Annotated in this window: 223 protein-coding genes and 1 tRNA gene (2 of these 224 only partly in view); 74 read left to right on the top strand and 150 right to left on the bottom strand. The window is 67.0% G+C overall.

Features of this window, described 5'->3' with window-relative positions; genetic code table 11:
• The 6 genes in view from NMD1_RS05130 to glgX are tightly spaced (at most 24 nt apart) and all read left to right on the top strand, a layout consistent with a single transcriptional unit that may run on beyond the window.
• Window positions 1-604: the final stretch of a glycogen/starch/alpha-glucan phosphorylase gene (locus NMD1_RS05130; protein WP_125953968.1), read on the top strand. It extends 1,808 nt beyond the left edge of the window; 604 of the gene's 2,412 nt are visible here — the last part of the coding sequence; its start codon lies off the left edge, out of view; the stop codon is at window positions 602-604.
• An 8-nt stretch (window positions 605-612) separates the two neighbouring features.
• The gene (glgB, locus tag NMD1_RS05135; protein ID WP_125953969.1) at window positions 613-2,781 is read left to right on the top strand and encodes a 1,4-alpha-glucan branching protein GlgB; all 2,169 of its coding nucleotides are present in this window, start codon (window positions 613-615) and stop codon (window positions 2,779-2,781) included.
• Window positions 2,782-2,800: 19 nt separating this feature from the next.
• The gene (gene glgC, locus NMD1_RS05140; protein WP_124809345.1) at window positions 2,801-4,063 is read left to right on the top strand and encodes a glucose-1-phosphate adenylyltransferase; all 1,263 of its coding nucleotides are present in this window, start codon (window positions 2,801-2,803) and stop codon (window positions 4,061-4,063) included.
• Window positions 4,060-5,514 carry a glycogen synthase GlgA gene (glgA, locus tag NMD1_RS05145; protein WP_125953970.1) on the top strand — a complete coding sequence of 485 codons (1,455 nt, stop codon included), beginning with the start codon at window positions 4,060-4,062 and terminating at the stop codon, window positions 5,512-5,514. Before glgC ends, glgA begins: the two co-directional genes overlap by 4 nt.
• Window positions 5,511-7,139, top strand: a complete 1,629-nt coding sequence (locus NMD1_RS05150; RefSeq protein WP_125953971.1) for an alpha-D-glucose phosphate-specific phosphoglucomutase — start codon at window positions 5,511-5,513, stop codon at window positions 7,137-7,139. The genes glgA and NMD1_RS05150 overlap by 4 nt, the downstream gene beginning before the upstream one ends.
• Window positions 7,140-7,163: 24 nt before the next feature.
• A complete protein-coding gene (gene glgX / locus NMD1_RS05155; protein WP_233497369.1) occupies window positions 7,164-8,981 on the top strand; it encodes a glycogen debranching protein GlgX in 1,818 nt (605 codons plus the stop codon).
• Here the strand turns inward: glgX and NMD1_RS05160 are convergent.
• From NMD1_RS05160 to NMD1_RS05175, 4 genes are all read right to left on the bottom strand, one after another.
• Window positions 8,972-10,603: an FAD-binding oxidoreductase gene (locus NMD1_RS05160; protein WP_125953972.1), complete on the bottom strand. Its 1,632-nt coding sequence runs from the start codon at window positions 10,601-10,603 to the stop codon at window positions 8,972-8,974. The genes glgX and NMD1_RS05160 overlap by 10 nt on opposite strands.
• Window positions 10,600-10,917: a cytochrome c gene (locus tag NMD1_RS05165; protein ID WP_125953973.1), complete on the bottom strand. Its 318-nt coding sequence runs from the start codon at window positions 10,915-10,917 to the stop codon at window positions 10,600-10,602. The genes NMD1_RS05160 and NMD1_RS05165 overlap by 4 nt, the downstream gene beginning before the upstream one ends.
• Window positions 10,918-11,066: 149 nt before the next feature.
• Entirely contained in the window at window positions 11,067-11,723 is a 657-nt protein-coding gene (locus NMD1_RS05170; RefSeq protein ID WP_158453917.1) for a TetR/AcrR family transcriptional regulator, read from the bottom strand.
• 53 nt (window positions 11,724-11,776) lie between these two features.
• The gene (locus NMD1_RS05175; RefSeq protein ID WP_124809351.1) at window positions 11,777-12,460 is read right to left on the bottom strand and encodes an alpha/beta hydrolase; all 684 of its coding nucleotides are present in this window, start codon (window positions 12,458-12,460) and stop codon (window positions 11,777-11,779) included.
• A 493-nt stretch (window positions 12,461-12,953) separates the two neighbouring features.
• Here NMD1_RS05175 and NMD1_RS05180 point away from each other — a divergent pair, with 493 nt between their 5' ends.
• The 3 genes from NMD1_RS05180 to NMD1_RS05190 all read left to right on the top strand — a co-directional run bounded on the left by NMD1_RS05180 (window position 12,954) and on the right by NMD1_RS05190 (window position 15,959).
• Complete coding sequence (locus NMD1_RS05180) at window positions 12,954-13,733, top strand: DUF2334 domain-containing protein (protein WP_125953975.1); 780 nt, start codon at window positions 12,954-12,956, stop codon at window positions 13,731-13,733.
• Between the two features lie 129 nt (window positions 13,734-13,862).
• Window positions 13,863-14,786: a hypothetical protein gene (locus NMD1_RS05185; RefSeq protein WP_223806625.1), complete on the top strand. Its 924-nt coding sequence runs from the start codon at window positions 13,863-13,865 to the stop codon at window positions 14,784-14,786.
• Window positions 14,787-15,959: a glycosyltransferase gene (locus NMD1_RS05190; protein WP_125953976.1), complete on the top strand. Its 1,173-nt coding sequence runs from the start codon at window positions 14,787-14,789 to the stop codon at window positions 15,957-15,959.
• A gap of 148 nt (window positions 15,960-16,107) precedes the next feature.
• On the opposite strand, the gene NMD1_RS05195 is transcribed toward NMD1_RS05190, so the two are convergent.
• The 3 genes from NMD1_RS05195 to NMD1_RS05205 form a co-directional block, all read right to left on the bottom strand.
• Window positions 16,108-18,447 carry a TonB-dependent receptor gene (locus NMD1_RS05195; RefSeq protein ID WP_124809354.1) on the bottom strand — a complete coding sequence of 780 codons (2,340 nt, stop codon included), beginning with the start codon at window positions 18,445-18,447 and terminating at the stop codon, window positions 16,108-16,110.
• 333 nt (window positions 18,448-18,780) lie between these two features.
• Window positions 18,781-21,066: a TonB-dependent receptor domain-containing protein gene (locus tag NMD1_RS05200; protein WP_125953977.1), complete on the bottom strand. Its 2,286-nt coding sequence runs from the start codon at window positions 21,064-21,066 to the stop codon at window positions 18,781-18,783.
• Between the two features lie 102 nt (window positions 21,067-21,168).
• Window positions 21,169-22,089, bottom strand: a complete 921-nt coding sequence (locus tag NMD1_RS05205; protein ID WP_124809356.1) for a LysR family transcriptional regulator — start codon at window positions 22,087-22,089, stop codon at window positions 21,169-21,171.
• A 106-nt stretch (window positions 22,090-22,195) separates the two neighbouring features.
• Here NMD1_RS05205 and NMD1_RS05210 point away from each other — a divergent pair, with 106 nt between their 5' ends.
• The 7 genes from NMD1_RS05210 to NMD1_RS05240 all read left to right on the top strand — a co-directional run bounded on the left by NMD1_RS05210 (window position 22,196) and on the right by NMD1_RS05240 (window position 30,855).
• Window positions 22,196-22,894 carry a pirin family protein gene (locus NMD1_RS05210; RefSeq protein ID WP_124809357.1) on the top strand — a complete coding sequence of 233 codons (699 nt, stop codon included), beginning with the start codon at window positions 22,196-22,198 and terminating at the stop codon, window positions 22,892-22,894.
• A 43-nt stretch (window positions 22,895-22,937) separates the two neighbouring features.
• Window positions 22,938-23,351 carry a DoxX family protein gene (locus NMD1_RS05215; protein ID WP_125953978.1) on the top strand — a complete coding sequence of 138 codons (414 nt, stop codon included), beginning with the start codon at window positions 22,938-22,940 and terminating at the stop codon, window positions 23,349-23,351.
• 78 nt (window positions 23,352-23,429) lie between these two features.
• Window positions 23,430-24,017 carry a nitroreductase family protein gene (locus NMD1_RS05220; protein WP_124809359.1) on the top strand — a complete coding sequence of 196 codons (588 nt, stop codon included), beginning with the start codon at window positions 23,430-23,432 and terminating at the stop codon, window positions 24,015-24,017.
• A gap of 165 nt (window positions 24,018-24,182) precedes the next feature.
• Entirely contained in the window at window positions 24,183-24,809 is a 627-nt protein-coding gene (locus tag NMD1_RS05225; RefSeq protein ID WP_124809360.1) for a murein L,D-transpeptidase catalytic domain family protein, read from the top strand.
• 330 nt (window positions 24,810-25,139) lie between these two features.
• Window positions 25,140-26,306 (top strand): efflux RND transporter periplasmic adaptor subunit, encoded by a 1,167-nt coding sequence (locus NMD1_RS05230; RefSeq protein WP_233497370.1) that lies wholly within the window; start codon window positions 25,140-25,142, stop codon window positions 26,304-26,306.
• Between the two features lie 5 nt (window positions 26,307-26,311).
• The gene (locus tag NMD1_RS05235) at window positions 26,312-29,446 is read left to right on the top strand and encodes an efflux RND transporter permease subunit (RefSeq protein WP_125953980.1); all 3,135 of its coding nucleotides are present in this window, start codon (window positions 26,312-26,314) and stop codon (window positions 29,444-29,446) included.
• Window positions 29,443-30,855 (top strand): efflux transporter outer membrane subunit, encoded by a 1,413-nt coding sequence (locus NMD1_RS05240; RefSeq protein WP_125953981.1) that lies wholly within the window; start codon window positions 29,443-29,445, stop codon window positions 30,853-30,855. The genes NMD1_RS05235 and NMD1_RS05240 overlap by 4 nt, the downstream gene beginning before the upstream one ends.
• Before the next feature lie 6 nt (window positions 30,856-30,861).
• Here the strand turns inward: NMD1_RS05240 and NMD1_RS05245 are convergent, their stop codons facing one another.
• The 5 genes from NMD1_RS05245 to NMD1_RS05265 are packed head-to-tail and all read right to left on the bottom strand — an operon-like array spanning window position 30,862 to window position 36,437.
• A complete protein-coding gene (locus tag NMD1_RS05245; protein ID WP_125953982.1) occupies window positions 30,862-31,314 on the bottom strand; it encodes a MaoC family dehydratase in 453 nt (150 codons plus the stop codon).
• Window positions 31,314-33,251, bottom strand: a complete 1,938-nt coding sequence (locus NMD1_RS05250; RefSeq protein WP_125953983.1) for an acetyl/propionyl/methylcrotonyl-CoA carboxylase subunit alpha — start codon at window positions 33,249-33,251, stop codon at window positions 31,314-31,316. Before NMD1_RS05250 ends, NMD1_RS05245 begins: the two co-directional genes overlap by 1 nt.
• 5 nt (window positions 33,252-33,256) lie before the next feature.
• Window positions 33,257-34,858 (bottom strand): carboxyl transferase domain-containing protein, encoded by a 1,602-nt coding sequence (locus NMD1_RS05255; RefSeq protein WP_124809366.1) that lies wholly within the window; start codon window positions 34,856-34,858, stop codon window positions 33,257-33,259.
• The gene (locus NMD1_RS05260) at window positions 34,855-35,259 is read right to left on the bottom strand and encodes an ester cyclase (RefSeq protein WP_233497387.1); all 405 of its coding nucleotides are present in this window, start codon (window positions 35,257-35,259) and stop codon (window positions 34,855-34,857) included. The genes NMD1_RS05255 and NMD1_RS05260 overlap by 4 nt, the downstream gene beginning before the upstream one ends.
• 11 nt (window positions 35,260-35,270) lie before the next feature.
• Window positions 35,271-36,437: an isovaleryl-CoA dehydrogenase gene (locus NMD1_RS05265; RefSeq protein WP_125953985.1), complete on the bottom strand. Its 1,167-nt coding sequence runs from the start codon at window positions 36,435-36,437 to the stop codon at window positions 35,271-35,273.
• A 180-nt stretch (window positions 36,438-36,617) separates the two neighbouring features.
• Here NMD1_RS05265 and NMD1_RS05270 point away from each other — a divergent pair, with 180 nt between their 5' ends.
• Window positions 36,618-37,463, top strand: coding sequence for a LysR family transcriptional regulator (locus NMD1_RS05270; protein WP_124809369.1), 846 nt, complete (start codon window positions 36,618-36,620; stop codon window positions 37,461-37,463).
• A 22-nt stretch (window positions 37,464-37,485) separates the two neighbouring features.
• On the opposite strand, the gene NMD1_RS21205 is transcribed toward NMD1_RS05270, so the two are convergent.
• The 11 genes from NMD1_RS21205 to rpsM all read right to left on the bottom strand — a co-directional run bounded on the left by NMD1_RS21205 (window position 37,486) and on the right by rpsM (window position 47,206).
• Entirely contained in the window at window positions 37,486-37,689 is a 204-nt protein-coding gene (locus NMD1_RS21205; RefSeq protein WP_125953986.1) for a hypothetical protein, read from the bottom strand.
• Between the two features lie 92 nt (window positions 37,690-37,781).
• Entirely contained in the window at window positions 37,782-38,567 is a 786-nt protein-coding gene (locus tag NMD1_RS05280) for an NUDIX domain-containing protein (RefSeq protein ID WP_190287234.1), read from the bottom strand.
• Window positions 38,568-38,972: 405 nt separating this feature from the next.
• Complete coding sequence (grxD, locus tag NMD1_RS05285; RefSeq protein WP_124809371.1) at window positions 38,973-39,308, bottom strand: Grx4 family monothiol glutaredoxin; 336 nt, start codon at window positions 39,306-39,308, stop codon at window positions 38,973-38,975.
• A gap of 79 nt (window positions 39,309-39,387) precedes the next feature.
• A complete protein-coding gene (locus tag NMD1_RS05290) occupies window positions 39,388-39,618 on the bottom strand; it encodes a BolA/IbaG family iron-sulfur metabolism protein (protein WP_124809372.1) in 231 nt (76 codons plus the stop codon).
• The gene (locus tag NMD1_RS05295) at window positions 39,618-39,941 is read right to left on the bottom strand and encodes a DUF1476 domain-containing protein (protein WP_124809373.1); all 324 of its coding nucleotides are present in this window, start codon (window positions 39,939-39,941) and stop codon (window positions 39,618-39,620) included. Before NMD1_RS05295 ends, NMD1_RS05290 begins: the two co-directional genes overlap by 1 nt.
• 92 nt (window positions 39,942-40,033) lie before the next feature.
• Window positions 40,034-42,256: a prolyl oligopeptidase family protein gene (locus NMD1_RS05300; protein ID WP_125953987.1), complete on the bottom strand. Its 2,223-nt coding sequence runs from the start codon at window positions 42,254-42,256 to the stop codon at window positions 40,034-40,036.
• Between the two features lie 103 nt (window positions 42,257-42,359).
• Window positions 42,360-44,528: a prolyl oligopeptidase family protein gene (locus NMD1_RS05305; protein WP_125953988.1), complete on the bottom strand. Its 2,169-nt coding sequence runs from the start codon at window positions 44,526-44,528 to the stop codon at window positions 42,360-42,362.
• Window positions 44,529-44,679: 151 nt separating this feature from the next.
• Window positions 44,680-45,105, bottom strand: a complete 426-nt coding sequence (gene rplQ / locus NMD1_RS05310; protein ID WP_124809376.1) for a 50S ribosomal protein L17 — start codon at window positions 45,103-45,105, stop codon at window positions 44,680-44,682.
• Between the two features lie 117 nt (window positions 45,106-45,222).
• Window positions 45,223-46,284 carry a DNA-directed RNA polymerase subunit alpha gene (locus NMD1_RS05315; RefSeq protein ID WP_124809377.1) on the bottom strand — a complete coding sequence of 354 codons (1,062 nt, stop codon included), beginning with the start codon at window positions 46,282-46,284 and terminating at the stop codon, window positions 45,223-45,225.
• Between the two features lie 109 nt (window positions 46,285-46,393).
• Window positions 46,394-46,783, bottom strand: coding sequence for a 30S ribosomal protein S11 (gene rpsK / locus NMD1_RS05320; RefSeq protein ID WP_008065643.1), 390 nt, complete (start codon window positions 46,781-46,783; stop codon window positions 46,394-46,396).
• 54 nt (window positions 46,784-46,837) lie between these two features.
• The gene (gene rpsM / locus NMD1_RS05325) at window positions 46,838-47,206 is read right to left on the bottom strand and encodes a 30S ribosomal protein S13 (RefSeq protein ID WP_124809378.1); all 369 of its coding nucleotides are present in this window, start codon (window positions 47,204-47,206) and stop codon (window positions 46,838-46,840) included.
• Between the two features lie 502 nt (window positions 47,207-47,708).
• Between rpsM and NMD1_RS05330 the strand changes: the two genes are divergently transcribed.
• Complete coding sequence (locus NMD1_RS05330; protein ID WP_125953989.1) at window positions 47,709-48,047, top strand: hypothetical protein; 339 nt, start codon at window positions 47,709-47,711, stop codon at window positions 48,045-48,047.
• 65 nt (window positions 48,048-48,112) lie between these two features.
• Here NMD1_RS05330 and gdhA read toward each other — a convergent pair whose 3' ends face one another.
• The 29 genes from gdhA to rpsL all read right to left on the bottom strand — a co-directional run bounded on the left by gdhA (window position 48,113) and on the right by rpsL (window position 67,288).
• Entirely contained in the window at window positions 48,113-49,468 is a 1,356-nt protein-coding gene (gdhA, locus tag NMD1_RS05335) for an NADP-specific glutamate dehydrogenase (RefSeq protein ID WP_124809380.1), read from the bottom strand.
• 154 nt (window positions 49,469-49,622) lie between these two features.
• Window positions 49,623-50,399 carry an SRPBCC domain-containing protein gene (locus tag NMD1_RS05340; protein ID WP_125953990.1) on the bottom strand — a complete coding sequence of 259 codons (777 nt, stop codon included), beginning with the start codon at window positions 50,397-50,399 and terminating at the stop codon, window positions 49,623-49,625.
• A gap of 47 nt (window positions 50,400-50,446) precedes the next feature.
• Window positions 50,447-51,097, bottom strand: coding sequence for an adenylate kinase (locus NMD1_RS05345; protein ID WP_124809382.1), 651 nt, complete (start codon window positions 51,095-51,097; stop codon window positions 50,447-50,449).
• Window positions 51,098-51,143: 46 nt separating this feature from the next.
• Entirely contained in the window at window positions 51,144-52,511 is a 1,368-nt protein-coding gene (gene secY, locus NMD1_RS05350; RefSeq protein ID WP_124809383.1) for a preprotein translocase subunit SecY, read from the bottom strand.
• Between the two features lie 123 nt (window positions 52,512-52,634).
• Entirely contained in the window at window positions 52,635-53,114 is a 480-nt protein-coding gene (rplO, locus tag NMD1_RS05355; protein WP_124809384.1) for a 50S ribosomal protein L15, read from the bottom strand.
• Between the two features lie 289 nt (window positions 53,115-53,403).
• Complete coding sequence (gene rpmD / locus NMD1_RS05360; RefSeq protein ID WP_124809385.1) at window positions 53,404-53,580, bottom strand: 50S ribosomal protein L30; 177 nt, start codon at window positions 53,578-53,580, stop codon at window positions 53,404-53,406.
• A 5-nt stretch (window positions 53,581-53,585) separates the two neighbouring features.
• Window positions 53,586-54,305, bottom strand: a complete 720-nt coding sequence (gene rpsE / locus NMD1_RS05365; protein ID WP_124809386.1) for a 30S ribosomal protein S5 — start codon at window positions 54,303-54,305, stop codon at window positions 53,586-53,588.
• A 2-nt stretch (window positions 54,306-54,307) separates the two neighbouring features.
• Window positions 54,308-54,658: a 50S ribosomal protein L18 gene (gene rplR / locus NMD1_RS05370; protein ID WP_124809387.1), complete on the bottom strand. Its 351-nt coding sequence runs from the start codon at window positions 54,656-54,658 to the stop codon at window positions 54,308-54,310.
• Entirely contained in the window at window positions 54,658-55,191 is a 534-nt protein-coding gene (gene rplF, locus NMD1_RS05375; RefSeq protein WP_124809388.1) for a 50S ribosomal protein L6, read from the bottom strand. Before rplF ends, rplR begins: the two co-directional genes overlap by 1 nt.
• Window positions 55,191-55,586, bottom strand: a complete 396-nt coding sequence (gene rpsH, locus NMD1_RS05380; RefSeq protein WP_124809389.1) for a 30S ribosomal protein S8 — start codon at window positions 55,584-55,586, stop codon at window positions 55,191-55,193. The genes rplF and rpsH overlap by 1 nt, the downstream gene beginning before the upstream one ends.
• A 10-nt stretch (window positions 55,587-55,596) precedes the next feature.
• A complete protein-coding gene (gene rpsN, locus NMD1_RS05385; protein WP_124809390.1) occupies window positions 55,597-55,902 on the bottom strand; it encodes a 30S ribosomal protein S14 in 306 nt (101 codons plus the stop codon).
• A gap of 27 nt (window positions 55,903-55,929) precedes the next feature.
• Window positions 55,930-56,511: a 50S ribosomal protein L5 gene (gene rplE, locus NMD1_RS05390; RefSeq protein ID WP_124809391.1), complete on the bottom strand. Its 582-nt coding sequence runs from the start codon at window positions 56,509-56,511 to the stop codon at window positions 55,930-55,932.
• A complete protein-coding gene (gene rplX / locus NMD1_RS05395; RefSeq protein ID WP_124809392.1) occupies window positions 56,504-56,821 on the bottom strand; it encodes a 50S ribosomal protein L24 in 318 nt (105 codons plus the stop codon). Before rplX ends, rplE begins: the two co-directional genes overlap by 8 nt.
• On the bottom strand, window positions 56,821-57,189 hold the full coding sequence (gene rplN, locus NMD1_RS05400; RefSeq protein WP_124809393.1) for a 50S ribosomal protein L14: 369 nt from the start codon (window positions 57,187-57,189) through the stop codon (window positions 56,821-56,823). The genes rplX and rplN overlap by 1 nt, the downstream gene beginning before the upstream one ends.
• 64 nt (window positions 57,190-57,253) lie before the next feature.
• The gene (gene rpsQ, locus NMD1_RS05405; RefSeq protein ID WP_124809394.1) at window positions 57,254-57,523 is read right to left on the bottom strand and encodes a 30S ribosomal protein S17; all 270 of its coding nucleotides are present in this window, start codon (window positions 57,521-57,523) and stop codon (window positions 57,254-57,256) included.
• An 11-nt stretch (window positions 57,524-57,534) separates the two neighbouring features.
• Window positions 57,535-57,738, bottom strand: coding sequence for a 50S ribosomal protein L29 (rpmC, locus tag NMD1_RS05410; protein ID WP_223806627.1), 204 nt, complete (start codon window positions 57,736-57,738; stop codon window positions 57,535-57,537).
• Window positions 57,738-58,172 carry a 50S ribosomal protein L16 gene (rplP, locus tag NMD1_RS05415; RefSeq protein WP_103728308.1) on the bottom strand — a complete coding sequence of 145 codons (435 nt, stop codon included), beginning with the start codon at window positions 58,170-58,172 and terminating at the stop codon, window positions 57,738-57,740. Before rplP ends, rpmC begins: the two co-directional genes overlap by 1 nt.
• A 21-nt stretch (window positions 58,173-58,193) precedes the next feature.
• Window positions 58,194-58,889 (bottom strand): 30S ribosomal protein S3, encoded by a 696-nt coding sequence (gene rpsC, locus NMD1_RS05420; RefSeq protein ID WP_124809395.1) that lies wholly within the window; start codon window positions 58,887-58,889, stop codon window positions 58,194-58,196.
• A 2-nt stretch (window positions 58,890-58,891) separates the two neighbouring features.
• Entirely contained in the window at window positions 58,892-59,269 is a 378-nt protein-coding gene (gene rplV / locus NMD1_RS05425; protein WP_124809396.1) for a 50S ribosomal protein L22, read from the bottom strand.
• Window positions 59,269-59,547 carry a 30S ribosomal protein S19 gene (gene rpsS, locus NMD1_RS05430; protein WP_124809397.1) on the bottom strand — a complete coding sequence of 93 codons (279 nt, stop codon included), beginning with the start codon at window positions 59,545-59,547 and terminating at the stop codon, window positions 59,269-59,271. Before rpsS ends, rplV begins: the two co-directional genes overlap by 1 nt.
• A gap of 6 nt (window positions 59,548-59,553) precedes the next feature.
• On the bottom strand, window positions 59,554-60,390 hold the full coding sequence (rplB, locus tag NMD1_RS05435) for a 50S ribosomal protein L2 (RefSeq protein ID WP_124809398.1): 837 nt from the start codon (window positions 60,388-60,390) through the stop codon (window positions 59,554-59,556).
• 13 nt (window positions 60,391-60,403) lie between these two features.
• The gene (locus NMD1_RS05440; RefSeq protein WP_124809399.1) at window positions 60,404-60,709 is read right to left on the bottom strand and encodes a 50S ribosomal protein L23; all 306 of its coding nucleotides are present in this window, start codon (window positions 60,707-60,709) and stop codon (window positions 60,404-60,406) included.
• Window positions 60,702-61,325: a 50S ribosomal protein L4 gene (rplD, locus tag NMD1_RS05445; RefSeq protein WP_124809400.1), complete on the bottom strand. Its 624-nt coding sequence runs from the start codon at window positions 61,323-61,325 to the stop codon at window positions 60,702-60,704. Before rplD ends, NMD1_RS05440 begins: the two co-directional genes overlap by 8 nt.
• A gap of 3 nt (window positions 61,326-61,328) precedes the next feature.
• The gene (gene rplC / locus NMD1_RS05450; RefSeq protein ID WP_124809401.1) at window positions 61,329-62,087 is read right to left on the bottom strand and encodes a 50S ribosomal protein L3; all 759 of its coding nucleotides are present in this window, start codon (window positions 62,085-62,087) and stop codon (window positions 61,329-61,331) included.
• A gap of 300 nt (window positions 62,088-62,387) precedes the next feature.
• Complete coding sequence (gene rpsJ / locus NMD1_RS05455; RefSeq protein WP_011444906.1) at window positions 62,388-62,699, bottom strand: 30S ribosomal protein S10; 312 nt, start codon at window positions 62,697-62,699, stop codon at window positions 62,388-62,390.
• Between the two features lie 132 nt (window positions 62,700-62,831).
• Window positions 62,832-64,022, bottom strand: a complete 1,191-nt coding sequence (gene tuf / locus NMD1_RS05460; RefSeq protein ID WP_124809402.1) for an elongation factor Tu — start codon at window positions 64,020-64,022, stop codon at window positions 62,832-62,834.
• A gap of 140 nt (window positions 64,023-64,162) precedes the next feature.
• Entirely contained in the window at window positions 64,163-66,235 is a 2,073-nt protein-coding gene (gene fusA / locus NMD1_RS05465) for an elongation factor G (RefSeq protein ID WP_124809403.1), read from the bottom strand.
• Between the two features lie 124 nt (window positions 66,236-66,359).
• Complete coding sequence (gene rpsG, locus NMD1_RS05470; RefSeq protein ID WP_124809404.1) at window positions 66,360-66,830, bottom strand: 30S ribosomal protein S7; 471 nt, start codon at window positions 66,828-66,830, stop codon at window positions 66,360-66,362.
• An 86-nt stretch (window positions 66,831-66,916) separates the two neighbouring features.
• Window positions 66,917-67,288 (bottom strand): 30S ribosomal protein S12, encoded by a 372-nt coding sequence (rpsL, locus tag NMD1_RS05475; protein WP_124809405.1) that lies wholly within the window; start codon window positions 67,286-67,288, stop codon window positions 66,917-66,919.
• A 559-nt stretch (window positions 67,289-67,847) separates the two neighbouring features.
• Between rpsL and NMD1_RS05480 the strand changes: the two genes are divergently transcribed.
• A complete protein-coding gene (locus NMD1_RS05480) occupies window positions 67,848-68,591 on the top strand; it encodes an energy transducer TonB (protein WP_125953991.1) in 744 nt (247 codons plus the stop codon).
• Between the two features lie 163 nt (window positions 68,592-68,754).
• Window positions 68,755-69,021: a glycine zipper 2TM domain-containing protein gene (locus NMD1_RS05485; protein ID WP_125953992.1), complete on the top strand. Its 267-nt coding sequence runs from the start codon at window positions 68,755-68,757 to the stop codon at window positions 69,019-69,021.
• Between the two features lie 12 nt (window positions 69,022-69,033).
• Here NMD1_RS05485 and NMD1_RS05490 read toward each other — a convergent pair whose 3' ends face one another.
• The 4 genes from NMD1_RS05490 to NMD1_RS21700 form a co-directional block, all read right to left on the bottom strand.
• On the bottom strand, window positions 69,034-69,546 hold the full coding sequence (locus NMD1_RS05490) for a winged helix DNA-binding protein (RefSeq protein ID WP_233497371.1): 513 nt from the start codon (window positions 69,544-69,546) through the stop codon (window positions 69,034-69,036).
• A 41-nt stretch (window positions 69,547-69,587) separates the two neighbouring features.
• Complete coding sequence (locus NMD1_RS05495; RefSeq protein ID WP_124809408.1) at window positions 69,588-70,034, bottom strand: hypothetical protein; 447 nt, start codon at window positions 70,032-70,034, stop codon at window positions 69,588-69,590.
• 41 nt (window positions 70,035-70,075) lie between these two features.
• On the bottom strand, window positions 70,076-70,411 hold the full coding sequence (locus NMD1_RS05500) for a hypothetical protein (RefSeq protein ID WP_223806629.1): 336 nt from the start codon (window positions 70,409-70,411) through the stop codon (window positions 70,076-70,078).
• Window positions 70,412-70,485: 74 nt separating this feature from the next.
• On the bottom strand, window positions 70,486-71,076 hold the full coding sequence (locus NMD1_RS21700) for a helix-turn-helix transcriptional regulator (RefSeq protein ID WP_125953993.1): 591 nt from the start codon (window positions 71,074-71,076) through the stop codon (window positions 70,486-70,488).
• A gap of 288 nt (window positions 71,077-71,364) precedes the next feature.
• On the opposite strand from NMD1_RS21700, the gene NMD1_RS05510 reads away from it, so the two are divergent.
• Both NMD1_RS05510 and NMD1_RS05515 read left to right on the top strand, forming a co-directional pair.
• Window positions 71,365-72,951 carry a sensor histidine kinase gene (locus tag NMD1_RS05510; protein ID WP_125953994.1) on the top strand — a complete coding sequence of 529 codons (1,587 nt, stop codon included), beginning with the start codon at window positions 71,365-71,367 and terminating at the stop codon, window positions 72,949-72,951.
• Entirely contained in the window at window positions 72,948-73,571 is a 624-nt protein-coding gene (locus NMD1_RS05515) for a response regulator transcription factor (protein ID WP_125953995.1), read from the top strand. Before NMD1_RS05510 ends, NMD1_RS05515 begins: the two co-directional genes overlap by 4 nt.
• A gap of 19 nt (window positions 73,572-73,590) precedes the next feature.
• Here the strand turns inward: NMD1_RS05515 and NMD1_RS05520 are convergent, their stop codons facing one another.
• The 4 genes from NMD1_RS05520 to NMD1_RS05535 all read right to left on the bottom strand — a co-directional run bounded on the left by NMD1_RS05520 (window position 73,591) and on the right by NMD1_RS05535 (window position 79,391).
• Window positions 73,591-74,133: a hypothetical protein gene (locus tag NMD1_RS05520; protein ID WP_125953996.1), complete on the bottom strand. Its 543-nt coding sequence runs from the start codon at window positions 74,131-74,133 to the stop codon at window positions 73,591-73,593.
• A gap of 308 nt (window positions 74,134-74,441) precedes the next feature.
• On the bottom strand, window positions 74,442-77,426 hold the full coding sequence (gene uvrA, locus NMD1_RS05525) for an excinuclease ABC subunit UvrA (protein ID WP_125953997.1): 2,985 nt from the start codon (window positions 77,424-77,426) through the stop codon (window positions 74,442-74,444).
• A gap of 712 nt (window positions 77,427-78,138) precedes the next feature.
• Entirely contained in the window at window positions 78,139-78,981 is an 843-nt protein-coding gene (locus NMD1_RS05530; RefSeq protein ID WP_124808222.1) for a class III extradiol dioxygenase family protein, read from the bottom strand.
• Entirely contained in the window at window positions 78,981-79,391 is a 411-nt protein-coding gene (locus NMD1_RS05535; RefSeq protein ID WP_125953998.1) for a protocatechuate 4,5-dioxygenase subunit alpha, read from the bottom strand. The genes NMD1_RS05530 and NMD1_RS05535 overlap by 1 nt, the downstream gene beginning before the upstream one ends.
• A 180-nt stretch (window positions 79,392-79,571) precedes the next feature.
• Between NMD1_RS05535 and NMD1_RS05540 the strand changes: the two genes are divergently transcribed.
• Window positions 79,572-79,955: a hypothetical protein gene (locus tag NMD1_RS05540; protein ID WP_124808220.1), complete on the top strand. Its 384-nt coding sequence runs from the start codon at window positions 79,572-79,574 to the stop codon at window positions 79,953-79,955.
• 32 nt (window positions 79,956-79,987) lie between these two features.
• Here the strand turns inward: NMD1_RS05540 and NMD1_RS05545 are convergent, their stop codons facing one another.
• Window positions 79,988-80,674 (bottom strand): response regulator, encoded by a 687-nt coding sequence (locus NMD1_RS05545; protein ID WP_125953999.1) that lies wholly within the window; start codon window positions 80,672-80,674, stop codon window positions 79,988-79,990.
• On the bottom strand, window positions 80,671-82,245 hold the full coding sequence (locus tag NMD1_RS05550) for an ATP-binding protein (RefSeq protein WP_233497372.1): 1,575 nt from the start codon (window positions 82,243-82,245) through the stop codon (window positions 80,671-80,673). The genes NMD1_RS05545 and NMD1_RS05550 overlap by 4 nt, the downstream gene beginning before the upstream one ends.
• Window positions 82,246-82,340: 95 nt before the next feature.
• Between NMD1_RS05550 and NMD1_RS05555 the strand changes: the two genes are divergently transcribed.
• The 6 genes from NMD1_RS05555 to NMD1_RS05580 all read left to right on the top strand — a co-directional run bounded on the left by NMD1_RS05555 (window position 82,341) and on the right by NMD1_RS05580 (window position 89,472).
• Entirely contained in the window at window positions 82,341-83,693 is a 1,353-nt protein-coding gene (locus tag NMD1_RS05555; protein WP_233497373.1) for an ATP-binding protein, read from the top strand.
• 74 nt (window positions 83,694-83,767) lie between these two features.
• Window positions 83,768-85,663, top strand: a complete 1,896-nt coding sequence (locus tag NMD1_RS05560) for a potassium transporter Kup (RefSeq protein ID WP_125954001.1) — start codon at window positions 83,768-83,770, stop codon at window positions 85,661-85,663.
• Window positions 85,664-85,859: 196 nt separating this feature from the next.
• Window positions 85,860-86,204, top strand: a complete 345-nt coding sequence (locus NMD1_RS05565) for a hypothetical protein (RefSeq protein WP_125954002.1) — start codon at window positions 85,860-85,862, stop codon at window positions 86,202-86,204.
• A gap of 208 nt (window positions 86,205-86,412) precedes the next feature.
• Window positions 86,413-87,462, top strand: a complete 1,050-nt coding sequence (locus tag NMD1_RS05570; protein ID WP_125954003.1) for a nitronate monooxygenase family protein — start codon at window positions 86,413-86,415, stop codon at window positions 87,460-87,462.
• A gap of 28 nt (window positions 87,463-87,490) precedes the next feature.
• Window positions 87,491-88,810 carry an amidase family protein gene (locus NMD1_RS05575; RefSeq protein ID WP_125954004.1) on the top strand — a complete coding sequence of 440 codons (1,320 nt, stop codon included), beginning with the start codon at window positions 87,491-87,493 and terminating at the stop codon, window positions 88,808-88,810.
• Window positions 88,810-89,472 (top strand): trimeric intracellular cation channel family protein, encoded by a 663-nt coding sequence (locus tag NMD1_RS05580; protein WP_125954005.1) that lies wholly within the window; start codon window positions 88,810-88,812, stop codon window positions 89,470-89,472. Before NMD1_RS05575 ends, NMD1_RS05580 begins: the two co-directional genes overlap by 1 nt.
• A 23-nt stretch (window positions 89,473-89,495) precedes the next feature.
• Here NMD1_RS05580 and NMD1_RS05585 read toward each other — a convergent pair whose 3' ends face one another.
• The 6 genes from NMD1_RS05585 to NMD1_RS05610 form a co-directional block, all read right to left on the bottom strand.
• Complete coding sequence (locus tag NMD1_RS05585; RefSeq protein WP_125954006.1) at window positions 89,496-90,494, bottom strand: NADPH:quinone oxidoreductase family protein; 999 nt, start codon at window positions 90,492-90,494, stop codon at window positions 89,496-89,498.
• A gap of 136 nt (window positions 90,495-90,630) precedes the next feature.
• Window positions 90,631-91,233, bottom strand: a complete 603-nt coding sequence (gene leuD, locus NMD1_RS05590) for a 3-isopropylmalate dehydratase small subunit (RefSeq protein ID WP_125954007.1) — start codon at window positions 91,231-91,233, stop codon at window positions 90,631-90,633.
• A gap of 45 nt (window positions 91,234-91,278) precedes the next feature.
• Window positions 91,279-91,446 (bottom strand): LPXTG cell wall anchor domain-containing protein, encoded by a 168-nt coding sequence (locus tag NMD1_RS05595; RefSeq protein WP_124808209.1) that lies wholly within the window; start codon window positions 91,444-91,446, stop codon window positions 91,279-91,281.
• Window positions 91,447-91,502: 56 nt separating this feature from the next.
• A complete protein-coding gene (locus NMD1_RS05600; protein ID WP_125954008.1) occupies window positions 91,503-92,012 on the bottom strand; it encodes a DNA-deoxyinosine glycosylase in 510 nt (169 codons plus the stop codon).
• 12 nt (window positions 92,013-92,024) lie between these two features.
• Complete coding sequence (leuC, locus tag NMD1_RS05605; RefSeq protein ID WP_125954009.1) at window positions 92,025-93,455, bottom strand: 3-isopropylmalate dehydratase large subunit; 1,431 nt, start codon at window positions 93,453-93,455, stop codon at window positions 92,025-92,027.
• A gap of 99 nt (window positions 93,456-93,554) precedes the next feature.
• The gene (locus NMD1_RS05610; RefSeq protein ID WP_124808206.1) at window positions 93,555-93,923 is read right to left on the bottom strand and encodes a hypothetical protein; all 369 of its coding nucleotides are present in this window, start codon (window positions 93,921-93,923) and stop codon (window positions 93,555-93,557) included.
• Between the two features lie 139 nt (window positions 93,924-94,062).
• Between NMD1_RS05610 and NMD1_RS05615 the strand changes: the two genes are divergently transcribed.
• Entirely contained in the window at window positions 94,063-94,578 is a 516-nt protein-coding gene (locus NMD1_RS05615; protein ID WP_124808205.1) for a sterol desaturase family protein, read from the top strand.
• 37 nt (window positions 94,579-94,615) lie between these two features.
• Here the strand turns inward: NMD1_RS05615 and NMD1_RS05620 are convergent.
• The 4 genes from NMD1_RS05620 to NMD1_RS05635 all read right to left on the bottom strand — a co-directional run bounded on the left by NMD1_RS05620 (window position 94,616) and on the right by NMD1_RS05635 (window position 97,865).
• A tRNA-Thr gene (locus tag NMD1_RS05620) sits at window positions 94,616-94,690 on the bottom strand.
• A 28-nt stretch (window positions 94,691-94,718) separates the two neighbouring features.
• Window positions 94,719-95,603: a hypothetical protein gene (locus tag NMD1_RS05625; protein WP_124808204.1), complete on the bottom strand. Its 885-nt coding sequence runs from the start codon at window positions 95,601-95,603 to the stop codon at window positions 94,719-94,721.
• On the bottom strand, window positions 95,600-96,562 hold the full coding sequence (locus tag NMD1_RS05630; RefSeq protein WP_124808203.1) for a hypothetical protein: 963 nt from the start codon (window positions 96,560-96,562) through the stop codon (window positions 95,600-95,602). The genes NMD1_RS05625 and NMD1_RS05630 overlap by 4 nt, the downstream gene beginning before the upstream one ends.
• Window positions 96,543-97,865 (bottom strand): replication-associated recombination protein A, encoded by a 1,323-nt coding sequence (locus NMD1_RS05635; RefSeq protein WP_124808202.1) that lies wholly within the window; start codon window positions 97,863-97,865, stop codon window positions 96,543-96,545. The genes NMD1_RS05630 and NMD1_RS05635 overlap by 20 nt, the downstream gene beginning before the upstream one ends.
• A gap of 129 nt (window positions 97,866-97,994) precedes the next feature.
• Between NMD1_RS05635 and NMD1_RS05640 the strand changes: the two genes are divergently transcribed.
• From NMD1_RS05640 to ruvB, 4 genes are all read left to right on the top strand, one after another.
• The gene (locus tag NMD1_RS05640) at window positions 97,995-98,648 is read left to right on the top strand and encodes a PadR family transcriptional regulator (protein WP_371431952.1); all 654 of its coding nucleotides are present in this window, start codon (window positions 97,995-97,997) and stop codon (window positions 98,646-98,648) included.
• Window positions 98,649-98,722: 74 nt separating this feature from the next.
• A complete protein-coding gene (locus tag NMD1_RS05645; RefSeq protein ID WP_124808200.1) occupies window positions 98,723-99,184 on the top strand; it encodes a hypothetical protein in 462 nt (153 codons plus the stop codon).
• 80 nt (window positions 99,185-99,264) lie between these two features.
• On the top strand, window positions 99,265-99,879 hold the full coding sequence (ruvA, locus tag NMD1_RS05650) for a Holliday junction branch migration protein RuvA (protein ID WP_125954010.1): 615 nt from the start codon (window positions 99,265-99,267) through the stop codon (window positions 99,877-99,879).
• A 40-nt stretch (window positions 99,880-99,919) separates the two neighbouring features.
• Entirely contained in the window at window positions 99,920-100,948 is a 1,029-nt protein-coding gene (gene ruvB / locus NMD1_RS05655; RefSeq protein WP_125954011.1) for a Holliday junction branch migration DNA helicase RuvB, read from the top strand.
• Window positions 100,949-101,453: 505 nt separating this feature from the next.
• On the opposite strand, the gene NMD1_RS21460 is transcribed toward ruvB, so the two are convergent.
• Window positions 101,454-102,104, bottom strand: coding sequence for a hypothetical protein (locus tag NMD1_RS21460; protein WP_233497374.1), 651 nt, complete (start codon window positions 102,102-102,104; stop codon window positions 101,454-101,456).
• 19 nt (window positions 102,105-102,123) lie between these two features.
• Between NMD1_RS21460 and NMD1_RS21465 the strand changes: the two genes are divergently transcribed.
• Window positions 102,124-102,198 carry a hypothetical protein gene (locus NMD1_RS21465; RefSeq protein WP_233497389.1) on the top strand — a complete coding sequence of 25 codons (75 nt, stop codon included), beginning with the start codon at window positions 102,124-102,126 and terminating at the stop codon, window positions 102,196-102,198.
• Window positions 102,199-102,359: 161 nt separating this feature from the next.
• Here the strand turns inward: NMD1_RS21465 and acnA are convergent, their stop codons facing one another.
• Together acnA and NMD1_RS05670 are read right to left on the bottom strand one after the other, a co-directional pair.
• Complete coding sequence (acnA, locus tag NMD1_RS05665) at window positions 102,360-105,032, bottom strand: aconitate hydratase AcnA (protein ID WP_125954012.1); 2,673 nt, start codon at window positions 105,030-105,032, stop codon at window positions 102,360-102,362.
• Window positions 105,033-105,267: 235 nt separating this feature from the next.
• Window positions 105,268-106,173, bottom strand: coding sequence for a DMT family transporter (locus tag NMD1_RS05670; RefSeq protein ID WP_125954013.1), 906 nt, complete (start codon window positions 106,171-106,173; stop codon window positions 105,268-105,270).
• 238 nt (window positions 106,174-106,411) lie between these two features.
• Between NMD1_RS05670 and NMD1_RS05675 the strand changes: the two genes are divergently transcribed.
• Window positions 106,412-107,806 carry a L,D-transpeptidase family protein gene (locus tag NMD1_RS05675; protein ID WP_125954014.1) on the top strand — a complete coding sequence of 465 codons (1,395 nt, stop codon included), beginning with the start codon at window positions 106,412-106,414 and terminating at the stop codon, window positions 107,804-107,806.
• 35 nt (window positions 107,807-107,841) lie between these two features.
• On the opposite strand, the gene NMD1_RS05680 is transcribed toward NMD1_RS05675, so the two are convergent.
• The 9 genes from NMD1_RS05680 to NMD1_RS05720 form a co-directional block, all read right to left on the bottom strand.
• Window positions 107,842-108,480, bottom strand: coding sequence for a murein L,D-transpeptidase catalytic domain-containing protein (locus tag NMD1_RS05680; protein ID WP_124808193.1), 639 nt, complete (start codon window positions 108,478-108,480; stop codon window positions 107,842-107,844).
• Between the two features lie 61 nt (window positions 108,481-108,541).
• Window positions 108,542-109,033, bottom strand: a complete 492-nt coding sequence (locus tag NMD1_RS05685; protein ID WP_125954015.1) for a GNAT family N-acetyltransferase — start codon at window positions 109,031-109,033, stop codon at window positions 108,542-108,544.
• A gap of 156 nt (window positions 109,034-109,189) precedes the next feature.
• Window positions 109,190-109,753: a TIGR02281 family clan AA aspartic protease gene (locus NMD1_RS05690; RefSeq protein WP_125954016.1), complete on the bottom strand. Its 564-nt coding sequence runs from the start codon at window positions 109,751-109,753 to the stop codon at window positions 109,190-109,192.
• Window positions 109,754-109,831: 78 nt separating this feature from the next.
• Window positions 109,832-110,959 carry a flavodoxin-dependent (E)-4-hydroxy-3-methylbut-2-enyl-diphosphate synthase gene (gene ispG, locus NMD1_RS05695; protein WP_124808190.1) on the bottom strand — a complete coding sequence of 376 codons (1,128 nt, stop codon included), beginning with the start codon at window positions 110,957-110,959 and terminating at the stop codon, window positions 109,832-109,834.
• A gap of 87 nt (window positions 110,960-111,046) precedes the next feature.
• A complete protein-coding gene (locus tag NMD1_RS05700; RefSeq protein WP_233497375.1) occupies window positions 111,047-111,577 on the bottom strand; it encodes a GNAT family N-acetyltransferase in 531 nt (176 codons plus the stop codon).
• A gap of 52 nt (window positions 111,578-111,629) precedes the next feature.
• Window positions 111,630-112,061 (bottom strand): hypothetical protein, encoded by a 432-nt coding sequence (locus NMD1_RS05705; protein ID WP_125954017.1) that lies wholly within the window; start codon window positions 112,059-112,061, stop codon window positions 111,630-111,632.
• A gap of 82 nt (window positions 112,062-112,143) precedes the next feature.
• A complete protein-coding gene (locus NMD1_RS05710; protein ID WP_125954018.1) occupies window positions 112,144-112,596 on the bottom strand; it encodes a GFA family protein in 453 nt (150 codons plus the stop codon).
• Window positions 112,597-112,610: 14 nt separating this feature from the next.
• Entirely contained in the window at window positions 112,611-114,053 is a 1,443-nt protein-coding gene (tldD, locus tag NMD1_RS05715; RefSeq protein ID WP_125954019.1) for a metalloprotease TldD, read from the bottom strand.
• 48 nt (window positions 114,054-114,101) lie between these two features.
• The gene (locus NMD1_RS05720; RefSeq protein ID WP_124808246.1) at window positions 114,102-114,332 is read right to left on the bottom strand and encodes a zinc-finger domain-containing protein; all 231 of its coding nucleotides are present in this window, start codon (window positions 114,330-114,332) and stop codon (window positions 114,102-114,104) included.
• Between the two features lie 130 nt (window positions 114,333-114,462).
• On the opposite strand from NMD1_RS05720, the gene NMD1_RS05725 reads away from it, so the two are divergent.
• Window positions 114,463-115,425: an ABC transporter ATP-binding protein gene (locus tag NMD1_RS05725; protein WP_124808186.1), complete on the top strand. Its 963-nt coding sequence runs from the start codon at window positions 114,463-114,465 to the stop codon at window positions 115,423-115,425.
• Window positions 115,426-115,645: 220 nt separating this feature from the next.
• Window positions 115,646-117,229, top strand: a complete 1,584-nt coding sequence (gene nadB, locus NMD1_RS05730) for an L-aspartate oxidase (protein WP_125954020.1) — start codon at window positions 115,646-115,648, stop codon at window positions 117,227-117,229.
• Window positions 117,230-117,259: 30 nt separating this feature from the next.
• Here nadB and NMD1_RS05735 read toward each other — a convergent pair whose 3' ends face one another.
• The 5 genes from NMD1_RS05735 to NMD1_RS05755 form a co-directional block, all read right to left on the bottom strand.
• Window positions 117,260-117,898 carry a hypothetical protein gene (locus NMD1_RS05735; protein ID WP_125954021.1) on the bottom strand — a complete coding sequence of 213 codons (639 nt, stop codon included), beginning with the start codon at window positions 117,896-117,898 and terminating at the stop codon, window positions 117,260-117,262.
• Between the two features lie 134 nt (window positions 117,899-118,032).
• Entirely contained in the window at window positions 118,033-120,663 is a 2,631-nt protein-coding gene (gene metH / locus NMD1_RS05740) for a methionine synthase (protein WP_125954022.1), read from the bottom strand.
• Window positions 120,664-120,779: 116 nt separating this feature from the next.
• A complete protein-coding gene (locus tag NMD1_RS05745; protein WP_125954023.1) occupies window positions 120,780-121,841 on the bottom strand; it encodes a homocysteine S-methyltransferase family protein in 1,062 nt (353 codons plus the stop codon).
• A complete protein-coding gene (gene metF, locus NMD1_RS05750; RefSeq protein ID WP_125954024.1) occupies window positions 121,838-122,779 on the bottom strand; it encodes a methylenetetrahydrofolate reductase [NAD(P)H] in 942 nt (313 codons plus the stop codon). The genes NMD1_RS05745 and metF overlap by 4 nt, the downstream gene beginning before the upstream one ends.
• Window positions 122,776-123,831 (bottom strand): metalloregulator ArsR/SmtB family transcription factor, encoded by a 1,056-nt coding sequence (locus tag NMD1_RS05755; protein ID WP_125954025.1) that lies wholly within the window; start codon window positions 123,829-123,831, stop codon window positions 122,776-122,778. The genes metF and NMD1_RS05755 overlap by 4 nt, the downstream gene beginning before the upstream one ends.
• Before the next feature lie 188 nt (window positions 123,832-124,019).
• Between NMD1_RS05755 and NMD1_RS05760 the strand changes: the two genes are divergently transcribed.
• Window positions 124,020-124,319, top strand: coding sequence for a hypothetical protein (locus NMD1_RS05760; RefSeq protein ID WP_124808179.1), 300 nt, complete (start codon window positions 124,020-124,022; stop codon window positions 124,317-124,319).
• Window positions 124,320-124,428: 109 nt separating this feature from the next.
• A complete protein-coding gene (locus tag NMD1_RS05765; protein WP_124808178.1) occupies window positions 124,429-124,695 on the top strand; it encodes a hypothetical protein in 267 nt (88 codons plus the stop codon).
• On the opposite strand, the gene NMD1_RS05770 is transcribed toward NMD1_RS05765, so the two are convergent.
• Window positions 124,646-125,395: a helix-turn-helix domain-containing protein gene (locus NMD1_RS05770; RefSeq protein WP_124808177.1), complete on the bottom strand. Its 750-nt coding sequence runs from the start codon at window positions 125,393-125,395 to the stop codon at window positions 124,646-124,648. The two genes, NMD1_RS05765 and NMD1_RS05770, sit on opposite strands and share 50 nt — an antisense overlap.
• Before the next feature lie 100 nt (window positions 125,396-125,495).
• Here NMD1_RS05770 and NMD1_RS05775 point away from each other — a divergent pair, with 100 nt between their 5' ends.
• From NMD1_RS05775 to NMD1_RS05800, 6 genes are read left to right on the top strand one after another with little or no spacing between them, the layout of a single operon-like run.
• Entirely contained in the window at window positions 125,496-126,413 is a 918-nt protein-coding gene (locus NMD1_RS05775; protein ID WP_124808176.1) for an SDR family NAD(P)-dependent oxidoreductase, read from the top strand.
• Between the two features lie 32 nt (window positions 126,414-126,445).
• Complete coding sequence (locus tag NMD1_RS05780) at window positions 126,446-127,606, top strand: acyl-CoA dehydrogenase family protein (RefSeq protein WP_125954157.1); 1,161 nt, start codon at window positions 126,446-126,448, stop codon at window positions 127,604-127,606.
• 14 nt (window positions 127,607-127,620) lie between these two features.
• Window positions 127,621-128,832 (top strand): CoA transferase, encoded by a 1,212-nt coding sequence (locus NMD1_RS05785; RefSeq protein ID WP_125954026.1) that lies wholly within the window; start codon window positions 127,621-127,623, stop codon window positions 128,830-128,832.
• Window positions 128,832-130,043, top strand: coding sequence for an acetyl-CoA C-acetyltransferase (locus NMD1_RS05790; protein WP_125954027.1), 1,212 nt, complete (start codon window positions 128,832-128,834; stop codon window positions 130,041-130,043). Before NMD1_RS05785 ends, NMD1_RS05790 begins: the two co-directional genes overlap by 1 nt.
• Entirely contained in the window at window positions 130,040-131,629 is a 1,590-nt protein-coding gene (locus NMD1_RS05795; protein WP_125954028.1) for an acyl-CoA dehydrogenase family protein, read from the top strand. The genes NMD1_RS05790 and NMD1_RS05795 overlap by 4 nt, the downstream gene beginning before the upstream one ends.
• Before the next feature lie 16 nt (window positions 131,630-131,645).
• Window positions 131,646-132,494, top strand: a complete 849-nt coding sequence (locus NMD1_RS05800; RefSeq protein ID WP_125954029.1) for a MaoC family dehydratase N-terminal domain-containing protein — start codon at window positions 131,646-131,648, stop codon at window positions 132,492-132,494.
• Window positions 132,495-132,537: 43 nt separating this feature from the next.
• Here NMD1_RS05800 and arfB read toward each other — a convergent pair whose 3' ends face one another.
• The 4 genes from arfB to pabB all read right to left on the bottom strand — a co-directional run bounded on the left by arfB (window position 132,538) and on the right by pabB (window position 136,684).
• The gene (gene arfB / locus NMD1_RS05805; protein WP_125954030.1) at window positions 132,538-132,957 is read right to left on the bottom strand and encodes an alternative ribosome rescue aminoacyl-tRNA hydrolase ArfB; all 420 of its coding nucleotides are present in this window, start codon (window positions 132,955-132,957) and stop codon (window positions 132,538-132,540) included.
• On the bottom strand, window positions 132,950-133,606 hold the full coding sequence (locus tag NMD1_RS05810) for an RluA family pseudouridine synthase (protein ID WP_124808170.1): 657 nt from the start codon (window positions 133,604-133,606) through the stop codon (window positions 132,950-132,952). The genes arfB and NMD1_RS05810 overlap by 8 nt, the downstream gene beginning before the upstream one ends.
• A gap of 94 nt (window positions 133,607-133,700) precedes the next feature.
• Complete coding sequence (locus tag NMD1_RS05815) at window positions 133,701-134,891, bottom strand: pyridoxal phosphate-dependent aminotransferase (RefSeq protein WP_125954031.1); 1,191 nt, start codon at window positions 134,889-134,891, stop codon at window positions 133,701-133,703.
• Window positions 134,888-136,684 (bottom strand): aminodeoxychorismate synthase component I, encoded by a 1,797-nt coding sequence (pabB, locus tag NMD1_RS05820; protein ID WP_125954032.1) that lies wholly within the window; start codon window positions 136,682-136,684, stop codon window positions 134,888-134,890. Before pabB ends, NMD1_RS05815 begins: the two co-directional genes overlap by 4 nt.
• 120 nt (window positions 136,685-136,804) lie before the next feature.
• On the opposite strand from pabB, the gene NMD1_RS05825 reads away from it, so the two are divergent.
• On the top strand, window positions 136,805-138,379 hold the full coding sequence (locus tag NMD1_RS05825) for a helicase HerA-like domain-containing protein (protein WP_125954033.1): 1,575 nt from the start codon (window positions 136,805-136,807) through the stop codon (window positions 138,377-138,379).
• Window positions 138,380-138,508: 129 nt separating this feature from the next.
• Window positions 138,509-141,175, top strand: a complete 2,667-nt coding sequence (locus NMD1_RS05830; protein WP_125954034.1) for a M1 family metallopeptidase — start codon at window positions 138,509-138,511, stop codon at window positions 141,173-141,175.
• A gap of 145 nt (window positions 141,176-141,320) precedes the next feature.
• Here the strand turns inward: NMD1_RS05830 and NMD1_RS05835 are convergent, their stop codons facing one another.
• The 6 genes from NMD1_RS05835 to NMD1_RS05860 form a co-directional block, all read right to left on the bottom strand.
• A complete protein-coding gene (locus tag NMD1_RS05835) occupies window positions 141,321-142,826 on the bottom strand; it encodes a HAMP domain-containing sensor histidine kinase (protein ID WP_307544198.1) in 1,506 nt (501 codons plus the stop codon).
• 4 nt (window positions 142,827-142,830) lie between these two features.
• Window positions 142,831-143,562 (bottom strand): response regulator, encoded by a 732-nt coding sequence (locus NMD1_RS05840; RefSeq protein WP_124808165.1) that lies wholly within the window; start codon window positions 143,560-143,562, stop codon window positions 142,831-142,833.
• Window positions 143,563-143,580: 18 nt separating this feature from the next.
• Window positions 143,581-144,228: an EF-hand domain-containing protein gene (locus NMD1_RS05845; protein WP_125954035.1), complete on the bottom strand. Its 648-nt coding sequence runs from the start codon at window positions 144,226-144,228 to the stop codon at window positions 143,581-143,583.
• Window positions 144,229-144,471: 243 nt separating this feature from the next.
• Window positions 144,472-144,894 carry a cupin domain-containing protein gene (locus tag NMD1_RS05850; RefSeq protein WP_125954036.1) on the bottom strand — a complete coding sequence of 141 codons (423 nt, stop codon included), beginning with the start codon at window positions 144,892-144,894 and terminating at the stop codon, window positions 144,472-144,474.
• The gene (locus tag NMD1_RS05855) at window positions 144,891-145,271 is read right to left on the bottom strand and encodes a VOC family protein (RefSeq protein WP_124808162.1); all 381 of its coding nucleotides are present in this window, start codon (window positions 145,269-145,271) and stop codon (window positions 144,891-144,893) included. The genes NMD1_RS05850 and NMD1_RS05855 overlap by 4 nt, the downstream gene beginning before the upstream one ends.
• A gap of 58 nt (window positions 145,272-145,329) precedes the next feature.
• Entirely contained in the window at window positions 145,330-147,129 is a 1,800-nt protein-coding gene (locus NMD1_RS05860) for an aminopeptidase P family protein (RefSeq protein ID WP_125954159.1), read from the bottom strand.
• Window positions 147,130-147,190: 61 nt separating this feature from the next.
• On the opposite strand from NMD1_RS05860, the gene NMD1_RS05865 reads away from it, so the two are divergent.
• The 5 genes from NMD1_RS05865 (at window position 147,191) to NMD1_RS05885 (ending at window position 150,598) form a co-directional block, all read left to right on the top strand.
• Entirely contained in the window at window positions 147,191-149,266 is a 2,076-nt protein-coding gene (locus NMD1_RS05865) for a S9 family peptidase (protein WP_125954037.1), read from the top strand.
• 10 nt (window positions 149,267-149,276) lie between these two features.
• Window positions 149,277-149,687, top strand: a complete 411-nt coding sequence (locus tag NMD1_RS05870) for a thioesterase family protein (RefSeq protein WP_124808160.1) — start codon at window positions 149,277-149,279, stop codon at window positions 149,685-149,687.
• A gap of 136 nt (window positions 149,688-149,823) precedes the next feature.
• The gene (locus NMD1_RS05875) at window positions 149,824-150,021 is read left to right on the top strand and encodes a hypothetical protein (protein WP_125954038.1); all 198 of its coding nucleotides are present in this window, start codon (window positions 149,824-149,826) and stop codon (window positions 150,019-150,021) included.
• On the top strand, window positions 150,018-150,299 hold the full coding sequence (locus NMD1_RS05880; RefSeq protein WP_125954039.1) for a hypothetical protein: 282 nt from the start codon (window positions 150,018-150,020) through the stop codon (window positions 150,297-150,299). Before NMD1_RS05875 ends, NMD1_RS05880 begins: the two co-directional genes overlap by 4 nt.
• A complete protein-coding gene (locus NMD1_RS05885) occupies window positions 150,296-150,598 on the top strand; it encodes a hypothetical protein (RefSeq protein WP_233497376.1) in 303 nt (100 codons plus the stop codon). The genes NMD1_RS05880 and NMD1_RS05885 overlap by 4 nt, the downstream gene beginning before the upstream one ends.
• Before the next feature lie 38 nt (window positions 150,599-150,636).
• Here NMD1_RS05885 and NMD1_RS05890 read toward each other — a convergent pair whose 3' ends face one another.
• Complete coding sequence (locus NMD1_RS05890; RefSeq protein WP_125954040.1) at window positions 150,637-152,346, bottom strand: GGDEF domain-containing protein; 1,710 nt, start codon at window positions 152,344-152,346, stop codon at window positions 150,637-150,639.
• Between the two features lie 39 nt (window positions 152,347-152,385).
• On the bottom strand, window positions 152,386-153,501 hold the full coding sequence (gene ald, locus NMD1_RS05895; protein WP_125954041.1) for an alanine dehydrogenase: 1,116 nt from the start codon (window positions 153,499-153,501) through the stop codon (window positions 152,386-152,388).
• Between the two features lie 137 nt (window positions 153,502-153,638).
• Between ald and NMD1_RS05900 the strand changes: the two genes are divergently transcribed.
• Window positions 153,639-154,100: an Lrp/AsnC family transcriptional regulator gene (locus NMD1_RS05900; protein ID WP_125954042.1), complete on the top strand. Its 462-nt coding sequence runs from the start codon at window positions 153,639-153,641 to the stop codon at window positions 154,098-154,100.
• Here NMD1_RS05900 and NMD1_RS05905 read toward each other — a convergent pair.
• The 3 genes from NMD1_RS05905 to NMD1_RS05915 all read right to left on the bottom strand — a co-directional run bounded on the left by NMD1_RS05905 (window position 154,063) and on the right by NMD1_RS05915 (window position 157,766).
• Window positions 154,063-154,488 (bottom strand): hypothetical protein, encoded by a 426-nt coding sequence (locus tag NMD1_RS05905; protein WP_125954043.1) that lies wholly within the window; start codon window positions 154,486-154,488, stop codon window positions 154,063-154,065. The genes NMD1_RS05900 and NMD1_RS05905 overlap by 38 nt on opposite strands.
• 275 nt (window positions 154,489-154,763) lie before the next feature.
• Window positions 154,764-157,148 (bottom strand): DNA translocase FtsK 4TM domain-containing protein, encoded by a 2,385-nt coding sequence (locus NMD1_RS05910; protein WP_125954044.1) that lies wholly within the window; start codon window positions 157,146-157,148, stop codon window positions 154,764-154,766.
• Window positions 157,149-157,232: 84 nt separating this feature from the next.
• The gene (locus tag NMD1_RS05915; RefSeq protein ID WP_125954161.1) at window positions 157,233-157,766 is read right to left on the bottom strand and encodes a thiamine phosphate synthase; all 534 of its coding nucleotides are present in this window, start codon (window positions 157,764-157,766) and stop codon (window positions 157,233-157,235) included.
• Between the two features lie 22 nt (window positions 157,767-157,788).
• On the opposite strand from NMD1_RS05915, the gene NMD1_RS05920 reads away from it, so the two are divergent.
• Window positions 157,789-158,448, top strand: coding sequence for a YggS family pyridoxal phosphate-dependent enzyme (locus tag NMD1_RS05920; protein WP_125954045.1), 660 nt, complete (start codon window positions 157,789-157,791; stop codon window positions 158,446-158,448).
• Between the two features lie 37 nt (window positions 158,449-158,485).
• Here the strand turns inward: NMD1_RS05920 and NMD1_RS05925 are convergent, their stop codons facing one another.
• The 4 genes from NMD1_RS05925 to secB form a co-directional block, all read right to left on the bottom strand.
• Window positions 158,486-159,202 carry a DUF4136 domain-containing protein gene (locus NMD1_RS05925; RefSeq protein ID WP_124808150.1) on the bottom strand — a complete coding sequence of 239 codons (717 nt, stop codon included), beginning with the start codon at window positions 159,200-159,202 and terminating at the stop codon, window positions 158,486-158,488.
• 190 nt (window positions 159,203-159,392) lie between these two features.
• Window positions 159,393-160,409, bottom strand: a complete 1,017-nt coding sequence (gene trpS, locus NMD1_RS05930; RefSeq protein WP_125954046.1) for a tryptophan--tRNA ligase — start codon at window positions 160,407-160,409, stop codon at window positions 159,393-159,395.
• 10 nt (window positions 160,410-160,419) lie between these two features.
• Window positions 160,420-161,991 carry a murein biosynthesis integral membrane protein MurJ gene (gene murJ, locus NMD1_RS05935; RefSeq protein WP_125954047.1) on the bottom strand — a complete coding sequence of 524 codons (1,572 nt, stop codon included), beginning with the start codon at window positions 161,989-161,991 and terminating at the stop codon, window positions 160,420-160,422.
• 53 nt (window positions 161,992-162,044) lie between these two features.
• Complete coding sequence (gene secB / locus NMD1_RS05940) at window positions 162,045-162,569, bottom strand: protein-export chaperone SecB (RefSeq protein ID WP_124808147.1); 525 nt, start codon at window positions 162,567-162,569, stop codon at window positions 162,045-162,047.
• A 270-nt stretch (window positions 162,570-162,839) separates the two neighbouring features.
• Here secB and NMD1_RS05945 point away from each other — a divergent pair, with 270 nt between their 5' ends.
• From NMD1_RS05945 to NMD1_RS05955, 3 genes are read left to right on the top strand one after another with little or no spacing between them, the layout of a single operon-like run.
• Window positions 162,840-163,520: a Tim44/TimA family putative adaptor protein gene (locus NMD1_RS05945; RefSeq protein ID WP_125954048.1), complete on the top strand. Its 681-nt coding sequence runs from the start codon at window positions 162,840-162,842 to the stop codon at window positions 163,518-163,520.
• A gap of 6 nt (window positions 163,521-163,526) precedes the next feature.
• Entirely contained in the window at window positions 163,527-164,705 is a 1,179-nt protein-coding gene (locus NMD1_RS05950; protein ID WP_199558071.1) for a murein transglycosylase A, read from the top strand.
• The gene (locus tag NMD1_RS05955; protein WP_124808145.1) at window positions 164,702-165,295 is read left to right on the top strand and encodes a Smr/MutS family protein; all 594 of its coding nucleotides are present in this window, start codon (window positions 164,702-164,704) and stop codon (window positions 165,293-165,295) included. Before NMD1_RS05950 ends, NMD1_RS05955 begins: the two co-directional genes overlap by 4 nt.
• 25 nt (window positions 165,296-165,320) lie before the next feature.
• On the opposite strand, the gene dapE is transcribed toward NMD1_RS05955, so the two are convergent.
• From dapE to rpmH, 8 genes are all read right to left on the bottom strand, one after another.
• Window positions 165,321-166,445, bottom strand: coding sequence for a succinyl-diaminopimelate desuccinylase (gene dapE / locus NMD1_RS05960; RefSeq protein WP_125954049.1), 1,125 nt, complete (start codon window positions 166,443-166,445; stop codon window positions 165,321-165,323).
• 54 nt (window positions 166,446-166,499) lie between these two features.
• Window positions 166,500-167,180, bottom strand: coding sequence for a glutathione S-transferase family protein (locus NMD1_RS05965; RefSeq protein ID WP_125954050.1), 681 nt, complete (start codon window positions 167,178-167,180; stop codon window positions 166,500-166,502).
• A 206-nt stretch (window positions 167,181-167,386) separates the two neighbouring features.
• Entirely contained in the window at window positions 167,387-167,971 is a 585-nt protein-coding gene (locus tag NMD1_RS05970; RefSeq protein ID WP_125954051.1) for an outer membrane protein, read from the bottom strand.
• 269 nt (window positions 167,972-168,240) lie between these two features.
• On the bottom strand, window positions 168,241-168,924 hold the full coding sequence (yihA, locus tag NMD1_RS05975) for a ribosome biogenesis GTP-binding protein YihA/YsxC (RefSeq protein WP_125954052.1): 684 nt from the start codon (window positions 168,922-168,924) through the stop codon (window positions 168,241-168,243).
• Window positions 168,921-170,702, bottom strand: a complete 1,782-nt coding sequence (yidC, locus tag NMD1_RS05980; protein ID WP_125954053.1) for a membrane protein insertase YidC — start codon at window positions 170,700-170,702, stop codon at window positions 168,921-168,923. Before yidC ends, yihA begins: the two co-directional genes overlap by 4 nt.
• A 77-nt stretch (window positions 170,703-170,779) precedes the next feature.
• Window positions 170,780-170,992 carry a membrane protein insertion efficiency factor YidD gene (yidD, locus tag NMD1_RS05985; RefSeq protein WP_124808139.1) on the bottom strand — a complete coding sequence of 71 codons (213 nt, stop codon included), beginning with the start codon at window positions 170,990-170,992 and terminating at the stop codon, window positions 170,780-170,782.
• Window positions 170,989-171,429, bottom strand: a complete 441-nt coding sequence (rnpA, locus tag NMD1_RS05990) for a ribonuclease P protein component (protein WP_375600789.1) — start codon at window positions 171,427-171,429, stop codon at window positions 170,989-170,991. The genes yidD and rnpA overlap by 4 nt, the downstream gene beginning before the upstream one ends.
• Window positions 171,430-171,467: 38 nt before the next feature.
• The gene (gene rpmH, locus NMD1_RS05995; RefSeq protein WP_018075531.1) at window positions 171,468-171,602 is read right to left on the bottom strand and encodes a 50S ribosomal protein L34; all 135 of its coding nucleotides are present in this window, start codon (window positions 171,600-171,602) and stop codon (window positions 171,468-171,470) included.
• A 205-nt stretch (window positions 171,603-171,807) separates the two neighbouring features.
• On the opposite strand from rpmH, the gene NMD1_RS06000 reads away from it, so the two are divergent.
• Window positions 171,808-173,157: a sensor histidine kinase gene (locus tag NMD1_RS06000; protein ID WP_124808138.1), complete on the top strand. Its 1,350-nt coding sequence runs from the start codon at window positions 171,808-171,810 to the stop codon at window positions 173,155-173,157.
• A 41-nt stretch (window positions 173,158-173,198) separates the two neighbouring features.
• Here the strand turns inward: NMD1_RS06000 and NMD1_RS06005 are convergent, their stop codons facing one another.
• From NMD1_RS06005 to NMD1_RS06015, 3 genes are all read right to left on the bottom strand, one after another.
• A complete protein-coding gene (locus NMD1_RS06005; RefSeq protein WP_125954054.1) occupies window positions 173,199-175,511 on the bottom strand; it encodes a CDC48 family AAA ATPase in 2,313 nt (770 codons plus the stop codon).
• Between the two features lie 401 nt (window positions 175,512-175,912).
• The gene (locus tag NMD1_RS06010) at window positions 175,913-176,428 is read right to left on the bottom strand and encodes a COG3650 family protein (RefSeq protein WP_125954055.1); all 516 of its coding nucleotides are present in this window, start codon (window positions 176,426-176,428) and stop codon (window positions 175,913-175,915) included.
• A 71-nt stretch (window positions 176,429-176,499) separates the two neighbouring features.
• Window positions 176,500-177,279 (bottom strand): universal stress protein, encoded by a 780-nt coding sequence (locus NMD1_RS06015; RefSeq protein WP_124808135.1) that lies wholly within the window; start codon window positions 177,277-177,279, stop codon window positions 176,500-176,502.
• A gap of 184 nt (window positions 177,280-177,463) precedes the next feature.
• Here NMD1_RS06015 and NMD1_RS06020 point away from each other — a divergent pair, with 184 nt between their 5' ends.
• Entirely contained in the window at window positions 177,464-178,111 is a 648-nt protein-coding gene (locus tag NMD1_RS06020) for an HAD-IA family hydrolase (protein ID WP_125954056.1), read from the top strand.
• 6 nt (window positions 178,112-178,117) lie between these two features.
• Here NMD1_RS06020 and NMD1_RS06025 read toward each other — a convergent pair whose 3' ends face one another.
• Window positions 178,118-178,990, bottom strand: coding sequence for a LysR family transcriptional regulator (locus tag NMD1_RS06025; protein ID WP_125954164.1), 873 nt, complete (start codon window positions 178,988-178,990; stop codon window positions 178,118-178,120).
• Between the two features lie 91 nt (window positions 178,991-179,081).
• Here NMD1_RS06025 and NMD1_RS06030 point away from each other — a divergent pair, with 91 nt between their 5' ends.
• The 4 genes from NMD1_RS06030 to NMD1_RS06045 are packed head-to-tail and all read left to right on the top strand — an operon-like array spanning window position 179,082 to window position 181,685.
• Entirely contained in the window at window positions 179,082-179,792 is a 711-nt protein-coding gene (locus tag NMD1_RS06030) for a CoA transferase subunit A (RefSeq protein ID WP_124808132.1), read from the top strand.
• Window positions 179,792-180,427 (top strand): CoA transferase subunit B, encoded by a 636-nt coding sequence (locus tag NMD1_RS06035; RefSeq protein WP_124808131.1) that lies wholly within the window; start codon window positions 179,792-179,794, stop codon window positions 180,425-180,427. The genes NMD1_RS06030 and NMD1_RS06035 overlap by 1 nt, the downstream gene beginning before the upstream one ends.
• A gap of 12 nt (window positions 180,428-180,439) precedes the next feature.
• Window positions 180,440-180,994, top strand: coding sequence for a glutathione peroxidase (locus NMD1_RS06040; RefSeq protein WP_124808130.1), 555 nt, complete (start codon window positions 180,440-180,442; stop codon window positions 180,992-180,994).
• Between the two features lie 7 nt (window positions 180,995-181,001).
• The gene (locus NMD1_RS06045; protein ID WP_125954057.1) at window positions 181,002-181,685 is read left to right on the top strand and encodes a glutathione S-transferase family protein; all 684 of its coding nucleotides are present in this window, start codon (window positions 181,002-181,004) and stop codon (window positions 181,683-181,685) included.
• 3 nt (window positions 181,686-181,688) lie between these two features.
• Here NMD1_RS06045 and NMD1_RS06050 read toward each other — a convergent pair whose 3' ends face one another.
• On the bottom strand, window positions 181,689-182,105 hold the full coding sequence (locus NMD1_RS06050) for a DUF983 domain-containing protein (protein WP_124808128.1): 417 nt from the start codon (window positions 182,103-182,105) through the stop codon (window positions 181,689-181,691).
• Between the two features lie 194 nt (window positions 182,106-182,299).
• Here NMD1_RS06050 and NMD1_RS06055 point away from each other — a divergent pair, with 194 nt between their 5' ends.
• Window positions 182,300-182,968: a ferritin-like domain-containing protein gene (locus NMD1_RS06055; protein ID WP_125954058.1), complete on the top strand. Its 669-nt coding sequence runs from the start codon at window positions 182,300-182,302 to the stop codon at window positions 182,966-182,968.
• Between the two features lie 9 nt (window positions 182,969-182,977).
• On the opposite strand, the gene NMD1_RS06060 is transcribed toward NMD1_RS06055, so the two are convergent.
• Genes NMD1_RS06060 through NMD1_RS06070 form a run of 3 tightly spaced genes read right to left on the bottom strand, consistent with a single transcriptional unit; the run spans window position 182,978 to window position 186,148 of the window.
• Window positions 182,978-184,543 (bottom strand): MDR family MFS transporter, encoded by a 1,566-nt coding sequence (locus NMD1_RS06060; protein ID WP_124808126.1) that lies wholly within the window; start codon window positions 184,541-184,543, stop codon window positions 182,978-182,980.
• Window positions 184,543-185,640 (bottom strand): HlyD family secretion protein, encoded by a 1,098-nt coding sequence (locus tag NMD1_RS06065; RefSeq protein WP_125954059.1) that lies wholly within the window; start codon window positions 185,638-185,640, stop codon window positions 184,543-184,545. The genes NMD1_RS06060 and NMD1_RS06065 overlap by 1 nt, the downstream gene beginning before the upstream one ends.
• The gene (locus NMD1_RS06070; protein WP_168196061.1) at window positions 185,633-186,148 is read right to left on the bottom strand and encodes a MarR family winged helix-turn-helix transcriptional regulator; all 516 of its coding nucleotides are present in this window, start codon (window positions 186,146-186,148) and stop codon (window positions 185,633-185,635) included. The genes NMD1_RS06065 and NMD1_RS06070 overlap by 8 nt, the downstream gene beginning before the upstream one ends.
• A 55-nt stretch (window positions 186,149-186,203) precedes the next feature.
• Here NMD1_RS06070 and NMD1_RS06075 point away from each other — a divergent pair, with 55 nt between their 5' ends.
• Entirely contained in the window at window positions 186,204-186,815 is a 612-nt protein-coding gene (locus NMD1_RS06075; RefSeq protein ID WP_125954060.1) for a lysophospholipid acyltransferase family protein, read from the top strand.
• 9 nt (window positions 186,816-186,824) lie between these two features.
• Here the strand turns inward: NMD1_RS06075 and NMD1_RS06080 are convergent, their stop codons facing one another.
• Window positions 186,825-188,603, bottom strand: coding sequence for a bifunctional UDP-sugar hydrolase/5'-nucleotidase (locus NMD1_RS06080; protein ID WP_125954061.1), 1,779 nt, complete (start codon window positions 188,601-188,603; stop codon window positions 186,825-186,827).
• Window positions 188,604-188,772: 169 nt separating this feature from the next.
• Between NMD1_RS06080 and NMD1_RS06085 the strand changes: the two genes are divergently transcribed.
• Complete coding sequence (locus NMD1_RS06085; protein ID WP_124808122.1) at window positions 188,773-189,408, top strand: TetR/AcrR family transcriptional regulator; 636 nt, start codon at window positions 188,773-188,775, stop codon at window positions 189,406-189,408.
• A 3-nt stretch (window positions 189,409-189,411) separates the two neighbouring features.
• Here NMD1_RS06085 and NMD1_RS06090 read toward each other — a convergent pair whose 3' ends face one another.
• From NMD1_RS06090 to gluQRS, 5 genes are all read right to left on the bottom strand, one after another.
• Window positions 189,412-189,759, bottom strand: a complete 348-nt coding sequence (locus NMD1_RS06090; RefSeq protein WP_124808121.1) for a DMT family protein — start codon at window positions 189,757-189,759, stop codon at window positions 189,412-189,414.
• 6 nt (window positions 189,760-189,765) lie between these two features.
• Window positions 189,766-190,635, bottom strand: coding sequence for a 3-hydroxyacyl-CoA dehydrogenase family protein (locus NMD1_RS06095; protein ID WP_125954062.1), 870 nt, complete (start codon window positions 190,633-190,635; stop codon window positions 189,766-189,768).
• A 75-nt stretch (window positions 190,636-190,710) separates the two neighbouring features.
• On the bottom strand, window positions 190,711-191,274 hold the full coding sequence (locus tag NMD1_RS06100) for a cob(I)yrinic acid a,c-diamide adenosyltransferase (protein WP_125954063.1): 564 nt from the start codon (window positions 191,272-191,274) through the stop codon (window positions 190,711-190,713).
• A gap of 36 nt (window positions 191,275-191,310) precedes the next feature.
• Entirely contained in the window at window positions 191,311-191,541 is a 231-nt protein-coding gene (locus NMD1_RS06105; RefSeq protein WP_124808118.1) for an HIG1 domain-containing protein, read from the bottom strand.
• Window positions 191,538-192,398 (bottom strand): tRNA glutamyl-Q(34) synthetase GluQRS, encoded by an 861-nt coding sequence (gluQRS, locus tag NMD1_RS06110; protein ID WP_125954064.1) that lies wholly within the window; start codon window positions 192,396-192,398, stop codon window positions 191,538-191,540. Before gluQRS ends, NMD1_RS06105 begins: the two co-directional genes overlap by 4 nt.
• Before the next feature lie 470 nt (window positions 192,399-192,868).
• Here gluQRS and guaA point away from each other — a divergent pair, with 470 nt between their 5' ends.
• A complete protein-coding gene (gene guaA, locus NMD1_RS06115; protein ID WP_124808116.1) occupies window positions 192,869-194,428 on the top strand; it encodes a glutamine-hydrolyzing GMP synthase in 1,560 nt (519 codons plus the stop codon).
• Between the two features lie 7 nt (window positions 194,429-194,435).
• Entirely contained in the window at window positions 194,436-194,861 is a 426-nt protein-coding gene (locus NMD1_RS06120) for a GNAT family acetyltransferase (protein WP_233497377.1), read from the top strand.
• A 4-nt stretch (window positions 194,862-194,865) separates the two neighbouring features.
• Here NMD1_RS06120 and NMD1_RS06125 read toward each other — a convergent pair whose 3' ends face one another.
• A complete protein-coding gene (locus NMD1_RS06125; protein WP_125954066.1) occupies window positions 194,866-195,702 on the bottom strand; it encodes a class III extradiol ring-cleavage dioxygenase in 837 nt (278 codons plus the stop codon).
• 284 nt (window positions 195,703-195,986) lie between these two features.
• Here NMD1_RS06125 and NMD1_RS06130 point away from each other — a divergent pair, with 284 nt between their 5' ends.
• Window positions 195,987-199,415, top strand: a complete 3,429-nt coding sequence (locus NMD1_RS06130; RefSeq protein WP_125954067.1) for a glycosyltransferase — start codon at window positions 195,987-195,989, stop codon at window positions 199,413-199,415.
• On the opposite strand, the gene NMD1_RS06135 is transcribed toward NMD1_RS06130, so the two are convergent.
• On the bottom strand, window positions 199,371-200,684 hold the full coding sequence (locus tag NMD1_RS06135; RefSeq protein ID WP_124808112.1) for an ATP-binding protein: 1,314 nt from the start codon (window positions 200,682-200,684) through the stop codon (window positions 199,371-199,373). The two genes, NMD1_RS06130 and NMD1_RS06135, sit on opposite strands and share 45 nt — an antisense overlap.
• 39 nt (window positions 200,685-200,723) lie before the next feature.
• Complete coding sequence (locus NMD1_RS06140) at window positions 200,724-201,416, bottom strand: response regulator transcription factor (protein WP_124808111.1); 693 nt, start codon at window positions 201,414-201,416, stop codon at window positions 200,724-200,726.
• A gap of 82 nt (window positions 201,417-201,498) precedes the next feature.
• On the opposite strand from NMD1_RS06140, the gene NMD1_RS06145 reads away from it, so the two are divergent.
• On the top strand, window positions 201,499-202,224 hold the full coding sequence (locus NMD1_RS06145; protein WP_124808110.1) for an AcvB/VirJ family lysyl-phosphatidylglycerol hydrolase: 726 nt from the start codon (window positions 201,499-201,501) through the stop codon (window positions 202,222-202,224).
• 23 nt (window positions 202,225-202,247) lie between these two features.
• On the opposite strand, the gene NMD1_RS06150 is transcribed toward NMD1_RS06145, so the two are convergent.
• The gene (locus NMD1_RS06150; RefSeq protein WP_125954068.1) at window positions 202,248-203,057 is read right to left on the bottom strand and encodes a hypothetical protein; all 810 of its coding nucleotides are present in this window, start codon (window positions 203,055-203,057) and stop codon (window positions 202,248-202,250) included.
• Window positions 203,054-203,770, bottom strand: a complete 717-nt coding sequence (locus NMD1_RS06155) for an RNA polymerase sigma factor (protein WP_124808108.1) — start codon at window positions 203,768-203,770, stop codon at window positions 203,054-203,056. Before NMD1_RS06155 ends, NMD1_RS06150 begins: the two co-directional genes overlap by 4 nt.
• Window positions 203,771-204,050: 280 nt before the next feature.
• Here NMD1_RS06155 and NMD1_RS06160 point away from each other — a divergent pair, with 280 nt between their 5' ends.
• A complete protein-coding gene (locus NMD1_RS06160) occupies window positions 204,051-207,194 on the top strand; it encodes an S-layer family protein (RefSeq protein WP_125954069.1) in 3,144 nt (1,047 codons plus the stop codon).
• 75 nt (window positions 207,195-207,269) lie between these two features.
• On the opposite strand, the gene NMD1_RS06165 is transcribed toward NMD1_RS06160, so the two are convergent.
• The 14 genes from NMD1_RS06165 to NMD1_RS06230 form a co-directional block, all read right to left on the bottom strand.
• The gene (locus NMD1_RS06165) at window positions 207,270-208,376 is read right to left on the bottom strand and encodes an NADH:flavin oxidoreductase/NADH oxidase (RefSeq protein ID WP_125954070.1); all 1,107 of its coding nucleotides are present in this window, start codon (window positions 208,374-208,376) and stop codon (window positions 207,270-207,272) included.
• A gap of 146 nt (window positions 208,377-208,522) precedes the next feature.
• Entirely contained in the window at window positions 208,523-209,404 is an 882-nt protein-coding gene (locus NMD1_RS06170) for a transglutaminase family protein (protein WP_124808105.1), read from the bottom strand.
• Window positions 209,405-209,414: 10 nt separating this feature from the next.
• Window positions 209,415-211,904 carry a circularly permuted type 2 ATP-grasp protein gene (locus tag NMD1_RS06175; protein ID WP_125954071.1) on the bottom strand — a complete coding sequence of 830 codons (2,490 nt, stop codon included), beginning with the start codon at window positions 211,902-211,904 and terminating at the stop codon, window positions 209,415-209,417.
• Window positions 211,904-215,320, bottom strand: coding sequence for a DUF2126 domain-containing protein (locus NMD1_RS06180; RefSeq protein WP_125954072.1), 3,417 nt, complete (start codon window positions 215,318-215,320; stop codon window positions 211,904-211,906). The genes NMD1_RS06175 and NMD1_RS06180 overlap by 1 nt, the downstream gene beginning before the upstream one ends.
• 234 nt (window positions 215,321-215,554) lie before the next feature.
• Window positions 215,555-216,709: a pyridoxal phosphate-dependent aminotransferase gene (locus NMD1_RS06185; protein ID WP_125954073.1), complete on the bottom strand. Its 1,155-nt coding sequence runs from the start codon at window positions 216,707-216,709 to the stop codon at window positions 215,555-215,557.
• Between the two features lie 28 nt (window positions 216,710-216,737).
• A complete protein-coding gene (locus NMD1_RS06190; RefSeq protein WP_125954074.1) occupies window positions 216,738-217,325 on the bottom strand; it encodes an NTP transferase domain-containing protein in 588 nt (195 codons plus the stop codon).
• Complete coding sequence (locus NMD1_RS06195; protein WP_125954075.1) at window positions 217,318-218,316, bottom strand: XdhC family protein; 999 nt, start codon at window positions 218,314-218,316, stop codon at window positions 217,318-217,320. The genes NMD1_RS06190 and NMD1_RS06195 overlap by 8 nt, the downstream gene beginning before the upstream one ends.
• A gap of 31 nt (window positions 218,317-218,347) precedes the next feature.
• Entirely contained in the window at window positions 218,348-218,890 is a 543-nt protein-coding gene (locus NMD1_RS06200) for a cytochrome C (RefSeq protein WP_125954076.1), read from the bottom strand.
• A 44-nt stretch (window positions 218,891-218,934) separates the two neighbouring features.
• Window positions 218,935-219,477, bottom strand: a complete 543-nt coding sequence (locus tag NMD1_RS06205) for a methylamine dehydrogenase light chain (protein WP_124808098.1) — start codon at window positions 219,475-219,477, stop codon at window positions 218,935-218,937.
• Window positions 219,478-219,526: 49 nt separating this feature from the next.
• Window positions 219,527-220,129, bottom strand: coding sequence for a methylamine utilization protein MauD (locus tag NMD1_RS06210; RefSeq protein ID WP_124808097.1), 603 nt, complete (start codon window positions 220,127-220,129; stop codon window positions 219,527-219,529).
• A 4-nt stretch (window positions 220,130-220,133) separates the two neighbouring features.
• Window positions 220,134-220,709, bottom strand: a complete 576-nt coding sequence (locus NMD1_RS06215; RefSeq protein ID WP_125954077.1) for a MauE/DoxX family redox-associated membrane protein — start codon at window positions 220,707-220,709, stop codon at window positions 220,134-220,136.
• Complete coding sequence (locus NMD1_RS06220; protein WP_124808095.1) at window positions 220,706-221,890, bottom strand: amine dehydrogenase large subunit; 1,185 nt, start codon at window positions 221,888-221,890, stop codon at window positions 220,706-220,708. The genes NMD1_RS06215 and NMD1_RS06220 overlap by 4 nt, the downstream gene beginning before the upstream one ends.
• A gap of 120 nt (window positions 221,891-222,010) precedes the next feature.
• Entirely contained in the window at window positions 222,011-223,195 is a 1,185-nt protein-coding gene (locus NMD1_RS06225) for an MFS transporter (protein ID WP_125954078.1), read from the bottom strand.
• Window positions 223,196-223,255: 60 nt separating this feature from the next.
• Window positions 223,256-223,912 carry a TetR/AcrR family transcriptional regulator gene (locus NMD1_RS06230; RefSeq protein WP_233497378.1) on the bottom strand — a complete coding sequence of 219 codons (657 nt, stop codon included), beginning with the start codon at window positions 223,910-223,912 and terminating at the stop codon, window positions 223,256-223,258.
• 279 nt (window positions 223,913-224,191) lie between these two features.
• Here NMD1_RS06230 and NMD1_RS06235 point away from each other — a divergent pair, with 279 nt between their 5' ends.
• Together NMD1_RS06235 and NMD1_RS06240 are read left to right on the top strand one after the other, a co-directional pair.
• Window positions 224,192-224,653 carry a (2Fe-2S)-binding protein gene (locus tag NMD1_RS06235; RefSeq protein WP_125954079.1) on the top strand — a complete coding sequence of 154 codons (462 nt, stop codon included), beginning with the start codon at window positions 224,192-224,194 and terminating at the stop codon, window positions 224,651-224,653.
• On the top strand, window positions 224,650-224,869 hold the 5' portion of the coding sequence (locus NMD1_RS06240) for a molybdopterin cofactor-binding domain-containing protein (RefSeq protein WP_233497379.1). 2,024 nt of this gene lie beyond the right edge of the window; only the first 220 of its 2,244 coding nucleotides appear in the window; its start codon is at window positions 224,650-224,652; the stop codon falls past the right edge of the window. The genes NMD1_RS06235 and NMD1_RS06240 overlap by 4 nt, the downstream gene beginning before the upstream one ends.

Below are 224,869 nucleotides of genomic sequence, written 5' to 3' on the forward strand. Positions count from 1 at the left end.
CCGGCGCGTCAATTCCGATCCGGCCGTGGGCGGGCTGCTCAAGGTGGTGTTCGTGCCCAACTACAACGTTTCGCTGGCGGAACGGCTGATTCCGGCGGCGGACCTTTCGGAACAGATCTCCACCGCCGGCATGGAAGCATCGGGCACCGGCAACATGAAGTTCGCGCTGAACGGCGCGCTGACCATCGGCACGCTCGATGGCGCGAACATCGAGATCAAGGATCGCGTCGGCGACGACAACATCGTCATCTTCGGCCTGACGGCGGAGGAAGTGCTGGCCAAGCGCGCGCAGGGCTACAACCCGCGCGAGGTGATCGAGGGTTCGCGCGAATTGCAGCAGGCGGTGTCTGCCATCGCCACCGGCGTGTTCTCCCCCGACGATCCGGAGCGCTACGCCGGCCTGATGGGCGGCCTCTACGACAGCGACTGGTTCATGGTCGCGGCCGATTTCGACAGCTACGCCGCTGCGCAGCGCGCGGTGGATCGACGCTGGGAAGACCCGGCCGGCTGGCGGGCGGCGGCAATCCGCAACATTGCCAACGTAGGCTGGTTCTCGTCCGACCGGACGATCGCCGAATATGCCCGCGAGATCTGGGGAGTCTGAGGAGCATCATGAAGCCATCGGCGCGCGCCATCGAAGCCCTGCTCAGCGGGACGCACGCCGATCCGTTTTCGCTTCTGGGAGTGCATCAGGGTCCGGAAGGCGCGTTCGCCCGCGCCTTCCTGCCCGGTGCGGAAGAGGTGACCGCCTGTTCGCTGAAAGGCCGCAAGCTCGGCACGCTGGAACGCGTGGACGGGCGCGGTCTGTTCGAAGGCGCGGTGACGGGCAAGGCGCAGCCGGTCAAGTACCGCTGCAAGGCCAGCACGCACGAATGGTGGGTGACCGACGCGTTCTCGTTCGGCCCGGTGCTGGGGCCGCTGGACGATTTCCTGATCAACGAAGGCACCCATTTCCGCCTGTTCGACAAGATGGGCGCGCACTGCATCGAGCACGAAGGCGTGCCCGGCGTGCATTTCGCGGTCTGGGCGCCCAACGCCCGGCATGTTGCCGTGGTGGGCGATTTCAACGGCTGGGATCACCGCTGCCACCCCATGCGCAAGCGCGCGGACATCGGCGTGTGGGAGATCTTCGTGCCCGATGTGGGGCCGGGCCAAGCCTACAAGTACCGCATCGTCGGCCCGACCGGAAAGGTCCAGCCGCTCAAGGCCGACCCCTTCGCCTTCGCGTCGGAAATGCGGCCGAAAACGGCCTCGCTTACCGCGCGTCCGGCCAAGCCTGATTGGGGCGATGCCGCGCACCGCGCGCACTGGGCCTCGGTCGATGCCCGGCGCGAACCGATGTCGATCTACGAGGTTCATCCCGGATCGTGGCGCAAGCCCGGCGAGGACGCGTTCCACACCTGGGACGAACTGGCCGACCTGCTGATTCCCTATGTCGTCGACATGGGTTTTACCCATATCGAGTTCCTGCCGGTCAGCGAACATCCCTATGACCCGAGCTGGGGCTACCAGACGACCGGCCTCTACGCGCCATCCGCGCGCTTCGGCGGGCCGGACGGGTTCGCCCGCTTCGTCGATGGCGCGCACCGCGCGGGCGTGTCCGTGCTGATCGACTGGGTGCCGGCGCACTTCCCCACCGACGAGCACGGCCTTGCCCGGTTCGACGGCACCGCGCTGTACGAGCACGAAGACCCGCGGCTGGGTTTCCATCCCGACTGGAACACCGCGATCTACAACTTCGGGCGGCGCGAAGTGTCCAGCTTCCTGGTCAACAACGCGCTGTTCTGGGCCGAACAGTACCATGTCGACGGGCTGCGCGTGGATGCGGTCGCCTCGATGCTGTACCGCGATTATTCGCGCGAGGCCGGGGAATGGATTCCCAACGAACAGGGCGGGCGCGAGAACTGGGAAGCGGTGGCCTTCCTCCAGAAGATGAACAAGGCGGTCTATGGCAGCCATCCCGGCTTCGTGACCGTGGCCGAGGAATCGACCGCCTGGCCGGGGGTGACGCTGCCGGTGGGCGATGGCGGCCCCGGCGCCACCAGCCTGGGCTTCGGGTTCAAGTGGAACATGGGCTTCATGCACGATACGCTGCAGTACATGGCGCGCGAGCCGGTCCACCGCCGCTACCATCACGACGAGATCACCTTCGGTCTGGTCTATGCCTTCAGCGAGAATTTCGTGCTGCCGCTGAGCCATGACGAGGTGGTCCACGGCAAAGGCTCCCTGCTGACCAAGATGAGCGGGGACGACTGGCAGAAGTTCGCCTCGCTGCGCGCCTACTACGGAATGATGTGGGGCTATCCCGGCAAGAAGCTGCTGTTCATGGGGCAGGAATTCGCCCAGCGTCGCGAATGGAGCGAGGCGCGTTCGCTCGACTGGGAGCTGCTGGAAGCGCCCGCGCACGAGGGCGTCCGCCGCTGGGTGCGCGACATCAACCGTGCCTACACGTCCACCCCGGCTATGCACGCGCGCGATTGCGAGGCGGAAGGCTTTTCCTGGCTGGTCGTGGACGATGCGCTCGCCTCGGTCTTCGCCTGGCTGCGCAAGGCGCCGGGGCAGAAGCCGGTGGCCGTGGTCTGCAACATGACGCCCGCCGTCCACGATCACTACCGCCTGCCGCTGCCGCACGACGGCGCATGGCGCGAGGTGCTGAACAGCGACGCCGCCGTCTATGGCGGCAGCGGCCGGGGCAACATGGGCCACATCACCGCGCACGACGGCGCGGCGCTGGTGGTGCTGCCGCCGCTGGCGACACTCTATTTCGAATACGAAGGCTGAACAGAAAGGGGCAGAGGACATGGCACGGGAAACATACGGGCAGCCGCTGGCGCGCGATGCGATGGCCTATGTGCTGGCCGGGGGGCGCGGCAGCCGCCTTCGCGAACTGACCGACAACCGCGCCAAGCCGGCGGTCTATTTCGGCGGGATGAGCCGCATCATCGATTTCGCCCTGTCCAACGCGATCAATTCAGGCATCCGCCGCATCGGCGTGGCCACGCAGTACAAGGCGCATTCGCTGATCCGCCACATGCAGCGCGCGTGGAACTTCATGCGCCCAGAACGCAACGAAAGCTTCGACATCCTGCCCGCTTCGCAGCGCATCTCGGAAATGCTGTGGTACGAAGGCACCGCCGACGCGGTCTACCAGAACATCGACATCATCCAGGCCCACGCGCCGAAATACATGGTCATCCTGGCCGGCGACCACATCTACAAGATGGACTACGAGATGATGCTGCGCCAGCACGTCAACTCGGGCGCGGACGTCACGATCGGCTGCCTTGTCGTGCCGCGCAAGGACGCCACCGGTTTCGGCGTGATGGCGGTGGACGAAAACGACGCGATCACCGCCTTCGTCGAAAAGCCGAAGGACCCGCCCGGCATTCCCGGCAACCCCGGTTTCTCGCTCGCCTCCATGGGCATCTACGTGTTCGAGACGAAGTTCCTGTTCGACCAGTTGCGCCGCGATGCCGAAACCCCGGATTCGCAGCGCGATTTCGGCAACGACATCATCCCCTACATCGTGAAGCACGGGAAGGCCGTGGCTCACCGCTTCACCGCCAGCTGCATCCGCGCGGCGGAGGAGATCGAGGAATACTGGCGCGACGTGGGCACGCTGGACGCCTATTTCGAAGCCAATCTCGACCTGACCGACACCGTGCCCAAGCTGAACATGTACGATCGCGACTGGCCGATCTGGACCGACCAGATCATCGCCGCGCCCGCCAAGTTCGTGCATGACGAGGAAGGGCGGCGCGGCATGGCGATCTCCTCGCTGATCTCGCAGGACTGCATCGTTTCGGGCGCGCTGGCGCGGCGCAGCCTGCTGTTTACCGGCGTGAAGATGGGCAGTTTCTCGTCGTGCGAGGAAGCGGTGATCCTGCCCTATTGCAACATCGGGCGCGGTGCGCGGCTCAGCCGCGTGATCCTCGATTCGGGCGTGCGCATTCCCGAAGGACTGGTCGTCGGCGAGGATCCCGAACTCGACGCACGCCGCTTCCGCCGCACCGACAACGGCGTCTGCCTGATCACCAAGGACATGATAGAGCGCCTGGCATGACGATTCGCGTCCTGTCCGTCACCTCCGAAGCCGTGCCGCTGGTGAAAACCGGCGGTCTGGCCGATGTGGCCGGCGCGCTACCCGATGCATTGGCCCCGCATGGCGTGGAGATGACCACGCTGCTGCCGGGCTATCCGGCGGTGTTGAAGGCGCTTGGCAAGGCGAAGGCCATCCACGCCTGGGATTCCCTGCTGGGGGAGCCGGCGCGGCTGCTGGCCGGCAAGCTGGGCGATCATCCGCTGCTGGTGCTGGACGCGCCGCGCCTCTTCCAGCGCGAAGGCGGCCCCTATGTCGATCCCTTCGGCTACGACTGGGGCGACAACTGGCGGCGCTATGCCGCGTTCGGGCGCGCGGCGGCCGACATCGCCGGCGGCGCGGTGAAGAGGCACGGCTTCGACCTGGTTCACGCGCATGACTGGCAAGCGGGCATGGCGCTTGCCTACCTGCGGTTCGCGCCGTTCGGCGGCAAGGCCCTGCCTTCGGTGATGACCATTCACAACATGGCGTTCCAGGGCTATTTCGGAGGCGATCTGTTCCCGCTGCTCGGCCTGCCGCACCAGGCCTGGGCCATGGACGGCGTCGAATACCACGGCGGCGTCGGCTTCCTAAAGGCCGGGATGGAAGCGGCCAGCGCGGTCACCACCGTCAGCCCCACCTATGCCCGCGAAATCCGCCTGCCCGAATTCGGCATGGGTCTGGAAGGGCTGATCGTCAGCCGGGGCGATCGGGTGCGCGGCATCGTCAACGGCATCGATACGGACCAATGGAACCCGCAGGCAGATCCCGCGCTCAAGGCGAATTTCAGCGCTCGCACGCTGGCAAAGCGCGCCGCCAACAAACGGGCGCTGGAGCAGGAGTTCGCGCTGGAACCCGGCGATGGTCCGCTGTTCGTGGTGATCAGCCGGCTCACCTGGCAGAAGGGCATGGACGTCCTGCTCGAAGCGATCGACCATCTCGTCGGCATCGGCGGGCGCCTCGCCCTGCTGGGGTCGGGCGATGCGGCGCTGGAAACGGGCTTCCACCAGGCCGCCGCGCGCCATCCCGGCCGCGTCGCCGTGCGCGTCGGCTATGACGAGGCGTTGTCGCACCGGATGCAGGCGGGGGGCGACGCGATTCTCGTGCCCAGCCGCTTCGAGCCTTGCGGCCTGACCCAGCTCTATGGCCTCGCCTATGGCTGCGTGCCGGTGGTGGCGCGCACCGGCGGGCTGGCCGATACGGTGATCGACGCCAACCTTGCCGCCACCAATGCCGGCGTCGCCACGGGCATCCAGTTCACCGGCGTCCACTGGCAGGCGCTGACCGAGGCGATCAGCCGCGCCGCCGCGCTGCACCGCCAGCCAGACCTGTGGCAGAGCCTGCAACGCAATGGCATGAAAGCGGATTTCTCATGGAGCCGCAGCGGCAAGGCCTATGCCGACCTCTATTCCGAACTGATCGCGGAGGACCGATGACCGTTACCGTTCCGAGTTCGCCCTATGCCGGACAGAAGCCGGGAACGTCCGGCCTGCGCAAGAAGGTGAAGGTCTTTGCGCAGCCCAACTACGCGGAAAACTTCATCCAGGCGGTGTTCGACGTGGTGCAGCCGGCACCCGGCGCCACGTTGGTGATCGGCGGGGACGGGCGCTACCACAACCGCACCGTGATCCAGCAGGCGATCCGCATCGCCGCCGCCAACGGCTATGGCCGCGTGCTGGTGGGCAAGGGCGGGATCCTTTCGACCCCCGCCGCCAGCCACGTCATCCGCAAGTACGAGGCATCGGGCGGCCTGATCCTTTCGGCCAGCCACAACCCCGGCGGCCCGGACGAGGATTTCGGGATCAAGTACAACACCGCCAACGGCGGCCCCGCGCCCGAAAGCGTGACCGAGGCGGTCTATGCCCGCACGCAAGTGATCGACCGTTGGCTGACGGTGGATGCCGAAGACGTTGATCTCGACACCTGCGGTTCCAGCGCGGTGGCCGATACGATCGTGTCGATCATCGATCCCGTGGCGGATTATGCCGATCTCATGGAAAGGCTGTTCGATTTCGGCGCGATCCGGCAGGCCGTGGCCAGCGGCTTTACCATGGCGTTCGACGCGATGAGCGCGGTGACCGGCCCCTATGCGATCGAAATCCTCGAAAACCGGCTGGGCTTTCCGGCCGGCACCGTGCGCAACGGCACGCCGCTACCCGATTTCGGCGGGCATCATCCCGATCCGAACATGGTCCACGCCAAGGCGCTGTTCGATCAGATGTTCGCCCCCGACGCGCCCGATTTCGGCGCGGCGTCGGACGGCGATGGTGACCGCAACCTGATCGTGGGGCGCGGACGCTTCGTCACGCCGTCGGATTCGCTGGCGATGCTGGCGGCCAACGCGCACCTGGCGCCGGGCTACAGCGCGGGGCTGAAAGGCATCGCCCGCTCCATGCCCACCAGCGCGGCGGCAGACCGCGTGGCAGAAGCGCTGGGCGTGCCCTGCTTCGAGACGCCCACCGGCTGGAAGTTCTTCGGCAACCTGCTCGATGCCGGCATGGCGACGATCTGTGGCGAGGAAAGCGCCGGCACCGGATCGGACCATGTGCGCGAAAAGGACGGGCTGTGGGCGGTGCTGCTCTGGCTCAACATCCTGGCCGTGCGCGGCATCAGCGTGGACCAACTGGCGCGCGAACACTGGGCGCACTATGGCCGCAACTATTACGCGCGGCACGATTACGAAGCCCTGCCGACGGACATCGCCGACGCGCTGATCGCGGAACTGCAGGGCAAGCTGGCGACGCTGCCGGGTCAGCATTTCGGCCTGCTCACCGTCGCGCAGGCCGACAGCTTCTCGTACCTCGATCCGGTCGATGGCTCGACCAGTGCCAACCAGGGGTTGCGCGTGCTGTTCGAAGGCGGTTCGCGTATCGTGTTCCGCCTGTCCGGCACCGGCACCGAAGGCGCCACGCTGCGCGTCTATCTGGAACGCTACGAGCCCGCCGGCGGTGATCTGGACCGCGAAACGCCCGCCATGCTGGCCGACCTGATCGCGGCGGCTGACGCCGTGGCCGGCATCGTGCGCCACACAGGCCGGACGGCGCCCGACGTAGTGACGTGAGGGGGGTGACGTGAGGGCGAAGCCGTGAGCGGGGCGGCGGGCGTCAGCATCGGATCGGGCGCCACGCGCTTCGCGGTGCGCGCGCCGCTGGCCGAGGCGGTATGGCTGTGCCTGTTCGACGAGGGCGGCGAACGGCGCGAACCCATGGCGCGCTTCGGCGAGACGTGGATCGCGGAACTGCCCGGCGATCTTGCCGGCGCGCGCTATGGCTATCGCGCCGCAGGCCCGTGGGCGCCCGAACGCGGACTGTGGTTCGATCCGGCCAAGCTGCTGGTCGATCCCCATGCCGTGGAGCTGGACCACCGCTTCGCCTACGATCCGCGCTTGTCGCAATTCGGGGTGGACACGGCACCGCTCGTGCCCAAGGCGATCGTTCCCGGCGCGCTCCCGGCCTGCCCCGATGAAGCCCCGCGCTTCACCCGCGGCGGGCTGATCTACGAAGTGAACGTGCGCGCCTTCACCATGCTGCACCCCGATGTGCCGGAGGCGCTGCGCGGGACGGTGGCGGCGCTGGCCCATCCTGCCGTGCTCGCCCACCTCCAGAAGCTCCACGTCAGTGCGGTGGAGCTGATGCCGATCGTGGCGTGGATCGACGAACGCCACCTGCCACCGCTTGGGCTGTGCAACGCCTGGGGCTACAACCCGGTGGCGCCGATGGCGCTCGATCCCGGCCTGTGCCCCGGCGGCGTGGCCGAACTGCGCGATACCGTGGCCGCGCTTCATGCGGCGGGGATCGGCGTGCTACTCGATCTGGTGTTCAACCACACCGGCGAAAGCGACGTGTTCGGCCCCATCCTTTCGCTGCGCGGGCTGGACAACGCCGCCTATGCCCACGCGCCCGACGGCAGCCTGATCAACGATACCGGCTGCGGCAATACGCTCGATTTCGGCAACCCGGCGGTGCGGCGGCTGACGCTCGACACGCTGCGCCATTTCGTGCGCCATGCCGGCGTTGACGGCTTCCGCTTCGATCTTGCCCCGATCCTGGCGCGCAGCCCCGGCTTTGCCGCCGATGCCCCGATCTTCGCCGAGATCGCCGCCGATCCGCTGCTGGCCGACCGGGTGATGATCGCCGAACCGTGGGACATCGGCCCCGGCGGATACCAGCTCGGCCGGTTCCCCGACACCTGGCTCGAATGGAACGACCGCTACCGCGACGATGTGCGGCGCTTCTGGCGCGGCGATGCCGGCGTGGGCGTGCTGGCGACGCGCGTCGCCGGATCGTCCGACGTGTTCGGCCAGGAAAGCTGCCGCAGCGTGAACTTCCTCGCCGCGCACGACGGGTTCACGCTGGCCGATAGCGTAGCCTACGCACACCGCCACAACTGGACCAATGGCGAGGACAACCGCGACGGCCATGGCGAGAACTTTTCGTGGAACAACGGGGTGGAAGGCCAGACCGACGACTCCGCCGTGCTCACGCGCCGCGCGGCGGACCTGCGCGCGCTGCTGGGCACGCTGTTCGGCTCGACCGGCACGATCATGCTGACCGCCGGCGACGAGTTCGGCCGCACGCAGCAGGGCAACAACAACGCTTACGCGCAGGACAACGCGATCGGCTGGGTCGACTGGGCCGGCCGCGACCGCGCACTGGAAGACTGGGTCGCCAGCCTCGCCGCCTGGCGCGCCGCGCGGGCGGGCTGGTTCACCCGCTTCCCGGAGGACGGAGAGTGGTCATCGCTCGATGGCCGGCCGATGGATGCGGCGCTGTGGGAAGCCCCCGAAACGGAGGGCTTCCGCTATGCCTCGCACGATCCGGCCCGCCCCTTCGCGCTGACGATCGACCGGGCCGCCCGGCTGGCCCTGCCTGCCGATGCCGCACCCGCCGATAATCAGGGATGAATCCCCGATTTGCCCGGTGAGAGAATACCGTTGGGATCGATCGCGCGCTTGAGCGTGCGGTTGAAGTCGCGGTTCACCTCGCCGTATTGCTGCGCCACGAGGTCCATCGAATTGACCCCGGTGCGATAGCTGGCCCAGCCCTGCGCGCCGAAGCGCGTGACCAGTTCGCGATAGCAGGCGTCGGCCTTCTGTTCCTGCGCCGGGTCGGCCTTGTCGAACAGCAGCGCGAGGATGTGGTGCAGATCGCGCCAGCCGATCGCATAGGCGGCGGTGTAATCGAAGCCGTGCTTTTCGACGATCTCCTTCGCCAGCGCGGTCTGCCGCTCCGCCTCCACGCCGCGCGCCGCCGCCACGGGGGCGAACCAGGCCAGGCCACCGCCCGCCCCGCGCCAGCGCAGCAGGCCCACTTCGTCCAGGTTGAGGCCGCCCTGCATCAGCGTCTGGTGGTGGTGGAACCACGGGTTGCCTTCCATCTCCGCCGCCGTCAGCACCTCGCCGCCGCTCGCGGTCAGCGTCGCCCGGATAATCGGCTCCACCCCCGCCACCGTCTGTTCGGTGCCATAGAGCGCGAAATAGGTGTTCCACATGCCAAGGCCGTTGGCGCTGGCCGCCTTCTTCAGCGAGGCTTCATCGAGCGGCGCGCCATCGGGCACGATCTCGTTGCGCCGCTTGAACATGGCCAGCTGGTACGATGCGCTCATCATCAGATTGCAGTTGGCGACAAGGTTGGACACGCGCAGCGGCCGCATCGCCTCGATGATCTTCGGCACGTCCTCCATATTGGCATGGCGCACCATGAAGGGCTTGTAGACCGGGGGCTTGGGCATCAGCCACAGGCCCATTTTGGTGACAATGCCGAAGTTCGACTGGGTGAAGAGGCCATCGAGATAAGGCCCGTAGCCCCACTTGAACGCCTGCCACGCCGTGCTGCCCTTGATGCTGCCCATGCCGGTGCGCATCAGGCGTCCATCGGGCAGGCACACTTCCATGCCGCACTGGAACATGAAGTGTTCGCCATAGGGCGTGTAGCCCACTCCGCGATCAAGCGTGTTGCCCACCGGCGAGGCGATCGGGCCGACGGTAGGCACGTCGATCCACAGCGGGATCTTGTGCTCCTCCAGGTAATCCTTGAGCTGCTGGTAGGTGACGCCCGGTTCGAGCAGGCAGGTGCCGAGATCGGCGTCCACTTCCAGGATGCGGTTCATCCGCTTGAGATCGAGCACCACCTGCCCCGGCGTGGCCGGCGCCGTCATGCCATAGCCCATGTTCTTGCCGGTCGAGACGGTCCACAGCGGCTGCTTGTAGGTATTGGCGATGCGGACGATCTCCTGCACCTCCTCCACCGACTGCGGGCAGACCGCGCCCACCGGCTTGTACTGGTGAGCGGGATCGGGAATGTAGGTCTTCGACCAGGGCACCACCGCCTCCTCGTCGCCGAACACCCATTCCGCGCCGACCACGCCCCGGAACGCCTTCATCGCGCCGGCAAAGTCCGCCTTGGTGCGCCCCGGCGCCAGCGGCGCGGGGTTGGCCGCGCTCGCCCCAGTACCCAGCCCCGCCGCCAGCGAAGCCCCCAGCCCGGTGCCGAGCAGGCTGCGACGATCGATCGAAAAGCCGCTCATTGTCCGTGCTCCTCCTTGCGCGCGGGCGCCGCCGCGATCCACGCCGCCAGCGCGTCAAGCTCCGCTGGCGTCACTTCGGTCGGGCGGAACGCGGGCATCCCGTTCTGGCCATGCCGCGCCACGTATTTCACGGTTTCGGCGGGCAAGTGACGGCCCAGCAGGATCGGGCCGACGTTGCGGCCGTGGCAGTACCCGCACACTTTCGCATAGACCTGCTCGGGCGCGCGCGGCGCCTGCGCCTCTCCCAGCCGCTGCTGCGCCGTGACCGGGCCAGCCAGCGCCAGCGCGATCATGCCTCCATACACGCGAAGCATCCCACAACTCCCGTCCGGGGGCTGTGCACCCCCTTTTTTCATATCTTACTATATGTAAAATTTGAACGCGGATGGGATAGGGAGTCAAGCGCTGCGAACGCCGCGCGTGTCACGCTGCGAAATGCGGGCAGGTGCCCCGAAAACGGGCATCAAAGATCGGCAAGCGGGGTGCGCGCCAGCACCGCCGCCTTCGCGGGAGCCATGCCCAGCCCGACAAGCACGGACTCGGCGATCTGGGCCGGGTAATCCTCCCCCGTCTCCTCGCGCAGCAGGGTCACCAGCGCCGAAAGCGTCGCGCCGAGCACGACATCGCGGCCGATGCGCGCGTCAGTGATGCGGAAGGCGCCGGACGCCATGCCCTCTTCCACCGTGCGCTGCGCCTGCTGGTGCGTCTCCGCGCCGAAGATGATGCCGCAGGCGCTGATGTTGACGATCGACCAGGCCCAGCGCGCATCCTGCTGCCCGCGCCGCAGGTAGTACCGGATCGCGGTGGCGGTGCGCTGCGCGGCATCCGGCAGCGTGCCGATCGCCTGCACCACCGCCGCCAGGAAATCGTGCGTCACTTCCCAGGACAGCGCCTCGCGCAAGTCCTCCATCCCGGTGAAGTGGTTATAGAACGTGGGACGGGTGATCCGCGCCGCGTCGCAGATTTCCTCGACGCGGGTAAACAGGCCGTTCTGCCGCCCGAACAGATCGAACGTCGCCGCCAGAATCCGCGTGCGGGTGCGCGCCTTGCGCTCGCGGCCGATTTCGGCACGGCGTTCGCCATCGATTCTGCGCTCGCCCGCGCGTGCTGTGCCGGCCATTTCCATCGCCGGGGCTTAACGCGCGGGCCGTGGTGCAGGCAATGGTCCGCGGATCAGCGCTCCGCCAGATGCTGACCCCGCCCATCGCCGATGGAGCCGAGACGCGGCAACGGCCGCTTGCCCGCGACCGCCGAACGCAAGCCGTCCGGCAGCAATTGCGAGAGCAGAAGCTGGCCGAAGGTCCACTCGCCCAGATCGGATTCCGCGTTGATATGACCGGCCGGCCCCGCATCGGCGAAACGGCTGCCCCATACCGTGGCCAGGCGACGCGCTGCGCTGAAGCGCAGGTAGGGATCGTTGCGACTGGCGACGAGGATCGAGGGGAACGGCAGTTCGGCAGGCGGGAACGGCGCAAACCGGGTCAGCCGCCGGTCAAGCGGGCGCTCCTCCACGTCCGGCGGCGCCACCAGCAGCGCACCCACCACCGGCCCGTCGCGGCCGGGCTGTTCGTATTCGGCCCACCATGCCACGGCAAGGCAGCCCAGGCTGTGCGCGACGAGCACCACGGGGCGGTCGGCCCGCTGGATCGCCAAGTTCAGCTTGTTGACCCAGGTGTTGCGATGTGGATCGTCCCACAGGCCAAGGTCGACCCGGTGGCAATTGTCGAATTCCTGTTCCCAGATGGTCTGCCAGTGGCCGGGGCCGCTGTTGTTCAGCCCGGGAACAGTGAGCACAAGGGGTTCGCGATCGGTGTTGGTGCCGGAAGGCAGCCCCGAAAGCAGCGTATGGGTGGCCATGATTGCATCTCCTGAAGGATTGCCGGCCGGTCGACTCGGAATACGTCCCGACGCCCTCAAGATAACTCAACTCATAAAGTAGACAATGCCCGGGCGGTGGAATGATTTCTTTTCAGGCCCAAGCGCGGGCTTGGCATCTGGCGTGCCGGATCCGATCCGCGCGGCGGAGAATTAACGATCTGTAATTGCCCTGACACATCGCGGGAAGAAGCGAACGGCTAGATGCGGTATCGGCCTTGAATTCCAACTTCAGCGGATAGGGGCCGAAGTGCGCAGCAATCCCGGGACAGACGGCCGGCTTTCGGGCCAGCCGCCTGTCCTTGGAGCCAGGCGCCGGCACCGGCGTCACAATAATGGCACACTCGCGGTGCCACGAGCCGGAAGGATGTTTCGCTTGCTGGAATACACGATCGGCGACGTCTATCGGGCATGGGCTTGCGCTCCGCAGGCCTTTTTCTGACGCCAGATCACACCAAGCGCCAAACCGCCGTTGATGACCGCAAGCTCCTCTTCCTCCCGCCGTCTGCTCGTGTCGATCCACGATGTCTCGCCGCGTTTCGAGCGGCAGGTCGATGCACTGGCCGAACGGCTTGCCGCGCATCTGGGCGGACCGCGCTTTGCCATGCTGGTCATTCCCGATCACTGGCACGGCGCCCCGCTGGCCGAAGCGCAGGCATTTCAGCGCCGTTTGCGGGACTGGGCCGATGCGGGCGTGGAAATGTTCCTGCACGGCTGGTCGCACATCGACGAAACGCCACCCCAGGGTAGCGTGGCCGGCTTCAAGGCGAAGCGCATGACCGCTGGTGAAGGCGAGTTCCTCAGCCTTTCCCGCGCCGAGGCCCTGGCGCGCATGACGCGAGGGCGGGCGCTGGTGGAAGAGGCGATCGGCCGTCCGGTCGCCGGCTTCATCGCACCGGCCTGGCTTTACAGCGATGGCGCACTGGAGGCCGCGCGCGACGCCGGCTTCGCGTTGGCGGAAGATCACATGAAGGTCTGGGAGCCGGCCACCGGCGCGGTCGTCGCCCGTGGCCCCGTGGTCACCTGGGCCAGCCGCAGCCGCCCCCGCATCGCCAGTTCGATCGCCTTCGCGGCGCTGGCCCGCACGGCCTTGCCGCACGTGCTGCCAACGCTGCGTCTCGCGGTCCATCCCGGCGATTGCAGCGTACCGGCCCTGCTTGCCAGCATCGACAGCACGCTGCGCTGCTTCCTGCGCACGCACCGGGCCAGCCGCTACGATTCGGTCGCCACCGCGCCAAAGGCGCTGGCCGCGTGACGCGCCGCCTGCCGCCTCCGCCGCGGACCGTTCATCCGGCCGCAAGGTTTGCCGCCCTAGGCGCGGCTCGATCCTGCTACCGGCCCGCCACCGAGTTGCGGCCATGCTGTTTCTCTCAAGGTTTTCGCGATGACTAGCGCGTCCGATGTCTCCGCACCCGGGATGAGCCTGCCCGATCCGATCGCCGCCGGCGCTGGGCTGCGCAAGTGGAGCCCCCTGCTCGGTCCCGCCATCTCGCTGGCGATTCTCGGCGCGGTCCTGCTGCAGCTGCGCGAGCTGAACTGGTCGATGATCTGGTCGATCATCCCCCGATCGCCGTTGGTGTGGCTGGTGCTTGCGGCCAGCTATTTCGCCGCGCCGGCCGCGGACTGGCTGATCTTCCGCCGCCTGTGGAACATCCCGGCGGCGGGCTTCATCCCACTGGTCAAGAAGATGATCGGCAACGAGCTACTGCTCGGTTACGTCGGCGAGGTCTACTTCTACGACTGGGCGCGCAAGCATGTGAAGATGGAAGGTTCGCCCTTCGGCGCGGTGAAGGACGTGGCCATCCTCTCGGCGCTGGCGGGCAACATCCTCACGCTGGCCATGCTGGCGCTGGCCTGGCCGCTGATCGGGCTGCTGGGCTTCGGCAAGGACGGCAACCTCATGGCGATGTCGATCGGCATCGTCCTGCTGACCTCGCTGGTCATCATGTTCTTCCGCAACGGGCTGCTCAGCCTGCCGCGCGACGAACTGATCTACACCTTCGTCGTCCATTGCCTGCGCGTGATCGCCAACACCGGCTTCGCCGCGCTGGCCTGGCACCTGATCCTGCCGGGCGTGAGCCTGGGATCGTGGCTGCTGCTGGCCACGATGCGCCTGCTGATCTCGCGCCTGCCGCTGATCCCCAACAAGGACATCGCCTTTGCCGGCGTCGCCACCCTGCTGGTGGGCGAACACCTCAAGATCGGGGTGATGATCGCGATGGTCTCGATGCTGATCCTGGCCACGCACGTCATCCTGTTTCTGGCGCTGACGGTGCTGGACGCGGTGCGCAAGGAAAAGGCGGCGTAGATGAAGATCGTCGACGTCTGCGCCTTCTATGCGCCCAAGGGCGGCGGCGTGCGGACCTATATCGACCGCAAGCTCAAGGTCGGCGCCGCGCTGGGGCATGAAGTGGTGGTCATCGCCCCTGGCGCCCACGATCATGTCGAACAGCGCGGCCCCAATGCCCGGATCGTGTGGCTGAAATCGCAGCTGTTCCCGCTCGATTTCAACTATCGCTATTTCAACGATACCGAAGCGCTCTATGCCGCGCTCGATCGCGAGGCGCCCGATTTCGTCGAAGTCTCTTCCCCCTGGCGCAGCGCCAGCACGATCGCCGACTGGCCGGGCAATGCCCCGCGCGCGCTGATCATGCATGCCGATCCGCTGTCGGCCTATGCCTATCGCTGGCTCGATCCCGTGGCCAAGCGGCCCACGATCGATCGCGCGTTCGACCGTTACTGGCGGCACCTGCGCCGGCTTGACGGGAAATACGACATGGTGGTCAGCGCCAGTCCCGGGCTGTCCGCGCGGCTGGTCGAAGGCGGTTTGCGCCACGTGGTGACCAACCCGATGGGCGTCGATCCGGGCGTGTTTTCACCGCGCCTGCGCGATGAAGACCTGCGCCGCCGCCTGCTGGCGATGTGCGAGCTGCCCGAAAGCGCCACGCTGCTGCTCGGCGTCGGCCGCTTCGCGCCCGAAAAGCGCTGGCCGATGCTGGTCGAGGCGGTCGAGGCCGCCGGCTCGCGCCATCCGGTCGGGCTGGTGCTGGTGGGACAGGGGCGGGACCGCAAGGCGATCGTGCGCCGCGTTTCGGCCAATCCGCATATCCGCATCCTGAAGCCGATCACCGATCGTGGCGAACTTGCCCGCGTGATGGCCAGCGCCGACGCGCTGGTCCACGGGTGCGAGGCGGAAACGTTCTGCATGGTCGCCGCCGAAGCGCGCGCCAGCGGCCTGCCGCTGATCGCGCCCGACGAAGGCGGCGCGGCGGATCAGGCCCGCGCCTCCGGCGGCTGGACCTATGCCTCGGCCAGCGCCGCCGCCGCTGCGGATGCCATCGCCGACTATGCCGCGCGGCGCGAACGCGGCGAAACCGGCCCGCACGCGATCATCCCGCCGCCGCGCACGATGGACGATCACTTCGCGGAGCTGTTCGCCTCTTACGAACGCCTGGTTACTCCGCACCGCCGCGCGGCCTGAAGGCTGCCCCCCATTTTACGCGAAAGCCGCCGGCACGTTCCGCCGCGCACAAAAAAGCGGCGGCAAGGCACAGGCCCGCCGCCGCAAAGGGTGGTCAGAAGTAAGCCGGGGCAGGCCAGCAGCCCGTCCCGGCCTTATTCGTCATGCGTCAGAACTGAACCGTCGCATCAATACCGAAGGTGCGCGGCGCGTTGTAGTTCGCGTAGTCGCCCAGCGAGGTATTGGCGCCCGAACGACGATAGATGTGTTCTTCGTTGAACAGGTTGCGCGCCCAGGCCGAAACGGTCAGCTTCTGGCCGCCATCGCTCATCGGGATGTCCGCCAGCGACAGGCGGGCGTTCACGATGAAGCTCTTGTCGGTCATCAGCTTTTCGCCGGCGAACGAGTGGACAGGATCGCTGTAGTTGCCATCGACGTGGAAGCGCAGTTCGGTACCGGCGCCGCCGACCGGCAGTTCATAATCCATCGAGCCCGACAGCGCGTTCTTCGGCGTGTACAGGATATAGACCGTTTCGAAGACCGGCGTGGTCACCGGCGGATTGAGCGAGGCGTTCAGCGCTTCCTGCACCGTGTTCCGCGCCGGCGGCACGTGGGTGTAGGTATAGGCGTAGGACAGGCCCATCGACAGCCCGTCGACCGGACGCACGGTCAGGTCCGCTTCAACGCCGCGAATCTTGGTGGTGCCAAGCGCGTTGACGGTTTCCAGCGTGTTCCGGACGGTGCCGTTCTGCTGCAGGATGAAATAGTTGAAGTCCACCTGCGTGTTGTCGCGGTCCATGATGTAACCGGCCACGTTGAAGCGCACCTTGCGGTCGAAGAACTCGGTCTTCAGGCCCACTTCGTAGGACTTCACCGATTCCGGCCCGAACGAGCGATAGTTCAGCGAGCGCGAGCTGGCGCCGCCGGCGCGATAGCCGGTGGCATACTTGGCGTACACGTTGATGTCGGGGTTGACCTCGTAGGCCAGCACCACCAGCGGATCGAACCGGCTGTTCGACTGGTCGAACGTGAAGTTCGTTGCCGCGCCGTTGACGGTGTAGAGCAGACCGTTCTTGTCGTCCTTGGTGTAGCGGCCGCCGACCGTGATGTGCAGCGGATCGAACGGGTTGTAAGTCACCTGGCCGTAAGCGGCATAGCTCTTGGCATAGGCCGTGCTGGCACGCGCCAGCGTAGCGCTGAGGTACGTCGACGGATCGTTGATGGTGTAGCCGTTGAGCGCCGCGTTCCACTTGTTGGTGTTCGGCGTGCGCGCCCAGTCGCTGGCACGTTCGTTGAAGTAGTACAGGCCGAACACGTAGTCGAACTTGCCGGCCGAACCGACCGCCTGCAACTCCTGGCTGAACTGGCGCTGCTGCAACCCGGCCAGCGAATAGCGGCTGAAGTTGACGTTCGGCCCCCAGATCGGCGTGCGGTGCGCGCCGCCCGAGTTGTCCCACTGTTCGTCGCTGACCGTGCGCCAAGACGTGATCGAGCGCAGTTCCAGGCCCGGCGACACCTTGTAGCTGATGTGCCCGGTGAAGCCCTTGGTGATGTCGATGCTCGGCTGCTGCGGCACACCGATATCGGCCGAGGTGGCACGGCCATAGCCGTACTGGATCAGCGGCGTGCCGTTGGCATCCTTGGGGATGTTGGCAAGCGCGGACGGCGTGATCGTCACGAGCTGGCTGTAGAACGGCGTGTTCTCGTCGCGCGACTTGTCGAACGCGAGGTCGATGGTCAGATCGCTGGTGGGCTTCCAGCGCGCCGCGATGCGGCCGCCGTAGCGGTGATACTGGTTCCAGCCGGCCTGGCCCGCCAGCGGGTTCTTGATCGTCGGATCCTGGTGCTGAAGCACACCATCGAGCTTGATCGAGATATTGTGGTATTCGGGCAGATCGAGGTGCAACTGGGCGTTGTACGAACCGTAGTTGCCCACGCCAGCCTGCAGGCGGCCACCGAATTCGCCGGTGGGCGCCTTGAGCACCATCGACAGCGCGCCGCCTTCGGTGTTCCGGCCGAACAGGGTGCCCTGCGGCCCCTTGAGCACTTCGACGCGCTCGACGTCATAGAGGCTGGCGTTCAGGCCATGCTGACGGCCGAGGTAGACACCATCGAGATAGACGCCGACGCCCTGTTCGCGCGCGGGCTGGTTGGCGTCGTCGGGAACGATGCCGCGAATACCGATCGTCAGCGCCGACTGGCGCGCTTCGAAGGTGGAGATGCGCAGCGACGGAACCGAGCCGTCGGCAAGGTCCATCAGGCTCTGGACGTGGCGCTTCTTGAGATCGTCCGCGCCCATCACCGAGATCGAGATCGGCGTCTGCTGGAGGTTCGTCTCGCGCTTGGTGGCGGTGACGACGATTTCGGTCAGGCCGGTGCTGTCGGTTTCGGGCGAAGCGGCATCGGCGGCGGGTGCGGCGGCTTCAGCGGCGAAGGCGGGGCTGACGGCAAGCGCAAGCGCTCCCGTTCCGGCCAGCAGGCCGGCACGCAGACAGGTCTGGAAGTTCATGTTTCCCTCACTTGTGAGGACTTGTGTCCTCGGGCGAGGCCGCGTCTAGCCGCCTTCCAATGCAGTTTTGTTACGGTCCCGCCGATTCTCTCGGGAAATGTTCGCGCACTGCGACGGACATGTGACGAAACCCAGGAATTTCAGAACGTTTCCAGATATTTCCCGCGAGGGAAAAATGCGGATGCCAATCCGCGAATCGCCCGTTCCCTGCGGCACGATCGGCGGTGCAGCGGTCCGCCGTCTGAAACAAAACGCCCCCCATCCCGAAGGATGGAAGGCGCTCCGCATTTGTTTTGATCGGAACCGGTACCCGGCTCCGAAATGGTGCAAGTGTCAGAAGGCGGTCTTCAGCGTCACGAACACCTGCCGCGGCGCGCCGGCCAGCAGGGTCTGGTTATCGCCGCTGAAGCCGAAGCCGTTCGAACCGATCGTGGCGACATAGCGCTTGTCGAACAGGTTGGTGGCGTTGACCTGCAGTTCCACCGGCTTGCGCCAGCCCACGTTGAAGCGATAGCCCAGCGAGGCATCGATCAGCGTGCGCGCGGGCACCTCCTGGTCGTTGAGATAGGTGAAATAGCGCTTCGACATGTAATTGGCCGAGACGCGGCCGAAGAACCCGTCGCTGTCATACGAGATTTCGCCGCGCAGCAGATGCTTGGGCGCGTCGACCACGGTCTTGCCCTTGGTCGCATAGAAGTTGCCCTTCGCGTCGGTGATGTCGTCGCGATAGGTCGTGTCGTTGTAGCTATAGGAGGCGAACGCGCCGAAGCCCATCGGCAGCTTCACGTCGAGCGCCGCCTCGATGCCCACCGCGCGCACGCTGCCCACGTTCTGCAGCGCGTTGGCCGCGCCGACGATGCCGACCGAGGTGGGAATGGTCAGCAGGCGGTTGCGGAAATCGACGTAGTAGCCGGCCAGCACCGCGTTCACCACGCCGGTGTTGTAGCGCAGGCCGCCTTCATAGGTATCGGACTGTTCGGGCTTGAGCTTGCCCTTGATCGCGTCGAACCCGGCCTGGGTGGACGAGAACGGCCCCGTCGTCGCCGACGAGACGAAGGCCCGCGTCACCGAGGTGAAGCCGGCGAACGCTTCCAGCCCCCGCCCGAACTTGTAGTTCACGCCCACGTGCGGCTGGAACCAGTCGCGCGCGGACAGGCGGCCGATCGTCCGGTCCCCCAGCACCAGCGGGTTGGCGTTATTGTTGACCTGGAAGCCCTTCCAGCCCAGGTTGATGTGCGCGTCGCCCAGCGTGATCTGGTCCTCGACATAATACTGCACCGTGGCGGTGTTGTACTTGATGTCCCACTGGGTGAAGAACGGGTTGCGCATGAAATCCAGGTGGTTGCGGCCCGGATTGGTACGGCTTTCATAGGCGTAGAAGCGCCGCGCCTGCTCGAAATTGTTGTTTTCGTACCACGCGCCGATGGCCACCTGGTTCGCGCCGAGATCGAGGTTCACGCTGCCGAACATGCCGGCGCGGTCGATCGTGTACTCGGTCGTGCGCACCGCCATCGGCACGCCGGTGGGGCTGTTGACATAGGGCGTGCCCCAGGTGCCCTGCCCGGAGTTGTGGTGGTAATAGGTCTTGAACTTGAAGGTCACCTTGTCACCGGCGGGGGCGGTGAGGCCCACCGCGCCCAGCCAGTCGCGGCGCAGGCCCGATGCGTCATAATAGGCATCGTCGAGCGTCTGGATCGGCGCCGGATAGACCGTGCCCGCCGTCGGGTTGAGCGGCGTGGTGCCGCTGTCGCCGCGATTGGCGCCGATATCCGCCACCTGCACCGCCAGCGCGTATTGCGAAGGGCCGAAATTGTCCCAGTCGTAGCCGAGCCGCTTGATCATGCCGAGCGAAAGATCCTGATAGTCCTGCTCGGCCCGGTCGGAATAGCTGAGATAGGCATCGACCGTGGCATCGCCCAGCGGCGCCACCACCTTGGCGTTGGCCATCAGCGTGCGCTGCTGCCCATCACCCTTCCACTTGTCGAGGTTCTGGTATTGCACGGAAGCAAAGGCGCGCAGCCCGTCGGCGGTGCCCAGGCCGACCCGGCCGAAGACGCGCACGGTGTTCGAGGAACCGTAGGTCACGTTGCCGTCCACGCCCAGCACGCGCGCGGGATCGATCGATTCGAACTCCAGCGTGCCGCCCAGGTTGTTGGTCGATTGCGTGTCGATCGAGCCCGACCCCTGCGACACGCGGGTCACGCCGATGTTTTCGGACGTGATCGCGCGGCTGATGTGCAGCCCGTTGACGTTGCCATAGGTCATGTCGCCCAGCGGAATGCCATCCAGCGTGAAACCAAGCTGGTTCTGGTTGAACCCGCGAATGGTGATGCGGGTCGACCATTCGTAGTTGCCGAAAGGATCGGCCGACTGGAAATTGACGCTGGGCAGTTTCTCGATGGCCTTCAGCGGGCTGGTGCCCGCCGCCAGCAGCGTCAGATCGGCGTTGGAGATTTCCTGGACCTGCCGCGTCTGGCCGGCACCGAACACGACGATTTCGGCACCGGCGGACGCATCGGCGGGAGCGGGCGCGGCTTCGTCGGCCGGGGCTTCGGCGGCAAAGGCGGGAGCGGCGACGGCCATGGCGGTCGTCACGAACAAGGCAGTCACACAGCGCATCTCTTTTCCCCTCATGGGCCTGGACTCGAGATGCGCCGCTAGACGGCCCGTGTTGCACGATCGTGCAGTTTTCCTTTCATTTCAAAGGCGGATTTGTGCGCGCTATATGACGATGGGGCCGGCGTGATCGCCACCACACCCCGCTTTCAGCGCCTCGATCAGCCAGGAACGCGCCGGCCCCGGCGGGCAATCCCGCCGCCACTGCGCGTTGAACGGATAGGCCACGCCGGGCGCTTCCTGCATCGGCAGCCGCACGAGTCGCCCGGCGTCGAGATCGTCTTGCACCAGATGCAGCGGCATGTTGCCCCAGCCGATCCCTTCCAGCAGCAAGGCGTGCTTGGCGCCGAGATCGCCCAGCCGCCACGTGCGCGCGCTGAGCACGGAGAAATCGCGGCCCTCGGTCAGGCTGGAACGGTCGGTCAGGACCAGTTGCAGATGCTGCCGCCCGGCCCCGGGGGGAATCTCGGTCAGGCGCGCCAGCGGGTGCGAAGGCGCGGCCACCGGCAGCAGTTCCACCTCGCCGATCCGCATCCGGTCGAGCACGGGGTCCTCGATCACCACCGGCCCCGTCACGCCCACATGCGCCCGCCCCTCCAGCAGCATTCCGGCGATCGCGCCGAGGGCTTCCACATGCAGGCGCAGGTCCACCGTCGGGAAATAGGCCTGGAACTGCCGGCAAAGCCGCGCCAGCCACGCGGTGGGATACATCACGTCCACGGCCAGCGTCAGTTCCGCCTCCAGCCCCTGGTTATAGCCGCGCACCGAGGCCATCAGCGCGTCAATATCGTCCGCCACCGCCCGTGCCGTCGCCAGCACCGCGCGGCCCGCTTCGGTCAGCGTCGGCCGGCGCGATCCCTCGCGCTCGAACAGGGTGACGCCGAACTGCGCCTCCAGGTTGGCGATGCCATAGCTGATGACCGAAATGGCCCGGCCCAGCTTGCGCGCGGCACCGTTGAAACTGCCTTCATCGACCACGGCGAGGAAGATGCGGATCTGGTCGATGGTTGGCTGGCCGACGTCCACGTTCGATACTCCTGAACATTCCCATCAATTTTATCGGAATTTTCAGATTGCCTTTCAAGGGCCATACCAAGGTCATTCGCTGCAACGCGATTTTTGGAGACATCCCGTGATCGAAGTTCGCCCCTTCCATTCGCTTGGCGCCGCCAACCACGGCTGGCTCGATGCGCACCACCATTTCTCGTTCGCCGACTATTACGACCCGCAGCGCGTGCAGTGGGGCGCCCTGCGCGTGTGGAACGATGATACCATCGCGGCGCAGAGCGGTTTCCCGCCGCATCCGCACAGCGACATGGAAATCGTCACCTATGTCCGCACCGGCGCGATCTCGCACCGCGACAACCTGGGCAACGCCGGCCGCACCGTGGCGGGAGACGTGCAGGTCATGTCCGCCGGCACCGGCATCCAGCATGCCGAATACAATCTGGAAGACGAGGAAACGACGCTGTTCCAGATCTGGATCATGCCCGACCGGCGCGGCCATGCGCCAAGCTGGGGCACGCGGCCCTTCCCGCGCGACAGCCGCACCGGCCGCTTCGACGTGCTGGCTTCGGGCGTCGCGGGTGACGAGGACGCGTTGCGCATCAACGCCAATGCCCGCGTACTGGGCGCGACGTTGCCGGCAGGCCAGAGCCTGCGTTACGAAATCGATCCCGACCGCCATGCCTATCTGGTTCCGGCCACCGGCCGCATCCGCATTGGCGACGCAGAAGCACAGGCCCGCGATGGCGTGGCCATCACCGGCATCGATACCATCGAGATTACCGCGCTCGAAGACAGCGAGATCGTCCTCGTCGACGCGGCCTGACTACCCCCGTTCTCCCCCCTTCGAACAGAAAGAATCCCATCCCATGACCATTCAGACCACTACCGCCCGCCCCGGCACTTCCGCCAGCGATGTCGCCGCTCTTGCCGGTCGCATCCTCCTTGCCGCCATCTTCGTGCTGAGCGGCCTGTCCAAGGTCGCCGCGCCCGCCGGAACGATCGGCTATATCGCCAGCGCGGGCCTGCCCTTGCCGCAAGTCGGCCTGGCCATCGCCGTTATCGTGGAACTGGGCGGCGGTCTGGCACTTGTGGCCGGCTTCCGCACCCGGTTCGTCGCAGCGGTGCTGGCGTTGTTCAGCCTGGCAACCGCGCTCGCCTTCCACAACCACCTTGCGGACCAGAACCAGTTCATCCACTTCTTCAAGAACGTGGCGATGGCTGGCGGCCTGTTGCAGGTCGTCGCTTTCGGCGCCGGCCGCTTCGCGCTCGACCGCCGTTGAAACCACGCATCCGGGCGGCCTCACCAGCCGCCCGCCCCTTTGCTGTCATCCCCGAAACTCGCTCCGGAAGGCCACGCCATGGAAAGCCGAACCACCAATCCCCGCCTTGTTCCGCTGCTGATCGACCGCTGGTCGCCGCGCGCCTTCGATGGCAGCGCCCTGCCGCAAGAAGACCTCGAGGTGATCCTGGAGGCTGCCGGCCTCGCCCCGTCCGCTTTCAACTACCAGCCCTGGCGCTTTCTCTATGCCGTGAACGGCGATGCGCACTGGGATCTGTTCCTTTCGCTGCTGATTCCGTTCAACGCCAGCTGGGCGAAGCAAGCCGGCGCGCTGGTCTTCATCCTCTCGGAAACGCACATGGGCAGCGGTGACGAAGCGCGGCCATCGCACAGCCACAGCTTCGACGCGGGCGCCGCCTGGGCGCAGCTGGCCCTGCAAGCCACGGCAATGGGCTACCACGCCCACGGCATGACCGGAATCGACTTCGACCGCATCCGTTCGGAACTCGGCATTCCCGAAAGCTTCCGCGTCGAAGCCGCCGCCGCGATCGGCCGCAAGGCATCGCCGGACGTGTTGCCCGAAGGCCTGCGCGCCAAGGAAGCGCCGAGCGGTCGCAAGGCCGTGGGTACGATTGCCGCCCGGGGAGCCTTCGACGCCCTGCCCTGAAAACCGGACGGGCGAAGCGAGCCGCGGCGGCAAAAGTTCCCGCCCCGCGGCTCGCCCCACGCGATCCCTGGCACCGCTCGCCGCACTTTCCTCCGTTGCGGTTTGAAATTCGGCGGGCTGCTCCGTACATCCCGGACAAGAGCAAAATCGGGGTCTCGGAATAGCATGTACCTGGGCAGGCGCCATTTTCTGGGCGCCATTGCCGGGTCGGCAGCCAGCCTGTTCATGCCGCGCGATCTTGCGCAGGCGATCGCCCCCCAGCCGGAACACCTTCCGGCGGGCGCAGACAGGTCCGTGCTGTTGTCTCGCGCATTGGCGGCCTTGCAGCAGCATCACGATCGCGTCGCCAGCCGCGACGTGATCGGCATCGTCGACTTTTCGGCGCCTTCGCGTCTGCCGCGCTTCCAGCTGGTCGATGTGGCGGCAGGAAAGGTCATTTCCGACCATCTCGTCGCGCACGGCAGCGGTTCCGATCCCGGCAACAGCGGCTGGGTCCAGCGCCTGTCGAACCGGCCCGGCTCCAACGCCTCGTGCAGCGGGGCCTTCCTGACCGGCGAAATCTACAGCGGCAAGCATGGCCGGTCGCGCCGGCTTCAGGGTCTGGATACCGAAAACAGCATGGCCTCCAGCCGTGGCATCGTGATCCACGCCGCGCGCTATGTCGCGCCCGATCTGGCGGAAAGCCAGGGGCGCGTGGGCCGCAGCCAGGGCTGCTTCGCGGTCTCCGCGGAGGATATCGCCCATGTGCTCGAACGGCTCGGCCCCGGCCGCCTGCTGTTCGCCGCGCGCTGACTGCGCCTTCCGCCGGCTTCCCGCGACCGACGGCTCACCACCTCCTTTTTTGACAAACGTCCAAAAAGGAGGTGTGCAGAATCTCCATTTGTATCATTGTGTCGCATCGATGCGGCAACGCAGCATAGGCAGGCGCACGCGCCGCGCGATGTGCTAGCAAGCTGCGAATCACGCGTTGAAAGCCATGGGGGCTTTCGGGGGAGACCATGTCGGAACATGACCTTGCCGCTGTCCGCACGGGGCGGTCGTTCTGATCTGCGGGAAATGCCATCGCCGATGCTGCCGTTGCTCCCTTGTCCGCATGGTCCGATGAAAGATTGCGAGCCGAAATTGCGTTTCCTTCTACCCTTGGCCTGCACCGCTCTCCTGCTTGCCGGATGCGGCGACAAGAAGGGAGACAAACAGTCGCCGACGCCCACCGTGGGCGTGATTGCCGCCCGCGCGGGACCGGTCGCGCTGACCGCGGACCTGGCCGGACGGACGCAGGCGTCGGAAGTGGCCGAAGTGCGGCCACAGGTGTCGGGCATCGTCATGGCGCGGCTGTTCGAGGAAGGCAGCAACGTCCGCGCGGGCCAGCCGCTCTATCAGATCGATTCGCGCCTCTATGCGGCGTCCCAGCAGCAGGCAAGCGCCGCGCTGACCAACGCGCAGGCATCGGTCGAAGCCAGCCGCCTGAAAGCGGAGCGCTATCGCGTACTGGCCGAGGAAGGCGGGATCAGCAAGCAGGACGCGGCGGATGCCATCGCGGCTTACAACCAGGCCCGCGCCCAAGTGGCGCTCAACCGCGCGTCGCTGGCTTCCGCCAACGTCAACCTGGGCTTCACCCGGATCACCTCTCCGATCAGCGGCCGGATCGGCCGGTCAGCCGTGACCAAGGGCGCGCTGGTGACGTCCAATCAGGCCGATGCGCTGGCCAAGGTGCAGCGGCTCGATCCGATCTGGGTCAACATCCAGCAATCGAGCACCGATTTCATGGCGCTGCGCCGCTCGATGGACGCCGGACGCATCGCGGCGGGATCGACGCCGGTGCGCATCATCCTGTCGGACGGCAGCGAATTTCCGGTCGAGGGCAAGCTGAACTTCGCGGATATCGACGTGAACGAGCAGACCGGCACGGTCACGCTGCGCGCCACCGTGCCCAATCCGCGTGGCGATCTGCTGCCCGGCCTGTTCGTGCGCGCGCGCGTGGGCCAGGGCACCGTGCCTGACGGCATCCTCGTCCCGCAAACGGCCGTCACGCGGTCTCCACGCGGCACCGCCACCGTGCTGGTCGTCAACGCCAAAAGCATGATCGAAACGCGGAACGTAACCGCGGATACCGCCGTCGGCACGAACTGGCTGATCACCAGCGGCCTCAAGCCCGGCGAGAAGATCGTGGTCGAAGGGCTGCTCAAGGCCCGCCCCGGCGCGAAGGTGAAGGCGGTGCCGGCGGGCAGCAAGGCAGCGGAAGAGGGTGGCGGGAAAGGTGCCGGCGCGCCGGCCGCCGCTGGCAAGTAAACGCCGTGCTGTCGAAATTCTTCGCGCATCGCCCGATTTTCGCCTGGGTCATCGCCATCGTGGTGATGGCGGCGGGCGGGTTCTCGATCACCACGATGGCGGTGGAGCAATATCCCGACATCGCGCCGCCGACCGTCTCGATCAACGCCAGCTACAACGGCGCGGACGCGCAGACGATCGAAAACAGCGTGACCCAGGTGCTGGAACAGCAGCTCAAGGGCATCGACGGGCTGCTCTATTTCACGTCCAGCAGCAGCAACGGTTCGGCGCAGATCACGGTGACCTTCGAAAAGGGCATCAATCCCGATACCGCGCAGGTCCAGGTGCAGAACGCGATCGCGCGCGGCGTCACGCGGCTGCCGCAGATCGTGCAGCAACTGGGCGTGAACGTGAACAAGGCGCAGGCCGACCAGTTGATGGTCGTCTCGCTCTACGATTCCACCGGCCGCAGCGACAACGCGGACATCGCCGACTATCTCGCCACGCACTTCCAGGACCCAATCTCGCGCGTGGAAGGCGTGGGCAGCGCCGACATCTTCGGCTCGCAATACGCCATGCGCATCTGGCTCGATCCCAACCGGCTCAACGCGGTGAAGCTGATGCCGGCGGACGTGATTTCGGCGCTGCAGGCCCAGAACACGCAGGTTTCGGCGGGCGAGATCGGCGCCCTGCCGTCGCAGCCGGGGCAGCGCCTCAACGCCACGGTAACGGCCCGGTCGCGGTTGGAAACGATCGACCAGTTCAAGGCGGTCGTACTCAAGACCCAGGCCGATGGCTCCACCGTCACGCTGGGCGATGTCGCCCGCGTCGAAATGGGGCTGGAGAATTACGGCTCGATCAACAAATTCAACGGCGCGCCCGCCACCGGCCTCGCCATCAATCTGGCATCCGGCGCCAACGCCATGGCCACCGCGCGGCTGGTCAAGGAAAAGGTCGCCGAACTGTCGACCGAGCTGCCCGAAGGCTACGCGGTCGCCTATCCGCGCGACAGCAGCACGTTCGTGAAGATTTCGATCGAGGAAGTGGTCTGGACGCTGATCGAGGCGATCGGGCTGGTCGTGGTGGTGATGTTCGTGTTCCTGCAGAACTGGCGCGCCACGCTGATCCCCGCGATCGCCGTGCCGGTGGTGCTGCTGGGCACCTTCGGCATCCTCGCCGCCGTGGGCTATTCGGTCAACACGCTGACCATGTTCGGCCTCGTCCTTGCCATCGGCCTGCTGGTCGACGATGCCATCGTGGTGGTCGAGAATGTCGAGCGCGTGATGCACGAGGAGCACCTGCCCCCGCTGGAGGCGACGGTGAAATCCATGGGCGAGATCACCTCGGCGCTGATCGGCATCACGCTGGTTCTGACCGCCGTGTTCATCCCCATGGCCTTCTTCGGCGGATCGACCGGCGTGATCTATCGCCAGTTCTCGGTCACCATCGTGTCCGCCATGGCGCTGTCGGTGATGGTCGCGCTGACGCTGACGCCGGCGCTGTGCGCCACGCTGCTGAAGGAGCACGAGAAGCCGCGCGGATGGTTCTTCGCCAAATTCAACCGCAGCTACGAAAGGCTGGAAGGCGGCTATCGCAGCCGGCTGCTGCGGGTGGTGAGCCGGCCACTTCCGGGCATGCTGGTGTTCGGCGGCGTTTGCCTGGGCATGGCGCTGCTCTATGCGCGGCTGCCCACCAGCTTCCTGCCGGACGAGGATCAGGGCAACCTTTCGCTCAGCTACACGCTGCCCGCCGGATCGACCATCGAACAGACGCAAGCCGTGGCCGACCAGCTTTCGGACTACATCAACCGTACGGAAAGCCACAACATCCAGGCCGTGTTCACCGTGGTGGGCCGCGGACAGGGCGGCAGCGGGCAGAACACCGGCCAGGGCTTCATCCTGCTCAAGCCGTGGGACGAACGGGTGGGCAGCGCGAACAGCGCCTCCGCCATCGCGCAACGCATCAACAAGCATTTCGCCTCCTCGCGCGATGGGCAGATTCTCGTCCTTTCGCCGCCGGCCATCCGCGGGTTGGGCAACGCTTCGGGCTTCGAGATGTGGCTGCAGGATGCCGAAGGACAGGGCACCGCCGCGCTGACCGCCGCGCGCAAGGACCTGCTGACGCAGGCGGCCGACGAGCCCCGGCTGGGCCAGGTGCGCTTCAACGGCCTTGAGGACACGCCGCAGCTCAAGGTGAAAGTGGATGACGCCGCGCTCACCGCGTTCCAGATCACGCCCGCCAACGTCAATTCCACGCTCTCGACCGCGTGGGGCGGCACGTATGTGAACGACTTCATCGACCGCGGCCGCGTCAAGCGCGTCTATGTCCAGGGCGATGCGCCGTTCCGCAGCCAGCCATCGGACCTGAGCCAGTGGTTCGTGCGCACCGCCGATGGCGACATGGCGCCCTTCTCGGCCTTTGCCGAAACGAGCTGGACGATCGGCGCGCCGATCCTGCGGCGCTTCAACGGCATTTCCGCGCAACAAGTGCAAGGCGCGCCGGGGCCGGGCACCAGTTCCGGCGATGCCATGAACGTGATCGAGAAAATGGCCAGCAAGCTCGATGGTGGCTTCACCGTGGCGTGGAGCGGGCTGTCCTATCAGGAGCGCCGGTCGAGCAGCCAGGCGCCGGTGCTCTATGCCGTGTCGATCTTCTTCATCTTCCTGTGCCTTGCCGCGCTCTACGAAAGCTGGTCGGTGCCGTTCTCGGTCCTGCTGGTCATTCCGCTGGGCGTGGTCGGCGCGGTGCTGGCGGTGACGCTGCGCGGGTTCGACAACGACATCTATTTCCAGGTGGCGCTGCTCACCACGATCGGCCTGTCCGCCAAGAACGCGATCCTGATCGTCGAATTCGCCGAAGCCGCGCTGCGCAGCGGCGTGCCGCCGCTCGAAGCCGCGCTAGAGGCCGCGCGGTTGCGCTTCCGCCCGATCATCATGACCAGCGTGGCCTTTATCGCCGGCGTGGTTCCGCTGGTGATCGCCAGCGGCGCGGGCGCGAACGGGCGGCGCGCGATCGGCACCGGGGTGATGGGCGGGATGCTTTCGGCCACCGCGCTCGCCATCTTCCTCGTCCCGCTGTTCTTCGTGCTGGTGAAGCGCTGGTTCGCGCGCAAGGCGGCAACCACGCCCGCGCCCGCAAGCGGTCAGGAGGCCGGAGCATGAACCGCCGCCTTCTGTTCGCCACGCTGCCGCTCGCCGCACCGATGGCGATCCTGGCCGGGTGCAACATGGCACCGAAATACGTCCGCCCGGAAGCGCCCGTCGCCCCCGCGCTGCCGCAGGGAGAATCCTATCCCGTGCTGGCCGCCGGCGAGACGCGCATCGACGAGATCGGCTGGCGCGATTTCTTCCTCGACGACCGGCTACGGCAGGTGATCGCCCTGTCGCTGGCCAACAACCGCGATCTGCGCGCGGCCGTGGCCAACGTGGAACAGGCGCAGGCGCTCTATCGCGTGCAGCGCGCCGCCCTGTTCCCCACCGTCGCCGCCACCGCAACCGGATCGGAAGCGCGCACCAACGGCCTCACGGTCGATACCCTGTCCACCGGCATCGGCATCTCCTCGTTCACGCTCGACCTGTTCGGCCGGCAGCGCAATCTCACGCAGGCGCAGTTCCAGACCTTTCTCGCCACCGATGAAGGGCGCAAGGCCACGCAGATCACGCTTGTCGCCGAAGTGGCGACCGCGTGGCTGACCTATGCCGCCAACGCCGATCTGCTGCGCGTGGCGGAAGAAACGCTGCAATCGCGCGAACAGAGCCTGGCGCTGACGCAGCGGCGCGAGGCCATGGGGATCGGCACCCGGCTCGACATCGCGCAGGCGCAGACCGCGCTCCAGACCGCGCGATCGGACGTGGCCGACTACAAGACCCGGCTGGCGCAGGCGCGCAACGCGCTGGAACTGCTGTCCGGGGCGCCGGTGGGCGAAGCCCTGCTGGCCGATACGCTGGGCAGCGGCGGGCAAACGCTCGCCACCCTGCCGGTGAACCTGTCCTCCGCCGTGCTGCTGCAACGGCCGGACGTGCTGGGCGCAGAACACCGCTTGCGCGCGGCCTATGCCAATATTGGCGCGGCGCGCGCGGCATGGTTCCCCACGATCTCGCTGACGGCCGCGCTCGGCGTCGCCTCGGGCAGCCTTTCCGGCCTGTTCAACAGTGGCGATTTCCGCTGGAACGCATCGGGCAACGCCAGCGAAACCGTGTTCGACGCCGGCGCGCGCAGCGGCAACCTCGCCTCGGCCAAGGCCGCGCGCACCGCCGCTGTCGCCACCTACGAAAAGACGATCCAGACCGCGTTCAGCGAAGTGGCCAACGCGCTCGCCCGGCGCGGCACGATCGACGACAAGCTGGCCGCGCAACTCGCGTTGACGGACAATGCCGGTCGCGCGCTCACCCTGTCGCAATCGCGCTATCGCAACGGGATCGACACCTACCTGACCACGCTGGACGCGCAGCGCACGCTCTACACCGCGCGCCTCAGCCTGGTGAACACGCGGCTGGCGGCGGCGAGCAACATGGTGGAGCTATACCGCAGCCTGGGCGGCGGCCTGAACGCGGAACCCGCGCGCCCCTGAACCGCCTTACGCCGGCCGCTTCTTGAGCAAGGCGCTGCGCAGGCAGCGGCACACCACCTCGTCGCGCTGGTTGATCAGTTCGTGCGTGAAGGTGACGATGCCCGCGCCCGGCCGGCTTTTCGATTCCTTCAGCTCGGCCACCTCGCTCGTCGCGCGCATGGTGTCGCCGATGAACACCGGCTTGGGCATGACCAGCTTGTCATAACCGAGGTTGGCGACCAGCGTGCCCAGCGTGGTATCGCCCACGGACAAGCCGACCATCAGCGCGAAGGTGAAGGTGCCGTTGACCAGGATCTGGCCGAACTCGCTCGCCTTGGCCGCTTCCAGATCGATGTGCAGTGGCTGCGGATTGTGCGTCATCGTCGAAAACAGCAGGTTGTCGGTTTCGGTCACGGTGCGGCGGATGTCGTGCTCGATCCGGTCACCCACCTGCCATTCGTCGAAAAAGCGCCCGGCCATCAGCCTTCCTCCTGCTCCACGCGCGCCAGCAGCGCCTCGACCTGCACTTGCGCGCCGGGGGTGACGGTCAGCTCCGCCACGGTGCCGTCGAACGGCGCGGTCAGCGCGTGTTCCATCTTCATCGCTTCCAGCACCAGCAGCTTCTGGCCCTTGGCCACCATGTCGCCCGCCGCGACGTCGACCGAGATCACCTTGCCGGGCATGGGGGCGAGGATGGCGCCATCACCTGCGTGATGAGTGTTCGTGCCTCGGGATTCGCGCATGGTTATGCGAAATGTCTCCCCGATGGATGACGAATAGACAACATCGCCGATGCGTTCGGCGGGAAAGTGGCGCTCGTGATCATCGTGAAGTTCGTAGTCGAGGCGGCCGACCTTAGGCTTCCCATCGACACTGAGGAGCACCTCCCCCTCCGCCTCATCATTGAGACGAAAACCCCTCAGTCCGATCGGGATTGCTGACGAGGTCAGCAGCTTTGCAGCGTGGACCAAAGCCGACCCGCTCGGGCCTTCATCCTCGATCAAGCTGAAGGGGTGTTCCTCAATAAAGGCGGTCGACAATCGTTCCCTGATAAAGTCTGGCTCGACCAACAGACTGCACAGCATTGATGCATTTGTCTTTACGGGCCAGCAGCCGACTTGTCCGACCGCTTTCGTCAGCGCAACTGCGGCTTCCAAGCGATCCGACCCGTGGGTGATCATCTTCGCGATCATCGGATCGTAAAACGGCGTAACCTCGTCACCTTCCTCGAACCCACTATCCACGCGAAGCTTGGAATCGTAGTGGTTCCAATTCCAGGTTCCATCCACGGCCTTGTATTCATATGGCTCAAGCTTTTCGGGAAGCCGGAAGTATTCCAGTTTGCCAATGCTCGGCAGGGAACCCTTGGCCGGATCTTCCGCGTAGAGCCGCGCCTCGATGGCGTGGCCGTCGATCCTTAGCTGATCCTGCCGTTTGGGCAGCGGCTCGCCGCTCGCCACGCGCAACTGCCATTCGACCAGATCGACGCCGGTGATCATCTCCGTCACCGGATGTTCGACCTGGAGCCGCGTGTTCATTTCCATGAACCAGATGCGATCGGCGCGCAGGCCTTCGCTGGCATCGGCGATGAATTCGATCGTGCCGGCACCTTCGTAGTCCACCGCCTTGGCCGCGCGGACGGCGGCGCTGCACACGGCCTGGCGCGTCGCTTCGTCCATGCCCGGCGCGGGGGCTTCCTCGATCACCTTCTGGTGGCGGCGCTGGAGCGAGCAATCGCGTTCGAACAAGTGGACGACGTTGCCGTGGCTATCCCCGAACACCTGCACCTCGATGTGGCGGGGGGAGAGGATGTACTTCTCGATCAGCACGCGATCGTCGCCGAAGCTCGCGGCCGCCTCGCGGCGGCAGGAGGCCAGCGCTTCGGCAAAGTCCGCCGCCGTCTCCACCCGGCGCATACCCTTGCCACCCCCGCCCGCGACGGCCTTGATCAGGACGGGATAGCCGATGGCATCCGCCTCGGCCTGAAGCCGCGCCTCGGACTGGTCTTCGCCAAGATAGCCGGGGGTCACCGGCACGCCGGCGGCGATCATGCGCGCCTTGGCCGCGTCCTTGAGGCCCATCGCGGTGATCGAGGCCGGCTTGGGACCAACCCATACGAGGCCCGCATCCAGCACCGCCTGCGCGAATTCGGCGTTTTCGGAAAGGAAGCCGTAGCCGGGATGGATCGCCTGCGCTCCGGTGGCCCTGGCGGCGGCGATGATCTTTTCCCCAACAAGGTAGCTTTCGCGCGCCGGCGACGGGCCGATATGCACCGCCTCGTCCGCCGAGCGGACAAGCAGCGCCTTGGCATCGGCATCGGAATAGACCGCCACCGTGCGAATACCCATGCCCCGCGCGGTGCGGATGACACGGCAGGCGATTTCGCCGCGATTGGCGATGAGAAGGGACTGGATCATGGCCATTACATCCTGAACACCCCGAAGCGGGGCGCCTCCGCAACCGGGGCTTCGAGCGTTGCCGCCAGCGCCAGCCCGAGCACGTCGCGCGTCTGGGCGGGATCGATCACGCCATCGTCCCACAGGCGGGCGGTGGCGTACCAGGGGTTGCCCTCGTCCTCGTACTTCTGGCGGACCGGCGCCTTGAACGCTTCAGCCTCCTCCGCCGTCCACGTGGCGGCATCGCGATGGACCGTGGCGAGCACTGCGGCGGCCTGTTCGCCGCCCATCACGCTGATCCGGCTGTTGGGCCAGGAAAACAGGAAGCGCGGCTCATAGGCGCGGCCGCACATGCCGTAGTTGCCGGCGCCGAAGCTGCCGCCGATCAGCACGGTGATCTTGGGCACGCTGGCGGTGGCCACAGCCGTCACCAGCTTCGCGCCGTGCTTGGCAATGCCTTCGGCTTCGTACTTGCCGCCGACCATGAAGCCCGAGATGTTCTGGAGGAACAGCAGCGGAATACGGCGCTGGCACGCCAGTTCGATGAAATGCGCGCCCTTCTGCGCGCTTTCGGAAAAGAGCACGCCGTTGTTGGCAAGGATCGCCACCGGCATGCCCCAGATATGCGCGAAGCCGCAGACCAGCGTGGTGCCGTAATGGGCCTTGAACTCGTGAAACTCGCTGCCATCGACCAGCCGCGCGATCACTTCCCGGACATCGTAGGGCGCGCGCACGTCCTCGGGCACGATCGCGTAGAGTTCTTCCGCATCGTACTTCGGCGGGCGCGGTTCGCGGCGGGCGATGCCAGCATCCCCCGCCGATCCCAGATGCGAAACGATGTCGCGCACGATGGTCAGCGCGTGCTCGTCGTTCTCGGCCAGATGATCGACCACGCCGGACTTGCGCGCGTGGAGATCGCCGCCGCCCAGATCCTCGGCGCTGATCTCCTCGCCGGTGGCGGCCTTCACCAGCGGCGGGCCGGCCAGGAAGATCGTGCCCTGCTTGCGCACGATCACCGTCTCGTCCGACATCGCCGGGACATAGGCACCGCCCGCCGTGCAGCTGCCCATCACGCAGGCGATCTGCGGCACGCCCTCGGCGCTCATGTTGGCCTGGTTGAAGAAGATGCGGCCGAAGTGATCGCGATCGGGAAAGACCTCGGCCTGGTGTGGCAGGTTGGCCCCGCCGCTATCGACCAGATAGATGCACGGCAGCCGGTTCTGGCGCGCGATGTCCTGCGCGCGCAGGTGCTTCTTCACCGTCAGCGGATAGTACGTGCCACCCTTCACCGTGGCATCGTTGGCCACGATCACGCACTGGCGGCCCGATACGCGGCCGATCGCCGTGATCACGCCGGCGCCCGGCACCTCGTCGCCATAGAGGCCGCCGGCGGCAAGCTGGCTCAGTTCCAGCAGGGGCGATCCGGGATCGAGCAGCCGCTCCACCCGATCGCGTGGCAGCAGCTTGCCCCGCGCGACATGCCGCTCGCGCGATCGCGCATCGCCGCCCAGCGCCGTGCGAGCCACGCGATCGCGCAAGTCCCGCGCCAGCGCGCGGTTGTGCGCGGCACGCGCCTGCGCCTCGGGGCTGGAAAGGTCGATGTTGGAGGAGAGGACGGGTCCGCTCATGCTGCACCCTGCATCGAAAGTGACTCCGCCGATTGCACCATTTCCCAGGTGTTCCATTCCTCGAAGACTTGCCCACGCCGGATCACCGCCAGGTTGATGCCGATCATCGTCATCGCCTCGCCGCTCTCGCGGCTGCGGACACGGGCCGTCATGCGGGTTGCCACCTTGTCGCCGTCGGCGAACTGGTCCTCGATCACGAAGGCATCTGGCGCGTAGTCGAAGATTGCATGGAAGTTCAGGATGCTCTGGCGAAACCCGGCCCAGTCCCGGTCCCCGGCGGAGGTGTGGCCCAGATAGCTGGGGGCGATCAGCGACTCCATCGCATCCACATCGGCCCGCGCGTAGCAATCGATCAGCCGTCGGAACACGGCCTTCTTGTCTTCGGCAGTCTCCGCCACCATCGCCACTCCCCCTAACCCTGCGCCCCGATAAGTTCCCGCCCGATCAGCATCCGGCGAACTTCGTTCGTGCCGGCGCCGATGTCGAGCAGCTTCGCATCGCGCAGGTAGCGTTCGACCGGCCAGTCCTTGGTATAGCCCGCCCCGCCCAGCGCCTGCACCGCCTCGCCCGCCGCGCGGAAGGCGTTCTCGCTGGCCAGCAGGATCGCGCCGGCCGCGTCGAAGCGGGTGGTCTGCCCGGCATCGCAGGCGCGCGCCACGGCATAGACATAGGCCCGCGCCGATTGCAGCGCGACGTACATGTCCGCGATCTTGGCCTGCATCAGCTGGAACGCGCCGATCGGCTTGCCGAACTGCTTGCGTTCGCGGACATAGGGGATGACCGTATCGAGGCAGGCCTGCATGATGCCGAGCTGGAGGCCCGCCAGCACGACGCGCTCGTAATCGAGGCCCGACATCAGCACGCCCACGCCGCCGTGCAGCGGCCCCATCACGTTCTCTTCGGGCACGAAGCAGTCGTTGAACACCAGCTCCGCCGTGGGCGAGCCGCGCATCCCCATCTTGTCGATCTTCTGACCGATCGAGAAGCCATCGAAGTCCTTCTCGATCAGGAAGGCGGTGATCCCGCGCGATCCCGATTCCGGCGCGGTCTTGGCATAGACCACCAACGTATCGGCATAGGTCGCGTTGGTGATCCAGAACTTGGTGCCGTTGAGGACATAGCCGCCCGAGGTGGCATCGGCGCGCAGCTTCATGCCGACGACGTCCGACCCGGCGCCCGCTTCCGACATGGCAAGGCTGCCGACATGCTCGCCCGAGATCAGGCCCGGCAGGTACTTCGCCTTCTGCGCGTCCGTGCCCCAGCGGCGGATCTGGTTGACGCAAAGGTTGGAATGCGCGCCATAGGACAGGCCGATCGAGGCCGATGCCCGGCTCACTTCCTCCACCGCGATCACGTGATCGAGATAGCCGAGGCCCAGGCCGCCCCATTCCTCTTCCACGGTGATGCCGTGCAGGCCCAGCTCGCCCATCGCCGGCCACAGCTCGCGCGCGAACCAGTCCTCCGCGTCGATCCTCGCCGCCAGCGGCGCAATCTTCTCGTCGGCGAAGCGCGCGGCGCTTTCGCGGATCATCAGGGCGGTTTCAGGCAGGCCGAAATCGAAATCAGGCGTCGCGCGCACGGCATCCTCCCAAGACTTGCCCGGATACGCCCGAGACAGCGCACCCCGCAGCCATCAGCAATCGACGGGACGAGGCGCGGCCGGTCAAGGCCGGGCACATCCTGTCCCACGCCCCTTGATACCATCGATGATATCGTCGACGAAATTGAAACATCGCGCGAAGTTCGATAGATAAAATCTATGATGAAACGCACCCATCTGCGCCAGTTCCTGGCGGTCGTGGAAACCGGCGGCTTCACCGCCGCCGCGCGGCGCGTCAACGTGACGCAGCCCACCTTGTCGGTGGGCATTGCCGAGCTGGAACGGCTGGTCGGCGCGCCGCTGTTCGTGCGCGACCGGCGCAACGTGCGATTGACCGAGGCCGGCAACCGCCTGCTGGCCCATGCCCGCGCCATCGAGCGGGAGTTCCGGCTGGCCGAGGCCAGCCTGCGTAGCGAGGCCGACCTCGCCCCGCCGCTGCGACTGGGCATCCTCGCATCGTTGCCGACAGCCTTCCTGACCCGGTTGAGCGCGCGCTTCGCCGGGCCGGAACCGCTGGTGCTGACCGAAGGGAGCGATGCCGAACTGCGGCGCAAGCTGGGCGAAGGGCAGATCGACGCCGCGCTGACCCTACTGCGCGAAGGCGAGGATGCCGCGTCCGTCATCGACGAAGGCTATCGCATGATGCTGCCGGCAAGCCACCGCCTGGCGGGGCGCGCGACGCTCGATCCGGCCGAACTGGCGAGCGAAACCATGATCGCGCGCCGGTCCTGCGAACTGCTTGCCGAAACCAGCCGCTTCTTCACGCAGCGCGGGGTGCGGCCCCGCTTCCTGCTGCGCAGCGCCAACGACGACCGCTGCATGGCGATGGTGCGCGCCGGCATGGGCGTGACCACGGCGCCGGAATCGCTCCGCTGCGAAGGCGTCGTCGCCGTGCCGCTCGACGGATACGACTTCCGCCGCCGCATCGGCCTGATAGATGGCAAGACGCAGCGCGATGATGCCCGGTCCGCCCTGCGGCTGGCCTGCGACAGCGCGATCGGCTGAATCTGTCCGGCGTCGCCGCTGGTCAACCGCCCTTCCACACCGCCCAGCCGACGATGGCCCAGAGCGTGAGCGACAGCATCAGCGGCGCGGTGGCGCGCACCGCCACAAGCGCGACGCGCACACCGTGATGGCGCCCCGCGGCGGGGGTAAGATCAACGTCCGGCGCGCGTTCGCCGTCGGTGGAGGGGAGGGACATATCGAACGGGTGTTGGCATTCGGCTGGCATAGGCGGTCTCCAATCCGCAATATGCCTGCTTGATGCGCCCGTTTGCCTATGAGCCCCCTCCGCGCCAACCCTCAGGACATATACGCAGGCCGCTAACCGCGCATCGCGCTGTCGATCGGCTCCGCGTGGACCGGATACCCCGCATCCTCTGGGATTGTCAGCCATCTCGCCCCATCGCGCACGGCGACCGCCGGCGTGATCGTGACCACCGGCGTCGCCCGTGCATGTTCGAGGCACGCCGCAAAGTCATCGAACTGGGCCAGCCGTTCCAGATTGCGCCGCGTCGGGAAGATCACCTGAATTTCGCCCAGATCCGCCAGCCGCAGCGCCTCGCGCGCGCTGGCCCAGAACAGGTGCGTGTTCTCCGTGGCATCGACCGCCACGTCCACCGCCCCGGTTCCCAGGTCGGCAATATAGAAGCGCGTGTCGAAGATGCGGGGCGCGCGGTGCTTCGGCAACCAACGCGCGAACGGGGTCAGCCGGTCGAGCGCGAGCTGCCAGCCGAACGCCTCCAGCACCGGCGCCAGCGCGCCCCGTTCGATCAGCATCCGGCGTGCGGCCACCGCCGTCTCCGCCGTCACGTTTCCGACAACGCCGATGGCCAGCCCGGATTCCTCCAGCGTCTCGCGGATCGCCGCCACGCGTGCGGCGGCATCGTCCAGATCGAGATCGCTGCGAACACGCTCCGCCAGATCGTAGTCCGCCCGGTCGATCCTTCCACCGGGAAAGACCGTGGCGCCGCCCGCGAACCGCATCGCGCCGGAGCGTTCGAGCAGCAGCACCTGCGCCGCGCCGCCGGCCGGGTCGCGGCGGAACACCACCAGCGTTGCCGCCGGAATGGCGAGAGGCAAATTATCGGCGTCGTCGAAATCTTCCATGCAATCCCAGCCATCCCGCGCGTGTTTTGCAGCATCATGCTCGTGCCACCGCGGCTTGCCAAGCTGCCCCTTTTCCCGGGGGTGTCGGAAACCTTGACAATGGAGCGAAATGGGAGACGGCGCATCGTGCCAAAACCTCCATTTTCAAGGGAATTTGAAAACTGGCACGGGTCGTGCTTATGGAGAGATGTCCCGAGAATAGTCTTCTTGAGGGGCGGAACCCGACCTGGTCTCCCAAGGGTTCCGCCTCTTCCCGGGGCTCCCGCACCGACGATATCGGCATAAAAAAACGCGGTCCATCCGGAGATGGAGCCGCGTTCATTCGATTGCCAACCGATGTAAAACGATCTGTCGGAGAATTTTACATTTGCCGCGCAACCGCCCGATCGGATTGGCGAAACCGCGTTACTGCGCGGAAACGCCCGAATCCTGCAGAAGCTGCTGCAATTCACCGTCCTGGAACATTTCCATCATGATGTCCGAGCCGCCAACGAACTCGCCCTTGACGTAAAGCTGGGGAATCGTCGGCCAATCCGAAAACTCCTTGATGCCCTGGCGGACTTCCATGTCCTGCAACACATCGACGCTGGCGTATTCCACGCCCAGGTGATCGAGGATGGCGATGGCCTTGCTGGAAAATCCGCATTGCGGAAACAGCGGCGTGCCCTTCATGAAAAGGACGACGTCATTGCCGTTCACGATCTCGGCGATACGGGCCTGTGTGGCATTCTGGGTCGACATGGCGGAGGAATTCCTTTCTCGCCGCTCAAACTGGGAACTGCGGTCGCCAGTTACAAGCGCCTTTGCGCAGGTTCTGCGTTCAGGCGGCGGCCGTGGTCAGTTGCAAGGCGTGCAGCACGCCCCCCATGCGTCCGCCCAGCGCGGCATAGACCGCCTTGTGCTGGGCCACGCGCGACAACCCCTGGAACGAGGGCGACACGACATGGGCGGCATAGTGATCGCCATCGCCGGCAAGATCGGTAATGGTCACCTCCGCATCCGGCAGCGCGGCGCGGATCATCGCCTCGATCTCGGCCGCCGCCATCGCCATCAGGCTTCGCCCATCAGCTGTCGGCGAGCATCCACCGCCTTGGCGTCCATCGCCGCGCGGATTTCGGCCTCGTCGGTTTCGACTCCGGCCGATACCAGATCGCCCAGCAGCTTGCGGATCACGTCCTCGTCACCGGCTTCCTCGAAATCCGCCTGGACGACGGACTTGGCATAGGCTTCGGTTTCGGCGGCATCGAGACCCATGCGTTCGGCAGCCCACTGCCCCAGCAGGCGGTTGCGCCGCGCATGAATGCGAAACAGCGTTTCCTCGTCACGCGCGAACTTCGCTTCCTCGGCGCGCTCGCGATCGTCAAACATCGTCATGGCCAGTAAGTCCCTTCGGTCTTTCCCGAAGCGGATAATGAGCCTGCGGCCAGCCCGCAAGGGCGCATCGCGGTTTTCGCCTCCGCTGGCGGCTATTCCACCTTCAGTCCCGTCCAGTAGGCCAGGAACGAAAGCACGTCCGCGCCGGAAGCGATGATCTTCTCCACCGGCTTGCCCGATCCGTGGCCGGCCTTGCTTTCCACCCGCAGCAGATGCGGCTTGTCGCCGGTATCGCTGGCCTGCAGCGCGGCGACGTACTTGAAGCTGTGCGCCGGCACGACCCGGTCGTCGGTGTCCGCCGTGGTCACCAGCACCGCCGGGTAAGCCGCACTGTGCACGTTGTGATAGGGCGAATAGGCGCGCAGCACGCGCCAGTCCGCTTCCTTTTCAGGGCTGCCGTAGTCGTCCACCCAGAACCGGCCCGATGTGAACCGGTCGAACCGCAGCATGTCCATCACCCCCACATCGGGGTTGGCCGCCGCGAACAGGTCGGGCCGCTGGTTGACCACCGCCCCCACCAGCAACCCGCCGTTGGAGCCACCCTGCACCGCCAGCCCGTCACGCGGGGTGATGCCATGGCGGATCAGGTATTCGCCCGCGGCGATGAAATCGTCGAAGCTGTTCTGCTTCCGGTCGAGCCGGCCGGCGTCATGCCAGGCCTTGCCGAACTCCCCGCCCCCGCGAATGTTGGCGAGCGCGAACACCCCGCCCGATTGCAGCCACGCCATCCGCACCGCCGAAAAGCCCGGCGTCAGCGAGATGTCGAAGCCGCCATAGCCGTAGAGCAGCGTGGGCGCGGCCTTGTTGGCCTGCGCCAGCGCCTTGCTGCGCACGATGTACATCGGCACCATCGTGCCGTCCTTCGACGGATAGGTGCGCTGCTCCACCACGTAGTCCGCCGGGTTGAACGCCAGGCGCGGCATGATGAACGGCGTCGCCTTGCCCGAACGCATGTCGAAGCGGAAGATCGCCGGGGGCTGGTTGAAGCTGGAGAACTGGTAGAACGTCTCGGGATCGCCCGGCCGTCCCACGAACCCGCTGGCCGATCCGATCGTGTCGAGCGTGATCGCGCGCGAGGGACGCCCGGCGAAATCGGTAACCATCGCCGTCCGCGCCCCGTCATGCAGGTACGACAGGATCAGGCGGTTGCCGATGATGGCCCCGCTGTCGAGCGTGTCGGTCCGCTCCGGGATCACCTCCTGCCAGGCGGGGGCCTCGCGCGACAGGTCCAGCCGCGTCATGCGGTAATGCGGGGCGCCGGCATTGGTGATGAACCACAGCCGGTCCCCCATGCCTTCCACGAACTTCCAGTCGTGTTCGAAATCGGGGACGATCGCCCGGACCGGCCATTCGCCCTTCACGTGATGGCGCAGGTCGATCACGTGGACGGCGTGGCGCGGCAGGGTGCTGATCTCGCTGGTGATGACCGCCCAGCGCCCGTCCGAACTCACCATGGCCTTGTGCGACCATTCGGGATGATCGGGGGTGGCATAGACCAGCTGGTCCTGGGCCTGCGGCGTGCCCACGCGATGATACCAGATCGCCTTGTTGTAGGTGGGCGCGCGGTATTCCTCTCCTGCCGGCGGCTGCGGGAACCGGGAATAGAGGAAGCCCTCGTCGCCGATCCAGCCGATCTGCGTGTCGTTGGCCCAGTCCAGCCTGTCGTCCAGCACCTTGCCGTTCTGGACATCGACAACGCGCACCGTGCGCCAGTCGCTGCCGTCTTCCTGCACCGTGTAGGCCAGCAGGCGCCCGCCGCGCGAAGGCACCCAGGCATCGAGCGCCACCGCCCCGTCCTTCGACCAGCCGTTGGGATCGATCAGCAAGCGTCCCTGCTTGTCCTCCGCACCCTGCACATAGAGGGCGGACTGGTTCTGCAAGCCACCGTTGCGCAGATAGAAATAGTTGCGCCCCGCCTTGCGCGGCAGGCTGAAGCGCTCGAAGTTGAACAGCGCGCGGATGCGGGCTTCCATCGCGCCGCGCCCCGGCAGCTGCGCCAGGTAGGCCGCGCTCGTCGCATTCTGGCGCTTGACCCAATCGGCCACATCGCCGTTGCTGCGCAAGTCCCCTTCCAGCCAGCGATAGGGATCGGCCACGTCCTGCCCGAAGACACGTTCGACCAGCGGATCGCGCCGGGTGACGGGGTAGGCGGCCTTGGGCAGAACCAGCCGCGCGGGCGGCACGGGCGCGCGCTCGGCATGGACGGGCGCAACGTCCATATCGATACCGTCGTTGGCGCTGCCGCCGGCCGCCCATGCCGCCGGGGAAAGAAGCGTCAACGCGGCAACCAGCCAGAGGCGTGGCACGCGCCGCATGTTCCTGTGTCCTGCTCCCAAACCTATTGCGCAGAATGTCTATCTGCTTGTTTCAACAACCTAGCACCGACCACGGCGCCAAGGCGAGCGTGATTTGCACCGGTTATGGCCGGGGTGAGAGGCCCGTCCAGTGCGCCAGGAAGGCATAGACGTCCGCGGTTTCCTCGATCTGCTTGGCCACCGGCTTGCCCGATCCGTGCCCGGCGCGCGTTTCGATGCGGATCAGGTGCGGCTTCGGCCCGATGTCCGCCGCCTGCAACGCCGCCGCGTACTTGAAGCTGTGCCCCGGCACCACGCGATCGTCGGTATCGGCGGTGGTCACCAGAATCGCCGGATAGGCCGCGCCCGCGCGGATGTTGTGGTAGGGGGAATAGGCGCGCAGCACGCGCCAGTCGGCTTCCTTTTCCGGATAGCCATAGTCATCCACCCAATAGCGCCCAGCGGTGAACTGGTCGAAGCGCAGCATGTCCATCACGCCCACCGCCGGATGGGCCGCGGCGAACAGGTCGGGCCGCTGGTTGACCACAGCGCCCACCAGCAACCCACCGTTGGAGCCGCCCTCGACGGCCAGGCCGTTCTTGGGCGTCACACCGTTGGCGATCAGCCATTCGCCGGCCGCGATGAAATCGTCGAACACGTTCTGTTTCTTCGCGCGCCGGCCCGCGTCGTGCCAGGCATCGCCATATTCGCCGCCGCCGCGCAGGTTGGCCACGGCATAGGCCCCGCCGCTTTCGAGCCACGCCATGCGCGCGGCGGAATAGGCGGGCGGCAGGCCGATGTTGAAGCCGCCATAGCCATAGAGGATCGTCGGCACCGGCCCGCTGGCATCCTTGCGCCGCACCACGAACATCGGCACTTTCGTGCCGTCCTTCGACGGGTAGAACACCTGGTCAATGCGGTAGTCTTCCGGCCGGAACGTGAGCTTGACCGGCTGCCAGACCGCCGTCTTGCCGCTCGCGCTGTCGAACGCATGGACCGTGCCCGGCGTAGTAAAGCTGGTAAAGGCGAGGTAGCCATTGGCCCGCCCCGGCTTGCCGCTCAACCCCGCCACCGTGCCCGGCCCCGGCAGCGTCGCCGTGCCCAGCGGCTTTCCGTCGAGCGTGAACAGCCGCAATTCGGACTTCACGTCCTTGAGATAGGCCGCGACGATGCGGTCGCCCACGATATGCGCCCATTCGAGATTGCTGTCGCTTTCGGGCACCACGGTCGTGAACACCGGCTCCGGCCCGGACAGGTCCACCCGCACGATCTTCTTGAGCGGCGCGCCATCGCCCGAAACGAACCACAGCCGGTCGCCTACGCCATCGATCAGGTCCCACTGCGCCTTCAGGTCCGGCACCAGCGGCTTCACGGTCCAGTCGCCCCGTCCGATCGGCGCGACATGCACGATCGCCAGCGGGTCGGTGCCTTCGTGGCTCGACACGACCATCCAGCGCCCGTCGCTGGTCGCGCTGGCGCCGTGCCCCAGCTTGGGGCGGTCCGGCGTCGCATAGACCGCCCGGTCCTGCGACTGGGGCGTGCCCAGCTTGTGGTAATAGATCGTCTGGTCGTAGTTCAGCGCCTGGAAGGCCGCGCCCTGCTTCGGTTCGGGAAAGCGTGAATAGAGCACGCCGTCGTCGCCCGCCCAGGCGATCCCGCTGAACTTCACCCAGCGCAGCTCATCGGCCAGCGATGACCCGTCCGCCGCCCGCACGAATTTCAGTGTGCGCCAGTCCGAACCGCCGTCCTGCACCGTATAGGCCAGCAGGTTGCCATCCGGCGAAGGCTTCCACGCATCGAGCGCGGTCGCCCCGTCCTTGGCCCAGGTGTTCGGATCGAGCAGCACGCGGGCGGTGTCCGCCGGCGCATCCTTGTCGCGCACCAGCAGCTGCGCCTGGTTCATCAGCCCGCTGTTATAGGCATAGAACAGCCGGCCGCCCTCTTCCACCGGCACGCCATAGCGCTGGTAATCGAACAGGGCGTGCAGCCGCGTCTCGAACGCCGCGCGCTCGGGCAATTGCGCGAGATAGGCGGCGGTGAACGCGCTTTGCGCGGCCACCCACTGCTCCACCGCCGCATCAGTGCGGACATCCGCCTCCAGCCAGCGATAGGGATCGGGCACCTTCTCGCCGAAGGCCTCGTCGACGACGGGGCCGCGTGCCGTGGCGGGATAGGCGGGAAGAACGGGAGTCTGGGATGTCACGGAGGCAGCCTGTGCGGTGAAGAGTGGTACGGTCCCGAGCGCGAGCGCGGTCGCCGATACGAAAAGCCCTGCTGTGCCAATCTTCGCCATGCGCCCTCGTTGTCTCTGTCCGGAACCGGACCTCCAACGTAATTCGCCGCGCCCTTGCGGCAAGGCCAACCGCAGGGCAGCAACATAAGAAAACGGGCGGAAGCCACCTGGCCCCGCCCGTTTTCCTGTTTTGCGATGACGCGAAGCGCGATCAGGCGGCTTCGTATTCGTCCTCGTCGGCCGTGATGACCGGGCCGGAATCCTGGCCCTTGGCCGAGGTGTCACGGTCGATCAGTTCGATCACGGCGATCGGCGCGGCGTCCGACGCGCGGTAACCGGCCTTGATGATGCGGGTATAGCCACCGTTGCGATCGGCATAGCGGGTGGCCAGCACGTCGAACAGCTTCACCAGCTGCGCATCGTCCAGCAGACGGGCGTGGGCAAGGCGACGGTTGGAAAGGCCGCCCTTCTTGGCCAGCGTGATCAGCTTTTCGATATAGGGACGCAGCTCGCGCGCCTTCGGCAGCGTGGTGGTGATCTGCTCGTGCTTGATCAGCGAGGCAGACAGGTTGCGCAGCAGCGCGATGCGGTGGGACGAGGTACGACCCAGCTTCCGCTGGCCCAGCTTATGACGCATGTTTCTTTCTCCGTTCGTAGGGGGGCCGTATCAGGTACCCCGATCCAGGCGGCCATTGCGGGGCGCCGCCCATTGCCCCATGCAACGAAGCCCCGGCGTGGTGCCGGGGCGACGTGCTTAGCCCAGCAGCTCCTGTTCGAGCTTCTTGGCCATTTCCTCGATGTTTTCCGGCGGCCAGCCGGGGATGTCCATGCCAAGGCGCAGGCCCATCGACGACAGGACTTCCTTGATCTCGTTGAGCGACTTGCGGCCGAAGTTCGGCGTGCGCAGCATCTCGGCCTCGGTCTTCTGGACCAGATCGCCGATGTAGATGATGTTGTCGTTCTTGAGGCAGTTGGCCGAACGCACCGACAGCTCCAGTTCGTCCACCTTCTTGAGCAGGTAGCGGTTGAGCTGGTTGGCGTCGTTCTCTTCCGGCGTGTGCGCGGCAAGGCCGGCCATCGCGGGCACGTGGCCGGTCGGCACCTGATCGTCGAAGTGGACGAACAGCGCCAGCTGGTCCTGCAGGATGCGCGCGGCATAGGCCACGGCGTCTTCCGGCGTCACGGTGCCATCGGTTTCGACCGTCAGGCTCAGCTTGTCGAAGTCAAGCTCCTGGCCGATACGGGCGTTGTCGACCTTGTAGGAAACCTGGCGCACCGGCGAATAGAGCGAGTCGATCGGGATCAGCCCGATCGGCGCGTCGGCCGGACGGTTCGACACGGCGGGGACATAGCCCTTGCCGGTATCGCACGTCAGTTCCATGTTGAAGGTCGCGCCTTCGTCGAGATGACAGATCACGAGATCCTTGTTCATCACCTCGATGTCGCCGGTCACGGCGATGTCGCCGGCCTTCACTTCGCCCGGTCCGGTCGCCGAAAGCTGGAGACGCTTCGGGCCTTCGCCCTGCATCTTCAGCGCAATCTGCTTCACGTTGAGCACGATGTCGGTCACGTCCTCGCGCACCCCGGCGAGCGACGAGAACTCGTGCAGCACGTTCTCGATCTTGATCGAGGTGACGGCAGCACCCTGCAACGACGAGAGCAGCACGCGGCGAAGCGCATTGCCGAGCGTCAGGCCGAAGCCACGCTCGAGCGGCTCGGCGACGAACGTCGCACGGCGCTTCGGATCAGAGCCGGGCTTGATCTCGAGATTGTTGGGCTTCTTCAGTTCCTGCCAGTTCTTGATGTTGACAGTCATGGAATTCCCCTGGGGTTTGTCGGGACGCCGGCCGTCGACTGAGGGAGCCGCGGACCGATCGGAATTGGGCGGGCGCGTCAGGTACCGTGACGCGCCGCCAAGGGCAGGATCAGACGCGACGGCGCTTCGACGGACGAACGCCGTTGTGCGGGATCGGCGTCACATCGCGGATCGCGGTGATCGTGAAGCCGACCGCCTGCAGCGCGCGCAGCGCGCTTTCGCGACCCGAACCCGGGCCCTTCACTTCGACTTCGAGCGTGCGGACGCCGTGTTCGGCGGCCTTCTTGCCCGCGTCGTCCGCCGCAACCTGCGCGGCATAGGGCGTCGACTTGCGGCTGCCCTTGAAGCCCATCATGCCGGCCGAGGACCAGCTGATGGCGTTGCCCTGCGCGTCGGTGATGGTGATCATGGTGTTATTGAAGCTGGCATTGACGTGCGCGACACCACTGGTGATGTTCTTGCGCTCCCGCCGCTTGATACGCTGAGGTTCGCGAGCCATTTCTTGAAATCCTGTCGAGAAACCGTTGGAAGATCTGCCTTGTAAGGCGCGATCTTACTTCTTCTTGCCGGCGATCGGCTTGGCCTTGCCCTTGCGGGTGCGGGCGTTCGTGTGCGTGCGCTGGCCGCGGACCGGCAGGCCCTTGCGGTGACGCAGGCCGCGATAGCAGGCCAGGTCCATCAGGCGCTTGATGTTCATCGCGGTTTCGCGACGGAGATCGCCTTCCACGGTGTGTTCAGCGTCGATCGTTTCACGGATCTGGAGCACTTCGGCGTCCGACAGATCCTGTACGCGGCGGCTGTGATCAATGCCCAGCTTGTCGGCGATCTGCTTCGCCTTGAACGGGCCGATACCGTGAATGTAAGTCAGCGCAACGATAACACGCTTGTTGGTGGGGATGTTGACCCCGGCAATACGAGCCACTTGTTTCTCCTGCTCCACAGGGGAGGAGCCGATCCGGCCGCAACCCCCATCTCATCGCGTTTCACCCGCTCAACGGCAAAAAGCCCGGACAGCGCAGTCTTGTTCGCGCTTGCCGGACGTCTCCCTGAAATCGAGTGAAAGGCGCGCTTAGGCGGATTCGCAAGCCGCGTCAACAGAAAGCTGCGCGCGCGGAACAAGGCATGACACGATCATGCCACCACGCGAAGCTGCTGTGACGAGCATCATAGCCAAGACCGGGTCCGAGGTCAAAGGAAGCCGATCACCCTGCGGTCGCGCACCTTCGGTTCGGCCATGCGAGATCCCAATTTACAAGCTTTTACAATCACAAGGTCCGTTCCGGTTTATGATCCGGTCACCGTTCCCCGGGCGCGATTCGGAAGGCTGCACCGCTTCCGGCACGGCCCTTTCGCGTCGGAATGCGGTTTCGCGACGGCGCCCGTGACGGGGAACTGGAAAACGGAATACCGGTGGGAGGCATGACTTGATACGCGTTATCCTTATAGCCACCGCGCTGCTGCTCGCCGCCTGCAGCCTGTTCGGCGGGCCGGCTTCGGCCGATGTCGAGAAGGTAGCGCGTGAACAGATGGTCGCAGGCCTGCCGCCGTCGCTGGAAGCCCATGCCCGCGAAGCGCTGATCACGGCGGCCGCGCGCGCGACTGTCGCCTCCAGCGGCCCGTGCAACGCCGCCAACAGCCCGGACGGCGCCTATGCCTGCACCGTGCAGGTGACCTCCACCCCGCCCGGATCGATCGCGCCGATCACGCAGCAGTTCGTGGTTGTGCTCAAGAAGGGGCAGAGCGGCTGGGTTTCGGCTTCCTGACCACCACGCCTGTTTGACGCACCCATGGAAAGGCGGCATCGCCCGGCGACGCCGCCCGTTCCGCTTCAGACGACGCCGAACGCCAGCATCGCATCGGCCACTTTCTTGAAGCCGGCGATGTTCGCGCCCTTCACGTAGTCGATATAGCCGCCGCCCTGATCGCCATAGGCAAGGCACGAGCTGTGGATACCGGCCATGATGTCCTTCAGCATCTGCTGCAGCTCATCCTCCTTCCACGCGCGGCGTTCGGAATTCTGGCTCATTTCCAGCCCCGAAACCGCCACGCCCCCCGCGTTGGACGCCTTGCCGGGGGCGTAGAGGATCTTCGCCGCCTTGAACACGTGCACGCCGTCAAGGTCGGTCGGCATGTTGGCGCCTTCCGACACGGCGCGGCACCCGTTGGCGATCAGCGTCTTCGCGTCCTCACCCAGCAGTTCGTTCTGCGTGGCGCAGGGCAGCGCGACGTCACACGGCACGCCCCACGGCGTCTTGCCTTCGTGGAACGTCGCGGCCGGGAACGCCTCCACATAGTCCTGGATGCGGCCCCGGCGGTGAGTCTTGTGCGTCTTGACCCAGTTGATCTTTTCCTGGGTGATCCCGTCCGGATCGTGGATGAAGCCGCCCGAATCGGACAGCGTCAGCACCTTGCCGCCCAGCTGGACGATCTTTTCTGCGGCGTGGGTGGCGACATTGCCCGATCCCGAGATCACCGCCGTCTTGCCGACAAGGTCTTCGCCTTTCGTCGCCAGCATGTTGGCCAGGAAATAGACCGCGCCATAGCCCGTCGCCTCAGTGCGGATCAGCGATCCGCCCCATTCCAGCCCCTTGCCGGTCAGCACACCGGTAAAGTTGTTGGTGATCCGCTTGTACTGGCCGAACATGAAACCGATTTCGCGGCCGCCCACGCCGATGTCGCCCGCCGGCACGTCCACGTCGGCGCCGATGTGGCGATAGAGCTCGGTCATGAAGCTCTGGCAGAAGCGCATGATCTCGCGCACGCTCTTGCCCTTGGGGTTGAAGTTCGACCCGCCCTTGCCGCCGCCCATCGGCAGCCCGGTCAGGGCATTCTTGAAGGTCTGCTCGAACGCCAGGAACTTCAGCACGGATTCGGTCACCGAAGGGTGAAAGCGGATGCCGCCCTTGTAGGGGCCGATCGCGTTGTTGTTCTGCACGCGCCAGCCACGCTGGACGCGGATGTTGCCGTTGTCGTCCTCCCAGCAGACCCGGAACGAGACCACCCGGTCCGGCTCGGCGATCCGGCGCAGGATCTGCTGCGCGTGGTATTCTTCCTTGTCGGCGATGAAATCGAAAATGTCCTCGGCAACCTCCTGCACCGCCTGGACGAACTCCGGCTGGTACGGGTTGCGCTTCTTGACGCCTTCCATGAAGGTCGGCAGGTCAACATGATCGGAAACGGCCACGGTCTTCTCCCCTTGCGCCATGCCTGGTTGGCTGGCTTCGGAACACGCCTGCGGCCCGTGTCGCGCCTGCCCCGGTTCAGTCCGAGTCGCGCTTTTGTTTCCGGGACATTAGCCGTTTTTCGCGCGGGCAAAAGAGAGCGCGCGCACAGGCGGGTCAGTGCCGTGGCGGCGTGCCCTGCCGCTTCGGCGGCGCCTTCTTCAACGCGGCATCGAACGCCGCCCGGGCGGCATCGTTGGCCGCATCGTCTCCGCCCGGCGCTGCTGGCGCGGGCGCGGCGGACGCAGGCGCCGCAGCTGCCTTCGCGGGTTGCGCGGCGGGCGCCTTGCCGGGCTTGGGCGCAGCAGCAGCAGCAGCGGCAGGAGGAGCAGCAGCCGGGGCCGTCGATTTGGCAATATGCGCGGCCAGCAGCGAAATCTGCTCCGCCAGCATCCGGTCCACCGCCGGCGCGATCTGATCGACCTTGTAGCGCATGTACCCGCCGACAACGTATTCCCAGGTGATGTGCGTGCCCGTGTCGGTCGCGCGTAAGGCCATGGTCAGCGTGCCGGTCAGCGCCTCCGACTGGAGCGGCCCCAGCGCGCCGCTCAGCCGCAGCACGCGGTTCGGCTCGACGTAGATCACGCGCATGTGCTGCACGCCGCCGGTCTGCTGCGTGGCCGGTGCGCCCTTGGGCGGAGGAAAACGCTCGCAGAAGCAGCCGCCCACGGTCGGGCTGAGCGAAAGGTTGGCCCCGCTGCCGGAAAAGGTGTGGGCCGAAGACCACCAGGCGCCGGGCGTGGTCATGGCGCGCCACGTTTCGGCCGGCGTGGCGGCGACGTCGGCCACTTCGCGGACCACGAAGCCGACATCGGACTGCGCCGTCACTTCGGCTGATGCCGGCGTGGCGATCGCACCCGCCAGCAAGGCGCCTACCAGAACCGTATTCCGCACAGGCGCCCCCTTGGCTTGACTCTCAGCCTAGTCCCGTCAGCGCCAGTCTATCCGTTCTTGAGAATCGCCTCAATAGCGGCGGTCACGGCGTCCATTTCGGCCATGCCGTCCACGCGCGAAACGATGCCGCGCGCCTCGTAGATCGGCAGGATCGGCGCGGTCTTGGCGCGGTATTCGGCCATGCGCGTGCGGACGGTTTCCTCGTTGTCGTCGGGGCGGCGCTTGAACTCGTGTCCGCCGCACTTGTCGCAGGTGCCGGCGACCTTGGGCTGCTCGAATTTGTCGTGATAGCCCTTGCCGCACGTCGCGCAGGTGTAGCGGCCGGTGATGCGCTCGACCAGCGCGTCCTCGTTCACTTCCAGTTCGATGACATGATCCAGCGCGCGGCCCCGGCTGGCGAGAATGGCGTCCAGCGATTCCGCCTGCGGCGCGGTGCGCGGATAGCCGTCGAAGATGGCGCCCTGCCCCGCCGGCATCGCGTCCAGCTCGTCGCCGATCAGTGCGGAGACGATCTCGTCGGACACCAGCTCACCGGCTTCCATCACGGCCTTGGCCTTCAGCCCCACCGGCGTGCCGGCCTTGACCGCGGCGCGCAGCATGTCGCCGGTCGAAAGCTGCTTCATGCCATGGCGCTCGACCAAGCGCTGCGCTTGCGTGCCCTTGCCCGCTCCCGGCGGCCCCAGCAGGATGATGTTCACTTCGGCATTCCCCCTTTTCTGCACCTCTCCGAGCAGCCGAGGCTGCTCAGCGCAGGCGTCCCTTCAGCTTGGCCTTCTTGATCAGGTCGCCATACTGGTGCGCCAGCAGGTGCGACTGGATCTGCGTGATCGTGTCCACGGTCACGTTGACCACGATCAGCAGGCTCGTGCCGCCAAAGAACAACGTGCCCATGCCCGTTTCGGCCATGATGTATTCGGGCACAACACAGACGATAGTAATATAGGCAGCGCCCAGCACAGTGATGCGGGTCAGCACGTAATCGAGGTAGTTCGCGGTGTTCTTGCCCGGACGGATGCCGGGGATGAAGCCGCCGTTGCGCTTCAGGTTGTCGGCGGTTTCCTCGGGGTTGAACACCACGGCGGTGTAGAAGAAGCTGAAGAAGATGATGCCCAGCGCATAGAGCAGCATATACAGCGGCTTGCCGTGGCCCAGGTACTGGTTCAGCGCGATCACCACCTTGCCCATCACCGAATCCGGCTTCAGCGCGTTGCCGGCGAACTGCGTGATGGTCAGCGGCAGCAGCAGCAGCGAGCTGGCGAAGATCGGCGGAATGACGCCGGCGGTATTGATCTTCAGCGGCAGGTGGCTGCGATCGGCGTTCATCATGCCGCGCTGCGTCGCGCGCTTGGGATACTGGATCAGCAGGCGCCGCGTGGCGCGCTCCATGAAGCAGATCATCACCACGAGCGCGAGGATCATGACGGTGACGCCCGCGATCACGAAGGGCGAGATCGAGCCGGTGCGCCCGCCTTCGAACAGGTTCGAGATGAACTTGGGCATCTGCGCGACGATGCCGGCCATGATGATCAGCGAAACACCGTTGCCGATCCCGCGCGAAGTGATCTGTTCGCCCAGCCACAGCAGGAACATCGTGCCGCCGATCAGGCTGACCACCGCGCCCACGCGGAACAGGTAGCCGGGGTTGACCACCGCCTGCAACCCGCTCGACGCGCCATAGGCTTCGAGGCCCGATGCGAGGAACCAGCCCTGCACCGCCGTCAGGAACACCGCGCCATAGCGGGTGTACTGGTTCAGCTTCTTGCGCCCGCTTTCGCCTTCCTTCTTCAGCGCGGCCAGCGCCGGATGGAGCGACGCCGCCAGCTGCACCACGATCGAGGCGGTGATATAGGGCATCACCCCCAGCGCGATCAGGCTCATGCGCTGCAGCGAACCGCCCGAGAAGGCGTTGAAGATATCGAGGATGCCGCCGCGCGTCTGGTCGTAAAGCGATTCCAGGATCAGCGGGTTCACGCCCGGCAGCGGCACGAAGCTGAGGAAGCGGAAGACGATCAGCGCGCCGATCGTGAACCAGATGCGGTTCTTGAGCTCGGTCGCCTTCGAGAAGTTGGCCAGGTTGAGGTTGCTGGCAATGTTATCGGCGCGTGATGCCATTTCGGGTTTCAAGCCTCGCTGTGGCGCCGGACTGAAAAACCGGCCCGCTTCACCTTATGAGCAAGCCCATATAGTGCGGGCGCGGGGATGCAAGAACCCCCGCGCCCGGAACAAGCGATAAAATCAGGCGGCCGGAGCGGCCTTGACGATCACTTCGACCGAACCACCGGCCTTTTCAACGGCTTCCTTGGCGCCCTTGCTGACGCCGGCCACCTTGAAGCTGACCTTGGCCGAGAACTCGCCCTTGCCCAGCAGGCGCACGCCGTCCTTGCCGCCACGGGCCAGGCCAGCGCCCTTGAGCGCGGCGTGATCGACCACCGAACCGGCATCGAGCTTGCCCGCCTCGATCGCCTTCTGGATCAGGCCCAGGTTCACCTCGGCATAGTCCTTGGCGAAGATGTTGTTGAAGCCACGCTTCGGCAGGCGCATGTGCAGCGGCATCTGGCCGCCTTCGAAACCGGCGATCGAAACGCCCGAACGCGCCTTGGCGCCCTTCTGGCCGCGGCCGGCGGTCTTGCCCTTGCCCGAACCGATGCCGCGTCCGACGCGCATCCGGCCCTTGCGGGCGCCATTGTTGTCACGAAGATCGTTCAGCTTGGTCATGTCTTGCACTCGCTTTCGCTTTGAGTCGCGCTTGATGGAATGGGCGCGCATAGGCGAAGCGGCGGGGCTTGTCACCCCGCAAATCTGCTCCCCGGCTTGCCGCTGCAAACCATCAAGCGCGGAAAGCCGGCCCCGCTGCGACTGGCGCCGCCTACACCGACGCAAGTCTCGCTCCCCTCCCGCTTACGGGAGGGGTTGCGGCGGGTCGCGCGCCGCGACAAGATCGCCAAACAAAAAGCCCCGGCGTTTCCACCGGGGCTTCCTGATTGCGTTCGCCTGAACCCTCGGCTCAGTCGACCACTGCCACCATGTGCGGCAGCTTGGCCAGCGCGCCGCGGACTTCGGCGGTGTCTTCCACCTCGACCACGCGGTGCATCTTGCCGAGACCCAGACCGACCAGAATCTTCTTCTGGCTTTCCGGGCGGCGGATCGGCGAACCGATCTGCTTGATCTTGATCTTCGCCATGTCTCTTACTCCACGATGGCTTCGGCGGCGGCTTCCGCCTCCACCGCGCTGGCGCCACCGCGACCGAGCAGGTCGGCGACCTTCTTGCCACGACGCTGCGCGACCGACTTCGGCGAAGTCTGGTCGGTCAGCGCGTCGAAGGTGGCGCGGATCATGTTGTAGGGGTTCGAGGTGCCGACCGACTTGGTCACCACGTCGTGAACGCCCAGGCTTTCGAAGACAGCGCGCATCGGGCCGCCGGCGATGATGCCGGTACCGGCCGGAGCCGAACGGACGTTGACCTTGCCCGCGCCGAAACGGCCCTTGCCGTCATGGTGCAGGGTGCGGCCTTCCTTCAGCGGAACGCGGACCATCTTCTTCTTGGCGGAAGCGGTGGCCTTGGTGATGGCTTCGGGCACTTCGCGCGCCTTGCCATGACCGAAGCCGACACGGCCCTTGCCATCGCCGACCACGACCAGCGCGGCGAAGCCGAAGCGCTTGCCGCCCTTCACGGTCTTGGAAACGCGGTTGATGTGGACGAGCTTTTCGATCAGCTCCTCGCCACCTTCTTCCTCGTTGTTGCCACGACCGCGACGGTCATCGCGACGGCCACGGCCGCCACGATCACCGCGTTCGCCACGCTCACCGCCACGACCACGGCCGCGACGACCTTCACGCTGCTCACCGGCGCCAGCGCCGGCTTCGACGGCGACGGCTGCGCCTTCCAGGTTGGTTTCGTCAGCCATGCTCAGAACTCCAGGCCGCCTTCGCGGGCAGCGTCAGCCAGCGCCTTGACGCGGCCATGGAACAGGAAGCCGCCGCGATCGAACACGACGGTGGTGATGCCGGCGGCCTTCGCCTTCTCGGCGATTTCCTTGCCGACCTTGGCTGCGGCATCGACGTTGGCGCCGATCGACTTCTCGCCCTTCACCAGCGTCGAAGCGGCGGCCAGCGTGCGGCCGGCGGCATCGTCGATGATCTGGGCGTAGATGTGGCGACCCGAGCGGTGCACCGAAAGGCGCGGACGCCCACCGGAGCGCGCCTTGAGCGCGGTGCGGACGCGGCGACGGCGGCGATCGAAGAGAGACAGCTTGGCCATTACTTCTTCTTCCCTTCCTTGCGGAAGATGTACTCGCCGCGGTACTTGATGCCCTTGCCCTTGTAGGGTTCGGGCTTGCGCCAGCGGCGGATCTCGGCGGCTACCTGGCCGACCTTCTGCTTGTCGATGCCCGAGATTTCGACCGTGGTGTTATCCGGGGTCTTGATCTCGATGCCTTCCGGCACGGCGAAATCGACATCGTGGCTGTAGCCGAGCTGCAGCTTCAGGTTCTTGCCCTGCGAGTTGGCGCGATAGCCGACACCGGTGATTTCCAGAACCTTGGTATAGCCCTGGGTCACACCCGTGACGAGGTTATCGACCAGCGTGCGCTGCATGCCCCAGAAGGCGCGCGCGTGCTTGGTGTCGTTCGCCGGCTTCACGATGATGGCGTCGCCTTCCACCGTGTAGCTGATTTCGTCGCGCAGCGAGAGCGTGAGCGTGCCCTTGGGGCCTTTCACGGTCAGCACGCCGTCCGCGATGTTCGCGGTGACGCCACTCGGGATCGTCACCGGCCTTTTGCCGATGCGGCTCATCAGAACACCTCCGCCAGCACTTCGCCACCGACGTTGGCAGCGCGCGCCTCGGCATCCGAGAGCACGCCACGCGGCGTCGAGACGATGGTGATGCCCAGGCCGTTGCGCACCACCGGAAGTTCCTTGGAACCCGAATAGACGCGGCGGCCAGGCTTGGAGACACGGGCCACGTGCTTGATCGCGGGCTGGCCCTCGAAATACTTCAGCTCGATGCGAAGCTGCGGGTGCAGACCCGTGTTGTCTTCGCTGAAGCCACGGATGTAGCCTTCGCGCTGAAGAACCTCGAGCACGTGGGCGCGCAGCTTCGACGCGGGCGAAAGGACGGAATCCTTCTTCGCCTGCTGGCCGTTGCGGATGCGGGTGAGCATATCACCCAGGGGGTCGGTCAATGCCATCGGATGATCCTTACCAGCTCGACTTGGTCACGCCGGGGATAAGCCCCTTGTTGGCGAGGTCGCGCAGCTCGACGCGGCACAGGCCGAACTTGCGGTAGTAGCCACGCGGGCGGCCGGTGGTGTTGCAGCGGTTGCGCACCCGGGTCGGGTTCGCGTTGCGCGGCAGTTCCGCCATCTTGAGGCGCGCGATCAGGCGCTCGGTTTCGTCGAGCGCTTCGTCGTCGGCCTGGGCCTTCAGCGCGGCATACTTGGCCGCATACTTCTGAACGAGCTTCTTGCGCTTCTCGTTCTTGTTGATCGAACTCAGTTTCGCCATGGACTTAAGCTCTTCCTAAATTCTGGCTCAGGCGGCCTGCTGCTGTTCAGCAGCTTCCTGCGGGAACGGGAAACCGAAAAGACGCAGCAGTTCGCGCGCTTCTTCGTCCGTCTTGGCGGTGGTGGTGACGATGATGTCCATGCCACGCACCTTCTCGATCTGATCGTAGCTGATCTCGGGGAAGATGATCTGCTCTTTCAGACCCATCGCGTAGTTGCCGCGACCGTCGAACGACTTCGGGTTCAGACCACGGAAGTCGCGGATACGGGGCATCGCGATGGTGACCAGGCGGTCGAGAAATTCGTACATGCGTTCGCGGCGCAGGGTAACCTTGCAACCGATCGGCATGCCTTCACGCAGCTTGAACTGCGCGATCGACTTCTTCGCCTTGGTGATCACGGGCTTCTGGCCGGCGATCAGCTCCATTTCCGCGGCGGCGGTCTGGACCTTCTTCTTGTCCTGGCTCGCTTCGCCGACGCCCATGTTGAGCGTGATCTTCTCGATCTTCGGGATTTCGAGCGCGTTCTTGTAGCCGAACTTCGCCTGCATCGCCTTGGCGATCTCGTCGGCGTACTTCGTCTTCAGGCGCGGAACGTACTTGTCAGCCATCGATCGTCTCCCCGGACTTCACGGCGACGCGGACCTTCTTGCCGTCCTTCGTTTCGAAACGAACGCGGGTCGGCTTGCCGTCCTTGTCGGCGATGGCAACCTTCGAGATGTGCATCGGCGCTTCACGGCGATCGATGCCACCCTGCGGGTTCTGCTGGCTCGGCTTGCGGTGACGCGCGGCGATGTTCACGCCGGCAACGACAATCTTGTCTTCCTTCGGGAGAACCTGGAGCACCGTACCGGTGCGGCCCTTGTCCTTGCCCGAGCGGACGACGACGCTGTCACCCTTCTTGATCTTGGCGGCAGCCATTACAGCACCTCCGGAGCGAGCGAGATGATCTTCATGAAACCGCGGCCACGCAGTTCGCGCACCACGGGGCCGAAGATACGCGTGCCGATCGGCTCTTCGTTCTTGCCGACGAGCACGGCGGCGTTGCTGTCGAAGCGGATCACGCTGCCGTCGGGACGGCGCACGTCCTTCTTCGTGCGAACGATCACGGCGCGGTGCACGTCACCCTTCTTCACGCGGGCGCGCGGCTGCGCTTCCTTCACCGACACCACGATGATGTCGCCGACGCCGGCAAAACGGCGCTTCGACCCGCCCAGCACCTTGATGCACTGGACGCGCTTCGCGCCGCTGTTGTCCGCGACGTCGAGATTGGATTGCATCTGGATCATTGATCCGGTTCCTTCTCACTGGCTTGCCGGAACCAGTCCGGCAGTTCCAAAATTGTCGCTGCTCTTAGACGTCCGCTTCGACGGCGGTGCCCTTGCCGGCCTGGACCCGTTCGATAACCTTCCAGGTCTTCAGCTTGGAAACCGGCGCGGTCTCTTCGATCCGCACCGTTTCACCGGTCTTGTAGGCATTCGCCTCGTCATGGGCGTGATACTTCTTCGAGCGGCGGATGATCTTCCCGTAGAGCGGGTGCTTCACCTTGCGCTCGACCTTCACGACCACGGTCTTGTCGGTCTTGTCGGAGACCACGGTCCCGATAAGGATACGCTTGGGCATCGTGTGACTCCTTACGCCTTGGCAGCCTGAGAACGCTCAGTCTGCAGCGTCTTGATGCGAGCGATGTCGCGGCGCACTTCCTTGATGCGCGCCGGACGTTCGAGCTGGTTGGTCGCAGCCTGGAAGCGCAGGTTGAACTGCTCGCGCTTCAGTTCGGCAAGATCGGCCGAAAGCTGGTCATCGCTCTTGACGCGCAGGTCTTCGAACTTGGCCATTATTCGCCTCCCAGGTGCGAGGTGTCGCCAAGACGGGCGACGACCTTGGTCTTGATGGGCAGCTTCATCGCGGCGCGGCTGAACGCTTCCGCGGCGAGCGGACCGGCAACGCCGTCCAGTTCGAACAGGATGCGGCCCGGCTTGACGCGGGCTGCCCAGTATTCGACCGAACCCTTGCCCTTGCCCTGACGGACTTCGGCGGGCTTCTTCGAAACCGGCACGTCGGGGAACACGCGGATCCACAGGCGTCCCTGACGCTTGATGTGGCGCGTGATCGCACGGCGGGCGGCTTCGATCTGGCGCGCGGTGACACGCTCCGGCTCCAGCGCCTTCAGGCCATAGGAGCCGAAGTTCAGGTCCGTACCGCCCTTGGCGTCGCCCTTGATCCGGCCCTTGAAGGCCTTGCGGAACTTGGTCTTCTTCGGTTGCAGCATGGTGCTTCTCTATCCTGAGCCTCAGCGCGCCGGGCGGACGCCGGAGGTTTGAGCCTCCATCATCAGCCGGTCCTGCGCCATCGGGTCGTGCCCCAGGATCTCGCCCTTGAAGATCCAGCACTTGATGCCGATCACGCCATAGGCGGTCAGGGCTTCGGCTTCGGCGTAGTCGATGTTCGCGCGCAGCGTGTGCAGCGGAACGCGACCTTCGCGGTACCATTCGACGCGGGCGATTTCCGCACCGCCGAGACGGCCGCCACACGTGATCTTGATGCCTTCGGCGCCAAGACGGAGGGCGGACTGCACGGCGCGCTTCATCGCGCGGCGGAAGGCGACGCGGCGGATGAGCTGGTCGGCAACACCCTGGGCGACGAGCTTGGCGTCGATTTCCGGCTTGCGGATTTCAACGATGTTCAGCTTCACGTCGCTGCCGGTCATCGTGGCCAGCTTCGAGCGCAGCTTCTCGATGTCCGCGCCCTTCTTGCCGATGATCACACCGGGACGGGCCGCATAGATCGACACGCGGCACAGCTTGGCCGGGCGTTCGATCACCACCTTCGAAATCGCGGCCTGCGGCAGCGTTTCGACGATGAACTTGCGGATCTGAAGGTCTTCCTTGAGCAGCTGCTCGTAGTTGCGCCCTTCGGCGTACCAGCGGCTGTCCCAGGTGCGGTTGATCTGCAGGCGCAGACCGATGGGGTTGGTCTTGTGACCCATGATCAGGCCTCCTCGACTTCGCGGACAACGATCCGCAGCCGCGAGAACGGCTTGAGGATCCGGGTCGACTTGCCACGACCACGCGTGTGGAAGCGCTTCATCGTGATCGACTTGCCGACCGAGGCTTCCGCCACGACCAGCGCGTCAACGTCCAGGTTGTGGTTGTTTTCCGCGTTGGCGATCGCCGAAGCGAGAACCTTGCGCGCGTCAACCGCCATCGCCTTCTTCGAGAAGGCAAGGATGTTCATGGCCTCTTCGGCCTTGCGGCCGCGGATCAGGCCCGCAACGAGGTTCAGCTTCTGGGCCGAACCGCGGATCTGCGTGCCGACCGACAGCGCTTCCTTGTCGCCGACGCGACGGGGTGCCTTAGGCTTGCTCATCAGCGCTTGCCCTTCTTGTCAGCGGCGTGGCCGGGGAAGTTGCGCGTGGGCGCGAACTCGCCAAGCTTGTGGCCGACCATCTCTTCCGAGACGGAGACGGGGATGAACTTCTGGCCGTTGTAGACGTTGAACGTCAGGCCAACGAACTGCGGCAGGATCGTCGAACGCCGCGACCAGGTCTTGATCGGGCCGGCGCGGGTACCAGCGTCCTGAGCGGCTTCCGCCTTCTTCAGGAGATGCAGGTCGACGAAGGGGCCCTTCCAGACGGAACGTGCCATGGTCGATTACCTCTTCTTCTTCGCGTGGCGCGAACGGATGATGAACTTGTCCGTCTGCTTGTTGTGACGGGTGCGGGCGCCCTTGGTCGGCTTGCCCCACGGCGTCACGGGATGGCGGCCGCCCGAAGTCCGGCCTTCACCACCACCATGCGGGTGGTCGACCGGGTTCTTGGCGACACCGCGCGTCAGCGGACGCTTGCCCAGCCAGCGGTTGCGGCCGGCCTTGGCAAGGTTCTGGTTCGAGTTGTCGGGGTTCGACACCGCACCCACGGTGCCCATGCAGTCACCGCGCAGGTAGCGCTGCTCGCCCGAGTTCAGGCGGACGATGACCATGCCGCGGTCACGGCCGACGAGCTGCACATAGGTGCCCGCCGAACGCGCGATCTGGCCACCCTTGCCCGGCTTCATCTCCACGTTGTGGATGATGGTGCCGACCGGCATCTGCGACAGCAGCATGGCGTTGCCCGGCTTCACGTCGGTCTTTTCGCCGGCGACGACGACGTCACCAACGGCCAGACGCTGCGGCGCCAGGATATAAGCCTGCTCGCCGTCCTCGTACTTGACGAGAGCGATGAACGCGGTGCGGTTGGGGTCGTATTCCAGACGCTCGACGGTGGCCGGCATGTCCCACTTGCGACGCTTGAAGTCGATGTAGCGGTACTTCTGCTTGTGGCCGCCCGCGATGCCGCGCGAGGTCACATGCCCCTTGTTGTTGCGGCCGCCGGTCTTGTTCTTGCCTTCGGTCAGCGCCTTGACGGGCTTGCCCTTCCACAGCGACGACTTGTCGACGAGGATCAGGCCGCGGCGCGCGGGGCTGGTCGGATTGTAGTTCTTGAGTGCCATGGTCGTGCGCGCCTCAGATACCGCTGGTCACGTCGATCGACTGGCCAGCAGCCAGCGTCACGACGGCCTTCTTGACGTCCGAACGGCGATAGGGCTTGCCCTTCCACCGCTTGGTCTTGCCCTTCTGGGTCAGGGTGTTCACACCCGTGACCTTCACGTTGAAGAGGGCTTCGACCGCCGCCTTGATCTCCGGCTTGGTCGCGGAATCCGCCACCTTGAAGACCACGGCGTTGTGCTCGCTGAGCAGCGTCGCCTTTTCGGTGATGTGGGGAGCCACGATCACGTCATAGTGACGCGTGTCGATTGCGTCCTTAGCCATTGAAACGCGCCTCCAGCTTTTCGACCGCGGCGCGCGTCAGCACCAGCGTATCATGCTTCAGGATGTCGTAGACATTGGCGCCGACGGCGGGGAGCACGTTCACGCCAACCAGGTTGGCCGAAGCGCGGGCGAAACCTTCGTTCACCTGTTCACCGTCGATCACCAGCACCTTCTTGCCGAAGCCCGCCTTGGCGAGCTGGCCAGCCAGCGCCTTGGTCTTGGCGTCCTTCAGCTCCAGGCTGTCGACGACCACCAGACCCTGCTGGGCCTTGGCGGAGAGCGCCATCTTGAGGCCGAGCGCGCGAACCTTCTTGTTCAGCGAGATGTTGAACTCGCGAACGCGCGGGCCGTGCGCCTTGCCGCCGCCGATGAACACGGGCGCCTTGCGGTCGCCGTGACGGGCGGTGCCGCCGCCCTTCTGGCGGCCGAACTTCTTGCCGGTGCGGGCGACGTCGGAACGTTCGCGCGCCTTGCGGGCGATGCCGCGACGGTTTTCAAGCTGCCACGTCACGACGCGATGCAGGATGTCGGTGCGCGGCGCGATGCCGAACACGTCATCCGAAAGCTCGACGTCGCCAGCGGCGCTACCGTCCAGATTGAGGACCTGAACCTTCACGACTTAGCCCTCCTGGCCTTCGGTCGACTCGACCGCCGCGACGTCTGCCGCAGGCGTGTCGGCCGGAGCCGCATCGTTGTTGTTGGCGACCTGCTTGAGGCCGGCGGGGTACGGGGCTTCCGCGTGGCGATCGACCTTCACGGCGTCGCGGACGAGCAGCCAGCCGTTCTTCGCGCCCGGGACCGAGCCCTTGACGAAGATCAGCCCGCGTTCGTCGTCGGTGCGGACGACTTCGAGGTTCTGCTGGGTGCGCTGACGGTCGCCCATGTGGCCGGCCATCTTCTTGTTCTTGAAGACGCGGCCCGGATCCTGGCGGTTACCGGTCGAACCGTGGGCACGGTGCGAGATCGAGACGCCGTGCGTCGCGCGCATACCGCCGAAACCCCAGCGCTTCATGGCGCCGGCGAAGCCCTTGCCCTGCGTGTGGCCGGTGATGTCGACATACTGCCCGGCGACGAAGTGCGAAGCGGCGATGGTGGAGCCGACATCGAGCAGCGCGTCGTCAGCGACGCGGAACTCGGCGACCTGCATCTTCAGCTCGACTTCCGCCTTCGCGAAATGTTCGCGCTGCGGCTTGGCGACGTTCTTCTGCTTGGCCTGGCCTGCACCCAGCTGCAGCGCGACGTAACCGTCGCGGTCTGCGGTGCGGACCGAAACCACCTGGCAATTTTCAAGCGAAAGGACGGTGACCGGCACGTGCCGACCATCTTCCTGGAAAAGGCGGGTCATCCCGACCTTCTTCGCGATCACGCCGGTGCGCATGATCCAATACTCCATCACAGAGGCCTGCGAGGCCCATCCCCGCAGGCGTGTTCAGCCCGTATTGTGAAGCATGCCCCGTCCGGGCTGAGTGCCCCCGCATAACGGGAGCGAACGGGGGACGCTTGCCCGGCCAGTTGCCCCGAAGGACGAATGCCGGAGGTATCCCAAGAATGAAAAGCTTCAGCTTTTCGTTCGCTGTCCTCGAGAAAGCGAGGACCTCGGGCCGGTTTGAAGAACCTGAGAGGTTCGATCCGGCCTCTTGAGACCCCCGCTTGCGCGGGGGCTGAAACGCAAGCTGGGTTACGCCAGCTTGATCTCGACGTTGACGCCGGCCGCGAGGTCCAGCTTCATCAGCGCGTCGACAGTGGCCGCGTTGGGCTGCACGATGTCGAGCAGGCGCTTGTAGGTGCGGACCTCGAACTGCTCACGCGACTTCTTGTCGATGTGCGGTCCACGGTTGACGCAGAACTTCTCGATGCGCGTCGGCAGCGGAATGGGGCCCCGGATGAGAGCGCCGGTGCGGCGCGCGGTGTCCGCGATTTCTCCAGTGGCCTGGTCAAGTACGCGATGATCAAAGGCCTTGAGGCGAATGCGGATATTCTGGGCTTCCATGTCCGTTTACCGATGCGAAAGAGCAAAAACAAAACCGGCCATCCCACCCATCATCCCGAAGGAGAAAGCGGGCCGACCGATCAAAAAACCGGCCGGCGGGAGAGCGAATCTCCCGCCGGTGCGCGGCCTATATTACTTCGTGATCTTGCTGACAACCCCCGAACCGACGGTCCGGCCGCCTTCGCGGATGGCGAAGCGAAGACCTTCGTCCATGGCGATCGGCGCGATCAGCTTGACCGACAGCGTGATGTTGTCGCCCGGCATCACCATTTCGGTGCCTTCGGGAAGAACGACTTCACCCGTCACGTCGGTGGTGCGGAAGTAGAACTGCGGGCGGTAGTTGGCGAAGAACGGCGTGTGACGGCCACCTTCGTCCTTCGACAGCACGTAGACTTCGGCCGAGAATTCGGTGTGCGGCGTCACCGAACCGGGCTTGGCGAGAACCTGGCCACGCTCGACTTCTTCACGCTTGATACCACGGATCAGCGCACCGATGTTGTCGCCGGCTTCGCCCTGGTCGAGCAGCTTGCGGAACATTTCGACGCCGGTGACGGTGGTCTTGGCGGTGTCCTTGAGGCCGATGATCTCGACTTCTTCACCCACCTTGATGATGCCGGTTTCGATACGGCCGGTGACGACCGTACCACGACCCGAGATCGAGAACACGTCTTCGACGGGCATCAGGAAGGGCTTGTCGGTCGGGCGCGGCGGCTGCGGGATGTAGCTGTCGACAGCGGCCATCAGCTCGTTGATCGAGTTCTTGCCGATCTCGTCGTTGCGACCTTCGAGAGCGGCCAGAGCCGAACCCTTGATGATCGGAATATCGTCGCCCGGGAAATCGTACGACGACAGCAGTTCGCGCACTTCCAGCTCGACGAGCTCGAGGATTTCCTCGTCGTCGACCTGGTCAACCTTGTTCATGTACACGACGAGCGCCGGCACACCGACCTGGCGGGCGAGCAGGATGTGCTCGCGGGTCTGCGGCATCGGGCCGTCAGCGGCGTTCACGACCAGGATCGCGCCGTCCATCTGGGCGGCACCGGTGATCATGTTCTTCACGTAGTCGGCGTGACCCGGGCAGTCGACGTGCGCGTAGTGACGGTTGGCCGTCTCGTACTCGACGTGGGCGGTCGAGATCGTGATGCCGCGCTCGCGCTCTTCCGGAGCCTTGTCGATGTTGGCATAGTCGGTGAACGTCGCGCCACCGGTTTCCGCGAGCACCTTGGTGATCGCGGCGGTCAGCGTGGTCTTGCCATGGTCGACGTGACCGATGGTGCCGATGTTGCAGTGCGGCTTGTTCCGCTCAAACTTAGCCTTGGCCATTGTTCAAACCTTCTTTTCACTAGCTGTTGATTGCTGTTGGAGACGGCACCCGCCAGACTCGCGCCAGAAAATCAGGCGCCGCCCCTAGCCTGATCCGCGGGATCAGGCAAGCTTTCCTATGTTCCCCCGATCGGACCCGATCAGGCGAGCTTCGACTTCAGTTCGGTCGCGACGTTCGCCGGCACTTCATCGTAGTGCGAGAACTGCATCGTGTACTGCGCGCGGCCCTGGGTGAAGGACCGCAGCTGGTTCACGTAGCCGAACATGTTGGCCAGCGGCACCATCGCCTCGACCACCTGGGCATTGCCCCGGCTGTCGGTGCCCTGGATCTGGCCACGGCGGGAGTTGATGTCGCCGATCACGTCGCCCATGAACTCTTCCGGCGTCACGACCTCGACCTTCATGATCGGTTCGAGGACCTTGATGCCAGACTTCTGGGCCACTTCGCGCATCGCGCCACGGCCGGCGATTTCGAAGGCCAGGGCCGACGAGTCGACGTCGTGGTAGGCACCGTCGTACAGCAGGATTTCGAAGTCGATGATCGGGAAGCCGATCAGCGATCCGGTCTCCGCCGTCTCACGCATGCCCTTCTCGATCGCGGGGATATATTCCTTCGGAATGTTACCGCCCTTGATCTCGTCCTTGAAGGTGATGCCCGAACCGCGCTCGCCCGGCGTGACCTTGACCTTCACGCGGCCGAACTGACCCGTACCGCCCGACTGCTTCTTGTGGGTGTAGTCGATGTCCACCGGCTTCGCGAGGTATTCGCGATAGGCCACCTGCGGGGCACCGACGTTGGCTTCCACCTTGAACTCGCGACGCATGCGGTCGACGAGGATTTCGAGGTGGAGTTCGCCCATGCCCTTGATGATGGTCTGGCCGGATTCGTGGTCGGTCGAAACGCGGAACGAAGGGTCTTCGGCCGAGAGACGGTTGAGCGCGATGCCCATCTTCTCCTGGTCGGCCTTGGTCTTCGGCTCCACCGAAAGCTCGATCACGGGCTCGGGGAATTCCATCCGCTCCAGAATGATCGGCGACTTTTCCGAACACAGTGTATCGCCCGTGGTGGTCTCCTTGAGACCGGCCAGCGCCACGATGTCGCCCGCATAGGCCGTATCGATGTCCTCGCGGTTGTTGGAGTGCATCAGCAGCATGCGGCCGACCTTCTCCTTCTTGTTCTTCACCGAATTCAGGTAGCTGCCCTTGGTCAGCGTGCCCGAATAGATGCGGGTGAAGGTCAGCGAACCGACGAAGGGATCGTTCATGATCTTGAACGCGAGCGCCGAGAACGGGGCATCGTCCGCGGTCGGACGGCTGTCCGGCTCGTCCGTGTCGGGGTTCACGCCCTGCACGTCGGGAATGTCGAGCGGCGAAGGCAGGTAATCGACGACGGCGTCGAGCAGGGGCTGCACGCCCTTGTTCTTGAACGCCGAGCCGCACAGCACCGGCACGAACGCCTGGCCCAGCGTGCCCTTGCGGATCAGCGCCTTGAGCGTCGCCACGTCGGGCTCGTTGCCTTCGAGGTAGGCTTCCATCGCGTCGTCGTCCTGTTCGACGGCGAGTTCGACCAGCTTCGAGCGGTATTCCGCGGCTTCGTCGGCCATGTCGGCCGGGATCTCTTCATAGAAGAACTCGGCGCCGAGCGATTCGTCCTTCCAGATGATCGCGCGGTTCTCGACGAGATCGACGAGACCCTTGAAATCGCTTTCCGCGCCGATCGGCAGATAGAGCACGGCCGGGGTCGCGCCCAGGCGATCGATGATCGTCTGCACGCAGTACTTGAAGTTCGCGCCGGTGCGGTCGAGCTTGTTGATGAAGCACATGCGCGGCACGTTGTACTTGTCGGCCTGACGCCACACCGTTTCCGACTGCGGCTCAACGCCGGCAACGCCGTCGAACGCGGCAACCGCGCCGTCCAGCACGCGCAGCGAACGCTCGACTTCGATGGTGAAGTCGACGTGGCCGGGGGTGTCGATGATGTTCAGGCGATGGTCGTTCCAGAAGCAGGTCGTCGCGGCCGACGTGATCGTGATGCCGCGTTCCTGTTCCTGCTCCATCCAGTCCATGGTCGCGGCGCCGTCGTGCACTTCGCCGATCTTGTAGGACTTGCCGGTGTAGTAAAGGATGCGCTCGGTCGTCGTCGTCTTGCCGGCGTCGATGTGCGCCATGATGCCGAAGTTGCGATAGCGCTCGAGCGGATGGCTGCGGGCCATGGGGGTTTCCTTGGGTTCCGGAGGGGCCTGATGGATTCAGGCCCGCCCCATATGGTTACTTGCGTGACCGTTTAAAGACGGGCGGCCCTGCCAGCCGGTGGCGGCGGCGGGGCTGCCGGCCTTTTTACCACCGGTAGTGGCTGAACGCGCGGTTCGCGTCGGCCATGCGGTGGGTGTCTTCGCGCTTCTTCACCGCGTTGCCACGGTTGTTGGCGGCGTCGAGCAGCTCGGCCGAAAGGCGCGCCGACATCGTCGTTTCCGAACGGTTGCGCGCGGCCGTGATCAGCCAGCGGATCGCCAGCGCCTGGGCGCGTTCCGGACGGACTTCGACGGGGACCTGGTAGGTCGCACCGCCGACGCGGCGCGAACGCACTTCGATCTGCGGCTTCACGTTGTTCAGCGCATCGTGGAACAGCTGCACCGGATCCGCCTTGGCGCGGGTCTGCATGGTGTCGAGCGCACCGTAGACGATGCTTTCCGCGACCGACTTCTTGCCGTCGAGCATGAGGTTGTTCATGAACTTCGACAGGACCTGATCACCGAACTTGGGATCGGGCAGGATGACCCGCTTTTCGGGCCTACGACGACGAGACATCTTGAATTCCTTCTGATCGGGCCAGCGGCCCACATCCACCGACCGGCAGGGCGCGACCCATCGGCGCGCGCCTGCCCGGGATTAGCTCACTTCGGACGCTTCGCGCCGTACTTCGAGCGGCTCTGCTTGCGGTCCTTCACGCCCTGCGTGTCGAGCACGCCGCGCAGCACGTGATAGCGCACGCCCGGAAGGTCGCGCACACGGCCGCCGCGGATCAGCACCACCGAGTGCTCCTGCAGGTTGTGGCCTTCGCCCGGGATGTAGGAAATGACTTCGCGCTGGTTCGTCAGGCGAATCTTGGCGACCTTGCGAAGCGCCGAGTTCGGCTTCTTCGGAGTCGTGGTGTAAACGCGGGTGCAGACGCCGCGCTTCTGCGGGTTCTGCTCCATGGCAGGGACCTTGCTCTTGGCCTTCTGCGGAACGCGACCCTTACGGATCAGCTGGTTGATAGTGGGCATGAAGTACTCTTCACCTTGATTGTGGCACGGCCGGCAAAGGTGAAGGGTCAAAAGTCCGCCGGATGGATGGCTGCGGGCAAATGCCCGGGCCCAACCCTGCATGCGCAGGATCCCTCGGCGAGCCTGAAACGCTCCACCCGGGCAAACAGCGCCGGGTTACTTTGACGGATTGCATGGCAGGCGGACACCACGATAATTCGCGCGCCCGGCCCAACGGCGAAAGCCCCAAGACCAACGGAAAACCGCCGCCCGAGGCTTGCATACGCACCGGCAATGTTCAGCTCTACAGACGATGGCAGGTCTTGCGACCCGATCGACCGAGCGCGCCATTACGAGGAAACCGCCGGAACGTCAAGGACAGGCCCCGCGCGGGCGGCGGCACGCAACAGCGAACAGGGCGTTCCGAACGGAACGGCTCCGTCTCTTTAAATCCACTATTTTGGTAGAGATTTCTCTTCGACCCACGGCCGATCGATGGTATGTTGCATCATTACGATGATCGTCCCACCCCGGACGGCCGGGACAAAACGGGACGACGCAAGCCGAGAGAGGTGTGCCGATGGTCCACGTTGATGAACACGGTAACTGGCGAACGGGCGCCGCCATGCGTCTGGTCGAAGGGAGGCTGGGCGGAAAACTGGGCGGAAGACTGGGCACGGCCGCCGCCGTGACGGCGCTGCATGTCGGCATCGGCATGGCGCTGCTGTCCACTTTTGCGGGCGGGGTGATCGCGGAAACGGTTCGCGATGCCTTGCCGACGATGTGGTTCGCCCCGCCTGCCCCTCCGCCCAAGCCATTGCCCACGCTCGAACCGAAAGCCGCGCGCGACAAGCAGGAGATCAAGGTTCCCGACAAGGGCATCGACCTCGACGCCGGCAAGGACCTGTTCCTGGGAGCCAATGACAAGGTAACTCCTGTCGATCCGGGAACCCTGACGATCGGCGGAGGCGATCTTGGCGGCGATGTCGGCGGCCTCGGACCGACACCGACGCCCTCGCCCATGTTCACGCCCAAGGCGGCCCGTCCTCGCGGCGATGCCGGCCTGTGGATCACCCGCAACGATTACCCCACCCGCGCGATCCGTGAAAACTGGGAAGGCCTCACCAGGTTGCGGCTGGGCATAGGCGCTGACGGGCGGGTCACCGGCTGCGAAGTGATCGGCAGCAGCGGGCATGACGAACTCGACCGCGCGGCCTGCGCCAAAGTAAGCGCACGCGCCCGGTTCGATCCCGCCACCGACAAGGATGGCGCGAAAACCGCCGGCAGCTTTACCACAGCGATCCGCTGGCAGATCACCGACTGACCGCACGGGAAGGGGCGCCGCATCCGGGTCGGCGTCCCTTATCCGGTATCGGCGCTCCCGGGCACCAGCGTTCCCCTGCAACCTCGGCGTGTACCATCACCGGGAACCGGTGAGGGTTCCGATCGTTGCGCCACCATATTCCAAGCCAATCGGGGGAAGCTTCATGACCTTTCGCATCAAATCCTCGCTGACTGCGGCCATTGCGGTCGCCGCCCTCGCCGCTACCTCGCCGGCGCAGGCGCGCGATTGCAGCAAGCGGATCAGCAAGACCGGCGGCGCGGTGATCGGCGCGGTCGGCGGTGCGGTGCTCGGCAAGGTCATCGCGGGCGGAACCGCCGGCACGCTGATCGGCGCGGCGGCGGGTGGCGTTGCAGGCCACGAGATCGCCCGCAAGAACAAGAACAAGTGCCGCTACGAACGCCGGCGCTGACCACGAACGGCATCAGATTCCGAGGCTGGACGCATTCACGCCATCGCCGATGTTGGCCAGCATCGCGTCGAGGAAATCATCCATCGCCGCATTTCCCCGGACGGTCAGCCGCACGAAGGTGCGTCGGCCGTCCTTGCCGTCGCTCTCGCGCTCCACGAAACCGCGGGCTTCCAGAATACGCAGCCATCGCAGCGCGGTGGTCGGGGGCACATGCGCCCCGATACAGGCGCTGGTGGTCGGCACACGCCGGCTTTCGCGCCCGGCAACGTAGAGATCCAGCAGTATGTCCCACGTCGGCTCGCCGAACAGGTCGGCGGGGAACAGGCGGCTTCGGCGTCGCCGCGCGGCGTAGAGTTCGCGGGCGAGAGTGATCCGCGCGTCGTGCTGCGCGTCGGCACCGCGCAAGGCGCTTCCCGCCTCCGCGGTCATGCCGCCAGCATAGACGGCATTGCCGTTCGCCACCGTGGTCTGTTCGCCGCTGGGCATCGCGCGGCCTTTCGCCGCGCGGATGTGAGGTACGGTCATGTAACGGGAATATCCCTGAAAATGGGGCGGTGGGCTGGCCTTCAGGCCCACCGCCAGCATTGATACGGGCCAATCCGGCGTTCCCGGTTCATGTGGGCCACGGTCCCGATCAACAGGACCATCAGCTGCAACAGGAATGGCATCTGCGTGAGCACCCAGTACGCACGCCGGGCCATCGTCAGATCCCACAGCTTGGCGACATGCCCTACCATCACGATCATCTGGCCGGCGCCAACGAGCAGGGGCCACCCGCGGTTGGCGTAGAGGGCGATCGACAGCAGCGCGCAGAACGCCCAGCTATCGATCACGACGTGGCCGGGATTGACCGCGTACCACACGGGGTCACCGAACACCGCGTGGTTGACGAGATCAAGGACGAACGTCGACAGCAGGACCGCAGCCGTCAGTCGCTCCGGCTCGCCGCCCTTGCGGGCGGCAACAAGCACGACAGCGAAGAGGAGGATGCGGGTCAGCCAGATGTAGGACATGCCTGTTCACATGAAACGGACGGATCGGCCACCGGAAAGCATCAGGCCGCGACCCCGGTCACGACCGCGGATTCATCGAGGCTCGCATTGACCGGGGGGCAGCCATCGTTGCCACCGTTCGTCTCCACCGCAATCTCGCTGAGACGGCCGTGGACGCGGGCAAGTTCGCCGCCGGCCGTGAGCATCGATTGCTGGCTCTTCGCCAACCGCAGAAGCGCATCCTGCCCCATGAACGGCGCCGCACCGCTTTCGCGTCGTGCGCTGACCATCGTGGCGAAAAGCCGTGCCTGCCGGATCAGCGCCTCGTCAAGCGCACCTTCGGCATCGTGGAGATCCCGCGTGATACGCATCTGTGCAACCTGGGTATTCATCGTCATCGTCGTACCCTCCTCTCAGCGGCGAAGATCGCGCCGCTGCCATTGCAGCATCGTGGAGGAGATGCGACGGCGGGTCAGTGATCGATGATCGTCGAAAGCTGGGCGAACATGGTCAGCCCCCCCAGCACGATCAGAATCAGGAACAATGCGATCGCCGCGATCGCGCCAAGCCGAAGCAGGGTTCCGTATGGCCCGTCGAACATCTCCGGGAGGACATGATAGGCCGTGTCGCCAGGCGCCTTTCCGGAGACGAAGGCCATTGCCTGGCCCGTCGCCGAAAACCTTGCCTGCATCGCCTCGGTCTCGCCCCGCGGGGGCTTGACCGTGGCGACGGTCTGAACCGCCTCACCGGCCGGCATCGTGACTTCCCGGACCGGATCGTGCGCTTCCTCGCCGTCACCGTCGATGTGGGAGAAATCATATACGGGCTGTTCGTATATCGTCTTGAGCCGCCGATAGGCCTGCGCCACCTCGTTGCGCGTGGCGACGCCCAGCTTACCGCGCGCCAGCAATATCCGCTGGTCCACGGTATGTGGCGAAATGCCGAGCAGGCGCGAAATTTCCTTCGAGGTCTTGTGCTGGATCAGCAGATCCAAAACTTCCCGCTGCTTCGACGTCAGCGCCGCCAAGGGGTTGCCCCCATTCTCTTCGGCACCGCTTGTCATCGCTTCAACGTCCATCCATTCGACCCGCCACAAACCTTCGCCCGAACGATCCGAGAACCAATTTGAACTAATCGGCGACTAAATCCAAACAAAGATTAACGATATTTTCGGAGGTATTGCACCGTCACGGAGCAAGCCTCCCGCCTGCGCGCCTGAGGACTTCCGCCTCATGCCCGTTGCGAAGCGCCTCTTTCCGCCGGTACATGGTCTTCGGCACGCAGGGGGAAAGACGTGGAGCGCCAGTTGTTTTCGCGACGACGGAGCCGATTGCTGGCGCTGAGCCGGCTGATGCTGGCCCTAATCTTCATCGCCGCGGTCTGGCTCGATCCGGTGCAACCGACACGTTCGGTCGCCGCCACCTACACCCTTCTGATCGCCTATGCTGCGTGGTGCGGGTTCGCCACCGTCATCGCCTTCCGCAGCTGGTGGTACGATTTCCGGCTGGCCCGGCTGATGCACGTCATCGATATCGCGATCTTCACGGCCGCGACCTACATGACCGAATCCGCCTTCAAGGAATTTTCCAGCCCGTTCATCGTCTTTGCATCGTTCATCCTGATTGGCGCCTCGCTGCGCTGGGGATGGCGCGGCGTGCTCTGGACGGCGCTGGCACTGGTGCTGCTGAATTTCGCGCTCGGCCTGCTGATGCATTCCCTTCACCTCAGCATCGATCCCTACCGTTTCAGCCGGCGGCAGGGCTACACGATCGGGCTGGCGATCATGATGCTCTGGCTGAGCACCGGCGGCGACCGGGCCAGCGCGCCGCGATTGCCGGAACCGCCGGGGCTGCCGGGCCTGCGCCACGACGCGATCATGACAACGATCCTCGACCACGCGCGCACCGTGCTGGGTGCCACGGGCGGCGCCATCGCGCTGGCGGACGGCGAGGAGCCGTGGGTGGAAATCATGATCGCCAGCGGAGATGCCACACGGGCGCTGCGCGTCGGCCCCGGCCCGCTGCTGACCGAAATCGAGATTTCCTGCCGTCCCACCCTGTTCGACGGCCAGCGGCATCGCCAGTTGTGGCTGGACACCGACGGAATGGTCAACCACGCGAGCGAACGGCACGTCTGGCATCTCGCCACGCTGTGCGAGGTGAAAGAAGGCCTTGCCGCCTCGATCGGTGCGGCCCGCGGACCGGGCCAGCTTCTGCTGTGGGGCATCCGCGGCATCTCGCCCGATGACCTGCCGCTGCTGGCGCAAATGACGCGCGATGCCGAACAGGCGCTTGATCGCGAGGACGTGGCGATGCTGGCGCGCGCGCGGGAAGTTTCGAACCTGCGCAACGCCCTTGCCCGGGACTTGCACGATAGCGTCGCACAGTTTCTCGCCGGCACGCTGTTCCGGCTGGAAGCGTTGCGGCGCTGGATCCGCGAGGGCAACGATCCCGACACCGAAATTGTCGCGATCAAGGAAGCGCTGCGGCGCGAACAGGCGCAAATGCGCAGGATGATCGAGCGCCTGCGCCTTGGCGAAAAGGGGGATCGCCGGACCGATCTGACCGAGGAGCTTGGCACGCTGCTGGAAGAACTGGGGCATCACTGGGCCATCGAAACCCGGCTGGATGCGCCACCCGGTCCGTTGCTTGTCCCCATGGATCTGGCGCACGAGATACGCCAGATCACAAGAGAGGCCGTGGCGAATGCGGTTCGGCACGGTCGGTGTCGTCTTATAGGGGTTAACCTTATTCAAGACGATGGAACGCTCAAGATGATTGTCAGCGATGACGGCTCCGGTTTCCCCGCCGACAAGGCGCACGCCACCCCCCGTTCGATCAGCGAGCGGGTAGAGGCGCTGGGCGGCATGCTGGCCATCGACAACAGTGCGCGGGGCGTGACCCTGCGCATCGCGCTTCCGGAAAGGACGGGCGCATGATCCCGATTCTTGTGGCTGACGATCACGGCTTCATCCGCGCCGGCGTGGAAGCGGTATTGCGCGGCACGCCCTTCCAGGTAGTCGCTACCGCCGCCAGCGGGGAGGAAGCGCTGGCCGCGATCGAGCAGCACGATCCCGCCGTGGTGCTGCTGGACATCAACATGCCCGGCCTGAATGGCGTGGCGGCATTGGAAGCGCTGCGCGAAAAAGGCGACGAACGTCCGGTCGTGCTGCTCACCGCCGAGATCACCGATCGGCAGCTCATGGCCGTCATGCGCGCGGGCGTGCAGGGCATCGTGTCCAAGGATGGCGCGGAAAGCGAGCTGGTCCAGGTGCTGGAACGGGTCCATGCCGGCGAAAAGGCAATCGCCCCGGCCTTCCTGCAACGCGCGCTCGATTTGTCGCTCAAGCCCGTCATCAACCCTTTCGCCAAGCTCAACGCGCGCGAGCGCGACATTACCAGGCTTGTGGCCAAGGGCATGCGGAACCGGGAAATAGGGCAGCAGCTGAACATCGGCGAGGGGACCGTGAAGGTCTATCTCCATGCCATATATCAGAAGCTGAACATCGAGAACCGCACCGAACTGGCGTTGATGGTGGTCAACGACGAGATCGGTTGAAGCGCGCGTGCGGCGCGCCCTACAAATGCATCCCGACCAGTTGCGACCGGACTGACGGAATCGTTACGGCCACATTGTTCAGCAGCGTTCCGCGCTCTCCGATCTCCAGTATCGTGTTGCCGAACACACCACGCATGGCCTCGATCGCGATTTCGTCGGCGGTCCGGTGCGCGAAGGCAAGTAACGCGGTGCCGCTGCGATGGCTGAAGCGGTAACGGTTGCCCCGCCGCTCGAAGTGCCACGCATCCGATGCCGGCCGCCACTCGTTGTCCTTCACGATCAGATCCGGTTCCTCGTCCACGGCGCCCAACACCAGGCTCATCACGATCGGTCCGCCGGGCACCGGCTGCGGCCGGAACGACAGCAATGGCCGGGCATCGACGGTGATCGGACAATAGGTACCCGTCATCCTCGCCCCGCCCGGAAAGACGATGTCCGGAATCTGCTCATCGACGGTGAACAGCAGCGGGGAGCGATCCAGGCCGGCCTGGATCGCAACCGGCACGTCACGCAACCTCGCGATCGTTTCCGCCGGCACGCCGCCCCGCTCGATGATTGCCATGCAGTCCGGGCAAAGCAGGAACGCGGGCGAAGCCTCTTCCCCGCCCGCGCGGCAAAAACAGGCGACGGTGCAACCGCATCGCACACAAGCGCTACCGGATCGAGAGCGAGCCTCTGCCCGTTCGGCTTCGGAAATGGGCAATGCGATCGCAACCGGCATGACAGATCCCCCGTGCGGCACGATTCCCTGCGCGCCGCCTTCGCCTGCCACCATCTTCCCCGATCAGGATCTTGCTGCCCTGGGCGTCGATTTGGCGGTGGGAACGGCCCTGAGTCAAGCCCGCCGCCCGCTTCCCTCGCCCGCGTCCGTCAGCCGTGGCGCGCCAGCAGCGGCCCCAGATATTGCCCGGTGAAGCTGCGCGGATTCTTCGCCACGTCTTCCGGTGTGCCTTCGGCCACGATCTCGCCGCCGCGCACGCCACCTTCCGGCCCCATGTCGATGATCCAGTCGGCGGTCTTGATCACGTCCAGGTTGTGCTCGATCACGACCACGCTGTTGCCCTGTTCGACCAGCCGGTGCAGCACTTCCAGCAGCTTGCGCACGTCCTCGAAGTGGAGGCCGGTGGTCGGTTCGTCGAGGATGTAGAGCGTCTGCCCGGTGGAGCGGCGCGACAGTTCCTTGGCCAGCTTGACGCGCTGCGCCTCGCCGCCCGAGAGCGTCGTTGCCTGCTGGCCGACCTTGACGTAGCCGAGCCCCACTTCATTCAGCATGTGCATCCGGTCGCGGATCGGCGGCACCGCCTTGAAGAATTCCTCGGCATCCTCGATCGTCATGTCGAGCACGTCGGCGATCGAGTGCCCCTTGAACTTCACTTCCAGCGTTTCGCGGTTGTAGCGCTTGCCGCCGCATTCCTCGCACGTCACGTAAACGTCGGGCAGAAAGTGCATCTCGATCTTGATCAGGCCATCGCCCTGGCAGGATTCGCACCGGCCGCCCTTCACGTTGAAGCTGAAGCGCCCGGCCTTGTAACCGCGCGCCTCGGATTCCGGGAGCCCCGCGAACCAGTCGCGGATAAGGGTGAAAGCGCCGGTGTAGGTAGCGGGGTTGGACCGCGGCGTGCGCCCGATCGGCGACTGGTCGATCTCGATCACCTTGTCGCAGGCTTCGAGCCCCTTGATGGCGTCGTGCGGCCCGGCGATCACCCGCGCGCCGTTGAGCACACGCGCGGCGCCGGCCTGCAGCGTGTCGATCGTCAGCGACGACTTGCCCGAGCCGGAGACCCCGGTGATGCAGGTGAACGTACCCAGCGGAATGCGCGCGGTGACATTGCGCAGGTTGTTGGCCCGCGCGCCTTCCACCACCAGGTCCAGCCCGTTGCCCTTGCGCCGGTGCGCCGGCACGTCGATGCGGCGCGCGCCCGTCAGGTACTGGCCGGTGAGGCTGGCCTTGCTCTTGAGAATGTCCTTGAGCGTGCCCTGCGCCACGATCTCGCCGCCATGGACGCCCGCGCCCGGCCCGAGATCGACGACCCAGTCGGCCGTGCGGATCGCGTCCTCGTCATGCTCCACCACGATCACCGTGTTGCCAAGGTCGCGCAGGCGCTTGAGCGTTTCGAGCAGGCGGTCGTTGTCGCGCTGGTGCAGCCCGATCGAGGGTTCGTCGAGCACATAGAGCACGCCCGAAAGGCCCGAACCGATCTGGCTGGCCAAGCGGATGCGCTGGCTTTCCCCGCCCGACAGCGTGCCCGACGTGCGATCGAGATTGAGGTAATCGAGGCCGACGTTGTTGAGGAAGCCCAGCCGCTCATTGATTTCCTTGAGGATCGCCTTGGCGATCTGGCGCTGCTGGTCGGTCAGTTTCTCCTCCAGCGTGGAGAACCACGCCAGCGCGTCGGCCACCGAACGGCGGGTGGACATCGAGATGTCCTCGCTCGCGATCTTCACCGCCAGCGCCTCGGGCTTGAGGCGCGCCCCGCCGCAGGTCTCGCACGGCTGCGCGGTCTGGAACTTGCCCAGTTCCTCGCGCATCCACGCGCTTTCGGTCTGGAGCATGCGGCGGTTGAGATTGCCGATCACACCTTCGAACGCCTTGGTGACGGTGTAGCTCTTCTTGCCATCGACGAAGGTCAGCGGCACGGCCTTGCCGCCGGTGCCATAGAGGATCACCAGCCGCACCTCGCCCGGCAGCTTCTCCCACGGCGTTTCCAGGCTGAACCCGAAATGCGCGGCCAGGCTGGACAGCACCTGCATGTAATAGGGCGACGGCGGGTTGGACTTGGCCCACGGCACGACCGCGCCCTGCTTGAGACTGAGCGCCTCGTTGGGCACGACCAGCTGCGGATCGAACAGCAGCTTCTCGCCCAGGCCATCGCAGGCCGGGCACGCGCCCTGCGGCGCGTTGAACGAGAACAGGCGCGGCTCGATCGATTCGATGGTGAAGCCGCTGACCGGGCAGGCGAACTTTTCGCTGAACACGATGCGGTTGGGCGGCAGGCCCGCGCCCTTGAGATTCCCCTCCCGCTTGCGGGAGGGGTTAGGGGTGGGCTGCGCAGGCGCGGCGTCCGGGTCCGGCCCACCCCCATCCCCTCCCGCAAGCGGGAGGGGAGAAGCAGCCAGCGCCTCCGCCACCGTCGTATCCGCCAGGTCGATATAGGCCAGCCCCTCGGCCAGCTTGAGCGCCTGTTCGAAGCTGTCGGCCAGCCGGGTCTGGATGCCGTCGCGCACGGCGATGCGATCGACCACCACCTCGATGTCGTGCTTGTACTTCTTGTCGAGCGCGGGGGCTTCCTCGATCGCGTAGAGCTCGCCGTCGATGCGGACACGGGTGTAGCCCGCCTTCTGCCATTCCAGCAGTTCCTTGCGGTACTCCCCCTTGCGGCCGCGCACCACCGGCGCCAGCAGATAGGCGCGCGTGCCTTCGGGCAGGGCCATCACGCGATCGACCATCTGGCTGACCGTCTGCGCGCTGATCGGCAGGCCAGTGGCCGGCGAATAGGGCACGCCCACGCGCGCCCACAGCAGGCGCATGTAGTCGTAGATCTCGGTGACCGTCGCCACGGTCGAGCGCGGGTTGCGGCTGGTGGTCTTCTGCTCGATCGAGATCGCGGGGCTGAGGCCGTCGATGTGCTCGACATCCGGCTTCTGCATCATCTCGAGAAACTGGCGGGCATAGGCCGACAGCGATTCAACGTAGCGGCGCTGCCCTTCGGCATAGATCGTATCGAACGCCAGCGAGGATTTGCCCGAGCCGGAAAGCCCGGTGATGACGATCAGGCTGTCCCGCGGGAGATCGACATCGATACCCTTGAGGTTGTGTTCACGGGCGCCACGGACGGAAATCTTGCTGAGCGACATGGGCACCCGTGTTCCAGATTTGTTCACAGAGCGCAAGACGGCTCTTGGGGAGAAGCGCGCTATCTGGGAAGGGCATCGCGGAAGGGCAAGGGGCCAAGGAAACGGTTGATGAGCAGAGCGTGTCCGCTGTCACGGACAGGGGACCAGGCCCATGCCATAGCGCTTTACGAAAGTGCTAACCGTGTCGTGTCGGTACAATTCGAAATTCATTTTGGATGTTACGGCCGGTAACGGATAAGAAACCATGAAACGAGCAAGGCCGGCCGCAGCACTGAAGCGGATCGGCGGGGATCTGCAAGACCGTGACGGACACAGACCACCATTGCAGGGCGCCAGCCACCCATCTGTTTGGTGGGGGAGAGCAGGCAAACCACCACACCCGGGCCATCTCGTTGAAAGCCCAGGACAATTTCACGCGGCATTTCGCGGAGAGCTTTGCTTCCGCGATGACCCAGACGCGCAACGATCGCACCAAGGTGCCATCGGACCGCTAGGCCAGAAGGCTCTTTTCGCACCGATTCGCCGGGCCGGGTGTGCGCGGCATCACAGCCGCCGACGCCGAGGCGCGTCACCCGCGGCGCGACAACCTCTGGACCGCTGCCCCCCGCCCGCGAGGAGAAGGGAGCAGCGGCGGAACATCGCCATCGGCGTGGCACAGGTGACGACGATGCCCGGACGAACGGACGGCGGCCCTGACGAGCCGGCGTGCGGCTCAGGCCGGCTCCAGCACCAGGCTGGCGGCGGCGGTATTGCTGATCGGAATGTGGTAGTTCCGGGTGACCTCGCTCAGCGGGCCATCGCCCAGGGCACCCCGCGCGGCGATCCAGTTGAGAATCTCCACCCCCTGCGTCCCGGCCAGTTCGGCCACGTCCTCGGCCGAATGGCGCGTCAGCGCATCGGGATCGGCCGCGAGGTGATCGAGGCAGAAGCGATCGTAGTCGGGGTTCATGAACCCGGCGCGCGGGCCGTCGAGCTGGTGCGAAAGGCCGCCCGTGCCCACCACCAGCACCCGTTCCGCCCCCGTCCACGAACGCAGCGCCTTGGCCACCGCGCGGCCCAGCGCCAGGCAGCGTTTCGGTGACGGCAGCGGATACTGCACGGTATTGATGGCGATCGGCACCAGCCGGATCGGCCAGGCGGGCGCATCGGGATAGACCAGCTCGAAGGGGATCGACAACGCATGGTCGACCAGCATCTTCTGGCAAGTGGTGATGTCGAACTCGGACGCGACGAGTTCCTCGATGATGTGCCAGCTCAGCTCGGGGTGACCGGTGAAGCTCTTGTACACCGGCAGGCCCCAGCCTTCGTCGGCGTTGTCGTAGGACGCCGCCGCGCCGACCGCGAACGTGGGCATCTTGTCGAGGAAGAAGTTCAGCCCGTGATCGTTGTAGAACACCACGGCCACGTCCGGCTGGGCTTCGGCAAGCCAGGCGCGGATCGGGGGGTAGCCATCGAAAAACGGTTTCCAGTAGGGCTGTTGCTGGTCTCCGCGCACGATCGCGCCGCCGATGCCCGGCACGTGGCTGGTGAAATAGCCGCCGACGATGTCCGCCATCACGCGTTCTCCATGCCGGTGGAAACGACCATGTCGGGCGCGATCTTGGCGCGTTGCGCCACGAGGTGCGCCTTGAAATCGTCAAGGCTCATGCCGGTCTGGAGCGAGCCGAGATCCTGCACGTTGAGGCCGAAGATGCCGGCCAGCTTGGCCAGATAATAGACGTTGCCGCCGGCTTCGATCATCGCCAGCACATCGCGGTCCGCCACCGCCTTGCGCTGTTCGGGCGTCAGCGCGAACTTGCGGCAATAGCCGTCCTCGTCGGCGCGGAACGCCTCGCGGCTGGCGGCGTCGTTGAACGAATAGCACATTGCGTTCAGCGCGAAGCCGCGCCGCGCCATGCCGCCATCGAAAAGGGTGGTGCCGGGGATGGGCGGCCGCCGCCGCACTTCCGCACTCGCCATGGTCATTGTCCTGCTCTCCCGGATCTGGGTGTTGCTACCTTCCCGACAGATTCGGACCCTAAGGCGACAAGGCCGAATTGCTTTGACTCATATCAATCCCGCGAATCCGGCCCGGCGAAACCGAAGCGCGAACAAAGTTACGTAACATCCTTGCGCAAACGCGCCGCGCGTGGTTACTCTGCGCGCATGGCCATGACCAACGCCGAGCGCCAGCGGCGCTACCGACAGAAGCTGAAAGCCCGCGCCTCGGGCGATGCGGTGGCCGATCAGGTGCGCGGCGCGATGGACCGCGCCATCGATGCGCTGTGGGCCTATCACGAACGCCCGGCGCCCAGCGGGCTACGCTGGTCCGATATCGACGGCTGCACGACGCTGGCGGAATACCGGCTGGAACTGGAAGACGCGCAGGGCGCGCTGCTCACCGCTTGCCGCGCGTTCCTGCCCGATTTCGACGGCCTGAGCCGCGAGGAAGCGATTGCCGTGTCCGCCGTGATCGAGATCGCCGAAATCATCGGCGCGATCCCCCCGCAGCCCCGGACCTTGCCGGAAGAACCGCTGCCCGAGGACTAACGCGCGCCCGAGGACTAACGCGCGAACGCCGGTCAGACGACCAGCCGGTAGCCCACGCCCGGTTCGTTGCGGATGAGCGAGGGCGCACCCGATGCACCGTCCTCCAGCTTGCGGCGGATGCCCCGCGCGGCCACGCGCAGGTATTCCACATCCTCCTCATGCCCCGGCCCCCAGACCGTGCGCAGCAGATGCGCGTGCGTCACCACCTTGCCGGCATGGACCGCCAGTTCGGCCAGCATCGCATATTCGCGCGGGGCAAGGTGCACTTCGTGGCCGTCCCGGCGCACGATCCGCGCCAGCAGGTCGATCTCCACCCCGCCCGCGCGCACCGTGCCGGTGACCGCGCCGGGCGCGGCGCGATGACGCAGCGCGGTACGCAGGCGGGCCAGCACCTCGTCGAGATCGAACGGCTTGGTCACGTAATCGTCCGCGCCCAGATCGAGCGCCGCCACCTTCTCCGCCGTGGCATCGCGCGCGGAGAGTATCACCACCGCCGCCCCCGCACCGCGCAACAGCGGCACCAGTTCCAGCCCGTCGCGATCCGGCAGGCCCAGATCGAGCAGAACCGCCTGCGGCCCGACCTCGGCCAGCGCGGCCAGCGCCTCGCGCGCGGTTGCGGCCTCGAACGGCTGGTAACCGGCCGCGGCCAGAGCCGAGACGAGCAGCGCGCGGATCGGCGCATCGTCCTCCACGACCAGCAGCGGGACGGGATCGGTCATGCCATCTCCTCCTCCGGCGCCCCGGGCGCGCGCACGAGATGCGGGGGAATATGCAAGGCGAAGCGCGCGCCCTGCCCGTCGGCGCGGTTGCCCGCGCGCACCATCAGACCCATCGCTTCGGCAAACCCTTTCACGATCGCCAGCCCCAGTCCCGATCCGCCGGTGCGATCAGACCCTTCCAGCCGCGTGAACATGGCGAACACGCGCTGCTCCTCGCCCGGCGGCAGGCCGGGGCCGCTATCCTGCACGGAAAGGACAAGGCCGCCATCCGCCGCCGTCTCCGCCGCCACGGTGATCGTGCCGCCCGGCCCGCCGTGCTTGGCCGCGTTGTCGATCAGATTGATGAGGCAGTGATGGAAAAGCTGCGGATCGAGCAGCGCCAGCGGCAGGTCATCGGGCATGGCCACCGCGATCCGGCGCGCGCCCAGCACCGGCCGCAAGTCCTCGATCGCGCTGCCGGCGGCCTCGGCCAGATCGACCAGCTGCACCATCCGGTCCAGCGCGCCGGTCTCGATCCGCACCATGTCGAGCAGATTGGCAACAAAGCGATTCAGCCGCTCCGCCTCGGTCCGCGCGGCGGCAAGCTGCGCTTCCTGTTCGGGCACCGCCGCGCGCATCGCGCGCAGGGTGGCGAGCACGGTAGTCAACGGGGTGCGCAGATCGTGGCTGACCGACGACAGCAGCGCCGCGCGCAACCGGTCGCGCTCCTGCACCTCGCCCAGCGCGCGCGCCTCCTCCTCCGCCACGATGCGCGACAGCGCCAGCCCGCACTGGTCGAGCAGGCTGCGCAGCAGCAGCGCCTGGCCGGGGTGCAGCGGCTCCCCCGCGTCGGCGCGGCCCACGCCCATCACGGCGACCGCCCCGGCCGGGCCGATCACGGGATGGAACAGCCATTCGGACGCGGTCAGGGTTTCGGAGCCGGGACCGGCGGGCACGGCGTTGTCAAAGCACCACTGCGCCGCCGCCATCTCGATCAGTTCGATGCGGTGCTGCGGCGGCGATGAGGCGCTCAGAACCAGGCCATGGTCGCCCGCCTCGGCCGGGGCGCGCACCAGCACGATCGTCCGCACATCGAACAGGCGCGCCACCTCCTCCGCCGCCACGCTCCACACATCGTCGCGCCGGCTGAGCCCGGTGAGCCGGCGCGCGAAGCCGGCCAGCGCGGCGTTGCGATCGGCCCGCGCTTCCGCCAGCATCGCCTGCTCCCGCACTTGCGCGGCAAGCTGGCTGCCGACCACCGCCACTCCCAGCAGGATCAGCAGCGTGATGAAATGCTCGGGATTATCGACCGACAGCGTGTGCGTGGGCGGGATGAAGAAGAAGTTGTACGCCAGCGAGGAGGCGAGGCCCACGACCACGCCCGTCGCCAGCCCGTGCCGCGTGCCCGCGTACATCACCGGAATCAGATAGAGCAGCCCGATGTCCGTGCTGTTCCCCCGCGCGAACAGCACGCCGCCGATCAACGTAACCAGCGCCACCAGCGCGAAGGACACGAGATAGCCGGTACCGCTGCCCCAGCGCCCCTCGCGCCGGTGGGGGTCGTGGCTTTCGGGGATGGACAGGTCGCTCACCCGCGCTGGATGCGCGGCTTCGGAGCGCTTGTCGAGTGCGCGAACGGCCCCACGCCGCAATTGACTTGGCCGGCGCATGATGACAGCGGTTGGCCATGCCCGGCGCGCATGACCGGGCGGGAGAGGCGATCATAGCGAGCACGCTCTTCGGCAAGGCAATGATCCGGCTGCGGTCGCACCGGCTGGTCGGCTATGCCATGGTCCTGCTGCTGGGCATCGCCGCGGTCCAGGCCGTGGCCAGCCTCGCCTTCTACGAAACGATCGACCGCGAAACGATCCGCGAGGACCACGCCCGCCGCGTGGCGGAGCTGCTGGTGGTCAGCGAACGGCTGCACGCGATCGATCGCGATGCGCCGGCCACGATCATGTCGACCAGCCACCTGCAGGCGGGCGTCGCCTCCTCACCCGCCGTCCGGCGCCAGGGCGAAGCGCGCGCGGCGGTGGACATCCGGCGGCTGGTGCTGGCGTGGGAGCCGGCGCTGGCCGGACGCACCCTGCTACTCGATGTGGTGAAGGGGCCGCGCGGGCAGCGCGATCTGGTGGGATCGATGCGGCTGGGCGACGGCGCCTGGCTCAATTTCCGATCGCCCGATGTCGCTTCGGGCTGGGCGGTGGCGCTGCGGGCCACGATCATGACCCTGCTCGCCACCGTGCTCTGCGTGGGGGCCGGGCTCTATGCCTTGCGCGCGCTGATGCGGCCGCTGGCGCAACTGGCGCGCGCGGCGGACGCCATGGCCCATGGCCAGCCCGCCGCGCTGCGAGAAAGCGGACCGGCGGAACTGCGCGATCTGGCCCGCTCGCTCAACGACATGCAGGCCCGCATATCGGGGCTGGAAACCGATCAGGCCAAGTCGTTCGAGGCGATCAGCCACGATCTGCGCACCCCGCTCAGCCGGCTGAAGATCGCGTCCGATTTCGTGGACGACAGCGACATCTCGCGCATCGTCAGCTCCAGCACGGAGGAGATGGAGGCGATGCTGATGTCGCTCCAGTCGTTCCTGCGCGCGCAGCACATGACGGCGGACGCGGCGGAGGTCGATCTTGTCGCCATGGTGCGCGATCTGCTGGCGTCGCTGCCGGGCGAAACCCACCTGGAAGCGCCGCCCGTGGCGCTCGCCCGCACCTATCGCGAACCGCTGCTGTTGGCGCTGACCCCGCTGGTGGAAAACGCGCTGCAATATGGCGAGCGCGCGCGGGTCACGATCAGCGGGCAGGACAGTCGCTGGCGGATCGAGATCGCCGACGGCGGCCCCGGTATTCCGGAAGACTGCTTCGATGCCGTGCTCGATCCCTTTTTCCGTCTCGACAGTTCCCGTGCGCGCAACACCGCCGGCTTCGGTCTGGGCATTCCCACCGCGCACCGCCTGCTTCAGCGCTTCGGCGGTCGACTTTCGTTCCGCAACGGCGGGCCGGGGCTGATCGCCTGCGTCGATGTGCCGACCGCATAGCGCCGCGCGGATCGCCATAAAGAACCCGTAAAGTCCGTGGTATGCCTGCATCGACGCGACTAACGGGCCGACCCATGGACGAATCCGGAAATTCTTCGCAACACGGCGCGCATCCCAACGAGGGGCTGGCGACGCTGGCGGTGGGCGCCATCGGCGTGGTGTTCGGCGATATCGGCACCTCGCCGCTCTATGCGCTGAAGGAAAGCTTCATCGGGCACCATCCGCTGGCCGTGGACCGGGCGCACATCTTCGGCGTGCTGTCGCTGATCTTCTGGACGATGATGCTGATCGTCACGATCAAGTACGTGTTCGTGATCCTGAAGGCCGACAACAAGGGCGAAGGCGGCAGCCTGGCGCTGCTGGCGCTGATCGGCCGCCGCATGGAAGCCGGGCGCTGGAGCGTGGGGATGACCGTGCTGGGCCTGATCGCCACGGCACTGTTCTACGGCGATGCGATCATCACGCCGGCGGTTTCGGTGCTGTCCGCCGTCGAAGGGCTGACCGTGGTCCACGAAGCCTTCGCCGAACTGGTGCTGCCGATCTCGATCGCGATCCTGATCGCGCTGTTCGCCATCCAGTCGCGCGGGACGGCGGTGGTCGCCCGCCTGTTCGGCCCGGTGATGCTGGTCTATTTCGCCGTGCTGGCGGTGCTGGGCGTGGCCAACATCGCGCAGGCGCCCGAAGTGCTGGGCGCGGTCAACCCGATCCATGCGCTGCGCTTCTTCCTGATCGATCCGGCGCTCGCGTTCCTCGCGCTCGGCTCGGTGGTGCTGGCCGTGACGGGGGCCGAAGCGCTCTATGCCGACATGGGCCACTTCGGCCGCAAGGCGATCATGGTGGCGTGGCTGTGGGTGGCCTTTCCCTGCCTGCTCATAAACTACCTCGGCCAGTCGGCACTGCTGCTCAAGAACCCGGCCATGGTGGAAAACCCGTTCTTCCTGATGGCGCCGGACTGGGCGCGGCTGCCGCTGGTGATCCTGGCCACGCTGGCCACGATCATCGCCAGCCAGGCCGTGATTTCGGGCGCGTTCTCGATCTCGCAACAAGCGGTGCAACTGGGTTTCCTGCCGCGCATCCGCATCCGCCACACCAGCGCGAGCGCGGCCGGGCAGATCTACGTACCGCTGGTCAACTGGCTGCTGCTGGCGCTGGTCATCCTGCTGGTGCTGGGCTTCCGCACATCGAGCAACCTTGCCTCCGCCTATGGCATCGCGGTGACGGGCACCATGTTCATCACCGCCTGCATGCTGGGCGTGCTGACGTTCGCGGTATGGAAATGGCACCCGGCGCTGGCCACGCTGGTCACCGGCGCGTTCCTGATCGTCGATGGCGCCTATTTCGCCTCCAACGTCACCAAGATTCCCGATGGCGGCTGGTTCCCGCTGCTGGTCGCGGCGATCACCTTCACCCTGCTGTCCACCTGGGCCACCGGGCGGCGCATCGTGCGCGACCGGCTGGCCGAGGACACCATGCCGTTCGACCTGTTCGTTGGCTCGGTCGTGGCGAAAGTGAAACGCGTGTCCGGCACCTCGGTCTTCCTTGCCTCCACCGCCGATGGCATTCCGCCCGCGCTGCTCCACAATCTGAAGCACAACCACATCCTGCACGAACGCGTGGTGATCCTGACCGTCGTGACCGAGGGCGTGCCGCATGTCCCGGCGGAAAAGCGCCGCGAACTGGAAGACCTGGGCCACGGATTCTACCGCATGATCGTGCATATCGGCTTCATGGACGAAGCCGACCTGCCGGCGGAACTCACCGTCGAGGATCGCGCTGGTGGTCCGTTCAAACCGATGGAGACAAGCTGGTTCCTGGCCCGGCAGACGCTGATCCCGTCATCGCGCCCCGGCATGGCGATCTGGCGCGAAAAGCTGTTCGCATGGATGGTGCGCAACGCCGAAAGCGCGATGCAGTTCTTCCGCCTGCCATCGAACCGCGTGATCGAATTGGGCAGCCAGCTCGAAATCTGACGCGCGCGCCTGCCGCCATGTAAAAACGTGTCACGCAAACCGCGTGGTCGTGCGTCGAAACAGCGGTATTCCGGTATCCCCAAACCGACGATCCGGATGTAATCGGCATACATCCGTTCCCGGCCAATCGCCCGATTGATGCCCCCGGACCCGCCCCATAGAATCAGGGTCAATCACGGGAACCGGGGATCGTTACATGAAGAAAATAGTTGTCGTTCTTGCTGGCGTCGCTCTGCTGGCGGGCTGCTCCGAAGCCAAGAAGGACGCCACGGCTTCCAGCGCTACCGGCGAGAGCGCAGCCGCGAGCAAGCCCGCCGACGGCATGACCGGCGTTGCCGAATGCGATGACTATCTCAACAAGGTCATGGCCTGCATCAAGGACAAGGTGCCGGAAAGCCAGCGCGCGGCGATGGAGCAGGCGATCCAGCAGTCGAAAGCCTCGTGGGCTTCCATCCAGGACAAGGCGGCGCTCGCGCAATCGTGCAAGGCCGCTTCGGAACAGGCCAAAGCAACCTATTCCGCGATGGGCTGCAAACTCTGACCCCCCGACGCTGGACAACAGCGCACGCCTGACCCTGGAAGGCCCGGTGCTCCCCCGCACCGGGCCTTATTTTGCGGTCGTCTCAGAATGCGATCCGCACGCCGGCCATCACGCGGTTGCCGGGACCGCCACCGATATTCCGCCAGGATAGACCTGCGACAAGACCGGAATATGGCGCGCCACCAAGCGATAGCCTAAGCTCCCGTCCATGACCGGACTCGTCGCGCAGCTGGGCTTGGCCCATCCCATCATCCAGGCACCGATGGCGGGCGTCTCCACCCCGGCGATGGCGGCGGCGGTCAATGCCGCCGGAGGCCTCGGCTCGATCGCCGTCGGCGCGACCGACGCGGACGGCGCGCGGGCGATGATCGCGGACCTGAAGGCCCGCACCGACCGCCCATTCAACGTCAATGTCTTCGTCCACGCGCCGGCCGCGGCCGATCCCGCGCACGAGGCGGCGTGGTGCGACGGGCTGGCGCCACTGTTCCGTGAATTCGGCGCGGAACCGCCGACCGCGCTGCGCGAGATTTACCGCAGCTTCGCCGAGGACGACGCCATGCTGGCCGCGTTGGTGGAGGCACGCCCCGCCGTGGTCAGCTTCCACTTCGGCCTGCCCGGAGCGGACCGCATCGCCGCGCTGAAACAGGCCGGATGCCTGCTGCTGGCCAGCGCCACCTCGCTGGCCGAAGCGGATGCGGCGCGCGTGGCGGGCATTGATGCGGTGGTGGCGCAGGGGTTCGAGGCCGGCGGGCATCGCGGCATGTTCGATCCCGACGCGCCGGACGAGCAACTGGGCACGCTGGCGCTGACCCGCCTGCTGGCACGGCGCGCGGGCCTGCCGGTAATCGCGGCGGGCGGCATCATGGACGGCGCCGGTATCCGCGCCGCGCTGGCGCTGGGCGCGGTGGCGGCGCAGCTGGGCACCGCGTTCGTCGGCTGCCCCGAAAGCGCGGCCGACGCCGGCTACCGCACGGCGCTGGCCGAAGGACGGCCGACCGTGATGACCCGCGCCATCTCCGGCCGCCCGGCGCGCGGTCTGGCCAACCGCTTCACCACCTGGGGGGAAAGCTGCGGCCTGACCGCTCCGGCCTATCCGATCGCGTACGATGCCGGCAAAGCGCTGAACGCGGCTGCCAAGACATGGGACGAAGCCGGCTTCGGCGCGCAATGGGCCGGACAGGGCACTCGCCTTGCGCGGTCCTTGCCGGCGGGCAAACTGGTCCACACACTGGCCGAAGAATTGCGGCAGGCGGGTTGACTGCGGAACGGACAAACGAGGGAGAGCAATGGTTCCGAAACTGACAGACGAACCCGGCGTAACGGCGCTGGCAGCCATGATCGCGCGCGGCGCCTTGTCACCGCTCGAAGCGGTGGACGCCGCGATCGCGCGGATCGAAGCGCTGGACGGGGCGATCAACGCGGTGGTCGTGCGCGATTTCGACCGCAGCCGGGACCGGGCGAAATCGCTGACCGCAACCGGCCCGCAAGGCGATCAGCCCCTGTTCGGCGTGCCGATGACGATCAAGGAAAGCTTCGACGTGGACGGCCTTCCCACCACCTGGGGCCTGCCCGCCTGCCGCGATTATGTTGCGCCGCGCGATGCCGCCGTGGTGCGGCGGCTGAAGCGCGCAGGCGCGGTTTTGCTGGGCAAGACTAACGTGCCACCCTACCTCGCCGACTGGCAATCCGCCAACGAGGTCTATGGTCGCACCGTGAACCCGCACGATGCCGGGCGAACACCGGGCGGATCCTCCGGCGGGGCCGCTGCGGCTCTGGCAACCGGCATGGTGCCAGCGGAATACGGCAGCGACATCGGCGGATCGATACGCGTGCCGTCGCACTTTTCGGGCGTCTGGGGTCACAAGACCACGTGGGGGGTGGTGACATCGCAAGGGCAGGAGTTCCCCGGCACCGACGGGCACGACATCGCCCTCGGCGTGGTTGGCCCCATGGCGCGGAACGGCGAGGATCTGGCGCTGCTGCTCGACGTGACGCTGGACCGGCCGCTGGTCCGACGCGAGCGCGCCATCGGCGGCGCGCGCTTCCTCTATCTGGAGGATCACCCGCTTTGCCCGGTGGACGACGCCGTGCGCGCGCCGATCGAAGCCGTGGTCGAAGCGCTGGAAGCGGCGGGCGCGGCGGTGGACCGGCGCAGCGCGCTGCTGCCCGATCTGGCCGAGCAGCACGACACCTACATGCGAATGCTGCAGATCGCGCTGTTCAAAGGCGCTCCGGGGCCACAAGGACAGGTAGCAAGTGCGGCCGACTGGTTTGCGCTGTGCGATGCGCAGGCCCGCAACCAGCGGGCGTGGGCCGCCTTGTTCAACAGCTATGATTTCGTCCTGATGGCGCCCAGCGCCGTGCCCGCCTTCCGGCATGACGATACGCCGATGCCGCAAAGGACGCTGCTGGTGAACGGCGCGCCCGTTTCCGTCGATGCCGTGCTGGCCTATGCCGGGACGGCGACATTTCCCGGTCTGCCTGCCACCGTGCTGCCGGTAGGCGCTGCCGAGCACCTGCCGGTGGGGATGCAGGTAATCGGCCCGAGCCACGCGGACCGGGGCTGCATTGCCATGGCCATCGCGATCGGCCAGTTGCTGCGCTGATGCCTCTCCCCGCCGTTTCCACCATCGCCTCCCCGATCCTGGCCGCGCCCGCGCTGCCCGCGATTCTCGGCTTTCTCGATCTGGCCGGGATCGCGGTCTTCGCGCTGACCGGCGCGCTGCTTGCGGCGCGGTTGCGGCAGACCTTCGTCACCATGGCATTCTTCGCGCTGGTGACGGGAGTGGGCGGCGGATCGGTGCGCGACCTGCTGATCGGCGCGCCGGTGTTCTGGGTGCGCGATCCGTCGGTCGCCCCGGTGTGCTTCGTGGTGGCGCTGGTCGCGTGGTTCACCCCGCACCGTTGGTGGGAAGGGCGCGCGCTGGAATGGGCGGATGCCGCCGGACTGGGCGCCTATGCCGTGCTCGGCACCGTCAAGGCGCTGGCCTATGGCGTCTCGCCCGTGCCGGCGATGATGATGGGCGTTATCACCGGCTGCGTGGGCGGGATCATCCGTGACGTGCTGGCCGGCCGCCCTTCGATCCTGATGCGGCCCGAGCTCTATGTAACCGCGGCGGCGCTCGCCTCCGGCCTCTGCGTGCTGGGCCGGATCGCGAACCTGCCCGACGGGCTGGTCTGGCCGGTCGCCGCGCTGGCCGGCTTCGGCCTGCGCGGCGCGGCGATCCACTGGAAGCTGGGCATCCCGGCCTACGGAAGCCGGCGCTAGGGTCGGGAGCCTAGCAGGCCACGCTATTCCGTCGTCACCACGACCTTGCCCACGGCCTGCCGGTTTTCCAGCACGGCGATCGCTTCTCCACCCCTTTCCAGCGGGAAGCGCGCGGAAACGCGGGGATTGATCTTGCCCGCCTTGAGCATGGCGAAGAGTTCGGCCACCTGCTCCGCGAACTTCTTCGGCTCGCGCGCGGTGAACGCGCCCCAGAACACCCCGCACACGTCGCAGGACTTGAGCAGCGTGAGGTTCAGCGGCAGACGCGCGATGCCGGCGGGGAAGCCGACAACCAGGAAGCGGCCTTCCCACGCGATCGAACGCAGCGCCGGTTCCGAATAATCGCCACCCACGATGTCGTAGATCACGTTGGCGCCATTGGGGCCGCAGGCCGCCTTGAACTTTTCGGCGAGGTCCTTCGACTGCGCCTTGTCGAACGGCGGGCGGCCATAGATCACCACATCGTCCGCACCCGCCTCGCGCGCGACGGCGGCCTTTTCCTCGCTCGAAACGGCCGCGACCACGCGCGCGCCGAACGCCTTGCCCAGCTCGATCGCGGAAAGGCCCACGCCCCCCGCCGCGCCCAGCACCAGCAGCGTATCGCCCGCCTTGATATGGCCGCGATCGACCAGGCCGTGATAAGTCGTGCCATAGGTCATCAGCAGCGACGCGCCGGTGGCGAAATCGACGCCATCGGGCAGCGGGAACAGCCGGCCGACCTCAACCCGGACCTTCTCGGCCAGGCCGCCGTTGCCAACCATGGCGATCACGCGGTCGCCCACCTTCCAGCCGGTCACGCCTTCGCCCACCGCGTCGATCACCCCGGCCAGTTCCCCGCCCGGCGCAAAGGGCCGTTCCGGCTTGAACTGGTAGAGATCGCGAATCATCAGCGTATCGGGGAAGTTGATCGAGCAGGCCTTCATCGCCACCACGACCTGCCCCGCGCCCGGCACGGGATCGGACACATCGTCCAGCGTCAGCGTTTCGGGACCGCCAACGGCGTGGGTGCGCAAGGCCTTCATCGGTATCTCCCAATTCCATTCGTTGCCGGATGCGGAAAGGCCGTCCGGTTCTCGCCCGCCCATGCAAGCAAGTTTCACCAGTGAAGGGAAGAGGGTTTAAGCGATCCGTTAAACGAACCCGACGTCCAGCCGCAAATCAGGCCGCGACGCCGGTTCCCCGCGCCAGAAACGGACGTTCAGCCTGCACGGTGCTCTCGAACGCCGAAATCGCGGTATCGCGCGCCAGCGTCAGCCCCACTTCATCCAGCCCGTTGATCAGGCAATGCTTGCGGAACGGATCGATCTCGAAGCGGAAACGGTCCTGGAACGGCGTGGTCACCGTCTGCGCTTCCAGATCGATGTGGATCGGATCGGTCTTCGCCACTTCCAGCAGGCGATCGACCTGTTCCTGTGGCAGCACCACGGTGAGGATGCCGTTCTTGAAAGCGTTGCCCGAGAAGATGTCGGAGAACGATGGCGCGATCACTGCCTTGATGCCAAGGTCGAGCAACGCCCAGGCCGCGTGTTCGCGGCTGGAACCGCAGCCGAAGTTGTCACCGGCGATCAGGATCGGCGAGCCGGCGAACTCAGCGCTGTCGAACAGGTTGTCCGGGTCTTGCCGCAGCGCTTCGAACGCACCGCGGCCCAGCCCGTCCCGGCTGATGGTCTTCAACCAGTGGGCGGGAATGATGATGTCGGTATCGACGTTCTTGCGGCCGAACGGGATCGCCCGTCCGTCAATCTGGCTGACCGGTTCCATAGCGCCGCTATACCTGCGCGGGCGCGCCCCGCAAGACCCGAAACGTCAGTCGGTTTCGACGGGGTCCGCCGGGGGCGTCGGCTTCGCCTTGCCCGCCTCGGCGCTTTCCTTGCGCCGCGAGGCATAGAGCAAAGCCGCCGCCAGCGCCGCCGATCCGATCGCCGCGCCCGCCATGGCCGCCTTGCCGGTCCAGTCCGTCTTCTTCGTCGTCACGAAACCAAACTCCTTGATGCGCGGCCAATGTGACGGACCGTCATCGATTTGCAACCTCACCCCGGCGGATTTTCCGCCAGAAAATCCCGCAGCTTCAACCATTCGGCCTGCTTCTGCGCGAAGGTGACACTGCAATAGGCCGGACTGCTGGACGGAAGCTGAACGAGCGCCACGCGGTCAAGTTCCGCCAGCGCGCGCCGGCCGATCCGCGCGGACATCGCGCCGTTGAAGGCCACGCAGCGCAGGTTCGGCAGACCGGCAATCAGCGCGGCCAGCGGGTTGGCCTCCGCATCGCGGATCGCACCGTCCAGGCTGCCGCTGCGCCGGGCCGAACCGATCGTGTCCCACAGCCCCACGCCGGCCGCCAGCAGAGCGGCCAGCCGCGCGTCGTAATCGAGCGCGGCAATGTCCTGCCCGATCGCGCCGCCGATCAGGCGCCAGAACTGGTTGAGCGGATGCGCGTAATAGCGCCCGGCAGCCAGCGAGGCCTCGCCCGGCAGGCTGCCCAGCACCAGCACCCGCGTGGCGGGGGACGCGACGGGCGGGAACGACGCCTTGCGGCTCATTCCCCCGCCCCGTCAGACGAGTTCGCGAACGTCCGTGAGATGGCCGGTCACCGCCGCCGCCGCCGCCATCGCCGGGCTGACGAGGTGCGTGCGCGCGCCCGGCCCCTGGCGGCCGACGAAATTGCGGTTCGAGGTGGAGGCGCAGCGTTCGCCGGCCGGCACCTTGTCCGGGTTCATGGCAAGGCACGCCGAACAGCCCGGCTCGCGCCATTCGAAACCGGCATCGATGAAGATGCGGTCCAGCCCTTCGTCCTCGGCCTGCTTCTTGACCAGGCCGGAGCCGGGCACGACGATCGCCCAGCGCACATTATCCGCCTTTTTCCGGCCCTTGAGCACGGCAGCGGCGGCGCGCATGTCCTCGATCCGGCTGTTGGTGCACGAACCGATGAACACGTTCTCCACGGGGATCGAATCGAGCCGCTGGCCGGGTTCGAGGCCCATGTAGGCCAGGCTCGCGCGCACCGCGTCCTGCTTGGACGGGTCATCGAAGCTTTCCGGTGCGGGAACAATGCCGCTGATCGGCAGCACGTCCTCGGGCGAGGTGCCCCAGGTCACGCTGGGCGCAATGTCGGCCGCGTCGATCACCACGACCTTGTCGTACTGCGCGCCGGGATCGGTGGCGAGGCTTTGCCACCAGGCCACGGCCTTGTCCCAGTCCGCGCCCTGCGGCGCATAGGAGCGGCCCTTGATGTAGGCGAAGGTCTTTTCGTCGGGCGCGATCAGCCCGGCGCGCGCACCGTGCTCGATCGCCATGTTGGACACGGTAAGCCGGCCCTCGATCGACAGGCTGCGGATCGCCGATCCGGTATATTCGATGACATAGCCGGTGCCGCCCGCCGCGCGCAGCACGCCGGTGATGTGCAGCACCACGTCCTTGGCCGAAACGCCGGGACGCAGATCGCCGTCCACGCGCACTTCCATCGACTTCGACTGCTTGAGCAGCAGCGTCTGCGTGGCGAGAACGTGCTCGACTTCCGACGTGCCGATGCCGAAGGCCAGCGCGCCCAGCCCGCCGTGGCAGGCGGTGTGGCTGTCCCCGCACACGATCGTCGCGCCTGGCAGGGAAAAGCCCTGCTCCGGCCCGACGACGTGGACGATGCCCTGCTCGATATCGGCGTCCCCGATCAGGCGGATGCCGAATTCGGGCGCATTGCGCTCCAGCGCGGCCAGCTGCGAGGCGCTTTCGGGATCGGCGATGGGAATGCGCCGCCCCTGCGCATCACGGCGCGCGGTGGTGGGGAGGTTGTGATCGGGCACCGCCAGCGTCAGGTCGGGACGGCGCACCGTGCGGCCCGATACGCGCAGCGCCTCGAACGCCTGCGGGCTGGTCACTTCGTGCACGAGATGACGGTCGATGTAGATCAGGCTGGTGCCGTCGTCGCGGCTCTCGACGACGTGGGCGTCCCAGATTTTCTGGTAAAGCGTGCGCGGATTGCTGGTCATGCAAGGCGGTTAGGCGCGCCCCTGCCGCATTTCAAGCGGGAAGAGGCGCGCCGGAAGGTTAGATTACGAAATTTTCTTGCGCGGTGGAAAGTCGATCAATCAGCCGCGACGGCCGTCCCAGTCGCGCCGTTCCATGCGCAAGTGCGCGCGGACGTCGTTCACGCGGTCCTGCAACCTGCGCACCTCGTTGCGGTCCAGCCCGCCGCGCGCGAACGCGGCATACTGGCGCTGGATATCGGCGGCCTGGCGGCGCAACCCGCTGGCCTCGCGCGGCGAGATGGTGCGGCGGGCCTGGGCGCGATCGATGTCGGCGCGCAAACGCTGGATGTCGGAGCGGATTTCGGCATTGCGCGCCGGCGTCAGCGCCCAGGCATCGTTGTGCCGCGGCGGCATCGGCTGCGCGAGCGCGGGCGCGGCCGCACCGGCCAGCGCGGCGGGGATGAGGGCGGCGAGAATGAACTTCTTCATGGCTTCGGTCCTTTCAGTCTGCGGTCTCTTCCGCACAACGCCGTTCCTGCCCCCAAGTGCCTGAATGGCCGGAAAATGCGCGTCGCAGCGCTGCAAGAAAGTGTCGCGAACTGTCGCGTCGGGCGGTATGGAAACGGTCATGACCACGCTTGCCGCCACGCTGATCGTCCTTGCCACCGTGATCGCCATGGAAGGCCTTGCGTGGAGCAGCCACAAGTATGTGATGCACGGCTTCGGCTGGGGCTGGCACCGCGATCATCACGAGCCGCACGACGGTTTTTTCGAACGCAATGACCTATACGCGCTGGTCGGCGCGGCGATCTCGATCACCTTTTTCGCCCTGGGCAGCCCGCTGGTGCGCGGGGCTGAGGCGTGGGCGCCGGCCACCTGGATCGGCATCGGCGTGCTGGTCTATGGCGTGATCTACACGCTGGTGCACGATGGCCTGGTCCACCAGCGCTGGTTCCGCTGGGTGCCCCGGCGCGGCTATGCCCGACGGCTGGTGCAGGCCCACAAGCTGCACCACGCGACGATCGGCAAGCACGGCGGCGTCAGCTTCGGCTTCGTCTTCGCGCGCGACCCGGCGGTGCTGAAGCGCGAGTTGAAAGCGCAAAGGGAGCAAGGCATCGCGGTCCTGCGCGAGGCGGTTGAGTGAGGCAGAGGAGTTGCGCGAACAGCGCTGGACGATGAAATGGTGCCGGCTGAGGGATTCGAACCCCCGACCTTCGGTTTACAAAACCGCTGCACTACCACTGTGCTAAGCCGGCGCGCCTGAGCGTCGCGGTCTCCCTAGCCTCAAGGGCAGCCGAAGGTCCAGCCCTCCGTTCGCGCGATGGCATCGGTCAGCAGAGCGGGCGCCCAGAGTTCGGCGCGGCCGGCATTCGCGCGCAGCCAGGCGGCGGTGAGCAAGGCATCGCTGCGATGGTCGTCGATCGCGCCCCGATGCCCGGCGGGTGCGCTGCCCAAAGCGGCGAGCGCGGTGTCGAGGTCCGCTCCGTCGCGGATCTTTGAACGGGCGGCACTGCGGCCGGCGGCGATGGCGGCGATCGTGGTGTAGATTTCGACCAGCACCGATCCGCCGGCGGGCAGCGGGTCGACCGGCCAGACCGGCAAGCGCCCCTCCATCCGGTGCAGCAGGCGCATCCCCGAAAGGCTCGACTTGCCCACTTGCGCCGCACCGACGAGGTTGAAATTGCTATAGGGCTTGCACCCCAGCCGTGCCTGTTCTTGCTCGGTCACGCGGAAGCGGCCACGCCCGTCCGCCGCGCCGGGCAGGCGGAAGCGATCGCCTTCGCGCCCGCCGTGGCGGCGGAAATGCCGCGCCAGTTCCGGGTGATCGACAAAGGCACCGACCGCAAGGTGCGGTTCCTCCGCGCAGAGCCGATCGACCAGCCGCCAGAGATCGCGCGCAAAGACTGGGCTTTCCGCCCAGCCGGGAAAGAACGCGCCGGCATCCGCGAACGCCAGCGACATGCCCAAGTCCATGCCAACGAGCGTATCGGATGGCAGATCCCCCAGCAACCAGCCCAGCACCTCCGCGCGCGACCAGCGATGGCCTTCGCGCACGAGCACCGGCGCCGCGCTGCCTTCACGACACAGCGCCACGGCGATGCCCTTGTGGCGCTCACCCGCCGCACCGGACCAGTCGATCGCGGCGAAATGGCGGAAACGCCCTTTCACGCCCTGCCGTGTCGCGTCCTGCCGTGGCCTGTCCTGCTCTTGCCGGCCGGTTTGTGGACGCCCGTCTTGCCGGGGCGGGCCTTGTCTTCCTCTTCGGGCGGGGCGCAGCCGGCGTGGCCGGGTTCGATCTCGGTGAACGCGAAATCGTTCTTCAGCAGGCGCAGTTCCATCCGCCGGCGCGGGCCGACATCGCGGTCGAACGGCATCATCGACAGCACCAGGCACGAATCGTCGGCCCAGCGCAGCAGGCGCCAGGAATTGCCGTAAAGCCCGCCCTTGTTGCTGACATCGGCAACGCGCACCACCTGCCGCTTGCCCACTTCCCACACGCGCACGCCTTCGATGCCGCCGAAGCTGGCATCGCTGAACTGGATCGCGGCGAAGCGCTTGTGCCCCGGCGAAAGCAGCGGGCGCGAGACGGTTTCGATCACCCGGCCATGGCCGATGCGATCGATCACCTTGTAGCCGTCGGCCTCGTAACCAGTCCACCAGAAGCCCAGAAGCCGCAGGTCCTCGCTGATGCGGAAGTCGCGCGCTTGCGCCATGCCGTACATGTTGACGCACAGCGTGCGGCCCGAAAGCGTCTTCACGCTGAGCCGGGTGGTCCCGCCGATCACCAGCGCATGCAGCGCGCCCGGAATCATCACCGGCTTGTCCGGGAAGTACCGGCCCCGCCGCGGCACTTCGGCGCAGGGCGGGAAAGCGGGCGCGGGCGTGGCGGAAGCAGACGGCGCGGAAGCGGGCGGCACGGGCGTGCTCTCGGGCGAAGGCAAGGGCGACGGCGACGCTGACGGAGCCGGTGACGGCGTGGCGGAGGCCATCAGCGCCGGCGCACCAGTCGCGGCGGGCGTGGCGCTCTGCGCGGGACGCGGGGCTGGCGTCGCGTCCTGCCCGCAGCCGGCAAGCGTCACCATCGTCCCTGCCATCACCAGAAGGATGCTAGCCTTCCCGACGTTCACGCCTTTTCCTTTCCCACCAATCCATCCGTTCGCGCACCTGTCTTTCAAAACCGCGCTCCACTGGGCGGTAATAGTGCTGCGCCCCCATGCCTTCCGGCCAGTAGTCGGCGCCGGAGAAGCCGTCTTCCGCGTCATGGTCATAGGCATAGCCCTTGCCATAGCCGATGTCCTTCATCAGCCGGGTCGGCGCGTTGAGGATATTGGCCGGCGGCATCAGCGATCCCGTTTCCTTCGCGCTTTTCCAGGCTTCTTTTTGCGCGACATAGGCCGCGTTCGATTTGGGCGCCGTGGCGCAATAGAGGCAGGCCTGGACAATGGCCAGTTCGCCTTCGGGGCTGCCGAGAAAATCATAGGCGTCCTTGGCGGCAAGGCACTGGACCAGCGCCTGCGGGTCGGCCAGGCCGATATCCTCGCTGGCGAATCGGACCAGCCGGCGCAGCACGTAGAGCGGCTCCTCGCCCGCCGTCAGCATCCGCGCGAGGTAATAGAGCGCCGCCTGCGCGTCCGATCCGCGCAGCGCCTTGTGCAGCGCGGAGATCAGGTTGTAATGCCCGTCGCGGTCCTTGTCGTAGACCGCCACGCGGCGCATCAGGAACTTCGACAGCGCATCGGGATCGAGCGGTTCGGTCAGCGAGACATCGAACAGCGTTTCCGCCTGGTTGAGCAGGAAGCGCCCGTCGCCATCGGCCGACGCGACCAGCGCCTCGCGCGCGGGGCCGGTCAGCGGCAGGCGCAGGCCGGTGATCTCTTCGGCGCGCCGCAGCAATTCGCCGAGCGCGGCGGCATCCAGCCGGTGCAGGATCAGCACTTGCGCGCGGCTGAGCAGCGCGGCGTTGAGCGCGAAACTGGGATTCTCCGTAGTCGCGCCGACCAGCGTGACCGTGCCCTTTTCCACGAACGGCAGGAAGCCGTCCTGCTGGGCGCGGTTGAAGCGGTGGATCTCGTCCACGAACAGCAGCGTACGGCGGCCGGTGAGCGCCATCGCCTCGGCCTCGGCGAAGGCCTTCTTCAGGTCGGCCACCCCCGAGAAGACCGCACTGATCGCCACGAAGCGCATGTTCACGGCATCGGCGAGCAGGCGCGCGGTGCTGGTCTTGCCGGTGCCCGGCGGCCCCCACAGGATCATCGAGGAAAGCTTGCCTGCCGCCACCATCCGCCCGATCGCGCCTTCCGGCCCGGTCAGGTGTTCCTGCCCGATCACGTCGGCCAGCGTGCGCGGGCGCAGGCGGTCGGCCAGCGGCCCGTCGTCGCGCGGCTCCGATGGTGGCGGATCGGCCGGGGGAGAGGCGAACAGGTCGGTCATCTGCGTTCGTGATAGGGCGTAACCCGCATGGGGGGCAGATAGCGCGCCGCAAAAATTTTTCATCCCCGCTCTTGCGCAACATTCAATAAGATATATCTTAGACGCATCGTGATATACGGAGTAAAGACATTGCGACACGAACAACACCGCTGCGGCCTCGATCACGGCCGCAACCACGGACGCGGTTTCGCCGCGCGTGGCATGATGAAGATGATGATGGGCGGACGCGGTCCGTTCGGCCGGGGTTTCGGCGATTTCGGCGGCGGCTTTGGCGGCTGGGATGACGAATCGGGCGGCCGGGGCGGTCGCGGCGGCGGCAGGGGACGCGGGCGGATGTTCGCCGGCGGCGAACTGCGGCTGGTGCTGCTGCGCCTCGTGGCCGAACAGGATCGCCACGGCTATGAACTGATCAAGGCGATCGAGGAACTGACCGGCGGCGAATACGCCCCCAGCCCCGGCGTCGTCTATCCCACGCTCAGCCTGCTGGTGGACGAAGGCCTTCTGGCCGAAGTGGCCGGCGAAGGATCGCGCAAGGCCTTCACCGTGACCGAGGGCGGGCGCGCGGAACTGGCGGAAAAGGCGGCCGAAGCCGATGCGCTGGTCGAACGACTCAAGGCGTTCGGCGAACAGCGCCAGCGGCACAGCAGCCCGCCGGTGCGCCGGGCGATGCACAACCTCAAGGTGGCGCTCGGCCAGCGCCTGATGGGCGGCCTCGACGATGGGGTGGCCCACCAGATCGCCGACATCCTCGACGAGGCGGCGCGCCGGATCGAACGGCTCTGATGCTGCCGGACTCGCGCTTGGACGGATGGTTCGATGATGGTATCATGCGCCAGCAGCCTTATGGGGAGAGGCGCATGGTATCTGTCGAAGAACGGCAACCGCTCGAAGAAAGACGTCTGGGCGCGCCATGGCATCTGTGGGTGGTCGGCGTCATCAGCCTGCTGTGGAACAGCTTCGGCTGTCTCGATTACATTCGCACGGTCACGCGCGATCCGGTGGCTATGGCGCAGCTGACGCCGGATACGCTGGCCTATCTCGATGCCATGCCCGCCTGGCTCACGGGCTTCTGGGCGCTGGGCGTGTGGGGTTCGCTGGCGGGTTCGCTGTTGCTGATCGCGCGATCGCGCCACGCCGTGCCGGCGTTCGGGCTGTCCTTGCTGGGGCTGGCCGTCAGTCAAGGCTACCAGATAATGACCGAGCGGCCGCCGGAAATGAGCGGCACCGCGATGGCGATCTTCACCGCCCTGATCTGGGGCGTACTGCTGTTGCTGCTGTGGTACGCATCGTCCATGAAACGGACCGGCGTGCTGCACTGAGAGTAGCGATCACCGGTGGCAGGAAGCGTCACGCATCAGGGGCTGGTGCGCGGCGAACAATCCTGCCATAGGAACAAACCATGATCGCCAAGCTCACCGGCACCCTGGATGACACCGGCCCCGACTGGGCCGTGATCGACGTGAACGGCGTCGGCTATCTCGTCCACTGCTCGGCCAAGACGCTCACCCATCTCGGCATCCGGGGCGACAAGGTCGTGGTCCATACCGAGATGCAGGTGAGCGAAACCGACCAGCGGCTGATCGGCTTCACCAGCGCGGGCGAACGGGCGTGGTTCCGCCTGCTGACGGCCGTGCAGGGCGTGGGCAGCAAGGTCGCGCTGGCGATCCTGTCCGCCCTGTCGGTCGAGGAATTGCAGCGTGCCTGCGCCAATGGCGACAGCGCCATGGTCGCGCGGGCCAATGGCGTGGGGCCGAAGCTCGCCGGGCGCATCGTCAACGAACTGAAGGACAAGGCGGGCGGTCTGGCCGGCTATGCCTCGCCCCTTGGCCCTGGCGGAGAGGCTGTGCCCCTGCCCGCCGGCTCCGCCAGCGCCGACGCCATTTCCGCGCTCCAGAACCTGGGCTTCAAACCCGCCGTCGCCAGCACCGCCGTCGCCGCCGCGCTGAAGGAACTGGGCGAGGACGCCGGCCTGAACGACCTCGTGCGCGTCGCGCTGAAGCGGGCGGCGGGGTGATCGCGATGAACACCCGTCTCGCGATGCGGCAGTCGAGCACATGACCGATAACCCCCTCCTCTCCGCCGCGCGGCAGGACGAAGACCCGGACGCCGCGTTGCGGCCCAAGTCGCTCGCCGAATTTACCGGGCAGGAAGCCGCGCGCGAGAACCTGCGCGTGTTCATCGAATCCGCCAAGATGCGGCGCGAGGCGATGGACCATGTGCTGTTCTTCGGCCCGCCGGGCCTGGGCAAGACCACGCTGGCGCAGATCGTCGCGCGCGAACTCGGCGTGAACTTCCGCGCCACCTCCGGCCCGGTCATCGCCAAGGCGGGCGATCTCGCCGCGCTGCTCACCAATCTGGAACATGGTGACGTCCTGTTCATCGACGAGATCCACCGTCTCAATCCCGTGGTTGAGGAAGTGCTCTATCCGGCGATGGAGGACCGCGCGCTAGACCTCATCATCGGCGAAGGACCGTCCGCCCGGTCGGTGCGGATCGACCTGCCGCCCTTCACCCTGATCGGCGCGACCACGCGGCAGGGCCTGTTGCAGACCCCGCTGCGCGATCGCTTCGGCATCCCGGTGCGCCTGCAGTTCTATACCGTGGCCGAACTGGAACGCGTGGTGACGCGCGGCGCCGGGCTGCTCGGCATCGGCATCGACCGGGACGGCGCCACCGAGATCGCCCGCCGCGCGCGCGGCACGCCCCGCGTCGCCGGCCGCCTGCTGCGCCGGGTGCGCGATTTCGCGCAAGTGGCGGGCGCCGACACGATCACGCGCGCCATGGCCGATTCGGCGCTCACCCGGCTGGAAGTCGATTCGCTGGGGCTGGACGCGCAGGACCGCCGCTACCTCACCATGATCGCCGACATCTACAAGGGCGGGCCGGTGGGCGTGGAAACGCTGGCCGCCGGCCTTTCCGAACCGCGCGACACGATCGAGGAAGTGATCGAGCCGTACCTGATCCAGCTCGGCCTCGTCGCGCGCACCGCACGCGGGCGCTGCCTCAACGATCGCGGTTGGCAGCACCTTGGATTGACGCCCCCCACCGGTTCGCTTCCCGACCTGTTCGACAGCGGCAAGTAAACGCGCACGTCCGATCGGGGTAACGGCCTGCCGGGATTCGGTTCCAGTTTGGGACAGAGTTAACCGCGGCGTCGGAAACGGGACATCTTTGGGCATTTTTCATGCCCGAAACCCGGTTAACGCCATTGTCGCGGGGCGATTCATCTGCGTTGTTCGACACGTCAGGAAGGGCGAAGCAGGCTGTTAACGCCGTCATGCTATCGGGCTTCCTCGGGGAACAAGTGAGAGCAACGATCATGTCGGTTCGGATGGCCTTGGCGAAACTTGCAGCCTGCGCGGCGGGCGGCGCCATTCTTGGTGGCGGCGCAGTGCACGTTTCAGAAGCCCCCTCCTCGGGCGAAATTCACCACGTCAAGCCGGTGAAGGTGAAACAGGCCAAGCGCGCGCCGCGCCAGATCGCGCACCGTGCCCCGCGCGAAGTGCATCGCGCCCGCAAGATCGTGCGGACCACCACCACGCGGACCTGCGAGGCGCCCGCGCAGCAGATGGCCATGGTGCCCGTGCCCTATATGCCGCCGATGCCGCCCCAGCCGGTCAGCGGTGGTGGCGGCGTGCCGGTGGTGATCGGCGGCGGCCCGATCGGCGGTTTCGGCGGCGGCTTCTTCGGGGGCTTCTTCGGCGGCGGCGGCGGTGGCGGCAGCGTGGTCGTCTCGTCCACCAGCACCGGATCGTCGTCCACGTCGGGCGGGTCCACCTCCACTTCGGGTGGCTCTACCTCCACCTCGGGCGGGTCCACGTCTTCGACGTCGGGTGGCGTCTCGACCTCCACCGGCGGCGTCTCCACCTCGACGTCGACCTCGAGCGGCAACGTCTCGACATCGACCGGCGGTGTCAGCACCAGCTCGGGCAACGTTTCCACCTCGTCGGGCAATGTCTCGACCAGTTCCGGCAACGTCAGCACCAGTTCGTCGACCTCGACCTCGTCGGGCAACGTCTCGACCAGCTCGGGCAACGTCAGCACCAGCTCTTCGACCTCGACCTCGTCGGGCAACGTCTCGACCAGCTCGTCGACGTCGTCTTCGACCTCCAGCTCGACGAGTTCCTCGACATCGTCGTCCACGTCCACGTCGACCGGCTCGTCGACGTCTTCGTCGACCTCCAGTTCCACCTCGTCGTCCTCGAACGGCAGCACCTCATCCTCGACGTCCAGCGGCACCGAAGTGCCCGAACCGTCGATGGTCCTGCTGTTCGGCGCGGCCGCGGCCGCGCTGGTCGCGCGCCGGCGCTTCACCAGGCCCAAGGCCGCCTGACACCATCGTTACGTCACGGGAACTTTTCCCGTAGCCTCCACACGGTCCGGGAAAAGGGAAGGGCGGCCTCCGCAAGGGGAGCCGCCCTTCTTCTTGTCACGTCATGCTAGTGCAGTGCAGCCCCGGCCTCGCAAGGAGGCCGGGAACAGCCGGCGCGGCGGTCAGGCCGCCAGCTTGCGCAGCACGTAGTGCAGGATGCCGCCGTTCATGAAGTATTCGACTTCGTTGGCGGTATCGATGCGGCACAGCGCGGTGAAGCTGAAGGTCGATCCGTCGGGCCGGGTCACTTCCACTTCCACGTCCTGCCGCGGCTGGAGGTTGGCCACGCCCTTGATCGTGTAGGTATCGTCACCGGTGAGGCCCAGCGACTGGCGGGTGGCGCCATCCTTGAACTGCAGCGGCAGCACGCCCATGCCGACGAGGTTCGAACGGTGGATGCGCTCGAAGCTTTCGACGATCACCGCGCGCACGCCCAGCAGGTTGGTGCCCTTGGCCGCCCAGTCTCGGCTGGAACCGGTGCCGTATTCCTTGCCCGCGATCACGACCATCGGCGTACCGGCGGCCTTGTACTTCATCGCCACGTCATAGACCGGCAGCACTTCGCCATTGAACTTCGAGAAGCCGCCTTCGACGCCCGGCACCATTTCGTTCTTGATGCGGATGTTGGCGAAGGTGCCGCGCATCATCACTTCGTGGTGGCCACGGCGCGCGCCATAGCTGTTGAAGTCGGCCTTCGAGACCTGGTGCTCCAGCAGCCACTGGCCGGCGGGGCTATCGGCCTTGATGTTGCCGGCGGGGCTGATGTGGTCGGTGGTGATCGAATCGCCGAGCACCAGCAACGGCTTGGCCTCGATGATGTCCTGCACCGGAGCCGGCGTCATCGACATGCCCTCGAAGTAGGGCGGGTTGGCGACGTAGGTCGAACCGGCGCGCCACTGGTAGGTTTCCGAACCCGTGACGTTGATCGCCTGCCAGTGCTTGTCGCCCTTGTAGACGTCGGCATAGCGGGCCTGGAACATGGCGCGGTCCATGCAACCGGCCATCGTCGAATAGACTTCCTCGTTGGTCGGCCAGATGTCCTTGAGGAACACGTCCTGCCCGTCCTTGCCGGTGCCGATCGGGGTGGTGACGAAGTCCTCGATCACCGTGCCCTTGAGCGCATAGGCCACGACCAGCGGCGGCGAGGCGAGGAAGTTGGCGCGCACGTCGGGGCTGACGCGGCCCTCGAAGTTGCGGTTGCCCGAGATCACCGCGCTGGCGACGAGGCCGTTCTCGTTGATCGCCTTGCTGATCGGATCGGCCAGCGGGCCGGAGTTGCCGATGCAGGTGGTGCAACCATAGCCGACGAGGTTGAAGCCGACGTTGTCGAGGTGCGGCTGCAGCCCGGCACGTTCGAGATAGTCGGTGACGACCTGCGATCCGGGAGCAAGGCTGGTCTTGACCCAGGGCTTCGGCTTGAGGCCCAGCTCGTCGGCCTTCTTGGCGACGAGACCGGCGGCCACGAGCACGCCCGGGTTCGAGGTGTTGGTGCAGCTCGTGATCGCGGCGATCACCACGTCGCCGTCACCCAGATCGAAGTCCTTGCCTTCAACCGGCACGCGCGCGTGGGCCTTCTTGTAGGTTTCGGCCATGTCCTTGTTGAACACGTCGTCCACGTCGGGCAGCGAAACGCGGTCCTGCGGGCGCTTGGGGCCGGCGAGCGAAGGCACCACGGTCGACAGGTCGAGTTCGAGCGTGGAGGAGAAGATCGGCTCCACCGAGGGATCGATCCAGAAGCCCTGCTCCTTGGCATAGGCTTCGATCAGCGCGATCTGCGCTTCCTCGCGGCCGGTCAGGCGCAGGTAGTCCAGCGTCTTTTCGTCGATGCCGAAGAAGCCGCAGGTCGCGCCGTATTCGGGTGCCATGTTGGCCAGCGTGGCGCGGTCGGCCAGCGTCAGGCCGGCAAGGCCCGGACCGTAGTATTCGACGAAACGGCCAACCACGCCATGCTTGCGCAGCATGTTGGTGGCGGTGAGCACCAGGTCGGTGGCGGTCACGCCTTCCTGCAGCTGGCCGGTGAACTTGAAGCCGACCACTTCGGGAATGAGCATCGAGACTGGCTGGCCCAGCATCGCCGCTTCGGCTTCGATGCCGCCGACGCCCCAGCCCAGCACGCCCAGGCCGTTGATCATCGTGGTGTGGCTGTCGGTGCCGACGCAGGTGTCGGGATAGGCCACCGTCGCGCCGTTCTGGTCGGTGCTGGTCCACACCGTCTGCGCGATGTTCTCGAGGTTGACCTGATGGCAGATGCCGGTGCCCGGGGGCACGGCGTAGAAGTTGTTGAGCGACTTGGAACCCCACTTGAGGAAGTCATAGCGTTCCATGTTGCGGTGATATTCGATCTCGACGTTCTCCTCGAACGCCTTGGGGTGGCCGAATTCGTCGACCATGACCGAGTGGTCGATCACCAGGTTGACCGGCACCAGCGGGTTGATCTTGCTGGTATCCCCGCCCAGCGTGGCGATCGCATCGCGCATCGCGGCAAGGTCAACCACGCAGGGCACGCCGGTGAAATCCTGCAGCAGCACGCGCGCCGGGCGGTACTGGATCTCGTTCGACGATTCGCTGGGGTTCTTCTGCCAGTCCACCACCGCCTTCACGTCGTCGGTGGAAACGGTGAAGCCGCCGTCCTCGAAGCGCAGCAGGTTTTCCAGCAGCACCTTCATCGAGAAGGGCAGGCGGGAAATGTCCCCGAACTTCGCCGCTGCCTTGCGGAGCGAATAGTAGGCATAGTCCTTGCCGCCCACGCTCAGCGTGCTGCGGGTTCCGAGCGTATCCTGTCCGACCTGGGTCATGGCTAAGTGTCGTACCTCCTGCCGTTGGCCAAGAGCCATCCATCGGGGCATTCCCGCGACGACGCGATCGTTGCATAATCGGCGCGAAAGTGCGGTTCCGGATGACCCGAAATCGAGTGCGCGATGCGCGCTAACCGCCGCGCCGTCAAGGGTAGCCAAGGTCTAATTCGGCCAAAGCCCAGCATTACATCGGCTAATGCTTCGCAACAGCAATTCAGATCGGAACGAAGCGGGATCAAGCCGCTGGTTCCGGCACTTTCCCGGCGCTCGCCGCATCCGCCTTCCCGGCCCGCACGGCGACCAGGCAGCCCGCCACGATCAGGGCAACGCCTGCCAGCGTGCGCAGCGTCAGCGCTTCGCCGAACATCAGCCAGCCGACGATCGCCGCCCAAATGAACGCGGTATATTCCAGCGGCACCAGCACCCGCGTTTCGGCGCGGGCATAAGCCCACGTCATCAGCATCAGCGAGGCGGCGGACAACGCCGCCGAGGTCACGATCCAGCCCAGCGCGGCCGGCGTCGGCGCCGGAGCCACCCACAACAGGCCGGGCAAGAGCACCAGCGCGGTTACCGCGTTCTGGAAGAAGGCCACCTCTTCCGGCCCAGCTAACAGCGCCTGGCGCCGCTGCAGCACGAGATTCCAGGCGTAGAGCACGGCGGAAACAAGGATGGCGCAAAGCCCTTTCACCCCTTCGGCGGAATAATGCCCACCAAGCTTGCCCGCCACGATCACACCCACGCCCATCAGCGCCAGCAGCGATCCGCCCACCGCGCGCCGCCCCACGGGCTCGCCCAGCCAAATGGCGGCGAGATAGAGCGCGATCAGCGGCGCGATGAACGACAGCGCGATGCCTTCGGCCAGCGGTGTGCGCACCACTCCGTAGAAGAACAGGACCGCCATCACGCCCGCAACCACCGCGCGCAGCGCATGAAGCCGTATCGTGGACGCCGCCGGCCAGCGTCCACGCCGGCCAAGCCAGACCGGCAGCATCAGCGCCGTTCCCGCCACGCTGCGCAAGGCCATCGCGGCATAGGCGCCGACAAGAATCGACGCCTCCTTCATGAATCCGTCCATCACGCTGAACGTGGCAAGCCCCGTCAGCGCGATCAGGATGGGAACGGCATGTGCGTGGCGGGCCATGCCCCAGGCTCCTAGGGATTCCGGCGCCGAATGGAAACGCCATTCGGTCGCCTGCCCGACGGCCAGCGTTTCCGGAACCAAGCGGCAGGTGAATGATTCAGGCTATGGTCAGACGCCGGGCTTGATGGAAGGGCCAAGTGCGGTGCATGAAACATCCAAGGCCACGTCGGCATCCCGGCGGCGGCATCACCCGACGAAAGACAGGGGCTTGTACAGAATGCGTGCAAAGGGTCGGCCGATGGCTCGAACGATGATTTCCGGAACGCTGGCGGTCGCGCTGCTGGCGCAAGCCGGCGTGGCCTCCGCCGCGCAGAACGGCCCTGTCGACCTGACCGCGCAGGCTCCCGCGCCCCGGCCCAGCGCGACATCCACACCGAACCCCGCGCCCGCGCCCGCCGCTTCGCCATCCGCGCCGGCAACCGCGCCGGGGGCTCCCGTCGTTCAGCCCACGCCGGCGCCGCTGCCGCCGCCGCTGGCGGAATGGTCCGTTGCCGACGCGCAGGCGCTGCTCGCCGCGATCCGCGGCATCGGGGCCGAAGGGCTATTTTCCCGCGATTACGAGCCAACCGCGCTTGCCGCCGCCATCGCCAAGGGGCCGGGGCCCGATCTCAACGCCCTTGCCAGCCGCCTGTTCGTCTGGCTGGCCGAAGACCTGCGCGATGGCCGCACCCCGATGACCGCGCGCATCCAGTGGTTCGCGGTCGACCCCGACCAGGACGTGCGCCCGTCGTCGGCGCTGCTGGCCGAAGCGATGGAAAAGCACGACGTGCCGGGGGTGCTCGCTTCGCTCAACCCCACACACCCGGATTACGCCGAACTCAAGTCCATGCTGACCAAGGCCAAGGACCCGACGCAGATCGCGATGATCCGCGCCAACATGGACCGCTGGCGCTGGCTGGCGCACGACCTCGGCCTGCAATACCTGATCATCAACGTGCCCGAGCAGGAACTGCGGCTGACCGTGAACAACAAGGTCATCCGCAGCTATCGCGCCATTGTCGGCAAGCCGGGCAAGACCGCCACGCCGCAGCTGGCCGAACAGGTCCGCAACGTGGTGTTCAACCCGACGTGGACGGTGCCGCAGTCGATCGTGAAAGGTGAAGGGCTGGGCGCCAGGCTGATCGGCAACCCGGCCTCCGCCCGCCGCCAGGGCTATGCCGTCAGCAAATCCGCCGATGGCACGATCACCGTGGTGCAGCAGCCCGGGGCGAACAATTCGCTGGGGCTGATGAAGCTCGACATGCCCAACGAACATGCGATCTATATCCACGATACGCCCAACCGCGCGCTGTTCAACCTGCCCAGCCGCGCGCTGTCGCACGGCTGCATCCGCGCCGAACGCGCCAGCGAACTGGCGATGACCATGGCCATCCTCGGCGCGGACATCACGCCGGACCAGGGTGTGGAATACACGCTTTCGGGCAAGTACACCAAGGTGCCGATGACCAAGACCTTCCCGGTCTACATCACCTATTTCACCGTCGCGCGCGACGTGAACGGGCTGATGCGCAGCTTTTCCGACCTCTATGGCCGCGATGCCCCCGTCATCGCCAGCTTCGCCCAGCCGCGCCAGCTCCACACCAGCCAGCGCAAGAGCAACGAGGCCGTGATCAAGCTCGATAATCCGCTGTAAGGCATCGGCACCGCAAGGCGCGATCCGGCGGGGTTCTATCCGATCCCCAGCCGGTCCGCATAGAGCAGGCGGCCGCCAGAGAGGTGCCACAGCGCCTCGTTGAAGTCCGCCTCGCCCATCGCGAAGCAACCGTCGCTGCGGCCGAGCTTGCCCCATTTCGCCAGCATGTCGGTATTGGCGTACCACGCCGGGTGCATCACGATCGCCCGGTCGAGCGCGTTGGTGTTGTCCGGGTCCACCCCGCCCAGCCGGATCGAGGTGCCGTACTTGCCCTTGTACCATTCGTAGGTGATGAACGCCCCGCGCGAGGTGGCGAGGCTGTTCGGCTCGTTGGAAAAGCGCTTGAGGAAGCCGTCGTGCTCCGGGTCCGATCCCTTGCCATGGGCGACGAGGAACGAGCGCACCTCGCCCTTTTCGAGATCGGCGAAATGCAGGCGCGGCAGCGACGAGGGCAGCGCGAAATCGGCCACGCCCACCACGTCGGTCCGCCACAGTTGCGCGCGCACGCGCTCCATCTGCTCCTTCGCAACGTCCAGGATGCGGCGGTGCTGCTCGGTTGGCGAATAGGGCTGCGCGAAAACCTTCGCCGGCGCGACCGCGGACACGGCCGCCAGGCCCACGCCTTTCAGCACCGCGCGCCGGTCGATTCCGGCTTCGTTCCCACGAGTCTTCATACCACTACCCTGCCACATCGCGCCCTGCCCTAAGCTTAACGGCGCGAATCGTGTCCCCGTGTCAGGAATCTGACGCCTTTGCCCCGAGTCGCGCAAGCGCTTCTCCATCCACGCGCATCACGGTCCATTCGTCCATCGGCCGCGCGCCCAGCGCCTTGTAGAACCCGATGGCCGGTTCGTTCCAGTCGAGAACCCACCATTCCAGACGGGCGCAGTCGCGCTCGATCGCCAACGCGGCGAGGTGCGCCAGCAGCGCCTTGCCCAGCCCCGCCCCGCGCGCGGCGGGCCGCACAAACAGGTCTTCCAGATAGATGCCCGGCCGACCTTCGAAGGTTGAGAAGTTATGGAAAAACAGCGCGAAACCCTGTGCCGCGCCATCCACTTCGCCGATCACCACTTCGGCATAGGGCCGCGGGCCGAACAGCTTGGCGCCCAGCACCGCCTCGTCGAAGCGCACCTCGTGCGCCAGTTTCTCGTATTCTGCCAGTTCGCGGATGAAGGCGCCGATCAGCGGCAGGTCTTCGGGCGTGGCGGGCCGGATGGAAATGCTCATGCCCGCGCGGTTAGCCCGACGAATGCAAAAATGGAATCGTCATTGCGAGGAGGCGACAGCCGACGAAGCAATCCAGGGGCGGATCGCGGAACGCTCTGGATTGCTTCGGCCGATGGCCTCGCAATGACGATGGCTGGCATCGTCTTGGCAAACTTGTCAACTTGCCGAAATCACCAGCCGGTCGCCTTCCAGCGTCACCTTGCCCAGCCGCTTCAGCGCCGACTGCCCCAGCAGGTTGACCGAAAGATCGCGCACCACCACCGCCTCGATCCCGCCGATCTCGCGCCCGTCCACGGCGAGCCGGTCGATCCGCACCACCGCGCCATAGCCCTGCCCCGAAGCCGTGCGCAGGATCGGCTGGTAAGCCGACGACGGGGGATCGATGCCCAGCCGCCGCGCGTCATCCACAGTCAGCGCCACCATGTCCGCCCCGGTATCGACCAGGAAGCGCACCTCGCCACCATCGACCCGGCCATATACGTGGAATTGCCCGTCCGCCCCGCGATCGAGCACGGTCGATCCGCCACGCACGCCACTTTGGAGGGGATTGCCGCGATCCGGGCCATCCGCATCGCGCGCGGCATCCAGATCGGCGACCGTCACCGAAGCCGCATCCGTCGCACCGCTTTCCGGCCCGGCCAGATTGAACACGCCGCCGCCCTGCGCCAGCATCAGCAGCAGCGCGGTCATCCCGACAACAAGGACCAGCAGGCGATTCATCGCCCGCCGGTCTAACCGCAAGAGGTTGACGATTGGGAAACCGGCCCCCGGGAAACAGGCCGCCCCGGACGGCGGATATTACTCCGCCGCTTCGCTGACCTTGTCGTTCGCAGCCTCGATCTCCGCCGCCTTGGCTTCCACCAGCGCCACGATGTGATCGAGCATGTCCTCGCTCTGCACATGGTGGTCAGTCACGCCCGAAAGATAGACCATGTGCTTGCCGTTGCCGCCACCGGTCAGGCCGATGTCGGTCTCGCGCGCCTCGCCGGGGCCGTTGACCACGCAGCCCAGCACCGACAGCGAAAGCGGCGTCTTGATGTGCGAGAGCCGCGCTTCCAGTGCTTCCACGGTGCGGATCACATCGAAGCCCTGCCGCGCGCACGAAGGGCACGAGACGACGCGGACGCCGCGCGTGCGCAGGCCCAGCGATTTCAGGATTTCGAAGCCGACGCGCACTTCCTCTTCCGGTTCGGCCGAAAGCGAGACACGCAGGGTGTCGCCGATCCCGGCCCACAGCAGATTGCCGATGCCGATCGAGGACTTGACCGTGCCGCCGATCAGCCCGCCCGCCTCGGTGATGCCCAGATGCAGCGGGCAATCGACGGCTTCGGCCAGCCCCATGTAGGCGGCCACGGCCAGGAACACGTCGCTGGCCTTCACCGCCACCTTGTATTCGTGGAAATCGTGGTCCTGCAGCAGCTTGATATGGTCCAGCGCGGATTCGACCAGCGCTTCGGGGCAGGGTTCGCCGTACTTTTCGAGCAGGTCCTTCTCCAGGCTGCCCGCGTTCACGCCGATGCGGATGGCGCAGCCGTTGGCCTTGGCCGCGCGCACCACTTCGGCCACGCGTTCGGACGAGCCGATGTTGCCAGGGTTGATGCGCAGGCAGGCCGCGCCCGCGTCGGCCGCCTCCAGCGCGCGCTTGTAGTGGAAATGGATGTCCGCGATGATCGGAATGCGCGCCGCCTTCACGATCTTGCCGAGCGCGGCGGTGCTTTCCACATCGGGGCACGACACGCGGATCAGGTCCGCGCCGGCATCCTCGCAACGGCGGATCTGGTTGATCGTCGCCACCGGGTCGGAGGTCAGCGTGTTGGTCATGGTCTGGACCGTGATCGGCGCATCGCCACCGACGGGGACCGTGCCGACCATGATCTGGCGGCTCTTGCGACGCGCGATATCGCGCCATGGACGTACGGAAGACATGCGCGCCCTATACCGCCGCCCGCGCGCGCGCAAAAGCCCGCATGTGGCCCAGTCACGAAATGGGTGATGAAATTGAGGTGTGAACGCCTACAGCTTCAGCGCGAACAGCCAGTCCTCGTCGCGCTGCTCGCCCACCATGAAGTCCACCTCGCCCACTTTGACGAAGCCGTAGCGGCCGTAGAACCGCTGCGCGCCGGGGTTTTCGCTCCACACCGAAAGCTGCACCTCGTCCGCGCGGCGCCTGCGCGCCTCGTCCAGCGCCCAGGCCATCAGCCGCGCGCCAAGGCCTTGCCCCAGCACGTCAGGATCGCCGTAAAGCTGCTTCAATTCCAGCGGACGGGCCGCATCGGTCACGCGCGGCAGGCTGCTTTCCAGCAGCAGCTTGCAGAACGCAAGCAGCCGCCCAGCCCCGTCCTCCACCACCGCTGTCACCATGCCCGGATCGGTCAGTTCGGCATGAAGCTTCTGCTCGGTGTGGCTGCCATCGAGGAATGCGGCGAGGTCTTCGGGGCGATAGAGATGCCCGAACTTGGCCACGAAGGCGCGACAGCCGAGATCGGCCAGCACGGCGGCATCGGCAGGCGTGGCAAGGCGGACGGTCAGGGAATGTGTGGCCATGCCCCGGCCATAGAGGCAGGAGCCACGCCTTTCCAGCCTTGCCGGTTCGCGATCAGTTGCGCGCGGCAGCGACCTTGGGCGGCTTGGTGTAAGGCACGAACTTGTCCAGGCCCACGAAGCCGCGCTGGAAGTGACTGGTGCGGTCGACCAGATGCACCGTGTCGATGCTGCACAGCTGCGAACTGGTCAGCCGGGTAACGAGCACGTCGTCGTTGTCGAGCGATTCGGCGCCCACGCGCGGCTTCTGCACATAGAGCGTGCCGCCCGCGTCATAGACGATCGCGATCTTGTCGTAGATCTGGGTCGAACGGACGGTGGGCATGTAGATGCAGTCCACCGGTGCGCCCGCCACGCGCCCTTCCAGCGCCTTGGCAAGCTGCTGTTCGGGCGTCAGTTTCGGCTTGGCGGCATCGGCCGCCGCAGCGGTAAGCACCATCGCTGCTGCGGCCAGAGCGAAACCCGTCCTGCGCGCAATTCTGTTCATGGCTTGCACGTCCTTTTCCCGGAAAAATCGATCTTTGATCGATGGCACAATTCCCCTGAACAGGCGCTGACCGGCGCAGCGTTCAGGCGGGCAAGACCAATGCCATCCATTCGTCGCGCGTGGCGGGCTGGGTTTCCAGTTGCGGCACGTCGTCCGGCAGCGCGATCCACGGCTGCTTGCGCGATGTCCACACGTGGAACGCGGGCACAAGGTCCGGGCTGTCATCGCGCGTGCCGGTGCGGATCGTGGCGATCTCGGGCCGTTCGTGATTGATCGTGTAGACCCGGGTCATGCAGGAAGGGCACGCGACGTGCGTCACCGTCGCGCTATGGCTGCCGGTGCAGGTGCCCTCGATCGGCGCGCCTTCGGTCACCAGGTCAGCCACCAGCACCTGCTGGTTCAGCGCAAAGGCGCTGCCCTGCCGCGTCTGGCAGCCCTTGCAATGGCAGGCATAGGGGCGGAAGCCTCGATCCACCGCCCGCCAGCGCACCGCGCCGCAGGCGCAGCCGCCGGTTATCGCGTCGCCGATCGCCATCGCCGCTCCCCGCGTCAGCCCGTGCCGCCCACGGTCAGGCCTTCGACCAGCAGCGTCGGCTGGCCGACGCCGGCCGGCACGCTCTGCCCGCCCTTGCCGCACACGCCCACGCCCTCGTCGAGCGCCAGATCGTTGCCAATGCCGACAACCTTGGTCAGGCAGGTGGGGCCATCGCCGATCAGCGTGGCGCCCTTGATCGGCGCGCCCAGCCTGCCGTTCTCGATGCGATAGGCCTCGGTGCACGAAAACACGAACTTGCCACTGGTGATATCGACCTGCCCGCCGCCGAAGCTCTTGGCGAAAATCCCGTTCTTCACGCGCGACAGCAGTTCGGCGGGATTGTCGTTGCCGCTGCGCATGAAGGTGTTGGTCATGCGCGGCATCGGCGCGTGGGCATAGGATTCGCGGCGGCCGTTGCCGGTGGGGGCCACGCCCATCAGCCGGGCGTTGAGCCGGTCCTGGATATAGCCCTTGAGGATGCCGTCCTCGATCAGCACGTTTTCCTGCGTGGGCGTGCCTTCGTCATCGATGCTGAGCGAGCCGCGCCGGCCGGCACCGCCCACGCCCAGCAGCGTGCCATCGTCGATCACCGTCACGCCAGGCGCGGCCACGCGCTGGCCGATCCGGCCGGAAAAAGCGCTGGTGCCCTTGCGGTTGAAATCGCCTTCGAGGCCGTGGCCCACCGCTTCGTGCAGCAGCACGCCGGGCCAGCCGGGGCCGAGCAGCACGGTCATTTCACCCGCCGGCGCGGCGACCGATTCGAGGTTGGTCAGCGCCTGCGCCAGCGCGCTGTCGATCGCGCGGTTCCACGTCTCGGGCGCGAACAGGTCGTCGTAGAGCCGTCGTCCGCCGATGCCGAAGCTGCCGGTTTCGCGCCGCCCGTCCTGCTCGGCCACGATCGAGACGTTGAGCCGCACCAGCGGCCGTACGTCATGCGCGACGAAGCCATCCGCGCGGACGATCTCCACCACCGACCAGCTTCCGGCGAGCGAAGCCGAAACCTGCGCCACGCGCGGATCGCGGGCGCGGGCCGCGGCATCGATCTGTTCGAGCAGCCGCACCTTGGCCTCGAACGGCACGGCATCGAGCGGCGAAGCGTCGGTGTAGAGGTGGCGGTTGCTGCTGCGCGGCGGCGCGGCGGCGCTGCCTTTCGCCGGATCGAGCAGCTTCAGTGTCTCGCCCGCGCGGGCAATGGCGGCGGCGGAAATTTCGTTGGCGTGGGCAAAACCCGTCATCTCGCCCGAAACGCCGCGCAGGCCGAAGCCCGCATCGCGCGAATAGTCGGCCGTTTTCAGCCGCCCGTCATCGAAGCCGAAGCTCTCGCTGGCGATGAACTGGAGATAGAGTTCCCCATCGTCACACGCGGCCAGCGCATCGCGCGTCAGGCGCAGGGCATCATCGGGCGTCAGCGCGCCGGAACGGTAAAGGAGCGAGCGGGTGTCGGAAAAATCGGTCATCGACTCCCGATATAGGAGGCGAAACGCGCCCGCGCTACTCGGGAAAGATCAGGCCGCCTGCGCGGCGTCAGAGCTAGCAGTATCCGCCGGGCCGCCCTTCAGCACGAAGCGCTTGTCGCAATAACCGCAATCGACATAGCCGCGCTCGTCGATTTCCAGCCACACGCGCGGATGGCCGAGCGCCGAGGGCTTGAACGCGGCGCCGCCGCGAATGTCGCCCGCACCGTCGCAGCTGACGCGGTGGGACGTGGTGAAAACGGTTTCGGGGGCCTTGCTCATGGCCGCGCTATAGCGGGGAAGCGGCGGCGATTCCAGAGCGTGCGTAGACAAGGGCGGGTCATCCTTTGGTCCGGGGTCGCGGTGCATTGGCCCTTTACCCGGCGCGGTTCGTGCCTAAATAACATAGCCTATGGATTCCACACCCACGGTTCCGCCCGCGATCCGCATCCGCGACCTCGTCAAGCAATACGCCGCCTCAGGCAAGGCTCCGGGCAAGCTGGCCCTGCAGGGCGTGAGCTTCGACGTGCCGCAGGGCCAGATCTTCGGCCTGCTCGGCCCCAACGGCGCGGGCAAGTCCACGCTGATCAACACGCTTGCCGGGCTGGTGATGAAAACCTCGGGCAGCGTCGAGATCTGGGGCCACGACATCGATCGCGACCGGCGCAACGCCAAGGCATCGATCGGCATCGTGCCGCAGGAAATCGTGTTCGACCCGTTTTTCACCCCGATCGAGGTGCTGGAGAATCAGGCCGGGCTCTATGGCGTGCCCAAGGCGCTGCGCCGGTCGATGGACCTGCTGCGCGCGGTGCATCTGGAAGACAAGGCAAAGGCCTATGCCCGGACGCTGTCGGGGGGGATGAAGCGCCGCCTGCTGATCGCCAAGGCCCTGGTCCACAATCCGCCGATCATCGTGCTCGACGAGCCGACCGCCGGCGTGGACGTGGAACTGCGCCGCCAGCTCTGGGAACTGGTCTCGCACCTCAACAAGGAAGAAGGCGTTACCGTCGTCCTGACCACGCACTATCTCGAAGAGGCCGAGGAACTGTGCGAGCGCATCGCCATCATCAACCACGGCCAGCTCATCGCCAACAAGCCGACGCGCGAACTGGTCGACATGGCACGCGAGAAGATCGTGGTGCTGACGCTCGACCGGGACGTTCCCGCCGCACCGCAGCATCCGGCCTTCCGCAAGAGCGTGATTTCGGGTGAACGACAAGTCGAGGTCACGTACGACAAGGACCAGATGAATGCCGGCGAAGTGCTCGCCCTGGTGCAGGGACAGGGCTACGCAATCGTCGACGTCTCCACGCGCGAAGCCGATCTCGAGGACGTGTTCGTCTCGCTCACCAGCGAACCCGCGCAGGCTGCCTGAACGCCCGCAAGCGAAGCCATCCCGGATTTTGCACTTGCGAAATTGAACAAACGCGGCCCTCCCTGCCCCGCCGCGCCCGCCAGTTCGCGCTTTTCAAACGGCTTCGCGCGCGGCAAAGCGCGCGCGTGACAGAATCCTTGCAGACCCGCGGGCGGCGTGCAGCGGCCACGGATCGCGCAGAACAGGGCATGGCGCGGGCCATGACGGAAGGCAGCAGGCAGTGAGCCACGACGTCCTGATCATCGGTTCCGGCGCGGCCGGGCTAACCGCCGCGCTGGTGCTGGCGGAAAAGTGCCGCGTCCTCGTGCTGGCCAAGGGCGCGCTCGATGGTGGGTCGACCGCCTGGGCGCAGGGCGGCATCGCCGCCGTGCTCGACGAAGGCGATACCTTCGAGGACCACATCCGCGACACGATGATCGCCGGGTCCGGGCTGAACCGGCACGAGACGGTCGAATTCGTGATCGAGCACGCGCCCGAGGCGATCCGGCGACTCGCCGACCTCGGCGTTCCCTTCAATGCCGAGGCCGGCGCGCTGCACCTGACGCGCGAAGGCGGGCATTCGCACCGGCGCATCGTCCACGTCGACGATGCCACGGGCGCGGCGGTGCAGAAGGCGCTGCTGCAGGCGGCGCGCGAACACCCCAACATCACCCTGCTGCCGGGACGGGCCTGCATCGATCTGATCACCGGGCGGCACGAACAGGCGCGCTATTCCGGATCGGGCCGGGTCTGGGGAGTCTATGCGCTCGACGAGGCCAGCGGCACGGTGGAAGCGCACACCGCGCGCGCCACGATCCTCGCCACCGGCGGCGCCGGCCGCGTCTATCAGTTCTCCACCGCCCCGCGCGGCGCGACCGGCGACGGCATCGCCATGGCCTGGCGCGCCGGCGCGCGCGTCTCCAACATGGAGATGATGCAGTTTCACCCCACCTGCCTCTATCATCTGGAGGTCAAGAACTTCCTGATTACCGAGGCGGTGCGTGGCGAGGGCGGGCGGCTGATCAATCCGCGCACCGGCAAGCGTTTCATGGAATTTTACGACGCCGAACGGCTCGAGCTCGCCCCGCGCGATATCGTGGCGCGCGCGATCGATTCCGAGATCAAGCGCTTCGGCCTCGATTTCGTGCATCTCGACATCAGCCACATGCCGGCCGGCTTCGTGCGCAGCCACTTTCCCAACATCTACGAGAAGCTGCTCGGCCTCGGCATCGACATGACCAAGCAGCCGATCCCGGTTGTGCCCGCGCAGCACTATACCTGCGGCGGCATCCTGATCGACCTGGCCGGCCGTACCGACCTGCCCGGTCTCTACGCGGCGGGCGAATGTACCGAAAGCGGGCTGCACGGTGCCAACCGCCTCGCCTCCAATTCGCTGCTCGAATGCTTCGTGTTCGGCGATGCCGCCGCGCGCGACATCCTCGCGCGGTGGGATAGCTTCGACGCCCCACCCGCGGTGCGCCCGTGGGACGAAAGCCGCGTGACCGATTCCGACGAGGAAGTCGTGATCAAGCAGAACTGGACCGAGATCCGCCGCTTCATGTGGAACTATGTGGGCATCGTGCGCACCGACAAGCGGCTGGAACGCGCCGCGCACCGCATCAAGATGCTGGAGGGCGAGGTCAACGACTACTACGGCCACTTCCGCGTCTCGACCGACCTGATCGAACTGCGCAACCTGCTGCAGAGCGCCGACCTGATCGTCCAGTCGGCCCGCGCCCGGCACGAAAGCCGGGGCCTGCACTACAACCTGGATTATCCGCAGACCGACGATGCCGCGCGCGATACCGTCCTGACACCGCGCTGAGTCCCGGCCCCGGCCCCGGGCATCAGGCCATCAGGCCATCACGTTGAACAGCGTGCCCGGCTGGAGCGACGCGAGGTAGTCCTGCGCCTTCTGCTCGTCGCTCTTGCCCGTCTTGGTGCCCGACGTGGCATTTGTCGAACCGGTATCGGGTTCCGTGGTCACGCTGGTCTGCGTTTCGGTGCTGCCGTCGCTATAGGTGATGACCGTGGTCATGATCCCGCCGGCGACCGTTTCCACGCGCGAGACTTCGGTCTTGGTGTCGCCCCCACCGCCTCCACCATGACCACCGGCCGGCCGCGCCGAACCGGCCGCCGCTGCCGTGACCGAGGCTGCTCCACTGGCGTCGGTGGAAGCGCTTGCGCCGGAAGCGGCTCCCTCGATCTGATCGAGCGCCTTGCCGACTGCCTCGGCATCCTTCGCGGTCAACTTGCCCGAAGCGACATCGTCGGCGATCTTCGCATCGATCGCGGCGCGGAACGCGGTGCTGTCGACCGTGCCCGAAACGCTGGCCGACATGCTGGACGCCAGCGATTGCTGGGTGTCGGCGAGATCACCTTCGACGATCTTGATCTTGTCGGCGGACAGACCGCTCGTCTGCAACAGGCTGGCCAGCGTGCTGCCGGACGAGGCGGCCGACGTGACGGCCGATGTAATGGAACCGATCGACATGGCTATTCTCCTTGCTCTCGCAAGGACGGACCGAAATGGCGGAATTCTAATATTTTTCGCTACATTTCACCGCGTTTCACACCCTGTCCGGATGCTGCGCGATGTAGCGCCAGATCACCCCGATTGACGGACTCCTAGTCCAGATTCGGCCGCAGCCAGCGCTCCGCCGCGGCCAGGTCCATCCCGCGCCGGCCGGCGTAGTCCTCAAGCTGGTCGCGCCCGATGGTAGCAACGCCGAAGTACTGGCTTTCCGGGTGGGCGAAATAGAAGCCCGAAACCGCCGCCGTGGGCAGCATCGCCTGGCTCTCCGTCAGCACGATCCCGGCGTTCTCTTGCGCGCCCAGCAGATCGAACAGGATCGGCTTCAGGCTGTGATCCGGGCAGGCCGGATAGCCGGGCGCGGGACGGATGCCGCGATACTGTTCCCGGATCAGCGCCTCGTTGGTCAGCTGTTCGCCCGGCGCATAGGCCCACAGCGTCGTGCGCACGTGCTGGTGCAGGCGTTCGGCGAAGGCTTCGGCGAAGCGATCGGCCAGCGCTTTCAGCAGGATGTCCGAATAGTCGTCGTGCGCGGCCTTGAAACGCTCCAGATGCGGTTCGATGCCGTGGATGCCGACGGCGAAGCCGCCCAGCCAGTCGCCCGCCGGATCGATGAAATCGGCCAGGCAGAAATTGGCCCTCCCCGTTCCATTTGGCCCCCGGCTCTTGATGAATTGCTGGCGCAGGAACGGCAGGCGCACCGACCGTTCGTCGTCATCGGGATGCAGCACCACGTCGTCGCCGTGGCGGGCGCAGGGCCAGAACCCGGCGACAGCCTTGGCCGTCAGCCACTTTTCGGCGACGATGGTTTCGAGCATCGCGCGGGCATCGGCGTAGAGGTTGCGCGCGCTTTCGCCCACCACCGCGTCGTCGAGGATCGCGGGATAAGTGCCGGCCAGTTCCCAGGCGCGGAAGAACGGCGTCCAGTCGAAACAGTCGACCAGATCGGCGAGATCCCATTCCGGGAAGACGTGCAGGCCCGGCTGTTCGGGCGGCGGCGCCTTTTCCGAGAAATCGGGCGCGAAGGCGTTGTCGCGCGCATCGGCCAGCGGCAGCAGCTTGGACCCGCCCTTGCCCGCGCGGGCATCGCGCACGTGCTGGTAATCGGCGGCGGTCGCCTTCACGAAGCCATCGTGCTGCGTATCCGACAGCAACTGGCTGGCGACCCCGACCGCGCGGCTGGCGTCGAGCACGTGGACCACCGGGCCGTCATAAGCCGGATCGATGCGCAGCGCGGTGTGGACCTTGCTGGTGGTGGCCCCGCCGATCAGCAGCGGGATGGTCATGCCGGCGCGCTGCATTTCCTCGGCCACGGTCACCATCTCGTCGAGCGAGGGGGTGATGAGGCCCGAGAGGCCGATGATGTCGGCCTCGTTCTCGTTGGCAGCCTGCAGGATCGTCGCCCACGGCACCATCACGCCCAGGTCGATCACCTCGTAGCCGTTGCACTGCAGCACGACGCCGACGATGTTTTTGCCGATATCGTGTACATCGCCCTTTACCGTGGCCATCACGATGCGGCCCTTGGCCTTGGAGCCGGCGTCCTTCTCCGCCTCGATGAACGGGATCAGGTGGGCCACCGCCTTCTTCATCACGCGCGCGGACTTGACCACCTGCGGCAGGAACATCTTGCCTGATCCGAACAGGTCGCCAACCGTGTTCATGCCCTCCATCAGCGGGCCTTCGATCACCTCGATCGGGCGGCCGTTGCGCGCGGCGATCTGCTGGCGGGCTTCCTCGGTATCGTCGACGATATGGGCGTCTATGCCCTTTACCAGCGCGTGCTCCAGCCGGCGCACGACATCCCAGCCGCGCCATTCCTCGGCCGCCTTCTCGGCCGCCTTGTCCTGCCCCTTGTAGCTTTCGGCCAGGTCTATCAGCCGTTCGGTGGCGTCTGCCCGGCGCATCAGCAGCACGTCCTCGCAGGCTTCGCGCAGCACGGGATCGATCTGGTCGTAGATATCGAGCTGGCCGGCGTTGACGATCGCCATGTCCATGCCCGCCGGAATGGCGTGGTAGAGAAACACCGAATGCATCGCGCGGCGCACCGTCTCGTTGCCGCGGAACGAGAACGAGAGGTTGGACAGGCCGCCGGAGATGTGGACGTGCGGGCAGGCCGCCTTGATCTCGCGCGTGGCCTCGATGAAATCGAGCGCGTAGCGGTCGTGCTCCTCGATGCCGGTGGCGACGGCGAAGACGTTGGGATCGAACACGATGTCTTCGGGCGGGAAGCCGATGCCCGTCAACAGCGCGTAGGCGCGGCAGCAGATTTCGACCTTGCGCTCCTTGGTGTCGGCCTGCCCCTTTTCGTCGAACGCCATCACGACCACGGCGGCGCCATAGTCCATGCATTTGCGCGCGTGATCGAGGAAGGCTTCCTCGCCTTCCTTCATCGAGATCGAATTGACGATCGGCTTGCCGGAGACACACTTGAGGCCCGCCTCAATCACCTCCCACTTGGAGCTGTCGATCATCACCGGCACGCGCGCGATGTCGGGCTCGGCGGCGATCAGCTTGAGAAACGTGGTCATCGCCTCGACCGCGTCGAGCAGGCCCTCGTCCATGTTGACGTCGATCACCTGCGCGCCGTTCTCGACCTGCTGGCGCGCGACCTCGACCGCCTTCGCGTAGTCCCCCGCGAGGATCAGCTTCTTGAACGCGGCGGAACCGGTAACGTTGGTGCGTTCGCCGACGTTGACGAAACGGGAAGAGGCTTGGGTGGTCATCTGATGCTCCCCCCTCCCGCTTGCGGGAGGGGCCGGGGGTGGGTTCTTTTCTCTTGGAGCGGGCGCCGTTGCGCTGCCCACCCCTGCCCCCTCCCGCTAGCGGGAGGGGAACTGGTTCACGCCGCCATCACGAACGGTTCCAGCCCGGCCAGGCGCGTGACCTGATCGGGATGGGGCAAGGCGCGCGGGGCAAGCCCGGCAACCGTCTGGGCCATCGCCGCGATGTGATCGGGCGTGGACCCACAGCAGCCGCCGAGGATGTTGACCTGGCCGTGATCGGCCCATTCCCGGACGAGACCGGCGGTGGTCAGCGGCATCTCGTCGTATTCGCCCAGTTCGTTGGGCAGGCCGGCGTTGGGATAGACCATGATCAGCGTGTCGGCGATTTCCGACAGCGCCTTCACGTGCGGGCGCAGCTGGGTGGCGCCGAACGAGCAGTTGAGGCCGATCGTGACCGGCCGGGCATGGCGCACCGCGTACCAGAACGCTTCCACCGTGTGGCCGGAAAGATTGCGGCCGGAAAGGTCGGTCAGCGTCATCGACAACATGATCGGGATTTCGCGGCCCAGCGCCGCCTCCACCTTGCGCACCGCCATCACCCCGGCCTTGGCGTTCAGCGTATCGAACACCGTCTCGATCAGGATGAAGTCCGCCCCCCCTTCGACCAGCGCGGCGATCTGTTCGGCATAGACATCGACCAGGAAATCCCAGTCGATCTCGCGGAAGCCGGGGTCGTTGACGTCGGGCGAGAGCGACAGCGTCTTGTTGGTCGGACCGATCGCGCCGGCAACGAAGCGCGGGCGGCCATCTTTAGCGGCGAACTCGTCGGCGATCCGCCGGGCGAGCTTCGCGGATTCGAGGTTGATCTCGCGCACCAGATGTTCCGCCGCGTAATCCGCCTGGCTGATGCGGTTGGCCGAGAACGTGTTGGTTTCGGCAATGTCCGCCCCGGCCTCAAAATAGGCGCGATGGATCGATTCGGGCACTTCGGGCTTGGTCAGCGCGAGAATGTCGTTGTTGCCCTTCTGGTCCTTGGCCAGCCCCAGCGTGCCGGCATAGTCCTCCTCGGAGAGCTTCCAGCGCTGGATCTCGGTGCCGAAGGCGCCATCGGTGATGAGAATGCGCTGGCGCGCCTGGTCGAGCAGCGCGGCGCGGGCGGAGGATGGGGTGAGAGTCATGCGGCCTTTTCCAGTGCGGGACGGCCGGGACGCAGACCAAGCAGGTGGCAGATTGCGTAGCTCAGTTCGGCCCGGTTGAGCGTGTAGAAGTGGAAATCGCGCACGCCGCCGGCATAGAGGCGGCGGCAGAACTCGGCGGCGATCGTCGCGGCGACGAGCTGGCGCGAGGCGGGATGCGTGTCCAGCCCTTCGAACAGGCCATCCATCCACGCCGGGATCGCCGCGCCGCAGGCCGCCGCAAACTTGCGCGTCTGTGCGACGTTCGACACGGGCAGGATACCCGGCAGCACCGGCGCATCGATCCCCGCCGCCGCCAGCTTGTCACGGAAGCGGAAGAACGTCTCGGGTTCGAAGAAGAACTGGCTGATCGCGCGCGTGGCGCCGGCATCGAGCTTGCGCTTGAGGTTGTCGATATCCGCCTGAACGCTGGGCGAATCCGGGTGGCTTTCGGGATAGGCCGCGACCGAAATCTCGAACGGCGCGATCGCCTTCAGCCCGGCGACGAGTTCCGCCGCGTTGGCATAGCCTTCGGGGTGGGGCGTGAACGGCACGCCGGGCGCGCCCATGTCGCCACGCAGCGCTACGATATGCCGCACGCCGGCGTCCCAGTACCCTTCCGCCACCTCGCGGATTTCCGCCTTGCTGGCGTCCACGCAAGTCAGGTGCGCGGCGGCCGGCAGGCGCGCTTCGGAAATGATCCGCGCGACGGTGCCGTGGGTGCGATCGCGCGTGGAGCCGCCCGCGCCGTAAGTCACCGAAACGAACTGCGGCTCCAGCGGCGCCAGCGTGGTCACCACATCCCAAAGCTGCGTCATCAGCGCGTCGGTCTTGGGCGGGAAGAATTCGAAGCTCACGCGAATGTCGCCGGGAAGCCCGGCGAACAAAGGCGTATCGAGAGCGGTGCGCGCTTCGCGCAGCTGGTCGTAGGACGTGGTCATGACGTGGCCTTCCGCCCGGTGCGGGCATGTTCGGGCTGGATAGAGGTGACGTTGCCGGCCGGAGCAGCCTGGACGTGCGCGCTGCGGACGCCGGTCCAGACCTTTACGATCAGTTCGTGCCCCGGCAGCGCACGTTCGCCATCGGGTTTGAACCCCGCATCGAGCAGGAGCTTTTCCACCTGGGCGTCTGAAAAGCCAAGACGCGCATGGGCATGGGCAGTGCGCAGTTCCTCGCGGTCGTGCGCGGCGAAATCGACGATGGCGACACGGCCGCCCGGCGCGGTGACCCGCGCGGCTTCTGCCAGCACCGCTTCCGGCGCGATCGCATAGTGCAGCACCTGATGGAACAGCACGGTATCGAAGCTGCCCGGCGCGAACGGCAGTTGCGCGAAATCGCCCTGCACCAGTTCGACCCGGCCGGCGGGCAGATGCTGGAGTCGGGTGCGGGCAACGCGCAGCATTTCCGGGCTCTTGTCGAGCGCCACCACACGATCGGCCCGCGCCGCGAACAGTTCGGCCATGCGCCCGGTGCCGGTGCCCACGTCCAGCACGCGGCCCAGTGCCGGGGATTCCGCACCCTGCCCCAGCATCTCTACCAGCGCGGCTTCCACCGGGCCGTCGGCGATGTGCAGGCTGCGCAGGTGGTCCCATTGCTCGGCATGGCGCGCGAAGTAATCGGCGGCATGCGTCTCGCGCAGGGCGCGCACCGCATCGAGATGCTGGCGATCCTCCGAACAGCGCAGGCCGAACCCGGCATCCGTCTCTTCCGCCACGGCCAGCAGGCGGGCCACCACCGCCCCGATCGCGGCGCTCTCGCCCCCGGCATCGGCATCGCTGCCGATCGCGGCGCGCAGGAACACCCATCCGCCTTCGCGGCGGCGCTCGGCCAGCCCGGCATCGCACAGAATCTTCACATGGCGCGAAACGCGCGGCTGGCTTTGCCCCAGCACTTGCGCCAGTTCCCCCACGGCCAGCTCCATGCTGGCCAGCAGCCGCATGATCCGCAACCGTGTGGGATCGGCCAGGGCACGAAGGGTGTCGAGCAGGGTCATGAAGGCACCATATAAAGAAGTCTTTATATCAATCAAGCTACATAAAGACTTCTTTATATCAGTCGTTAGGGTTGCTACCTAAACCCCCTACCAGCGACGTGTCGGCGGCGCAGGTCCCTTTTGTGGTTTGCCTTGGCCCCGCCACGCCGATAGAACGCGCCCGAACGGAAATACAGTAGAGGGACCCCATGAAGAAGATCGCCTTCACCGCCATCGCCTGCGCCGCCGCCCTTTCGCTCAGCGCGTGCGGCAAGTCCGAGGACGCCACCGAAGCCGCCGCCACCGACAACGTCGAGATGCCGGCCGAGGAACTGCCCGCGGTCGATACCTCGGCTGCCGCCGCGCCGGTGGAAGCGCCCGCCGCCGATGCCACGCCGCTTTCGGCCGAAGATGCCGCGCGCAACGCAGCTGACAGCGCCGCCGCCGCCGCTGCCGACGTCAAGAAGGCCGCCGCCGACGCCGCGGCGGACGCCGAAAAGAAGATGTGATCCCGTGCGCCCCGACCACACCGGCGGGGCGCGGCACGGATTCTCGAGAACGAAGGGGGCGGCAGATGGGAATCTCCGCCCCTTTTCCTTGCCTTTCCGGAGTATCGCGATGCGCGCCCTGAAACCCGCCCTCAACCGGGCGCCGTATCTTCTCCCGCTGCTAGCCCTGGCGAGCTGCGGCCAGAAGGACACCGATCCGGGGCCGGGCGGCGTGACCGTGGGCGAAGCCCGCGCGCTCGACGAAGCCGCCGAAATGCTGGAAAAGCGGCCGGCCCCACCCACGACGGACGCGGACGTGCCGCAGGCCAGCGCCAGCGCGGCCGCCGCTACCCCGCCGGTTCAGGCCTCAGCTCGGGCCGACGCGCCAGCGCACTGAGCGCCCGCCCCAGCTCGTCGAGCGCGGCCGCGTCGCGCGATCCGGCGAAGATCGTTGCCGAAAGGCAGAACCGCACCGGCGCAGCGGGCACGACGACGCCCACCGAACAGACGCCGGCGTGAATGTAGCCATCATCCACCGCATAGCCGCGCTGGACCGCTTCGGCGACCTGACCCAGCCAGGTGGTGAAGCCCAGCGGGGTGCGCCAGCGCACCCTTGCGAAGCGGGCGGCGAGATCGTCCCGGCCCAGCGCTTCCGCCGCCGCCAGCGCCCGCCCGGCAGCACCCCCGCCCAGCGGTTGACGCTGGCCTTCGACCATGTGGATGCGGGTCTCCGCCCCGCTTTCGCCCAGCGCGATCAGCGACAGGCGCTCCCCGGCCTGCACCTGCCATAGCCCGGCGGTGGCGTCGTGCGCGGCAGCGAACCGCGCCAGCAATGGCCGGACGCGAGCGGCGAAACGCGAAACCGCGTTCGCCTGCAGCACCCCAAGATCGCCCCAACCCGCCGCCAGCCGGTAGCGCTTGCCGCCGGTATCGCGATCGACCGCCCCTTCGGCCACCAGCGTGCGCAGCAGATTCAGTCCGCTCGAGGGGCTGAGACCGGTTTCCCGGCAGATGTCGGACAAAGTCAGCGCTTCGCGCACAGCCAACAGGCGCAGAATGGTGAACCCTTGGGAAAGCGAGCGGACAGGACCGGACATGACGGCATCATATTTTTCATGATGATGAAAAACAATTCCCAATATTGAATTTATCCGCCTGCACGGTTAGCTTCGGCATCGAACCGACTGGAGAGAATCGTTGTCCGGAATCCTGGAAGGCAAGGTCGTCGCGGTAACGGGTGCGGGCCGTGGCATCGGTCGCGAAATCGCACTGCTCTGCGCCCGGCACGGCGCGGCCGTGGTGGTCAACGATCCCGGCGTGGCGCAAGGCGGCGACGGCGGGGATGCCGGGCCGGCGGACACCACCGTCAACGATATCCGCGCGGCCGGCGGCAAGGCCTGGGCCAACCTCGCCAACGTGGCCGATCCCAAGGCTGCCGCCTCCATCGTCGAGGATGCGGTGCAGCGGTTCGGGCGGATCGACGCCGTGGTGAACAACGCCGGCATCCTGCGCGACACCATCTGGCACAAGATGTCCTACGAGGACTGGACCAGCGTGATCGACGTCAACCTGACCGGCGCGTTCAACGTTTCCAAGGCGGCAACGCCCTATTTCCGCGAGCAGCAATCGGGCAGCTTCATCCACTTCACCTCCACCAGCGGGCTGATCGGCAACGTGGGGCAGGCCAACTATTCGGCGGCCAAACTCGGCCTTGTCGCCCTGTCGCATTCGATCGCGCTCGACATGGCGCGCTGGGGCGTGCGCTCGAACTGCATCGCGCCGTTCGCGTGGAGCCGGATGACCGCCTCCATCCCCGCCGAAACGCCCGAGCAGAAGCTGCGCGTGGAACGGATGAAGACGATGAGCGCCGACAAGATCGCCCCGCTGGTCGCCTATCTCGCCTCCGACGCGGCGAAGGACGTGACCAACCAGATATTCGCGGTGCGCAAGAACGAGATCGTGCTGTTCAACAAGCCGCGCCCGGTCCGTTCGATGGTCAAGCTGGAAGGCTGGACGCCCGAAGCGATCGCGGAGGAGCTGATCCCCGCGTTCCGCCCCGCCTTCGCGCGGGCCGACGAGGTTTCGGCCCACGTCTTCCCCTACGATCCGGTTTGAGGAGAGGCCCGGTGAGCACGGTGAACCCCGGCATGGATGCCGATGTCTTCGAACAGTTTCTCGACCAGCTGAAGCGCTACGTCCGCGAACGGCTGGTGCCGGCCGAAGCGGAGGTGATCGCCCAGGATCGCATCCCCGACGACCTGCTGGACGAAATGCGCGAGATGGGTCTGTTCGGCCTGACCATGCCCGAGGAATACGGCGGCGCGGGCATGAACGTGTCGCAGTATATCGAGACCATCCACACACTGAGCTATGCCATGCCGGCCTACCGCTCGATCGTGTCGATCAACCTCGGCATGGTCTGCTCCGCGATCAAGAACGGCGGCACGGAGGAGCAGAAGGCGACCTGGCTTCCGCGCCTCGCCGCTGGCGAGATCGCCAGCTTCGGGCTGACCGAACCGGGATCGGGATCGGATTCGGCGGGGCTGCAGACCACCGCCGTCCGTTCGGGCAACGGCTATGTGCTCAACGGCACCAAGCGCTACATCACCAACGCCCCCTTCGCGAAAGTCGCGCTGATCATGGCGCGCACCGCGAAGGAGAACCTGCCCCGCAACGCGCATGTCTCGGCCTTTCTCGTCCCGATGGACACGGCCGGCGTCACGGTGGGCAAGTCCGACAAAAAGATGGGCCAGTCCGGCAGCCACATCGCCGACATCATCCTGGAGGACGTGTTCGTGCCCGGCGACGCGTTGCTGGGTGGCGAGGAAGGCAAGGGCTTCGCCACGGCGATGCAGAGCCTCGACAACGGCCGCCTTTCGGTGGGCGCGGCGAGCACCGCCTATGCCCGGCGCATCCTCGATACCGCCGTGCGCTATGCCACGGAACGCAAGGCGTTCGGTGAACCAATCGCCAACTTCCAGCTGATCCAGGCGATGCTGGCGGACAGCCACGCCGAAATCTACGCCGCCGAATGCATGATGCGCGATGCCATCCGCAAGGCGGACGAAGGGCGCAAGATCCTGCTTGAAGCCGCCGCCTTCAAGATGTTCGCCAGCGAGATGTGCGGCCGCGTGGCCGATCGCTGCGTGCAGGTCCACGGCGGTGCGGGCTACCTCGCGGAGTACGAAGCCGAACGCTTCTTCCGCGACAGCCGCATCTACCGCATCTACGAAGGCACCACGCAGATCATGCAGCTGGTGATCGCCAAGCAGATGCTGCGCGATTTCGCCGCCGGCGCGCAAGGCTGAGGGGGACGCAGCGGGTGTACGATCTCCTTGGCGGCCTGTCGGTGATCGAGGCGTCGTCGTTCGTCGCCTCGCCCACCGCCGGTCTCTATTGCGCGCAGATGGGCGCGGACGTGATCCGCGTGGACCAGATTGGCGGCGGCCCGGATTTCCGCCGCTGGCCGGTCACCGCCAACAACGATTCGCTCTATTGGGAGAATCTCAACCGCGCCAAGCGGTCGGTCGCGCTCGATCTTGGCCGGCCCGAAGGGCGCGCGCTGCTGCAGGAACTGATCCGCGCGACGGGCCAGGTCATCACCAACTTCCCGGTTGGCGGCTTCATGGCGCATGACGTGCTGGCACAGGGCCGCGCGGACCTGATCACCGTGCGCGTGATGGGCTGGGCGGACGGTTCGCCCGCGCTGGACTACACGGTCAACAACGCGGTCGGCTATCCGATGATGACCGGCCCCGGGCCGGACCCGGTCAACCACGTCCTACCCGCGTGGGACCTGTTGAGCGGCGCCTATGCCGCCTTCGCGCTGCTCGCCGCGATCCGCAAGCGCGAGGCGTCGGGCGCGGGCGGCGAAGTGCGGATTCCGCTGTCCGACGTCGCCATCGGCACCGCCGCCAACCTCGGCAGCGTGGCCGAAGTGCTGTACGAAAACGCTAACCGGCCGCGCCTGGGCAATGCCGTCTATGGCCTGTTCGGACGCGATTTCATGACCGCCGACGGCGTGCGCACGATGATCGTGGTGGTTACCCCCCGCCAGTGGGCCAATCTCGTCACCGCGCTGGACCTTGGCGGTGCCATCGCCGCGATCGAGGCGGAACGCGGCGTGTCCTTCGCAAAGGACGACGGGCTGCGCTTCACCCACCGCGATGCGCTCTATCCCCTGTTCGAACGCGCGATCGGCGCGCGCGCGCACGCAGACCTGGCCGCCGCGTTCGATGCCGCCGGCATCGTCCATTCCGCCTATCGCACGATGCTGGAAGCGGTCGACGATCGCGCGCTGGTGGCCGACAATCCCGTGTTCGGCGCCTGCGACAACCCCAGCGGCTTTACCTATCCGGCGGCGGGCGCCTTCGCCACGCTGCCCCAGGCTGACCGCCAGCCGCCCCGGCCCGCCCCGCGCAACGGCCAGCATTCCGAAGAAGTGCTGGCCACGCGGCTCAACCTTTCGTCGGGCGAAATCGCCCGCCTGATCGATGCCGGCATCGTCGGCACCGCCCCAACCGGAGAATCCTGATGACCCTGCGCCGCGCCGCCATCGTCGCCCCGATCCGCACCCCCGTCGGCAAGTTCGGGGGCGCGCTGTCCGGCCTCACCGCCGGCCAGCTTGGCGCGGTTATCCTCAAGGCACTTGTCGAACGGACGAAGATCGATCCCGCGCGGGTGGACGATGTCGTCTTCGCGCAAGGCTATGGCAGCGGCGAAGCGCCGTGCATCGCGCACTGGTCGTGGCTGGCGGCGGACCTGCCGCTGGAGGTGCCGGGCTACCAGCTCGACCGGCGCTGCGGATCGGGCCTGCAGGCGATCGTCAACGCGGCGATGATGGTCCAGACCGGCGCTTCGGACGTCGTCGTGGCCGGCGGCGTCGAATCGATGTCCAACGTCGAGCACTACACCACCGACGTGCGCAAAGGCGTGCGCGCCGGCAGCCTGACGCTGCACGACCGGCTGACGCGCGGCCGCGTGATGTCGCAGCCGGTGGAGCGCTTCGGCGTGATCACCGGCATGATCGAAACGGCGGAAAACCTCGCCAAGGACTATGGCATCACCCGCGAACAGGCCGATGCCTATGCCGTGCGCAGCCATCAGCGCGCGACGGCGGCCTGGGCTGGCGGCCTGTTCGCCGATGAACTGGTGCCGGTGCCCGTGCCCCAGAAGAAGGGCGATCCGGTGCTGTTCGATCACGACGAAGGCTATCGCCCGGACGCCAGCCTGGAAACGCTGGGCAAGCTGCGCGCGCTGGAAGGCGGCGTGGTGACGGCGGGCAACGCCAGCCAGCAGAACGACGCGGCGGCCGCCTGCCTGGTCGTGGCCGAGGACAAGCTGGCCGAACTGGGCCTCGAACCGATCGCATGGTTCCATTCGTGGGCCGCCGCCGGCTGCGATCCCAGCCGCATGGGGATCGGCCCGGTCCCGGCGGTGGAGCGCCTGTTCGCGCGCACCGGCCTCGGCTGGTCCGACATCGATCTGGTGGAACTGAACGAAGCCTTCGCGCCGCAAGTGCTGGCCGTGCTCAAGGGCTGGGGCTGGAGCGAGGACGACAGCCGCAACGACATGCTCAACGTCAACGGATCGGGCATCTCGCTGGGCCATCCGATCGGCGCCACCGGCGGGCGCATCCTCGCCAACCTGACCCGCGAACTGGTGCGGCGCGGCGGCCGCTATGGCCTCGAAACGATGTGCATCGGCGGCGGGCAGGGCATCGCCGCGGTGTTCGAACGGGCGTGACGACGCAAGCCGCGCTGGAGGCCGCGCGCGCCTATCGCGCGGCGGCTCAGGGCGCCCTGGCCGACCGGCTGGCGACGCGGCCGATCGACGCCGAACAGCGCGCCGCCCACGGCTTCGCCTGGGTGGCGACGAGCGTGGCCGCGCTCGAAGCGATCCACGGCTGGCTGGCTGCCAATGACGACACCAACCCGGTCGACGCGCTGGTCGGCCGGCTGGCCTTCGCCGAAACGCTGGCCCAGCTCGTCGGCGGGCTGCCGATGGGGCAGAACGAGCTGTTCCGTCCGGCGGACCTTGGTCTGGGGCAAGCCGCGCGCGCGCTGGCGGAAGCGTGCGCCGGTCTGCTCGATGCCGATCACGCCGCCACGCGCGGCGCCCTCGTCGCCGCGCTTGCCGACGGGAAGTGGCCGAGCGAGACGTTCTACGATGCCGATCTCGACGCGATCCGCGACCAGTTCCGCAAGTTCACCGAGGCGGAAATCCTGCCGCACGCGCACCAGTGGCACCTCGCCAACGCGCTGATCCCCGATGCCACGGTGCAGGCGATGGCCGATCTCGGCACGTTCGGCGTGTGCATCCCCGAAGCGTTCGGGGGGCTGGGCCTCAACAAGCTGGTGATGTGCCTTGTCACCGAGGAGCTTTCGCGCGGGTGGATCGGTGCCGGTTCGCTCGGCACGCGCTCCGAAATCGCCGGCGAGCTGATCGCGATGGGCGGCACGGACGAACAGAAGGCGCACTGGCTGCCCCGCATCGCCAGCGGCGCGGTACTGCCGACCGCCGTGTTCACCGAACCCGATGTCGGATCGGACCTCGGTTCGTTGCAGACGCGCGCGCGGTTCGACGGCGAAGACTGGGTGATCGTCGGGGCGAAAACCTGGATCACCCACGCCAGCCGGTCCGACCTGATGACGCTGCTGGCGCGCACGGTGCCGGACGCGAAAGGCTATGCCGGCCTGTCGATGCTGCTGGTGCCCAAACCGCGCGGAACCGAGGCCGATCCCTTCCCCGCCCCCGGCATGACCGGCAGCGAGATCGAGGTGCTGGGCTATCGCGGGATGCGCGAATACGCGCTCCAGTTCGACGGAATGCGCGCGCCGGCCGACGCCCTGCTGGGCGGCGAGGAGGGCATGGGCTTCAAGCAGCTGATGCGCACCTTCGAAGGCGCGCGCATCCAGACCGCCGCCCGCGCCGTGGGGGTTGCCCGCCGCGCGCTGGAGCTGGGGCTGGACTATGCCTTGACGCGCCGGCAGTTCGGCAAGGCGATCGTCCACTTCCCGCGCGTGGCCGACAAGCTGGCGATGAGCCTCGTCGATTTCGTCATGGCCCGCGAACTTTCCTACGCCGCCGCGCGCGCCAAGGATTCGGGCAAGCGCTGCGATATCGAGGCCGGCATGGCCAAGCTTCTGGCGGCGCGCGCGGCGTGGTCCAACGCCGATGCCGCGTTGCAGATCCACGGCGGCAACGGCTATGCGCTGGAATACGAGATCAGCCGCGTGCTGTGCGACGCGCGCATCCTCAACATCTTCGAAGGCGCGGCCGAAATCCAGGCGCAGGTGATCGCGCGCGGCCTGGTGGGCGGACGCAATTGAAAGGCGGATCGAGCCGATGAGCGAATGGGCGGCATGGGTCGGGCGGGAGGAAACCCGCTCCGACCGGGTGGACGCGGGCCTGCTGGCGCGCTGGTGCGCCACACTCGACCGCGCGGCCCCGGTCGGCGGCGCGGCACCGCAGGGCCTGCACTGGTGCCTGTGCCTGCCCGATGCCCCCACCGCCGCCCTGGGGCCGGACGGCCACCCCCGCCGCGACGACGGCCCGGAGGGTTTCCTGCCCCCGGTGCCGCTGCCGCGCCGGATGTGGGCATCGAGCAAGGTCGAGTTCCTGCGCGCGCTGCGCGCGGGCGAAGCGGTCGAGCGGCGTTCGCGCGTGCTGTCGGTAACGCCCAAGCAGGGGGGATCGGGTCATCTGGTGTTCGTGGACGTGGCGCACGAGACGCTGGGCGATGGCGTGCCCGCCGTGCGCGAGGTGCAGTCGATCGTCTATCGCGAACCCGCGCCCGCCGGCACCCCGCCCGCCCCGCCGCCCCTGGGGGAAAGCCGCTTCGATCCTGCGGCATGGGATGCGGTGCGCACGGTGGAGCCGGATGCGGCGCTGCTGTTCCGCTATTCCGCGCTCACCTTCAACAGCCACCGCATCCATTACGACCGGCCTTACGCCACGGGCGAGGAAGGCTATCGCGGGCTGGTCGTCCACGGGCCGCTGACCGCCACGCTGCTGCTCGATCTCGCCCGGCGGCAGCTGGGCGACAACGTGCTGGAACGCTTCGCCTTTCGCGGGCTTTCGCCGGCCGTGGCGGACGAGCCGCTGCACCTTGCCTTCCGCCGCGCGGACGCGGGCTACGAAATGGGCGCCTATGCCGCCGATGGCCGCGCGGTGATGGGGGCGACCGCCGGATAAGGACGCTACAGCAGGATAAGGACGCGACGGCTACGGCGCCGCTTCAATCCAGCCGCACCTTGCCGCGCCCGGCCTTCACCGCGCCGCGCTTCTTCTTGCCTTCCAGCCGTGCGGTCTTGCCCACGCGGTTGAGGCGGGACTTGGCGCGCTTTTCCGGCAGGTTCGTCGATTCGCGCAACAAGTCAGCCAGGCGCTTGCGCGCATCCTCGCGATTGGCTTCCTGCGTGCGGTGGCTGCGCGCGGTCAGCACGATCTCGCCCTTCGCGGTGAACTTGCTGCCGGCCAGTTCCTTCAGGCGGTGGAACACCGGCGGCGAGAGGCGCAGCGCGAACACGTCGAGCCGCACCTGCACCGCCGTCGCCACCTTGTTGACGTTCTGCCCGCCCGGCCCGGCGGCCGCGATGAAACTTTCCTCGATCAGCGGCAGCGCCCGGGCGATGATCTGGTCGGCATCGTCAGCCAAGATCGAATCCCAGCGCGTGGAAATCCGGCGGCAAGGGCGACTGCGCTTCGATCGGCGGCTTGCCTTCACGCGGGACGGTGAGCGCGGCGGCGTGCAGCATCGTCCGCTTGGCACCCTTGCCGTTTCCGTACACGGGATCGCCCACCAGCGCATGGCCCAGCCCCGCCAGGGCGTGCACGCGGATCTGGTGGGTGCGGCCGGTTTCGGGGCGGAATTCCACCAGAGTCAGCGCGTCGCGCCGATCCACCACCCGCCAGTGGGTGACGGCGGGCTTGCCCTTCTTGGCCGGGATCATCCGCCAGCCGTCCTTTTCGGTGCTGACCTTGGACAGGCTGAGGCTCACCGTGCCACTTTCGCCCTCCACCGGCCCCGCGACCACGCCCAGATAGACCTTGCCCACCTGCCGCGCCTCGAACGCGGCGGAAAAGCGCTTCAGCGCCTTGGGATTGCGCGCCAGCAGCAGGCAGCCCGACGTATCGCGATCGAGCCGGTGGACCGGGAAAGGTTCGCGCTGGAAGCCGAACCGCAGATCGTCGAGATGATCCTCCAGGCACGGGCCGCCCGCGCGCGGCCGGTCGAGCGGCAGGCCAGCGGGCTTGTCGATGACCAGCGCTTCGCCGTCTTCAAACAGGATGGAGAAATCGATCATCGCGCAAAAATCCGTTCATGCTGGGCTTGGCGAAGCGCGCACGCCCGCGTGCCGTCTGCGTCCGGCTCGGGGTGAACCGCAACGGGCGGCAGGATCATACCACGGCGCCGGCAATGCGCCGCAAGGCTTCTTCCAAAGTCGCCTCGTCGGCCGCAAAGCTGATGCGGAAGCCGTCCCGGCCGCCAAATGCCGAAGCTGCGACCACGGCGACGCCGTGTTCCAGCAGATGCAGGCACAGCGCCTCGTCCGCGTTGGGGCTTTCGCCGCCGAAGCGCGCCATCAGCGGCGCGGCATCGACCATGCAATAGAACGCGCCATCGGGAACCGGGGTGGAAAGCCCCGGAATCGCGTTGATCGCGGCCACGCACAAGTCACGCCGCGCGCGGAACCGTTCGCGCCAGGCAAGCAGGAAATCCTGCGGGCCTTCGAACGCGGCAACGGCGGCGGCCTGGCTGATCGAGGCGGGATTGCCCGAGGAATGCGATTGCAGCCGCGCCATGGCGTTGATCAGCCACAGCGGCCCGGCGGCGACGCCGATGCGGAAGCCGGTCATCGCGTGGCTCTTGGACACGCCGGACACGGTCAGCACGCGATCGGCCAGGTCCGGGCATTCCACCGCCAGCGTGGCGTGTGCGCCCGCGCCATAGCGCAGCGGCGCGTAGATATCGTCGCTCATCACCAGCACGCGCGGGTGGCGGCGCAGCACCTCGCCCAGCGCGCGCAGTTCCTCGGCCGGATAGGTGGCGCCGGTGGGGTTGCCGGGGCTGTTGAGCAGCAGCCAGCGCGTGGCGGGGGTGATCGCGGCCTCGAGCTGCGCGGCGTTGATGCGAAAGCCCCCGTCCGCCCGCGTCGGCAGGTCCACCACCTCGGCGCCGGCGAAGCGCACGATTTCCGGATAGCTCACCCACCACGGACTGGGGATCAGCACCGCGTCGCCCGGATCGAGCGTGGCGAGCAGCGCGTGGAAGATCGCCTGCTTGCCCCCGGCGCTGACGATGACCTGTGCCGGCGGAACGACGATGCCGAGATCGCGCTCGAAATGGAGCGCGGCCGCCGCGCGCAGCCGGGCCGATCCGGCGACGGCGGTGTACTTCGTGTCGCCGGCGTCGAGCGCGTCCTTTGCCGCCTGGACGACATGGGCGGGCGTGGCGAAATCGGGCTCGCCCACCGACAGAGAGATGATGTCGCGCCCTTCGGCCCGCAGCGCCATGGCACGGTCCGTCATCGCCGTGGTGCGCGACGGCGCGATGCGCGCCAGCGCGCGGCTCAGGGTGGAGTCGGTCATGCCTGTTCGCCGAGCAGTCGCGCCGGCAGCAGACCGCGCAGCGCGTTGCCAATGAAGAAGCCGCCGGAAAGATCGGTCAGCGTCAGGTCGGTCTCCGCCGCGCGACCGCTCTCGATCAGGCTGCGGCGCAGCACGCCCGGAAGCAGGCCGAATTCGGCGCGCGGCGTGAGCAGCAGCCCCTCCCGCTCGACGAAAAGATTGGTGAAGCTGCCTTCGGTCAGCAGCCCGTCATCGCGCAGGAACAGTGCCTCGCCCGCGCCGGCCGCCTTCGCCGCGCGCAGCGCCGCTTCGTAGAAGCCGCGATCCGATGTCTTGTGGCGCAACCGCCAGTCGCCCTCGGCCACCGGCAGCGGCAGCACGGCGCACCTCACCGGTCCATTGGCGGGCGCGGGCAGCGCCGATGCCTCTAGCGCCAGCGCGCCGGCCTTCGACACCACCAGCCGCACTTTCGATGGCGCTTCCAGATCGAAGCACAGCGCGTGGATAGCGTTGCGCGCGGCATGGCGATCGAACGCGAAGCCCAGCGCCGCCGCACTCCCCTTGATGCGTTCCAGATGCAGTTCGAGCAGCGCGATGCCCTGCGCGGGATCAAAGGCCATCGTTTCGATAAGATCGGCATTGCCGGCGGACAGGCGCAAGAAATCCCCCTTTACCACGCATTCCCGCCATTCGCCCAGCATCGCGGAATCCGCCACGACCGCCGAGCCCACCCCCATGACCGCGCGGTCCGTCCGGGGATCGAGGCGCACTGTGCGGATTGCCACATTGAATGCCGCATCACCAGAGGGGTCGATCCGGCCGAACGCGCCACAATAGAGCCCACGCGCATCGCGTTCGGCCGCGTCGATCAGTTCCATCGCGCGAATCTTGGGCGCGCCGGTGATCGAGCCGCACGGGAAGATCGCCCGCACCAGTTCGCGCGCGCCGGTGCCCGCCGCCAGCCGGGCGCGCACGGTGGTGACCATCTGGTGGACCGTGGGATAGCTCTCGATCGCGAACGGCTGCTCCACCCGGACGCTGCCGGGCACCGCCACGCGCGACAGGTCGTTGCGCATGAGGTCCACGATCATCAGGTTTTCCGCGCGGTCCTTGGCATTGCCCGCCAGCCCGGCGCGGAACGCCTCGTCCTGTCCGGGCGTTTCGCCGCGCGGCGCGGTGCCCTTCATCGGGCGGACCGTGGCCAGGCCGTCCTTCAGCGCGAAGAACAGTTCGGGCGAGAACGACAGGTGCCAGTGCGATCCGTCCCAGCACACCCCGCCATAGCCGGCGCGCGCATCGCGGCGGATCGCGGCATAGATCGCCAGCGGATCGCCCTTCCAGCCCCCGCCCAGCGGAAAGGTCAGGTTCGCCTGATAGATGTCGCCCGCGCGGATCGCCTCCTGCACCCGATCGAACGCGCGGCCATAGCCGCCGATCGAGACTTGCGGGTCGAGCGGACCAAGGTTGCCGGGGCCTGCGCCGTGCCGCTCCAGCCAGTTCTCCACCGCATCGGCGGGAATGGTCTCCACCGCCGCGAAGCGCGCGAACCAAACCAGCGGCCCGGTCGCGCCGGTGCGCGCGGCGGCCAGCGGCATCAGGCGCGGCTCCAACGCCAGCCCGGCCTCATAGGCGATATAGCCGGCCCATTCGCCCGGTTCGGCACCGATCCGGGCGAGCGCCGGCGCCACGTCCTCCGGCCGGCGCGCGACCACGATCTCCAGCGGGTCGCGATAGACGCGCGCGTCGCTGGCCCCACCGTTGCGAGCATCGTCGCTGCGGGCATCGTCAAGCAGGATGAAAGGCGTCTGGTCCATGGCCGGTGGCGCGCGCTTTAGCGGCACACCGCCGCGGATGCAAAAACCTCTCGCACCGGGCGCCACCTGTTCGTAAACCCGTGGCGGGACCGGACGCTTTCTTGCGGGGACGACTGTTACATGGACGATATCTACCTTGGCCTCGGCGCCAACGGCGAACGGCAGGTGCTGCGGCTCGGCCGGGCCAACCGGCACGGGCTGGTCGCGGGCGCGACCGGCACCGGCAAGACGGTGACGCTGCAGGGCATCGCCGAACAGTTTTCCGCGCGCGGGGTGCCGGTGTTCCTGGCCGACGTGAAAGGCGATCTTTCGGGCATCGCCATGCCGGGCAGCCCCACCTTCAAGAACGCCGACAAGCTGGAAGCCCGCGCCAAGGAGCTGGGCATCACCGATTATACCTATTCCGACAACCCGGCGGTGTTCTGGGATCTCTATGGCGAAAGCGGCCACCCGATCCGCACCACGATCTCGGAAATGGGGCCGCTGCTGCTGGCCCGGCTGATGGGCCTGAACGAAACGCAGGAAGGCGTGCTCAACATCGCCTTCCGCTACGCCGACGAAAACGGCCTGCTGCTGATCGACATGGACGACCTGCAGGCGGTGCTGGTCGCCTGCGCCGAAAACGCCGGCGAACTCGCCACCAAGTACGGCAATGTCACCAAGGCCAGCGTCGGCGCGATCCAGCGCCAGTTGCTCGCCTTCGAAAGCCAGGGCGCGGACCGCTTCTTTGGTGAACCGGCGTTCGAGATTCACGACTTCCTCCGCACCGACGACAAGGGCCGGGGCCTGGTCAACATTCTCGCCGCGGAAAAGCTGATGCAGAGCCCCAAGCTCTACGCCACGTTCCTGCTGTGGCTGCTGTCCGAACTGTTCGAGGCGCTGCCCGAGGTGGGCGATCCTGAAAAGCCCGTGCTGGTGTTCTTCTTCGACGAGGCGCACCTGCTGTTCGACGATGCGCCCGAAGCGCTGTTCGACAAGGTGGAGCAGGTCGTCCGCCTGATCCGCTCGAAGGGCGTGGGCGTCTATTTCGTCACCCAGAACCCCATCGACATTCCCGAAAAGATCGCCGGCCAGCTGGGCAACCGCGTGCAGCACGCGCTGCGCGCCTTCACCCCGCGCGACCAGAAGGCGATCAAGGCGGCCGCGCAGACCTTCCGCATCAACCCCGATCTCGACGTGGAAAAGGCGATCACCGAGCTGAAAGTGGGCGAAGCGCTGGTTTCCACGCTGGATGACGATGGCGCGCCCGGTGTGGTGCAGCGCACGCTGATCGCGCCGCCGCGTTCGCGGCTGGGGCCGGTCTCGGCGCCCGAACGCGCGGCGATCCAGGCGTCCAGCCCGGTGGAAGGCAAGTACGATACGGCGGTGAACCGCGAATCCGCCGCCGAAGTGCTGGCCAAGAAGGCCGCCGATGCCGCCGCCGCCGCGCAGCAGGTGCAGGAACAGGGCACGGAGGCACAGCGCGCGGCGCCACGCCAGTCGCCGTCGCTGTGGGACAAGGCCGGCAAGGCGGCGATCGGTGCGGTGGCTTCGTCCGCCGGCGCGGTAATCGCGGCGCAGATCAGCGGCAAGAAAACCCGCGCTTCGCCCGTCGAATCCGGTCTCAGCGCTGTGGTCGGCTCGGTCGCCACCAGCTTGGGCGGCGCCGCGTTCGGCCGCTTCGCGCGCGGCCTGCTGGGCGGTTTGCTGCGCTGATCGCTCCGGCCTGAACGCCTCTATGCCCCCCATGTTCGACGAACACCATCGCGTGTTCGTCGAACGCGGTTGCGCATGAAACCGGTTAGGCCCTAGTCAGGTGCATTTTCCATTTCCGGAAAGGCTTTCATGCGCTCCTTGTTCCTTGCCGCGACCATGCTTGCGAGCTGTGCCGCGATTCCCCTCGCCCACGCCGAAACGGCCACCCCGCCCGCCGCAGCCATTCCCGCCGAAGCCGGCCCAATGCCTGCCGGCAAGCTCGACGGTTCGGTCGTGCCCTCCACCTACCGGCTGGACCTGACCGTCGATCCGGCCAAGGAGCGGTTTTCCGGCCACGTCGAGATCGACGCCACCAGCCGCAAGGCCAGCCGCTTCGTCTGGCTGCACGGCAAGGAACTGAAGGTTTCGCGCGTGACCGCCACGGCCAGCGGCAAGACGCTGACCGGCACGTTCGCGCAAGTCGATCCCACCGGAGTCGCGCTGCTGACCTTCCCCGAAGCGCTGCCCGCCGGCGCGGTGACCTTCGCCTTCGATTACGACGCGCCGTTCGGCGAAGGGCCGGCCGGCATGTTCCGCGTGAAAGTGGGCGACGACTGGTACAGCTGGACCCAGTTCGAATCGATCGACGCGCGCGCCGCCTTCCCCGGCTTCGACGAACCCGGCTTCAAAACGCCGTGGACGGTTACCCTGCGCACCCCCGCCGGCCTCAAGGCGGTTAGCAACGCGCCGGAAACCGCGACGCGGACCGAAAACGGCATGACGGTCCACACCTTCGCGCCAACGCTGCCGCTGCCGAGCTATCTCGTGGCGATGATGGTCGGGCCGTTCGCCACGGTTGAAGGCACCGTGCCGGCCACGCCGCAGCGCGCCACGCCGCTGCCGATCCGCGTGGTCTCGACGAAGCAGAACGCCGACAAGCTGGCCTTCGCGCTGGAAGGCACCAAGGGCATCGTCCAGCACCTCGAAGCCTATTTCGGCCAGTCCTTCCCCTATCCCAAGCTCGACCAGATCACCGCGCCGATCATGCCCGGCGCCATGGAGAACGCGGGCGCCGACCTTTACGAAGACTCCATCCTGGTGATGGACGACAAGGCATCGACCAGCCAGAAGCGCACCTTCGGCATGGTGGTGGCGCACGAGCTGGCGCACCAGTGGTTCGGCGATCTCGTCACCCCGGCATGGTGGGACGACATCTGGCTGAACGAAAGCTTCGCCAACTGGATGGGCTTCCGCATCGGCAACGCTTGGCGGCCGGACCTCAACATCGGCGCGGGGGCACTGGAAGAAGGCTTCGGCGCGATGAACATCGACGCGCTGATCGCCGGCCGGCCGATCCACCAGCCGATCCCGAAGAACGCGGACATCGACGCCGCGTTCGATACGATCACCTATGGCAAAGGCGGGCATGTCGTGGCGATGATCGCCGCGTTCATGGGCGATACGCGCTTCCGCGATGGCGTGCGCGGCTACATGGCCAAGCATCGCTATGGCAACGCCACCAGCGCGGACTTCTTCGGCGCGATGGCCGATGCGGCGGGTGATCCGCGCATCCTTTCGGCGATGCAGAGCTTCACCGACCAGCAGGGCGTGCCGCTGGTGACGTTCGCGGACGGCAAGAACGGCGCCTGGACGGTGACGCAGAGCCGCTACGTCCGATTGGGCACCCCCGCCCCCGCCACGCAATGGGGCATTCCGCTCTGCGCACGGCAGGGCGATGACCGCCAGTGTTCGCTGATGACCGGGCCGACGATGAAGCTGACGCTGAAGGGCAAGGGGCCGGTGGTGCCCAATGCCGGCGGCACCGGATACTATCGCTTCGAACTGCCGGCGGCCGAATGGGACAAGCTGATCGCCGGCGCGGCCAGCCTGCCCGGCGGCGAGGCCCAGGCGCTGGAAGACAGCATCGCGGCCAGCTTCATGGCGGGGCGCGCCACGCCCGCGCAAGTGATCGCCGCGTCCGCCGCGCTGGCCCGCAACCCGGATAGCTACGCCAGCGGCAACGCCACCTCGCTGCTCGAAACGATGGCTGCGCGCGGCGTGATCGACGAGGCGGCCAAGCCCGCGTTCCGGGGATTTGTCGACAAGCTCTACGCGCCGCAGCTTGAAGCGATGGGCTTTGATCCGCGCGCCGGCGCCCATGCCGGCGACGATCCCGACAAAGCGCAGCGCCGCGTGGCGCTGGTCGCCACCCTGTCGGACACCGCGCGCGATCCGGCGCTGCGGGCGCGGCTGACCACGGCGGCCGAGGGACTGCTGGGCGGCGACAAGGCCGCACTCGATCCCGCGTTCTACGGATCGGGGCTGCGCGCCTGGCTGGCGCAGAACAAGCTGGCCGGGGCGCAAAAGCTGGCGGACAGCGCGCTCGGGTCGGAAGATCCGGTGTTCCGCCCCAGCGCCCTGCGCGCCGTGGCGGCCAGCGGCGATGCCGATACCGCGCGCTGGGTGCTCGACGGGTTCAAGGATGCCCGCCTGCGCCCCAGCGAGCGCCTCAGCATGATCGCCGGCATCCTGGTGACGCCGGAAACGCGCGAGATCGGCTACATCTGGCTCAAGGCGCATCTCGAAGAGATGCTCAGCGGCTCGGGCGGCATCTTCCTCGCCGCGCGGCTACCTGGGACACTGGCCGGGTTCTGCTCGGTCGATCAGGCGAAGGAATTCGAGGCCCTGCGCCCGCGCTTCGCCGGCCGCAGCGGCGCGCTGGAGCTGGAACGCACCATCGAGCGGGTCCGCGATTGCGGCGTGCTCAAGGACGCACGCGGCGCGGAACTCTCCGCGGCGGTGGCGAAGATCAAGTAAGCCCAAATGCGGTGAGCATCACGCACCGCATTTGGGTCAAACCCGTGCGGCGCTTGAGCATTTCCAAGCGGTGATGCGTCAGCATCTTAGCAGCTTGGCATAAAACACCATCCCGGCACGCCCCGTGCGTGCCGGGATAATTCTGTCACGTAACAGGCAGGCGCAGCGTCGCCACCAGCCCCGCGATCCGGCCTGCCTCCACGCGATTGGCGAGTACCAGCGATCCGCCGTGCTGGTCGGCGATGGCCCGTGCCAGCGTCAGGCCCAACCCGGTGCCGCCGGTCGCGGTGTTGCGCGAGGCTTCGAGGCGCGTGAACGGCTCCATCATCCGGGCGATCTCGCCTTCGGGAATCCCCGGCCCGTCATCCTCGATCCGCAACACGGCCTCGTTGCCCTCGCGCACCAGCGATACCCGTGCGCGCTGACCATAGCGCAGCGCGTTGGACACCAGGTTGCGCATCGCGCGGCGCAGCCACGTCGCCCGCACCGGCAGCACGATGCGCGCGGTATCGCCCAGCGTCACATCCTCGCCCATGTCCTCGAACTCGTCGGCCACATCGGCGACGAGCGCCGACAGCTCGGTCATTTCCAGCGGATCAGACGGACGGCCTACCCGCGCCAGCGAGAGAATGTCATCGAGCGAGCGGTTGATGTCCTCGATCACCTTGGCCATCCGGCCGCGCTCGGCGTCGTCCTCCACCGCCTCGATCCGCACGCGCAGCGCAGCCAGCGGCGTTTTCAGATCGTGCCCGATCGCGCCCAGCATCACGTCCTTTTCGTCGAGCAGCCCGGCGATGCGTGCTTCCATCGCGTTGTGAGCCTCGATCAGGCGGCGGATATCTTCCGGCCCGCCGGGAACGAGCTGGCCATCGATGCTGCGGTCGCGCGCGAAGTCCTCCACCCGCCGCGTCAGCGCCTTGAGCGGCTGCGCGATGCGGCGCAGGATCAGCGCCACCGCGCCGATCAGCACGAGATAGAGCAGCACGGTCTGCCACAGCAACGAGATCAGCAACTGCCGCTCGCCCGCAGGCGTCAGGACGCGCGCGGACAGCCACGTGCCGTCGGAGCGCTTGAACGAGGCGATCACCAGGCGCGGCGGCGGTTCACCATTGCTGAAGGCGGCGAAGCGGTGGCGTTGCTGTTCCCACCATTCGGCAATCACGCTGTCCTGATGGGGATCGCGTTCGAGCACGACCACTTGCGACACCGCGACGCCCTGGTTTTCCAGCACTTCGGTCAGATTCTTCTCGGCCGCGGCGATGCGCCGGTCGCCGGGCTGTTCGGGGCTGGCGTTATCCACGCGCACGCGCAAGGGGCGTGGCAGCCGGTAGCCGTCATCGGGCGGCGGCGGACGACGCCGGAAGCCGGGCGCCCCCGGAGGGCCGCCTTCGCGCGCTTCCGGCCCGCGATCGCGCCGCATTCCGCCCCGTTCGCCGCCCTCCGCGCCATAGAGCGGAGGGCCCAGCAGACGGAAGGCGGCGGAGTTCACCAGCGCCCCCACGTGCCGTTCATGCTGCGCGCGCCAGATAAGCGCCGCCGAAAGACTCTGCGCGATCAGCAGGGCGATGGCGATGGCGAACAGCATCTGCCCCTGCAGGCTGCGCGGCCAGGGCACGAAACGGGAAAAGGCGCGGGGCAGGTCTCGAAACAAGCGACTACCCCCGCGACGCGATCTTGCGCACTTCGGTGGCCAGCATGTAGCCACCGCCCCAGACCGTCTGGATCAGTTGCGGATTGCGGCTGTCCACTTCCACCTTGCGGCGCAGGCGGCTGATCTGGTTGTCGACGGCGCGGTCGAACAGGTGTGCCTCGCGCCCCTGCACCATGTCGAGCAGGCGATCGCGATCGAGCACCTGGCGCGGATGGTCGAGGAAGGCCATCAGCAGGCGGAACTCGGCGGACGAAATCGCCACCAGCGCGCCTTCCGGATCGGTCAGCCGCCGCTTGAGCGGATCGAGCTGCCAGCCTTCGAATTCATAGACCACCGCGTCCGCCGGTTCCGCCGCCTGCCGCACCGCGCGCCGCAGCACGCTGCGCACGCGCGCGACCAGTTCGCGCGGATCGAACGGCTTCACCACGTAATCGTCGGCGCCGATTTCCAGCCCGACGATGCGGTCGGTCGCCTCGCCCTTGGCGGTGATGAAGATCACCGGGATCTGCCGCGCCTCGACCAGATGGCGGCACAGCGACAGACCGTCCTCGCCCGGCATCATGATATCGAGCAGCACGATGTCGAAGGCGGCTTCCACCAGCCGGCTGCGCGCCTCGGCGGCGGTGCCGGCTTGCGTCACGGCAAACCCCTGGCGGACGAGATAGTCCGCCAGGGGCTCGCGCAGGGCTGCTTCGTCGTCGACGAGCAGCACCCGGATCGGCGAAGTTTCATTCATGCGCTTCGCCGCTCCCCGTCATTCGCCCGGAGGGGGAGGCGGAGGCATGTCGCCGCCCGGGGCTCCCGGCCCGCCCGGCCCGCGGCCGAAGCGGGCGCGCATCGCATCGCGCGCGGCCTTGCGTTCTTCCTTGCTGATCTTGCCGTCATGGTTGGTATCGACCCTGTCGAAATGCGCCTTCACCGCCGCATCGTACTCGGCCTTGGTCACAACGCCATCCTTGTTGGCATCGGCCATGCGCAACACCATGCCCGGACCGCCCATCATGGCGCCATGCATACCAGGTCCGTCCGGACCGGGGCCACGTCCTTGCGGACCGCCGCGTCCGCCGCGATGCCAGCGGTGGCCTTCCTCGGGACCGGCTCCGGGGCCATCGGCGCGCGGGCCGCGCATGGCGTTGTGATGGGCCAGAAATTCGTCGCGGCTGATCGACCCGTCGTGGTTGGTATCGATCTCGTCGAACTTTTGCATGACCTTGGCGTCGCGATCGGCCTGGTCGAGCTTGCCGTCCTTGTTGACGTCGAGCTTCGCCCACATCTCGTCGGCCTTGGCCTTGGCTTCGGCCCAGGTAACGTCGCCCGCCGGACCTTCGGGGGCAGCGGCATAGAGGGCACCGGCGCCCAGCGCGAGCGCGGCGGCGGAAATGCCCAGAACAATCTTCTTCATCGATCCTGACTCCCGTGTGTTCGGAAAGGGGAGGACGTTGCGAGGCCGCCATGAAGGGGGAGAGAGGGAGGCACCCCTTCAGGGGAGGCTGGCGGCCTTCGCAACGACCATGAGCAGGATATAGGAGGCAGTTGTCGCGCAAATATCCCGGCGCCAGCCCGACATTGTCGTAATTTGTCGCGTTTGAGAAAGACCGTTCATTTGGCGGCAAGCGAAGGCCCCGCCCGGTCCCCTCACCCGTCGTTACCGTGCGCGATGCTCGGTTCCGACGCCCGCCGTGATAAACAGCGCCGATGCCTCGCCCGTGGCATCCGTGGCCACGATATCCGCAGTGTGCCACACGCCCGGCGGATTGATCGCATAGTCACCGGGCGCGAGCCGGACCAGCTCCAGCCGGCCGTCTGGAAATTCCTGATGCAGCACGATTTCGCCCGAGAGGCACAGTACCACCTCGTCGCCCGCCGGGTGCATTTCCCAGCTGTCCCAGCTTTCGGCGAACCGGAACAGGCTGACCAGCCGGCCTTCCTTCCCGTCATCGGCGTGGCGCGCAACATAGCCGGCGTACCACTCCATTCCGGTGAAGGCCGGCTCGGCCACGGCGCGCGCGCCGAGGCCGAGATGGACCGGGCTTTCCGCCAGCCGATGGCCCGCCCGGATCTCCTTCATTCCGGCGCCGCCATGAGGAAAGCATTGAGCTTGTTGCCATCGGGATCGCGGAAATAGGCGGCGTAGAACCCGCCATCGCCGCGCGGCCCCGGCTCGCCTTCGCAGGTGCCTCCGTTGGCCAGCGCGATCGCGTGCAGCCGGACCACCTGTTCCTTGTCCTTCGCCTCGAACGCCACCATGACGCCGTTGCCGACAGAGGCCGCATTGCCGTCGAACGGCTTCGTCAGGCCGATGCCCGCGCCACCGCCGGGTGCGCCCCAGGCGATCGCGCCGTCCCATTCCATCATCCGGCCCACACCCAGTTCGGCTGTCAGCGCATCATAGAACTTCGCGCCGCGTTCCAGGTCATTGGTGCCGAGCGTCACGTATCCGATCATCGAAACTCTCCCTTCAGCGAATCATGATAGATGGAACATAACACGAACAAACCGCCTCTCAAAGCGGTGCGCAGGCCCCTTCAAGCCAGATGCGATCGGCGCCTTCGAGCTGCGGCGAGAGCAGCGCGAGCGTACCCGCGTGGTATGCGTTCCACCACGCCCGCTCGTCGGGCGTCAGCAGGGCGACATCCACCAGGTTCCGGTCGATCGGCACATGCGTCAGCGTCTCGAAGCCATAGAATTCGCCTTCCGCGCCCTCGATTTCGCGCGGCTCAACCAGCACCAGGTTCTCGATGCGGATGCCGTAGGCGCCGGTCTTGTAGTAGCCCGGCTCATTCGACAGGATCATGCCCGGCATCAGCACCTGGCCCGTGCCGGCCTGCCCGCCCGCGGCCTTGGCGATGCGCTGCGGTCCTTCGTGCACCGACAGGAAGCTGCCGACGCCGTGCCCGGTGCCGTGCGCGTAATCCAGCCCCGCCGACCACAGGAACTGGCGGGCGAAGCTGTCGAGCTGGCTGCCGGCCGTGCCCTTGGGAAACACCGCCCGCGCCAGCGCGATATGGCCCTTGAGCACGCGGGTGAAGCGGTCCCGGACCTCGGCCGGCGGCCGCCCCGGACCGACCCATACCGTGCGGGTGATGTCGGTGGTGCCATCGACATACTGCGCGCCCGAATCGACGAGATAGACGCTGTTCGGCTCCAGCGTGCGGTTGGTTTCCTCGCTGACGCGATAGTGGACGACCGCACCGTTCGGCCCTGCGCCGGAAATCGTGTCGAACGACAGATCGCGCAGCAATCCGCCTTCGGCGCGGAACGCTTCGAGCCGATCGGCCGCCGCCAGCTCGGTCACGCCGCCGCGCGGCGCTTCCACCGAGAGCCAGTGCAGGAAGCGCGAAACGGCGGCTCCATCCCGCGCCTGCGCCGCGCGCTGGCCCGCCTTCTCGACCTCGTTCTTGATCGCCTTGGGCAGCACCACCGGATCGGTCAGCGCGATGGTCTTGGCCCCGGCGCGATCGAGCGTGGCGAAGATCGCCGCAACGGCCCGTTCCGGGTCGACCGCCACACGCTTGCCCGCCATCGCTTCCAGCGCGGGCACGAACCCGTCGCGATCATGGATGCGCACCGCGTTGCCCAGGTGCTGGACCAGCGCCGGCGTGACCTTTTCGGGCGCAATGAACAGATCGGCGGTGCCATCGGCGTGCGCCAGCACGAACGACAGCGCCACCGGCGTGCGTTCCACATCCGCGCCCCGGATATTGAGCAGCCAGGCAATCGAATCGAGCGCAGACACGACGACCGCGTCCAGCTTGCGCTCCGCCAGCCATTCGGCCACCGCCGCGCGCTTTTCCGACGCGGACTGGCCGGCGTGGTCATCGGCGTGGACCAGCGCCGGCGCGATCGACGGCGCGGGCCGGTCCGCCCACACCGCGTCGACGGGATTCGAATCGACCGCCACCAGCCGCGCCCCGCGCGAAGAGAGAGCACTCGCCACCGATTCCACCCACGGCCGGCCGTGCAGCCAGGCGTCATAGCCGATCCGCGCGCCTTCCGGCACGTGTTCCCCCAGCCACGCGGCGGGGCTGGTCTGCGGCACCGACTGATAGCTGTAGAGCCGGCCATCGACCTGCTCGCGCACTTGCAGGGTATAGCGCCCGTCGACGAAGATCGCGGCTTCATCCCTGAGCACGACCGCCGTGCCGGCCGAACCGCCGAAGCCGGTCAGCCACGCCAGCCGCTGGGCATAGGCGCCGACATATTCGCTCATGTGCTCGTCGGAAATCGGGATGACGAAGCCATCGAGACCGTCCTGCGCCAGTTGCTTGCGCAGGGCATCGAGGCGAGCTTCGTGAGTGTGCATCAACATGGGATCGTCCTGAATGAAGGCGGCCCGCCTTGCGGGCATCATGGAGGCAACATAGATGCGGGGAATGAGCATTGCCACACCTCCCGTCGCCGCGAAGAAACCGCAGAGCATCACGCACCATGGCATCACGGTCACCGACGATTACGCGTGGCTGCGTGATCCCGGTTATCCCGAAGTCACCGACAAGGCCGTCCTCGCCCATCTCGAAGCCGAAAACGCCTGGTTCGAAAGCCGCATGGCCGATCGCCAGCCGGTGATCGACGCGCTGTTCCGGGAAATGCGCGGGCGCATCAAGGAAGCCGACAAGTCGGTGCCGCAGAAGGATGGCAACTGGCTCTACTGGATCGAATTCGAGGAAGGCGCGGAATACAAAAAATGGTGGCGCCGCCCGGTGGGCGCGGCAGACGATGGCAGCGCCGACGAACTGATTCTCGATGAAGTGACGCTTGCCGAAGGGCTGGACTACTTCCGCCTGGGCGCGATCGCGGTTTCGAACGACGGCACGCGGCTGGCCTGGTCGGTGGACGACAACGGCTCCGAACGCTTCACCGCGCGGATCAAGGTGATCGCCACGGGCGAAGTGCTGCCCGATGAGATTCCCGGCACGCTGTCCGGCCTGATCTGGGTCGCGAACGATATGGGCCTCGTCTATTCGCTCGCCAACGAGAACTGGCGTACCGACAACGCGCGGCTGCACTGGCTGGGCCAGCCGGCCGAAAGCGACGTGGAACTGTACCACGAGGACGACGAGGGCTTCCGCGTCGGCGCCGCGCTTTCCGCCAACGAGAAATGGTTGATCGTCTCGACCGGCGATCACGAGACCGGCGAAACGCGCCTGATCCCCGCCGCCGACCCGCTGGCCCCGCCGATCCTCGTCAAGCCGCGCGCCAAGGGGGTGGAATACGACGTCGATGAGCGTGACGGCGTGCTCTACATCCACACCAACGATACGCACGAGAACTTCCGCCTCGCCACCGCGCCGCTCGCCGATCCGGGCAACTGGACCACGCTGATCGCGGGCAGCGACGATTTCTATCTGACCGGGTTCGAGCTGTTCCGCGATTTCTACGTGGTCGAAGGGCGGGTGCGCGGGCTGGACCGGATCGAAGTGCGCTACTACGACGATCCCGCCAGGATCGAGCCGATCGCGTTCCCGGAAGCGAGCTACGAGGCAAGCCTGGGCGACAATCCCGAATGGGCCATGACGGTGCTGCGCGTCGGCTACGAATCGATGGTCAGCCCGGCGTCGGTCTATGACTACGATGTCGCCACCCGCAGCCTCACCCTGCTCAAGGTGCAGGAAATCCCCTCCGGCTATGACGCCTCGCTCTACGATACCGCGCGGCTGGACATCGCGGCGCGCGATGGCACGGTGGTGCCGGTCAGCGTGGTCTGGCGCAAGGACCGCGCGCCCGGCGGGCCGCTGCATCTGTATGGCTACGGCGCCTATGGCATCGCCATCGGTCCGGGCTTCTCGACCTCGCGCCTCAGCCTCGTCGATCGCGGCTTCGCCTATGCCATCGCGCATATCCGGGGCGGCGACGATCTGGGCCGCGCCTGGTACAAGGCGGGCAAGCTGGAACAGCGCACCAACACCTTCAACGATTTCGTGGACGTGGCGAAGGGCCTGATCGCGCGCGGGTTCACCGAGGCGGGGAAGATCAGCATTTCCGGCGGATCGGCCGGGGGCGAGCTGATGGGCGCGGTGATCAATTCCGATCCCGGCCTGTGGGGCGCGGTGGCGGCGCACGTGCCGTTCGTGGACGTGCTCAACACCATGCTGGACGAAAGCCTGCCGTTGACCCCGGGCGAATGGCCCGAATGGGGCAATCCGATCGAGGACAAGGCCGCGTTCGAACTGATCCTGTCCTATTCGCCCTATGACCAGGTGCAGCGCCAGGCCTATCCGCCGCTGCTGGTGACGGCGGGCCTCAACGATCCGCGCGTGACCTATTGGGAGCCGGCAAAATGGGTGGCGAAGCTGCGCGAGCTGAAGACCGACGGCCACGAACTGCTGCTCAAGACCAACATGGGCGCAGGCCACGGCGGCAAGTCCGGCCGGTTCGAAAGCCTGAAGGAAACCGCGGAGGAGTTCGCCTTCATCCTGTGGCAGCTGGGCGTAGAGGCCTGAGGTCCAGCCCGTGAGCAACCGCCATCGCCTGACCTTCACCGCCGCGCCGCAGCACATCGACGAACTGGGCCACGTCAACAACGCGGTGTGGCTGCAGTGGGTTCAGGACATCGCGGTGGCGCACTGGGAAGCGGTAGCCGCGCCCGCACACCAGGCCGCCTATGTCTGGGTCGTGACCCGGCACGAGATCGATTATCGCGGCAATATCGGCGCGGGCGAAAGCGTGACGGCGGAAACCTTCATTCCCGAAGGCCCCACCGGCGCGCGGTTCGACCGGCGCGTGGACTTCACCAATGCCGCCGGCAAGGTGATCGTCAGCGCGCGCACCACCTGGGCGCTGCTCGACCGCGCCTCGGGCCGCCTGCTGCGCGTGCCGCGCGACGTCGCCGCGCCGTTCCTGCCGGAGGGTGCAAACCCCTGAACCGCATGGGAACCGTGCCCTGATTGCGCTTGCAATCCGGCCCTTGGCACCCCATATCCAACCCATCGCCCATTATCGTCTTGCACGTGGGTGTCTGAGAGACCGTCGCGCTCCCGCATTAGGCCGGAGCATGTCGATGGACCTGAATCATCTTCTTTATCACCACCAGCTCTCGATCATGCGGGCGGCATCGCTGCCCGCTGCTTCCAGGGCCGGCGCCTGCAGGCTGGTGAAGCACTATCAGACACGGATCGACCGGCTGCGCCACCAGATGGGTGTCTCTTCCTATCCCGACTGGTGCGGCGGCGCCGTCCCGGCGGGCGCGGTATCATGAGGGCCACGCGCGGAACGGGCCGCGCTAGTGCCGTTGCGCACGGTAGCAGCGGCATAAGTGACCCCCAGGCCCTCAAGCGGCGTGCCGAAGCATTCAACCTGGCCTTCGTGCTGCTGGGCGGACGCCGCGCGGCCAACGGCTTCCTGGATTCCGTGCATCCGGGCATGATCGACGTTCCCCGCCAGCGCGTCGGCGCGTCGGAGCTAGGCCTGATAGAGGTCGTCCGGGTGCTTCGCCGCCAGGCCTTGCGCGCCGCCCCATTGGAGATTCAACCATGACCAAGACCCCCACGGCGTCCAGAAAGCGTGCGCCCGCAAAATCCTGGACGGAACCGGTCGAAACCAGAGTCACGCGGGCGATGAACCTGAACCTGGCCGAACAGGACGTGATCGACCGGTGCCACCGCGAGGCGATCGCGATCAGCGCCATCGAAACGCTCCTGTCGGGTGGAACGCACCTGGTCTGCGTCACCATCGAAGGAGCCGACGAGGCGCGCCACCTGTTCAGGCAGGACGTCAATCTCGGGCCTGTCCGCCGGGCCTCGTTCCAGCGGGTCGATACACCCCGCTTGCGGTAAGTCCGGCCGCCCCCGGACAAGAGAACGCCCCGGGCTGCCTAGATCGACACCGCCTGCGTCAGCGGCTCGACCGGCTCGCCAGCCAGCAGATCGCGCACCGTGCGGTTGCGGCCGCTGCGCTTGGCTTCATAGAGCAGGCGGTCGCAGTGGGCATAGAGGCTGTCGAACGCCGCCAGGTCGGGGTTGTCGCCATCGTATTCGATCAGCCCCATGCTGGCGGTGACGATGCGGTCCAGCCCGGCCACCTCGGCCGCGACGCGCGCGGTGATCGCCCGGCGCGCGCGTTCGGCGCGTTCAGCGGCGAAGGGCCCCCGCAGCAGCAGCATGAACTCCTCGCCCCCCATGCGGATCGCGTGGGTATCGCGATCCCCGGCGATCGCGCGCGCGGTGGCCTTTAGCACCGCATCGCCCGTCGCATGGCCGTGGGTATCGTTGACGTCCTTGAAGTGATCGAGATCGATCACCGCCATGGTGCGAAAACCGCCTGACAGCAGTTCATCGAACCGACGCTCGATCGACAAGCGGTTGTTGAGCCCGGTCAGCGGATCGCGCCCGACGATGCCTTCCATTTCCTCGGCGCGGGTCATCGCTGAATCGCGCTCCTGCCGCAGCAGGATGAAGCGGCCGACGATGCCCACCGCCGTCACGATCACCTCGATCGCCAGCGCGAAGGAATAGAGCACCGATACATCGGGCGTGGCCGAACCGGGCAGGACATAGGTCACGATGCGCAGCAGGCCCACGCCCATCGCCGGTGTCCAGCCCAGCAGCGGATAGATCACCATCCGGCTGCCCTTGCGCCAGGCGTCGTACAGCGCCAGCGAGACGAGCCCGAGCGGAAACAGCATGTTGAGGTGGACCAGCGTGGTGGACCACACACGCAGGAACGGCGCCTGCGAGGTCGTGATCAGCCCCACCACAGCCACTACCACCGCCGCCTGCCGCATGAAGGCGCGCAGGCGCGGGTCGAGGCATTCCGGCTCCAGGAAATTCGCCGCGAACATCATCGCCGCCGCCGCCATCGCGGCGTAGCAGATGTTGGATATGATCGCTTCGGCCGGATCGTGGATGGTCATGACCAGGTGGATGAAGCCGGTACCGATCGCGGTCTGCGCCAGCATGGCCACCACCATCACGAGATGCCAGACCACGAACCGTTCCGGCAGCACGCTGTAGAACGCCACGTTGAGCAGCAACGGGACCACCAGCATCCCGCAGACGATGCCCAGCGCCGCCACGCGCCACAAGGGCCAGCCGGTGCCTTCGGGCGCGCTGTCCAACCCGGCTTCGGCGAAGATCGCCTTCACCCACGGGCGGTCGATCCGCACGACCACCTCGCGCGTGCGGGCCGTCACGTCGGGAAGCGCCATGCTCATCAGCGGCGCGGCTTCCAGATGGTGCGCCTCGGGCAGTGTGTAATCGATCGTCCGGCGCGCGCCATCGTCATCGATCGCGGTGATCGCGATCTTCTCGAACCGCACCGCATGGGTCACGAAACTGCGCGGCAGTTCGTCCTCGCTCTCGGGCAAGGTGAAGCGCAGGAAGGTGGAATCGGCGGCGATGTCCCAGCCGCCCGGATTGCACGACCAGCGGGCGGCGCGCGCCGCCACGGCGTCATAGCTTTCGCCGATCGCGGCGGCGGCATGGCACAGCCGCGCGCCCTCGACCGGCGCGGCAAGTGCCACGGCCGGCACAAGCCAGCCCAGCAACGCTGCCAGCAGCACAAGGATCTTGCGGCCCGGGACCATCCCCGAAGCCTAAGCCCATGACGTTATAAGGGCGTTAACTCAGTGAAGAATTTCGGCGGAAGACACGAATTCGTAACCCAGTTCGCGCGCCACGGCCTCGAACGTGACCTTGCCGGCATGGACGTTCAGCCCGGCGGCAAGGTGGGGATCGGCGCGCAGCGCCGCGCGCCAGCCCAGATCGGCGATGCGCAGCGCATGGGGCAGGGTCACGTTGTTCAGCGCATAGGTGCTGGTCCGCGCCACCGCGCCAGGCATGTTGGCCACGCAATAGTGGACGATGCCATCGACCAGATAGGTCGGCTCGGCATGGGTCGTGGCATGGCTGGTCTCGAAGCAACCGCCCTGGTCGATCGCCACGTCCACCAGCACCGCGCCGGGCTTCATTGTGCCGAGCATGGCGCGCGTCACCAGCTTGGGCGCAGCCGCGCCGGGGATCAGCACCGCGCCGATCACGAGGTCGGCCTCGGCCACGCTCTCGGCAAGGTTGGCCGTGTTGGAAAAGCGGGTCTTGGCCCGGCTTTCGAAATGGATGCCCAGCCGTTCGAGCACTTCGGGATCGCGATCGAGAATGGTCACGTCCGCGCCCAGCCCCACCGCCATCTGCGCCGCGTTGAAGCCGACCACGCCGCCGCCGATCACCGCGACCTTGCCCGGCATCACCCCCGGCACGCCGCCCAGCAGCACACCGCGCCCGCCATGCGCCTTTTCCAGCGCGGTGGCGCCGGCCTGGATCGACATGCGCCCGGCCACCTGGCTCATCGGCTTGAGCAGCGGCAGCGTGTTGCCGGCGCCGGTCACCGTCTCGTAGGCGATCGCGGTCACGCCCGAGCGCACGAGATCGGCGGTCTGTTCGGGATCGGGGGCAAGGTGCAGATAGGTGTAGAGGATCTGGCCTTCGCGCAGCATCGCGCGTTCGATCGCCTGCGGTTCCTTTACCTTCACGATCATTTCGCAGCCGTCGAACACCGCGCGGGCATCGGGCTGGATCACCGCGCCGGCCGCCTCGTAGTCGCGGTCGGTGGCGCCGATGCCCAGGCCCGCGCCCTGTTCCACCCACACCTCATGGCCATGGGCGGCAAGTTCGCGCACGCTCTCGGGCGTCAGGCCGACACGGTATTCATGATTCTTGATTTCGCGGACGGTACCTACGCGCATCGGAGTTCTCCCGCAGGGTCGAAAGTCCTGCAAAGACTACGCCGGAATGCGTAGAAAGTTTCACCAGAATGTATCTTCCGAACCATTCGCGATAATGATATTTCCCGATTTATAACCCTTGCGCGGGAAATTTTCGCATGGATCGAGCGGACGTCGCCTTGATTGAAGCGCTGCAGCGCGATTCGTCGCGATCCATCGCGGAGCTTGCGGAGGTGACCGCGCTTTCGCCTTCCGCCTGTCATAGGCGCATTCACGCGCTGCAGGCGCAGGGGATCATCGCCGGCTACAGCGCGCGCATCGATCCGGCCCGGCTGGGACTGACCATGCTCGTCTTCGTCGAGATCACGCTGACCAGCCAGAGCCGCGAGGCGATGGACCGCTTCGAACGGGCGGTGGGCGATTTCGACGACATTCTGGAATGCCACCTGATGTCGGGATCGGCCGATTACCTGCTGCGCGTCGCCGCCGCCGATCTCGCCCAGTACGACCGCATCCATCGCGATTGCCTGGCCCGGCTGCCCGGCGTTTCCGCGATGCGGTCCAGCTTTTCGCTGCGGCAGATCAAGCGCTTTGCGGGCTATCCGGTTCCGCATCGCTGACATCGGCCGGCGGCGAGACCTTGCGGCCCCGCTTCTTGCGGCCGCTGTCGACCAGCACCAGCGAGCTGCCCGGCTCGTTCATCCCGTGTTCTTCGCGCAACTGCAGCTTGAACGCATCGACCGCCGCTTCATCGGGCAGATGCGCCACCGGATAGCGGGCGACGATATAGTCGTCCTCGCGATCCAGCACGGTGATGAAGCGCGCCGCGCTTTCCGCCAGCCGCGTGACGTTGAAGCCACCGGCCAGGAACCAGTTCAGGCGGTTCCAGCTGGTGATCGGCCGATAGCAATGCCGGCACAGGCTGCTGACCGAACCGTCGGGCTCGCGATGACGCTTGCGTTCGGGTTGGTGAACGCGGGTGAACCAGCACTGGGTCAGAGCTTCCATGACAACCACTCGCCTTTCGACGACGTGCGTTATCCCTTGCGACCGCCCCCCAACGACCAACGGACTTCGCCGCACTGATAGGGGTTAATACGCGGAAACCTTTAAGACTCGCTTAAGTGCGGGCAGTCGCGGTCAGACCCCGGCGCCAATACCGGGAACTTGATAACGTCGTCATTGCGAGCGTTAGCGAAGCAATCCAGGGTGTCGGGTGCGGCTCTGGATTGCCACGGGGCTTCGCCCCTCGCAATGACGATGGCGGAAAATAAAGGCCGGTCCTAAAGCGGGTTGCCGTCGCGATCGCGGTATATCTCGCGCCGGCCGACATGGTTGGCGGGGCCGACCAGACCGTCGGCTTCCATCCGCTCGATCCATTTCGAAGCGGTGTTGTAGCCCACGCCCATCTGGCGCTGGATCCAGCTGGCCGAAGCCTTCTGGCTTTCGAACACCAGCTGGCAGACCTGCCGGTACTTGCGGTCTTCCGGATTGTCGGACGCGGCATCGATGTCGTCGAAGCCGAAGCCGCCGTCTTCCGGTTCCTCGGTGACCGAATCGACGTATTCGGGCGATCCCTGGGCGCGCCAGTGGTCGGCCACGCGTTCCACTTCCTCGTCCGAGACGAACGGGCCGTGGACGCGTTTGATCGGGTCGGTGTTGGGCTTGTAGAGCATGTCGCCCTTGCCCAGCAGCTGCTCGGCGCCCTGTTCGCCCAGGATGGTGCGGCTGTCGATGCGGCTGGTGACGGCGAAGCTGATGCGCGTGGGCAGGTTGGCCTTGATGACGCCAGTGATGACGTCCACCGACGGGCGCTGCGTCGCCATGATCAGGTGGATACCCGCCGCGCGGCTCTTCTGCGAAAGCCGCTGGATCAGCACTTCGATTTCCTTGCCGACGGTGACCATCAGGTCGGCCAGTTCGTCGACGATGACCACGATCTGCGGCAGCGTCTTGTAGTCGAGCTGCTGTTCCTCGAACAGTTCCTCGCCGGTATCGGGATCAAAGCCCACCTGGATTCGCCGGCCCAGCGGCTTGCCCTTGGCTTCGGCGGTGCGGACCTTCTCGTTGAAGCCGGTCAGGTTGCGCACGCCCACCGAGGACATCATGCGGTAGCGCCGCTCCATTTCCTCCACCGCCCATTTCAGCGCGCGCACGGCCTTGGCCGGCTCGGTCACCACGGGCGAGAGCAGGTGCGGAATGTCGTCGTAGCTCTTGAGTTCGAGCACCTTGGGATCGACGAGGATCAGGCGGCACTGCTGCGGCGTGAGCCGGTAGAGCAGCGAGAGCAGGATGCAGTTGAGGCCGACCGACTTGCCCGAGCCGGTGGTGCCGGCGACCAGCAGGTGCGGCATGGTGGCCAGATCGGCCACCACCGGTTCCCCCGCGATGTCCTTGCCCAGGATGATCGGCAACAGCGCCTTCGCATCGACGAACTTGTCGCAAGCCACGATCTCGCGGAACGAGACCATGTCGCGCACGGCGTTGGGCAGCTCGATGCCCATCACGGTGCGGCCGGGGATCGAGGACACGCGCGCCGAAATCGCGCTCATGTTGCGGGCGATGTCGTCCGCCAGGCCGATCACGCGGCTGGCCTTGATGCCGGGGGCCGGCTCCAGCTCGTACATCGTCACCACCGGCCCGGTGCGGACGGCGGTGATCTCGCCCTTCACGTTGAAATCGTCGAGCACGTTCTCGAGCAGGCGCGCGTTGCGTTCCAGCGCCAGCTTGTCGATTTTCGGCTGCGCACTCGCCGGCGCTTCGACCAGCAGGTCAAGGCCCGGCAGCTCGTATTCCGAGAACAGATCGCCCTGCCGTGCCTTGGCGTTGAAGGTGGCGGGCGCCGTCGCGCGCGATGGATCGGTAATTTCGGTCGGCCGGCGTGGCGCAATCGCGGTTTCGACATCCAGCGGGGTTGATGGCGTAACCGTCGACGCCTCGCGCCGCTCGGCCTTTTCCTTTCTGGAAACGGGCGTCGCAGGGGCATCCGCATCATCCGCCGCTTGCGGCGCGCGCGCCGGCAGCAGACGCGGGAGGCGGAACATGCGTGCCCAGTCGAACGCGAACACCCGCCCCGCGATCAGCGCGCCAACGCACAGCGCCACCAGCGCAACGGGAAGAATGATCCAGCCCTCGGCAGGCCCGGCAAGGTGGGCGACGGCGCGCACGGCCGCCGCACCGATCAGGCCGGTAAGGCCGCCCATGCCGGCGGGCAGGCCGAATCGCGGCGCGGTGAAAGCCAGCGCCAGCGTCGTGCCGATCAGCACCATCGCCACCATCAGCAGGCCGGTCGGCCGCAACCAGCCCGGATCGGACGTGGGGTCTTCGTCCTCGTCCGCGTCGATCAGGTCGCCGGCCGCTTCCCACAGTCGGCGCGCAAACACGAACAACAGCGGCAGCAGCAGCACCGAAGCGGCGCCGAACAGCATCAGCACGCGCTCCGCCGCCCAGGCGCCGGGCAGCCCCATCCAGTTTTCGACCGGCCCGCCGGCTGCGGTGCTGCCCGAAGGGTCGGTCTGCGTGTAGCTTGCCAGCGCCAGCGCCAGGAACAGCATCAGCGCGAACAGCGCGGTGCCGCCGATCAGTTCCAGGCTGCGACGCAGGCTGCGGCGCAGAACCGCGCGCCAATCCGCGCCCGCCCTTCCTGGAATGATTGCACGAGATGCCATGATGACCCTTGTCCCTTTCGCCCCATCATGCGCCGGAAGGGGAGTCACCGTCAAGAATCCAAGGGAATCCAGCGAGTCCCACGATCACGAAAGGCCGTCGATGGCGGCCCAGCCGTGGCTGCGCAAACGCCGCGCCCGCCGCCGGTTCATCCCGCCAAGCGCGATCACCGGCACGGCCGACAGCGCCGCGAGCAAGCGGAACCGGACCGGTCCCAGCACGCGCGCGCCGGGGTGGCTGCGCGTCGCGAACACGGGAGAGAGCAAGACCGCATCCGCCCCGGCGCGGGCCGCATCGCGCAGTTCCGCCAGATCATGCGCGGTCGCCAGCCGCAGGCCGCTGGTGCGCCGGCCCAGCCGCGCCGACGCGCCATAGACCCCGTCCGCGCCCCATGCCCGCGCCTCCACCGCCGCGCCCGAGAGGAGAATGGAGTGGCCGTGCCGCCGGCAAAGCCGCCGCAACGCCCCGAATCGCACCCGGCGCGCGGCCGGTGCAAGGTGGTAGTGCCGGAACACCAGCCCGCTTCCGCGTGGCAGGCGGCCCAGCGCGCGTTCCAGCGTGGCATCGTTGCGCGCATCGCTGAGGAGGAGGATCCGGGGGACGGGGTAGCGCTTCGCCATGCGCGCGCTATAGCACCGCGCCATGAGCCAGCCAGCCACTCCGCTTGAAGACATCCGCGCCCGCATCGCCCAGGCCGAACGAATCGCCGGGCGCCCAGCGGGCGGGGTCACGCTCGTCGCCATTTCCAAGACCAAGCCGGCCGAGGCGATCCTGCCGCTGATCGCGCAGGGACAGACCGTGTTCGGCGAAAACCGGGTGCAGGAAGCGCAGGCCAAGTGGCCCGCGCTCCGCGAGGCGCATCCCGCAATCGCGCTGCATCTTGTGGGCCAGCTTCAGTCGAACAAGGCCGAGGACGCGGTGCGGCTGTTCGACTGCATCCATTCGCTCGACCGGCCAAGCCTCGTCTCCGCGCTGGCCCGGGCGATGGACAAGGTCGGCCGGCGGCTGCCCTGCTTCGTGCAGGTCAACATCGGGGAAGAGGAACAGAAGGGCGGATGCGCGATCGCGGACCTGCCGGCGCTGCTGACGGAGGCACGGGCCGCCGATCTGCCACTGGCGGGGCTGATGTGCGTGCCGCCGGCCGGGATCGAGCCCGCGCCGTTCTTCGCGCTGCTCGACAAACTGGCGGACGACAACGGCCTTCCCGGCCGCTCGATGGGCATGAGCGACGATTTCGAGACCGCGATTATGCTGGGCGCGACGCACGTGCGCATCGGGAGCGCGCTGTTCGGCGCGCGATAGGGCGGCCCTCCCCGCGTGGGCGGGAAGGGCCGGCCGGTTACTTGACCTGCTTGACCGTCTTCTTCTCGGGCGCGACCGAGATGCGCAGCGTTTCGCCGTTGTGGCCGGGGAAATCGGTGAACATCGCTTCGACCAGGTTCGGCACCAGATAGGGCAGACGGTTCGATTGCGAGGCCGCCTCGGCCTTGCCCTCGAACAGGCGCTTGCCATCGGCGCGGCTGTCGATCTTGAGGTCGATCCCGCTGGTATAGACGGTCACCACATCGACCGAGTTGTAGCCGCCGCCCCAGAAGAACGGATCGTACCAGCCGTAACCCCAGCCGCGACGACCATAGAAACCGCCGCCACCGTAAAAGCCGCCACGGCCCCAGAAGCCCGGGCCATAGCCGCCGTACCACGGCCCCCAGAACGGATCCGGGCCGACGCCGGTGGTGCGCACGCGATCGCGCCCCTGGTCGACGCCATAGTCGAAGTGGACGATCAGGTCGGCATTGTCGGGGCTGGCGGCAGGCACGTAGCCCACCTTCTGCAACTGCGCCGCGACCAGCGAGGCGTATTGCGAAAACTCCAGACCGCCCTGGTTGCGCGGGTTTTCGGCAACGATCGCGAACGTCTGTCCGGCCGGGGCGGGCAACTGGCTCTGGAAACGGGAGACCTTGGCGTCAAAGGTCGATGCGCAGCCTCCCAGACTGGCGAGAAGCAGCGGCACGGCAACCAAGGCAAGTCCGCGATTCCGCTTGGTATTCTTGTTCATTCAACGCGACTCCTGTGAGCGGCCCGGCTGCCCCGGTTCAGGCGGACGCACCTGTCTTAGCACGACATCCCGATAGCCGGGAGGTGCTGAATGCGCGTTGAATGGCGCCGAAACATTTCGTGACCGGCGGGAAACTTATGGTCCGAACCGGGGGCTGTTCCACCACGGGACAGCCCCCGGTCCGCACCCGTCAGCGTACCAGCCCCAACGCCGCGTAAGCCGCGTCCAGCGTCGGCACCGCCAGCGCCCGCGCCTTTTCCGCGCCCTTGCGCAGGACGGCGTCGAGCACCGCGCGATCCTCGCGCAGTTCGCGGTAGCGGGCCGCCATCGGCGCCAGCTTATCGACCAGCAGTTCGCCCAGCGCCGGCTTGAACGCGCCGAAGCCCTGCCCCGCGAAATCGCGCAGGACATCGGCGGCAGTGACGCCGGCCATCGTCGCGTAGATGCCCACGAGGTTCGCCGCCTCGGCGCGCCCGGCCAGCCCTTCGACCTCGCCGGGCAGCGGTTCCGGGTCGGTCCGGGCCTTCTTCACCTTCTGCATGATCGCGTCGGCGTCATCGGTCAGATTGATGCGGCTCATGTCCGAAGGATCGGACTTGGACATCTTGGCCGAACCATCGCGCAGGCTCATAATCCGCGCCGCTTCGGGCGGGATGATCGGTTCGGGCAGGGTGAACACCGGCGCTTCTTCCGATGCGAAGTCGTTGTTGAACTTCTGCGCCACGTCGCGCGCCAGTTCGAGGTGCTGCTTCTGGTCTTCGCCCACGGGGACGTGAGTCGCCTGGTAGAGCAGCACGTCCGCCGCCTGCAGCACCGGATAGGTGAACAGCGCCACCGATGCGCCTTCGCGGTTCTTGCCGGCCTTGTCCTTCCACTGCGTCATGCGGTTCAGCCAGCCCATGCGCGCGGTGCCGTTCAGCAGCCATTGCAGTTCGGCATGCTGGGGCACCTGCGCCTGGTTGAACAGGATCGACCGGTCCGGATCGATCCCGCAGGAAACCAGCGCGGCCACCATCTCGCGCGTATTCGAAGCGAGTTCCGCCGGGGTGTGCGGCATGGAAATGGCGTGGAGGTCTGCCAGGAAATAGAGGCAGGTCGCGCCTTTGGCGGTCCATTCGTCCTGCATCCGCACCCAGTTCCGGATCGCACCCAGGTAATTGCCGAGGTGAAGATTGCCCGTGGGCTGGATACCGGAAACGATACGCATGGAACGTGCCTTATGTGGTGCGCCTGCGCCGCAGGAGAAGCCGCAGGTCGTCCTTCGAGAATGCCCCGAGCAGGACGGTGGCGAGCCCATAGACCACGCCGCCCGCCGAAACCAGTGCGGCCAGCGCCAGGCAGCGCACGATCCACGTCCCGTGGACGTAGGGCGTCAGCGCATCCTGCGTCAGCCACAGCACCACGCCCATCGCCAGCGCCGCCAGCGCCAGCCGGGGCGCCCGCCGCCGCAGGCGCGCGTCGGCGGCGAAATGCCCGCGCGCGACCAGCGTGCGATAGAGCAGCCAGACGTTTACGGTGGACGCCAGCGCCGTCGCCAGCGGCGGCCCGATGTGCTTGAGCGGCACGATCAGCAGCAGGTTGCCAACCAGGTTCACCACCATCGACAGCGTGGCATAGCGCACCGGCGTCTTCGTATCCTGTCGGGCATAGAAGCCGGGCGTCAGCACCTTGACCAGGATGTAGCTCGGCAGGCCGATCGAGAAGGCCGCCAGCGCCTGCGCGGTGAAGTGCGTGTCCTGCGCCGTATAGCGGCCATAGCCGAACAGCGCGGCCGCGATCGGCTCGCCGCTGACCACCAGCGCGACCGTAGCCGGCAGCGTCAGCAGCAGCGCCAGCTCCATGCCCCGGTTCTGCGTTTCCATCGCCTCCGCCTCCGCGCCCGCGCCAAGCTGGCGCGAAATGGTGGGCAGCAGCACGGTGCCGAGGCCGATGCCGATCAGCCCCAGCGGCAACTGGTTCAGCCGGTCGGCCATGTAGATATAAGTGACGGACCCGTGGGCCAGCAGCGAGGCGGCCAGCGCGGTCGAGATGACGAGGTTGATCTGCACCGCGCCCGCACCGGCGGCGGCTGGCCAGATCAGCGCCATCAGCCGTTTCACGTCCGGATTGAGCCGCGGCAGGCGCAACCGCAGGCTGACGCCGTTCTGGCGGCAGGCCCACGCGAGCCACAGCAGCTGGAGCAGGCCCGAAACCGAAACCGCGATCGCCTGGTTGCGCGCGGTCACCAGCGGATCGTGCGAATGGAACAGCAGCAGCGCGGCGATCAGCGTCAGGTTCAGCAGGATCGGCGCGGCGGCGTTGACCCAGAACTTGTGCAGCGAATTGAGAATGCCGCCGAACAAAGACACCAGGCTTATCAGCATCAGGTAGGGAATCGTGATCCGCGAAAGCTGCACCGCGAAGGCGAACTGATCGGGACTAACCCCGTTGAACCTGCCCGAAAGCAGGAACGTGACCGGCCAGGCGAACACTTCGAGCAGCACGGTCATCGCCAGCAGCACGGGCAGCAGCACCGCCAGCGCCTGTTCGGCGAAATGCAGCCCGTCCGGCAGCCCCCGCCCTTCCGGATCGCCAACCTTCTGGTTGAACATCGGGATGAACGCCGAGGCGAAGGCGCCTTCCGCGAACAGCGCGCGGAACATGTTGGGCAGGCGGAACGCGACCAGAAACGCGTCCGACGCGAAGCTGGCGCCGATATAGCGCGCGAACAGGCTGTCGCGCACCAGCCCGAGCACGCGGCTGGCGAGCGTGAGCCCGCCGATGGTGCCGGTGGCCTTGAGGAGGTTCATGGCCTTGTCATGGCCGCTTCAGGGCTCCGCCCGACCGACCGGCACGCGCCGGATCAGGCGTTGCCGACCGGATCGCCCGCGCCGGCTTCCTCGGCCTGGCGCTGCGAAAGCTGCTGGAGATAGAGCCCGTTGAAGTCGATCGGCTCCAGCATCAGCGGCGGATAGCCGGCATCGCGCACGGCATCGGCGATGATGCGGCGGGCGAAGGGGAACAGGATGCGCGGGCCTTCCGCGTACAGGAACGGATGCGCCTGATCGTCGGGCACGTTGCGCATGCCGATCAGGCCGCCATAGGACAGTTCCACCAGGAACGCGGTGCCCTGCGCGCCCTTGGACGTCACGTTGATCTTCAGTTCGATCTCATGGACGTCCTGCGCGATGCTGCGCGCGCCGATGTTGAATTCGATCTGGATATCCGGCGCGTCCGTCCACTGGTAGCTTTCCGGCGCGTTCGGATTTTCGACCGAAAGATCCTTCACGTATTGCGAGATCAGCCCGATCGCCGGCGCGGTATCCTCGCCGTTCGGGGCCGGCTGGCCGAGGTTCAGATCGCTGATGATATTGCCTTCGTCGGCCATGTCCGTGCTTTCCTGCAAGAATTGCGGTTCTTTCCGGCGGGCGCGTAGCATCATGGCGCTGGCGCGGCAATCCGGGCCAGGACAGGGACGTTGCGAACCGCACGAAAGCGGCGTTGCAGGCGTGTGACACCTCTTTCACGAAAACGGCCGCGTGACGGAAACGGCTGGTCGTCCATATGTTGTTCATTTGTAATTCGTACCTATTTGAGGCACGATGAACCGGTGTCGGGGAGATATGGCTCCCGGCGCCCGCTTCTTGGGACAATGAGTGTGGTTGTTGAAATTGTCATTCTGGCGATGATCGCGGCTTTCCTCGGCCTCCGGCTCTATTCGGTGCTGGGGCGCCGTCCGGAACAGAACGAGGAACCGCTGCGCCGCCGTGTGGAACAGCCTGATCCGTCCAGCGCGCCGCGCACGCTGGCGCCCAAGCTGCCGGAAAAGGCGCCGGTCGCCCTCCGCCCGCAGACCGCACAACCCGTTGAGTTCACAGGATTCGACCAATCGGCAGAGGCCGGCATTCGGGCCATCATCGGCGCCGACCGCCGGTTCGATGTCGGCCTTTTCCTGGTGGGTGCGCGCGGCGCTTATGGCATGGTGCTGGAAGCGTTCTGGCGCGGCGACAAGGAAGCGCTCGGCCAGTTGTGCGACCGCGATGTCTACGAAGGCTTCGCCGCTGCGATCGATGCGCGCCTCGCCGCAGGCGAAACGCTCGATTCGCGCCTGATCCGAATCGAGGAAGCGAAGATCGTTTCCGCATCGTTCGACGCGCCGGTTGCCCGCATCACGGTCCGCTTCACTGCGGATATCGCGTCGGTTACCCGCAATGCCGATGGCGTGGTGGTGGCCGGCTCGCTTGATGACGCGATCGAAAGCCGCGACCTGTGGACGTTCTCGCGCGATCTGACCTCGCGCGATCCGGACTGGCTGCTCGACGAAACCGACGAGGGGTAATTTCCCATGCTGCGGCGCCGCACGGCGGGCCTGCTTCTGGCACTGGCCCTGCTGAGCGGGTGCGTGCGGCTGATCCCGGGAACCACGCCTCCCCCTGTACCGCCCGTCGGCACCACCGCCGCGTCGTCCACCCTCATCCCTGGCCCCCACCCCGGATCGCTGGGCATGGACGCGGGGAGAGCGTCCGACGCGCTCGCGGCCTTCGTCACCAGTTGCCCGCGCCTTGTGGCCCGGGCCGATACCAGCGGCCTCACCCGCCCGCAGGACTGGTCGGACGCCTGCAACGCCGCCCCCGGCTGGCCCGCCGCCGACGCGCGGCGCTTTTTTGCCACGTTCTTCGAGACCGCGAAGATCGCCGACGGATCGGCGTTCGTCACCGGCTATTACGAACCGGAAATCGCCGGGGTGCGCACGCGTCAGCCGGGATTCGACGTTCCCGTCTATAGCCTGCCGCCGGACCTTGTCCGCGCAAAGCCCGGCGATGCTCCGCCCCTGCCCGACGGGCTGCAGCCCAAGGGCCGCTATGACGAGAGCGGGCGGTTCGTGCCCTATTACAGCCGCGCCGAAATCGAGGACGGCGCGCTCGCCGGCAGGGGACTGGAACTGGCCTGGGCGGCCGACCCGATCGCGTTCTTCTTCCTTCAGATTCAAGGATCGGGGCGGCTGCGCGCGCCCGATGGCTCCGTCATCCGGCTGGGTTATGCCGGACAGAACGGGCTGGACTACACCGGGATCGGATCTCTGATGCGCGATCGCGGCCTGATCGGAACCGGACCGGGCCGGTACCCCGGATCAATGCAGGGCATCGTCCAGTACCTGCGCGATCATCCCGCCGAAGGCCATGCGCTGATGCGCCAGAACGCGAGCTGGATCTTCTTCCGCGAACTCACCGGCCCCGGCCCGGTCGGCGCGCTGTCCGTGCCGATCAGCGGCAGGACCACGCTCGCCGCCGATCCGGCCTTCGTCCCGCTGGGCGCGCCGGTGTGGCTCCGCACCGACCGGCCGGAAACCAACGGCCTGTGGGTGGCGCAGGATACTGGCGGCGCGATCCGGGGCGCCAACCGCTTCGACAGCTTCTGGGGTGCCGGCGCGGACGCCGCGACCATCGCCGGCGGGATGAGCGCGCATGGCGAAGCGCTGCTGCTGCTGCCACGCGGCACGCTGGAGCGGCTGGGGCGCCGATGAAACCGCCGCGCGGCCTGTCGCCCGAAGAAGCGGCGCTCTGGCGCAAGGTGGCCGAAACGGTCACGCCGCTGCATCCTGCCCGGCGCGCGCCACTGCCATCGCCGGACGCGGCGGACACGCCCGTTTCCGCGCCGCCCGCACCGGTCCGGAAGGCGAAAGGCCGTGTGCCACCGCCCCGGCCCGTTCCGGCTCCGGCACCGGCAGCCGCTCCCCCGCCGCCGACCCGCAACGGGCTCGATTCGAGCTGGGATCGCAAGCTGGCGCGCGGCACGATCGATCCGGACGTGACGATCGACCTGCACGGCATGGGGCTGGACGCGGCGCATGGCCGTCTCGTCAACGGCGTGGGGCAGGCACTGGCGATGGGCGCGCGCGTGATCCTGCTGGTCGCGGGCAAGCACCGGCCGCGCGACGACCATGGCTTCCACAGCACCGACGGACGCGGCGAACGGCGCGGGGCGATCCGCGCCAAGCTGCTCGACTGGCTGGCGGCCAGCCCCTATGCCGAAAGGATCGCCGCCGTCCGCCCCGCGCAACAGCGCCACGGCGGCAGCGGCGCGGTCTACATCGTCCTGCGCCGCGCGCGGTAAGGCCGTGGCCAGTCAGGTTCGGTAGTCAGGCCAGCGCCGCGCGCACCACGCGATCGTAGATGCGGGTCAGCACGGCCAGGTCTTCCATCGCCACCGCCTCGTCCGTCTTGTGCATCGTCGCGTTGCACAGGCCGAATTCGATCACCGGACAAACCGCGCGCAGGAACCGCGCATCCGATGTTCCCCCGCTGGTGGAAAGCTCGGGCGCAAGGCCGGTTTCCGCCGCGATCGCCTCGCTCAGCAGTGCCGAGAACGCGCCGGGCAGCGTGATGAAGCTCTCGCCCGAGATCACCGCATGAACTTCGACGCGGTGCCGTTCACCGATAGCGTTGACCCGGCCGACCAGTTGCTCGCCCGAATGGAGATCGTTGAACCGGATCGAGAGCCGCGCGGTGGCCTGCGCCGGGATGACGTTGGTCGCCGGGTTGCCCACGGTGATGTCGGTGATTTCCAGGTTCGAAGGCTGGAACCAGTCGCTGCCCCGATCCAGCTCCAGCGCGTCCAGCTCGGCCAGCATCGCCACCAGGCGCGGGCAGGGATTGTCGGCGAGATGGGGATAGGCGACATGGCCTTGCGCCCCGCGCGCCGTCAGCCACAGGTTGACCGATCCGCGCCGGCCGATCTTCACCGTATCGCCCAACCGGTGGACCGAGGTCGGTTCGCCCACCAGGCACAGATCGGGCTGGGCGCCCACGGTGTTCATGTGTTCGATCAGGGCCACGGTGCCAAAGCGGGCCGGGCCTTCCTCGTCCCCGGTGATGATGAAGCTGATCGTGCCGGCCTCGGCCGGAATGGCGGATACCGCCGCCACCATCGCCGCGATCGAGCCTTTCATGTCCACCGCGCCGCGCCCGTACAGCAGATCGCCGCGCCGTTCCGCCACGAAAGGCGCGCTGCTCCAGCCCTCGCCCGGCGGCACTACGTCGACATGGCCCGCAAACGCGAAGTGGCGGCTGCCCTGCGGCCCCTGGCGGATCGCGAAAAGGTTTTCCACCGGCCCGTCCGGCGGATCGCCAGCGATGAAGCGGTGCACCGCGAACCCCAGCGGTTCGAGCATCGCCTGAAGTGCATCGAACACCAGCCCGGCGGCCGGCGTGACGCTGGGGCATTCGATCAGGCGTTCGGCGAGAAGGACGGGATCGGTGGTCATCGACGCGGCCTTACGCGATGCCCGCGCGCTTGGCGAGCCGGGAACCATCCGCAATCACGCGGCGGCGGAAGGCCCGTCGAACTGTTCGATCGTCCATTCCTCCTCGCTGGCGGCGGCCACCCAGGCCCGCACCCATTCGTGATCCCAGATCGCCTGCATATAGGCCACGGCGAAGCCGGGCACCGGCACGCCATAGCTGAGGAAGCGCGAGACGACCGGCGCGTAGATGATGTCAGGCGCGCTGAACGTGCCGAACAGGAACGGCCCCCCCTTGCCAAAACGCGCCCGCGCTTCGGCCCACAGGGTGAGGATGCGCACGATGTCCGCCCGCACCTCGTCGGTCACGGCCACACCCTGCATCCGCTTGCGGATGTTCATCGGCAGTTGGCGGCGCAGCGGCAGGTAGCTGGAATGCATTTCGGCGACCATCGACCGCGCCATGGCCCGCGCATCGTCCGCGCGGGGCCAGAACCGTTCGCGCCCCACCTTGTCGGCCAGGTATTCGATGATGGCCAGGCTGTCCCACACGACCGCGCCATCCGGCCCGTCACCGTCCCACAGGATCGGCACCTTGCCCGACGAGGGCGCGAGATCCTCGGCCTTGCGGGCCTCGTCCCAGTCCTCGCCATAGAGCGGTACCGTGATTTCCTCGAACGCCAGGCCCGATTGCTTGCAGGCCAGCCAGCCCCGCAGCGACCAGCTCGAATAGTTCTTGTTCCCGATGATGAGCTTCATGGCCGCCCTTTCGCACCTGCGGAGGGCGTAACCGTTCATGCTGGGCCTGTCGAGCATGAACGGGCGAGCGGCCGACTGGCGCAATTGTGCCTTGCAAACAATCATAAAGCCGGGTCGCCCAGCGGCGCCCCGGCTTTATCACGCCCGCGAACCAGCCTTCGCGGGAAATGCCCGGAAGCGCCCCGCAAGACGCTTCCGGGAGGTGTTCAGAAGCGATAGGCCACGCCGGCCAGGACCTGATGACGGTCCCACTTGCCGGTGCCCTGGCTCGCATCGTTGTAGCGGTATTCGAGCCGGGTCGAGAAATGCGGCGTCAGCGAGCGTTCCACGCCGCCACCGACGACCCATGCGTCACGGTCTTCGCCCGCGTTGGCATTGGCCAGATAGGTGCGGGCGCGGATGCTGGAATAGCCGCCACGGGCATAGACCAGCGTCTTGTCGTTGACGAGGTAGCCCGCGCGGACGGTCAGATCGATCGAGCGCTTCGGATCGATGGTGACGCCCGGGCCATAGACGTTGTCCTGGATGCCCCAGTTGATGCCCGCCTCGGCGCCGACGACGACCTTCGGGTTGATCTTGTGGTCATAGCCGATGAAGCCGCCCAGCTCGAAGGAATCCTTCTTGCCGTTCACGCCCACGGCGCCGACATCGGTGTTGATCCCGCCGATCTTGTCCTGGTTCCAACCGGCCTGCACGCCCACGAAGGGCCCGTTGAAGGGTTCGGCCGAGGCCGGAGCGGCCAGCCCGATTGCCAGTGCGGAAGCCGCGGCGGAAACAAGAAAAGTCCTCATATTCAATCTCCTGCAAGACGAGGCGCGTAGCTCAGCGTCTCGGCGGCCCATGTAGTGCGGGCGCAGGCGATTGGGATTGGCATTAGGTCGAAGAAGATGTTCGACCTTTCCCGAACTTGACGGGTTTGCGACGAAGCCGGGATTGGCGGTCAACCCGGCGGAGCGCAGGAAAATCGTCTGCGCGTATTTTGCACCTGCCGCACCCGGGCGCGCGGGATCACCGCCGCGCGGCGCCGCCATGCGTGCCCCGTAGCACGCCAGACATGCGTTCAGATTTCGGAATCTTCCAGAACGGCCGCGCGCAGATCCTCGATGCCCAGCTTCAGCTCGGACGAGGTGACCAGCACTTGCGGATAGGCGGCCGTGCGCTTACGCGCCGCCGCCTGCGTATCGGCCAGCACTTGCGCCAGGTCGGTGGCCTTGATCTTGTCCGCCTTGGTCAGCACCACGCGATAGCCAACGCCCGCCTCGTCGAGCATCTGCATCATCTCGTCATCGACCGGCTTCACGCCGTGGCGGCTGTCGATCAGCAGCAGCGTGCGCTTCAGCACGACGCGGCCGCGCAGGTAATCGCGCACCAGCCGCCGCCATTGCTCCACCACCTTGGGCGGAGCCTTGGCGAAGCCGTAACCGGGCATGTCGACCAGCCGCAGGCGTGTGGGCTCGCCCACTTCGAAGAAGTTCAGTTCCTGCGTGCGCCCCGGCGTGACCGAGGTGCGCGCGATCGACTTGCGGCCGGTCAGAGCGTTGAGCAGCGAGGATTTGCCGACGTTGGACCGCCCGGCAAAGGCGATCTCCGGCACTTCGGGATCGGGCAGGAACTTGAGCGCCGGGGCGGACTTCAGGAAGTCTACCCGCCCGGCAAACAGCAACCGCGCGCTTTCCAGAAGGTCCGCGCGGGCTGCCTGCTCCTCGGGCGAGAGCGCGGGAGACGAGAGCGCGGGTTCGCTCACCGCGCCTTCGGCTTCTTGTCGCGCGCGGCTGCGCGGTCGATGTCCTGCTGGTCCTTCGACGCCTGCGCCTTCAACTGCGGGTGGCGGCTGTAGAGGTACTTCTGCTGCCCGATGGTGAGCAGGTTGGACGTGATCCAGTAGATCAGCAGGCCCGCCGCGAACGGCGCCATCACGAACATCATGATCCACGGCATCATGCCCATGACCTGCTGCTGCGCCGGGTCCATCGCCGCCGGCTGGAGCTTGAACTGCAGCCACATGGTGATGCCGAGCAGGATCGCGAGGATGCCGATGCCCAGGAAGCTGGGCGGATCGAACGGCAGCAGGCCGAACAGGTTCAGCACGTGCAGCGGATCGGGCGAGGAAAGGTCCTTGATCCACAGCACAAACGGCTGGTGGCGCATTTCGATGGTCAGCACCAGCACCTTGTACAGCGCGAAGAACACCGGAATCTGCAGGAAGATCGGCAGGCAGCCGGCAAGCGGGTTGACGCCCTCCTGCTTGTACAGCGCCATCACTTCCTGCTGCTGCTTCTGCTTGTCGTCCTTGTAGCGTTCCTGGATCGCCTTCATCTTCGGCTGGATCGCGCGCATCGCCGCCATCGAGGCGAACTGGCGCTGCGCCACCGGGAACATCATGCCGCGCACGATCAGCGTAAGCAGGATGATCGCCACGCCAAAGTTGCCAACGGTGCGGAACAACGCATCGAGCAGCCAGAAGATCGGCTTTTCGAACCAGCGGAACCAGCCCCAGTCGATCGACAGCGACAGGTTGGTGATCCCCGCCTTCTCATAGCGTTCGAGCGTGGCGTTTTCCTTGGCCCCGGCGAACAGGCGTACGGTCTGGCTGGCCTGCTGCCCCGCCGCGACGGTGACCGGGTTATAAAGCAGGTCGGCGCGGAACAGGCCATCGCCCAGCGCGCGGAAATCGCCCTGCGCCTGCGTGCCGCCATCGGGAATCAGCGCGGAGAGCCAGTAGATGTCGGTAAAGCCGATCCAGTTCGGCTTGCCCTTGGGCGTGACCGTGCCCGTGCCGATCACGTCCTTGTAGTTGTTGCTGAAATCGACCGAACCATCGAACGCGCCGATCGGCCCGGAATGCACGTTCCAGGTATCGAGGCTGGCGGTGCGGTCGGTCCGGTTGACGAGCGCGAAGGGGCGCACCACCACCGGCGCGCCACCCCCGTTGGCCACCGTCTGCGTGGCCGTGACCATATAAGCATCGTCGATCGCGTAACGGATCGCGAAGGTCTGCCCCGTCGGGTTGGTCCACTTGAGCGTGACCGGGGTCTGCTGCGTCAGCTTCCGGCCATCCGCCTGCCAGACCGTGTTGGCATCAGGGGCCTGCACGCCCTGCCCGACCCAGCCGAACTGCGCGAAGTGCTGCGCCGGCGTGCCGGCGGGCGAGAACAGGCGGACAGAGGCGCTGTCCTTGGCGATGGTCTCGCGATACTTGTTGAGCGTGAGGTCATCCAGCACACCGCCGACGAGGTTGATCGAGCCCTTGACGCCCGGCGCCTCGATCGCGACGCGCTGCGACGAGGCGAGCGCGAGCTTGAGGTCCTGCTTTTCCAGCGCAACATCGGCGGGGTTGAGCAGGCCACCTTCGCGCGTCGGCTTGGCAGGCCGCGCATCCGCACCGGCCGGCGCCGGGGAAGCGCTGGCGCTAGCGACGGGCTTGGCAGGCTGCGGGAAGAAATACCGCGTGCCGAGATCCCAGCCGAGCAGCAGCAGGGCCGTGAGCGCCACCGCCCAGATCAGATTGCGCTGATTTTCCACTCTGCCTCGCGTTCTTGTCTTTGCTTGCCTTGCAGGAAGATGCCCGGTGGACCATGCGACCGCCGGAACATCGCGTCTCAGGGCACCGGATCGTAGCCGTGGCCGCCCCAAGGGTGGCAGCGCAATAGCCGCTTCGTCGCCAGCCAGCCACCCCTAATCGCGCCGTGCTTCTCGACCGCCTCGATCGCGTATTGCGAGCAGGACGGCATGTAGCGGCAGGAGGGCGGAAGCACCCGCGAAGGGCCAAGCTGCCAGCCCCGCGCGATCAGGATGAGCAGGCGTTTCATCATGGCCGGCGCTCTTTGCCGCCCGTTGCCTTGCCATCTGCCGCCTTGCCGCCGCGGGAGCGCCGGCGTGGCGGATCGCCCTTGCCGGCGGCGGCCCGTGCCAGCGCCTGCGCCAGTTCCTGCCGCAGCAGCGCGAAATCCCGCTCGACCCCGCCTTCGCGGCCGATCAGCACGTGGTCCGCGCCGGGCACGCCAATGGCCGGGAGCGCGTCGCGCAGCAGTTCACGGAACCGGCGTTTCATGCGGTTGCGGACCACCGCGTTGCCGATCTTCTTGGTGACCGTAACGCCGAACCGCATCGCCCCTTCGGGGTGCGAAACGGGGTTCACCAACAGCACGAATCCGGGCCTTGCGACCCGGATCCCGCGATTGGCTGCCAGGAAATCCGCACGCTTCGCCAGCGTGGCGGGCTGCTTGCGCGGAACAGCCGGACCGGGCACGTCAGCCCGGATGCCGTCCGCGCAAGTCCGGTCGGCGATCAGGCCGAAAGGTTCTTGCGGCCGCGGGCGCGGCGCGCGCGCAGCACCTTGCGACCACCGACAGTGGCGGTGCGGGCGCGGAAACCGTGACGGCGGGCACGCACGAGGCGGCTGGGCTGGAAAGTGCGCTTCATCGCTAAACTCTTCTCGCTCGAATCTGCAAAAGGACACCGCCGCCGCAAGCGACGGGCCGGAATCAGAGGGCGGCCGATACGCAAGCATGGCCCGCGCGTCAAGCATTCCCGCGCATCATGGCCGCTGACGGCGCCATCCATGGCCCGCCCCATCAGCCGCATGGCCGCTATTGTAGCGCCATCCGCGTTCCGTTAGGCCCTGTCCATGGGTTCAGCGCCAAATCCCCAAACCGCCCCGATCGGCATCACCTCCCCGCCGGGCGGCGGCAGATGGCGCCGCAATGCGCCGCGCACGTCGGTCTTCGCCTTGTTCGGCGTGGTCGCTCTGGCGCTTCTGGGCGCTTTCGTCCTGATCTTCGCGACCGTGGAGGCAGAACGGATCCAGCGCAGCCAGGCCGCGCGCACTTCGACCGTTCTGGTCGCCCTCAATGGCGTCGTGGGTGCCACGCTCAACGGAGAAACGGCCCAGCGCGGCTATTTCATCACCTATGACAAGCGCTACCTCGCCCCCTACTGGCGCGGACAGAAGGCCTACGAGACGGAGATCGCGCGGGTGCGGTCCAGCCTAGGGGCAGAGGCCACGCAACAACAGACGGAACTGGTCGACGAGATCGAGCGGCTGGGCGATGCCAAGTGGGCCGAAATGGGCGCGACAGTAACGCTGGTGGCCAGAGGCGAGATCGCCGCGGCGCATGCCCGCATTCTCAGCGACGAAGGGCAACTCGCCATGGACGGGCTGCGCGAGGCGGTCGGACGCCTGGAGACGGTGGAGCGCGCGAGGCTGGCGGACGCCAGCCACCGCGCCGCGCGCACCGAAGCGCGGATCGTGCCGCTGCTGTCGCTGCTGTTCGCGGTGATCGTCTGCGCGCTGGCGCTGGGTCTGTGGCAGACGGTGCGTATGAGCCGCGCCGAGGCCGCCGCCGCCAATGCCGAAGCGATCGCGGAGGCGCGTGACCGTGCCGACCTGCTCGCCAAGGAACTGAACCATCGCGTGAAGAACCTGTTCGCGGTGATTCTGGCGGTGGTGAAGATGTCGGCGCGGGGCGATACCGCTGCCGCGCCCGCGGTGGACCGGATCAGCAAGCGCATCCATGCCCTCGTCACCGCGCACGACGTGACGCAGGGTGGCGACGGCGCGGAGGCCGATTCGCGGGTCGACCTGGCCGACCTGATCGGCAAGACGATCGCGCCCTACCGTTCCTCTGGCGAACGCTGCGTGCTCGATGGTCCGGCCCTGGCCATTGACGGGCGACACGCCATGCCGCTGGGCCTGGTGCTGCACGAAATGGTGACCAATGCGGTCAAGTACGGCGCATGGGCGCGCGCCGGGGGGCTGCTGGAAGTTCGCTGGCAGGATGTGGACGGCCGCGTGCGGCTGGTCTGGCGCGAGGAAAGCGAGAACGCCCCGCCGCCGCCCGAAGGCGGCAAGCCGGAACGCGAAGGCTTTGGATCGATGCTGATGCGCAGCTCGGCCCGCCAGCTCGGTGGCACCATCGAACGCCGCTTCGAGACGGCCGGCATCGTGATCGAGATCGACTTCCCCAGGGTGGGCTGACAGGAACGGCTTCCCCAACCCGGGGGAAGCCGTCCTTCCGGTTACCGGTGCTTGGCCTCGCGCGTGGACTGCACCATGCCGGGCGTGATGAAGCCCAGCGGCCCGGGTTCCATCGCGCGCTTCTTCAGTTCGCCTTTCATCCGGGCGTAGTCTTCCTCCATTTCCGGCGTCACCGTGGCGCGCGAATGTTCGAGCGCATCGGCGAAATCGGCGGCGTTGACCGTTTCCACCCCGCCGCCCGCGCGGCGAATGGCGTTCAGGCCGGCGCGGCGCACCACGTCTTCCAGATCGGCGCCGGTGAAGCGCTCGGTCTCCGCCGCGATGCGATCGAGATCGACATCGCCGGCCAGCGGCATCGCCTTGGTGTGGATGCGCAGGATGCGCGCCCGCCCCTCGGCGCTGGGCGTGCCAACATAGACCAGCTCGTCGAAACGGCCGGGGCGCAGCAACGCCGGATCGACCAGGTTGGGCCGGTTGGTGGCGCCGATCAGCACCACCGACTGCAATTCCTCCAGACCGTCCATCTCCGCCAGGATGGTATTGACCACGCGCGCCGTCACCTGCGGTTCACCCACCCCGGTGCCGCGCGCGGGAACCAGGCTGTCGATCTCGTCGATGAACACCACGCAGGGCGCCACCTGCCGCGCGCGGGCAAACAGCTTGGCGATCTGCTGTTCGCTTTCGCCGTACCACTTGCTGAGCAGGTCGGAGGATTTGATGGCGATGAAGTTCGCCTCCGCCTCCTTGGCCACCGCCTTGGCCAGCAGCGTCTTGCCGGTACCCGGCGGGCCATAGAGCAGGAAGCCCTTGGCCGGCCGGATGCCGAGGCGGTGGAACGCTTCGGGCGTCTTCAGCGGCAGTTCCACGCCTTCGCGCAGCTTGTCCTGCGCCTCGTCGAGCCCACCGATGTCGCTCCAGCCGATCGTGGGCGCCTGCACCATGACCTCGCGCATCGCGCTCGGCTGCACGCGCTTGAGCGCCTGGACGAAATCGTCGCGCTCCACGCGCAGCGCGTCGAGCACTTCGGGCGGGATCGTCTGCTGGTCGAAATCGAGCCGGGGCATGATCCGGCGCACTGCCTCGATCGCCGCCTCGCGCGCCAGCGCGGCAAGGTCGGCGCCGACAAAGCCGTGCGTGGTCCGCGCCAGTTCGCGCAGATCGACATCCTCCGCCAGCGGCATGCCGCGGGTGTGGATGCCCAGGATCTCCCGCCGGCCGCTCTCGTCGGGCACGCCGACCACGATCTCGCGGTCGAACCGGCCGGGCCGGCGCAGCGCCTCGTCGATCGCGTCGGGCCGGTTGGTCGCGGCGATGACGACGAGGTTGGACCGCGCCTGCAGCCCGTCCATCAGCGTCAGCAGCTGCGCGACCAGCCGCTTCTCCGCCTCGCCATGCACTTCGCTACGCTTGGGCGCGATCGAATCGATCTCGTCGATGAAGATGATCGAGGGCGCGTTCTTGGTCGCCTCCTCGAACACCTCGCGCAGGTGCTTCTCGCTCTCGCCATAGGCCGAGCCCATGATTTCCGGGCCGTTGATGGTGAAGAAGCTGGCATCGCTTTCGTTGGCGACGGCGCGTGCAAGCCGGGTCTTGCCGGTGCCCGGCGGGCCATGCAGCAGCACGCCCTTCGGCGGATCGACGCCCAGCCGCGTGAACAGTTCGGGATAGCGCAGCGGCAGTTCCACCATCTCGCGCAGCTGGCGGATGGTATCGCCCATGCCGCCCACGTCATCGTAGTTCACGTCGGCGCGGCTGCTGCGCGGTTCCTCGTATTCGGCGCGCAGTTCGACTTCGGTGTTCTCGTCGATGTGGACCACGCCCTTGGGCACGGTCGACACCACGGTGAGGCGGATCTGCGTGAGCGCGAAGGCCGGCGCGTTGAGCATCTGGCGCAGTTGCGGCGGCATGTCGCCCCGGTTGACCTGCTGCTGCCCCGCCGTCGCGACGAGATCCCCGGTCACCAGCGGCCGACCGGCGAAATTGCGCTTGAGCGCGATGGCCGGCCCCTGCAGCCGCAGATCGCGCTGCGCCGGGGCAAAGACCACGCGCTGCGCCGGACGCGTTTCGATCTTGCGCACTTCGACGTGTTCGCCCGAACCGACATCGGCATTGGCACGCTGCAACCCGTCAAGCCGGATCACTTCCAGCCCCTCGTCTTCGGGGTACGGCAGTATCGCCCGCGCGGCCGTGCTGCGCTTGCCGGTGATCTCGATGACGTCGCCTTCGGTCACGCCGAGCTGGCCCATGACCGCGCGGCTGATCCGCGCGATGCCGTGGCCGCTTTCCTCCTGCCGGGCTCCGGCGACCTGAAGCCGCACGACCCTGGTGTCCTCGCGTGTCGCTATATCCGCCATGGCCCCTTTCCGTCCGAAACATTGCCTGATCCAGAGCTAGGAACCGGGCGATGCTTTTTCAAACGTCGAACGGAAGAAACGGTTGCAGGAAAAGCAACCGAAAGCCGGCGCACGCCCAAAGCGCCACCGCCGGGCGTGTCACGAGGACAAGAAAAAGCCCGACCGTTACCGACCGGGCTGAAAAGTTTTGGGAGAGGATGCCTGAAAGGCAGTTTTCGTATGCCTAGCAAACAAAAATTGTGCAAGTGCGAAACAGTCAACTACAATTGCAAAAACTGCAATATGACTGTTTTCTATACGCTTTCCTGATCGCTTTCCGTAACTATGCGTAGCAAATGCGTGTCATTTCGGGAGCACGAATACCACCGGCCGCCGCAATGCTGCAATGCAACCGCAACCGGTCAGCGCCCGCGCGCGCAGCCCCGCTCGATGTCCGGCCCGATCTCGCGCGTCACCGCGTAAGGGTACACGCGATCGGACATGCCATCGCTGCATGGCCCGGCGGCGATGCGCAGGGTCAGCGGCTTGCCGTCGAGCGTGCCGGCAAATTCGACGAAATCAGACCCGGCGCGCCGGGTTACGGTGATTTTCGCGCCGGCCGGGAAATCCGGCGTGGAATACGTCAGGGCCGTGCCGTCGATGTCCGCCCCCCAGAACGGTTCGGTGCCGGTGGCGCGCAGCCGGGCGGGCAAGGCCAGCGTATCGGCCGCAACAGTCCCGGCATGGCCCGGACCGGAACGGGGTGACTCGACCGCGACAGAGGGCGATGCCACGATGGCGATGGCCGCATCGGTTGCACCGCCCTGGCCGGTATCGTCTTCGGGCTCTGGCGCGGCATTCCGGCAACCCGTAACCAGCGCGCCGGCCAGCCCCGTCAGCACCAATGCCCTGAAGATGCGCCGCACGGACACGACCATGGTTTCCCGACCACTTGCAGAAAGGCCGGAAACCTAGCCGCAATGCCTCGGGCGCGCCAGTCGGCCGGCGATCAATGCGCCAGAAGCAATGGAATCAGCGACCGGTCGAGCAGGGCGCGCGAAACCCCGCCCAGCAACAGTTCGCGCAACCGGCTGTGCCCGAACACCCCCATCACGATGAGTCCGGCGCCCAGATTGCGCGCCGTCTCCTCGATCGTGGCCGCGATCGTCCCCTTGGGCTCCACCGCGTGAACCTCGGCGGTCACGCCATGCCGCGAAAGGTAGCGCGCCGCATCGGCGGCGGGGAAATCCTCCGATTTCTCCCGCACGGTAACGATGTGGACCTGGCTGGCCAGCCGCAGCAGCGGCAACGACGCACGCAGCGCGTTCGCCGCCTCATGGCCGCCATCCCATGCCACGACAGCCGGACCATCGAACACGAGCATCGGCACGCCCTTGGGCAGGGCCAGAACCGGGCTGCGCACGCCGACGGCGATTTCTTCAAGCGCCGGCTCGTCCAGACTGGCCACTATGACATCGGTAAAGCGCGATGCCGCGGCGACGCCTTCCACGCGGCCATTGTCGACGATTTCCACGTCGAAAGGCACGTCCTGCGGCGCGAGGCGCGCCTCGAGATCGGCCGCGCGCCTTTCATCCGCCTCCCGCACCTCGGCGATGGCGGCGGCGGAAAGGGTCGCACCGCCGAACGGTTCCCACACGGCCATCTGGGCAAACGGCGTGGCGATCTGGAACGTGACGTGCCCGTTCACCACACGGGCCAGGGCCAACGCTGTTTCGACCCGGTCGTCCAGCGTGGACGACGAATCGACGGGGCAAAGAATGGAGCGCATAGGGATCCTCCTTCAGTGTTGCCTTGTGACTCGCAGCATCGGCCCGCCCGCGCCATGATCCAAGTCAAATCGGATCGATGCGGCGCCGCTTGCCGTGCGGCGCGTGCGCGTCCATGGTCCCGCCGCGAACCCGGAGCAGGGGCCCGGAACCGGGGCCCGGGACAGGGTACATGAGGGAGCAGGCATGGCGTTTCGCGCGGTTATCTTCGATTTTGGCGGCGTCATCACGTCCTCCCCTTTCGAGGCGTTCAACAGGCTGGAGACCGAACGCGGGTTGCCGGCGAACCTGGTCCGCAAAATCAACGCGACCAATCCCGACAGCAACGCCTGGGCGCTGTTCGAGCGCTCGGAGATCGATGCAGCCCGCTTTGACGCGCTGTTTGCCGCCGAAGCGCGTGCGCTGGGGCATGATCTGGAAGGCAGCGCGGTGCTGGCGGTGCTGGCGGGCGCGGTCCGCCCGGCAATGGTCGCCGCGCTCGATCGCATCAAGGCGGCCGGCTATCGCCTGGCCTGCATCACCAACAACGTGCCGGCCGGCCACGGCGCCGGCATGGCGCGCAGCGCCGACGGCAACGACGAGCTGGAACGGATCTTCGCCCGGTTCGAACATGTGATCGAAAGCAGCAAGGCCGGCGTGCGCAAGCCCGATCCGCGCATATACCGGATGATGTGCGAAAAGCTGGGCCTGGAACCGGCGGACTGCATCTACCTCGATGACCTGGGCATAAACTGCAAGCCCGCCGCCGCGCTGGGAATGCACGCGATCAAGGTGACGGGCGAAGCGCAGGCACTGGCGGACCTCTCCACCGCGCTGGGGCTGGAACTGGGCTGATACGGCTCAGCCTTCGATCCTCAGGGCGCCCGCGCGGCGATAGAGTTCCAGGATCACCGGGTCCTGTTCGGTCGCGCGGATCGCCGCCTCGAAGCGGATCGTCCGGCGCGGGCGCGGCAGCACTTCCACCAGCGTTCCCGCCGCCATTTCGGCGCGCACCATCGTTTCCGGCAGCACCGCCGCGCCGCCGCCGCCCGCCACGATCTCCATCAGCATCCGCACGTTGTTGCAGGTGTTGATCGAAGAAGCCTGCACGCGCTGTTCCGCCAGCGTGGCCATGGTCACCGCGTGGAGCGGCGAATGCGCGGGCACCGACCATACCGGCAGCGGCCGCGCGAACCCGCCCTGGGCGACCGTCCCCGGACTCGCCAGCCAGACCAGCCCCACCGACCCGATCCCGCAGGTCCGGATGCCGGGATTTTCCACCGGCCCGGCCAGGAAGGCAATGTCGGTGGTGCCGGCCAGCACCTGCTGCAGCATCCGCGCGGTCAGGTCGATCTCGATCTCCAGCGTCACGCCGGGCAGGTCGCGCTCGATCTGCTGAACGAAGCCGGGCAGACAGCTGGCCGCCGCGATCTCCCCCGCGCCGATCCGCACCACCCCGCTGGCCCCGGCGAAGTCGCTGGCCTTGAGCAACGCGCGTTCGAAGCCCGCCCACAGCGGCTCGCAATCGCGCACCAGTTCGCGCCCGCGCGCGGTCAGCACCATGCGCCGGCCTTCGCGCTGGAAGATTGCGATGCCCAGCTGATCCTCCAGCTCGCGCACCCGCGCGCTGATCGCCGGCTGCGTGGTGTTGAGCCGCTCCGCCGCCGCGCGGAACGTGCCGAGCCGCGCGATCCACAACAGGGTTTCCAGATGGTAGATGGCGATGCGTTTCATAGCCATTGTTTATCATAAAGCATAAAAAAGTATCGCTATTTACAATTGATCTTTGCCGTTAGGATCGCGCGCGGAAAAGGGAGAGACCCGGATGTCCAAGAAGCTCTATCCCGATGCGGCAGCGGCGCTCGACGGCCTGTTGCGCGACGGCCTGCTCATCACCTGCGGTGGCTTCGGCCTGTGCGGCGTGCCCGAACGCCTGCTCGACGCGGTGCGCGATTCGGGCGTGAAGGACCTGACCTTCGCCAGCAACAACGCCGGCATCGACAACGAAGGCATCGGCAAGCTGCTGCGCACGCGGCAGGTGAAGAAGATGATCTCGTCCTACGTCGGCGAGAACAAGGAATTCGAGCGCCAGTACCTTTCGGGCGAGCTGGAAGTGGAATTCTGCCCGCAGGGCACGCTGGCCGAGCGGATGCGCGCCGGCGGCGCGGGCATTCCGGGCTTCTACACCAAGACCGGCGTCGGCACGCTGGTGGCCGAAGGCAAGGAAGTGAAGGTCTTCAACGGCGAGGAATATATCCTCGAACAGGGCATCTTCGCCGATCTGGCGCTGGTGAAGGCGTGGAAGGCCGACGAGAGCGGCAACGTGGTGTTCCGCAAGACCGCGCGCAATTTCAACGTGCCCGCCGCCACCGCCGGCAAGGTCTGCGTGGTGGAAGTGGAGGAAGTGGTGCCCACCGGCAGCCTCGATCCCGACGCGATCCACCTGCCGGGCGTTTACGTCCAGCGCATGATCGTGGGCGCGCCCTACGACAAGAAGATCGAATTCCGCACCGTGCGTGCAAGGGAGACCGCGTAATGGCTTGGACCCGCGACGAAATGGCCGCCCGCGCGGCCAAGGAACTGCAGGACGGGTTCTACGTGAACCTGGGCATCGGCATCCCGACGCTGGTGGCGAACCACATTCCGGCCGGCATGGAAGTGACGCTCCAGTCCGAGAACGGGATGCTGGGCATCGGCCCCTTCCCCTATGAGGACGAAGTGGACGCCGACCTGATCAACGCAGGCAAGCAGACGATCAGCGAACTGCCGCAGTCCGCCTATTTCGACAGCGCGCAAAGCTTCGCCATGATCCGGGGCGGGCATATCGACCTGACCGTGCTGGGCGCGATGGAAGTGGCCGAAAACGGCGATATCGCCAACTGGATGGTGCCCGGCAAGATGATCAAGGGCATGGGCGGCGCGATGGATCTCGTCGCCGGCGTGAAGAAGATCATCGTCGTCATGGAACATTGCGCCAAGGACGGCAGCCCCAAGTTCATCCCGGCCTGCACGCTGCCGCTGACCGGCCGCAACGTGGTGGACATGGTCGTGACCGACCTGGCCGTGTTCCAGCGCCCGGACCACGCGTCGCCGTTCCGCCTGATCGAGCTTGCGCCCGGCGTGACGGCGGACGACGTTCGTGCCAAGACGACGGCGCACTATATCGACTAGGGGACGAATACCATGAGCGCCGAACTCGCCGCGATCCCGCTGACCCGCATCGACGGCCAGCCCGATACCCTGGCCAACCATGCCGGCAACGTCCTGCTGGTGGTGAACGTCGCGTCGAAGTGCGGGCTGACCCCGCAGTACGAGGCGCTGGAGGCGCTCTACGAGTCCCGCCGGGATGCGGGTTTCGAGGTGCTGGGATTTCCGGCCAACGATTTCGGCGCGCAGGAGCCCGGCACGCACGAGGAAATCGCCGCGTTCTGTTCGCTGAACTATGGCGTGACCTTCCCGCTTTTTGCCAAGGCGGACGTGACGGGACCGGGCAAGCAGCCGCTCTATGCCGCGCTGACGCAGGCGCAACCCGCCAAGACCGGCCCGGCCGCCGAATTCCGCGAACGGCTGAAGGGCTATGGCATGACGCCTACCGAGGACCCGGAAGTGCTGTGGAACTTCGAGAAGTTCGTGATCGCGCGCGACGGCAGCGTGGTTGCCCGCTTTGCCCCGGCGGTGACGCCCGACGATCCGGCCCTGACAGCGGTGATCGAGGCGGAACTGGCCAAGCCCGCCTGAGGTTCGCATGTCCTACACGCTGATAACCGCCAACCGGAACTATTCCAGCTGGTCGCTGCGGCCCTGGCTATTGATGAAGGCGCTCGGCATTCCCTTCGCGGAACGGTTCGAGCCCTTCACCAAACCCAGCAATTACGACGAGTTCCGGGCCTTTTCGCCGACGGGCCAGGTGCCGGTATTGATCGACGGCGAACGCACGGTGTGGGATTCGCTGGGCATCGCGCTGTACCTGGCGGACCGCCACCCCGGCGTGTGGCCGGCGGATGAGGCGGCGCGCGCCTTTGCCCATGGCATCGTCGCGGAAATGCACGGCGGCTTCAGCGCGCTGCGCAACGATTGCACGATGAACGTGGGCGTGCGGGTAAAGCCGCGCCCGATGTCGGCGGCGCTGCTGCGCGACGTGGCGCGGGTGGCCGAGATCTTCACGCAGGGCCTCGACCGCTTCGGCGGCCCGTGGCTGGCGGGCGAGGCTTTCAGTGCGACGGACGCCTTCTTCGCGCCGGTCGCCTTCCGCGTGCGGACCTATGGCCTTGACGTCGGCCGAGGGCAGGCGTGGGTCGATCAGGTGCTGGCGCATCCCGCCATGCGGGACTGGGAACAGCAGGCGCTGGCCGAAACCTGGCGCGAGGCGGGCCATGAAGCGGAGCTCGCTGCCGCCGGCGAGATCATCGCCGACTACCGCAAGGCTTGAGGCCTATTCGCCGCGTTCCTCGCGCTCGCGCGCGTTGAGCTTTGCCCACAGGCCCTCGGTGCCCGCTTCCACTGCCTTGTTCACGTATTGGGAGGCGGCCAGCCAGCCCTTGAACGGGCGCAGCGTGGCAAGGCAGCCGATGGCGAGGACCGGCACCGAGGTCAGCACGTGGACCCACCACGGCGGATCGTAGGCGACCTGCACCCACACGACCAGGAACGTCAACGGAAACGCGGTGATGCACAACGCGAAGAAGGCCGGGCCATCGTCCGTGTTGGCGAAGCTGTAATCCAGCCCGCAGCTTTCGCAGCGGTCCGCCAGCTTCAGCCAGCCCTTGAACATGTGCCCCTTGCCGCAGCGGGGGCAACGCCCTTCCCAGCCGGATTTGAGAATCCAGCGAAACTTGTCGTTTTCGGCCATCGTCCGTGCTTCCTGCCTCGTTTATCTTATTGTTTATCTTGTTCGGCGCGACATCCGCGTCGCGCGGTCGGCACGGTTGGACCATGCTTCGGCCACATCGCATATAGAGCCCTTCAAGAGCGACGTAAGCCCCTGGGACAATCTGTCCTATCGGCAAGTGGTGGAACCGGCTGCTCCGTGCGACATTGGTCTGCATGATCCACGCCATCACCCACGCTTTTCGTGCGCGCTTCCTGGACGTGCTGGCCTCGATCTACCTCTACAACGAACATCGCGGCTACACCGCGCTCGACCGGGTGCTGGAAGCGGTGCGCGTGCAATGCCCGGACGATCCGGCCTTCATTGACGCGATAGAGAAACACCGCGCGGACGAACGCAAACACTACGTCATGTTCCGGCGCTGGTTCGATTTGCAGGGCCGCATGCCGCTGGCGGTGGGGCGATCCTGCGGCCACATCGACCGCTTCATCGAACGCGTGTTCGGCTGCCCGATCGACGCGCTCGACACCGCCACGATTGCCGCCGACCGGCGCGCCTTCGCGCAGCTCTGCCGGGTGATCATGCTGACCGAACAGCGCGGGATGCGCCAGGTGGAGGTGCTGCTGCGCAACCGCCAGGTCCTTTCCGACCGCGCGATGACGCGAATCTTCCGCGTGGTCGAAAAGGACGAACCCGGCCACTGGATGCCCTATCGCGACTGGCTGGCGCGCCATGGCGGCACGGCCACGCGCTGGCGCGAGCGCTGGACGGACTACGCGATCCACAAGTCGCTGATGCTGGTCAAGCTGCCGCTGTTGTTCGTGCGGCGGAGCACGCCCCGGCTGACGCGCTGGCCCGATGCCGACGAACGGTCCGGCGCGTAACGCCGTGGCTCAATGCCCCATGTCGGCGTCGGGCGGCGGCGCGCCGGGGGCCGGCTTGCCCGCGCGCAGGAAGAACAGGACCGGGATCGCCGCCCAGCACGCGATGGCCATCATCAGGAAATCGTTGAGATAGCTGATCATCGCCGCCTGCTGGTTGACCAGCCCGTCGGCCACGCCCAGCGCGGCATCGCCGACCGGCCCGAACGTGTCCAGGCGGTTGATGTCGAACGGCACGCTCATCGCGGTCAGCCGCGCGCCCAGCTCCGCGTGGTTGATCTGGATGTTGCGCGCCAGCAGCACCGTGCAGACCGCGATCCCGATCGACGATCCGATGTTGCGGAACAGGTTGGTCATCCCCGCGGCATCCGCGCGCAACTGCGGCGGCAGCGTGGCGAAAGCGATCAGGTTCATCGGAATGAACGTGAAGCTGAGGCCCAGCCCCTGCAACATCCCCGTCAGGAAGATCGGCCGCATCGGCATGTTCGGCGTCCAGCCCGCCATCAGCCACAGCGACCAGCCCGCCAGGAACAGCCCGATGGCCAGCGAAATGCGCGGATCGAACCGGTTGATGAACCGGCCGAACAGGGTGATCGACAGCAGCATGCCCAGGCCGCGCGGCGCCAGCAGCCAGCCCGCGTCGATCGCGGGAAAGCCGTAGATTCCCTGCAACAGGCCTGGCAACAGCGCCAGCACCGCCATCATCACCATGCCGACCAGGAAGTAGAGCCCCAGACTGGCGACGTAGTTGCCATCGCGGAACAGCGCGGTCGGGAACAGCGGATGGTCCGCTGTCACCAGATGGACGATCGCCATCCAGAAGGCCACCGCAGCGATCACGGCATAGGCCACGATCTCGCCCGATCCGAACCAGTCCTTCTGCGCGCCGCGATCCAGCATCAGTTGCAGCGTCGAGACCGCCAGCGCGATCAGGACCCAGCCGAACACGTCGAAACGCCGCTCCCGGCGCGGCGTCTGCGGCAGCAGAGCCAGCAGCGCGATCACCGCGCAGATGCCGATCGGCACGTTGATGAAGAACACCCAGCGCCAGCTCACGTTCTCGGTGATGTAGCCCCCCAGCACCGGACCGGCGATCGGCCCCAGCATCACGCCTTGCGTGAAGATGCCCATCATGCGCGGCCGTTCCGCCGGCGTGCTGGTATCGAGCATGATCGTTTGCGCCAGCGGCGACAGGAACGCACCGCCCAGCCCTTGCAGCACCCGGAAGAACACGATCTGTTCCAGGCTCTGCGCCAGCCCGCACAGTATCGAAGCCGCCGTGAACATCACCACCGAGGAAATGAACACCCGGCGGATGCCGATCGTGTCGACCAGCCATCCGGCCAGCGGCAGCGTGACGGCGGAGGCCAGCACGTAGCTGGTCAGTACCCAGCTGATCGTTTCCTGCGTCGCCGAAAGCGAGGCCTGCATGTGCGGCAGCGCGACGTTGGCGATCGTGGTGTCGAGCATCTGCATGACCATCGCGGCCATGACCGCGAACAGCAGCGGCCCGCGATGCTTGACTACCAGCGGTGGCAGCTCCTCCCGCCGGGGTCCGGACGGCGCCGCCGCTGCCATCAGCGTTTGCCGACGTTGACCGACACCACCGCGCTCAATCCGGCGATGAGCGGCCGGGGCGATCTTTCATCGATGGCGATGCGCACCGGCACGCGCTGGATCACCTTGACCCAGTTGCCGGTGGCGTTCTGCGCGGGCAGGACCGAGAACTCCGACCCGGTGCCCGCGCCGATGCTGTCGACATGGCCCTTCAGCCGCAGCTTGGGATAGGCATCCAGCCGGATTTCCGCTGGCTGCCCCGGCCGCATGCGATCGAGGTCGGTTTCCTTGAAATTGGCCTCCACGCGTGCGCCGTCGGCCCGCACCAGGCTGAGCATCGGCACGCCGGGAAACACCATCTGCCCGATCTGCAAGCGCGAAACCTGCGTGATCCGGCCATCGGCGGGCGCGCGGACCACCGTGCGCCGCAGATCGAGCGCGGCCTTGGCGTGCGATGCCTGGGCGGCGGCGATCGCCGGGTTCACGCCCGGCACCTGCGCGCCATCTGCCAGCTGCGCGCGCGCCTTGGCCACTTCGGCCTCGATCGCGACCAGCTTGTCCCGCGCGGTGGCGACGGCGTGTTCGGCCGCGTCCATGTTGGCGCGCGTGTTGAAGCCCCGGTCCATCAGCGCCTTGGCGCGATTGTAGTTCGCCTGCGCCAGCGCAAGGTCATCGCGCGCCGCGCCCAGATCGGCGGCGTTGGCGCCAACGTCCGCCTGCAGCGCGGTAACGTGCGCCTGTGCCGTGGCGATCTGCGCATCGGCCTGCCGGATCGCGACCTCGTAGGGCGAGGTATCGATGGTGAAGAGCACGTCGCCCGCCTTCACGTCCTGGTTGTCGCGCACCCGGACCGAGGTGATGAGGCCGGTCACCTCCCCGGCGATCGAAACGACGTCCTGCTTGACGTAGGCATTGTCGGTCTCGACCGAACCGGCGTTGCCGAACCAGTACCACAGGCCACCGGCGACGATCAGCGCCGGCACCACGGTCAACAGCACGATCCGCACCCGCTTGAGCCGGGTCCGCGCGGTATGGCGGGCGGCGGAAGCCATTGCTTCCTGCCGCGATTCTACGTCGCTTTCGCCGGGCTTGCCCGGAAAGGGATCGGCTTCAGCCATGGCTCACCCTTGCAGCCGGGGCGCTATCCTCCGCGAGGTTGGCCCGAACACGTTCGAGCAAGCGCACCAGCATGTCCTGTTCATCCTGCGAAAAGCCCGTCAGCGCTTCGGCGAACACGCCTTGCGCGAACAGGGCCAGGTCATCGAGCAACGGCGCGGCCGCATCGGTCAGGAACAAGCGCCAGGCGCGGCGATCTGCCGGATCGGGCCGGCGCTCCACCAGCCCCGCCTTTTCCAGCCGGTCGATCATCCGTCCGGCCGTGATCGCCTCCACCTCCAGCCACTGCGCCAGGGCGCCCTGGTTGATTCCGGGCGTGCGCTTCAGCGCGGCGAGCACGCGCCATTGCGGCCCCGTTACGCCCAGATCACGGCTGACAACGTCGAAACGCTTGCGGAAGAGACGCCCGACATCGGTGGAGAGGAAGGCGATGTTATTTTGCACGCCATGCCGATAATAGCCATGCTCATTATCGTCAAGCAGCGGACCGTCCCTGCGCGTCGACCGCATCTTTCTTCGACACGCCCCCTTTCCCGCGATAGGAAACCGCATCGGGGGAGAGGACATGCCAGACAACAGGGTGCGGGACCGGCGGCCGGGCCGCCTTTCACGGATCGTGCGGCGCGTGCTGCTGTGGTTCTATCGCCGCCAGGGCTGGAAGGCCGTGGGCACTCCGCCCGCCAGCCGGCGTTGCGTGATCATCGCGGCGCCGCACACGTCTAACTGGGATTTCGTCTATTTTCTGGGCCTTGTCGACGCCCTGGGCATCCGGGCGCATTTCATGGGCAAACGCAGCCTGTTCCGCTGGCCGCTGGGCGGCTTCATGCGCGACATGGGCGGCGTGGCCATCGACCGGTCATCCCGCAACAACATGGTCCAGGCGATGGTCGACGAATTCGCCGCACGCGACGAATTCATGCTGACGATCGCCCCCGAAGGCACGCGCGGCGCGGTGCGGCAATGGCGCACGGGCTTCTATCACATCGCGCTGGGCGCGGGTGTTCCGCTGGTGTGCGGCCTGATGGACTATGGCACCAAGACCGGCGGGCTGGGTCCGGAGATCTGGCCCACCGGCGATTACCGCGCCGACATGGAGAAGGTGGCGGCCTTCTACCGCAGCGTCACGCCGCGCCACCCCGCAAAGGGACTGACCGATTTCGGCAACCTGGACGACTGACGCCGCCGGTCAGCGCCCGACCGGCGCCGCGCGGACTTCCGCCGGGACCGTGCGCAAGGGCACCGCTTTCACCCAGCTCTCCAGCGCCTCCATGTCCGTGGGACCGGTCACCGCATCGGGCTTGCCGACGAAGCCCGAGAAGGTGTCGCCACCCAACGCCAGGAAGCCGTTCACGGTGACGCGATAGCGGGCCTTCAGGTCCAGCGGCTTGCCGTTGAACGTCATCGCCACGATGCGATCGCCGATCGGCCGGCTGCGGTCGAAGCGGAAGCTGAACCCGGCCGAGGGCGAGAGCACCTGCTCCGGCCCGTTGGTGTCGAAGCCCTGTTCCAGCGTCGCCTTGATCTCCGCGCCGGTCATCGTCTCGGTAACCACCTCGTTGCCGAACGGCTGCGTCTGATAGAGATCGCCGAACGTGACCGTGCCGTCGGCCCCCGGCACGATCGGCGCGCGCAGGCCGAACGGGTTCATGAAGGCGATCTGCGCACCGGCGGATCGCGTGGCGGCGAGCTGGGCGTCGGCGATCAGGTTGCCCAGCGTGCCACCGAACGCGCTTTCGGCGCCGTCGCCGCGCGTCGCCGGGCCGGAGAGCTTGCCGATCGGGCGCGTGGTGAAGGCCTTGGACGCATCGACGTAGCGCTTCACGTATTCGAGAATGTCGGCCCGCGGCTGGAACTGCGGATAGAGCGTGGTATTTTCGCGCAAGCCGGTGGCCGAGGTATAGGGGATCGACTGCACGATGACGTTGTGCGCCTTCTTCGACACGACCTGGTGCCGCACCGGATCGATCTCCAGCGTAATGTCGGTCACTTCCTTGCCATAGACGCCCGCGCTGGTGAGCAGGATCGGTTTGGCCGGGTTGATCTTGCCGTAATCGCACACGTATTCCCAATGGGTGTGCCCGGAAACGACGAGGTCGACGCGGGTGTCCAGCCGATCGAGGATCGGCTTGATATCGCCCACCAGATCATTGCAGCCATTGGGATCGGGCGTGCCCTTGGTCTTGCCGCCTTCGTGGATCAGCACGACGATGGCGTCCGCCCCCTGCGCCTTGAGCTGCGGAACCGCCGCGTTGATCGTGTCCGCCTCATCGGCGAACGTGTAACCCCTGATGCCTTCAGGGCTGACCAGATCGACCGTGCCCTTCAACGTCAGGCCAATCACGCCGATCGTCACCTTGCGGCTGCCTTCGCCGAAGCTCTTGATGCCCGTGGCGGGAAACAGCGTCTTGCCGCTGGCATCCTTCGTGCTTGCGGCGAGATAGCGGAATGTGGCGCCGGTGAATGGTTCGAGCTGGCAGGGCTGCTTGGCCGTGAACTTCTCGCAGCCCCCGTCCTGCATCCGCCGCAGTTCGCGGGTGCCGCGATCGAATTCGTGGTTGCCCACCGCGTTGAAATCGACGCCGATGCGGTTCATCACGCCGATCGTCGGCTCGTCGAGATAGAGCGAGGAGGCTAGTTGCGAGGCCGAGATCATATCGCCGGCCGAAACCGTCAGATGGTTCGGATATTTCGAGCGGATCGATTCCAGAGCCGAGGCGAACCACGCCGCGCCGCCAGCGGGAACCTGCATCGTTCCGCCCTTGCCGTCTGGCGCCAGCACGGACTGGCGCGGCGGTTCGAGGCTGCCGTGGAAATCGTTGAACGCGATGATGCCCACTTCGACCGGGCCGGCTTCGGTCACGGCGGGGCTGCCCGCGCCCGGACCGGTCGAAGCGATCGGACCGGCACAGGCGGAAAGCAATACGGAAACGGTCAGTGCGACCGCACCGCGCAGAACATACGTCATGGGACCCGAACCTGATTGTCTCTGTTGAAACGATGCAGCGCCTTAGCCGATCGCGATGACGCGATGAAGGCATTCCGCAATGCGGAGCGATTCGTTTTTGCGCGCAATTGAAACCGGTGGGGCGCGTCCCTAGAATCGGATAAAGACACGCCGGGAGGAATCCAAAGCGATGGCCAGTGCCTCAGGAAACGCCGACGACCAGCGCGAACGCCTTGTCACCCTTGCCCGCGCCATCATCGAGGAGCGCGGCGGATCGGGGCTGACCATGCATGAACTGGCCGCGCGCGCCGGAATATCCCCCGCCGTGCTGGGCCGCTACTTCGACGGCAAGGACGCGCTGATGGAGGCGGTGGCCGAATTCTGGTTCCGCCCCAAGGTCGCCATCATGGAAGAAGTGCTTGCCAGCGATCTTCCGCCCCGACGCAAGATGTACGAATTCTTCGCGCGGCGCTTCATCTCGATGCGCAAGGGGTATGATGCCGATCCCACCGCGTTCCGCATGTATGTGGAGATCGGCGAGGAACACTTCGAGCAAGTGCGCAGCTATGTCGATCTGGCCGATCACTATCTGGGCGTGATCATCGGAGAGGCGATGGGCGAAGGCTTTTTCCCCGGACTGGGCGTGGACGAAACCATCAGCCTGGTGAACCAGATGGTCGCGCCCTATTGCTCGATCCCCACCATGATCATGCTGATGGAGCGGCTGAGCGAGGAAAAGCTCGCGCGGATCATCGATGCGGTGTTCGATGGCCTTTCCGCGCAGGACCGGGGCGCCAAAGGGCTGACCGGGCTGCGCGCCGCCTGACGGCTACTTCCCGACGAACAGGAAGCCCACCGCCCCCATCAGGCAGGCGAAGGCGGCGAAATGGCGCCAGTGCAGCGGTTCGCCCAGCACGAACACCATGAACAGGCCGAACACCACCAGCGCGATCGCTTCCTGCACCACTTTGAGCTGCCCCGCGCTCCAGCCATGGGCATAGCCGATGCGGTTGGCCGGCACGGCAAGCGAATATTCAACCAGCGCCAGCCCCCACGAAATCGCGATGACCATCACCACCGGCCGCGCCTCGGCCACTTGCGGGCCGCCGCGCAGGTGCCAGTACCATGCCGTCGTCATGAACAGGTTGGACAGCGACAGCAGCAGGATCGTCTGCATGGCGGGTCAGCGAGTCGGCACGGGTTCCGCGCCCGCATAGTCGTAGAACCCGCGTCCGGTCTTGCGGCCGAGCCAGCCGGCTTCCACGTATTTCACCAGCAGCGGCGCGGGGCGGTACTTGGGATCGCCGGTCGAATGGAACAGCACGCGGCAGATTTCCAGGCAGGTATCCAGGCCGATGAAATCCGCCAGCTGCAAAGGCCCCATCGGGTGATTCAGCCCCAGCCGGCAGCCCTTGTCGATATCCGCGACCGAAGCCGTGCCCGCGCCCAGCACAAACGCCGCCTCGTTCAGCATCGGCACCAGGATGCGGTTGACGACGAAGCCCGCCTCGTCCTCCGACTGCACGACCTGCTTGCCCAGCGTTTCGGCGAAGGCGCGCATCCGCGTCACCGTATCGGCGGACGTCGCCAGCCCCGGAATCACCTCGATCAACTGCATGACCGGCACCGGGTTGAAGAAGTGCAGACCAACGAAGCGCGCCGGATCAGGCGACGCGGCGGCCATGCGCGTGATCGGGATCGAGCTGGTGTTGCTCGCCATGATGGCGTTCGCGGCGAGCACTTTGCCGGCGCTTTCGAAAATGCGGCGCTTGATCTCCTCACGCTCGGTCGCGGCCTCGATGATCAGTTCCGCATCGGCCATGGGGGCATAATCCGCCACCGGCGTGATCAGCGCGACGGCGGCGTCCGCGGCGGCGGCGGGGATCTTTTCCTTTTCCACCAGCCGGGCCAGCGCCTTGGCGATACGGTCCTTCGCCTTTTCGGCGAGCGCGAGGTCCACGTCCGACAACAGCACCGGAATGCCGGCCTGCGCGACCACCTGGGTAATGCCGGAGCCCATCTGCCCCGCACCGATCACCGCGACTTTCTGCATGGCTGCCTTCTCCATAGCCGATGGAATGCGCCCTAGGGACAGGACCCGCTACTGGCAACGCCCATAGCAACCGGGCTATGACCGGTTCGCGCCCGGCACCCACAGCGGATCGGCGCCGGCATTGAGCGCGCGGGCCAGCACGAACAGATAGTCCGACAGGCGGTTGAGATAGGCCAGCGCGGCCGGGTTGACCGGCTCTTCCGCCGCCAGCGCCACCCCGGCCCGCTCCGCGCGCCGCGCGATCGCGCGCGCCACATGGACCCGTGCCGCCGCTTCGCTTCCGCCGGGCAGAATGAAGCTGGTCAGCGGCGGCAGGCTCTCGTTCAGCACGTCGATCGCCTGTTCCAGCCACGCCACCTGCGCCGGAACGATGCGCAGCACCATCTCGGACGGGGTGAAATCCTCGCCCGGAGTCGCCAGATCGGCGCCGAGATCGAACAGGTCGTTCTGGATGCGATGCAGGTCGCGCGCGGTTGCCTCCGGCGCGGCCACGGCGGCAAGGCCGATGGCGCTGTTCGCCTCGTCCACTTCGCCGATCGCGATCATGCGCGGATCGTGCTTCGCGCGGCGCGACCCATCGACCAGCCCCGTGGTGCCGTCATCGCCCGTGCGGGTGTAGATCTTGTTGAGTTTCACCATCGCTGCAAGTCCGGTGCCGGCGGCTTCGTGACGGGATCAGCGCGAAGCGGCGAGCAGGATCACCACGACCAGAACCGCCAGCCCCTGATACTTGATGCGGTTGAACATCATCTTGTTCTGCAGGAGCTGCATTTCGGTCGCGCCTTGCTGGTCGCCGCGCTCCAGATCCTCGCGCGTGGACTTCAGGAAGGCGATGATGCCGCGCACCAGCGAGATGACCGCCATGGCCATCAGCACGATCAGCAGCGGGATCAGGACATACTTCATGGCGCTTGGTTTACGTATTCGGAGAGTGAAATACCAGTGTCAAAAAGGGCAGCGCGCAGATCGGCGGCCAGCGCGATGCCATCCTCCCCCGAAAGCCGGCGGTCCGTGAGCGAGGGCGCCCCCCGCCGCTTGGCCAGCTTGCGCCCGTCCGCTTCCACCAGCACGGGGTGGTGATGCCACACCGGCACGGGAAGACCGAGCAAGGCCTGCAACAGCCGGTGGACGTGAGTCGCCGCGAACAGGTCCGCCCCGCGCGTGACCACGGTGATCCCGTCGGCCGCATCGTCCACCGTCGCGGCAAGATGGTAGCTTGCCGGCGCATCCTTGCGCCACAGCACCACATCGCCGAACGCGCCGGGCCGCGCCTGCTGCGGTCCACGCCGCTCGTCATGCCAGGCGAGGTCGCCGGCGGCGGCCATGGCGCGCTCCATGTCGAGCCGCCACGCCACATCGGGTCCGGGTTCGACCGGATGCTTCCGTCCTGTTCCCGGCCTGCATGTGCCGGGATAGACCGGGCCATCCGGACCCTGCCTTGTCGCCCGGGCGGCAATTTCGGCGCGCGTGCAGCGACAGGGATAGAGCAGCCCCGCCGCGCGCAGCGTGTCAGCCGCAGCGGCATAGGTGGCGATGCGCTGCGACTGGGGCGGGACTTCGCGCCACGCCAGTCCCAGCCAGGCAAGGTCGGCGCGGAACGCTGCCGCCAGTTCCGGGCGGCTGCGCGCGCCGTCGATGTCCTCGATGCGCAGCAGGAACGCGCCCTGATCCCGCGCCGCGCGATCCTGCGCGACGATCGCGGCATAGGCATGCCCCAGGTGGAGCGGGCCGTTGGGGCTGGGGGCGAAGCGGGTGACGGTCACACTCCGCTGGTGTCCGCGTGCGGGCGGTTTCGTCAAGCATTGACGGCAAAGGCCGGCGCTTGCCCCTCAAACGAATCGCGCACAAACAAAACGGCCGCCCCACCGGGGCAGCCGCTTTTGTCGGTAGCGCTGTATTGGCTGTGCCGTCGGCTCAGGCGAGCGTGACGGTGAACATCATTCCGCTGAGGCCAGCGGCAAGGATGATCGGCAGCGCGTAAGTCGCAAAGCTGCGCATGGTATACCTCCTGTTATGGTGTACCTTCGCAGACATCCTCTCGGTTTCGAGGAAGCGCCGGCAGGGTGGGCTGGAGCTTTTTCGAACCGAGGCGCGCAATACGCCAATTGACGTATGCTGCAAGTGCGAAGCAAGCACCCATGATTGCATGTAACGCAACTGTAATAATCGCGAACAATCGCTTTGAGGGACGCGACGGCTGGACAGAAACCGGCCCTCCCCTTATCGGCCTGCCATGAGCATCGAGCCTTCCGAATCCATCCTCATCGTCGATTTCGGCAGCCAGGTCACGCAGCTGATCGCCCGGCGTGTGCGCGAAGCCGGGGTCTATTCCGAAATCGCGCCGTTCACGCAGGCCGAAGCCGCGTTCCAGCGGATGAAGCCCAAGGGCATCATCCTTTCGGGATCGCCCGCCAGCGTGCCCGCCGACGGCTCCCCCCGCGCGCCGCAGGTGCTGTTCGACAGCGGCTTGCCGATCCTGGGCATCTGCTATGGCCAGCAGGTCATGAGCCACCAGCTCGGCGGCACGGTGGAGCCCGGTGATTCCGGCGAATTCGGCCGCGCCTTCCTGACCGTGACAGAACCCTGCGTGCTGTTCGACGGGCTGTGGCAGACGGGCGAGCGCCATCAGGTGTGGATGAGCCATGGCGACAAGGTGACGCAGTTCGCGCCCGGCTTCCGCATCGTCGCGGTATCGGACGGCGCGCCCTTCGCGGTGATCGCCAACGACGAGAAGAAGTACTACGGGACGCAATTCCACCCCGAAGTGGTCCACACGCCCGATGGCGGCAAGCTGATCGCCAATTTCGTGCGCCACGTCTGCGGCTGCGCCGGCGACTGGACCATGGCGGAATTCCGCAAGACCAAGATCGCCGAAATCCGCGAACAGGTGGGCGATGCCCGGGTGATCTGCGGCCTTTCCGGCGGCGTCGATTCGGCGGTGGCCGCCGTGCTGATCCACGAGGCGATCGGCGATCAGCTTACCTGCGTGTTCGTCGACCACGGCCTGATGCGGCTGGGCGAGGCCGAACAGGTCGTGAGCCTGTTCCGCAACGCCTATCACATCCCGCTGGTCCACGTGGATGCCTCCACGCTGTTCCTCAAGGGGCTGGAAGGCGTGACCGACCCCGAGGCCAAGCGCAAGTTCATCGGCAAGACCTTCATCGACGTGTTCGAGGCCGAGGCGAAGAAAGTCGGTGGCGCCGATTTCCTGGCGCAGGGCACGCTCTATCCCGACGTGATCGAAAGCGTCAGCTTCACCGGCGGTCCTTCGGTGACGATCAAGAGCCACCACAACGTGGGCGGCCTGCCCGAACGCATGAACATGCAGCTGGTCGAACCCTTGCGGGAGCTGTTCAAGGACGAAGTCCGCGCGCTGGGCCGCGAACTGGGCCTGCCCGAGATCTTCGTGGGCCGCCATCCGTTCCCCGGCCCGGGCCTGGCCATCCGCATCCCCGGCGAAGTGACGCGCGACCGTTGCGACATCCTGCGCAAGGCCGATGCGATCTACCTCGAGGAAATCCGCAACGCCGGCCTCTATGACGCGATCTGGCAGGCCTTCGCGGTGCTGCTGCCGGTCAAGACCGTGGGCGTGATGGGCGATTTCCGCACCTACGACAGCGTCTGCGGGCTGCGCGCGGTGACCTCTACCGACGGCATGACGGCGGACATCTACCCGTTCGACGCCGCCTTCCTCAGCCGCGTGGCGACGCGCATCGTCAACGAAGTGAAGGGCATCAACCGCGTGGTCTATGACTACACCAGCAAGCCGCCCGGCACGATCGAATGGGAGTGATCGGCTTGTGCCGATAACGCTGCGCGAAGCCACGGCCGAGGATCGCGATCCGGTGATCGCGCTGTGGCGCGCCGCCGGCCTGACGCGGCCGTGGAACGATCCCGAGGCGGATTACCGACTGGCGCTGGAAAACCCGACGTCGACGGTGCTGGTGGCCGAGGACGGCGGGGATACGCTCGCCGGTGCGGTCATGGTCGGGTTCGACGGGCACCGGGGCTGGGTCTATTATCTGGGCGTCGCGCCCGGTCGGCAGCAGCAGGGCACCGGCCGAAGCCTTATGACGGCCGCCGAAGTCTGGCTGCAGGCGCGCGATTGCCCCAAGATCATGTTCATGGTCCGCACCGACAACCTGCCCACCCGCGCCTTCTATGCCGCGCTGGGGTACGAGGATCAGGCTGTGGTGACGATGGGCCGGCGGCTCGACGGGCGCTGACCGCTCACGCCGCCAGCCGGTCGAACCCGCTGGCGCTGCGGTCCTGCCCGAAGCGATAGGCCGACGCGGTGATGCCACCGCGCAGATCGTTCTGCGAATAGATGCAGATGGCCGGATCGCTGCCCGCCGCACCGACGGCGACCATCAGCGGGATCAGGTGATCCTCGCGCGGGTGGGCGATCCGCGCGGAAGGCGCGGCATCCCACTGCTCCAGCGCCCGCGCGCGATCCTCCGGCGCCAGGTCGATCAGGGCATGGCGCAGCCAGGCGTCGAACTGCGCGGAAGGCGCCGACGCGCGTGCATCGAACATGCGAAGGTTGTGATAGGACAAGCCCGAGCCGATGATCAGCACGCCCTCCGCGCGCAGCGGGGCGAGCGCGCGCCCCAGCGCCAGATGCGCGGCCGGGTCATAACCTTCCTTCATCGACAGGCTTACGACCGGCACTTGCGCATCGGGATAGATCGGCTGGAGCATCGAGAACGTGCCATGATCGAACCCGCGCGTCGGATCGGCGTTCATCGCGATGCCGGCCTGCGCCGCCAGCTCCCGCACGCGCTCCGCCAGCGCGGGCGATCCGGGCGCGGGATAGCGGATGTGGTAGGTGTGCTCGGGAAAGCCGAAATAGTCATAGACCATCCCCGGCTGCGCGGCGCTGGAAACGGTGAAATCCGCTTCTTCCCAATGCCCGGAAATCGCCAGGACGGCCTTGGGCGGTTCGGGCAACTGCCCGGGCAGGGCCTTGAGCGAGGCTTCGAGCCAATCGAAATCGCGCCGGAACGGGCCTTCCAGCCATGGCCAGGGGCCGCCGCCGTGGGACAGGAAATAGACGGGCTGCAACATGATCTCACCTTCTGCTGGCGCCCGGTTTAAGCGCACGGACGCCGGCGGGACAGTGCTCAAATGCCATTGATGATGTTCGGAAATCCGGAACGGGCCCTCCATGGCCAAAACGTAATGTTTTGCTCACGCCACCGTTGCGTGCGCCAGCCTAGAAAACAGCCCGGCGGCAAGGCAGTTGTCGATGGATCGCAACGTGACGGTCCCCTGTTCCGATACATTCTCCAACTGCCTTGCCGTCACCGGCCGCGCGCCAGATGGCGCGAGGCCAGAACCGGGGAATGCTGGTGTCACGTCCAATCTTTTTCGATCCGACTGGCCGCCGCCGCCGCTGGACGCGCCGCGGCGCCTTCGCGATTCTGGCGCTCCTGCTGGCCGTCTGCGCGATTTTCGCGACGACCGTGGCGACCGTCAGCGCCCCTTCCCCCCTGCCGTTCGGGACCGAACGCACCGCACCGCTGCCCCTGAAGGCGCAGGTCAGCCGTCTCTCCCACCGGATCGAGCGCCTGTTCGGCCACAATCCCGCGCCCGCGCGCAAGCCCGGCGCGCCGCTGACCGTTGGTTTCTACACGTCGTGGACCGATGACAGCGCCGATACGCTGGCACACCACTCCGGCGAGCTCGACTGGGTCGCGCCCACGCTGATGTCGATCGACCAGGCCGGCAATCTCCATGCCAACGACGATGCCCGGATGCGCCGCGTCCTCGCCGCCGCGATTCACCGTCCCCTGGTCGTTCCGGTACTGCAGAACGCCAGCAACGGCACATGGGACGGCGCGGGCACTGCCCGCGCGCTGGCCAACCCGGCCCGCCGCGCCGCGCTGGTGCAGGGCGTCGACCAATTCCTCGACAAGACCGGCGACGGCGGGGTGATGGTCGATTTCGAGAACATGCCGGAAGGCAGCCTGGGGCTGCTCCGCCAGTTCGTGGCCGATTTGCACGCGCGGCTTGCGCCGAAACACCGGGTGGTATCGGTGACCATGCCGGTCGACGATCCGGCCTGGTCCACGCGCGCCTTCGCGCAAGTGGCCGACAAGGTCGTGCTCATGGCCTATGACGAGCATTGGCAGGGTGGAGAACCCGGCCCGATCGCCTCGAACGGCTGGTTCACGGCGCACCTCGCCGATTCGCTGAAAGGCGTGGCCGCCAGCAAGATCATCGTCGCGCTGGGCAACTATGCCTACGACTGGCACGAAGGCCATGCCGACAGCCTCACGGTGGAGGAAGCCTGGCTTTCCGCACACGACAGCGGGGCAACGCCCACCTGGGACAAGGCAAGCGGAAACCCCGGTTTCGCCTATACCGACAACGGCGTGCGCCATGACGTGTGGCTGCTCGATGCCGCCGCGAGCTGGAACCAGATGCAGGTGCTTTCGCGCATGGGCATCAATTCGGTCGCGCTGTGGCGGCTGGGCTCGGAAGATCCGGGATTCTGGAACACGCTCAAGAGCTGGAACGCCGGCGCCCGGGCCGGGCGTGCGGCCGGCGCGCGGCCCGACCTTGGCCACATCAGCGAATCGACCAATGCCGATGTCGAGGACAATGGCGAAATCCTGCGCATCGACGCGACGCCGACGCCCGGCCAGCGCGCCGTGTCGTTCGATCCGCGCTCGAACCTGATCACTGGCGAACAGTATGTAACGCTGCCCACGCCCTATGTCGTGCGCCGCACCGGCGACCGGCCCAAGCTGGTGGCGCTGACCTTCGACGACGGCCCCGATCCGGTCTGGACGCCGCAAATCCTCTCCGTGCTGGAACAGTACCATGTCCCCGGCACGTTCTTCGTGATCGGCGAAAACGGCGTGGGCAACCGGGGGCTGCTGCGCCGCCTTGTTGCCGAAGGCAACGAGATCGGCAACCACAGCTACACCCATCCGAACATGGCGGACGAGAGCGATACCGGCATCAAGCTGGAGCTAAACGCCACACAGCGCCTGATCGAAGCCTATACCGGCCGTTCCACCCGCCTGTTCCGCGCGCCCTATTTCGGCGATGCCGAACCGACCACGACCGACGAACTGGGGCCGGCGCTGGTAGCGCAGCAACAGGGCTATACCATCGTCGGCCTCCACGCCGATCCGGGCGACTGGGTCAAGGGCCGCAGCGCCGACGAGATCGTGCAGCGCACGCTCGATGCCGTGCGCAACGGCAACGGCGATCGTTCCGCCAACGTAATCCTGCTGCACGATGGCGGCGGCAACCGGGCGGAAACGGTGAAGGCGCTGCCGCGCATCATCGCCACGCTGCAGGCCGAGGGCTACCGCTTCGTGCCGGTATCGACGCTGGCCGGTCTGACCCGCGACGACGTGATGCCGCAGGTTTCCGGGCTGGATCTGCTGGCCGTGCGCGCCGACGTGGCGATCTTTTCGAGCCTGGCGGCGGCGATCGACGGTCTGGACTGGATCTTCTTCTTCGCCATCGCGCTCGGCATGGCGCGGGCGATCAGCATGACCGCGCTGGCCCTGTTTCCCGAACGCCGCCTGGGCCTGTCGCGCGATTCCACCTATCGCCCGCTGGTGAGCGTGATCATCCCCGCCTACAACGAGGAGCGGGTGATCGAGGCGTCGGTCCACCGCATTCTCGCCAGCGACTATCCGCACATGGAAGTGATCGTGGCGGACGACGGATCGAAGGACCGCACCAGCCCGATCGTGTCGGCCGCATTCGGCAACGAACCGCGCGTGCGGCTGATGACCATGGCCAACGGCGGCAAGGCCTCGGCGCTCAACCGGGCGCTGGCACAGGCCAGTGGCGAGATCATCGTCGCGCTCGACGCCGATACGCAGTTCGAGCCGCAGACGATCAGCAAACTGGTGCGCTGGTTCGAACTCGATCACATCGGCGCGGTCGCCGGCAATGCCAAGGTCGGCAACCGGGTGAACATCGTCACGCGCTGGCAGGCCGTGGAATACGTCACCGCGCAGAACATCGAACGCCGCGCGCTGACCCGGTTCGACGCGATCATGGTGGTGCCCGGCGCGGTCGGCGCCTGGCGGCGCAGCGCGCTGGAGGACGTCGGCGGCTATCCCGAAGACACGCTGGCCGAGGACCAGGACCTGACCATCGCCATCCAGCGCAAGGGCTGGAAGATCGCCTACGACGAGGACGCGGTGGCTTGGACCGAAGCGCCCGAAACGCTGCGCGCGCTGGGCAAGCAGCGTTTCCGCTGGGCGTTTGGCACGCTCCAGTGCCTGTGGAAGCACCGCGCCATCCTGCGCGAGCGGCACCCCAGCGGCCTTGCCTTCGTGGGCATGCCGCAGGCCTGGCTGTTCCAGATCCTGTTCGCGCTGATTTCGCCGCTGATCGATCTGGCGCTCGGCATCTCGATCGTCGGAACGATCGTGCGCGTGATGCAGCACGGCTGGGACCAGACCCAGACCGACGTGTTGCGCATGGGGATCTACTGGATCGGCTTTACCACCGTGGACCTGCTGTGCGGCTGGATCGCCTATCGCCTCGACGTGCGCGAAAAGCGGTTCCCGGCGCTGCTGCTGCTGACGCAACGCTTCGTCTATCGCCAGTTGATGTATGGCGTGGTGATCCGCGCGGTGGGCGCGGCCACCGCCGGTCTTGGAATCGGCTGGGGCAAGCTGGAACGGACTGGCCGCGTCAGCGTCGCCCCGTCGGCTACCGCTGCCGCTCCGGCCCCGGCCGCTCCGCCCGAAGCGCCTTCAGCGCGGGAGCCGCAGGGTAGCCACGAGCCCGCGCTCACCTGACAGCACCAGTTCGCCGCCATGAAGCCGCGCGACGGCGGCGACCATGGCGAGCCCCAGCCCGCCCCCGGTGCGCGTGCGTGCGTTGTCGAGCCGCACGAACCGTTCGACCACGCGCGCCCGGTCCTGCTCGGGAATGCCGGGGCCATCGTCGCTGACGATGATCTCGCCCCAGCCTTCGGCCGCGCGCGTGGCCACGGTGATGGTGGAGCCGCCATATTTCAGCGCGTTGTCGATCAGATTGGCCAGCGCGCGGGACAGGAATTCGCGATCGGCCGGCACGGTGACGCTGCGCGCATCGGCACACAGCGTCACGCCCGATTGTTCCGCCAGCGGTTCGTAGAGTTCGACCAGATCCTCGGCCACGGCGGCCAGATCCAGCGGCACGCGCCGATCCTGGATGGCGCCGCCTTCCAGCCGGCTGATCTCCAGCGCGTTTTCCAGCATCGACCGCAAGGCATCGGCATCCGCCCGCGCCGCCTGCAGCGCGTCCGCCGCGCCGGGTTCGTCAACGCGCGCCAGGGCCGTGTCGATCGCCGCCGACAGCCGGGTGACGGGGGAGCGCAGGTCGTGCGCCAGCGCCCCGGAAATGGCGCTTAGCTGCGAAACCAGCTCGTCGATCCGTTCGGCCATCAGGTTCATCTGCAGGCGCAGGTGATCGAAGCCGTCCCCCGTATCCCGCGTCGACAGGCGCGCGCCGAAATTGCCGGAAGCCAGTTCCGCCGCGGTGTCGGCGATCTCATGCGTGCGCTGGCTGATCACGAAACCGAGCAGCAGCGCGCTCACGGTGGCAAGGGCTACGGCGATGACGACGGTAAGGCCGATTGCGGCCGCGAAGGCCAGCGTGAAGCGCCGCTCGACCGCGCCGAGCACGCCGACGACCAGCGTATCGCCGCCAGGCAGGCTGCTGGCGATCGCCATCCCCTCCGTTTCGGGCAGGCTGGGACCGCGATGAATGTGCACGATGTGCGGCTGCGCCGACACCGAAATCGAGGGCACGCGCGACAGGTTGTTGAGGATCGTCGGCCCGTGCCCCGAAAGCGCGATGAACACCGTGGGGTCCGCCGCGCTGCCGCGCTTGGCGTTGATGAAATTGGCCAGTTCGTCGCGGCCGCCGTCGTAATAGGCGGTCAGCAGATCGTCGCGCAGGTCGGTCACCTGCCGCACGCGATCGCTGCGCACCACCTCGAGCATCTCGGTGCGCAGGAAGAAGATCGCCGCCATGCTGGACAGGAGTTGCAGCACGAACACGGCGGCAACCAGCCGCATCATGGTTGGAGAAGGGCGCCGCCGGGCCGACATCGGGTCCGCTCAGTCCAGCGCCAGCCGGTATCCCGCCCCGCGCACCGTGTGGAACAGCGGCTGATCCTCCCCGTCGTCGATCTTGCGCCGAAGCCGGCTGATATGCACGTCGATGACGTTGGTGCCGGGATCGAAGTGATAGTCCCACACCGCCTCCAGCAGCATGGTCCGCGTCACCACCTCGCCCTGGTGCAGCAGCATGTATTCCAGCAGGCGGAATTCGCGCGGCTGCAACGCGATCTTGCGCGTTCCCCGGCGCACCTGCCGGGTGAGCCGATCCAGTTCGAGATCGCTGCACCGCAATGTCGTTTCCTGCGCCGGCTTCTGCGCCGTTCCACCGCCACGGCGGATCAGCGCCTGCACGCGCGCCAGCAGTTCGGCGAAGGAAAACGGTTTGCCAAGGTAGTCGTCCGCGCCCGCCGTCAGCCCCGCGATCCGGTCGTCGGTGCTGCCAAGCGCCGACAGGATGATCACCGGCGTTCGCACTTCGGCCGCCCGCAGCGCCTTTAGCACGGAAAGGCCATCCATCCCCGGCAGCATCCGGTCCAGCACCACCACGTCAAACTGGCTGTCGGTGGCCAGGAAAAGACCATCGCGCCCGGTTGTGGCGCGATCGACCGTGAAACCTTCCTCATCCAGTCCCCGCGCGATGTAATCGCCGATCTGGGGATCATCTTCGACCAGCAGGATACGTCCAGCCACAAACCCGTTCCATGACAGTTGATGACAGCGTGTTAATGCTTTCCCCACGCGCGGGATAGAGGGCAGCGGGTATCTGGAGCAAATGGCCGATAGCTCTTTGGGTCGCAAATTGCTGGGCTGGGCAGCCGTCCTCCCCATCGTCGCCGTGGCGGCGGTCGGGGCGGGCGGTTGCTTCCTGCGCGATCCGACGCGCTTTCAACCCGCCGCGCGATCCGTTACCGGCCGCCCGGTCGCCGTCTATTTCGCCGGGACAGCCGGGCTGCTGCCGATGGGCGACGAGCCCGACATAGCAACGGCCCTGCGACGCCAGGGCGTGCCCGTGCTGAGGGTGGACACCCCCTCCCTGTTCGTGGGCGACAAGGACCGGGCCTATGTCGATCAACTGGTGGATGACAGCATTCGCAAGGCGCTGTCCGCCAGCGGTGCCGAACACGTCGCGCTGATCGGCTTCACGTTCGGCGCAGACATTCTCGACACCGGACTGGGCGCGGTTCCGCCCGATCTGCGGCATCGCATTTCGTCCGTGGTGCTGATCCGCCCCGATCCCACGGTCCATTTCCACGCAGGGCCGGCGTGGCTGCGGCTGCACGACGTGCCCGATAGCGATCCGCATCGCACCCTGCGCCTGCTGCGTGGTCTCAGCGTCACCTGCATTCAGGCGGATAGCGACAACCTGTGCGCCTCGCCGGGGCTGGAAGGCATGCGGCGCGTGTCGTTAGCCGGCCCCCGCCCGGCATTCTGGCAGAAGCGCGATCTCACCGCGGCGGCCATGCATGCGGTCCTGTTTCCGGCAGGGGTGATGCAATGAGGGGCCGCTTCGCCCCGCGGCGATCAGAACGGATGGCCGCCGCCAGCCCCGCCGGGCAGGCGGCCGCCGGGGCCTCGTCCGGGCGGGGGCGCGGAATTTTCCTGCGCCGGAGCGCCGGGCACGGCGGCGGAGCCACCTCCCGGCGGAGAGAGAGCGCCGACATAGCCGTAAGCCTGCGGCGCGGGCGGCCCCATCAATCCGCGCGACGGTATCTGCGGACCGGTTTTTTCGTCGTCGTCATCGCGAGGGCCGATGAGTTCGCCCTTCGGCGCCGCGGCCGCCGACGCGAGAACCTCGGGCGTGATTTCCACCGGAACAGCGGGCGATGCCTCGACCGGAATCGCGTCCTCCTCCGGCATGGCTGTCTGCGCGGTCACGGGGCGCGAAGGGGTGGCCGCGGCCGCCAGTTTCGGCAGGGGCGCTGCGAGGGCGGGCGGCTTTCCGTCAGCCGTGTCCGGCACGGCCGGGGCGAATGCCATCGGAGCGCCGCCTCCGCTCGCCGGAATACCCTGCGGATCGGCACCCATCCCTATCATCGCCACGGCCGCTATTCCGGCAGCCAGCGCTCCGATGCCGCCGCCAGCCGCCAGCCGCCGCCAGACAGGGTGGCGTGGCCGCTGGGACGGAACCGACGCCGCAACCTGCGCCGCCACTGGCCGCGCCGTCACGCCAGTGGCTGCCGCCTGCGGCGCGGCAGCCTGAGGCAGCAGCGGCACTTCCCGCACGATCCGCGCGATCAGGTCAGCGGGAACAGCCGGCGCGGATAGCTGGTCCAGCGCGCGGTCCAGCGCCGCTTCGCGCGCGGCGGGCGCGATCGGGATCACCCGCCTCATGCCCGCAGTTCCATGCCATAGGCCACGACCGGTTCGCGCGCGCGCAGATCGGCAACGCCCACGTCGCGCGCTTCCAGCAGTTCGCGCAAGTGACGCCGAGCCCTGAACAGAAGCGATTCCATGGCCTTTATGTTAAGTTCCAGAACTTCGGCGGCAAGCGCGTTTGTGAAGCCCTCGTAATAGCACAGCACAAGCGCGGCCCGATACCGTTCGGGCAGGTCCGCCAGGGCCCCTGCAACCGCCGCCCGCGCCTGATCCGCCTCGATCGTGGCGTCGGCAAGCGGCATGGGATCGGCGCGTTCGGGCAGATCGGGCGTGATCACCACGCGAAAACGGCGCTTCCGGTCGAAGCACAGGTTCATCGCGACGCGATGGAGCCAGCCCACCAGCCCCGCCCCGCTCGATTGCCACCGCGGGGCCTGCTGCCACAGACGCGCGAAGCATTCCTGCACCACGTCTTCGGCTTCGTGCCCATCGCCCAGCATACGCATCGCCACGCGGTAAAGCGCGGGGGTATGCCGTTCGACCAGCACGGAAAACGCGGCGATCACGCCACGTCCCACCTCACCCATCAACGACAGGTCATCGAACGCCGACCACAGCATGGGAGCGTCGGGCGCAAGCGAGGCATGGTCGGTCGCGAATGCCCCGTCCGCTCCGGAATCGCCTAGGAAAGTCACACCGACTGTCGCCTCCACGCGCCGTTCCGTCATCGGGAACCCACGGCCCGGCTCTTGCTGGCGGTCCAACCCTGAACGGCGAATTTACCGACGTTGCGCAACGAAATATTTCATCGCCCCCGGCGCGAAGGGTTTGAGAGGCTGGGCCGTTTTAATCACCGGAACCACCGTGGCCCCTTACCCTCGAAGTTCGATGTCGCGTTGTTTCCGCCCTGTCGAGAACACCGCCGGCATCAGTCGAGCTTGCGGGTCGCACCACAAAACCGGGCCTGCGATTCGGTCGCAGGCCCCATTTCACGGATCACGTCCCCCCATGCATCGTCACCGCACGCCCCGTTTCTTCGCTGCCGTTTCGCTCGGTTCGCTGACCTTCGCGCTCGGCGCACAGGTTGCCCTGGCCGACACCACGGTCGGCGGCAACAGCACCACCCCCGTTCTCACCTCGACAGGCGGCAATGTAACAGTCGCCAGCGGCGGCACGATCACGCTGGTCAACGGCAGCGCCGTGACGGTCGATTCCTCCAACACCGCTACCGTCGCTTCAGGTGGCACGATCGCCATGGGCGCGGGCAACGGCGCGACCGGGATCACCGTCAACCCCGGCACCACCACCACGATATCGAACGCCGGGGCGATCAACGTCACCGAGAATTACACCGCCCCCTTCATCACCAACAACGGCGTCAACATCGCCGATGGCCCCATCGCGGCCGCATCGAACCGTTACGGCATCCACGTGCTATCGGGCGGCACGGTGACCGGATCGGTCACCAACTCCGGCACGATCTCCGTCGAGGGGCTCAATTCCGCCGGCATCGCGCTCGATTCGACGCTCAACGGCAATCTCGGCAATACCGGCACGATCTCGGTAAAGGGCGATAACAGCGCCGGCATCCGCACGTCCGCGGTAACCGGCAATGTCACCGTGGGCGGAACCGTCACGGCGATCGGCCAGGGCGCGCAGGCGCTGGTCACCAGCGGCGATATCGGCGGCACGCTGAAGATCAACGGCACCCTGGGGCAAGCCACCACCTACACCGCCGACGACGGCACCTCGCAGGTTCTTTCGCGCACCGCGCTGCAAAGCGGGGCAGCCGCGGTGGAAGTGGACGGAAACGTCGCTGGCGGGGTCCTGATCGCGGCTCCCAATTCCAGCACGTCGACCGAGACCACCGGTTCGATCCAGTCCTATGGCAGCAGCCCCGGGCTCCAGATCGGCGGCGCGAACAACATCGCGATCGGCACCGTGGCCAGCAACGATGGCACCTATTCGGTGGCGGTGGACGGCAGCGTGACCGCCAATGCCTATTACAGCTCGACCAACGCCTATGGCATCGTGATCGGGGGCAAGGGCGGCAACGTGAACCTGGCCGGCGGCATCGGCATCAACGGCAACGTCACCGCGACGACCAACGATGCCAACGCCACCGCCATTCTCATCAACCAGGGCTCCACGGTTCCCACGCTTTACGTCAGCGGCACGGTCAAGGCCGCCAGCACATCGCTGGGTATCAGCGCCTATGCGGTCCGCGACCTGTCGGGCACGCTGACGACGGTGAACAACACCGGCTTCATCACCTCCAACCAGGGCAGCCAGTCCGGGGCGATCGATCTTTCCGCCAACACCAGCGGCGTCACCGTCAAGCAGTACCTCAACGCGACCGATGCGGCCTCGCAAAAGACCGACAAGGCCGCGGCGGGCTACAACGTCGATACCGCCACGGTCTATGCGGCGATCACCGGCAACATCTACACCGGCAGCGGCAATGACACGCTGGATGTCGAAACCGGCAAGATCACCGGCAACACGTTCCTTGGCGCCGGCAACGACACCGTGATCATGGCCGACGATTCGAAGTATATCGGCAACATCGATTTCGGCACGGGCACCGCCACGATGACGATGGGCGGCAATTCGCGCTTCACCGGCACGCTGATCTTCAACGACCAGCCGGCCACGCTGACGCTCAACGACAGCTCGATCTGGCGGGGCACCGTCACGGGCGGTTCGCAGGCAACGGTCAACGTCAACTCGGGCCTGTTCGCCGCCAACGCGACCGGCAACATCGCGGTCAACTCCCTGAACGTGGGCGCGAACGGCACGCTGGGCGTCTATGTCGATGGCACCACCGGCACGAGTTCAACCTTCGTCACCAATACGGCGACGTTCGCCAGCGGATCTAAGATCACCGCCTCGCTCACGTCCATCGCCAAGGCGGAAGGCACGTATACGGTGCTGACGTCCAACGGCCTTACGGGCGCTTCGAACCTGAGCGCCAGCAATCTGGCCCTGCCGGTCCTCTACGCCGGCACGCTGGCCACGCAGGGCAACAACCTGCAACTCACCATCGCCCGCAAGACCGCCGCGCAACTGGGGCTGACCGCCGCGCAAGGCGCCATCTACAACCCGATCATCGCGCAGGCCCAGGCGCTGACGGCCGCCGGCGGCACCCCTTCCGCTCTCGAAACCGACCTGCTGCAGGTGGCCGACACGCCCACGCTGCAAGCGCAGTTCAACCAGTTGATGCCCGATTATGCCGGGGGCGTGTTCGATTTCGTGACACGCGGCTCCCGCCTTGCCGCGCAGCACGTACAGGACGATTCCTCGCTGTTCACGATCAGCAACGTGGGCGGCTGGTTCGAGCCGATCTATTTCCACGGCGGCAAGCAGACGACCGGCACCGCCGGCTTCTCCGACCATGGCTTCGGCCTTTCCGGCGGGCTTGAACGCGTGACGGGCATCGGCAACGTCGGCCTTTCGCTTACCTGGATCAGCGGCAAGGTGAACACCAGCAGCTACCAGTCGGTGAAGACCAGCAACCTCGAGGTCGGCGCCTTCTGGCGCATGGCCAAGGGGCCGTTCTACGCCTTCGCCCGGGTGGGGGGGAGCCGCCTTTCGGCAACCTCCGCGCGCACCTTCACGGGGGCCGTCAGCGGCACCAGCTTCAATTATACCGCGGCTGGCAAGTGGAAGGGCTGGATGATCACCGGATCGGGCGGCGCGTCCTATGGCTTCGATGTGGGCGGCAACTTCCAGCTGCGCCCCAAGGCGATCGTCGAATACTATCGCCTGCACGAAAACGCCTATGACGAAACCGGCAGCGCGCCGATCATCCTGGAGGTGGCCGGGCGCAACAGCAGCGCGCTGACCGGCACGACCACGCTGGTCGCGAGCTGGAGCAGCGGCCCCAGCTCCTATGAAGGCCGCCCGTTCACCGTCGAAGTCGAAGGCGGCCGGCGCAACCAGCTTTCGGGCCATCTCGGCACCACGCTCGCCAACTTCACCGACGGCAACCAGTTCGCGCTGACGCCGGACAGCCTGAAGTCGGCCTGGCTGGGCAAGGTCAGCATCCTGCAGGGTGGCCTGGACTACACCTGGCGCCTGACCGGCGGGGCTGAACGGGCGCAGGGCGTGGTCGACTATTCGATCCGCGCTTCGCTCAGCATCGCGCTCTGACGCGGGCGTAGAGCCATCGGGCAGGGGTCTGGGGCCACGTGCTCCAGGCCCCTGCCCTTTTGCGTAGGCAGCGCTTCAGCCCGCCGCGAAGAGATGGCGATACTGGTGCGGCTGGCAGCGAAGATACTGGTCCGCCGCATGGACCGAGGCACCAAGATGGGCCGCCGCGTGCCAGGGCCAGCGCGGGTCGTAAAGGATGGTGCGCGCCAACGCGACGAGGTCCGCATCGCCCGAAGCGACGATCTGTTCAGCCTGCTCGAACCCGGTGATGAGCCCGACCGCGATCACGGGAATGGAGACCGCCTGCTTCACCGCGCGCGCCAGCGGCACCTGATATCCGGGAGCCACGGGAATCGCCTGACGCGGATCGAGCCCGCCGCTCGAAACGTGGATCGCGGCGGCGCCCCGGCGCTCCAGCTCGCGCGCGAAGGCGACGGTCTGCTCCGCATCCCAGCCGCCGTTCACCCAGTCGGTTCCGGAAACCCGGACCGTCACCGGGCGCTCCGCCGGGAAGGCGGCGCGCACGGCATCGAACACTTCCAGCGGGAACCGCATCCGGTTCTCCAGGCTGCCGCCATACGCATCGTCCCGCCGGTTCGAAAGCGGCGACAGGAACTGGTGCAGCAGATAGCCGTGCGCGCCGTGAATCTGCACGGCATCGATACCGATCCGCGCCGCGCGCCGCGCCGCTTCGGCAAAGGCATCGCGGATGCGGTCCATCCCGGCGCGGTCCAGCGCCAGCGGCGGGTTCTCTCCGGCGGCGAACGGAACGGCGGAAGGCGCCTCGGTCTGCCAGCCGTTGTCCGCGTCCGGCGCGATCTGGCCCTTGCCCAGCCACGGCTTGTCGGTCGAAGCCTTGCGCCCGGCATGCCCCAGCTGGATGGCGATGGGCATCGGCGAATGGCGGCGCAGGCTTTCCACCACACGGGCCATCGCCGCCTCGGTCCGGTCATCCCACAGGCCAACGTCGGCATAGCTGATCCGCCCTTCCGGCAGCACGGCCGTCGCCTCGATCGTCAGCACGCCCGCGCCCGATTGGGCAAGATTGCCGAGGTGCATGAGGTGCCAGTCGGTCATCTCGCCATCGACGGCAGAATACTGGCACATCGGCGCGATCACGATGCGGTTGGAAAGCGAAAGCCCGCCGATATCAAGCGGTTCGAACAACGTGGGGTGCGCCATGCGCCTGTCTCCTGTTCCGGGCAGCATGGCCCGATCGCGCGAAGATAGGAAGCTGCTCCGGGATTGCACCCGCTGCCTGCGCGCAATTCCGCTTGCCGGCGCAAAAGGTTTACTCTCCCGCGGGATCGGCCCCGCGCCCACCCCGTTCAATCGACCGGAACAACGTCCACGGCAACAGTCATGTTCTGGCTTCCGCCGCCCAGAAACACGCCGTCGATCGGGGCAACGTCGGCATAGTCGCGCCCCATCGCGGTGAAGATGTGATCGGTGCCCGCGAAGATCGCGTTGGTGGGATCGAAGCCAACCCAGCCCAATTCGTCCCCGCACCACAGGTTGACCCAGGCGTGCATGGCGTCGGCGCCAACCAGCCTCGGTTTGCCGGGCGGCGGCAGCGTGCGGAGATAACCGCTGACATAGGCCGCGGGAATGCCGTGCGCGCGCGCCGCCACGATCATGATGTGGGCGAAGTCCTGGCAGACGCCGCGGCGCAGGCGGAACGCCACGTCGGGCGGTGTATCCGCTACCGTGGCGCTGCCATCGTACTTGAACTCACCATGGATCGCTTCCATCAGCGCCCGCCCGGCGGCCAGCGTGGGCGTTCCGGGGGTGAAGAACCGGGTCGCCCAGCCCGCGATCTCGGGCGAAATCTGCGCCACCGTGGAACCGTAGAGATAACCGGCGGGGCTGGTGGACGACAGATCGCGCCGCACCAGCGTGCGTTCGCGCACTTGTGCCACGGTGGGGCTGACCGCCATGTCGAGCGAAAAGCACGGCGGCGCCACTTCCACGCGGAACCGGGCTTCGATCGACAGCTTCTTCAGCGGCGCATCGATCGACAGGCGCGCGCGGTTGACCACCCACGGCCCGCTTTCCTGCTGGATCGCGGACGGCGCCGGATCGATGTTCAGCGTATAATCGCGCAGGATCTGTCCCGGCCACGACGCCGGCTTCAGGCGCAGGTTGAAGCGCGCCAGACGCACGCCGCCCGCGTATTGCACGGTGGTGAGATGCCGGACATCGTAGATCATCGCCGGACCATCATACCAGCAGATTGCTGCGCACCACGGGTTCGGACCGTTCGAACTGCAGGAAGTATCGCGCGGAAATCGCTTCGGACAGAGTCAGCAGGCGCCGTTCCGTCTCGCCCAGCAGGCTGTCATCGACGGCATCGATCATCAGGCTGAGGAACGGCGCGAGCGCGGCGCGCGTTTCGCGCAAGGGTGCTTCGGGCAGGTTGTCCTCGCCAAGCGCCGGCAAGGCGGTGACATGCGCGGCCAGCGTCTGCAACTGGAACACCAGCGACCGCGGATTTTCCGCATCGAGCAGCAACAGGTCCAGCACCGGATCGCGCAACGGCACGCTGAGATAGCGCGACCGGTAGGTGATCTGGCTGTCGCACAGGTCCAGCAGCGCGCCCAGCGCATCGGCTTCCGGCAGCACGCCCAGCTGGCGCGTCATCCGGCAGACCGCGAGCGCGCGTTCCAGCCGCCGGCCGATGTCGAGGAAGCGCCAGGCCGGCCCGCGCACCATGTCCTCCGCGCCCAGCCCGGCCAGCGCGCCGAACCGTTCCACCAGTTCCCGCGCCACGCGCAACAGGGCGCCGGGGCGGTGCGAATCCAGCTTGGGCATCGGCCGGCTGGCGATGCGCCAGAAATCGGGCGCGAACCGGTCGCGCAACGACAGGCCAACGCTGCGGATATTCCCCAGCAGCGTGCTGACGCTGCCCGGCAGCCCGCCATCGCCCAGCGCGATGCGGCAGGCCTCGTGCGCGGACAGCTTCTGGTCCTTCGCCCGGATCGCGCCCCACAGGAACAGCAGCTCCACGAGCTTTTCGCGCACGGCGGGGTTGATGCCCCCGCCCGCATCGACCTCGATCGAACTGCCCAGGATCGAACGGACGATCCGCACCGTCATTTCCGCGCGCTCACAATAGCGGCCGAACCAGAACAGGTTGTCGGCCGCCTGGCTGGCGAGGATGCCGCCGCCACGCCGGATCGCCGGGGCATCACCCAGGGTGGTCGAGCCATAGTCCGGCACCGCCGCCGCATCGACCACGCAGACGTCGGCCGAGAGATCGCCTTCGCCCATGAGCGAGGTGAGCAGCCCGCCCGATGAGGCCAGCCGCGCGAATCCGCCGGGCATGACGGTCCATTCGCCATCCGGCCCGCGCGCCACGAACGCGCGCAGCGTGAACGGGCGCGGCTCGAACCGATCCCCCACCAGCGCAGGCGTGGTGGAAAGGTGGACGATTTCCTGCCCGCAGTAGTCCATCGGACGCCGCTGCATCGCATCGAACAGCAGGTCGCGCGCGGAAGGGGAAAGGCTTGCCCCGGCCACGCCACGCACGTCCTCCAGTCCCTCGACCGGCTGGCCGAACGCCGGCGTGATGACGAACTCGTCGAACCGGGCGCGCACGATATCGGCTTCCACCGGTTGCCCGCACCACCAGGTCGCGATGTTCGGCAGCAGCGGTTCCTCGCCCAGAAGGGTGCGGCACAGGCGCGGCATGAACGCGGCGAAGGCCGGCGCCTCCAGCAATTCCACGCCCGGCCAGTTGGTCATTTCCAGCCCGCCCGAAGCCCAGGCATCGAACATGTCGGGCACGCCGATGGTGGACCGCGCATCGAAGCTCAGCGGATCGAGCGCGTTGGTGTCGATCCAGCGCCACACCGCGTCGATCCGCTTCGGCCCGGCGATCGTGCGGATGTAGAGCCGGTCGTCGATCACCGTCAGATCGCGCCCTTCCACCAGCGGAAAGCCCAGATAGCGCGCGAGATGGGCCTGTTCCGGATAGCTCTGGTTGAACCGGCCGGGCGTGAGCAGCGCGATGCGCGGGCTTTCGCGCTGGCAATCGCGGGCAATTCCCGCGCGCAGATCTCCGAAGAAGCGCGCGACACGCCGGGCGTTGATGTCCGACAGCAGCGTGCCGGTGCCGCGTGACAGCGCCAGGCGGTTCTCCAGCGCATAGCCGATGCCGTTGGCCAGCCGCAGCCGGTCCCCCAGCACGCGCCACTGGCCGCGCGGCCCCCGCGCCAGATCGACCGCGTAGACATGGAGGTAATGATCCGCGCGCGGCTTCAGCCCGACCATGTTGCGCGCGAAATAACGGCTGCCAGCGATCACGGCGGCGGGCAGGAAACCATCGTCCACCAGCCGCTGTGGGCCGTAAATGTCCGCCACAAGCTGTTCGAGCAGGCGCGCGCGCTGGATCAGCCCGCGCTCGACCTCCGCCCATTCCTGCGCGCCGATCAGCAGCGGCATCGGCGTCAGCGGCCATTCGCGCTCGTCGTCATCGCCGGCGATGCGGAAGCTCATGCCCATGTCCTGGATCTGGCGCGCGACCAGTTCCTGCACCGAAAGGCCCGATTCCGCCGCCAGCGAGGACAGGCCGTTGGCCATGGCCACCCACTTTTCCGCGACATCGCCCGAGGCATGGCGAAACAGGTCGCCCGCATCGACGTCGACCGGATAGTCCTGCAACCGGTTGGTGGCCGGGGCGGGCGGCGCTGCGTTCTCGACCAGCGCCATCAGATCAGATGCGCGGGACGCCTGAGATCGAGCGACATCGGAAACTCCCCTGCTGCTTCCTCGGCCGGAATGGCCTGACTGCCCGGCGAATGGCCGTGATCCTGGAAGCGCGCCTTGCGCCGGGCTTCCGCCTCATAACCGTTGACGGGCACGGTATCATAGTTGCGCCCGCCCGGATGCGCCACATGATAGACGCATCCCCCCAGCGAACGGCCGTTCCAGGTATCGAGGATGTCGAACGTCAGCGGCGCGTGCGCCGGCATCATCGGGTGCAGGCAGTTGGCGGGGAACCACGCCTTGTAGCGCACCCCGGCCACGGCCTCGCCCGGAACGCCGGTCGGCTGCAGGGGCAGCCGCCGCCCGTTGCAGGCGATCACGTGGCGGCCCGGCACCAGCCCGCTGGCGCGGATCTGCAAGCGTTCGGTGGAGCTGTCGACATAGCGCACCGTGCCGCCGATCGCGCCGGTTTCGCCCAGCACGTTCCACGGCTCCAGCGCGTGCGCCACTTCAAGCTGCACGCCGCCGCCCTCGACCGCGCCGTGCACCGGGAAGCGGAACTGGCGCTGCGCCTCGAACCACACCGGATCGAAATCGTACCCGGCGCCGCGCAGATCGGCCAGCACGTCGAGGAAATCGGCCCAGACGTAATGCGGCAGCATGAAGCGGTCATGCAACTGCGTGCCCCAGCGCACCAGCGGCCCGTCCTGCGGCTGCTTCCAGAACCACGCGGCCAGCGCCCGCAACAGCAATTGCTGCGCCAGGCTCATCTTGGCGTCCGGCGGCATCTCGAACCCGCGGAACTCGACAAGGCCGAGCCGGCCGGTGGGGCCATCGGGCGAAAACAGCTTGTCGATGCAGATTTCGGTGCGGTGGGTATTGCCCGTCACGTCGACCAGCAGGTTGCGGAACAGGCGGTCCACCACCCAGGCGGGCGGTGGCGGCTGGTCCGGCCCGTGATTCGGGTTGGGCACCTGCGCCAGCGCGATCTCCAGTTCGTAGAGCGCATCGTGCCGCGCTTCGTCGATGCGCGGGGCCTGGCAGGTCGGGCCGATGAACATGCCCGAAAACAGGTAGCTGAGCGCGGGATGGCGCTGCCAGTAGAGCACGAAGCTCTTGAGCAGGTCCGGCCGGCGGATGAACGGCGAATCGAGCAGGGTCGGCCCGCCCAGCACGATATGGTTGCCGCCGCCGGTGCCGACGGAGCGGCCATCGACCATGAACTTGTCCGCCGTCAGCCCCACCTCGCGCGCGCATTCGTACAGCGTTTCGGTGATGTCCACCGCTTCGCGCCACGATTTCGCCGGCTGGATGTTCACTTCGATCACACCGGGATCGGGGGTAATCTTCAGCACCGTCAGGCGCGGATCGGGCGGCGGGGGATAGCCCTCGATCCGGATCGGCACGCGCGTTTCCTCGGCGACCTGCTCCACCGCCGCGATCAGGTCGAGGTAATCGTCCAGCGATTCCACGGGCGGCAGGAACACCGACAGATAACCGTCCTTCGGCTCCACCGTCAGCGCGGTGCGGACCGCGCCTTCGATCGCGACCTGTTCGATCCGGCGCTGCGCCGTCCCCGCCGGGCCTTCGACAGCGATGCTGGCCTGTTCGGCGGCGGCTTCTGGCGGTGTTGCCGCGTCGCGCACCTGGTGCCCGCGCTCCGCCACTTGCGCGCGGAAATCGGCGAGCGGCTCGCGCGGCTCGGCGGTGTCGCGCGGGTGGATATAGGGATAGTCGGACGGCGGCACGAACGGCAGCGATCCCAGCGGCAGGCGATAGCCCAGCGCGCTGTCGCCCGGCACCGCATAGAGCGCGCCGCGCCGCACTTTCCAGCGTTCGCTCTGCCAGCGCGTCACCCGCGATGGCGCGGCATGCCAGCGCTGCACCGGCAGGACATAGCCCACCGGCTTGGTCAGTCCGCGCTGGAACGTGCGCATGAAGCGCTGCCGTACTTCGGGATCGTCCAGCTGCGGATCGGTGGGGCTGGTGTTGGCGGGAAGCTCCGCCTCCTTCACGATCCATTCGACCGCGTCTTCATAGACCGGCTGGACGAACTCCTCCTCCACCCCCAGATTGCGCGCGGCCGTGGTCAGGAACACCTGGGCCATCGCGGCATCGGGCTGCGGCGCCCCGGCCTCGGCCTCTGCATCGGCCGGATGCTCCTGCGGCGGTCTTTCCCCGGCGATCAGCGACGGATCGCGCCAGATCGGCACGCCATCGGCGCGCCAGTAGATCGCATAGCCCCAGCGCGGCAGGCTTTCGCCCGGATACCACTTGCCCTGCCCGTGGTGGAGCAGCGATCCCGGCGCGAACCGTTCGCGCAGCAGGCGGATCAGCCGGTCGGCATAGGCGGCCTTGGTCGGGCCGACCGCCGCGCTGTTCCATTCGGGCGCCTCGAAATCGTCGTCGGCGATGAAGGTCGGCTCGCCGCCGATCGTGAGCCGCACGTCGCCCGCCGCCAGATCGGCATCCACCTTGTCGCCCAGCGCGAGCAGGGCATCCCAGCGCGCGTCGGTGAAGGGCTTGGTGATCCGCACCGCTTCCTGGATGCGCGAGACTTCCATTTCGAACCGGAAGTCCGAATGGACCGGTTCCATCACCACGCCTTCGATCGGCGCGGCGGAGCGGTAGTGCGGCGTGGCGCACAGCGGGATGTGGCCTTCGCCGGCGAAGAGGCCCCAGGTGGCGTCCAGCCCGATCCAGCCCGCGCCGGGAACATAGACTTCCGCCCAGGCGTGCAGGTCGCAGATGTCCTGCGACACGCCCTTCGGCCCGTCGACCGCGACCACATCGGGCGTCAGCTGGATCGAATAGCCCGAGACGAACCGGGCGGCGAACCCCAGCGTGCGCAACAACTGCACCAGCAACCACGCCGAATCGCGGCACGATCCGGTGCCGATCTCCAGCGTTTCCTCGGGCGCCTGCACGCCCGGCTCCATGCGGATCACATAGCCGACGGTCTGGTTGACCGCCTGGTTGATCTCCACCAGGAAATCGATGGTGCGGCCCTGATGGCCCCGGAACCGGTCGGCCAGCGCCGCGAACAACGCGCCTTGCGGCTCGGTCTCGAAATAGGCGGCAAGGTCCGACGCCAGCGCCGGAGCATAGGCGAACGGATATTCCTCGGCGTATTCCTCGACGAAGAAATCGAACGGGTTGATCACCGCCAGTTCGGCCAGCAGGTCCACCTCGATCTGGAAATGGTCCACCGGTTCGGGAAACACGATCCGCGCCTGCCAGTTGCCCAGCGGGTCCTGCTGCCAGTTCAGGAAGTGGTTGGCCGGGCTGATCTTCAGCGAATAGTTGGGCACCGCCGTGCGGCTGTGCGGAGCCGGTCGCAGGCGGATGACCTGCGGCCCCAGCATGACCGGCTTGTTGTAGGAATAGCGCGTGAGGTGATGGAGACCCGCCTTGATCATGGTTGGGGACAGTGCGCCAAACAATGCTGCACCGCAACACGTAATGCCGCCGTCACGGGCAAAAATCGGGGCTTGTCGGTTTTGCGAACGTAGGGGCGCAGAAGGCCCACCCAGCTGCGACTAACGCCGCCTGCGGCGACGCAAGTCTCGCTCCCCTCCCGCTTGCCGGGAGGGGCTATCCCTTCTTCTCCCCTCCCGCTTGCGGGAGGGGCTGGGGGTGGGAAACCTGCCCCCTCAGGCCGAGACGGCGCGCGCTTCCGCCGTGCGCGCCGCGAACCAGGGCCGCATCCGCTCGATCGCGTCGATCACGCGATCGGTCGATACCGCGAAGCTGATGCGGATGAAGCGGTGCCCCTCCACCGGATCGAAATCGATGCCCGGCGCGGTGGCGACGCCGGTTTCCTCCAGCAGGCGGATGCAGAAGGCCAGGCTGTCGTCGGTCAGGTGGCCGATGTCGGCATAGATGTAGAACGCGCCATCGGGCGGGGCGATGCGGCCCAGCCCCATGCCCGGCAGCGCCGCCAGCAACAGATCGCGGTTGCGCGCATAAGTGGCGACATGGCCTTCGAGTTCGTCGCGACAATCGAACGCGATCAGCCCGGCGTGCTGCGCCAGCACCGGCGGCGTCAGGAACAGGTTGCCCATCCGCGCCCGCGCCTGGTCCACCAGCGCGGCGGGCACCACCACCCAGCCCAGCCGCCAGCCGGCCATGCTGAAATACTTGGAGAAGCTGTTGACCACGATCGCCTGGCGGTCTTCGGCCAGCATCGACACCGCCGGCGCGCCATAGGTGATGCCGTGGTAGATCTCGTCCGAGATCACGCGGATGCCCTTGCGGCGGCAGACCTCGGCGATCGCGGCCAGTTCGGCGGGTTCGATCACCGTGCCGGTGGGATTGGCGGGGCTGGCCAGGATCAGCCCGTCGGGGACCGGGTCCAGCGCGTCGAGCGCGGCGGCGGTCACCTGGTAGCGCTCCGCCTCGCCACAGGGCAGTTCCACCGGTTCCATGTGCAGCGCGCGCAGGTTGTTGCGATAGGCGACATAGCCGGGCCGCGCGATGGCGACGCGCGCGCCGGGATCGAACAGCAGCGACAGCGCCAGCACCAGCCCCGGCGATGCCCCGCAGGTCAACACGATCTGTTCGGGATCGATCACCGCGCCGCAGGTTTCCTGATAGTGCCGGGCGATCCGCGCTTTCAGCTTCGGGCTTTCCCAGTAGCCCATGGGATCGGTATCGAGCACATGGTGCGCGGCGGCGATCGCTTCGGCGGGCGCGCCGGTGGAAGGCTGGCCGAATTCCATGTGGATGATCGAACGCCCCTCCGTGCCCAGGCGATGGGCGATGCGGCTGACGGCAATGGCGTGAAATGGCTCTAGGCGGGCGGTCATGCCCTGCCGACTAGCACGCCCCCCCGCATCACAGAAGGCCGGACCGCAAAAGACTCTGGGCGCGCGCCAGGTCTTCGGGCCGGTCCACGTCCAGTTCCGCCTCCGGTGGCAGCGGCAGGCAAGGCGCGTCCGCCAGCAGCGCGCCCGCGCCCCGGTCCCCGGACAGGGCCTCCAGCGCGCCGAAGTGCCTCGCGCCGAACAGAGCCGGCGGCATGCGTTGCCCCCCCGCGCCGCTGGCGATGCGGTCCCCGTCGAACGCCGAAACCAGCGCCGCGACGTGCGCGGCAGGCACCAGCGGCATGTCCGCGAGCGCAATCAGCACACCGCGTGCGCCCGCTGCCCGCGCCGCCGCCACGCCGATCGCCAGCGAGCGGGATTGCGGCGCGTGGGGAGGATCGAGTGGCAAGGTCGCCCAGCCGAGCGGAGCAAGGGCGGGCGTATCCCCGCGCACGACGGCAAAATGCCGGGCGAAGGGCAGCCCGGCCAGCATGGCGGCGGCATGGAAGGCTACAGGCCGTCCTTCCAGGTCCGCGTCCAGCTTGGCTCCACCGAACCGCGTGCCCCGTCCTGCCGCCAGCAGGAGGACTGCGATGCCCGCAAAATCCGGGTCAGCCACGCAGCGTGGCGGTCAGGCCGGCGGCGGTTGGTTGCGCCCTGGCGGTCGTCCATTCGGCACCGCCGGCGCAGGCCTGATAATCCTGCACCACCTCGCCCAGGATCGACAGCGCCAGAGTGGCCGGATCGCGCGTGGACGGAATCAGGCCGATCGAGCCGCGCAAGGCATCGATCCGCGATTCCGGCACGCCTGCCGCGCGCAGCATGTCCACCCGCGCGCGGTGCGTCCGCCGGCTGCCGATCGCGCCGTGGTAGAAGGCCGGCGCGGCCAGCGCGCGCGGCAGCAGGGCCTCTTCCCAATCGTGGTCGTGGAACAGAAAGACGATTGCCGTCCACGCATCGCTCGCGAAAGCTACCTCGGCCGTGCGCGAAGCCATCGGATGCACCGCCATCGCCCCGGCGGCTTCCCGCATCAACGGATCGCGTTCGGGCGCATGCGCGATGACCTCGATGCCGAACGCCATGGCCAGCCGGGCGAGCGCAGCAAGGTCTTCGCCCTGCCCCACCGCCACCAGCCGCAGTGGCGGCACGTAGTGCTGCACGAACGCGTCCGCACTCCATCCTGCCGGGGCATCGGCCACGGCAGGCGCGGCCCCCGCGACGCCGAGCGCGAGCGCCATCGGTTCGCGTCGGGCCAGCGCCCCCAGCACGGCCACGATCGATCGCGCATCGCGGCAGGGCGTGAACAACAGGTCGATCCCCCCGCCGCAAGGCAGGCGGATATCGATATAGGGCGATCCGGAACCATAGCGGATGACCCGCCCCTCGCCGCGCGCCAGCACGTCCAGCGCCTCGGCGATCACCGCGGCCTCGATGCAACCGCCCGAGAACGAACCGGCGTGGCGGCCATCGGCCAGCACCGCCATCTGCGTCCCGATCGCGCGCGAAGACGTGCCCTCAATGCCGGCCAGCGTCACCAGCACGCCATCGATTCCGTCGGCCGCGCCGCGCACCAGCAGGCGCAGGATGTCGATGGGGGTGGGCGCGATCATCGGCGCCGCATACCACATTCCCGCGCCCGGGTCACTTGGTCTCGCCCGGATAGAGCAGGCCGAGCGAGGCCGGCGCACGGCACTTGCGGATCGCGTCGGCGGCATGGCGGGCGCGTTCGGCGGTCAGCGAGGCCGAATCCATCACCAGCGGCCGTTCGCGCGTCACTTCCGCGCCCGTGAACGGCCTGGTCCCCGGCGGCACGCTGCCCGCGCCGATCACGAAGACCACGTAGTTCATCATGTCCGCCAGTTCCGCGTTATCCTTGATCCGGCTGTGCGCGATATTGGGCAGGCGCAGCAGATAGGCGCGCGATTGCGGCGTACACATGAACCAGCCGACGCGGCCGAACAGTTCGGGCAGCGGCGCGGGCGCGGATTTGCCCTGCACCCCATGGCAGCCGGCGCAGTGCTCGACATAGTCCGACCGCGCCAGTTCCGGATCGACCATCACCTCCGCCGGGGTGAGCTGGGCCGGACTGGGCTGGGCCGGCGTCGCGCGCCCATCCGCGCGCCCGACGGCACAGGCCAGCGCCATCAGCGCCAGGCAGAAAACGGGCCAGGAACGAAACGCCATGCCGCCAATATCCCTCTGCGCGGTCCGTTCGCGCAATCGCCCGGTCAGGCCGGGCCGACAAGCACAGCGGTGGAGCAGTGGTATTCCATGCTACTCGTGCCGAAGCACCAGATCACGTCGTTGTTGAGCTGCGGCACGTAGAGCTGCGTCTCGCGGTCGGTATTGTTGCAATCGCACTGCATGCAGTACGCCTTGCCGCAGCAATCGCGATAGGCGATCAGGTAGGACTTGCCGTCATCGGGATTGACGCAGGTGCCCACCCACGAAACCGGCGAAGGTTCCGCGCCGGGCGGGCAGGTGTGGATGCCGCCGCCGCAGCAGGTGCAGAGCGAACCGTCGATCGCGCAATAGCGCCAGTAATCGCACTTGGTGTTGTCCTTGCTCTGCGCCACGCGGGCGAAAGCGGTCTTGCCTTCGCCCGACCGGTCAGGCTTGGCCGCCTCGGCCCGGCTAACCGGCAGCAGCGGAAACACCGGGGCGGCCACCAGCGCCGCGCCCAGCCGTGCCAGGATGCCACGGCGCGAGGTGCCGCCCGCGAAACGGCGAAGCAGCGTTTCGCCCATGGCGTCCGCATCGAACTTCTTCATGACCATGCCCCCTTGAAATTGTCCGCGCGGGCAAGCCGCGCCACAGCCATCACGCCACTTCCGCCTTCAGGCTTCCGATATAGTCCTGCACCGAACGGACGCCCATCTCGTGCGCGATCACGAGGCTCTCCAGGTGTTCGCGGCTGTTGACCAGCCCCTTGGACAGCACCGTGCCATCGGCGTCGAGCAGCACCGCGTAAGGCAGCTTGCCCACCTCGAACGCCTGCCCCACGTCCGGCCCGTTGATGAACTGGTACGATCCCAGGCCGTGCTGTTCGATCATCCCGCGCTGCACCGCCGGATCGTCGTCCCCCACGAAGATCAGCTGCACGCGCTCGTCGCGCGCGAACGACTTGGCCATCGGAATCAGCCCCTTGCACAGCGGGCAGGCGGCCGACACGAACATCAGCAGGCGCAGCGCCGATCCGGGCGCGGCGCCACCGACGGTCACCGCCGCGCCTTCGAGCGTCCGCGCCGGAATGGCGGCCGATCGCGCGCCCACCGAAGGCCCGCCCGCCGTGGTCAAGGCCCCGGCCGGCGCCACGCGCATGTGCAGCACGCCCACCTGCCGCGCCAGCGCCAGAACGGCGACGACGAGCGCGAGGACCACGCCCCACGAAATGACCTGCGAAACGATAAGCGCCGTCAGCATGGGCTCACCTCCGTTTGATTCCAGCGTTGACTCTGGCCGCGACGGGCGAGACAGCCAGCGCGGCGATGGCGTTGAACAGCAGATAGAGAACGAACAGGCTGAGGCCGCCCGCCAGAGCGGTGGCCAGCTCGAAGCCGGTGGACGGCAGCGCGGCGGGCAGGCGCAAGGCCGCCAGTGCCATCAGCACCACATTGCGCGCCACCAGCGGCCAGCCCAGCGTCTGGCGCAATTGCGACCGCCCGCAGCCGCAGTCGATCGAACGCCGCCCGCGCCCGATGTTCACCGCCATCGCCGCTGCGAACAGCCCGAGCAGGAGCAGCGCCGGCACCACGGCCAGGCGCGGCCCGCCCGCCAGCAACGCCACCCCCAGCACCAGTTCCGCCCACGGCAGCACCGCCGCCACGGGTGCGACCAGCACATCGGGCAGCAGCCGGTAATTGGCGATCACGCCGGGCAGCACATCGCGATGGAGCAGCTTCGACAGGCCCGCATGCACGAAGACCAGACCAGTGCCGAACGCGCCGGCCAGCCCCGCGACGCGCAGGCCCGATACCGCAAGATCGGCGGCGACAGCGCTCACCGCGCGTCCGTAACCGTGATCACGCCGCTGCCGGCACGGTCTAGCTTGAGCGTTTCGTCCCAGGTCTTCAGGTCAATCACATGGACCGTACCACCCTCGCCGCCGGAATACATCAGCTTGGGCGCAGCCTCCTGCGTCACCTCGATCGTGGTAGCCGGATCGGTGATCGGCACGCGCTTCACCACTTTCTTCGCCGCGAGATCGACGTCCCAGATTTCGGTGCCGCCGGCCTTGTGCGTCCAGTATTCGCCCGGGTGCATCAGCACGAAGAGATGGCCGGACGCGCGGTGGAGCGCCATCGGCTGCCCCCCGCCGGGATACCAGTTGACGTCGAGCGGCTTGGTGTCGCCCGCGCGCAGCCCGGCCGCCACCTGGATCGAGAAGGGCTCGGAAACCGTCGGCGCCGCCGCCATCTTCGCGGTATAGATCTTGCCGGTGTAGGACAGGAAAACCGCTTGCTGCTTCGTCTTGTCGTAAATCAAGTTGTCGAAGATCGGATCGTCGGTCGCCGAAAAGAACGGAGCCGAATGGGTGATCGCGGGCTTCGCGGCACCCGCCGTGACCGTTGCCAGCGAACCATCGGCGCAGAGCGCGGAGAAGCCGGCGCCGGGATTGGGGATAAGGCTGGCGCAGCCGGGCAGCTCGATCGCGCGCAGGAACTTGCGCTTTTCCAGATCGACCACGCTGACCGACGACGCGGGGCTGAAGTTATAGACGAAACCCAGCTTGCCGTCGTCGCTCAGGATGAAGTCCTGCTTGCGGCCGCCGATCAGCAGGCGGCCGGGAATCGGGATTTCGGCCTGCAGCTTGAGATTGGTCGAATCATAGACCGTGACCATGTCCTGCCGCGTGCCGCGATTGCCCTTGCTCCAGATCGTTTCGGCCACGTAGTAGAACTTGCCCGCCGGATCGATCGCCATGTCCGCCAGAAGCGCCGTCTGCACCAAACCCAGCATCTTGCCGTTGCCGGTGTCGTAGATCGCGGTGCCGGGGAACACGAAACCCCGGTTCACGAAAATCCAGCCCGGCTTGGGCGGCGTGATCGCGGCGACGTCCGACTCTTCAGGCTCCGTGGGATTGGCGGTGTCGGCCAAGGCCTGCGGCGCGTCGATCACCGACAGCGCGAGGCAGGCGGCAAGCGTCGGGATGGCGGAAAGCATGCGGCTGGCAATGGATTTCATCTGACCTTGACCCCCTTCGGTTGCGACGGCCGATGCGGCGCCTTCACCATGCGCCTTGCCCCCGCAAGATAGCATGGCGCTGCGTCGTCGGGTGAAGGTTTGACGCCCGTCCAGTTTTAGTCAAGCGCCTATAGGGGCTGGCGTGCCACCCTTTTGAGGACTCGCGCCGGTCGCACCCGCAAATCCGGCGCGGACCGCCCAGCCGACCGAGACCAGCCCTCCCGTCAGGGTCAGCGCCACGCCGATCAGCAACCCCTCGCGCCCGAACAGCGCCATCATCGCCGTTCCCAGCAACGGCCCGGCGATCAGCCCAAGACTGTGCGTGCAGGCCACGAACACGCGAAAGCGCGAATCCCGGCTCGACGCCGTCGCCAGCCCGGAGCATCGGATGATGATCGCGGTGGAACCGATGTTGAGCAGCACGATCGACGCAACATAGGCGCCATCCGCCCCCGGCACCGTCAGCACCACCGGCGAAGCGAGCGCCAGCCCGGACAGCAGGGCGGTGACCGGCAGCGGCACCAGCAGCCGTTCGCGCATCACCGCCACCGCGGTCAGCGCGCCGACGACGGAGCCGATCGCCACGGCCTGCCCGATCGTGCGATCGGCGATACCCGCGCGCGTGGCCAGCGCGGCCGAGAAGCTCCACACCAGCATCGTCGAACAGATGAACCAGAAGGTTGCCGCGGCCAGCGCCCAGCCGGCGACCGGCACCGCGCTCCTTCCCGCGGCGATGCCGGACGGGCTATCAATCATCGATGCCGACCGCACGAACGGCACCAGCACCACCAACGCAAGGGCCGGTACCAGCGCCATCGCCATCAGCGCGGTTTTTGCGCCGGCCGCCAGCATCAGCTCGGGCAAGGCCAGCGAAACCAGCGTCGAGAGAATGAGCTGGGTCAGATAGACCGCGCCATAGGCCTTGCTGGGGCGGTGCGCGGCATAGGCCGCCATGGTGGTGGCATAGACCACCCCCATTGCTAGGCCATAGCCGGCGCGGCACGCGAGAACGGTCGCTAGGCTGCCGGCCAGCGCCGTTGCCAAGCTGCACAGGAATGCCAACACGGCCGCCGCCACAACGCTTCCTCGGGGCAGGACCGGCCCCAGCCACCAGACCGTCAGTGCGCCCAGCGCGGAGCCGGCCTGGGTAAAGCCCACGACCAGCCCGTGCGCCTCCAGCGGCACGGGCCGCGCATCGCTCAACACCGTCAGGTAGATCGGATCGATTCCGGGTTGCAGGCATCCCAGCGCGGCCGCCAGCGAGGCCGCCCCAACACCCCTCCCGATGATCGCCCTGTTCCGCATCCGGCACACTCACAGCCCTGGGGTCAGGACCCTTTTGTGCCGCGTGCTGCTTCGCGCGCCTTACCGAAGGCCGGAAATCTGTTCCGGCGTTATCGTTCTGGCGAGATCGACCAGCGCGCGGGCGGCTATGGTCCGAAACGCCATCATCTTCGCGGCCCACGGTTTTTCATATCCGAGGAATGGCGTAGTGCCTTCCATCGACGCGCTGATATAAAGCGCCACCGTGTGCACCTGATCGGGCGACAGCCGCGGATTGAGCAGCGCTACGTATTCCCCGATGAAATCGTGGACCCCCTGGTAAAAGGCCCGGACCCGATCCGCGATGAATTCGTTCTGGTTGGCCAGCGCCCACAGTTCGGTGAACAGCCGCGTGGTGCGCTTGCCGGCGATATCATCCAGGCAAATCTCGATCAGCAGCCGCAGCCTTTCCTCCGCCGGCAGGTCGGGCTGGCGGACGCGGTTCTCCAGCAGCTTGTCATAGCTTTCCAGCAACTCGTCGAGCAGGATCTGGATCAGCATTTCCTTGCGCGGGAAATGGTAGCTGACGTTGCCCACCTTCATCCCGCATTCGGCGGCGATACGGCGGATCGTGAACGCGCCCGCGCCTTCGTCGATCAGCACGGTCAACGCGGCCTTGAGAATGGCGTCGACCGTCTCGGTCCCGCGCGTATAGGTTCCCGGCCGCGTGGCTATCATGTGGGCGACATCGCTTGCCATTGCACCCGGCCTAACACTCCTGAACGTGGGTCGCCAGCCCGACTGCCCCGCCCAACCCTTTTTATCCCGCGCGCGCAACGGCGCTTGACGGATACTTGATGCCTGTCCAATATTTAAGCCGTTTTCAAGCCAATTTCTTGAAACCGGACAACAAAGGTTTCCATCCCGCCAGCGTTCCGCGTTACGGAATATCTGTTTGGCAATGGTGCATCCCGTGCGCCCGGCTTAACAGGTGCGCGGGATGAGAATATCCGCGCGATCAAGCATGAAGGACTGCCGATGGCCATTTCGCTGACCGTCAACCGCAAGAAGCGCGTCGTCGACGCGGACGCCGACAAGCCGCTGCTGTGGGTCTTGCGGGAAGACCTGAACCTGCCCGGCACCAAGTTCGGCTGCGGTGCGGGCCTGTGCGGCGCCTGCACGGTGCTGCTGGACGGCAACGCGGTGCGATCGTGCCAGACGCCGATCGCCGATGCGGCGGGCAAGCAGATCACCACGATCGAGGACGTGGCCTCGCTGCCGGTGGGCAAGAAGGTGGTCGATGCGTGGGTCGACCTCGATGTCCCGCAATGCGGCTATTGCCAGGCCGGACAGATCATGTCCGCGACCGCGCTGCTGACGCAGACGCCCAGGCCCACGGCCGAGGACATCGAAGGCGGCATGAGCGGCAACATCTGCCGCTGCGCCACCTACCTGCGCATCCAGAAGGCGATCCGCAAGGCGGCGGGAGTGGCGGCATGAGCATCGTGAAGGATCGAGAAGCCGCCGGCGCGGCACTGAGCCGCCGGTCGTTGAACCGCCGCTCGTTCCTCGCCGCGTCGCTCGCGGGCGGGGCGGTGCTGACCTTCGACGCCCGGATCGCGCTGGCGCAGGCGACTGGCGCGGCGGGCGAACCCGTCCTGCTCACCGCGTTCATCCGCATCAACGCGGACAACAGCGTGACCATCGGCGCCAAGA

It is taken from the genome of Novosphingobium sp. MD-1, assembly GCF_001014975.1.
Classification (GTDB): Bacteria; Pseudomonadota; Alphaproteobacteria; order Sphingomonadales; family Sphingomonadaceae; genus Novosphingobium.

Coding starts and splice junctions, on each gene's coding strand:
- glgB (WP_125953969.1), top strand. CDS start 613: ATGAAGCCATCGGCGCGCGCCATCGAAGCCCTGCTCAGCGGGACGCAC.
- glgC (WP_124809345.1), top strand. CDS start 2,801: ATGGCACGGGAAACATACGGGCAGCCGCTGGCGCGCGATGCGATGGCC.
- glgA (WP_125953970.1), top strand. CDS start 4,060: ATGACGATTCGCGTCCTGTCCGTCACCTCCGAAGCCGTGCCGCTGGTG.
- NMD1_RS05150 (WP_125953971.1), top strand. CDS start 5,511: ATGACCGTTACCGTTCCGAGTTCGCCCTATGCCGGACAGAAGCCGGGA.
- NMD1_RS05160 (WP_125953972.1), bottom strand. CDS start 10,603: ATGAGCGGCTTTTCGATCGATCGTCGCAGCCTGCTCGGCACCGGGCTG.
- NMD1_RS05165 (WP_125953973.1), bottom strand. CDS start 10,917: ATGCTTCGCGTGTATGGAGGCATGATCGCGCTGGCGCTGGCTGGCCCG.
- NMD1_RS05170 (WP_158453917.1), bottom strand. CDS start 11,723: ATGGCCGGCACAGCACGCGCGGGCGAGCGCAGAATCGATGGCGAACGC.
- NMD1_RS05175 (WP_124809351.1), bottom strand. CDS start 12,460: ATGGCCACCCATACGCTGCTTTCGGGGCTGCCTTCCGGCACCAACACC.
- NMD1_RS05180 (WP_125953975.1), top strand. CDS start 12,954: ATGACCGCAAGCTCCTCTTCCTCCCGCCGTCTGCTCGTGTCGATCCAC.
- NMD1_RS05185 (WP_223806625.1), top strand. CDS start 13,863: ATGACTAGCGCGTCCGATGTCTCCGCACCCGGGATGAGCCTGCCCGAT.
- NMD1_RS05190 (WP_125953976.1), top strand. CDS start 14,787: ATGAAGATCGTCGACGTCTGCGCCTTCTATGCGCCCAAGGGCGGCGGC.
- NMD1_RS05195 (WP_124809354.1), bottom strand. CDS start 18,447: ATGAACTTCCAGACCTGTCTGCGTGCCGGCCTGCTGGCCGGAACGGGA.
- NMD1_RS05200 (WP_125953977.1), bottom strand. CDS start 21,066: ATGCGCTGTGTGACTGCCTTGTTCGTGACGACCGCCATGGCCGTCGCC.
- NMD1_RS05215 (WP_125953978.1), top strand. CDS start 22,938: ATGACCATTCAGACCACTACCGCCCGCCCCGGCACTTCCGCCAGCGAT.
- NMD1_RS05220 (WP_124809359.1), top strand. CDS start 23,430: ATGGAAAGCCGAACCACCAATCCCCGCCTTGTTCCGCTGCTGATCGAC.
- NMD1_RS05225 (WP_124809360.1), top strand. CDS start 24,183: ATGTACCTGGGCAGGCGCCATTTTCTGGGCGCCATTGCCGGGTCGGCA.
- NMD1_RS05240 (WP_125953981.1), top strand. CDS start 29,443: ATGAACCGCCGCCTTCTGTTCGCCACGCTGCCGCTCGCCGCACCGATG.
- NMD1_RS05245 (WP_125953982.1), bottom strand. CDS start 31,314: ATGGCCGGGCGCTTTTTCGACGAATGGCAGGTGGGTGACCGGATCGAG.
- NMD1_RS05250 (WP_125953983.1), bottom strand. CDS start 33,251: ATGATCCAGTCCCTTCTCATCGCCAATCGCGGCGAAATCGCCTGCCGT.
- NMD1_RS05255 (WP_124809366.1), bottom strand. CDS start 34,858: ATGAGCGGACCCGTCCTCTCCTCCAACATCGACCTTTCCAGCCCCGAG.
- NMD1_RS05260 (WP_233497387.1), bottom strand. CDS start 35,259: ATGGTGGCGGAGACTGCCGAAGACAAGAAGGCCGTGTTCCGACGGCTG.
- NMD1_RS05270 (WP_124809369.1), top strand. CDS start 36,618: ATGATGAAACGCACCCATCTGCGCCAGTTCCTGGCGGTCGTGGAAACC.
- NMD1_RS21205 (WP_125953986.1), bottom strand. CDS start 37,689: ATGCCAGCCGAATGCCAACACCCGTTCGATATGTCCCTCCCCTCCACC.
- NMD1_RS05280 (WP_190287234.1), bottom strand. CDS start 38,567: ATGGAAGATTTCGACGACGCCGATAATTTGCCTCTCGCCATTCCGGCG.
- grxD (WP_124809371.1), bottom strand. CDS start 39,308: ATGTCGACCCAGAATGCCACACAGGCCCGTATCGCCGAGATCGTGAAC.
- NMD1_RS05290 (WP_124809372.1), bottom strand. CDS start 39,618: ATGGCGATGGCGGCGGCCGAGATCGAGGCGATGATCCGCGCCGCGCTG.
- NMD1_RS05295 (WP_124809373.1), bottom strand. CDS start 39,941: ATGACGATGTTTGACGATCGCGAGCGCGCCGAGGAAGCGAAGTTCGCG.
- NMD1_RS05300 (WP_125953987.1), bottom strand. CDS start 42,256: ATGCGGCGCGTGCCACGCCTCTGGCTGGTTGCCGCGTTGACGCTTCTT.
- NMD1_RS05305 (WP_125953988.1), bottom strand. CDS start 44,528: ATGGCGAAGATTGGCACAGCAGGGCTTTTCGTATCGGCGACCGCGCTC.
- rplQ (WP_124809376.1), bottom strand. CDS start 45,105: ATGCGTCATAAGCTGGGCCAGCGGAAGCTGGGTCGTACCTCGTCCCAC.
- NMD1_RS05315 (WP_124809377.1), bottom strand. CDS start 46,284: ATGACTGTCAACATCAAGAACTGGCAGGAACTGAAGAAGCCCAACAAT.
- rpsK (WP_008065643.1), bottom strand. CDS start 46,783: ATGGCTCGCGAACCTCAGCGTATCAAGCGGCGGGAGCGCAAGAACATC.
- secY (WP_124809383.1), bottom strand. CDS start 52,511: ATGGCATCACGCGCCGATAACATTGCCAGCAACCTCAACCTGGCCAAC.
- rplO (WP_124809384.1), bottom strand. CDS start 53,114: ATGACCAAGCTGAACGATCTTCGTGACAACAATGGCGCCCGCAAGGGC.
- rpmD (WP_124809385.1), bottom strand. CDS start 53,580: ATGGCGAAGATCAAGATCAAGCAGATCGGTTCGCCGATCCGCCGCCCG.
- rpsE (WP_124809386.1), bottom strand. CDS start 54,305: ATGGCTGACGAAACCAACCTGGAAGGCGCAGCCGTCGCCGTCGAAGCC.
- rplR (WP_124809387.1), bottom strand. CDS start 54,658: ATGGCCAAGCTGTCTCTCTTCGATCGCCGCCGTCGCCGCGTCCGCACC.
- rplF (WP_124809388.1), bottom strand. CDS start 55,191: ATGAGCCGCATCGGCAAAAGGCCGGTGACGATCCCGAGTGGCGTCACC.
- rpsH (WP_124809389.1), bottom strand. CDS start 55,586: ATGGCATTGACCGACCCCCTGGGTGATATGCTCACCCGCATCCGCAAC.
- rpsN (WP_124809390.1), bottom strand. CDS start 55,902: ATGGCGAAACTGAGTTCGATCAACAAGAACGAGAAGCGCAAGAAGCTC.
- rplE (WP_124809391.1), bottom strand. CDS start 56,511: ATGGCTGACAAGTACGTTCCGCGCCTGAAGACGAAGTACGCCGACGAG.
- rplX (WP_124809392.1), bottom strand. CDS start 56,821: ATGGCTGCCGCCAAGATCAAGAAGGGTGACAGCGTCGTCGTCCGCTCG.
- rplN (WP_124809393.1), bottom strand. CDS start 57,189: ATGATCCAGATGCAATCCAATCTCGACGTCGCGGACAACAGCGGCGCG.
- rpsQ (WP_124809394.1), bottom strand. CDS start 57,523: ATGCCCAAGCGTATCCTTATCGGGACCGTGGTCTCCGACAAGACCGAC.
- rpmC (WP_223806627.1), bottom strand. CDS start 57,738: ATGGCCAAGTTCGAAGACCTGCGCGTCAAGAGCGATGACCAGCTTTCG.
- rplP (WP_103728308.1), bottom strand. CDS start 58,172: ATGCTGCAACCGAAGAAGACCAAGTTCCGCAAGGCCTTCAAGGGCCGG.
- rpsC (WP_124809395.1), bottom strand. CDS start 58,889: ATGGGTCACAAGACCAACCCCATCGGTCTGCGCCTGCAGATCAACCGC.
- rplV (WP_124809396.1), bottom strand. CDS start 59,269: ATGAGCAAGCCTAAGGCACCCCGTCGCGTCGGCGACAAGGAAGCGCTG.
- rpsS (WP_124809397.1), bottom strand. CDS start 59,547: ATGGCACGTTCCGTCTGGAAGGGCCCCTTCGTCGACCTGCATCTCCTG.
- rplB (WP_124809398.1), bottom strand. CDS start 60,390: ATGGCACTCAAGAACTACAATCCGACCAGCCCCGCGCGCCGCGGCCTG.
- NMD1_RS05440 (WP_124809399.1), bottom strand. CDS start 60,709: ATGGCTAAGGACGCAATCGACACGCGTCACTATGACGTGATCGTGGCT.
- rplC (WP_124809401.1), bottom strand. CDS start 62,087: ATGCGCACCGGCGTGATCGCGAAGAAGGTCGGGATGACCCGCCTTTTC.
- rpsJ (WP_011444906.1), bottom strand. CDS start 62,699: ATGGAAGCCCAGAATATCCGCATTCGCCTCAAGGCCTTTGATCATCGC.
- tuf (WP_124809402.1), bottom strand. CDS start 64,022: ATGGCCAAGGCTAAGTTTGAGCGGAACAAGCCGCACTGCAACATCGGC.
- fusA (WP_124809403.1), bottom strand. CDS start 66,235: ATGGCCCGCAGCCATCCGCTCGAGCGCTATCGCAACTTCGGCATCATG.
- rpsG (WP_124809404.1), bottom strand. CDS start 66,830: ATGTCTCGTCGTCGTAGGCCCGAAAAGCGGGTCATCCTGCCCGATCCC.
- rpsL (WP_124809405.1), bottom strand. CDS start 67,288: ATGCCCACTATCAACCAGCTGATCCGTAAGGGTCGCGTTCCGCAGAAG.
- NMD1_RS05480 (WP_125953991.1), top strand. CDS start 67,848: ATGGTCCACGTTGATGAACACGGTAACTGGCGAACGGGCGCCGCCATG.
- NMD1_RS05485 (WP_125953992.1), top strand. CDS start 68,755: ATGACCTTTCGCATCAAATCCTCGCTGACTGCGGCCATTGCGGTCGCC.
- NMD1_RS05490 (WP_233497371.1), bottom strand. CDS start 69,546: ATGACCGTACCTCACATCCGCGCGGCGAAAGGCCGCGCGATGCCCAGC.
- NMD1_RS05495 (WP_124809408.1), bottom strand. CDS start 70,034: ATGTCCTACATCTGGCTGACCCGCATCCTCCTCTTCGCTGTCGTGCTT.
- NMD1_RS05500 (WP_223806629.1), bottom strand. CDS start 70,411: ATGACGATGAATACCCAGGTTGCACAGATGCGTATCACGCGGGATCTC.
- NMD1_RS21700 (WP_125953993.1), bottom strand. CDS start 71,076: ATGACAAGCGGTGCCGAAGAGAATGGGGGCAACCCCTTGGCGGCGCTG.
- NMD1_RS05510 (WP_125953994.1), top strand. CDS start 71,365: ATGCTGGCCCTAATCTTCATCGCCGCGGTCTGGCTCGATCCGGTGCAA.
- NMD1_RS05515 (WP_125953995.1), top strand. CDS start 72,948: ATGATCCCGATTCTTGTGGCTGACGATCACGGCTTCATCCGCGCCGGC.
- NMD1_RS05520 (WP_125953996.1), bottom strand. CDS start 74,133: ATGGCAATCATCGAGCGGGGCGGCGTGCCGGCGGAAACGATCGCGAGG.
- uvrA (WP_125953997.1), bottom strand. CDS start 77,426: ATGTCGCTCAGCAAGATTTCCGTCCGTGGCGCCCGTGAACACAACCTC.
- NMD1_RS05530 (WP_124808222.1), bottom strand. CDS start 78,981: ATGGCGGACATCGTCGGCGGCTATTTCACCAGCCACGTGCCGGGCATC.
- NMD1_RS05535 (WP_125953998.1), bottom strand. CDS start 79,391: ATGACCATGGCGAGTGCGGAAGTGCGGCGGCGGCCGCCCATCCCCGGC.
- NMD1_RS05540 (WP_124808220.1), top strand. CDS start 79,572: ATGGCCATGACCAACGCCGAGCGCCAGCGGCGCTACCGACAGAAGCTG.
- NMD1_RS05545 (WP_125953999.1), bottom strand. CDS start 80,674: ATGACCGATCCCGTCCCGCTGCTGGTCGTGGAGGACGATGCGCCGATC.
- NMD1_RS05555 (WP_233497373.1), top strand. CDS start 82,341: ATGCCCGGCGCGCATGACCGGGCGGGAGAGGCGATCATAGCGAGCACG.
- NMD1_RS05560 (WP_125954001.1), top strand. CDS start 83,768: ATGGACGAATCCGGAAATTCTTCGCAACACGGCGCGCATCCCAACGAG.
- NMD1_RS05565 (WP_125954002.1), top strand. CDS start 85,860: ATGAAGAAAATAGTTGTCGTTCTTGCTGGCGTCGCTCTGCTGGCGGGC.
- NMD1_RS05570 (WP_125954003.1), top strand. CDS start 86,413: ATGACCGGACTCGTCGCGCAGCTGGGCTTGGCCCATCCCATCATCCAG.
- NMD1_RS05575 (WP_125954004.1), top strand. CDS start 87,491: ATGGTTCCGAAACTGACAGACGAACCCGGCGTAACGGCGCTGGCAGCC.
- NMD1_RS05580 (WP_125954005.1), top strand. CDS start 88,810: ATGCCTCTCCCCGCCGTTTCCACCATCGCCTCCCCGATCCTGGCCGCG.
- NMD1_RS05585 (WP_125954006.1), bottom strand. CDS start 90,494: ATGAAGGCCTTGCGCACCCACGCCGTTGGCGGTCCCGAAACGCTGACG.
- leuD (WP_125954007.1), bottom strand. CDS start 91,233: ATGGAACCGGTCAGCCAGATTGACGGACGGGCGATCCCGTTCGGCCGC.
- NMD1_RS05600 (WP_125954008.1), bottom strand. CDS start 92,012: ATGAGCCGCAAGGCGTCGTTCCCGCCCGTCGCGTCCCCCGCCACGCGG.
- leuC (WP_125954009.1), bottom strand. CDS start 93,455: ATGACCAGCAATCCGCGCACGCTTTACCAGAAAATCTGGGACGCCCAC.
- NMD1_RS05610 (WP_124808206.1), bottom strand. CDS start 93,923: ATGAAGAAGTTCATTCTCGCCGCCCTCATCCCCGCCGCGCTGGCCGGT.
- NMD1_RS05615 (WP_124808205.1), top strand. CDS start 94,063: ATGACCACGCTTGCCGCCACGCTGATCGTCCTTGCCACCGTGATCGCC.
- NMD1_RS05635 (WP_124808202.1), bottom strand. CDS start 97,865: ATGACCGACCTGTTCGCCTCTCCCCCGGCCGATCCGCCACCATCGGAG.
- NMD1_RS05645 (WP_124808200.1), top strand. CDS start 98,723: ATGGTATCTGTCGAAGAACGGCAACCGCTCGAAGAAAGACGTCTGGGC.
- ruvA (WP_125954010.1), top strand. CDS start 99,265: ATGATCGCCAAGCTCACCGGCACCCTGGATGACACCGGCCCCGACTGG.
- ruvB (WP_125954011.1), top strand. CDS start 99,920: ATGACCGATAACCCCCTCCTCTCCGCCGCGCGGCAGGACGAAGACCCG.
- acnA (WP_125954012.1), bottom strand. CDS start 105,032: ATGACCCAGGTCGGACAGGATACGCTCGGAACCCGCAGCACGCTGAGC.
- NMD1_RS05670 (WP_125954013.1), bottom strand. CDS start 106,173: ATGGCCCGCCACGCACATGCCGTTCCCATCCTGATCGCGCTGACGGGG.
- NMD1_RS05675 (WP_125954014.1), top strand. CDS start 106,412: ATGGCTCGAACGATGATTTCCGGAACGCTGGCGGTCGCGCTGCTGGCG.
- NMD1_RS05680 (WP_124808193.1), bottom strand. CDS start 108,480: ATGAAGACTCGTGGGAACGAAGCCGGAATCGACCGGCGCGCGGTGCTG.
- NMD1_RS05685 (WP_125954015.1), bottom strand. CDS start 109,033: ATGAGCATTTCCATCCGGCCCGCCACGCCCGAAGACCTGCCGCTGATC.
- NMD1_RS05690 (WP_125954016.1), bottom strand. CDS start 109,753: ATGAATCGCCTGCTGGTCCTTGTTGTCGGGATGACCGCGCTGCTGCTG.
- ispG (WP_124808190.1), bottom strand. CDS start 110,959: ATGTCTTCCGTACGTCCATGGCGCGATATCGCGCGTCGCAAGAGCCGC.
- NMD1_RS05700 (WP_233497375.1), bottom strand. CDS start 111,577: ATGGCCACACATTCCCTGACCGTCCGCCTTGCCACGCCTGCCGATGCC.
- NMD1_RS05705 (WP_125954017.1), bottom strand. CDS start 112,061: ATGAACAGAATTGCGCGCAGGACGGGTTTCGCTCTGGCCGCAGCAGCG.
- NMD1_RS05710 (WP_125954018.1), bottom strand. CDS start 112,596: ATGGCGATCGGCGACGCGATAACCGGCGGCTGCGCCTGCGGCGCGGTG.
- tldD (WP_125954019.1), bottom strand. CDS start 114,053: ATGACCGATTTTTCCGACACCCGCTCGCTCCTTTACCGTTCCGGCGCG.
- NMD1_RS05720 (WP_124808246.1), bottom strand. CDS start 114,332: ATGAGCAAGGCCCCCGAAACCGTTTTCACCACGTCCCACCGCGTCAGC.
- NMD1_RS05725 (WP_124808186.1), top strand. CDS start 114,463: ATGGATTCCACACCCACGGTTCCGCCCGCGATCCGCATCCGCGACCTC.
- NMD1_RS05735 (WP_125954021.1), bottom strand. CDS start 117,898: ATGTCGATCGGTTCCATTACATCGGCCGTCACGTCGGCCGCCTCGTCC.
- metH (WP_125954022.1), bottom strand. CDS start 120,663: ATGACCACCCAAGCCTCTTCCCGTTTCGTCAACGTCGGCGAACGCACC.
- NMD1_RS05745 (WP_125954023.1), bottom strand. CDS start 121,841: ATGACTCTCACCCCATCCTCCGCCCGCGCCGCGCTGCTCGACCAGGCG.
- metF (WP_125954024.1), bottom strand. CDS start 122,779: ATGACCACGTCCTACGACCAGCTGCGCGAAGCGCGCACCGCTCTCGAT.
- NMD1_RS05755 (WP_125954025.1), bottom strand. CDS start 123,831: ATGACCCTGCTCGACACCCTTCGTGCCCTGGCCGATCCCACACGGTTG.
- NMD1_RS05760 (WP_124808179.1), top strand. CDS start 124,020: ATGAAGAAGATCGCCTTCACCGCCATCGCCTGCGCCGCCGCCCTTTCG.
- NMD1_RS05765 (WP_124808178.1), top strand. CDS start 124,429: ATGCGCGCCCTGAAACCCGCCCTCAACCGGGCGCCGTATCTTCTCCCG.
- NMD1_RS05770 (WP_124808177.1), bottom strand. CDS start 125,395: ATGTCCGGTCCTGTCCGCTCGCTTTCCCAAGGGTTCACCATTCTGCGC.
- NMD1_RS05780 (WP_125954157.1), top strand. CDS start 126,446: ATGGATGCCGATGTCTTCGAACAGTTTCTCGACCAGCTGAAGCGCTAC.
- NMD1_RS05790 (WP_125954027.1), top strand. CDS start 128,832: ATGACCCTGCGCCGCGCCGCCATCGTCGCCCCGATCCGCACCCCCGTC.
- NMD1_RS05800 (WP_125954029.1), top strand. CDS start 131,646: ATGAGCGAATGGGCGGCATGGGTCGGGCGGGAGGAAACCCGCTCCGAC.
- NMD1_RS05810 (WP_124808170.1), bottom strand. CDS start 133,606: ATGATCGATTTCTCCATCCTGTTTGAAGACGGCGAAGCGCTGGTCATC.
- NMD1_RS05815 (WP_125954031.1), bottom strand. CDS start 134,891: ATGACCGACTCCACCCTGAGCCGCGCGCTGGCGCGCATCGCGCCGTCG.
- pabB (WP_125954032.1), bottom strand. CDS start 136,684: ATGGACCAGACGCCTTTCATCCTGCTTGACGATGCCCGCAGCGACGAT.
- NMD1_RS05825 (WP_125954033.1), top strand. CDS start 136,805: ATGGACGATATCTACCTTGGCCTCGGCGCCAACGGCGAACGGCAGGTG.
- NMD1_RS05830 (WP_125954034.1), top strand. CDS start 138,509: ATGCGCTCCTTGTTCCTTGCCGCGACCATGCTTGCGAGCTGTGCCGCG.
- NMD1_RS05840 (WP_124808165.1), bottom strand. CDS start 143,562: ATGAATGAAACTTCGCCGATCCGGGTGCTGCTCGTCGACGACGAAGCA.
- NMD1_RS05845 (WP_125954035.1), bottom strand. CDS start 144,228: ATGAAGAAGATTGTTCTGGGCATTTCCGCCGCCGCGCTCGCGCTGGGC.
- NMD1_RS05850 (WP_125954036.1), bottom strand. CDS start 144,894: ATGAAGGAGATCCGGGCGGGCCATCGGCTGGCGGAAAGCCCGGTCCAT.
- NMD1_RS05855 (WP_124808162.1), bottom strand. CDS start 145,271: ATGATCGGATACGTGACGCTCGGCACCAATGACCTGGAACGCGGCGCG.
- NMD1_RS05860 (WP_125954159.1), bottom strand. CDS start 147,129: ATGCACACTCACGAAGCTCGCCTCGATGCCCTGCGCAAGCAACTGGCG.
- NMD1_RS05865 (WP_125954037.1), top strand. CDS start 147,191: ATGCGGGGAATGAGCATTGCCACACCTCCCGTCGCCGCGAAGAAACCG.
- NMD1_RS05875 (WP_125954038.1), top strand. CDS start 149,824: ATGGACCTGAATCATCTTCTTTATCACCACCAGCTCTCGATCATGCGG.
- NMD1_RS05880 (WP_125954039.1), top strand. CDS start 150,018: ATGAGGGCCACGCGCGGAACGGGCCGCGCTAGTGCCGTTGCGCACGGT.
- NMD1_RS05885 (WP_233497376.1), top strand. CDS start 150,296: ATGACCAAGACCCCCACGGCGTCCAGAAAGCGTGCGCCCGCAAAATCC.
- NMD1_RS05890 (WP_125954040.1), bottom strand. CDS start 152,346: ATGGTCCCGGGCCGCAAGATCCTTGTGCTGCTGGCAGCGTTGCTGGGC.
- ald (WP_125954041.1), bottom strand. CDS start 153,501: ATGCGCGTAGGTACCGTCCGCGAAATCAAGAATCATGAATACCGTGTC.
- NMD1_RS05900 (WP_125954042.1), top strand. CDS start 153,639: ATGGATCGAGCGGACGTCGCCTTGATTGAAGCGCTGCAGCGCGATTCG.
- NMD1_RS05905 (WP_125954043.1), bottom strand. CDS start 154,488: ATGGAAGCTCTGACCCAGTGCTGGTTCACCCGCGTTCACCAACCCGAA.
- NMD1_RS05910 (WP_125954044.1), bottom strand. CDS start 157,148: ATGGCATCTCGTGCAATCATTCCAGGAAGGGCGGGCGCGGATTGGCGC.
- NMD1_RS05915 (WP_125954161.1), bottom strand. CDS start 157,766: ATGGCGAAGCGCTACCCCGTCCCCCGGATCCTCCTCCTCAGCGATGCG.
- NMD1_RS05920 (WP_125954045.1), top strand. CDS start 157,789: ATGAGCCAGCCAGCCACTCCGCTTGAAGACATCCGCGCCCGCATCGCC.
- NMD1_RS05925 (WP_124808150.1), bottom strand. CDS start 159,202: ATGAACAAGAATACCAAGCGGAATCGCGGACTTGCCTTGGTTGCCGTG.
- trpS (WP_125954046.1), bottom strand. CDS start 160,409: ATGCGTATCGTTTCCGGTATCCAGCCCACGGGCAATCTTCACCTCGGC.
- murJ (WP_125954047.1), bottom strand. CDS start 161,991: ATGAACCTCCTCAAGGCCACCGGCACCATCGGCGGGCTCACGCTCGCC.
- secB (WP_124808147.1), bottom strand. CDS start 162,569: ATGGCCGACGAAGGCAATATCATCAGCGATCTGAACCTCGGCCAGCCG.
- NMD1_RS05950 (WP_199558071.1), top strand. CDS start 163,527: ATGCTGCGGCGCCGCACGGCGGGCCTGCTTCTGGCACTGGCCCTGCTG.
- NMD1_RS05955 (WP_124808145.1), top strand. CDS start 164,702: ATGAAACCGCCGCGCGGCCTGTCGCCCGAAGAAGCGGCGCTCTGGCGC.
- dapE (WP_125954049.1), bottom strand. CDS start 166,445: ATGACCACCGATCCCGTCCTTCTCGCCGAACGCCTGATCGAATGCCCC.
- NMD1_RS05965 (WP_125954050.1), bottom strand. CDS start 167,180: ATGAAGCTCATCATCGGGAACAAGAACTATTCGAGCTGGTCGCTGCGG.
- NMD1_RS05970 (WP_125954051.1), bottom strand. CDS start 167,971: ATGAGGACTTTTCTTGTTTCCGCCGCGGCTTCCGCACTGGCAATCGGG.
- yidD (WP_124808139.1), bottom strand. CDS start 170,992: ATGATGAAACGCCTGCTCATCCTGATCGCGCGGGGCTGGCAGCTTGGC.
- rpmH (WP_018075531.1), bottom strand. CDS start 171,602: ATGAAGCGCACTTTCCAGCCCAGCCGCCTCGTGCGTGCCCGCCGTCAC.
- NMD1_RS06000 (WP_124808138.1), top strand. CDS start 171,808: ATGGGTTCAGCGCCAAATCCCCAAACCGCCCCGATCGGCATCACCTCC.
- NMD1_RS06005 (WP_125954054.1), bottom strand. CDS start 175,511: ATGGCGGATATAGCGACACGCGAGGACACCAGGGTCGTGCGGCTTCAG.
- NMD1_RS06010 (WP_125954055.1), bottom strand. CDS start 176,428: ATGGTCGTGTCCGTGCGGCGCATCTTCAGGGCATTGGTGCTGACGGGG.
- NMD1_RS06015 (WP_124808135.1), bottom strand. CDS start 177,279: ATGCGCTCCATTCTTTGCCCCGTCGATTCGTCGTCCACGCTGGACGAC.
- NMD1_RS06020 (WP_125954056.1), top strand. CDS start 177,464: ATGGCGTTTCGCGCGGTTATCTTCGATTTTGGCGGCGTCATCACGTCC.
- NMD1_RS06025 (WP_125954164.1), bottom strand. CDS start 178,990: ATGAAACGCATCGCCATCTACCATCTGGAAACCCTGTTGTGGATCGCG.
- NMD1_RS06030 (WP_124808132.1), top strand. CDS start 179,082: ATGTCCAAGAAGCTCTATCCCGATGCGGCAGCGGCGCTCGACGGCCTG.
- NMD1_RS06035 (WP_124808131.1), top strand. CDS start 179,792: ATGGCTTGGACCCGCGACGAAATGGCCGCCCGCGCGGCCAAGGAACTG.
- NMD1_RS06040 (WP_124808130.1), top strand. CDS start 180,440: ATGAGCGCCGAACTCGCCGCGATCCCGCTGACCCGCATCGACGGCCAG.
- NMD1_RS06045 (WP_125954057.1), top strand. CDS start 181,002: ATGTCCTACACGCTGATAACCGCCAACCGGAACTATTCCAGCTGGTCG.
- NMD1_RS06050 (WP_124808128.1), bottom strand. CDS start 182,105: ATGGCCGAAAACGACAAGTTTCGCTGGATTCTCAAATCCGGCTGGGAA.
- NMD1_RS06055 (WP_125954058.1), top strand. CDS start 182,300: ATGATCCACGCCATCACCCACGCTTTTCGTGCGCGCTTCCTGGACGTG.
- NMD1_RS06060 (WP_124808126.1), bottom strand. CDS start 184,543: ATGGCAGCGGCGGCGCCGTCCGGACCCCGGCGGGAGGAGCTGCCACCG.
- NMD1_RS06065 (WP_125954059.1), bottom strand. CDS start 185,640: ATGGCTGAAGCCGATCCCTTTCCGGGCAAGCCCGGCGAAAGCGACGTA.
- NMD1_RS06070 (WP_168196061.1), bottom strand. CDS start 186,148: ATGCGGTCGACGCGCAGGGACGGTCCGCTGCTTGACGATAATGAGCAT.
- NMD1_RS06075 (WP_125954060.1), top strand. CDS start 186,204: ATGCCAGACAACAGGGTGCGGGACCGGCGGCCGGGCCGCCTTTCACGG.
- NMD1_RS06080 (WP_125954061.1), bottom strand. CDS start 188,603: ATGACGTATGTTCTGCGCGGTGCGGTCGCACTGACCGTTTCCGTATTG.
- NMD1_RS06085 (WP_124808122.1), top strand. CDS start 188,773: ATGGCCAGTGCCTCAGGAAACGCCGACGACCAGCGCGAACGCCTTGTC.
- NMD1_RS06090 (WP_124808121.1), bottom strand. CDS start 189,759: ATGCAGACGATCCTGCTGCTGTCGCTGTCCAACCTGTTCATGACGACG.
- NMD1_RS06095 (WP_125954062.1), bottom strand. CDS start 190,635: ATGCAGAAAGTCGCGGTGATCGGTGCGGGGCAGATGGGCTCCGGCATT.
- NMD1_RS06100 (WP_125954063.1), bottom strand. CDS start 191,274: ATGGTGAAACTCAACAAGATCTACACCCGCACGGGCGATGACGGCACC.
- NMD1_RS06105 (WP_124808118.1), bottom strand. CDS start 191,541: ATGAAGTATGTCCTGATCCCGCTGCTGATCGTGCTGATGGCCATGGCG.
- guaA (WP_124808116.1), top strand. CDS start 192,869: ATGAGCATCGAGCCTTCCGAATCCATCCTCATCGTCGATTTCGGCAGC.
- NMD1_RS06125 (WP_125954066.1), bottom strand. CDS start 195,702: ATGTTGCAGCCCGTCTATTTCCTGTCCCACGGCGGCGGCCCCTGGCCA.
- NMD1_RS06135 (WP_124808112.1), bottom strand. CDS start 200,684: ATGATGCGGCTGGTTGCCGCCGTGTTCGTGCTGCAACTCCTGTCCAGC.
- NMD1_RS06145 (WP_124808110.1), top strand. CDS start 201,499: ATGGCCGATAGCTCTTTGGGTCGCAAATTGCTGGGCTGGGCAGCCGTC.
- NMD1_RS06150 (WP_125954068.1), bottom strand. CDS start 203,057: ATGAGGCGGGTGATCCCGATCGCGCCCGCCGCGCGCGAAGCGGCGCTG.
- NMD1_RS06155 (WP_124808108.1), bottom strand. CDS start 203,770: ATGACGGAACGGCGCGTGGAGGCGACAGTCGGTGTGACTTTCCTAGGC.
- NMD1_RS06160 (WP_125954069.1), top strand. CDS start 204,051: ATGCATCGTCACCGCACGCCCCGTTTCTTCGCTGCCGTTTCGCTCGGT.
- NMD1_RS06165 (WP_125954070.1), bottom strand. CDS start 208,376: ATGGCGCACCCCACGTTGTTCGAACCGCTTGATATCGGCGGGCTTTCG.
- NMD1_RS06170 (WP_124808105.1), bottom strand. CDS start 209,404: ATGATCTACGATGTCCGGCATCTCACCACCGTGCAATACGCGGGCGGC.
- NMD1_RS06175 (WP_125954071.1), bottom strand. CDS start 211,904: ATGGCGCTGGTCGAGAACGCAGCGCCGCCCGCCCCGGCCACCAACCGG.
- NMD1_RS06180 (WP_125954072.1), bottom strand. CDS start 215,320: ATGATCAAGGCGGGTCTCCATCACCTCACGCGCTATTCCTACAACAAG.
- NMD1_RS06185 (WP_125954073.1), bottom strand. CDS start 216,709: ATGACCGCCCGCCTAGAGCCATTTCACGCCATTGCCGTCAGCCGCATC.
- NMD1_RS06195 (WP_125954075.1), bottom strand. CDS start 218,316: ATGATCGCGCCCACCCCCATCGACATCCTGCGCCTGCTGGTGCGCGGC.
- NMD1_RS06200 (WP_125954076.1), bottom strand. CDS start 218,890: ATGGCGTTTCGTTCCTGGCCCGTTTTCTGCCTGGCGCTGATGGCGCTG.
- NMD1_RS06205 (WP_124808098.1), bottom strand. CDS start 219,477: ATGAAGAAGTTCGATGCGGACGCCATGGGCGAAACGCTGCTTCGCCGT.
- NMD1_RS06210 (WP_124808097.1), bottom strand. CDS start 220,129: ATGCTGACGGCGCTTATCGTTTCGCAGGTCATTTCGTGGGGCGTGGTC.
- NMD1_RS06220 (WP_124808095.1), bottom strand. CDS start 221,890: ATGAAATCCATTGCCAGCCGCATGCTTTCCGCCATCCCGACGCTTGCC.
- NMD1_RS06225 (WP_125954078.1), bottom strand. CDS start 223,195: ATGCGGAACAGGGCGATCATCGGGAGGGGTGTTGGGGCGGCCTCGCTG.
- NMD1_RS06230 (WP_233497378.1), bottom strand. CDS start 223,912: ATGGCAAGCGATGTCGCCCACATGATAGCCACGCGGCCGGGAACCTAT.
- NMD1_RS06235 (WP_125954079.1), top strand. CDS start 224,192: ATGGCCATTTCGCTGACCGTCAACCGCAAGAAGCGCGTCGTCGACGCG.